The organism is Nonomuraea sp. NPDC050790, assembly GCF_044456745.1.
GTDB lineage: Bacteria > Actinomycetota > Actinomycetes > Streptosporangiales > Streptosporangiaceae > Nonomuraea.
The window spans coordinates 168,617-374,831 of the sequence record NZ_JBITGF010000001.1; the positions used below are offsets into that span (position 1 = coordinate 168,617).

The window sequence follows — 206,215 nt, forward strand, 5'->3', positions numbered from 1 at the left end:
TCCTCGTCGCGGCAGGCCTGCGCGAAGGCCTCGGCCTCGCGCGCGCTGGCGAAGTCGCCGCGCACCCAGCGGGTGAGGAACCGCTGCTGGTTGTCTGGGGCGAGGTTGGCGACGTACCAGGCGAGCCCGACCGGCAGGTGGCCCTTGCTCAGGGCTTCCTGCACGGGTAGCGACAGCTTCAGCAGGTCGATCCTCCACTTCACGTAGGCGGGCGACTTGCCGCACATGCTGGCGACCTCGTCCAGCTCGTAGCCGGTCTCGATCAGCCTCTGGAAGCCGTCGGCCTCCTCCAGGGGCGTCATGTCGACGCGGCCGACGTTCTCGGCGACGGCCTTGGCGAGCGTCTCCCGGTCGCCGTCGGCGATGCCGTGGTGGACCAGGGTGTGCATCTCGGTGAGCCCGGCGATCTGGGCGGCGCGCCAGCGTCGCTCACCCATGATCAGCATGTAGCGGCCGTCAGCGGACGGGCGGACGGTGACGGGCTGCAGCTGGCCGAGCTTCCGCATCGACTCGGCGAGCTCGTCGAGCTTGGCCTGGTCGAAGTGCTTGCGCGGCTGGCCCGGGTCCCGGTCGATCAACGCGACCGGGATTTTCTTCGAGGTGATCTTCGCGGTCGGCGCGGCGGCAGGCTTCGCCGCCCTCGGCCGGGCCGGCGTGGTTGCCTTGCCGCTCGCCCGGCCGCGCGGCTTGGTGCCGCTGGTGCCGGATGCGGCAGTGCGGCCGGCGCCGGGGGCGTCGGGGGCGTGGTGCGGCTCGGCCGCTGCGGTGGTGCCGGATTTGGACGTGACTGCCATGGGGGCCTCCTTGGAAGGTGAGGTGCCGCTCGCGAGGCGGGTGGCTGGACACTTGTGATATATCAAAATCATAGCACTCTGTTGATCTTGCTGCCAGCGATTACGACCGTTTGACCTGCGAAAATGCGCCGAGCGCGTCCCACCGCCGGCAGGGGTGGGACGCTCCCAGGGCGTCAGCTGCTGATCCGGATCGGCATGAGCAGGTGCCGGTAGTCCGCCATCGGCTCGCCGTTCTCGGCGAGCCCTGTGATGACTGCCGGCTTGGTGTCGCCGTTGACGCTGATCCGGGCGGTTTGCGCGAGGACGCTTCCCAGGGCCTCCAGCAGGAAGGCGTGGTTGAACGCGATCGTGAAGGCCTCGCCGTCCCAAGCCGCGGGGAGCCGCTCGACCCCCTTGGCCTCATCAGCCGACCCCGCCTCGATCGTGACCTGGCCACGGGCGAAGACGAGTCGAACCGGCGCATTGCGCTCGGCAACGAGGGCCACCCTCTTCACAGCTTCTGACAGCGCCACGGTCGACACATCGGCGTACGCGGTGAACTCGGCAGGCATCAGCTTCCGGAAGGCCGGAAACTGAGGATCGAGAAGCCGCATGGTCATCCGGCGTCCGCCGCCGGCGAGCCCAATCATCCCGCCGCCGTACTTCTCCTCCAGTCCTGTGAAGGAGACTTCGACCTCGCCGTCCGCGAAAGACTTCGCCGCCGCGGCGAAACCCCTTGCCGGGACCATCAGCTCGGCGGTGAACCCCTGCACCTCCGGGGTCCAGGTGAGCTCGCGCACGGCCAGGCGGAAGCGGTCGGTGCTCGCCAGGGTCACCGTGTCCCCGCGGATCTCTGTCCGCAGGCCCGTCAGCATGGGCAGGTTGTCGTCTCGCCCTGAAGCCGTTGCGGCCTGGGTGGCCGCAGTACAGAGCACTCGCGCGTCGATCCGGCCCGACGGTGCGGGCAGGACGGGCAGGCTCGGGTAGTCCTCGACCGGCAGGGTCAACAGCGTGAAGACGGCATCGCCGCACATGAGCACGACCTTGGCACCTTCGATCGAAACATCGACGTGCTCATCAGGCAACGCTCGGACGATCTCGGCCAGGAGCTGGCCGGGGACTAGGAAGGCAGAGGTGTCTCCCGACTCGACCGCGATCGACACCTCTGCTGACGAATCGTAGTCGAAGGCGGCCAGCTTGAGCTCGGTCGCGGTGAGGTCCAGGCGCATGCCGGCCAGCACCGGTACGGACGGGCGGCTGGGGAGCGCCTTAGCCGTCCAGGTGACAGCCTCGGCGAACGCGGCCCGGTCCACCCTGAACTTCGCGACGCCCGCCTTCGCCTCGGGCTGGACCTTCGCCTCGGGCTGGACCTTCGCCTCGGGCTGGACCTTCGCCTCGGGCTGGACCTTCGCCTCGGGCTGGACCTTCGCCTCGGGCTCGGTCTTCACCGTGGACTCCGCCTTGGCCTTGGGGTTCCGGGTGGCCCTGGTACGGGACTTGGACTTCGGCTGAGACTCAGTGCTGATGGACATGCTGGTGCTCCTTCTCGGTCGAGAAATGGGAGGATGCGGCCTGCCCTCATCTGGGCGGGCCGCCGGGCGGGAGTTACGGAAGGGTCGTCCAGGAGCCCGCAGGCAGGCTGCGGGTCACCTCGCCGTGGAGGCCAACGGGGTTGACCTCGGTGTCGTCGGCGGCCTTGAAACACCAGTTGCCGATGCGGCGCGGCTCACGACGGTGGCTGCCGCGGGAGATCGGGATGTTCATGCGGGCCTCTCCTGGCACTGCCGCAGCTGGGCAGTGAGCTCGGCGCGCAGGTCGGTGGTGCGCTGGTCGGCTTCGTCTTCGAGGTCGAGCAGCATCTCTTCCAGTGCGCGCACTTCGGGAACGAGGTCGAGCACGGGCTCGCAGCAGGGGGTGCTGCAGATGGTCAGGTCGCTGGGCCGGACGGCGTGGACGCCACCGACGGACTCGATCCGAGCGGCGGCGCTCTGAACGCTGATGGCGAGGAGGATGTGACGCTCGGTGGGCCGGCCGGTCCAGTGGACGTGGTAGGGCGGCATTCGCGTGTACATGTGGGCGCGGCTCCTCTCGATCGGGTGGGTGGAGGGACGGGCGCGGCCGGTTGCTCGGTCCGCGCCCGGTAGCCACGTGTCAGGCCAGGAGTTCCTCGAGCTCGTTGGCGTCGCGGGCCAGGAGACGGTTGGCCTCGCGACGGATCTCCGTCTTCCACACGGAAGTGCTGGTCGCCTCGTCGTAGCTCTCCAGCCCGAAGATGATGAAGTCGTGGACCAGGCCGTGGGGCGTGCGCTCGTGGAGGCTCTCGGCCAGGTGCCTGAGCGGCTTCAGCGCGGGGTTGACGAGGTCGGCAGCTATCCGGTCGGGAAGGGTTTCGATCAGGCTGGACATGCTCGGCGTCCCTTTCGGGTTGGGGATGTTTCGATTTTCATATCATCATCATAGTATGCATCGGCCATGATAGTACAGAGATCGCTCTGAGAATACCGATAAAGGACCAGGTCAGAGTACTTCTCTCGAAGATCACGGATGCGCTGGCCACGCTTCAGGAAGGCGGTCTGTTGTATGGCCTCCGATAGATCCGCGACCTCCGACCACGTAGCACCGCCACCCGCGCGACCTCGGGTCGCGCCTCCGTCTGGGCTGCATCCGTGACGTATGCCTGGGCGCATCGAAGCTCTCGGAGTGCCACGTGGCGCTCCAGCCCGATGGCCCGCACGCCGAGTGGACGGCCGGAGCCGGGGCGCCGCCCTCACGGGATGGCCGCCGGGTGACTTCCTGTCGTCCGTGGGCTCGGTGCGCGGTCAGGCAGAACGGCGGGCGAAGAGGTCGAGTTGTTCCGTCCGGCCCGGTTGGTATGGATGGTCCGCATCCCCGGGCAGGACGGCGGCTGGATCAAGGGTGGGGTCGGGGCGGCTTGCGTGATGCACGCAGCAGTTGCCCAGGTGCCACTGACAGCCGTCGACCAGGCGGCCTCCGGAGCGGCGCGCCAGATACCAGCCGTAGTTGTGCTGCGACAGAAAGGTTCGGGCTTCGGCGACGCTTTCGACCCTGAGGAACATCTGTCGGTAGCAAGAATTGACCCTGCAGGTGATGACCACCTTCGCGATCTTCTCGGCGACGATGCCAGGGAACTGGGCGGCGTGCAGGGCTCGCGCGGCGTCAGCGGTTTCGACGTCGTAGAGGCCGTTGCCCTCACACGAGCAGTCGGTGTACGGGGGGTGCTCGCAGGTGATCTTGATTCGTGGCATGGGACTACCTCCCGTGGTCGATCGGGGTCCCGCCGGCTCGGATCTGAGGCGGGAGAAGATTGCCGAACTTCAGAGATGTGGCCGTACCGGGCTAACAGATTCGCAGGGAAGCCCGACGGCTGGTGGGCTCGCGCTCCGTCTCGCCGGCGATGTTGACGGCGAGCGCCAGACAGATGACGGCGCCGACGATGACGAGCGCGATGAGCGTCACTACGGGGTTTGATCTTCTCCGCATGAAGCCGCTTTCCAGGGGTGCATGTCGGTCAGGGGAGGCATATGGCGAGGACGGCGTACCGGACAGGCTCCAGGTACGTGCCCTTGGGGGCGGCCATCTTGTAGCTGGCCTCGTAGGCCCACTCGTCAGGGCCGCAATCCCAGACGATCGTCCACTGCCTGCCGTCGAAGCCTTCGTCCATCAGCTCAGGCGCGTATCCGGGGTCCGCCTTGTAGGCGGAGATGAGCTCGGCGACGAACGCCTCTGCCGTTGCGCGGGTGCAGACGTAGGTGTAATCGATGTCGAGCACGGCGGTCCTTTCTCTGTAGGGGGACGGCTCACGCCGTGACGGCGTGAGCTATCTCGGTGACGGCGGGGCTATCAGGCGCGCGCGGCGCGCAGCATGTACAGCCGGTCCGCGTCGGTCATCGTGTGGCGGTAGTAGGAGGAGTCGTCGGTGTAGTAGGTGTGGACGACGTACCGGCCGCCCTCCTCGGCGACGACTCCCGCGACTCGGGCGGCGAAGCTGTCGTACTCCCCGCCCGGGACAGTGGGCTCGCCGGGGATGGCGACGATGTCGCCGGGCTGAATCCGCTCGGCGCGCACCGTCATGTTGACGGGGACGGTGGAGATGGCGTTGCAGGCGGGGAAGCCGAGGATGGTGGCGGTCATGCTCTCTCCTTGAATGGTTGTTCTTGAAGTTCTTATATCATTATCATATTCCACAACGTCATTGATATCCATATGATCGTCGGTTGAATCGAGGAAGTTTTCGCAGGTCAAACGCCAAAAGCCCTCACACGAATATGCGAGGGCTGGCGCGAATGAGTGACGGCTACCCCGCGGGGGGCTTCACCTGGACTTGGACGGTGACGGACAGCTGTGGCCGGTACTTCGCGACAGCGTTCGGCTGCTTCATCCCCAAGGCGTCAGCGATGTCATCCCACGTGACGTCGGCGTTACGGGCCGCGGCTACCGCCTCTAGCTCGGCTCTCTCGGCATCCTGGAAGGCGCGAACGGCATGGCGTACGGCCACCAGGGCGGGCGCCTTGGGGTCAGGCTCGCCCTGCCAGGTGGTTCTGGCGGGACGAGATGCGAGGTGCGGCTTGTACTTGCGGACCGCGTTCGGCTGGGCAACCCCCAGTTCCTCGGCGATCATCCGCCAGGGCGCTTTGACGTGGCGCGCATCGACGACGGCCTGCGTCACATCATCCTCGGCATCGATCAACGCCCGCTGTGCCCCCCGTAGAGCATTCAGCGCCTTGACCCTCTCGTCCTCACTCATAGCAGGAGCATTGCATGCTATGCCACTGATAGCAACTTGGCTGGTTCCGCCGCGCGGCGCAGGCGAGCGCCCCTCAGAGCCGCACGTCTCCGAGGGGCGCACTCTGCCACGTCCAGCTGCTCGTTCGCAATGACCGGCTGTCCCTCGGCCGTGGCCCGAGGTCGAGAGCGGAGGCCCGCGACCCCGGCCGGCCATGCCTCTCACCAGTCGTGCCGCTTGCAGCGGGGATCGCGGATGACCATGCCGTACCGCATGGCCCAATGACAGCCGCACCGCAACTCGTTACCCAGGACGATGTACAGCCGGATGTAGAACCAGACCTTCACCCATAGAACTCGGGTGAGGTCGCCCCGCCTCATCCCTGCCCAGCCGCACGACCGCACATCTGGCCGCAGCCGCCCGGCTGCTCCGCCCCCGTCATCAGCTGCAGATCCGCGACCGTCAGCGCGTCGGGGTCCGGCGCTATCGCGAGTCCCGCGTTCGCCATCATGGCGACCTGCCGCAGCAAGAGCACCGCGGCGTCCAGCTCGTCACCGGACGGCACGATCCCTGCGAGCAGGTGAGCCAGATCCTTGCACGCCGACCTGACCCGCACGTGGGCTTCGCGGCGCCGCTCGGACGCAGGTGGATGGAAGGTGAACCACGCCTCGATCTGCCGGTGCAGTCCGTCCTGCCGCAGGCCGACCTGCTCCGCGCTGTCTGAACTTCCCTCGGCTACGTTGACGCCGGTCATGCCCGAGCCGCCTTCGTCACGATCTTCACGGGTGCGGTCGCGCCGCTGCGGTTCTTCTCCTGCCCTGCTTCGTACGCCGTGGCGTACGGCGAGCTTTCGGTCCCATCGTTGTAGACGACAACGAACTCGCTGACCGTCCTCTTCTTGTTGCAGCCGCACATGACGTTCTCCCTCCTGAACTTCGGCGTCCTGACGGCCGCCGCGTCGCTCCTTGCCCTGGGCCTGATCACACGTTGCCGAACACCCCCGCTTCGGCTGCATCCGCGACGGTGGTGGCCCACGACCGCCAGGCGACCACCTCCTCTGCCGAGGATCGTCCCGAGCAGTGGCAGCACCAGCCGAACAGCTGATGAGCCGACTGGCTGTGCCCCAACGGCAACTCCCTCCCGTGCTCGGCCCCCGGTCGGGCCTCACGGGTCCGGAGGGTCGGCCTTGGCAGGGGAGGGTCAACGTCACTCATTCGCGAGGTCCTCAAGCACCGCACGCGCGTCGTCCACGCAGGAGAAACGGCCTGGCAGAGCGCCGCCCCGGTTGGCGATGCGGTAGAAGACGAGCCCGTCCTGGCGCATGAAGTAGATGCGCCGGTCGCGGTGCTCCTCCAGGAGTCCTTCCGAGTAGCCGAGGGCAAGCCGCCCGCCAGCCACGTAGTCCCGGGCGTGCTGGATCAGCCCCTCGGGGACCTCCACGTTCACGCCGAGCTCGGCATGGATCCTCTGGTACAGGCCGGTGAGCAGCAGACGCATGTCGATCTGACCAGGAGCGACCGCTCCGGCCACAGAGGTGATCGTCTTGATGCGGCGTATCAGCTGCCGGCACTCTCGCGACAGCTCGGGCGGCTTGCTGCGGGAGTGCAGGTGGGCCTCGGCCAGGTCGTGCCAGAGCTCGACGAGTTCCTGCCGTAGTTCGGCGAGTAGCCGGCGTTGCGCGCCCCGCGTTCCGGTCATCGGTCGCCGTCCGGGCAGTTTCCGGCTGAGCTGGTCATCGCCTGGTCGATGGCGGCGTTGACGGCGGCAAGCGCTGACGGGTACGGCGTCAGGGCGTTGCTGATGACGGGGGCCAGCTGCCGCCAAAGGTGGGTCTGGTCAGCTGGGATCATCGCCCAGCCAGGGTGTCCACAGCGGCGGGCGCAGAAGGCGGCCTTGGGCTGCAGAAAGAAGCCAGACAGGACGTACTCGATGTCGTGGCCGTTGCGGGCACAGTCGAGACGGTCCAGCTCGGCCTTCGCTCCTTCGAGGGTGTACAGCGGTCCGGGCAGCGACTCAGACAGCTCCATCGGGACCGGCTCCTTTCTCAAGTGCGCGCATCAGCCACCGCGTCTCGTGCAGCTGGCCGGTGCGCAACAGGTCCCGGACGTACTCGTCGACCAGGTGGATGAGATCGACGCGGTTCGGCAGCACCTGCCGCAGGCAGGTCCAGGCGTCGGCGAGAAGCCGGTCGAGGTCTTCTTCCCGGGCGGGGATCTCGGTGTACAGACGCCAGGCAGGCAGGTGCTGATACTGGGAACGTCGAGCCCGGGTCAGGAGGCGTTTCCCGGCTACTTCGAGCGCTCTCATGACCGCGACGTCGGCGGCGAGCGCGACGCACGCCGGCTCGTCGTCGGATGGTTCCGGTGGCGTGGTCATCGTCCCGCTCAGTAGTCGTCCAGCTGAGTGGCGGCGATGCCGTACAGCCACGAGGCCCCGGCGACGGTCGCCGCCGCCTGGAACCAGGTGCGGTCGCCCCATCGGCAGGCCGCCGGCACGACCAGGACGGCCACCCAGATGGACGCACACCAGCCGCACTGGACCAGGTAGGACACACGCGAATCGGAGCCGTATCGTCGCTCGATCCAATCGCGGAGTGGGGCGGCCAGATAGTCAGCGTTGAGAAACCTCGTGACCCGGAAGACGATCGCGAGGACAGCGAGGATCAGTGATACGGACACAGATCAGAACTGTAGCCATATGGCATCAAAGGCCAGGTCAGAGGCGCTTTGCCGTGTCGTGGGGTTGGGCTGGCTCGCCGGTGGCGGCGGCTCGCCCTGGCCGCCAGGCGCTGAGCCGGGGATCCGAGTCCGCCGTACGGCCTTACACGGCGGACTCTGCGGGAATGCCGCACACGACGGCTATCGCGAGCGCGAGCAGGGCGGCATAGAGGGAGACGAACGCGGTGATGGCTGTGTAGGCGGCGTACAGGAGCAGGGCCAGGGACAGCGTCGCTGCGCAAAAGAGCAGCAGGCCATGGCGCTTGGTGTAACGGGCGTTTCGGCGCGGCTGCTGCGTGCGTGAGGACATGACGGACTCCCCGATTCCCTGAATGGCGGTAGCCGAAACCCTATCCAGCTATGAGGGGTCAGTTGGCAGTGTCCTACCCATGACGCGCCGTTCTTTACTGAGCGTCGAGAACGTGATGCCGGCAGGTCAACGTCTCCGGCTGCCGCGTCCAGAACCTGCCGTCCCGGGGCTGAGCGTCGCTCGCGCAGCTGCCGCTGGCTCAACCGGCGAACAGGATGATCGGGATCGAGGCAAGGGGCAGCGCGCCCAGAACGATGAGGCTCACCCAGTGCGGTCGGGTAGCCCTTACCCCGGCCTGGATGAGATCGACGCAGGAGGCGACGATTCCCGCCGCGAGGAGCATTCCGGCTCCGAGTGACATGCCCAGGGCCGTCAGGAGCGTGATGGCGGTGGCCGCGAGCAGCAGCGCGATGACGGCGAACGCAGCGATGGAGACGATGGTCCGCCTCAGCATGGGCGGCAAGGTCCGGCCTGAACGCCCGGCCTGTTCGTTCATGCGTGGGCGGAACGGTCGCCCGACAGGGCGCCCGCCTGGTCAGCGGCTGTCTCCAAGCAGCCCGATGCGATGGCAAGGTGGCCGTGTGCCTCGCTCAGCCTGTTGGCGATCACACCCCATGCGCCGCGCTTGGTGGATGCGCCGTGGCTGGACGTTACGAGACCGGCGTAGTCGAGGATCGCGGTGAGCGCTTCGGCGCCGCGTGCCAGGTGGACGAGCACGGAGGCGGAGTCGACGGTGACCTTGTCGTCCGAGGCGAGCCTGAGGGCAGAGCGCAGGTCGGCCAGAGCCAGGGCGGCGCGGGCAGCGTGCGTGGTCGGGCAGTCTTCAGGCCCCTTGGCGTCCAAGGAGATGACCAGCGCCAGCACCGTCTCCTCCACCTGGGAGGCGGGCACGGGATGGGCGGCTGTCGCGACGCGGTCGGCGCCACCGTGCAGCATGACGTAGAAGAGATTCGCCGGTGCCGCGCTGAGTTGGAGCTGGTAGCGGTGGGCGGCGTGTGACGGGACTCGAATGCGGGTCAGGTCGATCATGCGCTGGTCCTCTCTACGGGTCAGCGATCTTCAGGCGAGCAGGCGGCTCACCCGGCCTGGGGCATGGCGGCTGGCTCGGCGTTCTTGGCCCAGCCGGTGGGAATTCTCGTGACCACGTGCGCGTCCGGGTTCAGGCCGAGGTCGAACTGCTGAACGCGTGCGGCGTCAACGATCTGCTCGTCGTCGGCGTGCGCGGCGGGATTGCGCGGAATGACCAGATCGGCGCGCCTGGTGGAAGTCCCGGCGGTGAGTCGGTAGCCGATTTCGAGGGGGTGGTCATCGCCGGGCGGGGTGTCGACGTATCCGCCGACGATCAGCGTGACCTCGCCAAGGCTGGCCGTCGTCGATTGGTGGCTTGGGCCGGCGCCATCCCAGATGCGCTGAACCCGGATGCGTCCGACCAGGGCGGGCTGGGCGGTTGCGAGCGCGTCACCGGCGAGGAGGGTGAGGTAGACGCCCGGCTTGCCGTCGATGATGACGGCATCTCCGCGGGCCGGGCTGCACATTTCGTCGGTGCGCATGGTGTCCCTTCAGGTGAGGCGTAGTGAACGATGCAATTCTTACACTACAGATATATGGAGACTGTTACAAGAGTCTCCTTGTAGGAGAATGCTAGAGGGATGCACCGGGTCACGCTGAGCGCGCAGCCGGGCGGCGGCGGGCCGCCTGGCCGGCGCCCGCCCCTCCTCGGGTCCGACCAGGCGGCGCCGAACGTCCGCCCGTGACGGGCTGGACGCGCCCTGGGGGTGCGCCGCCGCCCCGCACCGGGGGAATCCTGGGAGATCCGCGGCGACGCACCATGAAAAGTATGGCAGGGCACTACCATAGATCGCTATAGGTCAATATAGATTCTCCGCGCTTTCTGTGGCGTTCGATAGCACTTTGTCGCCGACTCGCAATCCGGCCGCATATATCTAGGGCGAGCTGTGGTCTGTCATGCTGATGCTGTGGCCGATGACGAACACCCCGACTACGCCGCACTGGCTAGGGAGACCAAGGAGCGGCGCCTGACGCTCGGGCTGTCCATCAACGCGGCCGCGAAAGCCGCTGGCAAGATGAGCCCCATCACGTGGAGCAACGTCGAAAAGGCCAGATCGGCGCGGGACCTGACGTACACCAGGATCGAGCGAGTACTTGGCTGGGCTCCCGGCAGCGCCGTCGCGGTGCTCGCGGGCGGCTCGCCCGCGCTCGTCGCCCAGGACGAGCCCGTCGATGACGCCGGCGCCGTGCGCTTCCCAGACGACCCGATCTTGCAGCACCTGTGGGACACGCCAGATCCAACCCTGACCGAACAGCAGCGAATGGCGCTCGTTCAGCTGTACCTGGCGGTGAAGCGGACCGCCGACCGGGCTGACGTCGACAATCAGGCCAGAAGCAAAGTAGCTACACTACGTGACGCAATGTAACCGTTTGATCTCATATCGTGGCAATCGCTTGCCTGTCATGGGGTTGGAGCGGTGGGGTAAGCACACCCTTCTCGCGTCTTGACGCATCCTTCAGTGCTGCGCACACGATCAGGCGGTTGTTCGGTGACAGAAAGTGACGACAAGAGAACGTTACGAGACCTAATCCAGCACGTCGCTGCCCGTCTCCAGGGGATCCGGCACGGCACACCCCCCGTGACCGACCTGACCAAGCAGCTGGATTTACGCAAAGAGATCGACGACCTGCACGACAAGGTCCACGGTCTCCAAGCCGCCCTTGATGCGGCGGTCAACCTTCACGAGATCCCGATCGAGCTCTGCCATACGCTTCGTGCACCCGAAGACGAGATCCACCCCGTCGAGTTCACCATCGACAAACATCGCGTCATCGCGGTGCTCCAGCCGCTCGGCAGCACCGCGCCCAACCGGGAAGTCGCCGTCTGGCGGGAACTACTGGCCATCGCCAAGGAGCCACCCGCCGCAGGCGAACATCTGCGAAGTATGGACCCGGCCCTCCTGGTCATCCGGATGGACAGAGCAGTGCTCGTGATCAACACCGTGCATCCGCGTCCACTGGCTCGGGCCGCAATCCGGATGACGCGTACGGGCGCCGCCCTGCCGCTGCCGATCGCCTGGTTGCACTACCAGGGTCGCAAGCATCCGACCACGGTGACCATCGCCGTGCTCATGGCTGGGACCGCAGCAGCAACGATCGCGCTGGCGCTGGTCAACTCGCAGGGACAGCTTCATGCCGGTCCGTCGCCCACCGCGACGCCGCCATCGGGGATCGTCGCCGAATCGCGGCTGCCGACGTTGAGCCCACCGGCCACCGGCTCGCCGGCCGCGACCCCGCCGGCCACGATCGACCCTTACACCAGCAGGCAGACGCCCGCAGCGACCACGCCGTCCTCCGACACCAGGCCAGCGGATGAGGACATCCGACCGACCACGTCGACCTCTGCCGAGCGTACGGCGGAGCCCACTCCGGACACTGGCGAGCCTGACGCGGGTCCGCCGGATGACGGTCCGCCTCTCGTGCCGGAACCGTCGAATGGGCAATCGGACCGGCCTCAGCCGAAGTCCACCCGGTCCGCAACGGCTCCCAAGACCGAGACACCTGACTCCGGCCCGTCGACGCCCAAGCCGTCGACGTCATCACCCGGCGACCCGCCAGGGCGCGAGTGCGGGTTGGTCGACACGGTGATCAATCTGCCGGTCGTGGGCGTCGACGTGTGCCTTTGACCGTTCGATCGACGTTGGAGGCCCCCACCCGCGCTCGGATGGGGGCCTGGACTTCGTGAGCGTGCCCATGTTGGCGGCCGACGGGTGCTCTGCGAAGCCCGACAAGGTCGGGCGCCCCGCGCTGGCAGCCCTGGCCTTGCCCGCCTGATGTTGCGACATGACTGAAGTTGTCTTGTGGATTTCCATGTTTCGGTGGCATCCGGCGCCTATGCCTGGGACGAATAGGTATCAGAGGGGGTGACGTCCTGCCCGCACCACGGTTCGGATCTGTGAGATCCCAGGGCGCCGCCCCCTCCCTCATCGCGTGACCGCTGCGACGCCTCTAGCTGGAGCGATCTCCGCCCGTATCCTCTTTCCCTTGGGTTCCTCAGCAGGGGTGGCGACGGAGATCAACTGCGGCTCCGGTCGGGCCTGAGTGGAGCAGGCCACGCCCGATCCGGCCAGATGAGGTAGGTGATGGTCACCGGAACGACGATGGCGGGGACGGCGAGCCACAGCGGCAAGTCAGCTTCCGCCAGGGCCGCGCAGGCCCCCAGTGAAGAGCACTCCCGCCATGGTCAGCAAGATCGCACCGTTGAGTGCGCGGCGAGGCTTCGAGAGGTTCATGCGATGGGTGTCCTTCGTCGTGAGGGGCCTCCGGGCACTTTCTACGGGGGCACGCCCGGAGGCCCCTGTGCGGTCCCCGGCCGGGCCTATGCCAGGGGTTGAGCGCGGTCTCCGAGAGGCCAACCGCGCTGTGGGCCGGCCCCGCTTCAGGAACGAGGGAGGGTGTTACCTGAAGCGGGAGTGCTTAAGGCGCGCGCCCCGGTGGTACCTGTGGGGGGCGCGCGCCGGCCCCAGTCAGTCGTCCGCGTTCACCAACCCCTCCGATGGCGAGCGGAGGACTGACGGGAGTCTCAAGGGGCCGCCGATGGCGTAGCCTCCGAAGGCTGTCCGGATGCGAGGAGCCCGACGACGCCTCCCGGCCGAAGTCACGCGGCGCGTTGCCGTGCTCGTCCGTACGGCGGTCAGGGGCAGATACGCGGCCCGCGGATGCTCGCCTCGCTGGGTCGGCCCATACGGGATGATGATCACTGCGGCATCGCCTCTCGGTCCAGGGCAATCAGCGTGGTCACGGGCGGTTGCGCTGGATCAGGGAGCCGTTGGCTCCAGAGCCAGAACCTTGGAGATCTGCTCGGCCGCGAACTCGATATCGTCAGCGGCGGCAAGGTGCTCTATCTCACCTGACGCTCCGGCGGTAGCGACTCTGTCGCCTCGCCACCACCAGTACCAGGCCATCCCCATGGGCAGGCTGTCGGGCTGCTGGTTCTTGTCCGGAAGCAGGACGACGATCTGGGACAGGCCCGGGAACATCCGCATGGCCTGCGCTCGTTCCTGGGGGGTCAGTGCGCTGTAGTCGGGTTGCTGGATGAATCTGACGATTGTCTCGGCCACGGGGGCGGCCTTCAGGCCGCGCCGCTCGGCGGCGTTGATGAGCTGCTGGACCTGCGCCGCAGGGCTAGGGGGAACCTGCGGAGTCTCGGCCCTCAGCTGTGAAGGGATCATGTGGCATCTTCCGTGCGTTTGCAGGGAAGGTCCCCTTCGATCGCTGTCTGGCCGAGGGCGCTCGCGCTACATCTGTGACCCGGCCGCAGCGATGTGGACCATGAACTGACCGTAGAACGAGTCTGTACCTTGCGTCACTGGTAATTCCAAACCGGTTCCCCCGGAAGTACCAGTGAGTGTTATTTCTCCTGGTCAACGCTTAGTAGGTGAGTGCCATTTCGTCGGCCAGAGATCGGATCTCCTCATTGAGGCTTCTCCGCCGGGCGATGATCTGCCGCAGGATGTCGCGGGCGTAGCGCTGGGTGCGCAACCATTCGGGGCTGGCGTGACGCAGCTGCGAGAGCACATTCCATGCTTCGGAGTGCCGCCGGGTGGCGACGAGCGCAGCCGCGGTGTCGAGCTTGTGTCGGTTGCGGCTGGCGGAATTCGCGTAGGGGACGCGTGCGGAGATGCGGTCGGCGATGGCCAGGGCGCGCTCTGGCTGGTCGAGGATAACTGCGGACTCGGCCGCGATCATGCTGACGGTTACCGGGCCGAACGTCCGGGCGGTCGAGGTGTCCGACAAGGTCTCCCGGCCGACCCGGACTGCTGCCGCGCGGGCCAACTGCAGGGCGTCCTCGGCCTCGCCTGGCCGGTTATCGCGCACGCCGGCGTTGGCAATGCCGAGGAGTAGGCGCCCCCACAAGCACAGCTCGGCGTTCGAGGCGCGCGAGAACCGTGGCTCCATGTCGTCTGCCCACCGGATGGCCAGGGCACGGCCTTGGTCGAGTTCGCCCTTCCGCAGGTGAAGCCATACCTGCGTGTTTACGGCGGCGGCGGCGTCCAAACGGTCGTTTGCCAGGTCAATGGCGCGGCTCAAGGCGACCTCGGCCAGGTCGAACTGGCGCATTTGCACCATGAGCCAGCCGGTGGCGTTCAGGACGCGAGCCTGGGCGGTACGGCCTTCGCCGTTGAGGGCGTCCGCGTCACACAGCAGCTCCGGCAGGCGGTCGGCGATGTCGCGGTAGAGGTTGTCGGCCAGCAGCGGCACGATCTCTCCGAGTGCCTCCAGGACGCCATCGACCGTTGGTTCGTCGTCCGGCGGCGGCAGCTGTCCGAGCAGCGCGAGCCGGGTCTGCTCCCAAGGCGCGAGATCCACGATGGGCATCGGGTCCTTCCTGGAATCGTCACCCTCGGCGAGCAGTTGGGTTGTGGAGACGCGCAGCGCGACAGCGAGTTTGCGGACGGTTTCCAGGCGCACATCGACGTCGGCGCCCTGCTCGATGGCGGCAATCCAGCTCTTCGAGACCCCGGATAGTTCCGCGAGCTGGCGCTGGGACAAGAGCCGGCGCTTTCGGATCTCCCGCAGCCTTATCGAAAGGGTGTTCGTCGTGCTACGTTCAGTCATAGCCCCGCCCTTCCTGGCGACCTCAGCAATCCCAGGCTAAGCGTGCGGGGCTTACTCGTCTGCGATATCTCGCCGGACTGGCCTCCCGCCGAGCCCCTTGAATCGCTGCGGCCCGAGCGCCACCGTCGCCGCATGCTCTTCCGGATTCATCCGGCCTCGTCCGGGATCGCTCCGAACATGAAACAGGAGTCGCGTCTGCCCGCTGGGCGGCTACTCTGTGGGCGTCCGGCGAGTCCGGGCAGCAGGCGCGGGTGGCGCGTCGGGTTCGGCCCGTCGGAGACCGGCTAGGGGGCCGGTGTGCGGCGGGCTGTGCTCTCTGCCGGCTCTGAACATGGCGATGGCCCAGACCCGGGACGCAGCGTGCTGATGACAGCCTGCCGGTGTTCCCGGGCCCAGGCCATGGCAAGGGCCATGCGGATGGGAAGGCGCTGCCGACTCTATGCACAGCGCCCGGAGCTACAAGTCACGACGCGCCGGTGCGCAGGCGGGCGACTTCGGCGTCCTCTCGTATCCGTCGCTCCGCGGTTTCCCGTCGCATCAGTTCGGGGTCACTGCGCTGGATGTAGCGCAGCGACGACCGGCCGATGCCGAGGCGGCGCTCCACCTCGCCACGAGCGCCTTCACGGTAGCTGCCGTCTGGGTTGAGCAACAGACGGCGGACCTTCTCGTAGTGGTCGGCCAGGGCATACTCGGCCGCGTCGCGGGTGTCCTGACGGCGCTGCAGGGACGCGTAGGCCTCGTCCCACTCGGCCGACGAGAGCGGCTCGTTCTGAGGCTGGGACATGATCGAAGTGTAGGGGTTTGGTTGTGCTACGACCACGCGCTGTCACCATGCCTCAGGTCTGTGGATTGCCTCACCGCGCAACCCCTCCTGATTGGCCCGGCTGGTCTTCATTTTCGTCTTCGAGTTCGTCGTCCCTGACAACTGACCCGGCGAGCGCGAACAGTGGTGTCCCCTGCTCCTTTACCCGGGTCTGACCCCAGCGCGGAGACATGTCGTAGGCGCGGGCGAGTTCGGCGCCGCGGCCCTGCAACTGGATGTCCTGCTCCCTCGCCAAGTAGACGGTGATGCGAGCTCTCGCGAGCTTTTGCCGGTCGTCGAGTCGGGCCAGTTCTTCGGCCGAAGGGAGCGCCGGCAGTTCGGGCAGTTGATCGTCCTCGTCGGGTTCTTCTCGGTCTCGATCATCGTTGTCCTGCGGCGGGTCCTCATCACCGTCCAGCCCTTCGATGGATCTTGGGTGTCGAGGGCTGCCGAGGACCGCGTCAGCGATCGTGTCTGCTGTGGCCACGTGCCCGTATGCGCTCAGCAGGTCGGCACGGACGCTTTCCAGGAGCGCACGCGTGCGCTCCTGCTCGGCGTCCGTGCGCATCGCCATGGCGGTCATGCGCACGGTCTCCTCCTCCGCCTTGGCGAGCGTGCGCACCTTCTCCGCGTCGGCCACGGCGGTGGCGCGTGCCTGTTCCTGTTCGTGCGCCCATCCCTCGACGCACGTGCGCCAGTCGCTGACGCCCTCGCGCACACCCCACCGGTAGGCGTCCAGCGTGGGCCGGAACCACAGCACCCAGCGCAACGGCGGGAAGTCGGGTGCGCGCGGCGGTACGACGCCCGCAGCGTCCAGTTTGTCCGCGTGGATGTGGCGGGAGTACATCCCCCACAACCAGGGCGACATCAGACTGCACAGCGCCACCCCAGCGGCCATCGGCGTGGGCCACCAGTCGTCGGCGACGGCGGCGTAGTTCACGATCGCCATGTAGAGCGCCAGCGCGTAGCTCGCGCACCGCTTTCCGCGCGCTGGACGGCCGCTGATGAGCGCCTGGTGGCCGATCCAGCCCACTGCCAGAGCGATGCATTCGAGAACCCCGGCCTTCGTCCAGCCCTCCCACCCGTAGCCGTAGGCCCTACCCTGGCCTGCGATCGCCACGAGGTTGACTCCGACGAACGCCGCGGTGACGAACGTCCTCCCGGTGAGCGCCGCCCGTGCCTTGCGCATCAGGTCGTGCTCGTGCGCACGCCGGGATTGCTCGTGCGCACGTTCCTCTGCGGCGCGGCCGGCCTCCAGCTTGCGGTGCGCATCGCGTAGCGGGGCAAGTTCCAGCTCGGACCTCAGCTTGCGCTTCTCCGCGGCTGCTTGCGCCTTGTCTGCGTCGGCGTGCGCCTGAGCTTCGGCGGCCTGCGCACGGGCTCGCTCGGCGAGGCTGTCGGCGTGCGCACGGTCGATCCGTGCCTGCGCTTCGGCTGCGTCGGCGAGCGCAGCAAGGCGGCTCGCTTCAGTCGCTTCAGGGCTTGTGCGCCACAGCTTTCGGAACATGTCGAATCCTCGGTGATCGGTTTAGAGGGTGACGGATGCCAGGACGACGCAGGCCCACCGCAGGATGCGCAAGATGCGCGGGGTCGCGGAGCGGGTGGCGGCGTACAGCGTGGAGACCACGGCCAGGAGGAAGGCGGTCACCGTGAGCGCGCTGGCGAGGCTGAGGATGGCGATGGAGTCGCAGCGCAGAGCGAACTGCCCGGCGGCGAACGTGGCCGCGGCGGTGAGCCCGGTCTCCAGCCAGGCGACAACCAGGCGCCTTCCGCTGATGTGGTCGGCCTGCGTGGGGAGTGACTGCACGAGGTTTGCGTCCCTTTCCGTTGGGGTGTTGGGGTCTGCCGACTGTTGGGGGGTAGGCCGGGAAATCGCTGCCCAGGGTGGGGGTGTGCGTTGGGCCCCACACCCCCACAGCTGGGGCGTTTGCCCATGTCAGGGAGTGTTGGGCCCAACGTTGGGGTCCCACGTCGGCCCGTGGGGGTGTGGGACCCTGCCCGCGGGTGCGCGGGCGCGGGGTGTGGGGGTCATGCCGACCATCTGGCGACCTCCTCTGGGACGTGCTGGACGCCTTCGCGGATGCGCCGGGCGGCTTCCTCGAACGCGGTCCGCTCGTAGCCGCGCAGGGACTTGCCGCGCCTCTCGAACGGCTGCGAATGGGATCGGACGCCGATGGCGCGCAACAGGTCGCCGAGCTCGCGTTTGGTCAAACCGAGCGCGGCCGCGAGCTCGACGGTGTGCATGCGGTTGGTGTGCTGCTGGTCCATGTGCTGCAGGCAGGCGCGGAGTACGGGCGGCAGATCACCCAGCCGACCAAGAGGCATGGCGTCGGTGGCCTCCAGCTGGTGGACCTGTTCGGCGTGCAGCGGAGGCTGCGCACGGTCGGGGGCGAGGTTGTAGCGGGCCAAGATGCCTTCGACCCCGCCGGGAATGACCGACAGCGATGGAATGCCGCCCGCGGCGGGCGCGGCCGGGGTGCTGGGTTGCTGCTCGTCGCGGAGGCCATGGCGCTCGAGGAACGCGTCCGGCATGGGGACGAGTTCGGCGCCAGGGGTGAAGCGGGCGCGCATGCGCTCCAACCTGGTCGCGTACACCTCGCCGGCGACCGCGATCCCGGCCGCGTCCAGCTCAGGCCGGTGGTTGGCCACGTGGATCGCGCCCTGGCGGATCAGCGAGGGGCGCAGGTTGCCAGCCTTCCAGGGCCGGATCGGTGCCTCCATCGTCTGGATGAAGCCGGTGCCCTTGCCGTGGAGGTCGTCCAGGGTGAAGGGAAAGTGCCAGCCGTAGAGGTAGTTGTACTCGGCGTGGTCCTGGACGAGCATGCCGATACGCAGCGACGCCTGTTTGACGATCTGCGCCGCGAGCATGTCCTGGGTGGCGCGCAGACTGGAGACCAGGACGTTGCCGGCGCCGTCGCGGCCGATGCGCTGGGCTTCCTCCAGGTTCTCGCGCAGCCGCCGCTTGAGCGGGTCTCTGCTGTTGGGGGCGAGTGCTTCGGCGCCTTCGTCGACTAGGAGCTGAATCGCGGGCGGCGCGGTGAGCCCGTCACCGACGGGCATCAGACCGACGTCCTGGTCGATCTTCAGGTGGGCGTAGGTGGTTTTGCGGTCGTGCAGGATATCCAGGAACACCTCGCTCATGGCCAGGCCCTCTTCGAGGTCGGCGGCGGCCCAGTCGATCGCTGGCCGGTCGGTCACGCCTTCGATCCACGGGCGGAGCCATGGTTGGCTGAGGCCGCCGCCGTTGAGGTCCATGTGCCAGACGATCGCGTCGAAGCACATGCCGCACTGCCAGGTCAGGCCGTGCAGGCAGGTCGTCTTTCCGCTGCCGCGCATGCCGATGACGACGGCGGCGGCTTCGCGGAGGCTGACGAGGACGGGGGTGCTGTCGCGGTGCTCGCCGAGCGGCTTGGGCTGGTTGATCGAGGTCATCTGCAGCGTCCCAGGCCAGTCGACGTCCTGGGTGAGCCGGTTGACGGTGGCGACGTCGATGGCGAACATGCCGCGCTGGCCTCCGCGCCGGATTTCGACGCCGCAGCCGTTGGGAAGGCGGGCGGCGTCGGCGAGACGGTCGCAGTTGGAGGCTGAGCCGAGTTGCTTGAGGCTCATCGTCAGGGGCAGCACGCCGTGCAGTGTGAACCCGGCTCCGGTGTCCCAGTAGGTGACCTCGGTGATCCGGACTGCGCCGCCGGTCACCTGCAGGATGAGGTTCTCCCAGTGTTCGGCGAGCTTGGTGGTCTTGCGGAGTACGACGGAGCGGCCCTTGGATGTGGATGTCTTGGGACCGGCCTCGAAGAGCGGGGCGAGGGCGCCGGCGACGACTCCGGCGGCGGCGATCGTGTAGAAGACTCCGGGGGTGGGCTCGGTCAGCTGGACGTATGACACCCAGCCACCGGCGAACAGGGAGCGCAGGAGGCGGAAGACCAGCGCCGGGGAGGTCGCGTTCTTGAGCATGCTGCGGACGACCGAGCCGACGCCTGCGCCGACCGTGAGGAAGGCGCAGTAGTACGGATCGACGTCGGCGGCGTGGCCGGCCACAGCAGCGGCCGCCAGCGCGAGCACGCCCACGGAGGTGCCGGATGTGGTGCCGCGCGAGGTCAGCGACCAGTCGGCCGATGGCTTCGCTCCCTCCGCCATAGGACTCCTCTCGCTTTACGGCGGGCCGGGTTGGGCAGGCAGGTCAGATGTTCCACATCCACTCGCCCGCGCGCGGCAGGAGCCGCCGCCGGATGTCGTCCTCGTGGATCTGCGAGAAGGCGGTCTCGATGGCCGTGGCGTAGTCCGACGCGCCGGCCAGATGCGTGGTGAACTCGCCTGCCATATCGATGATTCGCGGGTCGATCGGGTAGCCGTTGCTCAGGTTGTTGAAGTAGAGCTGTACGGCGGCGGCGACGTTGCCGGGGAACTGGTGCAGCTGTTTGAGATCGGCTTCTACGTACCACATGTCCGGTGGCAGGAAGCGCTGCACGGAAGTGATCATCTCGGCGGAGATGACGACCAGCGGCGACGCCAGGTTGTTGGGGGCTGCGTGCTGGGTCATGGACGGTGGCCTCCTGGGGAGTGGCGCCGCTGGCGCCGTCGTTGTGGATGTGCTGACGGGGACGCTGGTCCCGGGGCTTGCGGGAGCAGGGGCGGCGTCAGCCGCTGTGGCCGGGTTCGCGCCGGGCCGCCTCAGCGGGCTGCTGATCCAGACGAGTGCGGCCATCGCGAGTGCGAGCAGTTCGGATTCCCAGCCGTGGTAACGGGCGCGTAGCTGCGCCGCTCCCGCCCGGTATCCGTGGGCGCGGACGGTTCGCCATCCGGTGGAAAGGCGGCGTCCGGTCCTGGCGTCGATCCACCGCATGAACCGGCGGCTGTTCCGGCGACCGAGATGCAGGGCTCGACGGGTCAGGAGCTGGGCGTCGCTGGTCATCCGCCTGTCGAGGTTTCGACCACGACGTAGCGAGCGCGAGAAGGCCTTATGGATGGACGGGGCAAGGTCTTCGGCGACGGCCTCGGTCAGTTTCCGGTCGCTGTCGCGGACCTGGCGTGCGAGTCTGCGCAGTGCCGTACCCCGTCTGCGCCAGGTGCCGGCGTCTGTGAACGATGTCCTGGTGGCGCGTGACCTGTCACCCGGCGGTTTTGGTGCGCCTGGCCGGTACGAGTCTGCGGGGAATCGCATCTTGCGCTTGCCCGCTCCAGGGTTCGGCCAGCTGCCACCTGTGGTGCTGGTGGCAGCGCCGCCCTTTCCGGGGCGACCAGGGGGCCGGATCCCGCGACCGCGGAGCAGCCCGTCGGCGGTGAAGGGGGCGTGGCCGCTTCGGGAGTTGCCAGCGGAGCGTCCGCGCCGATTCGGTGCGCCCTTCGCATGGTGATTCGTCTTGACTCCGCGGCGGCTGGAGGCGGGGCCGAAGCTTGCGCGAAGAGGAGCGGGGCCAGTCGTCCGGCCGCCGCGGTTCGTCCCGCCCGTCGGGAGCCGACCTCGGGGTCGGCTCCACGCTGTTGGAGTCGTGGAGCCGCGTCCCGAGGTCGCCGCAGGGCGGCGCCTCTCGGGGGAGGTGCGGTTGCTCTGCGGTGTTGGCGGGTTGGTCAGGCGGTGGCGGTAGTAGCCATAGCATCCAGCTGCGCCGGCCGCACCGGCCGCGATCCAGTAGACCGCGGTGACGCCTGCCGACTGGATCAGCCACCAGCCGCCCAGGACGAGCAGCGAGCCGGCCCCCAGAGCGATCTGTCCGGCTGGCAGGCCACGCTCCTGAACGGCTTCGAGGTCAACATGCTCGCCGTCGCGGTCCTGCTCGGTGTTCAGGACCTCTTCGTCGTCGAGCGAGTCGCTGCGGGCGGTTTCATCACTGTCCGGTTCCGCTGGGGTAGCGATGGCTTCGGTAGGCCGTTGGGGGGCGGTAAGGCGCACGCTGGCACTCTCGGGAATGTCTCCCATCGCATATGCGTCATGTGATTCAGTCGCCACTGTCTCCTCCTAGGTGGCAGTGTGCAGCATCCTACACAGCCAGCTCATGAAGATCGGCGAAACACGTCGGTCCGGAGTGCGACGAGGGCCCCGTCGTTCCATGTGCGGGAACGGCGGGGCCCTCGGGTGCAATGGGGAGGCTGGGGTTGCGGCCTGGCGCTATCCGGCGGCGACGAGGCGTCCCTCGGGGGCCTGATGGGCGGCTGCGGCGCGCGCTTGCTGCTCGATTACCGAACGGCCCGAATCAAGAACGGACGTTTGCGGCGAGGGGGTTGAGGCGACTTGGGGCAGCGGGCCACCTGGGGGCTCGGCGGGGTGCCAGCCGCGCACCGCGCCGAGAGGACAGGCGAACGTCTCGGCTCCATGGTCGTCGAAGAAGGAAAGGATCAGGCCCTCGTGCAGCAGTTTGTAGCCGACGGCGCGGACCTCCTCCGATCTGATGGCCGGATCGATGAACTTCAGGACCCACTTGATCATGAGCATTTCTCCCTCGACTTTCCGGTCTGCGTGTGGCGCTCGCGGCCATGGCCGGCCAGGAGAGGTTAGCGACCGGGTCATGCGCCCGCAGGGGTGACGTCGCGAACTGTCCCTGCACTGCTGTAGCTGACTACATACCGTACATACGCAATGACATTAGGTGACTGCTTTCGGGAAAGCAGGTCCTTTGCCAGGGGCAGCGAGCACCGCTGGTCAGGACGAAGGAATGAGTGGGAGCGCGGCCGTCCCCACCCGCGAGGGCGAAGAGGTCGACGGCGTCGGCTGGTGTTCGATCGGCTGGATCATGGCGTCCCACAGGGTGACCGTCAGCATCAATCGTCCCGCCGCGGAGACCGTGTCGGCGAAGGAGCTCACCGGCAGCCCCATCTCCCGAGCCAGATCGGCCGGCCTCCAGGGTGGGCCGTACCCGCTGGTGTCGATACGACGAACCAGCGCCGGCGCGGGCTCCTGTTCGAGCAGCTGCGGCTGGGCGAGTTCCGCGGTGATGTCCGCGTGCCGGTTCCATCCGGCGGCGTAGCCGTAGGCGTGCCCAGCGGCCATCGCCGTGACCGGCACGGCTGGTTTCCAGGTCGCGGGCTGGCCGTGACGGCGCAAGAACGTCGCCAGAAACGGCTGGTCGTGCTCGGGATAGAGCGTGACCGGGTGTGCGTCGAGCAGGAACGACGCCAGCTGCCGGGTCACCTCGGTCAGCGATACTGGCCGATGGCTCAGCAGTTCGGTGTCCATCGCGACGGGTTCGGCGAGACCGCGATGGCGGTCGTAGAAGCCAAGCCGGTGGAGGGCGGAACCGTCAGCGCGCTGCAGCTGGGCGACCGGCAATTGCCAGTGGCACGTCACGTCCCGGCTGTGCTGTTCGGCACGGCGTAGCCGTACGGACAACTCCCATATCTCGTGGGAGTCCGGGGAGGTCCCCGTAGTGCTCATCGCGACAAACGCGAGGTTGGGCATCGAGTCGTCACTTTCGTCTCGGTCGTCGAAGTCGATGAGGCGGGTGACGTCGAGCACTCGGCCGGGCGGGTGTGTGACCCGGATGGTTGTCCGCTTCGGCGTCAGGCCGCACAGCTGAAGGCCACGCCAGCCGATAACGCGCATGGGCGCTGCCGTGTCGTGGATGACGTCGTCTCGCCGAAGCGTCCAGACAGGTCGCCGACGCCGGACCGCCCGGCTGGTCATCGACTCACGGCAGGTTCGCGGACGCACACGTCGACCTCTCTGGACGGGCTGGGATGAGGTTCGCGGCGGAGGGTCAGGCCCCGGCTACGAATGGGGGCCATTGTGGGGTCGCCGTGGGAGGAAGGGGCGCGGATTCCGGAACTGCCCTGCAATTTTTACCGAACGGCTCGATGGCGAACGGTGCCGAACGCATCCATGATGCTCAGACCGTCGCACGGCCGGGTGCGGGGCATGCGAAAGGCCGCGGAGCTCGTGCAGGCTCCGCGGCCTTCGGCGTGTCGGGCCCGGCCGGAGAGCCGGGCTGTGGCGATACCTCGCAGCTCACGCCACGGCGGGGTAGACGAGCTCAGGGGCGTCGTCGGCTCCGAAGACGCGAGCTGCTGCCTCCACCAGGTCGTCGCTCATCTCTCCGGCCGGATCGCTGTCCGCGAGGTCCGCGATGCGTGCGGCGAGGCGCTCGACGTCTTCCACAGGAACCCTCCGTGTTGCATGGTGCGGTGAGGGCAACCCATTGGGCGATCTCCCAGGGATCGACGTCGCCCAGCGTATGTGTCACATCACGCTCCGCGCAGTGGAACGCGCGGAAACGGAGGTCTACACCTTCCACACCCAGTTGAGCCGATCGAGGTCCAACCCGGTGAATCCAACACGAGTTACAGGGCCGACCGCGACGTGATCGAGTACGACGCTGACCAGGTCTCGCTTCCGCTCCAAGCTTGCGTCCTGCCACCACCGGGCCAGTTCCACCGGGCCGAGCCCTTGCGGGAGGTCGGCCAATCGGTGGTTGGTGGCGATCTGGCCGCGAAGTTTCCGGATCTCCTCTTCGGCGGTCTTCTCGATCGTCTGCATCGCCCTCTTGGACATCTGGCCTCGCGTGTAGTCGCGTGCGGCGGAGTCGAGACGGTCCTCGTAGGCCTTGATCTGGTCCAGGATGTCGCCCTCTGTCTGCGAGTTCATCGCCGCCTGAAGCCGGCGGGCGACGGCGGGCGAGGCGAAGCGTGACAGCACGCGGGCCGCCACCTCCTCCTCGATCGGCTCGGCGGCGACGCGAATCCGGCCGCAGCCTCCGATCGGTGGAGCCTTCCGGCAGACGTAGCCGCGCGCTCCGCTGTTGCTGGGCTGGGACTGCAGCGGTTTGCCGCAGCCGGGAATGCCGCACACCAGGAAGCCGCCGAGCAGATACTTCCGGGCGCCACTGCCGCCGCCGGTACCGGCCTTGCGTGAGGGGTCGGTCAAGATGGCGGCCAGTTTGGCCTGTGTCTCATCGTCGATGATCGCGTCCCACTTGCCGTGGGCGACCTTGACGCCGTCGACGGTGCGCCAGCCGGCGATCCGCGGGTTCAGCAGCGCGCGGCGCAGCGTGACGGCCTGCCAGGCTTTGCCGGTGCTGGACAGGATGCCGCGCCGGTCCAGGTCGACCACGATGGAGCGGAGGCTATCGCCGTTGATCACCCGCTTGGCGGCGTCGCGAAGCACCTCGGCCTCAGCCTCGATGATGGTCGTTCGATCAGTGTCGTAGCCGTAGGGACGCATGCCGCCGTACCAACTCTCGCCTTGTTCTGCTCGTTGCCGATTCGCTGACCGCTGGCGGGTCGCCTTGAGCTCGACTTCGCGCCTGGCCGCGGCCGCGTCCATGCGAGCAGCCATACGCCCGTTGGATGTTCTGAGGTCGATGCTTCCGTGGACGGCAGCGAAGAGGGTGCCCAGGTTCTCTGCGTATTCGCAGAGGTATTCCAGTTCCATGGGGTGTCGTGTGGCGCGGTCGAGGTGCCAGCAGCCGACCGCGTTGATCTGGCCTGTTTCGATGTCCTTGGCCATGCGCGCGTACTGCTTGCGCTTTTTCCGGCGGTCGGAGGCGCTCACGTCGTTGTCGCAGTAGATGTCGTAGATCACGCCGTGGGGGTCCAGACGGGTGATCAGCTCGCGGACCTCCGTTTCCTGTCGGATAACGCCCAGACCTGCACCGACACGATCTAGGGAGATGCGGACATAGACGCCCCAGACGCGGTCGGTGAGCGGGAGGTCCAGCCAGGAGCCGCCCCGAACGATCACAGGGCATCGCTCGACAGCGCGTGGGGCCGGCGAGGCTTCGGCCCGCCTGCAGGACGGTGGCGGGATGCAGCTTCGACGACCCCCAGGGTCAGGGCCAGGCGTTCCTGGGTGACCTCCTGGCCGGACTCGGCCAGGAGGATGACGATGCCGCGGGTGCGGAGCGGCGCCAGCCGGGATGTGACCTCGGCGTGCTGCCAGCCGAAGCGCCGTAGATTCCACGCCATTACGCCGCCGAACACGCCCTCTTCCGCTTGCCGAACGAGTTCGGCGAGTGCCGGGCCGGGCTGCCCCACGTCGGCGAAGGCCGCCGCGGCGTGGCCGTCCAGCTGGCCGACGTAGTTCTGCAGCATGGCGTGCTGCCGTTCGATGGACCGGCTATCGTCCCCGCCAGCACGCGCATACAGAGCCCAGGAGAGCCCTGCGTGAGGGTGAGGGTGCGGAGGGCTGGGTTCGGGGCTCTGTGTGGCGCTCAGGGCCGTCTGGAGCCCTTCAGGGAATCTGGTCGTCTGTCTCCCTGACGCATCGCTGTCTGCTCCTAGGCCGTGTGACGCTGGAAGCTGTGTGTGCCGAGCGGTTCCCATCCGCGACACCCCTTCCCGCTCTGCGGTCTCGTGCCAACACGAACGCCCGGCAGGCCGGGCAGCTCCATTGATACGACGGAGCTTGTCACAGCCGCGATTGTTGACGCCGCCATATAGGGGAAGCATTCATGCTGACCTCGCGCCGAGAATACGACCGAATGCCATAAGAAGCCAGTCGCGGACTGTCCCCGCATCGGGGGTGGCGGCTCCGATCGGCCTCGACGGGCCTCATCGCCGCTGGTGGAGCCTATATGGTTCGGTGAGGATCGTTCCGCCGGTCGACCACCGCTATCCCCACATGGGCTGACCTGCCAGGCCCATCGATGTACGCCCCCGGTTCCTGTGCTGCTCCGGGGGCGTACGCCGGTTCGGGAAGGGCTCAGCCGACCGAGGCGACCAGCGGCTGCACCCGGCCCTCGTAGGGGTCCACGCGGTTCAGGGCCGCGCGGGTGATGGCCTTGACCTCCGCGTCGGTGAACTCGTCGGTGAGGGGGATCCCGAGCGCCACGAACAGCGCCCTCGCCTCCTCCACCGTCGGCGCCGCGCTCAGCCGGGTCGCCAGGTGCAGCGGCAGCAGCTTCGTCTGGTCCAGGCTGTTCTCCAGCTCGACGTACCACGGGTTGTAGTGCGGGCTGTCGCGCGGGATGGCGAGCGCGGGGAACTCCGGGCCGCGCTGCGTGATCACCAGGTGGTGGGAGCTCAGGTCGCAGCGGAACAGCGAGATCGCGCTGGACAGGCCGATCTTGATGTCGAGCAGCTGCCGGTTGCGCTGCAGGTACCAGCACGCCGACAGGATCGTGGCGTAGACGTCCTTGCGGGTGCCGAGCGAGCTCCAGCCCTTCTCCTCCGCCCCGTCGCCCGACAGGTTGCGGTGCAGCTCGGTGTAGGCCGAGCAGAGCGGCTCGTTCGTCGGGTCGAGCAGCTCCAGCAGGAACCGCAGTTTGCTGCGGGTGCGCTTGGCCCGCTCGACGCACTCGGGCAGGGTCACCGCCCTGATATAGGTGCCGGTGCCGCCCTTGAACAGCCACAGGTCGCTGGCCGCGCGCGCCTCGGCCAGCACCCGGGTGATCGCCGGGCCGCTCAGCGACTTGACCGAGTCGCCGCTGGCCAGCAGCCGCCACATGCCGTCGGTGGTGCGGGCCAGGCCGCTGATCTGGTCGGCCACCTTGCCCTGCCTGGACCTGTCCCTGATCCACACGAACGCCAGCACGGCCAGCACCGGCAGGATCAGCTTGTCCGCCTGGCCGTCCTCCAGGATCTCCATCAGGTCGAGGACGCTCACGGCGGCGGCCACGAGCAGCACCACGCCGAGGTCCACATTGGTCACCGCGGCGCGTAACCGCGCCATCAGGGTCGCCATGATCGCTTCCTCACTTGCCGGCGTCCATGCAGGCCGAGGTCCGGCATCTCGGGGTGATTCTTCCAAGATTGCTGGAGCGGCGGGGCGAAGTCCAGCGATGTGCCGCGGCGGTGGCACGTGGTGGAACGGGGCGGAACGCCTTTTCCGGTGAGGGCGCACAGGGCGCCCACACCGGAGGTGCAGCATGTCGATCAAACGGGGGGCCGCCGTCCTGGCCGCCGCCATCGCCTCGGCGGGACTCCTCGCCGCGGCGCAACCGGCGCAGGCCCAGACCTATTTCAAGATTGTCAGCTTCGCGGGCGGCATGTGCCTGCAGCCCGACCCGTCGGTGCCGGCCAGCTCCGACGCCCGGATCTTCCAGGCGCCGTGCAACGGGAGCCCGGGCCAGAACTGGCTGCCGCTCCAGGAGAGTGGCAGCAGCACGACCTACCGCTTCGTCAACCAGCGCACGGGCTGGTGCCTGGAGGCCAGGGAGGGCGCCGTGAACCTCGGGCGGGTCGACCAGTGGCCGTGCAACAGCATCAGCAACGAGCGCTGGGTCTGGCAGGGCTCCTTCAACAACGCCACGCCCAGGCAACTGCGGTCGGCCGTCAGCGGCACCCGTACGCACTGCCTCGACGTGCCGGGCGGGTCGCCGGTGGTGCCCGTGACCGTCTTCCGCTGCAACGGCAGCGCGGCCCAGCAGTTCTTCATCCGGTCATGAGGACCTGGCCCGCCGGTACCACTCGTGCAGCGGAGCCGGGTCCTCCGGCGGGGGCCAGTCGTTGACGGTGGCGAGCAGGGTCAGGTAGCGGGTCCAGCGGGGGTCGGCGGCCGCCTCGGGCAGCGGGGGGTGTGCCGCCGCCAGGGCCCTCGCCTCCGGGGAGCCGGGGTCCATGCCTTCCGCCATGGCCCGCCGTACCAGGGAGCGGATGGTCGCGACGGTGCCGGGGCGGGGGACGGTCGCGGACGGTTCGTAGTGGTCGGAGAGCAGGCGTACGGCGGCGCGGAAGCCCGGGTCGCCGATGAGCTCGGCCAGCTCGACCCAGGCCTCGACCTGCTCGGGGCCGGGGTCGTCGGGCAGGTCGGGGGTCAGGGAGCGGCGTACGCCCGCGGGCACGCCGGCGAGCGTCGCGTCGAGGAAGTCGTCGATCAGCCGCCGCCGCTCGTCCTCGGAAAGCCTGGCAAGTTTGTGCATGATGTCCATCTCCTCAGGGGTGGATCCGCGCCTGGCGACCGCTCTCAGCACCGCGCGCCGCAGCCGCAGCGTGCGCATCTGGACCTCCAGCGCCTCGGCGTGCGCGGCGGCGACCTCGGGCAGCGACAGCTCCCTGTTCACGACCCTGCGGATCGTGGCCAGGTCGAGGCCGAGCTCGCGCAGCGTGCGCACGAGGTCCAGGCGGGCGACTGCTGCGAGGTCGTAGAGCCGGTAGCCGGCGTGGCTGCGTCCCGACGGCGGCACGATCCCCTTGTCGGAGTAGAACCGCACGGTCTTGACCGTCAGCCCGGTACGGCGAGCGAGGTCGCCGATCGTGTAGCCGTCCATGCCGTTCACCCTCGTGCCTCCCCTTGGTGGAGACTCAAGCTATGTCAAAGGTCCTGATCACCGGGATGTCCGGCACCGGCAAGTCCTCCGTCCTGCGGCTGCTGGGCGAGCGCGGTCACCGTACGGTCGACACCGACTACGGCCCCTGGAACCACTGGGTGACCGGCGCGGACGGCGAGCCGGACTGGGTCTGGCGCGAGGAGGCCATGGCGGAGTTGCTGGCCGGGCACCGGGAGGGCGCGCTGTTCGTCTCCGGCTGCACCTCCAACCAGGTCACCTTCTATCCGGACTTCGACCACATCGTCCTGCTGAGTGCGCCCGCCGACGTCATCCTGGCCCGCGTCGCCGCGCGCACGGACAACCCCTACGGCCGGCGTCCCGAGGAAAGGCAGGCGATCCTCGACAACCTCGCCCAGATCGAACCGCTCCTGCGCAAGGGCGCCACCTTGGAGATCGACACCCGGGCGCCGCTGGAGGAGGTCGTCCGCCGCCTGGAGCGACTGACGTAAAGAAAAGTAGACATGATGTCGAGTTTGTTTTACCTTGACATCATGAGGATGAAGGCGATCACGCACGAGCGGTACGGCGGCGAGCTGGCGATGACGGAGCGACCCCGTCCCGAGCCGGGTGACGGGGAGGTGCTGATCCGGGTCAGGGCGGCCGGGGTCGACGCCGGGGTGGTCCATCTCGTGAAGGGCGAGCCGTACCTGATCAGGCCCGTGCTCGGCTGGCGCGCGCCCAGGAACAAGGTGCGCGGCAGCGACCTGGCGGGCGTGGTCGAGGCGGTGGGGGCGGGCGTGCGGGAGTTCCGGGCCGGCGACGCGGTGTTCGGGGTGTGCGACGCCGCCTTCGCCGAGTACGCCGTCGCCAAGCAGGACAAGCTCGCCGCCAAGCCGGAGGAGATCGGGTTCGAGGAGGCGGCCGCCATCCCGTCCTCCGGGGTGACGGCGCTGCAGGCGGTGCGCGGGCGGATCGCGGCCGGGCAGCACGTGCTGGTCACCGGCGCCGGCGGCGGGGTCGGGAGCTTCGCGGTCCAGCTCGCCAAGGACCTCGGGGCCGAGGTCACCGGGGTGTGCGGGCCGGGCAAGGCCGACCTCGTGCGCTCGCTGGGGGCCGCGCACGTCATCGACTACACCCGCGAGGACGTCACCGCCGGGTCCCGGCGCTACGACCTCATCGTCGACGTGGCGGGCAACCGGCCGCTGTCGCGGCTGCGCCGGATCCTGACGCCGCGTGGCCACCTGGTCATCGTCGGCGGCGAGGGCGGCGGCAAGTGGCTGAGCGGGCTGCAGCGGCAGTTGCGAGCGGCGCTGCTCAACCCGTTCAGCGGGCAGGGCCTGCACGCGCTGTTCGCCGTCACGCGGGCGGAGGACCTGCGGGAACTGGCCGCGCTGGCCGCGTCAGGACGGGTCAGGCCGGTGATCGGCAGGACCTACCCGCTTGAGGACGCCGCCAAGGCGGTCGGCGAGGTGGCGGGCGGGCACGGCCGGGGCAAGACCGTCCTGACCGTCGGCGCGTCCTGAACCTCCCGGCCCCGGTAACCTTCCTGGCGGAACCCCCTTTCCCGCCGAGGAGAAACCCCCGCCCATGGGCGCCAACCACACGCACGGCCCCGCCGTACCCCCGTCGAAGAGAGCCGTCGTGGCGGCGCTCGCCGTGCTGGTTCCGCTGGCGGTCGCGACCGTCGCCGCGCTCGTGTGGCTGTGGCCTTCACCGCCCGAGGCGCCCGCCTCGCCGGAGAGCGGCCTGGCCCGCTACACCGCCACCATCCAGGCCGTCACGCTGACCCCGTGCCCCGAGGAGCCGCCGGTCGAAGGCGGTCCCCAGCTCCCGCCGCCCGACCCCGCCACCTGCGGCGACGCCATGGTCAAGCTGACCAGCGGCCCCAACCTGGGCAAGGAGACCAAGCTCCAGCTCCCCAGCGGGCCGGGCGCGCAGGTCTTCCACGCCGGCGACGACGTCATCGTGGTCTACGCCCCCGAGCCCACGCTCGACGTGTCGCCCTACCGGCTGTCCGACCACGACCGCTCGACGCCGCTGTGGTTGTTCGGCGCCGCGTTCGCGCTGGCCGTCGTGGCGTTCGGGCGGTGGCGGGGGCTGAGCGCGCTGTTCGGGCTGGGCGTGACGTTCGCGGTGCTGCTGCTGTTCGTGCTGCCGGGCATCCTGGACGGCAAGCCGCCGCTGCTCGTGGCCATCGTGGGGTCGGCGGCGATCATGCTGACGGTGCTGTTCCTGACGCACGGCTTCACGCTGCCGACCGCCATGGCCGTCCTGGGCACGCTGGCCGCCCTGGTCGTCACCGGCGCCCTGTCCTACCTCTCCCTGGACCTCGCCCACCTGGCCGGCATCACCGACGAGGCCGCCTTCAACCTCGGCATGAGCTACGACATCGACACCCAGGGCCTGCTGCTGGCCAGCATCATCATCGGCTCGCTCGGCGTGCTCGACGACGTCACCGTCACCCAGGCCGTGACCGTGGCCGAACTCTCCCACGCCAATCCCGGATACGGCTTCCGCCGCCTCTACCGCGCCGGCGGCCGGGTGGGCAGGGCCCACATCGCCTCGGTCATCAACACCATCATCCTGGCCTACGCCGGCGCCTCCCTGCCCCTGCTCCTGCTGATCAGCGTGGGACGGGAGCCGCTGGGGCAGGTCCTGACGAACCCGGTGATCGCCCAGGAGATCGTCCGCAGCGTGGTGGGCACGCTGGGGCTGATCTCCGCCGTCCCGATCACCACCGCCCTGGCCGCTTTGGTGGCCCGCCGTACCGCCGGCTCCGACGACTCCGCCCCACCCCAGCCCCCACGCCGCGCCCGCCACGCCGCCAGCCACTAGGCCGCACCGCCCGGTCAGGGCGCGGACGGCCGCGTCCAGCCCCGCCCACCCGGCCGCGCTCCACGCCCGTCCGTCCCGCGACAGCCGCGCCAGGACCTCCGGCTGGGACGGGTACGCGCTGCCCATGGGCTCCACCAGCGAGCCGCCCTCGGCGAAGACGAAGCAGGTCCCGGTGGTGATCGAGGTCAGGCACGGGCGGGAGGAATCCGGAGGCCGTCGAGGGTGAGGGTGAGGAGGCGGTGGGCGCGGGCCGGGTCGGGGGCGGACTGGGCGATGCCGGCCGTCAGTTCGACGAGGTCGGTGAAGTCGACGTCGGGACGCAGGTGGCCCGACTCCTGGGCGGGTTTCAGGAGGCCGTCGGCGGCGGCGCGGAGCATGGCCCAGCAGTCCACGCTCGCGGCCGACGTCGGGAGCATCATGCGGGCGCCCAGGCCCTTGTCGGTCATCGCGTGGACGGTCAGCAGGCGCAGCCACGCGACGAGCGCCTCGCCGGGCGGGGCGGACGCGGACAGTTCCTCCGCCTGCTCGCACAACCGCGACAGGCGGCCCTCGAACACGGCGGCCAGCAGCGCGTCGCGGGTGGGGAAGTGACGGTAGAGGGTGCCGGGGCCGACGCCGGCGCGCCGGGCGATCTCGTTCAGGGACGCCTCGGGGCCCTCCTCGGCGACCACTCCGGTGGCCGCCGCCACGAGCAGGTCGCGGTTACGGCGGGCGTCGGCGCGCAACGTCACGGGCACCTCCGAGGGTTGAAAGCGGAGAACGTCTCCGATTATAGTCCCGCAGTATCCGGAGAGGTTCTCCGGATAGTTGGGGGAGCATCGTGACGGAATTGGGCAGGATCGGCATCTGGACCTTCGCCTTCGACGGGTGCCCCGCCGCAGAGGTACGCGAGGCGGCGGCCGAGATCGAGGAACTGGGGTACGGGACGCTGTGGTTCGGCGAGGGGTTCGGACGCGACTCGGTCAGCCAGTCGTGGCTCCTGCTGTCGGCCACGCGGCGGATGACGGTGGCGGCGGGGATCGCCAACATCGCCTTCCGCGACCCCATCACCATGGCCGCCGCCGAGCGGGCGATCAACGAGGCTTACCCCGGCCGGTACGTGCTCGGGCTCGGCGGGCACCGGGTCAGCGACGAGCCGATCAGGATGGACGGCTACTCCATCCCCAGCACCGGCAGGGCGGTGGCCTCCATGGGCGCCTACCTGGACGCCATGGACGCGATCCCGCTGAACTCGGCGGCCTCGCCGTACCCGCCGAGGCGGATGCTGGCGGCGCTCGGGCCCAGGATGCTGGAGCTGGCGGCGCGGCGCACGCTGGGGGCGCACCCGTACTTCGTGCCGGTGGAGCACACCGCGCGCGCCCGGGCGGCCATGGGGCCCGACGCCCTGCTCGCGGTCGAGCAGGCCGTGGTGCTGGACCCGGACGTGAGCAGGGCGCGCGAGGTGGCCAGGGAGCACGTCGGCTTCTACGCCGCCGGCGCGCCGCACCAGGTCGCGAGCCTGCGGCGGCTCGGGTTCGGGGAGGAGGAGATCAGTCAGGTGAGCGACCGGATGGTGGACGCGATCGTGGCCTACGGCGACATGGGCGCGATCGACAAGCGGGTGCGCGCGCACTTCGACGCGGGCGCGGACCACGTGTGCCTGCAGGTGCTCACCGCCCGGCCGCAGGAGATGCCGCGCGCGGAGTGGCGGGAGCTGGCGGCGCTGTGAGTCCCGGTTCTGTCACCGCGGGGACAGGGCTGCGGGCGGCGTACCCTATGTAGATTTTCGGCATGCCCGCCGAAGTCCGTCTGACCACCACGGTGGCCACCGTGCTCCGGATCTTCCTGGAAGACGTCGCCGAGCCCCGCTACGGCTTCGAGCTGATGAAGCAGGCCAAGGTGCAGAGCGGGACGCTCTACCCGATCCTGGCCCGGCTGGAGGCGGCCGGGTGGATCGAGGGGCGGCGCGAGGTGGTCGACGCGCGGCACGAAGGGCGGCCGCCGCGCCGGCTGTATCTGCTCACCGGGGGCGGTGCGACCGCCGCCAGGCAGGCGCTGGCCGAGCTCAGCGCCCGCCTCACCCCGCCGCCGTCGCGCGGGACCGTCCGGCCCGAGGGCGGGTACGCGTGAACACCTTCATCGCCGTCGCCGCCGCGATCGGGGCGATCCTCGGGACCGCACTGGCCGAACTGGTCAGCGAGGAGATACGCGGCCGGCTCGACCGCGTCCCGGAAGGGCTCCTGCGCCTGGCCAGGCGGCGCCTGCCCGAGGACATGCGGGTGCCGCTGCACGACGAGGAGTGGTACCCGGAACTGCAGGAGGTGCTCAAGGGCGAGGACGCCAGGCCGATCACCCGGCTGGTGACGGGCGTCAGGTTCAGCCTCGGCCTGATCAGGACCGCGCACGTGGTGGCCTCGATCCGCGACCGCAGGGTCACGCTGCAGGCCGAGCACGACCGCTGGGTGGCGCGGGCCGACCTGCTCCGCTTCCCCGCCAACGCCTGCGTGCTGATCACCGGCCTGGCCCTGTCGGCGGCGGCCGGGGTGCTGGTCGGCCTGCTCGTCCCCCAGATCCTCAGCATCACCCCGGCGCTCGGCGCGGTGCTGACCTGGGCGCTCACGGTGGCCTTCGGCACGATCGTCGGCCTCGCGCTCACGCTGGTCCTGGCCAACGGCCTCAGGAACACCACGCGCAGGATGCTGCTCCTGCGCGCGCCGGTGGTGCGGGCGCCGGAGCAGCGGCGCGAGCCGTTACGGTCCCGGCTCATGAACCTGCTGCTCGGGCGCGACCGGGACAACGCCCACGGCATGCGGACCGCGGCCTTCCTCGGCTCGTACACGGGGGTTGGGCTCGGCGCGGTGCTGGGGGAGCGGCTGAGCACGTTCTGGCAGCCGCTGCTGCTCACGGCGATCACGAGCGCGGCGCGCCGCCCGACGAGGGCCGCGAGCAGGTCTAGCGGGTACGGCCCGGCCGTCACCCCCGCGGCGCGTACATGATCACGGCGACGCCCGCGAGGCAGATCAGCGCGCCGATCACGTCCCAGCGATCCGGCCGGAACCCGTCCACCACCATCCCCCACGCCAGCGACCCGGCCACGAACACCCCGCCGTACGCGGCCAGGATCCGCCCGAAGTGCGGGTCGGGCTGGAACGTCGCGACGAACCCGTAGGCCCCCAGCGCGACGATCCCCGCCCCGATCCACAGCACGCCCCGCTGCTCGCGCAGCCCCTGCCACACCAGCCAGGCGCCCCCGATCTCGGCGACCGCGGCCACCACGAACAGGACGACGGAGCGCAGCAGGGTCATGCGGCGATCTTAGGAGAACGGCGTCCTGGGGCGCTCCTGGAGCACCTCGTCCACGTAGATGTCGAGTTTCTCGTTGTAGAAGGAGATCAGCCCGGCCACCCGCTCGCTCTCCGGCAGCGGCGTCCGGTAGGACCAGGCGAGGTCCTTGGCGCCGTTGACCGTCCAGTACTCGGCCGTCCCCTTGTACGGGCAGTGCGTGGCCGAGTCGGTGTGCTCCAGCAGGTCGAGGCGTACGTCGGTCTTGGGCAGGTAGTAGCGGGCGGGCAGCCCGGTCTCGAACAGGATCATGGCGTTGACCGAGTCGGCCACCGTCACGCCGTCCACCTCGACCCGGATCCGCCGGGAGCTGGGCAGGATGTCCACGCGGGTGTACGGGTCACGCGCGTGCACGTACACCTCCTCGTCCTCCTCGAACCAGGCGTCCATGGAGTCCCAGTCGAGGCGCACGTGCCCGCGCAGTTCCTCGATGGGGGAGTCCGGGTAGGTGAGGGCGGCGTCCTCGGCGACCTTGCCCCCGGCGGTGACCGCGTGCACGACCGCCTCGCCCCGGCTGGGCGAGCGGCTGGTGGCACCGCTCGCCTTGAGCGCGTCCGGCGCGAGGTCGCCGAGCGGCAGGTAGTAGGTCGGGTAGTGCGGGCTCTCCCAGACCAGCAGGGCGTTGGTGGTGTCGGCCACCACCTGCCCGCCGAGATAGGCACGCACCCGCTTGGCCGTCGGCTCGACTCTCAACCGGCTCTTCATGATGGCGGCAACCTCCTCCGTCGTCCCGCTATTCCGGCCCTCACAGGCCGAACGCGGTCAGGGTGACCAGGGTCGTGGTGAGGCCGATGGCGGCCCCCGCGGCGACCTGGGCCGGCGTGTGGTGGGACAGGCGCACCCTCGCCCAGCACACGAGCACCACCACCGCCCCTCCGGCCAGCGCGGTCGGTACGGCCGGCAGCACGAAGGCCATGACGACCACGGTCCCCGCGCACACCGCGGCGTGGAAGGAGATCTTCCAGCGCAGCGTGATCGGCACCGTCACCGCCAGCGCCGCCAGCATCGCGGTGACCGTGGCGACGAGCAGCGTGGGCGCGCCCAGCGCGACCAGGAGGACCAGGGCGGCGGCCACCGCGGCGACCGCGCTGAGCAGCGGCCCGGTACGCCGGGCCCGGTCGACGATGTGGTGGGAGTCCAGGCGGCCGGAGCGCACGCCCGCGGCGATCACCGCGGCGGGCACCCCGCCGCACAGCGCCGCGGCCAGCGCGCCCCACGCGGCGCCCCTCCAGCCCGAGGAGACCAGGCCGACCAGCGGCGGCAGCGCGATCACGAGGACCTGCGGCGCGAGCAGGTCGGTCACCTTCCGCGCGACGAGATCGGCCGTCATGCCAGTGATCATGACATGACGGCCGAATCGGGCTAAGGATGGGGCCCGGGGGGTTTCTGGAGACTTGGGGAAACCCATGCCGAGCCCGCAGAACAAAGCCTGAAAAATCAGGGCAATGGTATAAAGGGCCGTGGCCGAGATCCCCCTGTTACAGGCGTTCGCCGAGGTCGGCTACCAGGTGGCGGGCGGCGGCGGCGCCCACGGCGCCATGACCGCGCTGCGCAAGGTCATCCCCGTCGACGCCTACGAGTTCGTGGCCTACGACCCCGACACCGGCCGCCACCGCAGCGTCGTCGCCGGCGGCCACGAGCGCATCGACCACGACGCCGCCGAGGAGTACGCCGCCCTCGACGCCTACAAACGCGCCATGGCCGCCCGCGCCCCGCTGGCCATGCCGGAGCCGGGCACCCGCCGCTACTTCCGCCGCCACCTGGAGCCCTACGGCTGGCGCGCGGGCCTGACCGCTCCGCTGTTCCTGCCCGAGGGCCGCTACACTGGCCTGCTCCACCTGGCCTACCGCCGGCACCCGCCCGCGGGCGCGGACGCGCTGGTCGAGGCGGCCGCGCCGACGCTCGCCCACGTCACCGACCTGTCGCGCTGCGTCGTGGCCCCCACCGCGCCGCCCGCGGGCTACCGCGCCGTCGCCTTCGACCGGGCAGGGGTACGGCGGGCCGTACCGGGAACCGAGCCCTCGCCCGCCCTGTACGGCGAGCCTGGCCTGGCCGCCTTCGCCCGCGCCTTCATCGACTCGCGCGAGCTGAGCAGGCGCGGCCTGTGGCTGGACGCCCGCGGCCAGTGGCGGGACGTGCGCGTGGTCAGGGCGGGGGTCGGCTTCCAGGGCTCCCTGCAGGGAGCGGTGATCGCCGAGCGGCCGTGCGGCCTGCCGTACGAGCTGACCGGGCGCGAGGTGGACGTGCTGACCCGCGTGGCCGCGGGGGACTCCAACCCGCAGATCGCCGCGGCGCTGGTGCTGAGCGTGCGGACGGTCACCACGCACCTGGAGCACATCTTCAGCAAGCTCGGCTGCGACAGCCGCACCCGGCTGACCACCAAGGCGCTGGCCGAGGGGCTGTGCAGGCTAGACCTGTAACGCCCAGCCCGCCGGGACGGTGACCTGCAGCAGCTCGAACCAGACGGTGTTGGCGCCGTTGGAACGTTCGAATCCCAGCGGTGGCTGAGCGCCTCCAGCAGCGGCAGGCCACGCCCGCTGGTGGTCAGCCCGCCCGCGCGGCAGGCGCACGGCGGAGTGTCGGAGCCGGCGTCCTCCACGCAGACGCGCACCAGGTCGCCGGTGGCCCGCACGGTGACGGTGAACGTGCCGCCCGCGCCCGACTGGGTGTGCAGGACGGCGTTGGTCGCCAGCTCGCTGGTGAGCAGGACCGCCTCGTCGTGCAAAGGATGGTCGCGTCCGATCGCGCTGGTGACGGCGTTCCTGGCGCGGGCGACCTGGGCCGGCGCCCCGGGTAGCCGCACGACGAGCTGGCTGTGAAAGTCCGGCGCTGCCACGGCGACCTCCCCGAATTCGCTGACGTCATGAGACGCGCGAGGAGGGGGTCGCAGATTATCGCGAAAAGGTAGGAATGCCCTTTCCCATGGTCGCCCGCGCGGTCGTTTGCCATGACCAAGTACGCTGCGATCGACGAGTCCGATGACGGAGGAGAGCACGGGTGAGCAGCCTCGAGGCCGTGTGGGTGCGACCCTACGACCAGCCGGGCGCGGCGTACGTGACCGGTGTGTTCGACATCCTGCACGTCGGCCACGTGCGCTATCTCGAATCCGTGGCCGCCCGCGGGCTGCCGCTGGTGGTCGGCGTCGAGGACGATCCGCGGGTGCGCGCGTGGAAGGGGCCCACCCGCCCGGTCAACCCCGCCACCGAGCGGGCCGAGGTGCTGGCCGCGCTGCGCTGCGTCAGCGGCGTCTTCGTCGTGACCGGGCCGCCGGAGTCCCACGGCCCCGAGGACTACATCGACCTCATGGCGCCCATGCGGCCGGGCGCGCTGGCCCACACCGCGGGCGACCCGCACGCGGGCGGCAGGTGCGCGGCGGCGGCGCTGCTCGGCGCCGAGTGCTGGGAGCTGGAGGCCATCCCGGGCCGCTCCACGACGAGGATCGTGAATGCGGCCCAGGGCCGCTGATGCTACGGTGAGCCGCATGCAGCGCGTTCACGTCACGACGACGCCGGACCCCGTCCCGGCGCGCTGACTCCTGCTCCGGGCGAACGCCCGGAGACGCGCTCGAAGGTCGTTCGCCCCTTTCCGTCAAGGGGAACCACCACCATGAACGATCACCGCAAGCTCGGCCGCGAACTCGGCGTCTTCGGCACCGACCCGCTCATCGGCTCGGGACTGCCCTACCTGCTGCCCGCCGGCGCCGCGATCCGCAAGGCCGTCGAGGACTACGTCCACGAGCTCGAACGCCGCGACGGCTACCAGCACGTCAACTCGCCCATCCTCGGCAAACAGGAGCTCTACGAGCTGTCGGGCCACTGGGCCCACTACAGCGAGGACATGTTCCCGCCGATGGAGGTGGGCGGCGAGCGCTTCGTGCTGCGGCCGAGCCTGTGCCCGCACCACGCGCTCATCTACCGCTCGCGCCGGCGCAGCCACCGCGAGCTGCCGCTGCGGCTGGCCGAGCTCGGCGGGCAGTACCGCTCGGAGCCGTCCGGCGTGCTCGGCGGCCTGAACAGGGTGCGCTCGATCCAGCTCAACGACGGCCACGTGTTCTGCCCGCCCGAACAGGCCGCCGCCGAGGTCAGCGCCGCCCTCGACCTCATCGAGGCCGCCCACGCCCAGCTCGGCATCAAGGCCGCCCGCTACCGGCTCTCGCTCGGCGGCTCGTCGGCGAAGTTCGTCGACGACCCGGAGCTGTGGGCGCGCTCGGAGCGCGTGCTGCGCGAGGTGCTGCACGCGCGCGGCCGCGCCTACGACGAGGAGTACGGCGAGGGCGCTTTCTACGGACCGAAAATCGACATCCAACTGGCCGACCCGGCGGGCCGCGAGTCGACCCTGTCCACCGTCCAGGTCGATCTGTACATGCCCGAGCGCTTCGATCTGTCCTACGTGGGCGGCGCCCGCCCGGCCATGGTGCACCGCAGCGTCGTCGGCGGCGTCGAACGGCTGCTCGCCCACCTGATCGAGGCGCACGGCGGAGCGCTGCCCGCCTGGCTGGCGCCGGTGCAGGCCGTGGTGGTCCCGCTGTCGGAGGCGGAGCTGCCCGCCGCCCACGACCTGGTACGGCGCTGCGTCGAGGCGGGCCTGCGGGCCGATCTGGCCCACCCCGACCGGGGCAGCCTCGGGGCCAGGATCAGGGCGCATCGGCTGGTGCCGTACCAACTGGTGGTGGGGCCGCGCGAGGCGGCCCAGGGCGGCTGGGCGGTGCGGCTGCGCGACGGCCGGCAGGAGGGAAACGTGCCGGTCGAGGAGCTCGCCGCGCGTTCGCGCCCGATTTTCTGACCGGTGAATTATCGTCGAGAAATCAATGAGATAACGGACCCTTCCCAGGGACCTAAACAGGCTCGTAAAGTCCCCCTGCAACGCCATGCCGGGGAGGCGAGAACGTGACCGAAGTAAGTGACAAGCGCGCGGCCGAGTTGGTCTCGGCCGCGGAGGGGGAACGCCCCGCCAGGGAATTGTCAGGGCCGTTACGGCTCGGCGTCTGGATCATCGGCGGCCTCCTGTCGGCCTACTCCCTCGTCGTGGTCTTCCAGCCGACGGAGCCGGTGCAGCACCGGATGACGTTCCTGGCCGTGGCGCTGCCGCTGGTCTTCCTGCGTTACCGATCCGGCCTGGTCTCCCTGGTCCGCCGCCTGCGCGGGCAGGAGCCCCCTGAGCAGCGGCGCGACGAGGCGCCGACGGTCGCCGACTGGGTGCTGGCGATCCTGTCGCTCGGAGTCCTGCTCTACCCGCTGCTCGACATCGACGCCTTCCGCGACCGCGGCTCCAGTTCCAACCTCAACACCTGGGACATCATCGGCGGGCTCGGCCTGACCGTGCTGCTCCTGGAGGCGGTGCGCCGCACGGTCGGCTCCGCCCTCAGCATCATTTGCGGACTTTTCCTGGTATACGCCTACCTCGGAAACTATTTGCCGGTGAGCTGGCCGATCGGGCACCGCGGATTCGATCTCGACCAGATCGTCTCCCAGCTCTACACCGGCACGGAAGGATTCTTCGGCGTCCCGATGCAGGTGGCGGCCAGCTACATCATCCTTTTCACCATCTACGGCGCGGTTCTCGACTTCTCCGGCGCCAGCAAGTTCTTCATCGACCTGAGCTTCGCCGCCTTCCGCAAGTCGCGCGCGGCCCCCGGGCGCACCGTCACCACCGCCGGATTCCTGCTCGGCACCGTCTCGGGCTCCGGCACCGCGACCACCGTCAGCCTCGGCAGCGTGGCCTGGCCGGTGCTCAAGCGGGCCGGCTACCCGAGGGAGCCCGCCGGCGGCATCCTGGCCGCCAGCGGCATCGGCGCGATCCTGTCGCCGCCCACGCTGGGCGCGGCCGCCTTCATCATCGCCGAGCAGCTCGGCGTCAGCTATCTGCAGGTGCTGCTCTACGCGACGATTCCCACGATCCTGTACTACCTCGGCATCTTCCTGGCCATCGAGATCGACTCGCGGCGGTTCGGCACGCACGCCGTCCAGGTGGACGCGCCCAGCGCGGGCAAGCTCATGCTGCGCTTCGGCTACCACTTCAGCTCGCTGATCCTCATCATCGTGCTGATGGCGCTGGACCGCTCGGCCTTCCAGGCCGTCGTCATCGCCACCGCCGTCGCCTTCGCGCTGTCCTTCCTCGACCCCGCCCACCGGATGGGGCCCAAGCGCGTCGGGCAGGCGCTGGCCAAGGGCACGCTGGAGGTGCTGCCGGTCACCGCCGTCTGCGCGGCGGCGGGCATCATCGTGGGCGTCATCACCCAGACCGGGCTCGGCCTCAACCTCAGCTCGATCATCGTGGACGTGGCCGCGGGCAACCTGATCTTCACCACGATCATGGCGGGCCTGGCGGTCATGCTGCTGGGCCTCGCGGTCCCGGTCACCGCCAGCTACATCATCGCCGCGGTGATCATCGCCCCCGCGCTCATGACGCTCGGCGTCGCCAAGGCCGAGGCGTACATGTTCATCTTCTACTACGCCGTCCTTTCGGAGGTGAGCCCGCCCACGGCGCTGTCGGCCGTCGCGGCGGCGGCCATCACCGGCGGCAACAGCTACCGCACGATGATGATGACCTGGCGCTACACGCTGCCCGCCTTCCTGGTGCCGTTCGCCTTCGTGCTCACGCCGAACGGGCAGGCGCTGCTGGCCCAGGGGCCCATCGGGACCATCCTGGCGCTGACGGCGGTGTCCGGGGTGGCCGTGCTGGCGCTGGCGATGGCCACCGGCGGCTTCACCGGCGTGCCCGAGCGGGTGATCGCGGCGGTGGCCGGCATCCTGCTGCTCTTCCTCGAACCCGTCCCGATCGTCGCCGGTTTCGCGGTTCTGGCCGTGGCGACAGCCGTACATCTCATCAGAAAAAGGAGAACACCAGCGTGAAACGTGTGCTCATCACCCTGGCGGCGGCTGTCGTGGCGCTCGCCGCGGCCGCGGGCTGCGGGGGCGGCAACCGGCTGTCCATCGCGACCGGCGGCACGACGGGCGTCTACTACGTCTACGGCGGCGGCCTGGCCAAGCAGATCCAGGCCAACGTCGCCAACACCCAGGCCACGGCCTCGGTCACCTCGGCATCGGTGGAGAACATCAAACTGCTGGCCACCGGCAAGGCCGACATCGGCTTCTCCCAGACCGACACCGCGGCCGACGCGGTCAACGGCGTCGGATCCTTCACCGAGAAGCAGCCGATCCAGGCGATCGCCCGCATCTACGACAACTACGCGCAGGTCGTCGTCGCGCCGGGCGTGGCCGCCACCAAGATCGCCGATCTGAAGGGCAAGCGCGTCTCGCTCGGCCCGCCCAACTCCGGCACCCAGGTCATGGCCCGCCGCATGATGGAGGCGGCCGGGCTCAACCCCGACAGCGACGTCACCAAGTCCCAGTTGTCGATCAACGAGTCGGTGCAGGCGGTCAAGGACGGCACCATCGACGCGTTCTTCTGGGTCGGCGGCGTGCCCACCGCGGGCATCGTCGACCTGGCCACGAGCAAGCCGGACATGAAGATGCTCGACACCAGCGACGTGCTGGGCGGCATGCAGACCAAGTTCGGCAAGCAGTACGTGACGCTCGACGTGGACCTGGCCGGCTCCTACAAGCTCACCGGGGCGGGCTCGATCAAGACGATGGCCGTCGGCAACGTGCTGCTCGTACCGGACAAGATGGACGAGCAACTCGCCTACGACATCACCAAGACCCTGTTCGAGAAGAAGGCCGAGCTGGTCAAGGTGCACACCGAGGCCAACAAGCTCGACCCCAAGCTCGGCCAGCAGGTCGAGCCGGTCGTGCTGCACCCGGGCGCCGCCCGCTACTTCAAGGAGAACCAGGGCTGAGCAGGCTCGTCCTCGCGCTGCTCGCGGCACTGGCGCTCGGCTCGGGCGCCGCCGCGGGCGGCCCCGCCGTCCACGGCCTGCCTCTGGGCCGCGGCGGCTTCGCCCTGACGTACGTGCACTCCATGTACCACGCCCCCTCCGCGGAGATCTTCTCCGTGGAGGGCCGCCGCTTCACCATGCGCGCGGTGATCTCCGAGAGCGCGGGCGTGCTCGACTACTACGCCCTCGACGGCGCCCGCTCGCGCACCTCCGGCGGGCTGTGGGTGCTGCGCCTGTCGGCGCCGGTCACCTACGACGGCCTGGAGCTGATCGCCAGCCCCGTCGGCCGCCGCACGCTCGTGGCGGGCGGGCGCTGCCTGCCGCTCTACCCCGCCTCCGGCGCGCAGCGGGTACGGCTGGCCGTCGGCACCGCCGAACCGGGCGCACCCGCCGCCGCCCCGTGCTACAACCAGTCCTTCTTCTTGAAGACGGTGTACAGCGCCACCGAGGCCCCGGCGACGACGAGCGTCGACATCCAGAAGCCCCAGGTCTCGCCCTCGCCCGGATAGGGCACGTTCTGCCCGTAGAAGCCGGTGATCGCGGTCGGCACCGCGATGATCGCCGCCCACCCGGTCAGCCGCTTCATGATCTCGTTGAGCCGGAAGCCCTGCTGGGCCAGGTGGGTCTCGCGCAGGTTGCTGATCAGCTCGCGCAGCGAGTCGACCCAGTCGGTCACGCGCAGGACGTGGTCGTAGACGTCCTGGTAGTAGGGGCCCATCTCGGCGTTGACCACCTGGGTGGTGTCGCGCCGCACCAGCGTCGAGAGCACCTCGCGCATCGGCAGCGTGATCTTGCGGAAGCGCACCATGTTCTTGCGCAGCCGGAACGTGCGCCGCTGCAGCTCCCGGTTGTTGCCGCCCTCGCCGAACAGCGAGTCCTCCAGCTCCTCGACCTGGCCGTCGAGCGTCTGCACCAGCTCGAAGTGCCCGTCCACCACGTAGTCGAGCAGCCCGTGCAGCAGGAAGGCGACGCCGTGGCGGGCGGCGCTCGGCCCGCCGGCGTCCCAGCGGGCGACCACGTCGTCGATGTCGAACCGCTCGTTCTCCCGTACGGTCACCAGCGCGTTCTTCGTCACGAAGATGTTGATCTCCACCGGGTCGAGGTTGCCCTCCTCGTCCAGGTAGACCCCGTACACGGTGATGAACAGGTGGCTGTCGTACTTGTCGAGCTTGGCGCGCTGGTGCTCGTTGAGAACGTCCTCGACGGCCAGTTCGTGCAGACCCAGTTCCTCGCTGATCACGCCGAGCTCGTCGCGGGTGGGCGAGCACAGGTCGAACCAGACCACGCAGTCGTCGTCGCAGACGTACTCGGAGACGTCGGCGATGGGGAAACCCTTCTTCACGACGACGCCGTCTTTATACAACCGGGTGTGCATTTACCGCATTATGGCCTATCGCCTAGCGGGCACTGTTGCGATACGGCGCCGCCGGCCTGCCCAGATTCGGCGCTCCCAGCAGTTTCCTGGACGAGAGCGCGTAGACGCCGTCGTTGGTGAACACCCACACGATCTTCCTGTCCCATTCGGTGTAGACGGCGTGGGTCTGGTTGCCGAGGGCGTAGTCGGGGACGGCCGCGCTGTAGCCCGCGGGCACGAACTGGGCGGCGATCTTCGGCCGGCGCACGTCGCGCGTGTCGAAGAACTGCACGCCCGCGTTGTAGAAGGCGTAGGCGAGCACGCCCTGGGCCGGGTCGCCGGGCGAGGTGTAGGAGCCGGAGCGCTTGGGGCCGAAGCTGCCGCCGCGCTGGCAGTAGTCGCCGAACGGGGCGCCGGGCGCGGGCTCGGGGCGCGGCAGCACGCCGACGATCCTGGGCTTGGCGGGGTCGCGGGCGTCGACCTGGAAGACGTCCTTGTAGGGCTCGTGGCAGTCCTCGGCCAGCGGGTAGCCGGACACGTAGACCATGCCGGTCCGCTCGTACTGGGAGACGTCCACGTTGTCGGCCTCGGTGCCGCCGGAGGAGACGGGCAGGTCCAGGTGCGCGATCTCCCGCATCTTGGACGGATCCGAAATATCAAGAATCGACAGGCCGTAGCCGCCCATGGCGGCGAAGCCGTACTTTCCTGCGACAAAGAACGGCATGCGGGCGCCCATCCACGATGTGCGGTTGCCGCAGCGCGGGTTCTTGGCGTAGGCGGCCTCCTCGCCCGCCACCTGGCCCGCGCGGTGCCACTCGCCGACCAGCCGCGGCCTGCTCAGATCCGACATGTCGTACGCCTGGTAGCCAGGGGAGTAGAGGTAGGTCGGGACCTCGGTGTTGCTCCAGCTGTCCAGCGGCGCGACCGCGACGAACATGTACCTGCCGCCCGTCCAGTAGGGCACGTCCAGCGAGCCCGAGCCCTGCTGCACGCCCGGCTCCGGGCTGCTCAGCGTCGGGTCGGTGGTCACCGTGGACAGCAGCTTCCAGTCCTTCCTGCGCGGGCCGTCCAGGCGGTAGACCTTGAAGCCCTTGAACGTGGTCTGCGCGCGCAGCTTCGCCACGCCCTCCGGGTTGCCGAACTTCGAGCGCTCCGGGCTGTCGCCGAGCTCCTCGACCTGGCGCTTCTGCTCGAACGACTGGATCATCACGTAGTGGCCGTCGCGCCACTGGATGGTGGCCGCGCCCCAGTAGTCGGCCTCCTTCCAGTCCTTGCCGGTGAGCCGCTCGACGATCTTCACCTTGCGGACGTCGGTGACGTCGTAGACCCGGGCCTCGGTGCGGTCGTACTGGAACAGGTAGCGGCGCCCGTCGAAGTCGACCACGTTCTGCCAGGTGTGGAAGTAGTCCGGGGTGAAGTCGGGGCCGCGGTAGGCGGCCTCCACCTTGACGGGGCCCTCGGTGTAGGAGCGGGGGTCGTAGCCCTTGGTCTTGGGGAACAGGTCCTGGGCGCCGCCGGGGAAGGAGAAACGCTCCTCGCCGGGCGGGGTGAGGTCGGGGTGGCGGAAGGAGCCGTTGAGCTGCATGCCGTACGTGCCGGGGCCGGGGTCCTGGGGGCGGCGGTCACCGCACACCGTGGGGACGCCGTCATCGACGGTCCGGCCGGCGGCCTGGGCGGCCGCCTGGGCGGTGGCCGGTGGGACGGTCAGCAGGCTTGCCACGCTCGCCGTGGCCAGGGCGCGGTGGAGGAGTCGGCGCATCGGGGGGGCCTTTCTCGGGGGGATGCGCCCAAGCGTGCCGATCACGGCTCACGTTCCCAAGCCCCGGTTCCGCCGCACGGAACCACGCGCTCCGGGCCACCCCTCCCGACCGGCCTCGGGGCATGGGCGGCCCGGCACGGGTCGTCCGGCGCCGGGGGTCAGGTCACGGCGAGGCGGACGCTGTAGCGGTCCTCGCGCCACAGCTCCTTCTCCAGCACCTCGGCCACGGTCTGGGCGGCGTCCCACACGTCCACGTAGCGCGTGTAGAGGGGCGCGAAGCCGAAGCGCAGGATGTCGGGGGCGCGGAAGTCGCCGTGCACCCCGTGGTCGATGAGGGCGCGCATCACCGGGTACCCGTCGTCGTGGTAGAAGCTGACCTGGCTGCCGCGGCGCTCCGGGTCGCGGGGCGAGGCCAGCTTCAGCCTGTCGCCCACCAGGTCGACGAACAGCGAGGTCAACGCCATGCTCTTGGCGCGTACCCGGTCGAGGTCGACGCGTTCCCAGATGTCCAGCGCCGCCTCCAGCGCGGCGAACGACAGCACGTGCGGGGTGCTGACCGTGAAGCGCCGGATGCCGTCGGCGGCGCGGAAGCCGGGCTCGAAGGCGAACGGCTCCGCGTGGGCGTACCAGCCGGACAGGACGTTCTCGGCGGCGGCGTGGTGGCGGGGGTGGACCCAGAGGAAGGCGGGCGCGCCCGGCCCGCCGTTCAGGTACTTGTAGGTGCAGCCCACGGCGAGGTCGGCGGCCGAGACGTCCACGCGCAGCGCGCCGACGCTGTGGCAGACGTCCCAGATCATCAGCGCGCCCGCCTCCTGCGCGCGGGCCGTGACCTCGGGCACGTCGTAGCGGGCGCCGGTGCGGTAGTCCACCTCGGACAGCAGGACGGCGGCGGCGCCGTCGAAGCGGCCCTCCCCGATGTCGCGCAGTTCGCCGAGGCCCTCGACCATGTAGTTGTCGGTGGGGAAGTTGCCGCGGTCCACGACGATCACGTCACGGCCGGGGCGCAGCCGCAGGGCGGCGTTGACGGCCTGGTAGACGGCGATGGAGGTGGTGTTGCCGACCACGACCTGCCCGGGTCCGGCGCCGATCAGCGGGGCCAGGCGGTCGCCCGTGGTCAGGGGCTGGGCGTACCAGCCCGCCTCGTTCCAGCCGCCGACGAGGTGACGGCCCCACTCGTCCTCGACGGCCCGGCGCACCCGCTCGGCCGCGGTACGCGGCGGCGCGCCCAGGGAGTTGCCGACCAGGTAGATCTCGTCCTCCGGCAGCGCGAACTCCGCGCGGAACGCGCCCAGCGGGTCCTCTTGGTCCATGGCCACGCAGGCCAGGCGATCAACCACGTGGTCAACCTCTCCTAGAAAATGCACCTTTTGCCCCCATATTGGTATAGGAGCCGCGCTGGAGGATAGACAAGAATGCGTTCCGTGACACGGAACCCGGACCGCCTCTCGATGCTGGAGAAGTCCTGGCTCGTCCTGGACGCCTTCCGCCCCACCGGCGGCCCGCTGCGCCTCATCGAGGTCGCCGAGCGCTGCCAGCTCCCCAAGACCACCGCCTACCGGCTCCTCACCGACCTGACCGCCATCGGCGCCGTCGAGCGCCGCGAGCGCGGTTACGTCCTGGGGCGGAGGCTGTTCGAGCTGGGCAGCACGGTTCCGCTGGAACGCGATCTGCGGCACGCGGCGCTGCCGTTCATGCACGACCTGTACGAGGCCACGCGCGAGACCATCCACCTCGGCGTCCGCGACGGGCTCGACGTCGTCTACGTCGAGAAGCTGCGCGCGCACGAGTCGCTCGCGCTGCCCTCGCGGGTCGGCGGACGGCTGCCGCTGAACTGCACCGGCGTCGGCAAGGCGCTGCTGGCCTACTCCACGCCCGAGTTCATCGACGAGGTGCTCGCCCGGCCGCTGCGCCGGCTCACCCCGCACTCCATCGTGGACCCCAAGCGCCTGGAGGAGGCGATCGGCCAGATCCAGGCGGCGGGCCTGGCCTACGAGCGGGAGGAGGCGCAGATCGGCGGCGCCTGCATCGCCGCGCCCATCTTCCGCGAGGGGGTCGCGGTGGCGGCGCTCTCGGTGTCGGTCCCGCTGTCGCGCTTCCACCCGACCCGCCTGGCCCCGGCCGTCAAGACTGCCGCCCTCGGCGTCTCCCGCGCCCTGACCCGCTCAACCCTCCCCTAACGTCCGAGGCCCGCCCCAACGTCCGAGGCCCGCCCCCAGCGCCCGCCCGCAGTGCCCCGATCGGCCCTCCCAGGGCGCCCATCGGGTCATCTGGCGACGGGAGCGCCGGTGACCAAATCCTTGGAGCGGACCAGGACCAGCGCGATGACCGCCGTGACGACCGACAGTCCCGCGGCCGTGTACATGACCAGGGACGCCCCGCCCGCCGCATAGGGGATCCCGAGCAGGCCCACGCCCGCCGCCGCCCCGATGGCCAGCATGCTGTTGACCATCCCCGAGGCCATCCCGGCCCGCTCCTTGGTCACGACGTTGACGGCCAGCGTGGTCTTGGGCGTCGCGGCCAGGCCGCCGCCCACGCCCCACAGGATGAGGCCGGGCAGGAAGTCCCAGGCGCTCGCCCCCGGCGCGATGGTCAGGGCCAGGTGCACCCCGCCCACCCCCAGTACGGCAGAGCCCGCCGCGATGAGGAACGACGGCGAGAACCTGGCCTGCAGTTTGCCCGCCAGCAGCCCGGTCAGCAGTTGCGGCACGAGGATGGCGCACATCAGCAGCCCGGTGGCCAGCGGCGTCAGCCCCAGTTCCCGCTCGAAGTACAGGACGTAGTAGACCGAGCTGCCGATCGTGGCCACGCGGGAGACGAACGCCAGCAGCGAGGCGGCCACGAAGGTCGGGATGCGAAACAGCGACAGGTCGAGGACTGGGGCCGCGGCCCTGCGTTCGACCAGGAGGAAGGCGGCCAGCAGGAGGACGGCGGCGGCGCCGTACCACCACTGGGTGAGGGTGAGGGCGAGGTTGGCGGCGGTGAGGAGCAGCAGCAGGAGCGTCGCGCCCGCCCAGTCGATCGGCGCGGTGCCGCGCGCGCCGTCGGCGGGCAGCACGCGCCGGCACAGGAACAGGGCGACCACGCCGACGGGCACGTTGACCAGGAACAACGCCCGCCAGTCGGCCACGGCCAGCAGGAATCCGCCGAGCACGGGCGCGGCGGCCCCCGCGGCGCCGAGCGTGGTGCCCCAGACCGCGATGGCCATGTTGCGGCGCTGGCCCTCGTAGGTCTGGGCGAGCATCGGCAGCGCGTTGGCCATGATCAGCGCGGCCCCGGCGCCCTGGGCCAGCCTGGCCAGGTCGAGGGCGAGCGTGGACTGCGCCAGCCCGCAGGCCAGGGAGGACGCGGTGAACACGGTGATGCCCGCGGTGAACATGGCGCGCCGGCCCAGGCGGTCGGACAGCGAGGCGGCGGGCTGCTGCAGGGCGCCGAAGGTGACGGTGTAGCCGATGATGATCCACTGCGCGGCCGCCAGACCGCCGCCGAGGTCGGCCTGGATGGTGGGCAGCGCGATGGAGACGATCGTGATGTCGATGACGAGCAGCGCGGTCGCCGCGATCGTCATGATCAGGACAGCCAAGACAGGACTCCTTAGGGAAGGCTTCCCTCACCTTAAAGTCCACATGTGTGAACTTCAAGGCTGATAAGCTGCCGCACGATGGAGCGCACCAGGAAGCGGCCCGAGTTCCGCAAGGGACGGCCGACGCTCACCCGCGAGGCGATCGGGCGCGCGGTCCTCGAGCTCGGCGACGCCGAGCCGACCATGCGCGCGCTCGCCGCGCACCTGGAGGTCACGCCGCGGGCGCTGTACAAGTACGTGGCCGACCGCGACGACGCCGTACGCCTGGCCGCCGACCTGCTCCAAAGCCGGTGGAACCCGCCGGAGCTCGACCCGGCCCGCTGGCGCGAGAGCCTGCGCGAGCTGTGCCTCGGCCTGCTCGACCTCTACCGCCGCCACCCGGCGGCGCTGCGCCTGGCCGAGACCACCGCGCTCGACGTGCACGACGACACCAGGCGCGGCAACGAGGCCATGCTCGCCTTCTTCGCCGCGCTCGGCCTGTCCCCGCGCGACGCCGGCCGCGCCTGGCGCCAGACGATCGCCGTGGTCGCCGGGCACAGCGAGATCGAGCGCTGGCGGGCCCGCGCGGCGGCCCACCTGGACCCGCCCCCGCCGGACGAGGACACCTTCGACGACGTGGTGGAGATGCTCGCCGCCTGGATCGCCACCCTCGTCGCGATCAGTACGTAAACCTTCCGATGCGCGACATGCGGGCCGAAACCACAATGGTGCCGGTGCCCGTCTCCTACACCCGGCTCGACCCAGGCCGCACCGCCTTCACCGAGCTGGGCTTCGCCGCGACCGAACTGGTGCCCTCGTGGACGGCGAGCGCCCCGGAGGGCTCGTGGATCGAGGTCCGCCTGCAGGCCAGGCTGGCCTCCGGGGAAGCCACCAAGTGGTACGTGATGGGCCGCTGGTCGGAGGAGCCCGGCCGTACGTCGGTGCCGGGCCAGGGGGACGAGCACGGCGACGTGGCCGTGGACTCGTTCGTGGCGAAGGAGCCGGTGACGGCCTGCCGGGTGCGCGTCGACACGCACGGCCCCGGCGCGCGGGTCAGGTCGCTGGGCGTGCTGGCCTCGGCGATCCCGCACCGCCCGAGCGTGGCGCCCAGCCCACCGGGTACGGCTGCCGCCGTGATACTCGACGTCCCCCGGTACTCCCAGCGCGAGCACACCGGCCACCACCCGGAATGGGACGGCGGCGGCGCCAACTGGTGCGGCCCCGCCGCGGTCGCCATGGTGCTGGCCTACTGGGGCCGCGGCCCCAAGCCCGCCGACCTGACCTGGGTCGCCCCGGGCGACCCGTGCCCCGCCGTCGACCACGCCGCCCGGGGCACCTACGACCAGAGCTACCAGGGCACCGGCAACTGGCCCTTCTGCGTCGCCTACGCCGGCCGCTACGGCCTGGACGGCTTCGTGACCAGGCTGCGCTCGGCCCGGGACCTGGAGACGCTGGTCGGCTCCGGCATCCCGGTGATCACCTCGCTGTCGTTCAAGGAGCACGAGCTGCCCGGCTCCGGCTACTCGACCGGCGGCCACATCCTGGTCGTCGCCGGGTTCACCGCCGAGGGCGACGTCGTCGCCAACGATCCCGCCGTGCCGGACGTGCGGCGGACCTATCCGAGGGCGGCCTTCGAGAACGTGTGGCTGAGAAGCTCGGGCAGCGGCGGCATCGTCTTCGTCCTGCACCCGCCCGGTCAGGCGCTTCCCCCTTCCGACGGCAATTGGTGACGAGCATGAGCATCAGCGCGATCGACGTGGCCAGAACCGACGGCGCCGCCCAGTGGGTGGAGACCGTCCAGACGCCGGACGGCGTCGAGGTGTGGTGGGACGAGCCCCGCCCGCACGAGGGCGGGCGCCGCTGCGTGGTGCGCCGCCTGCCGGACGGCTCGCGCCACGACGTCCTGCCCGAGGGGTGGAACGCCCGCAACCGGCTCATCGAGTACGGCGGGCGGTCCTGGCGCCCCCTGCCCGGCGCCGCGCTCGTCTTCACCCACTGGGCCGACCAGCGCCTCTACCTGCTCCACCCGGGCAAGGAGCCGGTCCCGCTGACCCCCGAGGGCCCCTACCACTACGGCGACCTCTACCTGCCACCCGGCCGCGAGGAGGTGTGGGCGGTCAGGGAGACCAACGGCCTGGCCCGCGACCTGGTCGCGATCCCGCTGGCGGGCGGCGAGCCGAGGGTGGTCGTCAAGGCCCACCACTTCCTGATGAACGCCCGCCTGTCACCCGGCGGACGCCATCTGTCCTGGATCGGCTGGGAACACCCTGACATGCCCTGGGACGGCACCGAGCTGTGCGTGGCCGAGCTGGACGGGGACGGCAGCGCCGGGCCGTACCGGGTGGTGGCGGGCGGGGAGCGCGAGTCGGTCGTGCAGGCCGAATGGCGCGACGAGGACACCCTCTACGCCGTCACCGACCCGACCGGCTGGTGGAACCTGCACGAGGTCGCCCGCGACGGCTCGGGCGCGCGCAACCTGACGCCGGTGGAGCTGGAGTTCGGCAACGCGGTGTGGAAGCCGGGCGCCGCGTGGTTCGCGGTGACGGGGGAGGGGCTGGTCGTCGTTTACGGCTCGCCCGACGATCGCCGGCTCGGGCTGCTCGACCCGGCCGGCGGGGACATCCGCGACCTCGGCGGCGCCGCCACCCACTGGGCCGCGACGGTGTCGGCCGCGGGCGGGATCGCCGCCGGGGTGGCGGCCTCGCCGTACACGCCGATGGAGGTGACGGCGGTGCGCCTGGCCGACGGCGAGCACACCGTCGTGTCGGCGCCCAAGCCGCTGCCGCCCCGCGAGCTGCTGCCCACGCCCGAGACCGTCGTGATCGAGGGCGTGCACGCCCACCTCTACCCGCCCGCGGCGAGCCCCGCCCCCTACGTCGTCTTCGTGCACGGCGGCCCGACCGGCGCGCACCCGCTGATGCTCGACCTGGAGATCGCCTACTTCACCTCGCGCGGGCTGGGCGTGGCCGTGGTCAACTACGGCGGTTCGACCGGGTACGGCAGGGCCTACCGGGAGCGGCTGCGTCACCAGTGGGGCGTCGTGGACGTGCACGACTGCGCCAAGGTCGCGCGCGGCCTGGTCGAGCTGGGACGCGCGGACGCGGCCAGGCTCGCCATCCGCGGCGGCAGCGCCGGCGGCTGGACCACGGTGGCGGCGCTGGTGCACAGCGACGTGTTCGCCGGCGGCGTGGCCCACTACGCGATCACCGACCCGGCCGCCTGGGCGGGCGAGACGCACGACTTCGAGTCGCGCTACCTGGACGGCCTGATCGGCCCGCTGCCCGAGACCGAGGAGCGCTACCGCGAGCGCTCGCCGCTGCTGCACGCCGCCCGCGCCTCGGGCCCGTGCCTGATGATGCACGGCCTGGAGGACAAGATCGTGGATGTGGGACAGGCCACCCGGTTCATCGCCGAACTGGACAGGCACGGCAAAGAGTGTGCCTTGCTCACCTTCCCCGGTGAGCAGCACGGCTGGCGCCGGGAGGAGACTATCGTCGCGGCGCTCGAAGCCGAACTGGCCTTCTACGGCCGGATCTTCAACGTCGAGACGCCGGAAGTGACCGCACGCGACCTTCGGGGGGCCAAGTGAAGAGCGTCGCCGAGATCTGCTCGGAGCTGATCAGGTTCGACACCACCAACCCGGGCTCGGGCGAGCGCCCGGCCGCCGAGTACGTGGCCACGCTGCTGGAGGACGCGGGCATCGCCACGCAGGTGTTCGAGTCCGCGCCCAGGCGCACCACGGTGGTGGCCCGCATCGACGGCGACTCGCCCGACGCGCTGCTCATCCACGGCCACCTCGACGTCGTGCCCGCCGACCCGGCCGAATGGCGCATGCACCCCTTCTCCGGCGAGATCACCGACGGCTGCGTCTACGGCCGCGGCGCCGTCGACATGAAGGGCTCCTGCTCGATGACGCTCGCCACCGTCCTCGGCATGGCCGCGCGCGGCGAGCGTCCCCGGCGCGACCTGGTCCTGGCCTTCCTCGCCGACGAGGAGGCCACCGGCGAGTACGGCTCCCGCCACGCCGTCACCGAGCACCGCGACCTGTTCGACGGCGTCACCGAGGCGATCAGCGAGTCGGGCGGCTTCAGCGTCCCGGCCGGCGACGTACGCGTCTACCCGGTCGCGGTGGGCGAGCGCGGCACCGCCTGGATGAAGCTCACCGCCCACGGCGTGGCCGGCCACGGCTCCCGCCCCGCGGTCGACAACCCGGTCGCCACGCTGGTCCACGCACTGTCGCGCGTGGCCACCCACGAGTGGCCGGTACGCCTCACGCCGGCCGTGACCGCCCTGATCAGCTCGTTGTCCGAGATCACCGGCAGCCCGATCGACCTCGGCCGCCTGGACGCGGAGGCCGAGCGCCTCGGCGTGCTGGGCACCCTGTTCGAGGGCCAGATCCGCAACTCCGCCAACCCGACCATGCTGGACGCCGGCTACAAGGTCAACGTGGTCCCCTCGACCGCCTCCGCGCACGTGGACGGCCGCTACCTGCCCGGCCTGCAGGAGGAGTTCCTGGCCACGATTGACGAGCTGCTCGGCCCCAAGATCACCCGGGAGTTCGTCAACCTGGAGGACGCCCCCGCCGCCCCCTACCCCTCGCCGTTCTTCGACCAGCTCGCCGGCGCCCTGATCGCCGAGGACCCGCTGGCCAGGCCGGTCCCGTACCTGATGAGCGGCGGTACCGACGCCAAGTCGTTCGCCAGGATCGGCATCGAGGGCTACGGCTTCGCGCCGCTCATGCTCCGTCCCGACCTGGACTACTTCGGCATGTTCCACGGCAAGGACGAGCGGGTGCCGGTGGAGGGCCTGGAGTTCGGGACCCGGGTGCTCACCCGGCTCCTACGGGGAAATTGACCTTTCCCGACCGGAGACTTCACTAATAGGAAACTTTCCTTTTCTATAAAGGAGGAAGCAACCCCCTAGCCACCGTAGAGGAAGCATGACATGCGAAGGTTGATCACCTTCATTGCCATGGCGGTCGTCGCCACAACCACCGTTGTGTACAACGCCTCGCCCGCCTCCGCGCACGGCTTCATCACCAACCCGCCCAGCCGCCAGGCCAACTGCCACGCGGGCAAGGTCCCCAACTGCGGGCAGATCGTCTGGGAGCCGCAGAGCGTCGAAGGGCCCAAGGGCCAGCGCAACTGCCACGCCGGCGACGCCCGCTGGGCCCCGCTCAGCGACGACTCCAAGCCCTGGCCGGTCACGACCGTCACCAGCACGGTGAACTTCAAGTGGTACATCCCGGTCCCGCACTCCACCAGCACCTGGGAGTACTACGTGGGCGCCGAGCGGGTCGCGGTGTTCAACGACCGGGGCAGGCAGCCCCCGTCCACGCTCACCCACACCGTCGATCTCGGCAACCGCACCGGCCGCATCAAGCTGCTGGCCATCTGGAACATCGCCGACACCCAGATGGCCTTCTACAACTGCGTCGATCTCCAGATCGGCAGCGGCCCCGGTGAGCCGACCCCCACCCCGACTCCCACCGTGACCCCGACGGTCACCCCCACCCCGACGCCCACGGCCACCGGTCCCGCCGGGACCTGGGCGGCGGGCACCTCCTACGCCCCCGGCACGCAGGTGACCTACAACGGCGCCACCTACCAGTGTCTGCAGGCGCACACCGCGATTCCCGGCTGGGAGCCGCCGAACGTCCCCGCCCTCTGGCGCCGGACCTGACCTGACACCCGCCGGCGCCCGGCGGGCCCGGGCACCGGCGGATGCCATGGCTCTGCGGTAGATCATGCTGTGGTTGCCAGGAAAAAGTGGCCTTCAGGGTCGAATGTGCGGAAGGTAAACTGGTGGTCGTGACGCTGTCCGGCTGCAACGCCATCTGTCTCGGTGGGCCGTGCCACGGCGTGCTGGCCCACGTCGACCAGGACATCGGGATCCTGGACGTTCCCGTCCCGCGCGGGCGGGCGGACGAGCCCGAGCGGTGCGCCGGGTACCGGATCACCCGCGAGCGGGTGCGCTACTGGGGACAGGCGGAGCCGTACATCGCCCTGCACTGGGCGGGCCCGGCCTGACGGCTTGTGCGGGTGTCCTTACGTCCTGGCGCGTCCTGGTGGCCTTGATCATGGTCTTGCGGCGGACAGGTCGGCGGTGATGCGGTCGGCGCTGATCGGCTCGCCGGGCAGCGGGGTCGCCTCGATCGGGCGCAGGCCGTCCAGGAGCGCGGTCAGCATGCGCTCGCGCACCACGTCGTTGAGCCGCGCGGAGACCGTCGGCAGCGGCCTGGTCAGCACGGCGAGGAACATCACCAGGTCGGCCGCCCCCACCTCCGCCCGCAGCGCCCCCTCCGCCCGCGCCGCCGCGACCAGCGCCTCCATCGCCTCCAGCAGTTCCGCGCGGGCCGGGCGGAACTGCGGGTCGGTCTCGACGCGGCCGCCGAGGATGGGCAGCATCGCCACCACGCCCCGCTCGACGACCTGCGTGGCGAAGGCGGTGAGCGCCTGCCGGGCGGTGGGCGCCGAGCGCAGGCTGCCGGACGCCAGCGCGGCCACTTGTGCCATGTGGTCGAGCGCCACGCACCGGATCAGGTCCATCCGGGTGGGGAAGTGCCGGTAGAGCGTGGCGTTGCCCACGCCGGCCCGCTCGGCGATCTGGTCGAGCGGGGCCTCGGGCCCCTGCTCAAGGAAGGCCAGGTGCGCGGCGCGCAGGATCTGCTCCCTGTTGCGCCTGGCGTCGGCGCGTAGCTCTTTCACGCTCTCCCCTAACCGTGGACACTCTCCCCGGTTATGTTACAGTCCGAGCGAACCGGGGAATTTATCCCCACTTAGTGAAGGAGTGAGATGGGATCCATCGCGAGAACCTCGCTCTCCTGCGTCGTGGCCGGCGGCGGACCGGCGGGCATGGTGCTCGGACTGCTGCTGGCCCGCTCGGGCGTGGAGGTGGCGGTGCTGGAGAAGTACCCCGACTTCCTGCGCGACTTCCGCGGCGACACCGTGCACGCTTCGACGCTCGGCCTCCTGGACCAGCTCGGCCTGGGGGAGCGCTTCGCCCGGCTGCCGCAGCAACGCGAGCGGCGGCTGCTCATGCGCTTCGACGACGGCGCCGTCGCCGAGGACTTCACCCGGCTGCCCGGCCGCCACCAGCACATCGCGCTCGTGCCCCAGTGGGACTTCCTCAACCTGCTCGCCGAGGCCGCGAGCGCGTCACCCGGCTTCCACCTCGCCCAGAACGCCGAGGTGACCGGCCTGGTCAGCTCGGGCGGCCGGGTGACGGGCGTGCGCTACCTCGACAAGGACACCGGGGCCACCCACCGCCTCGACGCGCCTCTGGTCGTCGCGGCGGACGGCCGCCACTCCACCGTGCGCGACCTGCTCGGGCTGCGCCCGCGCGCCTCCGCCGCCCCGCACGACTGCCTGTACGTGCGCGTCCCGCGCGAGGAGGGCGACCCGGAGGGCACGGTGCTGCGCTTCTCCTCCTCCGGCGGCCTCATCATGATCAACCGCGGCGACTACTGGCAGGCGGCGCTGCTGATCGGCAAGGGTACGGCCGACGCCGCCCGTGCCGGGGACGCCGCCTGGGTGCGCGAGACCATCGCGCGGCTGGCGCCGTACACGAGGGAGCGGATGGCCGGGCTCGACCCGCACGACATCGCGGCCCTGCGCATCCGCATCGACCGGCTGCCCCGCTGGTGGGCGCCGGGCGCGCTGCTGATCGGCGACGCCGCGCACGCCATGTCGCCGATCGCCGGGGTCGGCATCAACCTGGCCATCCAGGACGCGGTGGCGGCCGCCCGCATCCTGCTGCCCGCCCTGCGCCGGGGCCACGTCACGGGGCGGGACCTGGCCCGCGTGCAACGGCGCCGCCAGTGGCCGACCGTGCTCACGCAGTTCGCCCAGCGGCGAGCGCAGGAGAGTTTCGTCGCCACGGGCCCCGGCACCGGCCCGGTGGGCACCTGGTCCGGCGGCGGATCGACGGGCGCCGGGGCGGACGGTGGTTCGACGGGTGCCTGGTCCGGCGTCGATCCGACCGGCTCGGCGGAACCGTTGCGGGTCCCGCAGCCGTTGCGCACGTTGCGGCACTGGCGAGGCTTTCCACACCTGTTCGGGCGGATCGTCGCGTTCGGCGTGCGCCCCGAGGGGCTGACCGGGCCGCTGAAGCCGCTGCGCCATGCGTAGCCTCCTGCGCGCCATGTCCAGACCGGCCCCCGCCCCGCGAGGCCGAGGGTCCGCCCCGCGTAGCCGAGGGACCGGCCTGCGTGGCCGAGGGTCCGGTCGCGCTCGGGCTCGCCGGGTGTTCGTCGTGGTCAACGTGGTCGCCACGGTCGTCACGCTCGCGGTGTCGGTCCTGGTGATCGCCGACCCCGGCCTCGCGCTGCCCGCAGGTGCCGAGGTCACCCCCGGTGTGGACGTCTACGCGCGGGCCTGCGCGGCCCGGTCGCTGGCGGTGGGCGGGGCGCTGCTGGTGGCCCTGGCCCGCGGCTCGCGTGGAGCGCTGAGCGCGCTGCTGTGGGTGAGCGGGCTGATCCAGGTGGCCGACGCCGGCATCCACGCGCAGAACGGCAGCCCCGCCGCCGCCTCCGCGGGGGTCCTGGCGCTGGTGGCGTTCTGGTCCCTGTGGTGGCTACGCGGCGACCAGCCCCCCGGCGCGTCGTGACCGGGATCCCGGCCTAGGGAACGGCGGCGCGGGCGCGGGCGGCCTGGCGGATCAGGTGGTCGCGTTCGGCGACGTTCGTGGCCAGGTTGGCGGCAGCCGCGTACGAGGTGCCCGCGGCAGGAAGGTCGCCGGCCAGTTCCTGCAGGTGGCCGCGGACGGCGTGCCAGCGGTGCCGCTCGCCCAGCACGTCGCGCAGCCGTTCGGTCTCGCGCAGCCCCGCGGCGGGACCGAGCACGTGACCCACCGCCACCGCGCGCCCGAGCACCGCGGCGGGGTCCTGGCGCACGGGATCGCCGGAAAGGGCCACGAGGTCGTCGTACCAGGCGAGGATCTGGCTCCAATCGGTCTCCTCGGCGCAAGCCGCGTCGTCGTGCAGGGCGGCGATGGCGGCCTCGATCTGGTAGCGGCCGTGACGCTGGAGCGCCAGCGCCGACTGCAGGACGCGCACGCCCTCGGCGATCTCCCTGGTGTCCCACAGGCTGCGGTCCTGGCGGTCGAGCGTGACGATGCGGCCCTGCGCGTCGAGGCGGGCGGGCAGGCGGGCGTGGTTGAGCAGCATCAGGGCCAGGAGCCCACGCGCCTCGGGCTCGCCGGTGGCGAGGGTGAGCTGGCGGGCCAGCCGGATGGCCTCGCGGGCCAGGTCCACCCGGCCCGCGTGGCCGGCGGTGTAGACGAGGTAGAGCACGCGCAGCACGACGGCCAGGTCGCCGGGCCGGTCCATGCTCGCCCCCCGCAGGGTGCGCTTGGCCCGGCTGATCCGCTGCGCCATCGTCGCCTCGGGCACGTAGAAGGCGTCGGCGATCTCCCGGGTGGTCAGGCCGCCGACGGCCCGCAGCGTCAGCGCCACCTGGGAGGCGGGCGCGAGGTCGGGGTGGCAGCAGCAGAACAGCAGGAAGAGGGTGTCGTCGCCCTCCTCGGTGGCGGCCGGCCGCGGCTCGGCGTACGTGGTCTCCTCGCGGCGGCAGCGGGCGGCCTCGCTGCGGCGGGCGTCGACCAGCCGCCGGGTCGCGACCGTGGCCAGCCAGGCGCGCGGGTCGCGCGGCGGGTGCTCGGGCCACACCCGCAGCGCCTCCAGCAACGCCTCCTGGAGGGCGTCCTCCGCGGCGTCGAAGTCCTCGCCCCTGCGTACGAGCGCCGCGAGCACCCGGGGGACGAGGGCGCGCAGGGCGCCCTCGTCCAGCCGTCGCTCCGGGTCGTCGGTCATGCCTGGTCGGTCGGCGGTGCGGACATGATCTCGCGCACGTCGATCCACTCGTACAGGGGCTCGCCGCCGGGGCCGGGGCCCGCGGAGATGTAGGCGGCGAGCTCGATGGCGCGCTCGCGGGACTCGACGTCGACCATGTACCAGCCGGCCACGAGGTCGCTGGTCTCGGGGTGGGGGCCGTCGCTGGTGACGGGGGCGGCGTCGGGGCCGCCGTAGCGTACCCAGTCGCGGGCGGGGGTGAGGGCCTGGGCGCCCACGTACTCACCGGACTTCTCCAGCATCTCGCTCACGTGCTGGAGGAAGGCGAGGTGCGCCTCGACGTCCTCGGGAGCCCACTGGTCCATCGGCGGGTACTGGTGGTGGGCCTCGGGGCCGCCACGGTAGTGCTTGAGCAGCAGGAACTTCGGCATTTCTGTCTCCTGGTGTCGACCGGGCACCGCGCCTGTCGCGGCGCCCTCACCTGGTGAGCGGAGCCGGTCAGAGCTTTTCGACATGGAAGCAAAAAATCTTCGTGATGGCCAGGTCGGCAGTGGAAAGATCGCGGCGGCCGTTGTTCGCTGGGCATCCTGCGACCTGAAGGAGTGCTGACATGGCGGACAGGCTGAACACCGGCGACTCCGCGTGGATGCTGGTGAGTTTCGCCATGGTGCTCCTCATGACCCCGGGCCTCGCGCTCTTCTACGGCGGCATGGTCCGCGCCAAGAACCTGATCAGCGTCCTGTACATGAGCTTCGTCTCCATCGCCGTGGTGACGGTCGTCTGGTTCCTGTACGGCTACGGCCTCGCGTTCGGCCCCGACCTGGGCGGAGCGGGACTGATCGGCTGGGGCGACTGGGGCTTCCTCGGGACCACCACCCCGTCCGTCGCCTACGGCAGGATCCCGCTCCTGGTCTTCTCCCTCTTCCAGCTCGTCTTCGCGATCATCACGCTCGCGCTGGTCAGCGGCGCGGTGGCCAACCGGGTACGGCTCGGCCCCTGGATGGTCTTCGGCGTCGTCTGGATGACGCTGGTCTACGTGCCGATCGCGCACTGGGTCTTCTCCAGCGGCGGCTGGATCCACCGCTGGGGCGTGCTCGACTTCGCCGGCGGCCTGCTCGTCGAGCTGAACTCGGGCGTGGCCGGGCTGGCGATGGCGCTGGTGCTCGGCCCGTCGGTGCGCTTGCGCCGCGAGGGGCCGCCGGAGCCGAAGAACGTCCCGATGGTGATGACCGGCATGGGACTGCTGTGGTTCGGCTGGTTCGGGTTCAACGGCGGCTCGGCGCTGACCGACGGCGCCCTCGCGGCCAACGCCGTGACGAACACGATGATGTGCGCCTGCGTGGCGATGATCACCTGGATGCTTCTCGAACGCCGCCGCTTCGGCCGCTTCTCCCGGCTGGGCGGCACCACCGGGGCGCTGGCCGGCCTGGTCGCGATCACGCCGGCCTGCGGGTACGTCAACCTGGTCGGTGCCAGCGTCATCGGGATCGTGGCCGCCGTGGTCTGCGCGTACGCCGTGGAGATCAAGACCTCGGCGGGCTACGACGACACCCTGGACGTCGTGGGCATCCACGGCGCGGGCGGCATCGTCGGCCTCGTGCTGCTCGGCCTGTTCGCCACCGGCGCGTACGGGAGCCCGATCTCCGGGCTGTTCTTCGGCGGGTCGGCCGCGCTGCTGGGCAAGCAGGTCGTCGCGATCCTGGCCGTCGGCGCCTACACGTTCGTCCTGACGTACCTCATCGGCAAGGTCGTGGACCGCCTGTTCAGGCTGCGCGCCAGCGCGAGCGAGCAGGCGCAGGGCCTCGACAGCGAGTTGCGCCTCGACTGAGCTCACCGCGGGCGCGGCGCGGGCACGCCCAGCAGCTCCCGGCGCACGGCGTCCCAGACCTCGTGGAAGGCGGACAGGACCTCGGGGGAGCGCGCGCCGAGCAGGCGCGCCCAGGCGCCCCGGTCCCCGGGCAGCACGCCCGCCCCGGCGCGCAGGCCGGAGCCGGCCAGCGCCTCGTGCATCGTGTCCGCGAGCTCCCGCGCGGGACGCTCGCCGGTGACGACGTACAGCGTGGACATGACGCCGAACCCGGCCATGCCCGCCGGACCGTCCACCAGGCCGTCGGCGGGGACGAGCCGTAGCGGGTCGGCGAACAGCAGTCCGCCGCCGGGCTCGCGCACCTCGACGTCGGTGCAGTACGCGGCGTACTCGTGCCGCTCGCCCCTCGCCAGCCGCCCCGCCAGCATCGTCTCGCCCAGCACCACCGTGGCGCCGGGCGCCGCGGTGACCCCCACCCGCTGGTAGTAGCGGCTCCCGGCGAAGGCGATGGTGGGATCGGGCAGGTACTCCAGGTAGCCGCCAGGGCCGACGTCCAGCTCGACCAGGTGGGTGGCGTAGTCCTGTTCCATCCGGTACAGCCGGGTCGCGCCCTGCGTGGTGAGATGCACCGACGCGCCCGCCCCGCACGAGACGTCCGTGCGGTAGCGGTCCCCCTGGAGCACCCCGCCGCCGGACATCATGAGCATCACGTACGGCAGGCCCGGCATCGCCGGATCGTGATAGTGCGGCCGGGTGATGTGCAGCGGCGCCTTCTGGAAGTGACCCGTCAGCTCGGTACGCCCGCCGACACGCTGGAACTCCAGATCCAGCACGCCGACCTTGCCCGGACTGCCGACGGGCAGCGTGTCGAGCGGGCCGGAGTGGCGCCGCACCTCCCGCGGGACCCACTCCGGCTCGTAACGCGCGGGCGCCAGCCGATCCGGCACGGCCCCGCCACCCCCGAACACGGTCAGGCCGGAGCGGTACACGCGGCCCTCGCCCGGCTCTCCACGAGGTCGGCGACCTGGCCGACCCCGGTGCCGGTCAGGCAGTCGGTCAGGATGACCGGCCCGTCCCCGCGCACCATGCGCGCGTCCCGCTCCATGACCCCGAGGTCGGTCCGCACGTACCGGGCGATGTCGATCTTGTTGATGACCAGCAGGTCGGAGTCCGTGGTGCCGGGTCCGCGCTTGCGCGGCATCTTCTCGCCCTCGGCGGTGTCCAGCACGAACACGAACATGTCGGCCAGCACCGGGCTGAAGGTGAGCGTCAGGTTGTCGCCGCCGCTCTCGAACAGCAGCAGGTCGATGTCGGGAAAGCGGTCGAGCAGGTCGGCTCCGGCCGCCAGGTTCATGGTCGGGTCGTCGCGGACCGCGGTGTGCGGGCAGGCGCCCGTCTCGACGCCCACGATCCGCCCGGGGTCGAGGACCCCGGCCAGCGTACGCCGTACGTGCTCGGCGTCCTCCTGCGTGTAGATGTCGTTGGTGATCACCCCGATGCTGCGCCCCCGCTCGCGCAGGATCGGCACGAGCGCCTCGATCAGCGCCGTCTTGCCGGAACCGACGGGACCGCCGATCCCCACCTTGAAGACCTTCTCCAACCGCATGCTCTCCGCCTTCCTCCGTGGTCGGTCAGGTGATGAACAGCCGCGCCGCCGCCCGCTGGTGCCCGGCGGCGACGGTGTCGGCGACGGGGACCGAGCTGTGCAGGTCCCGAGGGTCCTCGACACCGAGCGCCGTGCGCGCCGCGGCCTCCAGATCCGGGCGTACGGCCCGCAGCAGCGCCTGCGCCCGCCGGAAGTCGGTCCGGCCCAGGCGGACCGCCGCCGTCGCGTAACTGGCGGCGAACGCGTACAGGTCACCGGCCACCGCCCGCTCCTCGCCGACCCCGAGACCCGCGTACAGCGTGCCCACGACCACCGCGTGGTTGCCCGGCGTGACCTTGGCCTCCACCAGCTCCGCCAGGCGCGCGGCCGCGGGGATCGGGAAGGCGAACGCCGCCGTGTCCAGGACCTGGCGGCCGGTGCGCACCGACGCCGTGCGCTGCTCCTGGACGAGCTTGGTCGCGTGCAGCCTCTGGTCGACCTCGGCCAGCCGTTCCCAGTCGCCCGCGCGGACCGCGCGGTGGGCCAGCACGAGCGCGCTCGCGTCGCCGGGTCCCGCCATGTTGCGCAGCAGGTCGGCCAGCAGCGCGCGCAGCCCGTCCGCGTCCATCGGCCCGAGCTGCGCGTAGCCCTCCAGCCCGTGCGACAGCGTGTACATGCCGCTCGGGAAGCCGGAGTCGGTGAGCTGGAGCTGGGCCAGCAGCGCGCCGAGGTCCTCGCTCACAGGAAGAACAGCCGGTTCAGCGGCAGCCGCTTGGCCGGCTCGATGTGCACGGGCTCGCCGTCGAAGGTCACCTTATAGGTCTCCGGGTCGACCTGGATGTCGCCCAGTGTCGCGTTGCGGACCATGTGCCGCTTGTCGACGGTACGGCACTGCCGTACCGGACGGATCATGCGGCGCAGGCCGAGACGGTCGGGCACGCCCGCGTCGATGGACACGCCCGACATGAACGTGACGCACGTGGCCGGCAGGGCGGCGCCGTACGCGGCGTACATGGGGCGGTAGTAGACGGGCTGCGGCGTCGGCAGCGAGGCGTTGGCGTCGCCCATCTGGGCCCAGCTGATCAGGCCGCCCTTGATGACCATCGCCGGCTTGGCCGCGAACGTGGACACCGGCCACAGGACGATGTCGGCGAGCTTGCCGTCCTCCAGCGAGCCGATGACGTCGGCCATGCCCGACGCCCGCGCCGGGTTGATCGTGAGCTTGGCGACGTAGCGCAGGACCCGGAAGTTGTCGCTGCGCGCGGAGTCCTCGGGCAGCGGGCCGCGCCGGTCCTTGCAGTGGTGGGCGATCTGGAAGGCCCGCGTGAACGACTCGCCGATGCGGCCCATGGCCTGGGAGTCGGAGCCGATGATGCTGATGATGCCCAGATCGTGCAGGACGGTCTCCGCGGAGATGGTCTCGGCGCGCACCCGGCTCTCGGCGAACGCCACGTCCTCGGGCACGTCGTAGCTGAGGTGGTGGCAGACCATCGTCATGTCGAGCAGCTCGTCGATCGAGTTGACCGTGTACGGCAGCGTCGGGTTCGTCGAGGCGGGGCAGACGTTCGGCTCGCCGGTCACCCGGAGGATGTCGGGGGCGTGGCCGCCGCCCGCGCCCTCGGAGTGGTAGGTGTGGATCGCCCGCCCGTTGATGGCGCTGATCGTGTCCTCGACGTACCCGGCCTCGTTCAGCGTGTCGGTGTGCACGGTGATCTGGATGTCGAGCTGGTCGGCCACCGACAGCGCGCAGTCGATCACCGCGGGGGTGGCGCCCCAGTCCTCGTGCACCTTCAGCCCGCAGGCGCCCGCCCGGATCTGCTCCTCCAGCGCTCCCGGCAGGCTGCTGTTGCCCTTGCCGAGCACGCCGATGTTGATCGGGAGGTCCTCGAACGCCTGCAGCATGCGGCCGATGTTCCATCCGCCGGGCGTGGTGGTGCAGCCGCGGCTGCCGTCCGCGGGGCCCGTGCCGCCCGCGACCAGGGTGGTGATGCCGTTGCTCAGCGCGTTCTCCACCTGCTGGGGCGCGATGAGGTGGACGTGGGTGTCGATCCCGCCCGCCGTGGCGATGAGGTTCTCACCCGAGATCACCTCGGTGTTGGCGCTGATCACCAGGCGGCGGTCCACGCCGTTCTGGGTGTGCGGGTTGCCGGACTTGCCCACCCCGACGATCTTCCCGTCCTTGACGCCGATGTCGCCCTTGACGACGCCCAGCATGGGGTCGATGATCACCGCGTTGGTGATGACCAGGTCCAGGGCGACGGCGTCACCGGTGGCGGGGTCGGCGGCCATGCCGTCCCGCGCGGTCTTGCCGCCGCCGTACTGGGTCTCGTCGCCATAGTGGCCTTCGGTGTGATCCTTCTCCACCTCGACGACGAGGTTGGTGTCGCCCAGCCGGATCCTGTCCCCGACTGTTGGGCCGTACATGGAGGCGTACTGTCGGCGGCTCATGCTGGTCATGCGCCTCAGCCCTTCTTCCCGCTACCAGAAGACCGCTTACCGGCCTGCTTCTCAGGCTGCTTGGCCCGCTGCTTAGGAGCCTGCTTGGCTACCTGCCCATCCGCCTGTTTGGCCGCCTGACCAGCTGGTTGCTTGGCTGACGGCTTGTCGGGTTGCTTGGCAGGCTTCTCGGCTGGTTGCTTGGCTGCCTGCTTGGCGGGTTTTCTGGTTGAGGGGGCGGGTTCCGGCTCGTCGAGGTAGCCGCGGCGGTGCATGCGTTCCAGTGCCTCGCGGTGGGCGTCGCGGCTGCGGATGCCGCCGTTGAGCAGGCCGCCGAACCCCACGATGCGCCGGCCCCCGCCGTACTCGACGAGGGTGACCCGCTTGGTGTCCCCGGCCTCGAAGCGGACCGCGGTGCCGGCCGGGATGTCCAGGCGGAAGCCGAACGCCTGCCCGCGGTCGAAGCTCAGGGCCCGGTTCACCTCGAAGAAATGGAAGTGCGAGCCGATCTGGACGGCGCGGTCGCCGGTGTTGCGGACGGTGAGCGTCACCCGTGGCTGGCCGGCGTTCAGCTCGATGTCGCCCTCGCCGTAGAGGTATGAGTCATCCGACATGCGTGTGGGTCTCCTTCTGGCGCCGGTCGTGGGTGTGGCGGTGCGGCGCCGGCATGGACAGTCCGTCGTCGCGGTGCGCGCTCCAGCGGTGCTCGGCCTCCGTGGCGCGCCGGTGGATGAGCGTGGTGAGCGAGGCCCGGCCCAGGAGAGGCCCTGCCGTACGCGTGCCCGGCCGGGCGGGCACGGGCACGAACGAGGCGGGCACCAGCAGGACCTCCTCGGCGCCCAGCAGGCGGCAACGCTCGACACCCTCGTCCACACCGGGATCGCCACCGCTGAGCGCGACCTCGACCCAGCGGACCGGGGTGTACTGCCGGACGAGCCGGGCGATCCTGAACAACTCGGCGTCGGCCTCGGGCCCCATCGCGGGCGCCACCAGCAGGACGGCGGACGCCGCCGGAGCGGCCAGCCGCGCACTGGTGATCGCGGCCCTGATCCAGCCCACCAGGTGGCCGGTGTTCGCCAGCGGCGCCGCCAGGAGCAGCTCACCCGCCGCCCGGCCACGCCCCGCCCACCTCAGGGTCTGCGCGGCGGCGACCGGAAGTCCGGGATCGCGTCCCAGGGTCATCGGCACGACCACGGTCGGACGCCGCGAGATCGCGCCCTGCAGTTCGCGCCCCGCAGCCCGAAAATCCGGCGCCTCCGCCCCCAGCAAGGCCCCCAGACACCGACCACCCTCACTCTCCGCGCCCACCACAAGCAAGATCTCGTGACTCGGCCTGCCGAGGCCCTCGTGCCCGCCCGCGGGTGGGATCTCGTGGTGCGGCCTTCCGCGGCTTCCGGACCCGGCTGCGGGCGGGACGTCGTGGCTCGACCAGTCGTTCTGGCCCTCCGCCCCCGCCGCGGGAGGGATGTAGGGGCTTGGCCGGCCGTGGCTTTGAGGGGCGGCTGCGGGCAAAAGATCGTCGCCCGGCCCGCTGGGTTGGCTCTCGGTGTCGGCTGGAGGCGGGGGCTCGTGGTGTGGGACCGTCATTTGGCGCCTACCGGGTCGTGGCAGGACACCAGCTTGGTGCCGTCGTCGAACACCGCCTCGACCTGCAGCAGCGAGAGCATCCCGCGCACCCCGGGCAGCACGTCGTCAGGCCCGACGACCTTCTTGCCGAGTTCCATGCACTCCGCCACCGACCGGCCGTCCCGGGCCGCCTCGACCACCGCGGAGCTGATCAGCGCGACCGTCTCCGGATAGTTCAGCTTCAGCCCGCGATCCTTGCGCTGCCGCGCGAGCTGGGCCGCCGTGAACAGCAGCAGCTTCTCCATCTCCCTGGGGGTGAGGTTCATGAGCGTTCCTTTCTGCGCACGTCACGTGCGCGCGATCCTGGAGAACATGGGCACCGCCGCCAGGAACGTCCACGTCACCAGCACGAACGGCCAGGTCAGGGTGTGGCCGCCGACCACGGCGAACAGCTCGCCGATCCCGGCGGTGAAGCCGGCCGCGGTCACGGCGCCGGTCAGCGCGTAGACGGCGCTCGCGGGCGTGGCCACCACGAACGTGCCGAACAACGCGACCCCGGTCAGCACGGAGTTGTAGCCGTAGAGCCCGGCGCCCAGATCGGCGGCCTGGGCGCCCAGCAGCCAGCCGGTGAGCAGGCCGACCACGCTGGACGCGAGCGCCACCAGGCCCACCCGCCATCCGGCGAGCACCAGGCCGGCGAGGAAGATGAGGCCGGCGTACCACTGGTTCTGGAGGAAGATCTGGCCGATCCCGTTGAACGTCCCCTGCCAGAGGTGGGTCCAGCTCATGCCGAGGCCGGGTGCGGCGGTGGATGGCGGCGCCGTACCGGCGTGTTCGGCCCAGACGCGGCCGAACGCGGTCCCGCCGACCACCACGACCGTCGTGACCACGCAGAAGGGCGCGGTCAGACCGGACAGCCGGTACGGCTTCAGCAGCACGTCGAGCGCCGAGGTGAGCACGCTTCCCACGACCGCGCCGAAGATCACCAGCAGCGCGGTCATCCACCGCGTGTCCAGGTAGAGGACCAGGCCGACCCCGATCAGCGTGCCGCTGAACCCCTCCAGGCCGGGCACGACCCGTTCGCTCCGCGCGGCGCCGAGCAGATAGGCGGTGAGCGTGGCGGTGACCGCGCCCAGCAGGCCGAACACTCCGAACTGCCAGCCGCCCGCGAACAGCGCGGCCAGGAACACCAGCCCGACCCAGGGATTCGGCTGGAAGACGACCTGGGCGATGCCCCGCAGGATCACCCGGGGTGCCTGAGTGGTCGCCGATGACATGGATCCAGCCGTTCCGCCGCTACCGGATGTTGGCGCCGTCCCCTCGTGCCGACGGGGCGCGACATCTGGCATCTATCCGTGACGGAAGGCAGGAAAGACCAAGGGCGGTCATCGAGTGGACAAAGTCCTCATGATCGCCCTCACCCCGGCTCCCGCCCCCGCAGGGGAGGCGGCGCAGGAGGCCCGCGCGGGTGACGGCGAGGACGCCCGCTCGGGTGACGGCGAGGGCGCCCGAGAGGGGAGACGGCGAGGGGCGCCCGCGCCGCGGGCCCCGCGGCGGAGATGGTGAGGGCGACCGCGAAAGGCGGCCGCGAGGGGAGACAGGGACGGGAGACCGCGAGGGGCGGCCACGAAGACGGGGAGGGGACGGCCGTGAGGGTCAGAGGTAGAGGCCGGTGGGTTCGGCGGCGGTCGCCGGGGCCAGGGCGGTGCCGTTGCGCTTGGCGTACAGTTCGGCCAGCGTGGCGCCCTCCGGGCCGATGCCGTCCTGGACGCCCAGCCACGACGTGGCCTCCGCGTGTGACAGCGCGCCCACCTCGATCTGGGCAAGGCAGCGGCCGGGCCGTACCACGGCGGGGTGCAGGCGGGCCAGGTCCTCGTTCGTGGTGATCGCGACCAGCACGTCACGCCCCTGCCCCAGCAGGCCGTCGGTCAGGTTGAGCAGGCGCGACAGGCCCTGCCCCGTCATTTCCTTCGCCCCCGAGCGGATCAGCTCGTCGCAGTCCTCCAGCACCAGCAGGCGCCAGCGGGAACCGCCCTCGTCGTCCTCCTGGTCGTAGCCGACGGCCACCTCCATGAGGTATCCGGGCTCGGCGAACAGGTGCTCGGGGTCGAGGACGCAGTCGACCTGGCACCATTCGCGCCACTGGCCGGCGAGCGTGCGCAGGAGCGTGGTCTTGCCGGTTCCGGGCGGGCCGTGCAGCAGGATCAGGCGGCCCGTCACCTCGGCGGGGGTGACGCTCATGAGCGCGTCGATGGAGGTACGGGCGGCGCCGGAGTAGTTGGCCGAGATGTCCGTCCAGGACTGCGTGGTGATGGGCTTCTCCGAGCGGTGCCCGCCGTGCGGCCCGCGCCACCAGAAGCCCATGCGGGTGTGGTCGTCGGTGGGCTCCGGCTCCTCCGCGCCCTCGGTGCACTCCCGCAGCACCGAGCGGGCCAGGTCCTCGCTGACGGCGGTCACGGCGACGGTGGCGGTGCGGTTGCGATGGCGTACGACGCGCAGCGTCCAGCCTTCACCGGTGACCAGACGTGACTCGGTGCCCTCCTCGACCTTCGCGGTGCGCACGACCTTGCCGGTGGCGGGCTGCAGCGCGGCGTCGGGGCGTACGCGCTCCAGGTCGGCCTGCCGCGACCACGGCTGGGTGCCGGTGGCGAACGGGGACAGGGCGAGCGCGTCGATGACGTCGATGGCCGAATCGGCGTCGTCGAGCCAGAGGTTCATGGGCAGGCCGGATGACATGAGCACAATGATCCAGGTCAGCGCCAACCGGTGTCGAAGGATTTTGCGGGAAATAGCGGTATACCACTATCTTCGTGGGATGACCGACCTGCTGTTGCGCGATGCCCGGATCTGGGGTTCCGACGCGCTCACCGACCTGCTCATCCGCGACGGCGCCGTCGCCGCCGTCGGCACGGACCTGGCCGCGGACGGCGTGCCCGTGGAGGGACTCGGCGGCAAGCTGCTGCTGCCCGGCTTCGTGGACGCGCACGCGCACGTCGACAAGACCATGTGGGGCGGCCCCTGGGTACCGCACGACGCCGGGCCAGGTCTCCAGGGCAAGATCCGCAACGGCGTCGCGGCCCGGCCCGCGCTCGGCCTGCCCAGCGCCGACTACATCACCGCGCTGCTGCGCCAGATGGTCGTCTCCGGCACCACCCACGCCCGCTCGCACGTGGACGTCGACACCGCCATGGGTCTGGCCGCGGTCGAGGCGGTGAAGGAGGCCGTGGAACGCCTGGAGGGCCGCATCACCGTGGACCTGGTCGCGTTCCCGCAGGCCGGCCTGCTCACCGCGCCCGGTACCGCCGACCTCATGGACCAGGCGCTCGCCGCGGGCGTCGGCCTCGTCGGCGGCATCGACCCCGCCGGGCTCGAGAACGCCCCCGTGGAGCACCTCGACGTGGTCTTCGGCCTGGCCGGCAAGTACGGCGCCGGAGTCGACATCCACCTGCACGACGGCGGTCCGCTGGGCGTGTGGCAGTACGACCTGATCATCGAGCGCGCCCTCGCGCTCGGCATGCATGGCAGGGTCACCATCTCCCACGGCTACGCGCTGGGCGAGGTCCCCGCCGACGTCCAGGCCCGCGTGATCGCCCGGCTGGCCGAGGCGGGCGTCTCGCTCGCCACCGTCGCCCCCGCCAGCGCCCCGCCGCTGCCCCTCGCCGCCCTGCGCGCGGCCGGCGTCCCGGTCGGCGCGGGCAATGACGGGGTACGCGACCTGTGGAGCCCCTACGGCAACGGGGACATGCTGGAGCGGGCCCTGTTCCTGGCCCAGCGCAGCCGGTTCGTCCGCGACGAGGAGATCGAGATCGCTCTGGAGGCCGCCACCCTGGGCGGCGCCCGCGTCACCGGCAGACGCGCGGGGTTCGCGGTGGGCGACCCGGGCGACTTCGTGGCGGTGGAGGCGCGCACCCCGGCCGAGGCGGTCTGCGTGCGTCCCGTCAGGTCGCTGGTGGTCAAGGCGGGCCGGGTCGTCGCCCGCGAGGGGCGCCTGGTCTGATCAGCCTCGGCGCAGGTCGCCCGTCTGGGTGACGATGTCGTTGCCCGGCACGTCGCGCCACTTGTAGGACAGGACGTCGCCGTCGAGGGTCAGCCAGATCGTGCCGGGGATGCAGCCGCCCGCGGAGGCGCCCAGCGCGAAGACCAGCGTCTTGCCCTCGACCTTGGTGAGCTGGATCGTCGCCGAGCAGTCGGACTGCGCGTCCTTCTCGGTCCAGGCGGCCGAGACGGCGCCCGCCTTGAGCGTGACCGAGTTGGTGGCGCCGTCGGTGTCCAGGAAGTTGGTCGACGTGGTGTGACCGGTCCAGGAGCCCGCGAAAGAGCCGGGAATCTTGACATTTCCGGACTTGGCCGGGGTGGGCGGGTCGCTCGCGGGCTTCTCGGACGGGTCGTCGGACGGCTCCGTGGACGGCTCAGGCGTAGGCGTGGCCGACGGCGGGACGCTCGCGGCCGAGGTCTGGGACGGCGGCGCGGTGCGCCCCAGGACGCCGTCGGGTCCCTGGTTCAGCAGAACGGCGGCGCCGCCCGCGACCAGGGCCACGACGGCGGCGATCCCGCCCAGGAGCAGGCCGCGCCTGCGGTTGCGGGGCGAGCTGTGGGTGGTGAGCGCCGGTGACTGCGGTCCCGTCGCGTACGGCCCGGAGGTCGGGCCCGTGTACGACATTCCGGAAATATCCGCCCCAACACCCCCCGGCCCGAAGCCTCTGTGACCCGACACCGGCTGCCCGGCGCCGCCTGCCTGGTGTGGCGTTGGGGTGGGGAAGGCGGCGTTGGGGTCCACCAGGGCGACCATCAGGTCCCTGGCCCGTGGCCGCACCGCCGGGTCCTTGGACAGGGCGGCGGCGATCAGGCCGCGCAGCCGTTCGGGAAGAAGGGACAGGTCGGGCTCGGCGAACAGCACGCGCTGCATCGCCGCCGGCACCGTCTCGGCGCCGAAGGGGCTGGACCCGGTCGCCGCGAACACCATCGTGGCGCCCCACGCGAACACGTCGGACCCCGGCGTCGCAGGGGTGCCGTTGATCTGCTCGGGCGACAGGTAGGCGGGCGTGCCGATCAGCCCGGAGGTCATCGTGGCGGCGTTCTCCGCGCGGGCGATGCCGAAGTCGACCACGCGCGGCCCATCCGGCCCCAGCAGCACGTTGGCGGGCTTGAAGTCCCGGTGCACGATTCCCGCCGCGTGGATGGCGGTCAGGGCGGTGGCCGTACCGACGATGAGGCGTTCCAGGTCGCCGTCGCGCAGCGGGCCGAGCGAGCGCACGCGGTCGGCGAGCGAGGGCCCGTCCACGAACTCGCTCACCACGTACGGCCGCGAGCCCGACACCGACACGTCGAGCACCCGGGCGGTGCAGAAGGAGGCGATGCCCTCCATCGCCTGGAGTTCGCGGGCCAGGCGGGCGCGGGTGACGGGGTCGCCGGTGCTGAGGAGCTTCACGGCGACCTGCTCGCCGGTGCGGGTGCGGGCGAGGTAGACGATCCCCTGGCCGCCCTCGCCGAGTCGGGCGTCGAGGACGTAATCCCCCAAAGTCTCCGGATCGTCGGGGGTCAGGGGGTGCGCCATGGCCGATACGTTACCGGTCGGCATGCGTTTCGGCAGATCCCCCGGTACCTTGTGTCGTTGGTCAAATTTCCCCCTATGTGGAGGTTCGGGGTGTCCAGGGTGACGTTCCGCGAGCGTGCTCGGTACTGGTTCGACAACACCATGTCCAAAGGCACCCCGTCGCTGATCGGCTGGCTCGCGGTGGTCTCGGTCGGGCTCATCCTGGTGGTCACCGGGCTCACGCTCTGGCTGGCCCCCGAGGAGCCCGAAGGCGTCGGCGGACCGGGACACGTGCTGTGGATCGCGCTCATGCACGCCCTGACCCCCAGCAAGGTCGCCAGCGACAAGGGCAGCATCTGGTACATGACGGTGATGTTCGCCGGCTCGCTCGGCGGCATCTTCATCGTCAGCATGCTCGTCGGCCTGCTGTCCAACGGCCTCAAGCAGCGCGTCGACCGGCTGCGCAGGGGCCGCTCGCGCATCGCCGAGTCCGGGCACACCGTGATCCTGGGCTGGTCGGACCAGGTGTTCACGATCGTGGGCGAACTGGCCAAGGCGCACGCCAGCCAGCGCGGCTCGGTCATCGCGGTCCTCGCCGAGCGCGACAAGCTCGCCATGGAGGAGGAGATCCGCGAACGCGCCGGCGACCTCGGCAGGACCCGCATCGTCTGCCGCACCGGCCGCCCCACCGAGCCCCGCGACCTCAGCCTCATGAACCTGGCCGCCGCCCGCTCGGTCGTCGTGCTCTCCCCGGAGGGCGAGGACCCCGACGCGCACGTCATCAAGATCCTCCTCGCGCTCGCCAAGCGCGCCGGCATCCACCCGCCGGTCGTGGCCGCGCTCACCTCCGGCCGCAACATGGCCGCCGCCCGCCTGGCCGGCGGCCCGCTGGTCCACCTGGTCGACTCCGACGACACCGCCTCCCGGCTCATCGTGCAGTCCTCGCGCCAGTCGGGCATGTCGGTCGTCTGCATGGACCTGCTCAACTTCGACGGCGGCGAGATCTACCTGCGCCCCTGCGGCCTGCTGGAGGGCAAGACGTACGGCGAGGCCCTGCACGGCTACCACTCCGCCACCGTCATCGGCCTGCGCACGAGCGCCGGCGTCGTACTGAACCCGCCCATGGACACCGAGATCGGCCCCAAGGACGAGGTCATCGTCGTCGCCCACGACGACTCCTCCATCTGGCCCGCGACCGGCGCGCCGAAGATCGACGAGGCCGCCGTCTCGGTCGCGGAACGTGCCAAGCACGCCCCCGAGCGCACCCTCCTGCTCAACTGGAACGGCCGCGCCGAGCAGATCGTGCGCTACCTCGACGGCTACGTCGCCCCCGGCTCGGTGCTGGAGGTCGCCGCCGACCACCCGAAGGCCGGCGCCAGCCTCGACGGCCTGCGCAACCTCACCGTGAACGTCAAGGACTGCGACACCACCGACCGCTTCGCCCTCGAAGCGCTCGGCCTCGGACTGTTCCAGCACGTCATCGTGCTGTCCGACGACCGCTTCAACCCCAACCACGCCGACACCCGCACGCTCATGACGCTGCTCCAACTGCGCGACATGCAGACCAAGCTGGGCGAGCACTACTCGATCGTCAGCGAGATGCACGACGAGAGCAACCGCTCGCTGGCCGAGGTCACCGAGGCCGACGACATCGTCATCAGCGACACCGTCATCGGCCTGCTGCTGGCCCAGCTCGCCGAGAACCAGCACCTGTCCGACGTCTTCGGCTACCTCTTCGACTCGCGCGGCTCGGAGATCTACCCGCGCCCCGCCTCCGCCTACGTCAGGACCGGGGTCGAGGTCGGCTTCTCCACCGTGGTCGAGGCGGCCCGCCGCCGCGGCGAGACCGCGATCGGCTACCGGACGGCGTACGCGCGCAACAAGCCCCCGCACTACGGCATCGTCCTCAACCCGGACCGCTCCAAGCGGGTCTCCTTCGGCCCGCACGACTCGGTCATCGTGCTGGCCGAACGCTGAGGCACCACAATGGCCCTGTGAGGACCATTGACTGGGTGGACGGCGCCATCGAGCTCGTCGACCAGACGAAGCTCCCCGACGAGCTCGTCATGCTGCGCATCACCGACGTCGACACCCTGGTCGAGGCCATCAGGAGGCTGTCGGTGCGCGGCGCGCCCGCGCTCGGCGTGGCCGGCGCCCTCGGCGTGGTCCTGGCCGGCGGCGACGCCGAGCTGATCGCCAGGCTGCGCGCCGCCCGCCCCACCGCCGTCAACCTGGCCTGGGCCGTCGACCAGATCGCCGCGCTCCCGCCGGAGAAGGCGCTGGAGGCGGCGCTGCGCATCAGGGACGACGACATCGCCGCCTGCCGCGCCATGGGCGAGCGCGGCGCCGGCCTGCTCGACGGCGAACGGCTGCGCGTCATGACCGTCTGCAACACCGGCGGCCTGGCCGCGGTCGAGCGGGGCACCGCGCTGGGCGTCGTCCAGACGCTGCACGAGCAGGGCAGGCTCGGCGAGGTCCTGGCACTGGAGACACGGCCCCTGCTGCAGGGCGCCCGCCTCACCACCTGGGAGCTGGCCCGGATGGGCGCGCCGCACCGGCTGGTGACCGACTCGGCCGGGCCGTACCTGCTGGCCAGGGGCGGCATCGACGCGGTCCTCATCGGCGCCGACCGCATCGCCGCCAACGGCGACGTCGCCAACAAGATCGGCTCGTACGCGCTCGCGCTCGGCGCCGAGCGGGCCGGAGTCCCCTTCATCGTCGTGGCCCCCGAGTCCACCATCGACGAGGGCACCCCGTCGGGCGAGCAGATCGCCATCGAGGACCGCGGCGCCGAGGAGGTCACGGCCATCCGAGGTGTACGGCTGGCGCCCGAGGGCACGGAGGCCGTGAACCCGGCGTTCGACGTGACACCGCACGACCTCGTCACGGCGATCGTGACGGAGAGGCGCGTGATCCGGCCCTGATCGACCCCAGACGAATAAGAGCAACTCCCGGACCGGCCCGCGTCTCCCGCGTTACGCTCAGTTGTCACCTCAACGTGATCCCCCGGGAGCAGACCGTGGCCATCGACCTCATTCTTCGACGCGCATGGAATGCTCGGCCGCCGCGTGGCGACTACACCCAGCTCGACTCCACCCGCGGCGTGAAGGTCCACTACACCGGAGGCCGGGTCGACCCCGGTCTCACGCGTGACCACGCCAAATGCGTCGCCCTCGTCCAGTCCATCCAGAACCACCACATGGACGGAAACGGCTGGATCGACATCGGATACACATATGCCGTTTGTCCGCATCGGAAGGTTTTCGAGGGCCGCGGGCCGCATCATCTGCCCGCGGCCAACGGGGCCGGGCTTAACGCCGGCCACTACGCGGTGCTAGGACTCGTCGGCAACGCCGGGCTCGTGCAGCCGCCCGACGCCATGCTCCACGGCATCATCGACGCCGTCGAGCACCTGCGGGCCAAGGGCGCGGCGGGGCGGGAGATCAAGGGGCACCGCGACGGCTTCGCCACCGACTGCCCTGGCGACGCGCTCTACGCCTGGGTGCGCAAGGGCGCGCCGCGTCCCGGCGGGCCGACGGACCCCGAGCCGCCGACGGCGCCGCCCTTTCCCGGGCGGCTGCTGAAGTACCCGCCGGTGATGACCGGGCAGGACGTGCGTACCTGGCAGGCGCAGATGAAGAAGCGGGGCTGGGAGATCGACGCCGACGGCGCCTACGGGCCCGCCTCGCGCGACGTGTGCCGCAGGTTCCAGCGCAACCAGGGCATCGCCGACGACGGGATCGTGGGGCAGCTCACGTGGCGGCTGGCGTGGGAGGCGCCGCTTCCGTAGGCGACCCCGGAGCATTGTTCTGGACCGGCTCCGCTTACTATCCGAGACATGGAACTGGCAGCCGGCTATCCCCCCACCACCCGTGACGACTGGCACGCGATGGCGAGCGCCGTGCTGGGCAAGTCCGGCCTCGGCTTCGAGGCGCTGACCAGCCGTACCTACGACGGGCTCACGCTGCAGCCGCTGTACGACGCCGGTGACCTGCCCGGCACGCCCCGGCCGCCGCTCGGCGCGCGTGGCTGGGACGTGCGCCAGCGCCACGACGCCGCCGATCCCGAGGCGGTCCTCGCCGATCTGGAGAACGGCGTCACCTCGTTGTGGCTGGCCGTCGGCCCGGACGCCATCGCGCCGGCCGAGCTGCCGAGGATGCTCAAGGACGTCTACCTGGATCTCGCGCCCGTCGTGCTCGACGCCGGGGTGCTGACCGAGGAGGCCGCGGAGGTCCTGCTGGGGCTGGCGGCCGAACGTCAGGGGTCCGTGCTGGGGAATCTGGGGGCCTCGCTCGTCACGGCCCGGCCGGACGTCGTGGCCGCGCTGGCCAGACGGTGCGCGCAGGGGTACCCGGGGCTGCGGGCGGTGGTCGTGGACGCCACGCCGTACCACGACCTCGGGGGGAGCGACGCGCAGGAGCTCGGCTGCTCGCTGGCGCTCGGCGTCGCCCACCTCAGGGCGCTCACGGGTGCGGGGCTGCGCGTGGCGGAGGCGTTCGGGCAACTGGAGTTCCGGTACGCGGCCGCCGCCGACCAGTTCGCCACGATCGCGAAGCTGCGGGCGGCGCGGGTGACGTGGGCCCGGGTGGCCGAGGTGTGCGGCGGGCCCGCGCGGCAACTACAGCACGCCGTGACCAGCGCGGCCATGATGACCGCGCGCGACCCGTGGGTGAACATGCTGCGCACCACCGTGGCCTGCTTCGCCGCCGGGGTGGGCGGGGCGGACGCGGTGACCGTGCGGCCGTTCGACGCCGCGGTCAGGCGGCCTGACGCGTTCGGCCGGCGCATCGCCCGCAACACCCACGCGCTGCTGATGGAGGAGTCGGGCGTGGGCCGCGTGGCCGACCCCGCGGGCGGCTCCTGGTACGTGGAGCGGCGTACGGCGGAGCTCGCCGAGGCGGCCTGGACCTGGTTCCAGGAGATCGAGGCGGCCGGCGGGCTGCCGGGCGGCGCCGAGGACCTGGTCGCCGGGCGGATCGCCGAGGTACGGCACAGGCGCGAGGCCGACGTCGCCCACCGCCGCCTGCCGATCACCGGCGTGAGCGAGTTCCCGAACCTGGAGGAGAAACCCCTGGCCGACGCCTCGCCCCAGCGGACCGGACGCTACTCCGAGCCCTTCGAGGCCCTGCGCGACCTGGCCGACGCGCAGCCGGAGCGGCCCAAGGTGTTCCTGGCCACGATCGGCCCGGTCGCCGCGCACACCGCGCGGGCCGCGTTCGCCGCCAACCTGTTCCAGGCGGGCGGGCTGGCCACCGAGAGCGCGGGGCCCGGCGTGGACGCCGAGCAGATCGCCACCGCCTTCGCCGTCAGCGGCGCCCGCGTGGCGTGCCTGTGCTCCAGCGACAAGCTCTATCCCGAGCACGCCGAGGACGTCGCCGCGGCGCTGAAACGGGCCGGCGCGAGACGGGTCTGGCTGGCGGGGAAGGGGGAGTACGAGCACGTGGACGGCCGCGTCTTCGCCGGGTGCGACGCACTGGCGGTGCTGCGGACGACCTTCGACGACCTGGAGGTGGCACGATGAGCATCCCCGACTTCACCTCCGTCCCGCTCGCGGGCGGCACGCAGGACGGCCCGGCCGAGGTGGCCGGACAGGCGTGGGAGACGCCCGAGGGCATCGAGGTCAAGCCGCTCTACACGGCTGCCGACCTCGACGGGCTGGACTTCCTGCGGACCTATCCGGGGGCGCCGCCGTACCTGCGGGGGCCCTATCCCACCATGTACGTCAACCAGCCCTGGACGATCCGCCAGTACGCGGGCTTCTCCACGGCCGAGGACTCCAACGCCTTCTACCGGCGCAACCTGGCGGCCGGGCAGAAGGGCCTGTCGGTGGCCTTCGACCTGGCCACGCACCGGGGGTACGACTCCGACCATCCGAGGGTGGCCGGCGACGTCGGGATGGCCGGGGTGGCGATCGACTCGATCTACGACATGCGGCAGTTGTTCGACGGCATCCCGCTGGACCGCATGTCGGTGTCGATGACGATGAACGGCGCGGTGCTGCCGGTCCTGGCGCTGTACATCGTGGCGGCCGAGGAGCAGGGCGTGGCGCCCGAGCAGTTGGCCGGGACCATCCAGAACGACATCCTCAAAGAGTTCATGGTCCGCAATACCTACATTTATCCCCCGACACCCTCCATGCGGATTATTTCGGATATTTTCGCTTATACGAGTGAGAAGATGCCGAAGTTTAATTCCATTAGCATTTCCGGCTATCACATCCAGGAAGCCGGGGCCACCTGCGACCTGGAGCTGGCCTACACGCTGGCCGACGGCGTGGAGTACCTGCGCGCGGGGGTGGGCGCGGGGCTGGACATCGACGTGTTCGCGCCGAGGCTGTCGTTCTTCTGGTGCATCGGCATGAACTTCTTCATGGAGGTCGCCAAGCTGCGGGCGGCGCGGCTGCTGTGGTCGCGCCTCGTCTCCGGATTCGGGGCGAAGAACCCGAAATCGCTGTCGTTGCGCACCCACTCGCAGACGTCCGGCTGGTCGCTGACCGCCCAGGACGTCTACAACAACGTCGTGCGCACCTGCGTGGAGGCCATGGCGGCCACCCAGGGCCACACGCAGTCGCTGCACACCAACGCCCTCGACGAGGCGCTCGCGCTGCCCGGCGACTTCTCCGCGCGCATCGCCCGCAACACCCAGCTCCTGCTCCAGCAGGAGTCCGGCACCACCCGCGTGATCGACCCCTGGGGCGGCTCCTACTACGTCGAACGCCTCACCCACGACCTTGCCGAACGCGCCTGGACCCACATCAGCGAGGTCGAGGACGCCGGGGGCATGGCCAAGGCCATCGACGCCGGGTTGCCCAAGCTGCGCATCGAGGAGGCCGCCGCCCGCGCCCAGGCCCGCATCGACTCGGGCCGCCAGCCGGTGATCGGGGTCAACAAGTACCGGCCAGACGCCGACGAGCCCGTCGACGTCCTCAAGGTCGACAACAGCGCCGTGCGCGCCCAGCAGCTCGACAAGCTGCGCCGCCTGCGCGCCGAGCGCTCCGAGGATCAGGTACGGCAGGCCCTCGACGCCCTCACCCACGCCGCCGAAGCGGCCGGCAAGGGCACCCGCCCCCCCGGCCTCGGCCAGAACCTCCTCGAACTCTGCGTCGACGCCGCCCGCGCCAAGGCCACCGTCGGCGAGATCTCCGACGCGCTGGAGAAGGTGTACGGCAGGCACGCCGAGCAGGTGCGTACCATCTCCGGCGTGTACCGAGACGAGGCCGGACCCGCCGCCAACATCGAGCGCGTGCGCGAGGCGTGCGCCGACTTCGAGCGCGCCGAGGGCCGCCGCCCGCGCATCCTGGTCGCCAAGATGGGCCAGGACGGCCACGACCGGGGCCAGAAGGTGATCGCGACCGCCTTCGCCGACCTGGGCTTCGACGTGGACGTCGGCCCGCTGTTCCAGACGCCCGAGGAGGTGGCCCGCCAGGCCGTCGAGGCCGACGTGCACATCGTCGGGGTCTCGTCGCTGGCCGCCGGGCACCTCACGCTGGTGCCCGCGCTGCGCCAGGCCCTGGCCGACCTGGACGCAGAGGACACCATGATCGTGGTGGGCGGCGTGATCCCGCCCGGCGACTTCGCCGAGCTGAGGGCGGCGGGGGCCAGCGCGATCTTCCCGCCGGGCACGGTCATCGCCGACGCCGCCCTCGGGCTGCTGAAGGAGCTGACCGCGCGGCTGGGCCACTGACCCGCGTTCAGGCGGGCGGGTCGGGGCGCTTCTGTCCGGGCGGACAAGCGAGTCTGTCCGGGCGGCTCCGTCCGGGCGGACAAGCGAGGCGCAAGTGAGGCGCATGCGAGCCGCAGTTGAATCCAGTCGACAGCTCTGACTGGAAGGACGTGTGGTGTCCATGCCGTTGCACGATCAGTCCGAGGCTCCGGCGGCGTACGGCGTCGGATGGGGCAGAGGCTCCCGATAGCGCCCGCACCTCCCCGGAGATCATCCGGGGAGGTCGATCTGGTACTTGACGAAGCCCGGGTTCACGGCCACCTGGTCGTACAGGCGGCGGGCCGTGGTGTTGCCCTCCTGGGTGTGCCAGTACAGGCGGCCGCAGCCGTTGGCCGTCGCCCATGCGGCGACCGCGTCGATCAGGGCCCGGCCCGCGCCCTTGCCGCGTACGTCCTGCGCGGTGAAGAGGTCCTGCAGGTAGCAGATGCCGGTGCCGGGGGCCGAGGTGCTGCCGTGGACGAGGAAGTGAGCGATGCCGACCAGCCGCCCGCCGAGCCTGGCGCCGAGCGCGTGCACCCGGATGCCCGCCTGGAACTCCTCCCAGGCCCTGTCGTACATGCTCTGCGGCTCGGTGCGCCGGTAGAAGGCGATGTAGCCGCGGAACAGCTCCTCCCAGGCGTAGCGATCCGAGGGCTGCAGTGTCTCCACGATGACCATGCACCGAAATTTACGGACATATCCGCAGATGGGGCATGGCCACTCGCGGCGCTGATCGCCCGACCACTACTCCTCGGGCCAGGGGGCGCCGTCGCAGGTGCTGAAGCTGAAGGTCCGTGTCATGGCATTGGGGGACAGCACCCGGAACTGCACCGTGTGCGGCCCGTCGGACTGGATGTGCGCGTACCCGAGCACCAGCTTCGTCGGCGCCGTCGCCGCGGCCTTGCCCATGTCGCGGCCGTCGAGGATCCACCGGTAGGTGAAGGGCGTCTTCCTGGACGCGCCCACGGTGGCCGCGATGTTCGACTGCCGGTAGCAGTCGCCGGTCCGCAGCCCCTCCGACCTCAGGCTCACCGAGCCCACCCGCCCGCTGGGCGCGCTCGTGGTGGGCTTGGTGGTGGGCCTGGTGGTGGTGGGCTGGTTCGTGGTGGGCTTGTTCGCGGGTGTCGGCTTGGCGTCCTCGCTCTCCCCGGTACGGCTCGGCGTCGCCGTCGGCCTCGGCGTGGGTGAGCGTGAAGGGCGGCCGGTCTTCCCGGCCGTGAACCTGGTCGGCTTGGCCTTCGTCGGCGTGCCTCCCGGCGTCTCCGTGGACGGCAGGCTGAGCGGCGTCTCGGCGACGGGCCACGAGATGCCGGTGACCAGCGCCGTGACCAGCCCCGCCGTCACCACCACCGAACCCGCCGCCGCCCCCGCCACCAGCAGCGCCCGCCTGGACGAGGGCGGCTTTCGCTCCGGGGCGCCGTGCCGTACCCGCGCTTCTGGAGGCGCGACCGCGCCGATGAGCTGGAACAGGACCTCCTGCATCGTCGGGCGCGCGGCCGGGTCCTTGGCCAGGCAGCGGGTGACGATCGGGAGCAGGGGGCCGGTGAGGCCGCCCAGGTCCGGGGCGGCGTGCTGGATCCTCGTGATCACCGCGGGCAGGGAGTCGTTGCCGAACGGCGGGCGGCCCGTGGCGGCGAACACCATCACACCCGCCCACGCGAACACGTCCGTCGCGGGGCCGACCTGGTGCCCGGCGAGCTGCTCGGGGGCCATGTAGGCGGGGGTGCCGACGATGCTGCTGGTCAACGTCAGGGAGGCGCCGGAACGGGCGATGCCGAAGTCGATGACGCGCGGGCCGTCCCGGCCGAGCAGGACGTTGCCGGGCTTGAAGTCGCGGTGCACCACGCCCGCCCGGTGGATCGCGGCGAGCGCGGTCGCGGTGGCGACGGCCAGCCGCTGCAGCCCAGCCCCGCCGTGCCGCCCGGCCTCCGCCAGCGACGGCCCCTCCACGTACTCGGTCACGATGTACGGCCGGCCGCCCGTCGAGGCGTCCAGCACCTGCGCCACGCAGAACGGTTCAACCCGGCGCAGCGCCGCCACCTCCCTGGCCAGGCCGTCCCCGCCCTCGCGCAGCACCTTGACCGCGACCTTGGTTCCGTCGGGCGCCTGCCCCAGGTACACGACACCCTGGCCGCCCTCACCCAGGCGACCGGTCAGCCGGTAGGCGCCGATGGCCTGCGGATCGTCGGGACGTAAGGACTGCATCTACGACGTCGCGCACATCTTGAACGACACGGACCCCGAACCGCCGCCCACGAACCTGTAGGCGGCGGTGTGGGGACCGTCGGACAGGGAGATCTGGCGCTTGGAGAAGACGTAGTCGCTGCGGCTGCCGTTGGGGAGCTTGCCGGAGCCGGTCTCGATGACCTCGCCGTCGACGATCCACTGGAAGGAGTAGCGGGCTCCGGGGACGGTGGAGTCGATCCCGGCGCCGAAGTTCATGGAGCCTACGTAGCAGGTGCCCTCGTCCTTGATCTTGGAGGCGCCTTGGGATCTTACGTAGGCCACGGTGAAGCGGGGTGCCTTGGTGGGGCGTTTGGTGGGGGTCTTGGTAGGGGTGGCCCTGGTCGGGGTGGCTTCTCTGGTGGGGGTGGCTCTGGTTGGAGTTGGCCGGGTGGGGGTGGGGCGGGCCGAGGTGCGCGTGGTCGTCGGCCTGCCGGTCTTCGTGCCCGCGCGGGTCGGTTTCCCGGTCTGGCCGCCTCGGTCCTTCCCCTGCCGCCCGGTCTCCGGATCATCGGCCTGCTCATCAGCCTGGTCGTCGCCCGGTCTGCCGCCGGCCTGGTCGTCGCTGCCGTCGCCCGGCCTGTCGGCGGTCTTCTTGTCGCGGGCGTTCTTCGAGGCGTCCGCCGAGCCAGGCAGCAGGGTCAGTGCGGTTGGCTGACCGGCCAGGGTCGCCTGCCACACGACGGCGGTACCCGCGGTCAGCACCAGCGCGGTGGCCACCGCCGCCACGGCCAGCACCGGCACCCGGATCCGCCGCGGCCTTCCCCGGTCTCGCCCGGTGTCCTGGCCTTGCCCGGCGCTCTGGACGGAATCCCGGTCTGGTGGGGTTTGTGCGTGGCCGCCCGCCCTTTGCGTGGGATCTCCCGCCGTGGGTGTGGGACGGCCTGCCGTACCTCGGCTTGAAGGGCCGCCGAGCAGGCGGAGCAGGACCTCCTCCATCGACGGGCGGGCGGCGGGGTCCTTGGCGAGGCAGGGGTAGACCACCGCGCGCAGGTGCTCGGACAGGTCGCCGAGCTGGGGTTCGTTGTGCAGGATGCGGTTGATGATCGCGGGCAGGGTGTCGCTGCCGAACGGCGGCGTCCCCGTCCCCGCGAACACGATCACCGACGCCCACGCGAACACGTCGGCCGCCGGACCCACCTGGTGCCCGGCGAGCTGCTCGGGGGCCATGTAGGCGGGGGTGCCGACGACGGTGCTGGTGACGGTCAGGGAGGTGCCCGCGCGGGCGATGCCGAAGTCGATGACGCGCGGGCCGTCCCGGCCGAGCAGGACGTTGCCGGGCTTGAAGTCGCGGTGTACCACGCCCGCCCGGTGGATCGCGGCGAGCGCGGTCGCGGTGGCGACGGCGAGGCGATCGAGGTCGGCGCCGCGGTGGCGTCCGGCCTCCGCCAGCGAGGGCCCGTCCACGAACTCGGTCACGATGTACGGCGTGCCGCCCGCCGAGGCGTCCAGCACCTGCGCGATGCAGAACGGCTCCACCCGGCGCGCCGCCGCGATCTCCCGCTGGAATCCGCCCTCGCGCAGCACCTTGACCGCCACCGGAGTGCCGTCGGGGGCCACGCCCAGGTACACGACGCCCTGGCCGCCCTCGCCGAGCTTCCTGACGATCCGGTACGGTCCCACGCTCGGCGGTGTCAATAGTCCTCCATCGAGCAGACGCTGAACGGCATCGACTTGGCCGCGCTGCCCGGCGCGGTGACCTTGAGGGTGACGTTGTGCCCGCCGGTCGCGAGCATGTACTGGTGCGCCAGGGCCGGGGCGGTGAACTCGCCCTTCGGGACCCAGGTGCGGTTGCTGTGCTTGACCTTGCCGTCGACCACCCACGCGTAGCTGATCCACACCTCCGACCTGCTCGACTCCAGCGACCCCGAGAACCCGACCGGCGGCATGTAGCAGCTCGCCGAACGATCCTGGCCGGGCCCGGCGTGCAGGTCGATGCTGAGCACGCGTACGTTGGCGGCGACCGGCTTCCTGGTGGTGCGCGTGGGGGTGGGATTCCGGGTGGTCCGCTCGGCCGACGGCGTCGGCTCGGACGCCTTGGTCGACGTCGGTGCTGTGGACTGGGTCGGCGCCGGGGTCCGCTTGGGAGTCTGCTTCGGGGTCTTCCTGGGGGTCGGCTTGCGGGTGGTCTTCGGGCGCGGTGTCTTGCCGCCGGTCGCGGCCGGTGCCGAGGTCGACGGTACGGCCGCCGCCCACAACCCCGACCCACCACCAAGCCAGGTCACCCCGGACACCAGCCCACCGGAGACCACCACGGCCCCGGCCACGGCCAGCGGCACCACGAGCGCGGTTCTGACCGGCTTGCGGCGCCGTACCCGATCGGTGTCCTGATCGCGCCCCACACCCGGATCGGTCACCGGCCCGTGGGCACGCTCCCACGTCGCCCCCGCGCGCCCCACCCCCGCACCTCCAGGCACAAGCCCCGACCCCGCCCGCCCGGACGCCGAGTTCGTGGGCCAGGCCGGTCCTCCGAGGGGTGAGCCCGCGTGTCCATGTGTGTCCTGGGTGGGGCGTTGGTCGCCGCCGAGGAGGCGGAGCAGGACCTCCCGCATCGGCGGGCGCAGGGCGGGGTCTTTGGCGAGACAGTCGTACACCACGCCGCGCAACTGCCGGGGCAGCTCGCCGAGCTGGGGTTCGTTGTGCAGGATGCGGTTGATGATCGCGGGCAGGGTGTCACTGCCGAACGGCGGTGTCCCCGTCGCGGCGAACACGATCACCGACGCCCAAGCGAACACGTCGGCGGCCGGACCCACCTCATGCCCCGCCAGTTGTTCGGGCGCCATGTAGGCAGGAGTGCCCACGATCCCGCTGGTCGCGGTGGCCGCCGCGTCGGTGGCACGGGCGATGCCGAAGTCGATGACCCGCGGCCCGCCCGGCCCGAGCAGCACGTTGGCGGGCTTGAAGTCCCGATGCACCACCCCGGCCTCGTGGATCGCCGCCAGCGCGGTGGCCGTCGCGACCGCGAGCCGCTGCAGGTCCGCACCGCTGTGCCGCCCCGCCTCATGCAGCGAAGGCCCTTCCACATACTCGGTCACGATGTACGGCCTGCCGTACCCCCGACCACCCGACCCGCGCCCCAACCCGCCCGGGCCATCCTCCTGACCGCCGAAGCGCCCATGATCGCCCGACCCGTGCCCCCAACCACCCGGGCCAGCCCTGTGAACGGCGAGGTCGTGCCGGTGACCGGCTGGGTTGTTGTCCGGGGCATCCGGTCGGCGCCTGCGCCCGCCCGGGCCATCCTCCTGACCGGCGAAGCCGCGCCCCTGGCCGCCCGATCCTTGTCCTAACCCACCCGGGCCGAACTCCTGATCGTCCGGACGGTGTCTCCGGTCACCCGGGCCGAACTCCTGATCGGCTGGACGGTGTCTCCGGCCGGTCGGGCCCACCTCGTGATCGCCGGGACCGTGGGCTGGGCCGTAGCCCTGTTGTGGGGTGTCTGGAGGGCCGTGGCCGAGGGAGGCGTCCAGGACCTGGGCTATGCAGAACGGCTCCACGCGGCGCGCGGCCGCGATCTCCTTCGCGAAGCGGTCGTCGCCGCCCAGCCCGTCGCGCAGCACCTTGACCGCGACCAGGGTGCCGTCGGGGGCGCGGCCCAGGTACACCACGCCCTGGCCGCCTTCGCCGAGCCTGCCGACCAGTTGGTAGGGACCTAGGGTCGTGGGGTCGTCGGGGCCCAGGGGCTGGCGCGTGCCCATCTACTCGGTCCCCACCGGGCACACCTCGACCGCGATCGACTCGCGCGCCGCCACCGGGGAGGTGACGCGCAGGGTCACGGTGTGCCGTCCCGGGAGGGTGAGGGCGGGTGGGGGTACGACGGTGCGGGTGCGGGCCTCGGTGATGTACGCGGTGCCGCGCCTGGCGACCTGGCCGTCCACGATCCAGGCGTAGCGGAAGCGCACCGGCCAGCGGGTGCCCTCGACCTGGCCGCTGATCACGGTGTCGCCCACCTGGCAGTCACGGGTCTGGGCGGTTCGCACGCCTTGGGCGCGTACGTACAGGACTCGGATCGTGCCGACGTCACGTGTGGAGGAGGCGGTGGGGGAGGGCGTGGCCGTACCTCGTGGGTCGCGGACGCGGGTCCTGGTCGGCTTCGGGCTGGAGGAGGACGCCGAGGCAGGCGTCACGGTCGTGACCACGGGGCCGGCGTCGCGGCGGGGGTCGGAGGTGAGCCAGACGATCGCCCCGGACAGGGCCAGCACCATCACCCCGGACACGCCGGCGATGAGCGCCCGCCGTACCCCTCGACCTCGGGACGGACGGCCCGCCCGCGCGGCCGGGAGGGGCTGCTCACCGCCCAGCAACTGCAGGACGACCTGCCGCATGGCGGGCCGTAGCTCCGGGTCCTTGGCCAGGCAGCCCTGCACGATCGCGCGCAACGGCTGCGGTAGATCGCCCAGTTCGGGCTCCTCGTGCAGGATCCGGTGGATCACCTCCGGCAGCGCCCCGTCGCCGAACGGCGGCTTGCCGGTCGCGGCGAACACCACCGTGCCCGCCCAGGAGAACACGTCCGCCGGAGCCCCGGCCTCCCGGCCCGACAGTTGCTCGGGCGCCATGTAGGCGGGCGTACCGGAGACGCCGCCCGCGCTCGGCGTGTGGTCGGCGCCCGCGAGCCCGAAGTCGACCACCCTGGGCCCGCCCGGCCCGAGCAGCACGTTGGCCGGCTTGAAGTCCCGATGAACCACGCCCGCCTGATGGATCGCCGCCAGCGCGGTGGCGGTCGCGTTGGCCAGCCGCTGGAGCTCGGCGCCGTTGTGCCTGCCCGCCCGCTGCAGGGGCGGCCCGTCCACATACTCACTCACCACGTACGGCCGGCCCGCGAACGAGGCGTCCAGCACCTGTGCCACGCCGAGTGGTTCCACGCGGCGGGCGGCGGCGATCTGCTCGGCTAGGCGGTCGTCCCCTGCCCGGCCTTCGCGCAGCACCTTGACCGCGACTGGCACGCCGTTCCTGGCCTGGCCCAGGTAGACCACGCCCTGACTGCCGGCGCCGAGCCTCCCGACCAGTCGGTAGGGTCCCACCACCGCCGGATCGCCCTCGCGCAGCGGTTCGACGTGCGGCATGAGGGGAGTGACTCCTGTGACGGCTGAGATGGATCTCCAGAGACCCTAGCGCCTGGAGACACGATTTGTCGGAACTTAGTCCGATAAACACGTAAACACGCACTACCACCAGCCCAAACACCCCCACCCGCGGCCTGGCCACCGGCTGTGTCGCGGGTGGAGCCGGTGGTGGTGGGGTGGTCTGGCGTCTCACAGTGGTGGGGCCGCCGTGGCCTCAGTCTGTCGGGGCGGGGTGGCTTGGGCGACACGGAAGGGTGGTGGGGTGGGGGCTTGGGTGACGCGGAAGGGCGGGGTGGTGGGGCGGCTTGGGGTGACGCGGAAGGGCGGGGTGGTGGGGCGGCTTGGGGTGACGCGAAAAGGATGGTGGAGCGGGGTGGGGTGTGGTGACGCGGAAGGGCGGGGTGGTGGGGCGGCTTGGGGTGACGCGGAAAGGATGGTGGAGCGGGGTGGGGTGTGGTGGGGGCGGGATGTGGTGGGGGTGGGAAACGTACGATCGGGGGCATGCGGTCGGTCGAGGACTATGTCGAGGGTGTGAAGGCCGGGTCCAGGACCTGGATCGGGCGGGCGATCACGCTGGTGGAGTCCACGAAGAGTGAGCATGTGCGCATGGCTCAGGACCTGTTGGTGGCGCTCATGCCTCTTGCCGGGCGGACGTGGCGGGTGGGCGTGTCCGGGGTGCCGGGGGTGGGGAAATCTACGTTCATTGATGGGTTCGGGACGTTGCTCACCGGGCTGGGGCATCGGGTGGCGGTGCTGGCTGTCGATCCCTCCTCCACGCGTACCGGCGGGAGCATTCTGGGGGACAAGACGCGGATGGCGCGGCTGGCGGCGGATTCGCGGGCCTATATTCGGCCTTCTCCTACCTCGGGGACGCTGGGTGGGGTGACCAAGGCGACCCGGGAGGCCATGGTCGTGGTCGAGGCCGCCGGGTACGACGTGGTGCTGGTCGAGACCGTCGGAGTCGGGCAGTCGGAGACCGCTGTCGCGGACATGGTGGACAGCTTTCTGCTGCTCAGCCTGGCGCGTACCGGGGACCAGCTTCAGGGGATCAAGAAGGGTGTGCTGGAGCTGGCCGACGTGATCGCGGTGAACAAGGCTGACGGGGAGCACGAGGTGGCCGCGCGCAAGGCGGCCAGGGAACTGGCCGGGGCGTTGCGCATGTTGCGCTCCGAGGGGCCGCCGCCTCCCGTGCTCACCTGCAGTGGGCTTACCGGAGCTGGGCTCGAGGAACTGTGGCAGCAGATCGGGGCCCATCGGGAACGTGTGGACGTGGCGGCCAAGCGGCGTGCCCAGCAGGTCCGGTGGACGTGGACGCTGGTCCAGGATCGGTTGCTGGCCGAGTTGCACGGGGATCCCGAGGTGGCGGCGCTGACCGAGGAGATCGAGCGTGAGGTGCTGTCCGGCGAACTCACCCCCGCCCTGGCCGCCGACCGCCTCCTGGCCGCCTTCAAACGCCACTGACCAACGCCACCGACCAGCGCCACCGACCAACGCCACCGACCAACGCCACCGACCAACGCCACCGACCAACGAGGCTGGCTGACGCCACTGACTGACGCCAGAGACGAACGCCTCTGGCGAGCGCCACTGCCCCTCTGAGAGAGGGCAGTCCACGAAGTGCGCATGTCACCAAAACCTCATCCATAAAACAAAACGACCGGTCGTTCGTATATAGTCGGACGCATGACCGATGGACGCAGGCTGCGCGGGCAGCGCAGCAGAGAGGCGATCCTCGAACGCACCGTCGCCCTAGCCTCCGTGGACGGCCTCAGTGGACTCACCCTGGGCCGCCTGGCCGAGGAGTCCGGCATGAGCAAGTCCGGCTTCTTCGCCCACTGGCGCGACAAGGAACAACTCCAGTTGGACGCCGTCGACTGGGCCGCCCGCCAGTGGGTGGATCACATCGTCCGCCCCGCCATGCGCGCCCCCGCCGGTGTACGCCGCCTGTTCGCCATGCACGAGGCCCGCCTGCGCTTCTACGAGGACGGCGTCCTCCCGGGCGGCTGCTTCTTCTTCGTCGCCCAGGCCGAGTTCGACGACCGCCCGGGAAAGGTACGCGACCGGGTGGCCAAGGCGATGTCCGACTGGATGAAGGCCGTGCGGACCATGGCCGAGGAGGCGATCACCCTGGGCGAGCTCAGGGACGACACCAACCCCGGCCGCCTGGCGTTCGAGATCAACGCCCTGGGTGAGGCGACCGTCGCCCACGCCCGGCTGATCGACCCGGCCGAGGCCTACTCCTACTCCCGCGCCGCCGTCCTGCAGCGGCTGCGCGCCCTCGCCACCGACCCCTCACTTCTACCGGAGGACTGATCGTGACCCAGCTCAAGCCCGTCCAGGTGCACTTCGACGACCTCGACGCCATGGGCCTGCTGCACAACTCCCGCTACGCCCTGCTCGTCGAGCGAGCCGTGTCGGCCTTCTGGGCCGAGGCGGGGTGGCGGTTGGACCCGGCGCTGTCGAAGTTCAAGGACGTCTACATGGTCGTGCGCGAGTTCAAGATCGTGTATCACGCGCCGGTGATGGGCGCGGGCGACGTGCTCGTGGAGTTCTGGCTGGAGCGCATGGGCCGCACTTCCGGCGTGTACGGCTTCCGCGTCCTGTCGGCCGACCGCTCCGTGGTCCACGCCGAGGGCCACCGGGTCAACGTCAACCTCGACGCCACCACCCTGCGCCCCATGCCGTTCTCCCCGGAGATCCGCGAGGCGGCGGCCGTCCTGATCCGCGAACCCGCCGCATGCTGACCCCCGACCACAAAAACCCCGACCACAAAAACCCCGGCCGCGAAAGCCGCGACCACAAAAACCCCCACGCCCAAAGCCCCGGCAGCCCCACCAGCACGACCCACAAGCTGACCACCCGCTGGCTCCCCGGCCCGCACCACCCAGCCGACACCCCGCTCCTGGTCAGCGAGACCGACTTCCGGCTCCACCACATCAAGGACCTGCCCCGAGCCTGCTGGGCGGGTTGGCGGCTGAGCCGCCTGTGGCCGGGCCTGGAAGGCGCCGTAGCCCTGCTGCTCTGGGCGGACCCGCTGCGCCGCCGCATCGGATCGGTGTCGGTGTGGCGGTCGGCCGACGATCTGGACAGGTTCGTACGGCTGCGCGCCCACGCCGACATTGTCCGCGCCTACCGGGGCAAAGGCACCCTGACGACCAGGACGTGGGAGAGCATCGGCGTCCCCGGTGGGTGAACTATCCATCGCCGGGTGAAATATCGCTACTCGTTTCCACGCCTGCGGCTGCCGGGACGGGTGCCGTGTGTCACGATGGCGCGCAGTCGACGACGGGGAGACCGCGCATGTGTGATGACCCGATGCTGCCCGAACCGGTCGCGGGAGCCCTGCGAGAGTACGGCGGGCTGCTCGGCGAGCACGGCATCACCTGGGGCGAACCGGAGATCTTCTACGTCAGGCTCTTCGCCCGCAGACGCGTGCTCCCACCCGAGCTCCAGGACCGCTTCTGGCGGGTGGCCTTCAGCCGCCTGGCCGCCCGCCACCCCGGCGAACCGCTGGAGGGCCTCGGCGCCCGCCTGGCCGAGCCCGACTACGACGAGATCCTGCGCGACACCCTGGACGGCGAGTTGCCCGCCCACGCCGCCGCCCTCCGCCTCACCCCGGAGGGCCCGGCGCTGGACGGCACGCCGCACGTGATCCTGGCCGAGGACGACCACCCCCACATCCCGCTCCTGGTGGACTCCCAACGCCCCGGCACGGCCACCGTCCGCATCGGGAGCTTATGTCGCGAAATATCGTCGCAAGGTGCTTGGCTGGCGGAGATCTCCCCCCACACCGAGGTCACCCTCGACGACGTCCCGGTGGACACGACGCCCCTGTTCAGGATCGCCGAGGTGGCCCGGCTGAGGCTGCGCTCGCCGTACCCCTGCCGGTGGAGCGTCACCGGCGACGGCGGCCAGGGCTGGTTCCCCGAGGGCGTCCCGCATCGGCACGACTTCCACGGCCGCCCCTACTTCCACGGCGACGACCTCATTCTCGACGTCCCCGCCGAACCGCTGACGATCACCGCCACCCGCGGCATGGAGTACGACCAGGACCGCGCGGAGCTCACCCCGCGACCGGGCCAGGACCATCAGGTACGGCTCGCGCCGCACCGCATCTACCACGCCGCCGCCCGCGGATGGTACGGCGGCGACCTGCACACCCACCTCAACTGGGCAGGCGATTTCGTCGCCGCCCCCGCCGACGCCGCGGCCGCCCAGCACGGCGAGGACCTGCACGTCCTGAACCTGCTGGCGGGCAACGTCTCCGGCGCCCGCGTGTACGACCGCGAGGCGCTGGAGCACTGGATCGGCCGCGACCTGCCCTGGTCGGACGCCACGCACCTGGCCAGGATGGGCGCCGAGTACCGCAACGACCTGCTCGGCCACGCCTACGCCTTCGGCCTGACCGCCGAGCCCGGAAGGCTGCACACCGGCTTCGACGGCGCCCCCGACTGGCCGCCGAACGCCGCCGCCCTGACCGAGCTGCGGCGGCTCGGGGCGCTGCTCGGCTACAGCCACCCGTTCGGCCAGCCGGTGCGCGACGACGATCCGGCCCAGGCGTTGTTCGGGCCGGTGGCGCGCGACTGCTCGGCCAGCGCGCTGGTCGCCGACGCGGCGCTCGGCCTGGTCGACAGCCTGGACGTGCTCACGCACGCCTCGATCCCGGCCACCGCCACCGTCTACCGCCGCCTGCTGGGCGCGGGCAACAGGCTGGCCGTCACCGCGGGCACCGACACGATGATCTCCTTCACCCGCTCCGACAACCAGTCGAACCCGCCCGGCTGGGGCCGCGTCTACGCCCGTGTGGACGGGGCGCTCACCGCCGCCTCGTTCGCCGAGGCCGTGCGGGCCCGCCGTACGTTCGCGACCACGGGGCCGTGGCTGGAGCTGTCGGTGGACGGCCACGGGCCGGGCGCGGTCGTCGACGCGGAGCCCGGCGGGCGGCTGTCGGTCACCGCGACCGCGATCGGCCCCGAGGTCGCGGCGGTGCGGGTGCGCACCGCCGACGGGGTGCGCGCGGGCGCCGGACGGCTCGGTGGCGGCGACGACGCGCTGACCGTCACCGTCGAACTCGACGTGGGCGAGCCCACGTACGTGCTGGCGGAGGCGCTGTGCGAGCCGCACCCGCGCACGCTGACCACCACCGGGTACGCCCTGACCAGCCCGGTCCACGTGGACGTCGGCGGCAGACAGGTGGCGCGCGGCTCCGACGTGCGCTGGTGCCTGGACTGGCTGGACCTGCTGGAGAACCTGGTCAGGACCCACGCGAAGCTGGAGGCGCCGGGTCAGTTGGAGGACCATCTGGAGCTGATCGGCCGGGCGAGGGAGGTGTACCGAACCCGGCTAGGCTGATCGCCGATGGACATCAAGAACCTTCTGCGCGAGCACCCCGTCTGGCTCGCCCACCTCGAGTCGCTGGGCGGCTTCGAGGCCCGCCTGCCCGCGCCCGGCGACCTGCTCGGCGAGCTGATGCGGCTGACGGTGCCGCACGAGGACGTCGCCGGGGTGATGGCGAGCGCCCCCGAGCCCGGCACGCCGCAGTGGTGGCTGCTCGAACGCTGCGTCCACTCCCTGGTCTCGGCCATCGACGTGCGCGACGATCCGCCGTACTTCCCCGATCTGCCCGAGCTGGGGCCGTACTTCTACGTGCACGTGTTCCTGGCGGCGCTGCCGTACACGCGGGAGTTCCACCGCGCGCGCGGCATCTCCGAGGAGGTGTCGCACGCGACGCTCGCCGACATCGGGCGCAACATGGCCGTGCACCGCAAGCGGCACGGCGGGCCGGGGCTGCACGCGCCGTTCTGGTACATGGCGCACGTGCGCGGGATCATCTACCAGCTCGGGCGGCTGCAGTTCGCCCGCGACCTGATGACGGGCAGGACCCTGGAGGCGGTGCGCGCGGCCGGGGTGCCGGTGGGCGAGCACGGGCGGACGCTGGGGCTGCACATCCCCGACTTCTGCGGGCCGTTCCCGCCCTGGGCCTGCGACGACTCCTTCGAGCGGGCGCGCGCCTTCTTCCCCAAGCACTTCCCCGGCGAGGACTACCCGGTGGTGACCTGCAGCTCGTGGCTGCTTGACGACCAGTTCGCGCAGTACCTCCCGGCGGGCTCGAACATCATGTCCTTCCAGCGTCGCTTCCGGCTGCTGCACCGCTTCGAGAGCAGCGGGATGATGGAGTTCATCTTCGGCGCCGACGCCAAGGTTGACCCGCTGCCGCGCCGCACCAGCCTGGAGCGCGCCGTCGCCGACCACCTCGCCGCCGGTGGCAGTTGGTACGGCCGGACCGGTTGGACGCCCCTCTAGCGCGTGTCCACGAAGGCGGCCAGGCCGTCCAGCATGACCTGGAGGTTGACCGTGAAGATCTCCTCCAGGTCGGCCAGGACGTCCGGGCTGTCGCGCAGCGCGCTCTGGCGCGGGTAGCGCTCGGCGCCCAGCTCCTCGTAGACGGCGGGCACGGTCACCGCGCGCCAGTGGCCGAGCGAGGTGGCCTCGCCGCGCCGTCCCGAGGCGATCTCGCTCACCCGCAGCAGCGCCAGCCCCTGCACGAGCCCGCTGACGCCCAGGTAGAGGCGGTGGGTGAGCACCGGGTCCAGGCCCAGCCCGTCGAAGGCGCCGAGGCCGCGCTCGAAGCGGGCGAGCAGGCTGGGGACAAGCGGCGGCCGGACGGTCGCGATGACCTCCAGCAGCCACGGGTGGAGCGCGTACAGCTCCCACTCCCACCTGGCCGCGGCCTCCAGCTCGGCCCGCCAGCCTCCGGTCGCCTCGGCCCCGGCGTCCAGGCCCTCGGCGAAGACGGTCTCGACCATGAGGTCGATCAGCTCGTCCTTGCCGGCGAGGTAGGTGTAGAGCGACATCACCTTGACGCCGAGCAGGTTCGCCACGTGCCGCATGGACAGCCTCTCCAGGCCCCCGGCGTCGGCGATCCGCACCGCGGTGCGCACGATCGCCTCCCTGGACAGGGCCGTCTCGCCGCGCGGCCCCCGCACCGGCGCCACGACCGTGCGCGCCGAGCGGCGGGCCCGGTAGGCACGGGCCTGGCAGGAGCGCGAGCAGTACAGGGGCCTGCGGCCCCGCCCGGGGAGCTCCAGTTCCTTCCCACACCGCGCGCACGCCACCATTTCGTCACACCTCATTTCCGTGACGAAACGATAACACCACCCGGTAAACGCCCGGTAGAGAGGAGGGCACGTACACCGTAAGGAGGAATGATGGTGAAAGCGGGTCTGCGGGAGTGGGCCGGGCTGGCGATCCTCATGCTGCCCGTCCTGCTCATCTCGGTCACCGTGACCGTGCTCCTGTTCGCCCTGCCCGCGCTGACCGCGGAGCTGCGGCCGAGCGGGGCGCAGCAGCTCTGGATCGTGGACGTCTACGCCTTCCTGCTGGCCGGGCTGCTCATCCCGATGGGGAACCTGGGCGACAGGATCGGCCGCAGGCGGCTGCTCCTGCTGGGCGCGGTGGCCTTCGGCGCAGCCTCCGCGGCGGCGGCGTTCGCGCCCACCGCCGAGCTGCTCATCCTCGCCCGCGGCCTCCAGGGCGCCGCGGCGGCCACGCTGATGCCGCCCACGCTCGCGCTCATCCGGGTGCTGTTCACCGACCCGCGCGGGCTTCGGATGGCCATCGCGATCTGGGCCGCGGTCTTCACGCTCGGCAGCGTGGCCGGGCCGGTGGCCGGAGGATGGCTGCTGGAGCACTTCTGGTGGGGCTCGGTCTTCCTGGTCAACGTGCCGATCATGCTCCTGCTGCTGGTGCTCGGCCCGCTGCTGCCGGAGTACCGCGACCCCGAGCCCGGCCGGTTCGACCTGGCCTCGGCGGGACTCGTCCTGCCGGCCGCGCTGCCCCTGGTCTACGCGGTGAAGAGGGCCGCCGAACAGGACTTCTCCCCGCTCACGTGGGCCGCGGCAGGGATCGGGCTGGTGTTCGCCGCGCTGTTCCTGCGCAGGCAGCGCACGCGGCCGGAACCGATGCTCGACCTCGCGCTCTTCCGGCGGCCCGGCTTCGGCCTGTCGCTGGCCGCCGCCACGCTCGCGGTCTTCGCCCTGGTCGGAACGTTCTACTTCATCACCCAGTACCTGATGTCCGTGCTAAGCCTGCGGCCGGTCGTGGCCGGGCTCATGATCGTGCCCGCCGCCGTCAGTTCGGCGGCCGGATCCGTGCTGGGCGCGGGCCTCACCCGCCGGCTGCGGCCCGGCCAGGTCATGGGAGCCGGGATGCTCTGCGGCGCGGCCGGGTTCCTGCTGATCGCGCGGCTGGGCACACAGGCCGACCTGCCGCTGCTGTTCGGCGGGCAGATCCTGCTGGGCTGGGGCATCGGCTCGGTGCAGGCGCTCGCCTCCGGCCTGGTCGTCTCCACGGCGCCGCCGGAGAAGGCCGGGTCGGCCTCCGGCCTGTTCGAGTCGGCCACGGAGTTCGGGCAGGCGCTCGGCGCCGCCGTACTGGGGAGCATCGGGATGGCCGTCTACCGCGCGGGCCTGGCCGCGAGCATGCCAGAGCAGGTGCCGCCCGAGCGCGCGGCGCTCGCGGGGGAGACGCTCGGCGGCGCCCTCGCCACCGCCGCCGACCTGGCCTCCGCCGCCGGTACGGCACTCGCCGCCGCGGCCCGCGCCGCCTACGTGGACGGCATGCGGACGGCGGCGCTGGCCGGAGCCGTCGTCATGCTGGCCATGGGCATCCTGGTCCTGCGCGCGCACAGATCTGGCCAACTGTGCTAAATTCTGGCCATGCGGTCAGAAAACAAGCCGTCCGGCCAACGATCGTTCATCGAGGAGGCCAGGCGGGCGCAGATCATCGCCTCGGCCATCGAGGTCCTGGCCGAGTCGGGCTGGGCCGGTGCGTCGCTGGCGAACATCGCCAGGCACGCCGGTATCAGCAAGGGCGTCATCTCCTACCACTTCGCCGGCAAGGACGAGCTGATGGAGGAGGTGGTCGACCAGGTCTACGCGAGGATCGCCGAGTACGTGCTGGCGAAGATGGAGGGCGAGAAGTCCGCGACCGAGCTCCTGCGCACGCACGTCCTGGCGGTCGCCGAGCACATGCGCGGAAACCGCGCCCAGCTCAAGGCCATCGGCGAGATCTTCCACAACCTGCGCGGCGCCGACGGCGGTCCCCGTTACGGCCCGCACACCAGCGAGGAGATCTTCCAGGCGCTGGAACTGGTCTACAAGCTCGGCCAGGACACCGGCGAGTTCCGCGCCTTCGACCGCCGCGTCATGGCGGTCACCCACTCCGCCGCCGTCGACGCCATGTTCGCCTACTGGGTGGTCATCCCCGGCCACGACCTCGACGCCCACGCGCGTGAGCTGGCCGACCTCCTCGAAAGGGCCGTCAAGTGAAGACCGAGACCCGCACCAGGCTGGCCGCCGTCGACAACCTGCGCGTCGTGCTGACCGTCCTCGTCGTCCTGCACCACGTCGCCGTCACCTACGGCAACATCCCCGCCTGGTACGTCTTCGAGAAGGCGCAGGACGGCACCGGCGTGCTCCTCGACCTCCTGATCATGTTCAACCAGGCGTTCTTCATGGGGTTCTTCTTCCTCATCTCCGGCTTCTTCACCCCGCGCTCCTACGACCGCAAGGGGCCGGGGCCGTTCCTGCGCGACCGGCTGAAGCGGCTCGGCATCCCGCTGCTGGCCTACCTGCTGTTCCTGCGGCCCTTCGCGCTGCTCGGCAGCTACGACGGCACGCTGCCGTACTGGAAGTTCTACCTCGGCTCGTGGGACCCGGGACCGATGTGGTTCGTGGAGGTCCTGCTGGTTCTGACCGGCCTCTACGTGCTGTGGCGCCGCTCCGGCCGGCGCATCGAGGAACGGCGGGGCGAGCTGACCCTTCGCGCGGTCGCGCTGTTCACGGCCGGGCTGACGCTGGCCGTCTTCGCCTGGCGCTTCCTCGTGCCGGTGGGGCAGTACTGGCCGGTCGTCGGCCTGCCCACGCCCTCCTACCTGCCGCAGTACGCCGCCATGTTCGTCGTGGGCCTGTTCGCCTACCGGCGCGGCTGGTTCGAGACGCTGCCCAGGTCGGCGGCCAGGTACGGGTTCATCGCGGCCGGTGTCGCCTCGGCTGTGCTGCTGCCCGCCGGGGTGTGGACCACGGGCTGGGTCGCCCAGCTCGGACTGGCGGCATGGGAGTCGGCGTTCGCGGTCTCGATGGTGATCGCGCTCAGCGTGTGGTTCCGTGAGCGCTTCAACCGGCAGGGGCCGCTGGGCAGGTTCCTGGCCGAGCAGGCGTTCACCGTCTACATCATCCACCCGCTCGTGCTCGTCGGCGTCAGCACCCTGCTGGCCGGGCTGGCGGCGCCGGCCATCGCCAAGTTCGCGGTCGTGGCGGCGCTGACGCTGCCGATCTGCTGGGGGCTGGCCTACCTGGTGCGCTCGATCCCCGGAGCCCGGCGGATTCTCTGAGCACCACCGGCAGCGCGTCTGCGCGGGCGCCAACCAGCCGGACTTCGACGCCGGGCTCGACGACCGCGTCGTCGTCTCCGGCCCGTCCGCCCTGCTGTTCGACCGCGCCAGGTACCGCCGCGACAACGCCTACACCCTGTCCGACGACACGCCCTCCTACCGCTTCACCGGCTGCGCGGACAAGCGCGCGCTGTGGGTGGGCAACGTCCTGACCACCGGCCCGACCACGGTCGCCCTCTCCATCCTGTACGGCGGCGCCGACCACCCCGTCACGATCACCGCCTACGCCAGAGCGTGAAGCCCCGCGGCGATTGGGCAGTATGGGGTGTATGCGACTCCGCTCCCGCCTCCACCGATGGGACAAACGCCTGTTCAAGGCCGTTGCCAACGCGCACCTGCCCGGCTTCGAGAGCGTCCTGCCGCCGCTGTCCAACGCGGCCAACAACGCCGTCCTGTGGGGCGTCGTGGCAGGCGGGCTCGCCTTCACCGGCCGGCGCAGGCTGCGCAGGGCGGCCACCCGCGGCCTGCTGGCCATCAGCGTGGCCAGCCCGCTGGCCAACATCGCGGCCAAGCGGGCCTTCAACCGCAAGCGCCCGCTGCCGGACATCCTGCCGCTGGCACGGGTGCTGAGGACCCCGACGTCGACCTCGTTCCCCTCGGGCCACTCGGCCACGGCCGCCGCCTTCGCCACCGCGGTCGCGATGGAGGCGCCGCGGCGGGTCAGCGTGCCCGTCGGCGTGGTGGCGGGCGCGGTCTGCTTCTCCCGCGTGTACACCGGCGTGCACTACCCGGGCGACGTGGTGGCCGGGGCGGCCATCGGGGTGGCCGCCGGGCTGTTCACCCGGCGACTGTGGCCCCAGGTGGGCGAGGCCGTACCGGTGCTGCGCAGGACGCCGCAGCGGGCGCGGCGGGAGGAGCCCGAGGGCGGTCAGTCGGAGTAGAAGCCGTCCAGCACCTTGCCGTGGTGCTCCTCCACGACCTTGCGCTTGATCTTGAGGCTGGGCGTCAGCTCCCCGGTCTCCACGGTGAAGTCCTCGGCCAGGACGGCGAACTTCTTCACCGTCTCGTAGCTGGCCAGGGTGGAGTTGACCTCGTCGATGGCCTTCTGGACCTCCGAGCGCATCCGCGGGTGCTCGCGCAGCGCCTCGGCGTCGGCGGGCAGGTTCTCGGCCTCGGCCCACGGCCGCACCACGTCCATGTCGAGCGTGACCAGCGCGGTGCAGTAGTGGCGACGGTCGCCGTGGACGAACACGTGCGACAGGTACGGGCAGGCGGCCTTGATGCGGCCCTCCAGGTAGGTGGGCGCGACGTACTTGCCGCCCGAGGTCTTGATGAGCTCCTTCTTGCGGTCGGTGATGCGCAGCCTGCCCTCGTCGTCGAGCTCGCCGATGTCACCGGTGTGCAGCCAGCCGTCCTCCAGCGCCTCGGCGGTGTCCTGGGGCAGGCCGTGGTAGCCGCGCATGATGCCGCGCCCGCCGATGAGCACCTCGCCGTCCTCGGCGATCTTCACGGTGGTGCCGGGCAGGGGCGGGCCGACGGTGCCGAACCTGACCGTGTCGGGCCGGTTCAGGAAGCTGCCGGCCGACGACTCGGTCAGGCCGTACCCCTCCAGAATGGTCAGCCCGGCGGCGTCGAAGAACTCCGCGATGTCCTGCGACAGCGGGGCGGCGCCGGAGATGAAGAAGCGGATGCGCCCGCCGAAGCGCTCGCGCAGCTTGGCGAAGACGAGCCGGTCGGCCAGGCGGTACTCGATGCCCGTGGTGACCGGGATGGACGCGCCGCGCTGGCGGGCCCGCACGACGCGCACGCCGGTGGCCTTCGCCCAGGTGAAGATGCGCAGCTTGAGGCCGCCCTCGTTGCGCATGTTCGCGGCCACCGTGTTGTGGATCTTCTCGAAGATACGCGGCGCGGCGGCCATGAACGTGGGCCTGAGCACGCCCATGTTCTCCGCGATCTTGTCGAGCCTGCCGTCGATGGCGGTGGGCACGCCGCAGTCGATCATGACGACCTCCAGCAGCTTGCCGAAGGAGTGCGACAGCGGCAGCCACAGGAAGTGCAGGTCGTCGGGGCCCAGCAGGCCCAGCTCGCGTACCGAGGAGGCGGCGAACAGCCAGTTGTCGTGGGTCAGCTCCACGCCCTTGGGCCGCCCGGTCGTGCCGGAGGTGTAGATGAGCGTGGCCAGGTCGTCGTCGGAGATGGCGTCGACCATGGCGTCGTAGTCGCCCTCGCCGGCCACCTCCGACAGGGGCACGACCCAGCCGTCGTCGGCGGCCGTCCCGTCGATGACCACGACGTGCCGCACGTCGGGCAGCTTCTCGCGCACCGAGCGCAGCTTGGCGACCTGGTCGTCGTCCTCGGCGATGACGAGCGTGCTGCCGGAGTCGGTGATGACGAACGCGGACTCGTCGGCGGTGTTGGACGGGTAGATCGTCGTGGTGGCGGCGCCGGTGGACAGCACGGCCAGGTCGGCCAGGATCCACTCCAGGCGGGTGGAGCACAGCAGCGCCACCCGCGTGCCCGGTCCCGATCCCAGCCCGGCCAGCCCGAGCGCCAGCTCGCGCACCCGGTCGCCGGTTTCTCGCCACGACAGGGACGTCCAGCCGCTCTCGGACGGGGTGCGGTAGGCCTCGGCGTCCGGGGTGGCGTTGACCCGGTCGCGCAGCAAGGCGGGAATGCTGGACATGCCTGACCTCCTGAGGGGGTGATGGTCCTGACAATAGGACGAACACCCTCGGAGAGTCGATGGTGCCGGTCAGTCACCTCCCGCGCGGGTCGCCGCGATCGCCACGTCCGCCCCGCCGCTCGCGCGCACCTCCCAGGCGCCGCAGTCGCAGCGGAAGTACGCCACCAGGCCCTCGGACGTGCGATGGGAGGAGACGGCGGTCAGTTCGTGCAGGTGTGTGGAGCGCATGGCTCCAGCCTGATGTAATGAGCTTGTGCATTTCAACGCTTACGGAGGCAACGGGGCGGCCCTGTCGGCCGACCTGGTCAACACCGCCGACTACTCGCCGCGGGCGCTGACGCGGATCCTGTCCGCCAACGCGATGCTGCGCGCCGAGCTCACCCCGGGCCAGGCCGGCGAGCTGGAGCTGTGGGCGGGCCGGCTCGACCCCGTCTTCGGCGAGCGCGACCAGGACGTCCAGATCGAGCTGATCAACGACCTGCTCAAGCTGACCGCGGCCACGCCGTACGTCAGCGCGCACGACGGCAGGCGGCCGCACCTGCACTTCTACTCCGTCGACGCGGACATCGTCAGCAGGGCCAAGGACACCACCGCCGGCGGGCTGGCCATGGCCATCTCCTTCTCCGACGGCCGCCGCCTCGGCCGCTGCGACCGCGAGGGCTGCGCGACGGTCTACGTCGACACCTCGCGCAACGGCCGCCGCCGCTTCTGCGCGCTGGCCTGCGCCAACCGGGTCAACGTGGCCAACCACCGGGCCCGCCGCCGCACTCCCTGACCAGGCGGTCCAGGCGTGGCGCGTAGGTGACGTGGAAGACCAGCGACGCCGCGCCGATCGCCGCCGCGTCGGCGGCGATGGGGGAGACCTCCACGCGTACGGCCTGCAGCCCGCGCGCCAGCACCCGGGTCGAGACCGCCCGCCCGATCACGTCCCGGTAGAGCCCGCCCAGCTCCCGAACCGCAGGCCCGCCCAGCACGAGCAGGTCCACGTCGAGCATGTTGACCACGGAGACGGCGGCGTCGGCCAGCCGGTCGGCCGCCTGCTCGGCCACCGAGCGCGCCAGCGGATCCCCGGCCGCCGCGGCGGCGCACAGCGCCGCGTGGCTGAGCCGCCCGCGCCGCAGCACCGACTCCGCGCCCAGCGCCAGGCGCTCCCTGACCGTGGCCACCATCGCGCTCGGGCAGCACAGCGCCTCCACGCAGCCGCGGTTGCCGCAGTAGCACTCCGGCCCGTCCGGCATCACGGTGACGTGGCCGAACTCGGCGGCGTTGAGCGTGCGGCCCCGGTAGACCTGACCGTCCAGGAACAGGCCGCCGCCGATGCCGGTGCCCAGGTACAGGTAGGCGAAGCTGGGCACGGCGCGGGCCAGCCCCGCCCAGCGCTCGCCGATCGCCGCCGCCGTGGCGTCGTTGTCGACGGTGACCGGGTAGCCGACGTGGCGTTCCAGCAGGCTCCTGATCGGGACGCCGTCCCAGCCGGGCAGGCGCGGCGGGGTCACGATCACGCCGTCCGGGTCGAGCGGGCCGGGGGAGGCCAGGCCCACGCCGAGCACCTTGTGATCCGGCACGCCCGCCTCCTTCAGCAGGCGGCGCGCGGTACGGGCCAGCGTCCTGACGACCGGCTCCGGCTCCGCCCCGCGTACCGGGCGGTGGAGCTTGACCAGCGGGCGGCCGGCCAGGTCGGCCAGCACGTAGGAGACCTCGCCGGGGTCGAAGTGGATACCGAGCGCGTACCCGGCGGCCGGGTCGACGCGCAGGATCGTGCGGGGCTTGCCGCCGGCGCCGGGCGCGGAGCCGTCCTCGACGACCAGCCCGTCCTCCAGCAGCCTGCGGACGATGACGGAGACGGCCTGCGGCGTCAGCCCGGTGACGGCGGCGATCTGGACCCGGCTGATGCCGTCGCTGGCCTGGACGGCCTCCAGCACGACCGCCCGGTTGTAGGTGCCGACCTTGGGCAGGTTGGTGCCCATCTGCATGTGGTCAATCTCACACGAAGGCGTTGACTCTGTAAATCAATTTGATTTACCTTCGCGGTTAACTCGGCGACATACGGGAGTCCCCCGATGAAACGTGTCCTGATCGCCTCGATCCTCATCATCGGCGTGGCGGCCTGCGGCTCCGGAACGAAGGAGCCCGCCGCCGGCGGCGCCAAGGAACTCGAAGTCCTCTACAAGGTCGAACCCACCTGGCCGCACCTGGAGAAGATGCTCCAGAACGCCAAGAAGCAGTACGAGGCCGCGCACAAGGGTGTGACCGTCAAGCTGACCCCGGTCCAGGGCAACAACGAGGCTTACTACACCAAACTCGCGCTGCTCAACCGCTCCGCCGACTCCGCGCCCGACCTCTACTACCACGACACCTTCCAGGTCAACGCCGACGTCGCCGCGGGCAAGCTGGCCGCGCTGGACGACTACCTCGGCTCCTGGCCCGACTGGGGCACCCAGTTCCCCGACTCGGTCAAGCAGGCGGCCAAGGGCGGCGACGGCAAGATCTACGGGGTCCCGATCAGCACCGACACCCGCGGGCTCTGGTACCACAAGGACGTGCTGGCCAAGGCCGGCCTCGCCGTACCGTGGGAGCCCAAGACGTGGGCGGACGTGCTCGCGGCGGCCCGCGCGATCAAGCAGAAGGTCCCCGGGGCCGTCCCCTTCAGCATGTACTCCACCAAGATCCACGGCGAGGCGTCGACCATGCAGGGCTTCGAGATGCTCCTGTACGGCACGCCCGCCGGCACCCTCTACGACGAGACCCAGAAGAAGTGGGCGAGCGCGGGCAAGGGCTTCACCGACTCCCTCGCCTTCATCAACACGATCTACCGCGAGAACCTCGGCCCCAAGCTGGCCGACGCCCACAACGCCAAGCTGTCGGACAAGCACACGCTGGAGTGGTTCCCGCAGGCCAAGCTCGGCATCCTGCTCGACGGCGCCTGGACCCCCTCGGCGTGGAAGCCGACCGGCACCAAGCCGTGGCCGGAATGGCAGCAGAAGATGGGCTGGACGCGGATGCCGACGCAGAACGGCCAGGCCCCCGGCGCGGTGAGCATGTCGGGCGGCTGGGTGATGGCGATGAGCTCCTACACCCCGCACAAGAAGGAGGCCTTCGACTTCATCACCACGGCCACCAACAAGGACAACTCGATGCTCTACTCCATCGGCACCGGCGACCTGACCACGCGCAAGGACGTCGCGGCCGACCCCGCCTACAGCGCCGACAACCCGTCGCTGAAGTTCTGGACCGACCTGGCCGAGGTCACCCACTACCGCCCGGCCTTCGAGGAGTACCCGAAGGTCTCGGCGGAGGTCCAGGAGGCCATGGAGGCGGTCACCACCGGCGCGCGCAGCCCGGAGGAGGCGGCCAAGGCATACACCGGCACGCTGCCCGGCGTCGTCGGCGGTCCCGGCAAGGTCGTCGCGGGCGGATGACGGCCACCGCGCTGGCGCGCCCGGTCGCGCGGGGCCCGTCGGGCAGGCGCCGGGCCCTGCGCAGGCTGGCCCCGCTCGGACCCGCGCTGGTCCTGCTCGTGCTCTTCCTGGCCGGGCCGATCCTGTGGAGCCTGTACGTCGCGTTCACCAACGAGACGCTCACCGGCACGAACTCGGTCAGCCCGAGCTTCGTCGGCCCGGCCAACTTCGTGCGCATGTTCGGCGACGCCGACTTCGTCAACTCCTTCACCCTCACCTTCGTCTTCGTGATCGGCTCGGCCGTCGTCGGCCAGAACACGCTCGGCCTGATGATCGCGCTGCTGCAGCGGGGCCGTTCGCGGGCCACGCGCAGCGTCGTCAACGGCGTGGTGATCGCGGCCTGGGTCATGCCCGAGGTCGTCGCGGCACTGTGCTGGTTCTCCTTCCTGGCCGAGGAGGGCACGCTCAACACGCTGACCGGCATCGGCCAGGAGTGGCTCTACACCGCGCCGATGGTCGCGGTCATCCTGGCCAACGTCTGGCGCGGGACCGCCTTCTCGATGCTGGTGTACTCGGCGGCGCTGTCGGAGGTGCCCGCGGAACTGGTCGAGGCGGCGGCCGTCGACGGCGCCGGAACCTGGCAGCGGCTGTGGCACATCACGCTGCCGCTGATCCGGCGCTCGATCATGGCCAACCTCATGCTCATCACCCTGCAGACGCTGGCCAGCTTCGGCCTGATCTACACCCTGACCGGCGGCGGGCCCGGCAACGCCAGCCAGACCACGCCGCTCTACATGTACGACAAGGCCCTGCGCTACGGCGAGATCGCCTACGGCTCGGCCATGGCCCTGGTGATGCTGGTGATCGGGGCGCTGTTCTCGCTGGTGTACCTGCGGCTGATCAAGGTGGAGGACTGAGGGATGGGCCGACTCGCCGCCCGGATCGCGCTGCTGGTCGTGGCCGTGTCGTTCGCGGCGCCGTTCCTGTGGGTGGTCGTCGCCTCGGTCCAGCCGGGCGCCGGGCTGTCGGCGCGGCCGACGGGGGAGTTCTCGCTGGGAAACTTCCAGGCGGTGCTCACCTGGGAGACCACGATCCTGCCGGTGATCAACTCCATCGTGATCTCGGCGGGGACCGCGCTGATCACCGTGCTCGTCGCGGCGCTGGCCGCCTACCCGCTCTCACGCTACGAACTGCGCTACAAGCGCTCGTTCATGCTGACGCTGCTGTTCACGACCGGGCTGCCGCTGACGGCGATCATCGTGCCGGTGTACTCGATGTTCTACCGCTTCAACCTCTACGGCTCGGTGCCGGCGATGGTGCTGTTCCTGGCGGCCAGCGCGCTGCCGTTCGCGATCTGGCTGATGAAGAACTTCATGGACGGCGTGCCGGTCGGGCTGGAGGAGGCGGCCTGGGTGGACGGCGCCGGCTGGGTGCAGTCGCTCGTGCGCGTGGTGGGCCCGCTGATGGCGCCCGGCATCGCCGTGGTCGGCATCTTCGTCTTCGTCGGCCAGTGGGGCAACTTCTTCGCCCCCTTCGTCCTGCTCGACGAGCCGGAGGAGGCGCCGGCGGCGGTCACCATCTACACCTTCTTCTCCCAGTACGGTCAGGTCGCCTACGGGGAGCTGGCCGCCTTCTCGATCATCTACACGGCCCCGGCGGTCGTGCTCTACGTGGCGGTCAACAAGTACCTGGCCGGCACGTTCAACCTCGGCGGCGCGGTGAAGGGCTGACCGGAGGCTTGCGGAGAAAACTTGGGTCGGGTACAGTTCCCGACGTCTTATCGCCGAGCCCCAGGGGGCAGCCGAAGTGAGGTTCTGAGGTCGCGGGCACCGCGCCGTTCCGCCCTGTCGTGGGCACGTGCGCAACCTGGACCTCTGGCGTTCCGCCACCTCACGTGGGCGTTTCGCGGTGTTTCCCGCCAAGTCACGAATTGTTGATCTTTTGTGACGGGAGCCACCTTATGTCATTTTCCGTAGTCATCGACCGCGTCTCCTACGGCTGGGCCGACGGGACGCAGGTGCTCGACCGGCTCGAGACCGCCTTCCCGGCGGGACGCACCGGACTGATCGGCGCCAACGGGTCGGGCAAGTCCACCCTGCTCAAGATCCTCGCCGGTGAGCTGCTGCCCACCGGCGGCAGCGTGAGCCTGTCCGGCCGGGTCGGCTACCTGGCGCAGAACCTCACCCTGCGCCACGAGTCCACCGTCGCCGACCTGCTCGGCATCAGCGAGGTCCGGGCCGCGCTGCGTGCCATCGAGTCGGGCGACGTGGCGCTCGCGCACTTCGAGACCGTCGGCGACGACTGGGACGTCGACGGCCGCGCCCGCGCCGAGCTCGACCGGCTGGGCCTGGACCACGTCGGCCTCGACCGGACCGTCGGCACGCTGTCCGGCGGCGAGGTCGTCATGGTCGGGCTGGCCGCGCAGTTCCTCAAGAACCCCGAGGTGCTGCTGCTCGACGAGCCCACCAACAACCTCGACCTGGACGCCCGCGAGCGGCTCTACGCCGCCGTCGGCGCCTGGCCGCGGGTGCTGGTGATGGTCAGCCACGACCGCGCCTTGCTGGCGCTGGCCGACCAGATCGCCGAGCTGCGCGAAGGCCGGGTGCGGATGTTCGGCGGCAACCTGGACGACTACGAGCGCATGCTCGCGGCCGAGCAGGAGGCGGCCGAGCGGACGCTGCGCACCGCCGAGGCGGACGTGCGCAGGCAGAAGCGTGACCTCGCCGAGGCGCACGTCAAGCTCGACCGCCGGGTCCGCTACGGCAACAAGATGAACGCCCAGAAGCGGGAGCCGAAGATCATCATGAACGCCCGCAAGCGGGAGGCCCAGGTCTCCGCGGGCAAGCACCGCATCATGCACACCGAGAAACTGGAGGGAGCCCGTGAACGGCTGACCGAGGCCGAGCAGGCCGTCCGCGAGGACCGCGAGATCCGCATCTCTTTGCCCGAGACCGCCGTGCCCGCCGGGCGCGTGGTTTTGGAGCTGCCACTGGGCGGGGGCGGCGCGGCCGTACTGGAGAGGCTGCTTGTCCAGGGGCCGGAGCGGATCGCGCTGACCGGGGCCAACGGCTCCGGCAAGACCACGCTGCTGCGGCGCATCGGGGACGGCGCCCAGGTGCCCGTCCGGTTCCTTCCGCAGCGCCTGGACCTGCTGGAGGAGGGCGCGAGCGTGCTCGACAACGTGCGCGCCTTCGCCCCCGACGCCGCCGTCACCGAGGTACGCGCGCGGCTGGCCCGCTTCCTGTTCCGCGGCGAGCGAGTCCACCAGACGGTGTCCACGCTGTCGGGCGGCGAGCGCTTCCGGGCCACGCTGGCGGCGCTGCTGTCGGCCGACCCGGCGCCGCAACTGCTCCTGCTGGACGAGCCCACCAACAACCTGGACCTGGCCAGCGTGCGCCAGCTCACCCAGGCGCTGTCGGCCTACCGGGGCGCGCTGATCGTGGCCAGCCACGATCTGCCGTTCCTGCGGGAGCTGGGCATCACCCGGTGGTTGCGGCAGGACAGGGAGCATGGCCTGTCGGAATCGTGAATTGACGCAAGGGGATCAACCGGGCAATAGTGTGGCAGGTGGCTGTCCCCCGGTTGATGACCTGCGTGCTCGCCCTCGCGACCCTCACCGCCTGTACCTCGGGCGTCAGCGGGCCCACCGGCGGCGAACCCGTCGCCAGGGGCGTCGCCGGCGGCCCCGGCACCGCCCGGCCCAGCACCGGCACGGGAACCACCGCGCCGCCCGCCACGGCGCTCACCCCGGAGAGCTACAAGAGCGAGCTGTCCGGCCGCAAGCAGGCCATGACCGACGCGATCGACTCCATGATGGGCGCCCGCACGGTCAAGACCCTGAACCAGCGGGTGGAACGTGCCGAGGAGGCCCTGCGCGGCGCCGCCGACGAGCTGTCGGCGGTGACGCCGCCCCCCGAGGTGCGCGCCCAGCACGACGCCTACGTCGGCAGCCTGCGCGAGTTCGCCGCCCAGCTCGGCTCGACCCTCGGCAAGGTCGGCAGCCGCGACGTGTGCACCCCCGGCGCGGTGCTCACCGACCTCGGCACGGCGCTCAAGCAGCTCGACGAGAGCGGCGCCGCGCTCCAGGCGGCCGGCGACTACCCGGCCGACGTCGTCGAGGTGAAGGCCGCCTCCAAGCAGACCCGGCGGCTGAGCAACGGCAAGTTCATCAAGCGGGAGGGCCTCAACGGCCGCAGCTCCCTGCAGATCGACAACGGCTCCACCCGCGACGCCGTGGTCACGGTGATGCGCGGCGGCACCAAGGCGTTCAGCATCTACATCCGCAAGAAGGCCAAGTACAAGGTACGCGGCGTCCGCGACGGCAACTACAAGATCTACTTCACCCACGGCGTCGACTGGGACGGCAAGAGCAGGGCTTTCACCCGCGACTGCAGCTTCGAGCGCTTCCAGAAGTCGGTGAAGTTCAAGACCACCTACACCTCGACGCAGATCCTCTGGCACGACTGGCGGATCACCCTGCACGCGGTCTCCGGCGGCAACGCGCCGACCGACCCCGTGGACCCGGAGAGCTTCCCCAAGTAGGCCGAAGGGCCGCACGGACGACCGCGCGGCCCCTTCTGCGTCACGTCAGGACGAGAACAGCATGCCGAGGAAGCTGTCCTTGCGACGGTGACCGTGGTGGTAGCCGCCGTGGTGACCCCCGTGGGAGGGAGCGCCCCAGGCCGGGCCGCCGGGCGCGGGCGGCGGCGCGGCACGGTACTGCGACTCCATCCTGGTGATCGTCTCGAGCTCGCCGTAGTCCAGGAAGATCCCCCGGCAGTTGTCACACTGCTCGATGTGGACCCCGTTGCGCTCATATGTCCGCATGTTGCCGCGGCACTTGGGGCACTGCATCCGCTTGGTCTCCTTGCCGTCAGGGGAAAACTCTGTGCGTGCGCCACTATGGCAGGCCCTGAGGGAGCCCGACAATTCTGTCGCACGCCTCGATCAACGAATGCTCCACCTCGTCGAGTTCCCGGCCGTCGCGGGCGGCGTTCACGACCGCCACCGCCGCGAGCTGCGCGGTCAGCGCGCGGGCCGGGACGTCCAGCCGCGCCCAGGGGTCGGCCGGGTCCAGCGCGGGGCCGCCGGAGGCCAGATATGCGCCCAGGAACCGCTCCCAGACGGGCGTCCCCAGCAGTCCCGCCGCGTACCAGGCCGCGGGCCTGGCCAGGTCCCAGACCGGGTCGCCGACGCCCAGGTCGTCGATGTCGATGAGCAGCCAGCGCTCGCGGCGCACGAGCTGGCCCAGGTGCCAGTCGCCGTGGGTGAGCAGTCCGGGGGTGGGCTCCGGCTCGGGCAGGCTGGCGAAGGCCCGCCGTACGAGCCGCTCGACGGGGCCGTCGCCCGGCATGCGCCGCACCGCGCGGGCGGCGCGCGCGGGTCCGCCCGCCTCGGGCAGCGGCATCACCAGCGGCAGGGGTACGGCATGCAGCCGCGCCAGCAGCCTGGCCCCCTCCTCCCACGGCGCCGTGTCCGGATCGACGGTCTGCCCGGCGGGCCAGACGGTGACGGCCCGCCCCGCCACCTTCAGCACCTCGGTTTCCAGGGGCGCGAGCATGATCCCGCTGAGCGCGGCGGCGGCGGTCGCGCGTAACCTCGGCGCCAGCAGCACCGGGTCGTCGCGCTCCGAGTGCGCCTTGACCACCACCTCGCCCCTGCGCACCACGACCACGTCGGTGCGGCTGGGATGGACGTCGGGCGCGCCCGTCCCCCCGTACTCGGCCGCCACCCTCGCCAGTTCTTCCGTGAGACCCACTTGATAAGACTAGGTGTCGCAGCACGATGACCGACCGGGGAGAACTCATGAAGATCAGCTTCGGGGCGCCGACCTCGGGTCCGTGGGCACGGCCGGACAACCTGCGTCAGGTGGCCGGACGTGCGGAGGAGCTCGGCTACGCGGGCCTGTGGACCTTCCAGCGCCTGCTCTATCCGGAGGGCCACCCGATGGGGCCCGTCTACCGTAGCGTGCACGATCCGCTCATCACGCTGGCCCACCTGTCGGCCGTCACGAGCCGGATCGAGCTGGGCGTGGGCGTGGTCAACGCGTTCATGCAGCCGGTGATGCTGGCCAAGCAGTTCGCCACGCTCCAGACGCTCGCGGGCGGCCGGCTGGTGGCCGGGGTCGGGCTGGGCTGGGTGGAGGAGGAGTTCACCGCCTCGGGCGTGGACTTCGCCGGGCGCGGGCGCAGGGCCGAGGAGTTCGTGCAGGTGCTGCGCGCCTGCTGGAACGACGAGGTCGTGGCCTACGAGGGCGAGTTCTACCGGGTGCCGCCCGCCCACATGGACCCCAAGCCGGAGCCGGGCCCGCCGCCCGTCCTCCTGGGCGGGGCGGCCGAGCCCGCGCTGCGCAGGGCCGGGCGGATCGGCGACGGCTGGATGAGCTCCAGCCGCGAGGACCTCACCACGATCGACGCGAAGATCGCCGTGGTGCGGGCGGCGGCCGAGGAGGCCGGGCGCGACCCGGGCGCGCTGCGCTTCGTCGTCAGGGGCGTCACCAAGGTCCGTTCCGGGCAGCGGGCGCCGCTGACCGGAACCTACGAGCAGATCCGCGCCGACGTGGACGAACTGGCCGGCAAGGGCGTGACCGAGCTCTTCCACGACCTCAACTTCGACCCCGAGATCGTCACCGCCGAGCCGGGGGAGGCCATGCGCCGCGCCGAGGAGGCCCTGGAGGCACTCGCCCCACGTCCCTAGCCAGCAGCTCGCCCCCGTCCCTGGCTACCAGCGCCCCCAGTCCCTAGCCACCAGCTCGTCCCGTCCCTGGCTACTGGCTCGCTCCCACTGCCTGGCTACCAGGCCGGGCGAGGGGTTCCTGGCTAGCGGGCCAGGCGGAGGGCCTCCGCGGCGACGGCGTGGCGCAGGGCGCGGATGCCGTCCCTGCCGCGTACCGGGTGGACGAAGTTGGTGAGCAGGACGACCGTCAGGCGGTGCGTGGGATCGACGACCAGCGAGGTGCCGGTGAAGCCGGAGTGGCCGAAGGCGCCCTCCAGCGGGCCGACGATGGACGGGTCGCCGAGCCGTACGCCCAGACCGTGGCGGAAGGCGGCGCCTTCCGCGCCCTGGTCGCGCAGCATCTCGGCGACGGTCTCCGGCCGCAGCACGGGCCCGCCGCCGAGCCGCAGGTTCTCGCCGAAGCGCAGCACGTCGTCGGCCGTGGAGAAGATCCCCGCGTGCCCGGCGACGCCGCCGAGGCCGTACGCGGTCTCGTCGTGCACCCGCCCGCGCACGCAGCCGGGGCCGGGACGCTCCGGCTTCCACTCGGTGGCGGCGATCCTGGGCAGCTCGGCGGCGCCGGGGTTGTAGCCGGTGTCGGAAAGGCCCAGCGGGCCGGTGACCCGGTCACGGGCGAGCTCGTCGAGCGGCGCCCCACCGGCCAGCTCGGCGATCCGGCCGACGGTGACCATGCCGACGTCGGTGTAGAGGTACGGCCCGCCGACCGGCCCGGTCACCGGCGTGGCGAGCATGGCGGCCATGCGCTCAGCCGGATCGGCGTCGGGCAGTTCGAGGTCGATGCGGCGGGTGGCCTGCAGCCCGGCGGTGTGGGTGAGCAGCCGGCGCAGCGTGATGCGCGGATCCTTGCCCGGCAGCCACCTGGCCACCGGCTCGTCCAGCCCCACGAGCCCGTCCTCGGCCAGCGACAGCACCACGGACGTGGTGAACAGCTTGCTGATCGAGGCCAGGTCGAAGATCGAGTCGCGGCGGGCCGCCGGCCGTTCCCCGGCGAGCGTGAACTCCAGGTCGGTGTAGCGGACCAGTTCGCCCGCGACGGAGGAGGCGGCCACGGCGCCGTCGACGGAGATGACCGCCACGGCGGCCGGGACGGTGCCGGGAACCGCTTCCGCCAGGATCGCGTCGAGCCGGTCGGACATCAGCTCTGCGCGCCTTCCAGCGCGTCGGCCAGCCGTTCCCCGTGCTCCTCCAGCAGCGTGCGCGCGGCCTCGACGCCGATGCCGTGCCTGATCATCAGCACCGCGACCTTGGCCTGGCCGTCGGCGCTCTCCAGCGCCTTGCGCGCGGCCCCGGCGTCGGCGCCGGTGATGTCGGCGACCATGCGCACCGCCCGCCCGGCCAGCTTGGAGTTCATGGCCGACATCTCGATCATCTGGTTGCCGTAGGTACGGCCCAGCCTGACCATCGAGATCGTGGAGATCATGTTCAGCACGAGCTTCTGGGCGGTGCCCGCCTTGAGCCTGGTCGAACCGGTCACCACCTCGGGCCCCACGACGACCTCGATCCCGTGCTCGGCCGCCGCCGACAAGGGCGCGCCGGCGTTGCACGACAGGCCCACGGTCAGCGCCCCGCGCCCGGCGGCCTCACCGAGCGCGCCGATCACGAAAGGGGCGCGCCCGCTGGCCGAGACGCCGACGACGGAGTCGTCCGCGCCGACCTCCAGCTCCGCGATCGCGGCGGCGCCCGCCTCGGCGTCGTCCTCGGCGCCCTCGATGGAACGGGTCAGCGCGTCGGGGCCGCCGGCGATGACGCCCTGGACCAGCGACGGGTCCGTGCCGAACGTGGGCGGGCACTCCGAGGCGTCCAGCACGGCCAGCCGGCCCGAGGTGCCCGCGCCGACGTAGATCAGCCGGCCGCCGGCGGCCATCCGCGCGGCGATCGCGTCGATGGCGGCGGAGATGTCCGGCACGGCCACGGCGACCGCGGCGGGGACGGACGCGTCGGCCTGGTTCATCAACTGGGCGATCTGCTCGGTCGGCAGCCGGTCGATCTGGCTGTAGCGCGGATCGCTCTGTTCCGTGGACAGCTCCGGATCACTCATGACGCTAATTTCCACCATCTACTTCTCTCTTGTAAATAACTTTCAGACAATGGGTTCATGCAACACGTACGAACCGGAGCGGAACGCCTGGCCAACGACCCCTCGCTCGTCCCCGGCGAGCGGATCGGCCTCATCACCAACCCGACGGGCGTCCTGCCCGACCTGACGCCCACCCTGGAGGCGCTGCTGGCGGCCGGAGTGCCGGTCACGGCGCTGTTCGGGCCCGAGCACGGCATGCGCGGCACCGCCCAGGCGGGCTTCAGCGAGCAGGACGCGCTCGACCCCAGGTCCGGGCTGCCCGTCTACGACACCCACCAGATCTCCGGCGCCGAGCTGGACGCCGTCGTGGCCGCCTCGGGGGTGGACACGCTGGTCTTCGACATCGCCGACGTCGGCACCCGCTTCTACACCTACATCTGGACGATGTACGACCTGCTGGCCTCCGCCGTCCGGCTGGGCGTGCGCTTCGCCGTCCTCGACCGGCCCAACCCCCTCGGCGGGACCGTCGTCGAGGGCCCCCTGCTCGACCCCGCCTTCGCCAGCTTCGTCGGCCGCTTCCCGCTGCCGATCCGCCACGGCAGGACCGCGGGGGAGCTGGCCCTGATGTTCGACCCCGGCGTGCGGGTCGTCGAGATGGACGGCTGGACGCGCGAGATGTCCTACGCCGAGACCGGGCTGCCCTGGGTGATGCCGTCGGTCAACATGCCGACCGTCGACACCGCCCTGGTCTACCCCGGCACCGGGTTGTTCGAGGGCACCAACTTCTCCGAGGGCCGGGGGACCACCCGGCCGTTCGAGCTGGTCGGCGCGCCGTACGCGGACGAGCGCTACGCCCGCGAGCTCAACGCCCTCGGCCTGCCCGGCGTCCGCTTCCGCGAGGTGTACTTCACCCCCACCTTCCAGAAGCACGCCGGGACCACCGTGTGCGGCGTCCAGCTCCACGTGCACGACCGGCGGGCCTTCCGCCCCGTGCTCACCGGCCTGTCGATGCTCCACCTGGCGCGCGTCCTCTACCCGGGCGACTTCGCCTGGTGGGGCCCCGACCTGTTCATGGAGCACCTGTGGGGCTCCGACACGCTCACGCGCTGCCTGGACGACGGCGGCGATCCCCGCCAACTGTGTCCCGACCCCAGCCTCCCCGATGGCCACCTGCTCTACCCCAGCTCGCGGCGGTAGAGCCAGAAGACGCGTTCGGCTCGCGCGCCCACGGCGCGCGAGTAGAACCGCAGCGGTCCCACCCACCCGATCTGCGCGTCGGCCTGCCCCTCGTCACGCTGGCAGGCCAGCGCGCGGCGCAGCAGCACCCGCCCCACGCCGAGACCCTGCGCCGCCGGGGCGGTGCCCATCGGGCCGAACCAGCCCGGCCGCCCGCCCCACGCCGCGAACGCCAGGATCTCCCCGTCGCGCTCGGCGTAGACGATGCCGTCGGCCGTCTCGGCCTCCCAGGCCCAGCTCTCGTTCCAGTTGCGGCGGACGAACTCCACGATCGGCGTCCTGTCGTCGCCGCCGGTGCGCACGCCGACGCGCACGCCCTGCCCCTCCAGCCGCGCCAGGTCCCGCTCCACCGACAGGTCCGCGGTGAGGTCGGCCGTCATGTTCCACGCCACGTGGTAGCGCTCGTAGCCCAGCCGCTCGGCCAGCGCCGCCGCGGGCGTGTAGCGCACGTCGATGCCCGGCCACGCGTAGCAGGGCGGGTTGCCCGCGAAGCGCGCCTGCGCCGCGCCGTGCGCGCGCAGCCACTCCTCGGCCGCGCGCACCAGCTCCCGGCCGCGCCCCTTGCCCTGCGCGTCCGGATGTACGGCCAGCAGGTCGATGTGCCCGATCGAGGCGTCCCGCGTCGACATGGAGGCGAAGACCACCCCGCCGCCCTCGGCGATCGCGGTCCAGCGCCGGTCGGCGGGCGGCCGCGACAGCCGCCTGACCAGCGCCGCCCCCTCCGCACGGTCAAAGGTCAGCGCCGCCCCCGCGATCCGCTCAGCCTCAGCCAGCTCGGCTTCGGCCCCGTGCGTTCCCCCCACGGGCCTCACACGCCGCTCATCGGCCGGGCGATCACGTCGCGGCGCTCGGGGAAGAAGCAGGCGTGCTCCTGCGGCGCCCCCTCGGTCACCTGGAGCACCGGCCGCTCGGTTTCACAGCGGTCCTGGCGGAACGGGCACCGGCTGGCGAACAGGCAGCCCTGCGACTCCTGGCTGCCGTCCATGGCCTCGACCGGCACCACCGGCTGGCGGCCGGGCTCCTCCAGGCCGTGCAGCACCGGGATCGCCGACAGCAGCGACTGCGTGTACGGATGCACCGGGTCGGCGATCACCGTGTCCACCGGGCCGCGCTCGACGACCTGGCCCCGGTAGATGACGTACATCTCGCCGTCGTCGCCGATGTAGCGCGAGGTCGCCACGTCGTGGGTGATGAACAGCACGCTGACGCCGAGCCGTTCGCGCAGGTCCTTCAGCAGTGCGAGGATGCCCAGCCGCAGCGACACGTCGATCATGGAGACGGCCTCGTCGGCGACCAGCACCTCCGGGTCCACGGTCAGCGCGCGGGCGATGACCACCCGCTGGCGCATGCCGCCCGACAACTGGTGCGGATAACGCGACAGCACGCTGCCCGGGTCCAGGCCGACCAGCGACAGCACCTCCGCCGCCCGCTCGTCGATCCACTTCTCGCCGCGGCCCGTCTGCTTGGCGCGCAGCTTCAGCGGCGCGTACAGCGTCTGGTGGATGGTCCGCGTCGGGTTCAGCGCCGAGTACGGGTCCTGGTGGATCATCTGGATGCGGCGGAAGTACGGCTGACGCTGCTTCGGCTTCAACGACGACATCTGGGTGCCGTTGATCCCGATCTCACCGCCGTCGTAGGTCTCCAGGCCGGCGATGATCCGGCCCAGCGTCGTCTTGCCGCAGCCCGACTCGCCGATGAACGAGACCGCGCCGCCCTTCGGGATCTCGAAGTCCACCCCGCGCAGCGCCTGGACCTCCCGGCTCCCGAGCACGTTGCCCCGCTGCCTGAAGGTCTTGGTGATGCCCTTCCCCGTGATCACGCGTGCTCGCCCTCCCTGGATGGCACCTTGACGGCTTTCTCGACGGCGTGACAGGCCACGATGCGCTCGCCGTACGCCTGGGCCGCCGGGTCGACGGTGTCGCAGACGTCCATGCGCAGCGCGCAGCGCTCGCGGAACACGCAGCCCTCCTTGGGCACGGTGGCCAGGGTGGGCGGGCGTCCCGGCAGCGCCTGGGCCTCGTTGATGTCGCCGACCAGGCGGGGGATGGCCCTGATCAGGCCCTTGGTGTACGGGTGCCGCGGCTCGGCCAGCACCTCGCGGGTGGGGCCCTGCTCGACCAGGCGGCCGCCGTACATGACCGCGAGATGGTCGGCCACCTCGGCCACGACGCCGATGTCGTGGGTGATGATCAGCGTGGTGAGGCCGCGCTCGGCGTGCACCTCGCGCACGATCCTCAGGATGTTCGACTGGGTGATCATGTCGAGCGCGGTGGTCGGCTCGTCGAGCACCACGAGGTGCGCGTTGAGGACCAGCGCCAGCATGATGCCGACGCGCTGGCGCATGCCGCCCGACAGCTCGTGCTGGTGGGAGTCGAGCACCCGCGCGCCGTCCAGGCCCATCCGGCCCAGCAGCTCCTTGGCCTCCCTGACCAGGGCGCGCAGGTCCTCCACGCCGTGCGAGCGGCCGAGGTCGAGCAGTTGCTTGCCGACGGTCTTGAGGGGGTTCAGCGAGTTCTGCGCGGCCTGGAAGACGTAGCCGACGTGCCGGCCGCGGGCCTTGCGCAGTTGCTCGCCCTTGAACTCGGCGACGTTGCCGAGCCCGTCGATCTCCACGCTGCCGTGCTGGATGCGGCCGGGCGGCTGGACCGCGTTGAGCAGCGACAGCGCCATCGTGGACTTGCCTGAGCCGGACTCGCCCACGATGCCGGTGATGGTGCCCGGCTTCAGCTCCAGACTGACATCGCGCACGGCGGGCAGCTCGCCCGCCGGGGTCTTGTAGACGACCGTCAGGCCGTCGATGCGCACTCCCGGCGCCTGTTGTGCCACCTCTACTCCTCGCGCAGCCGGGGGTTGAAGATCTCGTCCATGGCGTCGACCACGAGCACGATGCCGAGCGTGAGCAGCAGGATCGCCAGCAGCGGCGCCAGCAGGTACCCGAGCGCGTACGGCTGGATCATCGCGCCGGCCTGGAAGACCGCCAGGTTGAGCATGACGCCCCAGTTGTCCGACTCGTACGGCAGGACGCCGAGGAAGAACAGGCCGACCTGCGCGTAGACGGCGCCGGTGACCGCGATGAGCATGTTCATCGCGATGTAGGGCGCCATGCTCGGCAGCAGCTCCTTGCCGACGATGTGCGTCGTGGACAGCCCCAGCCCGCGCGCCGCCTCGATGAAGCCGCGCTCGCGCAATGACAGCGTCTGCGCCCGTACGGCTCGCGCCACCCCGCCCCAGCCCAGCAGCCCGAGCACCAGTCCCATCTGGAACGGGTTGCCGAACTTCCACACCGTGGCCAGCACCAGCAGCAGCGGCAGGCCGGGGATGGTGAGCTTCATGTCGGTGACCCGCATGAGCACGGTGTCCCAGCGGCCCCGCTTGAAGCCGGAGAACAGTCCGAGCCCGGTGCCGACGACGACCGTGATGAACGCGGTCACCGCCGCGCTGAGCAGGACGTACCGCGAGCCCTTGACGACCAGCGCGATCACGTCGCGGCCCTGGGGGTCGGTGCCGAACCAGTGCTCCCAGCTGGGCGGCTGGGTGATCGCGTTGGCGTTGTCGGGCAGGATGTCCGGATAGAACATCGGCCCGAAGACGCCCATGAACGCGAAGCCCAGGATGATGACGACGCCCGCCATGCGGCTGGGCTTGCGCCTCATGACGCGCCACACGCCTTGCCAGAAGTTGCGGCGCATGGTGGCGGTCGTGCTCTCCAGCATGATGCTCATGAGACCTCCTCCCCGCTGCGCACCCGCGGGTCGATCACGGTGTAGAACAGGTCGGCCACGATGTTGGCGACGATGACCGAGGCGGTGATCAGCAGGAACGCGCCGCCCATGAGCGGGTAGTCGCGCAGGGTGATGCTGTCGATGAGCAGCAGTCCCAGACCCGGGTAGTTGAAGATCTTCTCGATGAACACCGCGCCGCCCAGCAGCAGGCCGAGCGAGAGCGCCAGGATCGTGAACAGCGGCAGGATCGCGTTGCGGGCGATGTAGCGGAAGACGATCGAGCGCTTCATCCCGCGCAGCTCCGCGGCCAGGATGAAGTCGTCGCCGAGCACGGTCACCACGCTCGACTTCATCGCCAGGATCCAGCCGCCGTAGGCCGACAGGGCGTACGTGGCGACGGGCAGGACGGCGTGCTCGGCCAGCGAGCCGAGGTAGCCGGCGTTCCAGCCGGGCTCGAACAGGATGTCCACCGGGCTGTCGTGCGGCAGGATCGGCATCAGCGTCGCGAAGATGACCACGAGCAGCATCGCCAGGATGTACTGCGGGATGCCGTGCAGCAGCGAGCCGGAGATCGCCAGGGCGTCGCCGAGCTTGCCGGTGCGCTTGATCGCCGCGTAGACGCCGAAGATCACGCCGACGAGGAAGCTGAGCAGGGTGCCGATGAGCACCGGAAGAACGGTCCATTTCGCCGCCTCGGTGAGCACCGCCGTGACCGGCTGTCCCGGCCGGGTGATCGAGATGCCGAGGTCGAGGCGGAACAGCCCGCCCATGTAGGCGACGTACTGGTCCCACATCGAGCCCGAGGGCAGGAAGCCGTACATCACCTTCGTGGCCTGCATGGCCGCCTCGGGCGACATGCCGCCTTCGAGCAGCTTCTCGTACCGGGCCGCCACCGGGTCGCCCGGGATGTTGTTGACGATGAAGAAGCTGATCGTGGCGACCACGAGGATCATGACGATCCCGCGGGCCAGGTGGCCCGCGAGACGCCGCGCGATAACCGTCATGGGTGCCTTACTGCTTCTTCTTGACCAGACCCTGCTGGATCCAGACACCCGAGGGAAGGACGCCGGTTCCGAGGCGCAGGACCTCGTCGTCGTGGGGCCAGCCGGTGAAGCGGCTGTTGTTGACGAACTGGTTGTTGACGTAGTCCCAGAGCTGGATGACCGGCAGGTCCTGGTTGGCGGCCTGGGCGAGCTGGCTCATGATCGGCTTGGCCTCCTCGGCGCCGACCGAGTTCAGCTTGGCGGTGAGCTCACCGGGGTTGATCTTGCCGCCCTCGACCTCGATCTGCTCGGGGCTGCCCATCCAGTTGCCGCTCTTGCCGGCGGCCGAGTGCTTGACCTTGCCGCCGACGTTGGCCCAGCCGTTGCTTGCGCCGTAGAGGCGCTGGAAGATGTCGTACGGCGCGGGGCCGAGCGCGATCAGCCAGAAGCCGACGTCGTACTTGCCCGCCGCGAGCTCCTCCAGGTAGACCGGGTAGTCAGCCGTGGTCACGACCTCGGCGTCGATCCCGGCCTTGGTGAGCTGGCTCTTGATGTTCTCCTGCGCCGACAGCCAGTCGGAGAAACCGGCCGGCGCGTGCATGGAGACCTTCCACGGCGAGCCGTCGGCCAGCGTCCACTTGCCGTCCTTCTTGGTCAGGCCGGCGGTCTTGAACTCCTCCTCGGCCTTGGCCAGGTCCGCCTTGTACGGCTCCAGCTTGGGCAGCGTCTCGGGGATCCAGGCGTCGGCCGCCTTCTGGTGGATGCCGCTGGTGGTGGTCGCCGCGGTGCCGCCCTCGGGCGAGGCCACCTTGGTGACCTGCTCGCGGTCGATCAGGTAGGCCAGGCCCCTGCGCACGTGCACGTTGTCGTAGGGCTTCTTGCTCTGGTTGAAGGCCATGCTCACCGCGACGGGGGAGTAGCCCTTGATGACCTCGCTGCCCGGAGCGGCCTTGATGCGGTTCATCACGTCGGTCGGAGCGGCGACGAAGCCGGAGTGGTCGAGCTTGCCCTGGGTGAGGTAGTTCCAGATCTGCTCGTTGCCGGTGTAGTTGAGGAACTTCACCTGGTCGGGGGCCACGTTGGCGACGTTGAAGAAGTGCTTGTTCTTGACCAGCAGCGCCTCGCCGGGGTTGGCCCGCTCAAGCACGAACGGGCCGCCGGCCACGTCCTTCTGCGGTGCGAACGCGATCACCTGCTGGCCCAGCTTGGTGATGTCCTCGCGGGCCTTCTCGGCCTCGGGGCCGTCACCGCGCGCGGTCTTGATCGTGTCCCAGATGGTGGCGGGGACCGCGGCGCTCCAGATGTGGGCGGGCAGGACCGTGGTGTCCAGCACGCCGCGGGCGAACTTGGGGCTGGGGTTGGCCAGATCCTGCGTGATCTTGATGGTCTTCTCGTCCACAACGGTCACGTCGGCCGCGGCGCCGGCGGCGCCCGGGGTGACGGCGAAGGCCGTGCTGCCCTGCGTGTAGGCGAGGGCGATGGAGAGCTTGACGTCCTCCGCGGTCACCGGCTTGCCGTCGGACCACTTGGCGTTCGGCTGCAGCTTCAGCGTGATGGAGGAGTTGTCCGGCGCGATCTCCCAACTGGCCGCCATTCCCGGCAGGGCCTTGTTGGGGTCGGTCAGGTGGTTGACGACCCAGCCGATCTTCATCGTGGTGTACCCCGGGAAGGCGTTGCCCTTCGGGTTGTACGGGTTCGGCGGCGCGCTCGCGTCGATGCCCGGCCTGTTCACGTCGATCGTGGTGAAGAGCCCGCCACCACCGCCCGAGCCGGACTTGTTGGTGGTGCCGCTGCCGCCGCTACACGCTGTCACGCCGGCTGCAAGGCCCAGCAACGCCACTACCGCTGCTAGTCGCTTCATTTACCGCTCCGGAGATAGTTCTGGGGTTGTCCGGACCTTATGTGCAGGTGGAGAAGGCGTCAATAATCTCCAGAGGTTGTGAGGTTAATGTAACTTTCCTTCATGGACCCCTTGGATGGCGCTTGGCTCCATCACCCGATGATAAGGACCGCTGCGCCGTTGACCTGCCCGTTTGCCAGATCCATGAGCGCCTGGGCGGCTTCTTCGAAGGTGTAGGCGGTGGTTTTCACGTGTGGCGGGTGCTGACCGGCCAGGCGCAGGTAGGAGCGTCCGTCCTGCCGCGTGTTGGCGGTTACGCTGCGTAGCACCCGCTCCTGGAACAGGTGGCGTTCGTAGTTCAGGGCGGGGATGTCGCTCAGGTGGATGCCCGCCACGGCCAGCGTGCCGCCGCGCTCGAGCGCCTCCAGCGCGGGCGGCACGAGGTCGCCCACCGGGGCGAACAGGATCGCCGCGTCCAGCGGCTCCGGCGGCGCGTGCCCGTCCGCGGAGGCCGCCCCCAGCTCCAGCGCGAGCCGCCTGGCCGCCGGGGACCTGGTCACGACGTGGACCGTGTGGCCGAGCGCGATCGCGGCCTGGGCGGTCAGATGCGCGGAGGCGCCGAAGCCGTAGACGCCCAGCCTGCCGCCGGACTCCGGCAGGCCCGCCTGGGTCAGCGCCCGGTAGCCGACGATGCCCGCGCACAGCAGCGGCGCCAGCCGCTCCGCCGGGACGTCGCCGGGCAGGGGGTAGACGTAGTCGGCCCTGGCCACCAGGTACTCGGCGTACCCGCCGTCGGCGTCCCACCCGGTGTAGGCGGAGTCCGGGCACAGGTTCTCCGCGCCGCGCAGGCAGAATCGGCACCGTCCGCACGTGCTGCGCAGCCAGGCCACCCCGACCCGCCCGCCGCCGCGCACGCGCCCCACCACCTGATGGCCGGGCGTGGTGCGCGGCCGCCGCGGCGCCAGGTCCCCTTCCGCCAGGTGCAGGTCGGTACGGCAGACCGCGCACGCCTCCACCCTGACCAGCACCTCACCCGGCCCCGGCACCGGAATCGGACGCTCCTCCAGCACCAGCGGCCGCCCCGGGGTGTCGACCACCCAGGCGCGCATCGTCCCTACAGGCGGGGTATCGGATCCCATGGCGTGTCCTCATAGACGGCGAGGATGGGGGAGAGTGCCTCCGGCTCGGCGGGCAGCACCAGCTCGTCCACCCGGCCGACGGGGCTGAGGCCCCAGGAGTTCGCGAGGAAGACCGCGGCGAAGCCGGTCAGGTCGGCGGGCTTCAGCGCGCGCACGGCCTGCGGGATCCCGGCCAGGGGCAGCCGCCGGCGCAGCAGCCGCATCGTGATGCCCTCCAGCATCGGCGCCTGCGGCCAGACCACGCGCGTGCCGTCGAAACAGCCGAGGTTGGTGATCGTGCCCTCGGAGATCGTCCCGTCGTCGGCGACGAGCAGCGCGTCGTCGAACCCCTCGGCCACGGCCCTGCGGCCCAAATGCATCGAGGGGAAGCCGCCGCCGTGCTTGATGTGCGGCAGGAACCGCTGGTACGCCACCGTCATCAGCCGCTGCGGCACGGACGGCGCGTCGACCGGCGCCCCGGTGGTGACGATGACGTGCAGGCCGCCGGTCAGCACCACGTTCACCCGGACGGAGGCGTCGTGCAGGTCGTCCCCGAGCGCCGCCGCGATCGACTCCACGACCAGGTCCCGGTCGACGGGCAGCCCGTAGAGCTCGTCGGTGGCCTGGTCGAGGCGGTCCAGGTGGAGGTCGAGGCCGCGTACCGCGTGGTTTCTGACCTGCATGGCGGTGAAGTGCCCGCCACGCGCCGCGACCCCGAGCCCCACGTCGGCACCGGTGGCCGCCCTGCCGTCCACCACCGCACGCTCCACAGCGATCACCCTCCCACGATAGGCCCCGTCCAAGGGGTGGAGCAGCGCGGCCCGGCCAAGGGGCGGGGCCTTGGCCGGTTGACGTGCCCGTGACGGCGGGGACCACGTCCGGCGTGAGAAGCGATCCCCACGATCGGCGCCGGCCCGCGTCGGCGGGTGGCGTGGGGGTGGCGGAGCCGTAACGGATGGTTACAGGGCGGCGAGCCGGTCGTGGGCGAGGGCGGCGTACAGGGCGGCGCCGTCGGGGAGGACGGCGTCGTCGAAGGCCGCCTCGGGAGAGTGGTTGTAGGGCGCGCTGGCCGGATCCCGGTCCGCCGGGCAGGCGCCCAGGAACACGAACGCGCCGGGAACCTGCTCCAGCACGTACGAGAAGTCCTCCGAGCCCATCACCGGCTGCGGCGAGACGAAGAACCGTCCCGGCCCGAACAGCTCCTCCACCGTGCGCCCCGCGAACTCCGCCTCCGAGGCGTCGTTGACCGTGACGGGGTAGCCCATCCCGAACCCCGCCTCGACCGACAGCCCGTTCGCCGCGGCGATGCCCTCGACCACCTCGATCACCCGCCGCTTGACCAGCGCCCGGTTCTCCTTGCTGAAGGTCCGGATGGTGGCCTGGAAGTGCGCGTCGTCCGGGATGACGTTGTCGACCGTGCCGGCGTGGAAGCTGCCGACGGTGATGACGACCGGGTCGAAGACGTCGAACTGCCGCGTCACCAGCGTCTGCAGCGCGGTCACCATCTCGCACGCGGCCGGGATCGGGTCGAGCGCCCGGTGCGGCGAGGAGCCGTGCCCGCCGCGGCCCTTCACGGTGACGAGGAAGGTGTCGGCCGCCGCCATGAGCGGCCCCGGCCGGCTGGCGAACAGCGACGGCGGCAGCATCGCCGACACGACGTGCATGCCGTACGCGGCCGCGACCCGCTGTCCCGCCGCGTCGAGCACGCCCTCGTCGATCATGTACTTGGCGCCCTCGTAGCCCTCCTCGCCGGGCTGGAACATGAAGACCACGTCCCCGGCCAGTTCCGTGCGCCGGGCGGCCAGCAGGTGGGCGGCGCCGGCCAGCATCGCGGTGTGCAGGTCGTGGCCGCAGGCGTGCATCTGGCCGTCGTTCTGCGAGATGTAGGGCAGGTCGTTGCGCTCGGCGACCGGCAGCGCGTCCATGTCGCCGCGCAGCAGTACGGCCGGGCCCGGCCGGCCCCCGCGCAGCACGGCGGTGACGGAGCTCAGCGACGACCCGGTCGTGATCTCCAGCGGCAGGCCGTCGAGCGCGGCCAGGACCTTCTCCTGCGTGCGGGGCAGGGTGAGGCCGATCTCGGGCGTGGTGTGCAGCGAGTGACGGAGCCGGACGAGCTCGTCCCGCATGTCCTGGGCGGATTCCGTGAACGACGACATGTCGTCATTCTTCACATCCCAGTTGCCGTGTCGATAAGCGGGGCTCGCTACGATTGTCCACGTGACTGAGCGTAAGCGCATCGACTCCTGGTTGTCCGACATGGACGGCGTTCTCGTGCACGAGGGGCTGCCGGTGCCGGGCGCCGACGAGTTCATCAAACGGCTGGCCGAGTCGGGCAAGCCGTTCAGGGTGCTCACGAACAACTCGATCTACACCCCGCGCGACCTCTCGGTACGGCTGCGCGCCGCCGGCCTGGACGTGCCGCCCGAGTCGATCTGGACCTCGGCTCTGGCCACCGCCCAGTTCCTGCACGACCAGCGGCCGGGCGGCTCCGCGTACGTCATCGGCGAGGCCGGGCTGACCACCGCGCTGCACGAGGTCGGCTACATCCTGACCGACCTCGACCCCGACTACGTGGTGCTCGGCGAGACCCGCACGTACAGCTTCACCCAGATAACGCGCGCCATCCGCCTCATCGAGGCCGGCGCCCGCTTCATCGCCACCAACCCCGACCCGGTCGGCCCGTCCAACGAGGGCTCGCTGCCCGCCTGCGGCGCGGTCGCCGCGCTGATCACCAAGGCCACCGGCCTCGAACCGTACTTCGTCGGCAAGCCCAACCCGCGCATGATGCGCAGCGCGCTCAACGAGATCGAGGGCCACAGCGAGACGACCGCGATGATAGGCGATCGGATGGACACCGACGTCGTCTGCGGCATGGAGGCCGGGCTCTACACGATCCTCGTGCTGACCGGCGTGACCCAGCGCGAGCAGGTGGACCGTTATCCGTACCGGCCGTCGCTGGTGGTGGAGTCGGTCGCCGACCTCATCGACCTGATCTGACATGGGCTGACAGGTATGGCTGCGAGGCTGGACGTCATGACCCGCATCTACCTGGAAAGCGGCCTGAAGAAGGTCTTCGCCTGCTCGTTCGACTGGCCCGGCTGGTGCCGTAGCGGCCGGTCGGAGGAGCAGGCGATCGAGAACCTCCTGCGGTACGCGCCCCGCTACGCCGTCGTGGCCGCCCGAGCGGACCTGGCCTTCGAGCCCGGCGGGCCGGACGGGCCCGGCGACGTGGAGGTGGCCGAGCGGCTGAAGGGCGGCGCCACCACCGACTTCGGGGCGCCGGAGAAGGAGCCGGAGGCCGACCACGCCCCGGTCGGCGCCGACACGGCCGCCCGCGACGTCGCGCTCATGCGCGCGGCCTGGCGACTGTTCGACGAGACGGTGGAGATCTCGCCCGAGGAACTGCGCAAGGGCCCGCGCGGCGGGGGCCGGGACCGCACGAAGATGGCCGGCCACGTCACCGAGGCCGAGCGCAGCTACGCCCGCCAGGTCGGCGTGCGCCACCCGCCCTACAAGTCGGCCGCCGACCGTGACGCGCTGCGCGACGAACTCGCCGCCGTGCTCGGCCGGCCGTGGCAGGGACCCTGGGACCACAAGTGGACACCCCGCTACGCCGTACGCAGGATCACGTGGCACGTGCTCGACCATCTGTGGGAAATGGAGGACCGCTCGACCTGATCCTTGTGGGTTTCGCACACAAAAGGCGGTTTTGCCCATCGGGTAGCCTAACCTACGGTGCCGTAACTTCAAGGAGACGATCTTTATGGCGATGACTCAGACGGAACTGCTGCACGCGCTGGAGCCCGTGGTCGCGGGCGAGCTCGACCGCCATCTGAAGGTGGCCAAAGAGTGGTTCCCGCACGAGTACGTTCCCTGGAGTCAGGGCCGCGACTTCGACGGCATCTACGAGGGCGAGGCGTGGCAGGAGGGCGATTCCAAGATCCCCGAGTCGGCGCGCGTGTCGCTGATCGTGAACCTCCTCACCGAGGACAACCTCCCCAGCTACCACCACGAGATCGCCACCACGTTCGGCCGCGACGGCGCGTGGGGCACGTGGGTGCACCGCTGGACCGCCGAGGAGGACAAGCACGGCACCGCGATCCGCGACTACCTGACCGTCACCCGCGCCGTCGACCCGGTGGCGCTGGAGCGGGCCAGGATGATCCACATGGAGCAGGGCTTCCAGACCGAGTACGGCACCATGCTCCAGCAGTTGGCCTACGTCTCCTTCCAGGAGCTGGCCACCCGCATCTCCCACCGCAACACCGGCAGGGCCACCGGTGACGAGGGCTGCGAACGGCTGCTGGCCAGGATCGCCGCCGACGAGAACCTGCACATGCTCTTCTACCGCAACCTGCTCAAGGCCGCCTTCGAGCTGGACCCCAACCAGACCATGCGGGCCGTCACCGACGTGGTCACCACGTTCCAGATGCCCGGCTCGGGCATCCAGGGCTTCGCCCGCAAGGCGATGATCATCGCCAACGAGGGCATCTACGACCTGCGCCTGCACCTGGACGACGTGCTCATGCCGGTGCTGCGCCAGTGGTCGGTCTTCGACCAGACCGGCCTGGACGCCGACGGCGAGAAGGCCCGTGAGGAACTGGTGCAGTTCCTGGAGAAGACCGAGGTGACGGCGGCGCGCTTCGTCGCCCGCCGGGAGGAGCGCAGGGCCAGGGCCGCCGGCATGGGATGATCTCCGGCATGGACGTCCAGACCGTGTCTTTCTTCTCGTTCACTGTCCTGATCATGGTGTTGATCGTGGCCAGGCTGGCGCAACGACTGCTGGGCGTCCACTTCGGCGGGGTACGCGTGTTCCTGGCCGCGGTGATCGGCTTCGCGCTGTCGGGGCCGATCTTCGCGCCGATCCTCGCCGGCTTCCAGGGCGTCGGGCAGGACCCGGGCTTCGGCGCCGTCTGGGTCATGGTCATGCTCGGCATGCTGGCCGTGCTCATCCCGATGGTCATCCTGGTGATGGCCGAGGCGCTGGTGCCGCCCGGCTCCATCCCCGGCCCCATCGAGGTGATCAAGGGCCTGCGCGGCCGGATCTCCCGCGGCCGCCGCTACTCCCAGATCACCCGCATCGCGATCAGGCACGGCCTCGGCCCCTACCTGCGCGGCCGGGGCGAGCGCCTGGACGACCGTTCAGGCAAGGTACGGCTGGCCCGCTCGCTGCGCGAGGCGCTCGACGACGGCGGCGTCACCTTTGTCAAGCTCGGCCAGGTGCTCTCGACCAGGCGCGACCTGCTGCCGCCCGAGTTCGTCGAGGAGCTCGGGCGGCTCCAGGACCAGGTGGCGCCGCTGCCGTGGGAGCGCGTCGAGCCCGTGCTCGCCGCCGAGCTCGGCGGGCCCGTCGACGAGGTGTTCGCCGCCTTCGACCGGGTCCCGCTGGCCGCCGCCTCCATCGCCCAGGCGTACACCGCCCGCCTGCACACCGGCGAGGAGGTCGTGGTCAAGGTCCAGCGCCCGGGGATCGGCGCCGTCGTGGCCAAGGACCTCGACATCGTCCGCAGGCTGGCCGCCACCCTGGAGACGCGCACGAAGTGGGGCCGCTCGCTCGGCGTGCGCGACCTGGCCGAGGGCTTCGCGGTCGCGATCCGCGAGGAGCTCGACTTCCGCATCGAGGCGGCCAACATGGCCGCCGTCGCCGCCACCCCGAGCGAGCAGGTCACCTACCCGGCGCCGTTCACCCGGATGTGCACCGACCGGGTGCTGGTCATGCAGCGGCTGAACGGCCGGCCGCTGGCGGGCGTACCGGGGGAGAGCGCGCGGCTGGCCCGCGACCTGCTCGACACGCTGCTGCGCCAGATCCTGCTGGAGGGCGTCTTCCACGCCGACCCGCACCCCGGCAACATCATGGTCCTGGAGGACGGCAGCCTCGGCCTGCTCGACTTCGGCTCGGTCGGCCGCCTGGACGCCTCGGTCCGCGCCGCCCTGCAACGCTTCCTGCTGGCGCTCAACCGCCAGGACCCGCTCGGCGTGACCGACGCGCTGCTGGAGGTGGTGCCGCGCCCCGAGGACGTCGACGAGGCGGGCTTGGAGCGCGCGCTCGGCCAGTTCATGGCCCGCCACCTCGGGCCCGGCATGGACAGCGCCGCCATGTTCACCGACCTGTTCAGGATCGTCTCGGAGTACGGGCTGTCGATCCCGCCCGAGGTCGCCGCCGTCTTCCGCGCGCTGGCCACGCTTGAGGGCACGCTGGTACGGCTGGCGCCCGGCTTCAACCTCATCACCGAGGCCCGCGCGTTCGCCGGTCGTTACCTGGCCGAGCAGTTGTCCGGCACGACCCTGAAGGAGGCCGTGACCCAGGAGGTCACGGCCCTGCTGCCCATGGTGCGGCGGCTGCCGCGCCGGATCGAGCGCATCGCCAGCGCGGCCGAGCACGGGCGCTTCTCGGTCAACGTCCGGCTCTTCGCCGACGAGCGGGACCGGCGCTACCTCACCGGCCTGCTGCACCAGATCCTGCTGACCGTGCTGGGGGCGACGGCGGGGATCATGGCCGTCTTCCTGCTCGGCACCGAGGGCGGGCCGGTCTCGGTCGCGGCCCTGAACCTGACCCTGTTCGACCTGCTCGGGTACAACCTGCTGGTCATCGCCGCGATCCTGGTGCTGAGGGTGCTGGTGCTGATCTTCCGGCGGCGCGAGGACACGCCTTCCTGAAATAGTTCCGGAAAGTTTTGCCGGTCATGTCGAGAACGTCGCCCCGGCTTCTACGTCCCTGATGAGAAGACACCTCACATCAAGGAGTAAGCCATGGAGACTCTCATCGGCGGCGGCGCGTTCTTCGAGTGCCCGCGCTGGCACGACGGGCGGCTGTGGGTGTCGGACTTCTGGCGGCGCCACGTGCTGGCGGTCGGCATGGACGGCGCCGCCGAGGTGGTGGCCGAGGTCCCCGGCTCGCCGTCCGGGCTGGGCCGGCTGCCCGACGGAAGCCTGCTGGTCGTCTCGATGATGGACCGCAAGCTGCTGCGGGTCGCCGACGGGCGGACGAGCGTGCACGCCGACCTGTCCGCGCTGACCGAACTGCCGGTGAACGACCTGGTCACCGACGCGGCGGGCCGTGCCTACCTGGGGACGTGCGACTTCAGCGGGGCGCCGGCGAAGCTTTACCGGGCCGACCCGGACGGCGGCGTCCACGAGGCGGCCGACGGCATGGCCTTCCCCAACGGCCCCGCCCTCACCCCCGACGGGCGCACGCTCATCGTCGCCGAGTCCTACGCCAACCGGCTGACCGCCTTCGACCTCGCCCCCGACGGCGCCCTGGTGAACCGCCGCGTGTGGGCGGAACTGGGCACGGCCAACCCCGACGGCATCGCGCTGGACGCCGAGGGCGCGGTGTGGGTGGCGGACGCGGGCGGCAACCGGGCGATCCGGGTGCGGGAGGGCGGCGAGATCACCCAGGAGATCAGCACCGGCGACGACGGCGTCTTCGCCTGCGCGCTCGGCGGGCCCGACGGGCACACCCTGTTCCTGTGCACCGCCCCCACCTACGACCCCGGGGAGGCCGCCCGCATCCTGAAGGCGGAGATCCGCACCATCCGGGTGGACGTCCCCGCCTGACCCTCGACCACGCCGGGCCCGCACCTCGCGGCGCAGGCAGGGTCTACACGTCGCGGCGCAGGCGCTTCACGTCGGAGCGGGCCTTCTTGGTGGCCAGGCGGCGCTCGACCGAGCCCCGGGTGGGCTTGGTCGGGCGGCGGCGCTTGGGCGGCGGCGCGATCGCCTCGCGCAGCCGCTGCGCCAGACGCTGGCAGGCAGCCTCGCGGTTGCGCAGTTGCGAGCGGTGCTCGGAGGCCGCGATGGTGATCATGGCAGCGCCCAGCCGGGCCAGCGCGCGCTCCTTCAGCGCGGGCGGCAGCGCGGTCGTGGCGGCAAGGTCGAAGACGAGCTCCACGCGGCTGTCGGTGGTGTTCACGCCCTGGCCGCCCGGTCCCGACGAACGGGAGAAACGCCAGACGAGCTCGGCGTCGGGGATGACGACCGAGTCGTTGACGACCAGCGGGGCGGGCATCGGGATCTCCTTCGGTGGGTGCCGTCATACGGTATCTGCCCGCTATCTCCCACCGGCAACGGATTTTCCGGATGTGCCGATCAGCGCGCGCGTGTGACTATGAGGGGAACGCTCTGCGGGAGAGGCGGATTCCATGGACGACCCGGCCGTGCGCATTGGCCTGACGGTGGTGCTGGCCGTGGTCTCCGCGACGGCGTTCCTGCTGCTGCGCTGCCAGGGAAAGGGCCGCCCCTTCGGACCCGAGGGCCGCTGGCTGGCGGTCTCGATCGTGCTGCTGACCGGGCTCGTCTCGGCGGGCGTCGCGCTCCTGTTCGGCGCGATGCTCGACGACAACCTCGCCACGCTGCTCGGCGCGGTCGCCCCCAGCGGGTTATGGCTCAGCCAGGTACGCGCCCACGAGGAGGGACGCCGATCCCTGGCCAAGGAGGCGGCCACGTTCTGGCTGGTGTCGTTGCTGGCCAGGCTCGACCAGGCGATGGCCGAGGACCAGCGCGTCTGGTGCGAGCGCAGGATCGACGACGAGTGGAGCACCTATGAGCTGAGCATGGCCGCCAACCGCTACCACGAGCGCATCGGCGAACGCCTCACCCCCGACGAACGGCGCCGCGAACGCATCCACGCCCGCCTGGACGCCATCGACAGAAAACTCGACGTGGCCGCGCTGATCGAGGACGGCGCCCCGCGATCCAAGGTCGTCACCGCCCTGGGCGGCTCCCGCCACACCCGCCTGGCCCGCTACGACCGCTACCTCAACGACCTGTCCCGCCTGCGCGGCATCCTGCGCCACGACGCCGAGAGCGAGCTGCTGCGCCTGCTGTCGTCGGCCTATCGCGCCGGTTACCGTTCACTACCCCGCTACACCCCGCCCTCGCGTCTTGCCGCCGCCGAGCCCGTGCGCCCTCATCCGTAGCGGGAACGACTGCCGCGCGTGAGCGTGAGGTGACACGATGGCCGCATCTACCAGAGGAGGCGGGATGGATCCGGTCACCTTGGTCGTGACAGCGCTGGCCGCCGGCGCGGCGCTGGGACTGAAGGACACCGCGTCCGTGGCGGTCAAGGACGCGTACGAGGCGCTGAAGGGGCTGGCCAGGCGGCGGCTCGGCGAGCGGCCCGACGGCGAGCTCGCACTCGACCGCCACGAACGGGCCCCGGACACCTGGCGCGCACCCCTGCTGGCCGAGCTGGCCGCCGCCGGAGCCGAGGGCGACGGCGAACTGGTCGCGGCGGCGCGGGCGCTGCTGGAGCTGGCGGGCGAGGACGGCGCGCGGGCGTACGCGGTCGACGCGCGCGGCTCCCAGGGCGTGCAGGTGGGTGACCACAACCAGCAGGCCAACGTGTTCCACGCCCCGCAGAAGCCATGAGCACGCGCCGGGACCGGGTGGACGCGCACGCCGCCCAAGGCGTCCAGATCGGCGACGGCAACCAGCAGGTCAACACGTTCCTGGTCGTGCCGAGGCCGCCGGACCCGCCGCCGCCCTTCACCGCGCCCGGCCTGCCGCGCCACTTCGTGCCACGGCCCGCGGAGCTCGACGGCGTCGTGCGCCGCCTGCTCGGCGGGGCCGTCGTGGTCGTGCACGGCGGCGGCGGTTTCGGCAAGTCCACGCTGGCGGCGGCCGCCTGCCACGACCCCCGCGTGCGCGAGGCGTTCCGCGACGGCGTCCTTTGGCTGCGCTTCGGCCAGAACACCACGCGCGAGGGCGCGGTCGCGCTGTTACACGACCAGATCCGGCTGCTCGCCCCGCACACCCACGCGGCCAACGACCTCGGCGCCGCCTCGGCGCAACTGCGGTCCCTGCTCGCCGGCCGCGCCGTGCTGCTCGTGCTCGACGACGTCTGGTCGGCCGGGCTGCTGCCGTACTTCCTGTTCACCAGTACGGCCTGCCTGGTCACCACGCGGCTGGACGCGGTCCTGGGCAGGGCGGCGGGCCGCCCGGTGCCGGTCGGGGAACTGACCTCGCGGCAGGCCGCAGAACTCCTCATGAGGTGGCAGCCCGAGCCGCCCGACGCCGCCGCCGCGGCCCTGCTGGCGGGCCTGGCCAGGCGGCTGGGGGAGTGGCCGCTCATGCTGGAGCTCGTCGGCGCGGAACTGCGCTCGCTGGTGACCGCGGGCCGCAAGCTCGCCGACGCCGTGGCGCACGTGGAGCGCCGCCTCGCGCTCGACGTCGGTTACCTCGACCGGCCGGGCGAGGAGGACCGCAACGCGGCCATCTCCTCGTCGCTGGACGCGAGCGTGGCGCTGCTGCGGTCCGAGCACCGGGACCGCTTCGCCGAGCTGGCCGTCTTCCCGGCGGGCGCGGAGATCCCGTTCGGCACGATCTGGCGGCTGTGGCGGGCGACGGCGGGTTACGACGCGCTGGCCGCCGAGGACGCCGTGGAGGAGATGTACCGGCTGGCGCTGTTCACCCGCTACGACGTCGAGCGCCGCCTGCTGCGGCTGCACGACGTGGTCCAGCGGCTGCTCGTGCGCAGGGCCGGGGACGAGCTGGCGCTCCTGCACCGGCGGCTCCTGGAGTCGTGGGGCGACCCGCGCCGCCCGCCCGACGCCTACGCCTGGACCTACCTCATCCACCACCTGGGCCAGCTCGGCAGGGCCGAGGACATCAGGCGGCTGCTGTCCGACTTCGACTGGTTGTACCGCAGGCTCCAGGCGACACCGGCCGCCGGCCTCATCGCCGACTACGCCGAGCACTGCCCGGAGCGCGACGGCGAGTTCATCACCGCCGCGCTGCGCATGGCCGGGCCCGCGCTGTCGGACCCCGCGCAGCTCGCCGCCCAGCTCGTGGGCCGGCTGGCCGGCGTGCCACCCGGCCTGCCGATGGTCGAGCGGCTGCTGGAGCAGGCCCGCGACTACGAGAGCGCGCCGTCGCTGCTGCCCCAGCGGGTTCATCTCCTGCCGGCCGACCGCGGCGTGCACACCAGGGTGCACGTGGGCTCGCCGATCCTGTCCGCGGCGCTCACCGAGGACGGCGCCCACCTGCTGACCGGGCAGAACGACGGCACGATCGGGGTCTGGGACTGGCGCCGCCACGAGCGCGTCGCCCTCCTTTCCTGCGGGGTGGGACAGCCGTGGTCGATGTCCGTCCAGGGCGAGCTGGTGGCCGTCGGCGGCGCGCACGGCTCGCTGCCCGACCAGCGGCCGGCCGCGCCCCTGCAGATCTGGAACTGGCGCACCGGCGAGCACGTCCGCGACCTGGGCGGGGACGTGCCGGGCGTGGAGGAGGGGTACGTCACGCACGTGTGCGGCACGCTCGCCGCCCTCACGACCGGCAGATCGGACAACCGGATCGAGCTCTTCGACTGGATCAGGCACACGCGCCGGACGCTCGACGCCGACACCGACTCCTGCGGGAGCCGGCCGGACGAGGTCTTTCTGGCTCCGCCGTACCTGCTGCACCATGCCGCGTCCGCGCGGTACACCTACGTCTACGACCTGCGGGCAGGGGAGTGGCTCGGCGGCACGAACGGGCAGGTCGGCGTCCGGGCGATCCCGTTCGTGGTGGGGGAGGCGCTGTGCCTGGCGGCGCGGTGGGTGGAGGTCCCCGACGTACCCGGTCTGCTGTTCCGGCGGGGGGCGGAGGCGGCGCGGCAGGGTGGGCGGGCGCGGTCGGCGGACGCGGCCTGTGACGTCTGGGGCTATGCGGGGGTCGTGGCGGCGGTCGCCCGCGACGGGGCCCGCACGCTCGTCGGCGGCGACGTCGTGGAGGTCTACGACCGGCTCGACCAGCCGCCCGTCGGCTGTCTCGAAGGCCACTCCGACCTGGTGACCAGCATCCACCCGGCGGGCGAGGCGCTGCTCACCACCTCCCACGACGGCACGATCAGGATCTGGGACCGGCGCCGCCCGCAGGCGCCGCCCGCCGACGATCGTTTCCACCGGCCCGCGATCACGGCGCTCGTCGCGCAGGGCGAGTCGGTGTTCGCCGGGACGCTGTCGGGCGCGGTCGAGGAGTGGGACTGGCGCTCGGCCACCCTGCGCGACAGCGTCGAGGCCGGCCGGGCGGTGCGCGCCCTGGCCGCCAACGACCGGTGGCTCGTCTACAGCACCTTCGACCACCCGAAGCACAGCGAGTTCGTCGTCAGGGACCGGCGGCGGTGGACGGACCCGGCGGCGGTCGCACCCGTGCGCGGCGGCGCGTCGGCCCGCGCGGCGATCCTGGAGGCCCACCAGGCCGTGGTACGCGCGCGGCTGTGCGGCGACTCCTGCGCCGTGGTCGTGCGGCCCTACTACACCCCGGCCAACTCCCTCGGCGCCGCGCCGTCCACCGGCAACTGGGTCTGCGTGGCCGACCTGTCGTCCGACACGGCCGAGCTCGTGGTGGGCGAGTGGGTCACCGCCGTCGACCTGACCCGCGACATGGTCGTGGCGGGCACCGCCGAGGGGCAGATCCACCTCTGGACCAGGGGCGGCGCGCCGGTGTGGGGGTTCCCCGCGCACGAGGGGGCCGTGCTCGACCTGCGCGTCAGCGGGGAGTGGCTGTTCACCAGCGGGGCCGACCGCATGGTCAGGAGCTGGCAGTTGCGTACGGGCCTGCCGCGCCGCGCGTTCGGCCCCTTCTCGGGGCCGGTCACCGGGCTGCACGTGCGTGGCCGCCTGCTCGTCACGGCGGCGGAGGACCAGTGCGTCACGGTCTTCGACCGCTACGACGCGCGCGAGCTGGCCCGCTTCGACGACGACGTGGCGGTGAGCAGGGCGGTGCTCCTGGGCGACGACCCGGCCACGGTCGTGGCGGGAGGGATGTCCGGGTTCCTGCACGTCCTGCGCGCCAACGGGCCGCTGCGCACACTGCTCGGAGCGATCCCCGCGGCGGGCGCTTAAGGCCGGGACGACCCCCGCGGCGGGCGCTTAAGGCCGGGATGACCCCCCGCGGCGGGCGCCTGCGGTCGGGGTGATCGCAGCGGCGGGCGGCTGGGGCGGGCTCCGCGGCGGGTGGCTACGTGTGGCGGTCTTCGGCGTCGGACAGGGTGAAGTCGAGGCTGGCGCCGAGGGCCGTGACGACGGAGCCGAGCGTGCGCAGGGTGAGGTTCTCGTCGCCGGACAGGATCTGGCTGACGCGGCCCGCGGACACGCCCATGGAGGCGGCCAGGTCGGCGCGAGTGATCTTGTGTTCGCGCATGTACCAGGTGATCTCGTCCACGACCTCCTGGGCGAGCGGCGACGTGTCCTCGCGTCTGCTGGCCATCTCGGGCTCACTCTCTGCCGACTGACTCCACTTTAGCTCTACCTAAACCTTTAGGCAACCCTAAAGGTGGTTAATCCAACTGCAAGCCGGATATGCCACGATCTTGCCGACATCAACGGGGCCGAGTGGGGAGGCGCTGTGACGGCGATCGTCGGCGTGCACGGGATCGGCAAGTACAAGTACTACCTGGAGGCCGGCAACGACGTCGCCCGCGCGGCCGCCGCGATGCGCGTCAAGTGGGACAACTACCTCCACGCCTCGCTCGGGGGCGAGGCGCGCGCGTACTTCACGGAGGTCGCCTACTTCGCGCACCTGCTCAACGACCCGCGCCCGCAGGGGGCCCGCGAGGCCGAGCAGATGCGAGCCCGCGAGCAGATGGTCCTGGCCGCCTGGGCCAAGGAACTGGGCGTCGGCGAGCATCTCACCGGGGCGCTCAAGACGTTCGCCGGCTGGCTCCTGGAGCGGCTCGACGGGCGGGCGGCGGCCTTCGCCAAGCTGTTCTGCCCCGAGGTGGCCACCTACCTCGCCGACCCGGGGCGGCGCGAGAAGGTCCGCGGGGTCGTGGCCGCGACCCTGCGCCGCCACCGGCCCAGGGTGGTGGTCGCCCACTCGCTCGGCAGCGTCGTCACCTACGAGACGCTGTGGGCAAACCCGGACATCGAGGTGGACCTGCTCATCACGCTCGGCAGCCCGCTCGGGATGCGCAACGTGATCTTCGAGAAGCTGCTGCCCGCCCCGATCGACGGCCGGGGCGAGCGCCCGCGCGGTGTCGGCCGCTGGGTGAACATCGCCGACAAGGACGACATCGCCGCCATCCCTCCCGAGCTGCGCGAGAGTTTCGCCGGCGTCGACGAGGAACAACTGGTCAACCTCGACTGGATCGACTTCCACACCGCGGGCAAGTACCTCGGCTGCGGCGCCCTCAATCCGCACCTGCGACCCTATCTGGCATGACCTGGATAGTTTTCGACTACGGCGAAGTCCTGTCCCTGCCGCAGCCCGCGGCCGACGTCGAGGCCATGGTGCGCGCCGCGGGCGCGGAACCCGCGGCGTTCGAGCGCGGCTACTGGGCGCACCGGCTGGAGTTCGACCGGGGCGCGCTGAGCGACCATCAGTACTGGTCGAAGGTGCTGGATCGCGAGGTGGACGGCGAGGAGGCCGCGCGGCTGGTCGCGCTCGACGTGGTGAGCTGGACACACCCCCAGGACGGTACGGTGGCCCTCCTGCGCGAACTCCTCGACCGGGGCCGCGACGTCGCGCTGCTGTCCAACGCCCCCATCTCCATGGCCGACGGCCTGGACCGGCTGCCGTGGATCGCCGGGATCGGCCGCCGCTTCTACAGCGGCCGGCTCGGGCTGGTGAAACCGGACCGGGAGATCTTCGAGCTGATGGCCCGCGAGCTGGACGTGCCGCCCCAGGAGATCGTCTTCATCGACGACCGGCAGCTCAACGTGGCCGGCGCCGCGCGGGCGGGCCTGACCGGCCTGCACTTCCGCGACCCGATGACGCTGCGCGAGGAGCTCGGCGCGTTTCTGAGCTGACACCTCGCGGCCTCCTGGACTCCCAAATAATGTGGGCGGCCCGCCGGGGCCGGTGACCTATGGTGTGCCGCATGGACGTGGAGAGCCTGCTCGGTGAGGCGAACGGCATGCCGTACGGCGAGGCCAGGACCGTCGTGACCGAGCGCGCGCTGCGTGCGGCGGAGGCGGGCCGCGACCCCGTGGTGATCGTGACGACCCGCTTCGAGCTGACCGCCGCCTACCAGCTCGGCGGCGAGCCGGCCAAGTCGTTCGCGGTCTTCTCGCGCAACCTGGCCGACCACGACCGCGACCCCTCGCTGTTCGGCGGGCGGCGCCTCTGGCGGCTTTTGTGGCAGTACAAGTGGATCGTCGGCAGCCTGCGCCGCTTCCCCGAGATCCCGCTGCGGCGCGCCCTCGACGGCCTGGACGACATGGAGCGGCGCTACCGCGAGGCGGGACAGGGCCTGCAGGCCGTGTACGCCAGGCGCTGCCACGTCGCCCAGCACCTCGGCGACCGGGCCGGGGCGGAGGAGTGGTTCCACCGGTGGCGCACCGCGCCGCGCGACGAGCTGTCCGACTGCGCGGCCTGCGACGTGCGCGGGGTGATCTCCTACCTGTCCTGGACGGGCCGGGACGAGGAGGCCATCACGGCGGCCGGGCCGGTCCTGTCCGGCGCCATGACGTGCGGCTCCCAGCCGCAGAGCATCCTGGAGGCCCTGTTGCTGCCGTACGTGCGCACCGGGCGGCTGGAGGAGGCCGCCTCGGCGCACCGGCGGGCGTACCGGATCGTGCGGGGGAGGTTGTCCGACCTCGACGACATGGGCACGCACCTGCGGTTCCTGGCGCTGACCGGCAACGAGGCCCGCGGGCTCGAGATTCTGCAGAGCGAGCTGCACCTGCTGGAACGCCCGCCCTCGCCCAGCGCCGCCCGCGCATTCATGACCGGGGCGGCCGTGCTGCTGCGCCGCCTGGAGGAGCTGGGACACGGCGGCACGACGCTGCGGCGCGGCGACGCCGACGTGCCCGCCGCCGGGTTACGTGCCGAGATGGAGGCGGGCGCGCGGGGGATCGCGGCGGCCTTCGACGCCCGCAACGGCACCGGCGAGCACGTCCGCGACCTGGAGGAGGCGCTGGCGGCCGGGCCGTACGTGGACCGGCTGACCCTCGCGCCCGCGGCCGGGGAGCGCGACCCCGCAAGGCTGCTCGCGCGGGCGGGCAAGCTGCGCGGCGACGGCGAGGACGCCGAGGCGGCGGCGCTGTTCGAGCGGGCCGCGGGCCTGTACGGGCAGGCGGGCGACCTGGCCGGGCAGGCGCGGGCCATGCTCGGCTACGCCAAGTCCGTCTACTACGCCGCCGACGACGAGCAGGAGATCCGCGCCGCCTACGCGCGGGCCCGCCCCGTCGTCGAGGCGGCGGCCGGGGAGTCGCCCCAGGACCTCGCCGAGCTGGCCTACGACGAGGCGGTCGCGCTCGACTGGCTGGAGCTCCACGACGACGCCCTGCGCGCCTGCCGCGAGGCCGTCGCGCGCTACACGGCGCTCGGCATCACCCACGACGGGGCGATTTCCCTGCTTGAGGTGCTTGAGGAGGACTGACGCTGTTCATCTGCCCTTGACTCCAGTGTCACGGCCGGGTCAGCGGAGCCGGACATATCTGGAATCGTGGACCGCAGATCCTTCCTCGCAGCGGCAGCCGCCACCTTCGTGCTCCCCGCCCCCGCCACCTCCTCCTCCCGGACCCTCGCCCGCGACCCCTTCACCCTCGGCGTCGCCTCGGGCGACCCCTCCGCCGGCGGCTTCGTGCTCTGGACCCGCCTCGCGCTCGACCCGCTCGGCGCCAACGGGCGCGGCGCCATGCCCTCCCGCGACATCGAGGTCCAGTGGCAACTGGCGGCCGACGAGCGCTTCGGCAAGATCGTCCGATCCGGTACGGCAGAGGCCCGCTGGAAGGACGCCCACAGCGTCCACGTGGAACTCGACGGCCTGGAGCCGGGCCGGGAGTACTTCTACCGCTTCCGCGCCGAAGGCCGCCTCTCTCCGGTCGGCCGCACCAGGACCGCGCCGACCGGCTCCACCCAGCCGCTCGCCTTCGCCGTGGCCGCCTGCGCGCACTACGAGCACGGCTTCTACACCGCCTACCGCCGCCTGGCCGAGCAGGAGCCCGACCTGGTGCTCTTCCTGGGCGACTACCTCTACGAGTACGGCCCCTCCGGCTACAGCGCCCTGGCCGGCCGGGTGCGCACGCACACGCCGGGCAAGTGCGCCACGCTCGCCGACTACCGGCTACGCCACGCGCAGTACAAGAGCGACGCCGACCTGCAGCGCGCCCACGCCACCGCGCCCTGGCTGGTCTCCTTCGACGACCACGAGCTGGAGAACAACTGGGCGGGGCCCGTCTCCAGCACCGGCGCCCCCGCCTTCGCGCACCGGCGCGCCAGCGCGTTCCGCGCCTACTACGAGAACATGCCGCTGCGCCGCGCCAGCCTTCAGGGCGCCGTCCTGCGGGTCAACCGCCGCGTGTCCTGGGGCACGCTGGCCCGCTTCCACCTGCTCGACACCCGCCAGTTCCGCGACGACCAGGCCTGCCTGGACGGCGTGCGGGCCGGCTGCGACGAGCGCCTGTCCGAGCGGCGCACGCTGCTGGGCGGCGACCAGTGGCGCTGGCTGTCGGACGGCCTGCGCGCCTCCACCACCCAGTGGAACCTGCTCGGCCAGCAGATCCTGATGATGCAGCGCGACTACAAGCGCGGCCCCGGCCGCGAGGTCAACCTCGACGCCTGGGACGGCTACGCCGCCGAGCGCGCTCGCCTGCTGGAGCTCATGTCCACCACCTCCAACCCGGTCGTGCTGACCGGCGACGCCCACATGCACCACTCCGCCTCGCTCAAGCTGGACTTCGACGACCCCGACAGCCCGGTCATCGCCCCGGAGCTGGTCACCTCCTCGATCGCCAGCGACGGCGACGGCTACCGCGACAAGGTGTGGATCGAGGAGGGCCTGGCGGAGAACCCGCACATCTCCTACATCGACCAGCGGCGCGGCTACATCATGGCCCGCCTGAACGCCGCCGAGTTGTCGGCCGAGTTCCGCACGCTGGAGTACATCTCCCGCAAGGGCGCCCCCGCCAAGACCACCCACCGCGTCACGGTTCCCACGAAGGCGACCTGAGGAGGCCGGTCTCCCGGCACCCTCGCGGTTGCCGTCCGACCGGTCGGTCGATACTGTCGTTCCATCGACCGACCGGTCGGTAGAGAACGGAGGATCCGGCCATGACCCATGTCCACGGCACCGTGGAACCCGGCTTCGAGGCGGTCCGCGAGGCGTTCGAGCGCAACTTCACCGACCACGGGGAGGTGGGCGCGGGGCTGGCCGTCTACCGGCACGGCCGCCCCGTCGCCGACCTGTGGGGCGGTGCGGCCGACCCCGCCACCCACCGCCCCTGGGACCGGGACACGATCGCCGCCATCGCCTCCACCTGCAAGACGTTCGCCTCGGGCGCGCTGCTGCGGCTGGTCGAACGCGGAGAGGTGGACCTGGACGCACCGGGTCGCGCGCTACTGGCCCGAGTTCGCCCAGAACGGCAAGGGTGAGATCACCGTCCGCACCCTGCTCGCCCACCGCGCCGGGCTGCCCAGCATGCACACGCGCCCCCGTCACCTGGGAGGACCTGCGCGACTGGACCCCGATCACCGAGACCCTCGCCGCCGCCGTCCCGGAATGGCCACCCGGCACCCGCCACGGCTACCACGGCGTCACCATCGGCCACCTGGCCGGCGAGATCGTCCGCCGCGTGAGCGGGACGACGCTCAGCGCGTTCCTCGAAGCGGAGATCACCGGCCCGCTCGGCCTCGACTGCTACGTCCGCGTGCCGGACGAGGCACTGCCGAGGATGGCCACGATGGTCCTGCCCGACGAGCAGGCCGTGCGGCTCGGCATGGAGGTGCCGGAGCTGGCGGACTTCGTCCAGGCGCTGGGCGATCCGGACACCCTGACCCGCCGCGCCTTCTACGGCAGCGTCACCCAGCAGTGGCCCCGCACTCCGACGGCCTCGACGAACTGCTCAAGGTCCGCACCGCCTGGGGACTCGGCTTCCTGACGCCCGGCGTGCCCTTCTGGCCGGCGCCGGACAACCTCACGGGCCTGTTCGGCGGCAGCGGCGCCACCGGCTCCTTCGCCTTCGCCGACCCCGGGCGCGCGCTGGGCTTCGGCTACGTGCCCAACCGGGGCTCGGAACTGCTCGAAGGCGGCGACTTCCGGGTCAGGGCCCTGGTCGAGGCCGTCTACAAGGCCATGCCGTGACTCCGATCACCATCGCGCGACGTGGAGACGGTCGGGGGCTGACGGTCAGCTGAAGGCGTAGCCGAACAGGCCGGAGCCGGTGGCGAGCTTGGTGGCCTTGCTCGCGCGCAGCCCCGGGAAGGCGCCGGGCCGGCGGGCGCCGGGCAGCAGGGTGAGGACGCCGTCGCCGGGGGCCGCCACCACCAGGCCGTACACCGGCCGCGAACGGCCCAGCAGCCGGTAGCGCGGGGTCGAGGCCAGTGCCGTCATCGAGGCGCCGAAGTCGCGGCCCTTGCCCTTGATGAGCAGGTCGCCGTGCCGGGTCAGGCCGCCCGAGCGGGTCCCGGCCAGCACCTGGACCGCGCGCTCGCCCGGCACGCCGATGGCCAGTTCCGCGTCGCCGTCGCCGTTGAAGTCGCCCGCCGCCAGCGACGCTCCGAAGCGGTCGTAGTAGCGGGGCTCGCCGTTCAGCACCCGCTGCGTCCACGCCTCGCTGCGCGTGGTCCGCAGCCCCGAGCGCGAGCCGTAGACGACGTGGACCATGCCGTCGCCGTAGTCCATGGCGCGCTGGTTGGCGCTCAGGCCCTCGCCGGGCGCGCCGATCGCCAGGTCGGCGCGGCCGTCGGCGTTGAAGTCGCCGGTGGTCAGCGACGCGCCGAAGGCGTCCCACTTCTCCGAGGAGCCCTTGATGCCGGGGCTGTCCTGGGTGATCTGGGTCGCGTGCCGGCGTACCGTGTCGATGACCGTGGCCGAGCCCTGCCCGTCGGTGGTCACGCTGTCGGCGGGCGCGCCCACGACGAGCTCCGCGCGGCCGTCGCCGTCGAAGTCGCCGGTCGTGAGCGCCGCGCCCCACTGGTCGGTGACGCGCCCCTGCTGGCCCACCCACCGCGACTGCTGGGTGATTTGATAGGGCCCTCGCTTCTTCAGGAAGTGCACGACCACGCCGCCGCCCGCACCCAGGCCGGGAGCGCCCACGGCCAGCTCGTCGTCCCCGTCGCCGTCGAGGTCCCCGGCGGCCAGCGCCGCGCCGTACCTGTCGCCACGCGGCTTGCCCAGGGCCAGCCGCCGCCACGCGACCAGCCCGTCGGGGCCGCCGCGGAAGACCTGCACCACCCCGTCGCCGTCGGCGCCCGGCCTGGCCTTGCCGGCGAACTCCTCCGAAACACCCACCGCGAGGTCGGCGCAGCGGTCGCCGTCGAAGTCGCCCACGGCCAGCGCGGAGCCGAACGAGTCGCCGGTCTCCGGGTCGTCCTGGCGCAGCGTCGCCTTGCGGCCGGAGCCGTACAGGACGCTCACGGACCCGGCCCGTGCGCCGGTGTACGGCGCCGCCACCGCCAGGTCGGCGCGGCCGTCGTCGTCGAAGTCGGCGAGCCGCCCGCCACACCCGGCGGCGGCGCCCGCCGAGGCGGGGGAGAGCAGGGGCACGACCAGGCAGGCGGCCAGCAAAGCGTTCATGTCTCAGTCATGTCCGCACCGGCCGAACCCGGCATGAACACGGCGGGAACGTGCCACGATAGACGGGTGAGCATCGACCTCGCGGATCTGGATTTCTGGCGCAGACCCCTGAAAGAACGGCACGAAGCCTTCGCCCGGCTCCGCCAGCTCGACCGGCCGGTGTTCTTCCCGGAGAAGAAGGTCCCCTTCCTGCGCTCCGGCGCCGGCTTCTACGCCCTGGTGCGCCACGCCGACGTCGTGGAGGCCAGCCGCAACGCCAAGGTGTTCTCCAGCGAGCCCGCGGTCACGAACCCGGAGCCGCCCGGCTGGGTCAAGCACGTGTTCGGCGAGTCCATGGTCAACATGGACGACCCCCGGCACGCCAGGCTGCGCCGTATCGTCACGCGCTCCTTCAGCCCCCGCATGCTGCAGAACCTGCAGAGCGACATCGAGGCGGCCTGCGCGCGCATCGTCGACGACGTCGAGGCCCAGGGCCCCGGCGACTTCGTCGCGCAGGTGGCGGCCCGCCTGCCCATCCACGTCATCTGCGACATGATGGGCATCCCCCCGGAGTACCGGGCGAAGGTCCATGAGCACGTGGACGTCTCCACGGCCTACACCGGCGTGCGCCCGAGCCTGCTGCGCAGCGTCGCGCTCGCCGGGCAGAACATGCTGGCCCTGCTCGCCCTGCAGCGCCTGGTCATCAAGCTCGGCCACGAGCGCCAGCGCGAGCCCGCGGGCGACCTCGTCTCGCTGCTGGTCAACGCCAACCCCGACGGCGAGCGGCTGACCGACAAGGAGCTCGGCTCGTTCTTCGCGCTGCTGCTGGTCGCCGGCAACGAGACCGCGCGCAACACGATGGCCCACGGCATCAAGCTCCTCACCGACCACCCCGCCCAGCGCCAACTGCTGCTCGGCGACTTCGACGCCCACATCGGCGGCGCGATCGAGGAGATGGTCAGGCACGTCTCGCCGATCATCCAGTTCCGCCGCACGGTGACCGAGGACTACGAGCTGCGCGGCCTGCACCTGAAGAAGGGCGACAAGGTCGTGCTCTTCTACGGCTCCGCCAACCGCGACGAGAGCGTCTTCCCCGACCCCGACGCCTTCGACATCACCCGCGACACCAAGCCGCACGTGGGCTTCGGCGGGCCGGGCCCGCACTTCTGCCTCGGCGCCAACCTGGCCAGGCAGGAGATGCGCTCGATGTTCCGCGAGCTGTTCACGCGGCTGCCGGACATCAAGACGGTGGGCGAGCCGGAGCTCCTGCTGTCCAACTTCGATAACAGTGTCCGTACTCAGCGCTTCACAAGCTAATAATTCGGCTTATGTCAGCTTGGGGAACTAGGGTGACTCGGCGTGGAGAACGCCTTTCAAGTCGACCTGCGCGGTGTCGTCGACCTCCTGAGCCGGCACCTGTACTCCAGCCCGCGTGTCTACGTGCGCGAGCTGCTGCAGAACGCCGCCGACGCCATCACGGCCCGCCGTACCGGCGACCAGGACGCCCCCGCGGCGGTCACGATCGAGGTCGCCGACGGCCGGATCGAGGTCAGTGACAGCGGAATCGGGCTCACCGAGGATGAGGTGCACCTCCTGCTGGCCACCATCGGCCGCTCCTCCAAGCGGGACGAGCTCGGCTTCGCCCGCCACGAGTTCCTCGGCCAGTTCGGCATCGGCCTGCTGTCCGGCTTCCTCGTCGCCGACGAGATCCGGGTCGAGACCAGGTCGGTCACCGGCGCGCCCACGGTCGTGTGGACCGGGCGCTCCGACGGCCGCTACAGCGTCGAACCGGCCGGGAGTGAGCGCGCCGAGCCCGGCACCACCGTCACCCTGGCCGTGCGCGCCGACGCCGCCGACTGGGTCACCGAGCGCACCGTCACCGAGCTGGCCACCCTCTACGGCTCGCTGCTGCCGATCGAGGTCACCGTCAACGGCCGCCGCACCACCGTCGACGGCCCGCCCTGGCAGGCGAGCCACGACACCCCGGCGGACCGCCGCGCCGCCCTGCTCGCCTACGGGCGCGAGCTGTTCGGCTTCACCCCCTTCGACGTGCTCGACCTCAACGTCCCCGAAGCCGGGCTGACCGGCGCCGCGTTCATCCTGCCGAACCAGGCCAACCCCGCCGTCAAGGGCGCCCACCGCGTCTACCTCAAGCGCATGCTCCTCACCGAGCACGCCGAGGGGCTGTTGCCCGGCTGGGCCTTCTTCGCCCGCTGCGTCGTCGACGCCGGTGAGCTGCGCCCCACCGCCTCCCGCGAGGCGCTCTACGAGGACGACCTGCTGGAGCACGTGCGCGAGGAGCTCGGCGCGCAACTTCGCGCCTGGCTCGTACGGCTGGCCGAGACCGACCCCGACGGCCTGCGCGCCTTCCTGCGCCTGCACCACCTCGGCGTCAAGGCCCTGGCCCTGCACGACGACGACATGCTCCGCCTGGTCGACCGGTGGCTCGAGTACGAGACCAGCTCCGGCCCCATGACCCTCGCCCAGTTCCGCGCCCTGCACCCGCACGGCCGCTACACCGCGAGCGTCGACGAGTTCCGCCAGCTCGCCGGAGTCTCCGGCGCCCAGGGTGTCGGCCTGCTCAACGGCGGCTACGTCTACGACGGCGACATCCTGCGCGGCCTGTCCCGCATCGACCCCGAGGCCAGGCTCGAACCGCTCGACCCGGCCGAGCTGGCCACCCACCTCGCCCCCGTGGACCCCGCCGCCGAACTGGCCGCCCGGCCCTTCCTCAACGCCGCCGCCCGCGCCCTCGACCCGCTCGGCTGCGAGGTCGTGCTGCGCGACTTCGACCCCGCCTCGCTGTCGGCCCTCTACCTGACCAGCCGCGCCGCCGAGCACCACGCCCAGCTCCGCGAGGCCAAGGACGGCGCCGACGAGCTGTGGGCCGACGTGCTCGGCGCCATGGAGCGCTCGCTGGCCGCCGACCGGCCCCGCCTCGTGCTCAACCACCGCAACCCGCTCGTGCGCAAGGTGCTCTCGCTCAGCGACATGAACCTGGCCGGCACCGCCGTCGAGGCCCTCTACGGCATGGCGCTCCTGCACGGCCACCACCCGCTGCGCCCCGCCGACAGCGCCGCGCTCAACCGCTCCTTCCTCGGACTCCTTGATTGGGCCACCTCGTGATCGACATCGACGACCTCATCGACGAAGCCTCCGACCTGCCCTACGGCGAGGCCAGGACCCTGCTGCTGGAGCAGGCGCTGCGCCACGCCGAGGCGGGCGGCGACCGCGAGCAGATCCTCGCGGTGCGGATGGAGCTCACCGAGGCGTACCAGTTCGGGTCGGAACCGGCCAAGTCGTTCGCCACCTTCTCCCGCTGCGTGGCCGACTTCGACGCCGACCCCGAGCTGTTCGACGGCTGGCAGACCCACACGCTGCTGTGGCAGTACAAGTGGATCGTCGACTCCATGCGCGACTTCCCGCAGGTGCCGCTCGCGCGCGCGCACGACGCGCTGGCCGAGATGGAGCGCCGCTACCGCGAGGCGGGCGTCGGCCTGCACGCCGTCCACGCGCAGCGCTGCATGGTCGCCGGGCACGTCGGCGACCGGGCCGCCGCCGAGGAGCACTTCCACCACTGGACCACCACGCCGCGCGACGAGATGTCCGACTGCGAGGGCTGCGACCCCGACGGCAAGATCATGCATCTGGCCCGGCTCGGGCGCGACGAGGAGGCGGTCGCGCTCGCCGCGCCCGTCGTGGCCGGGCACCTGACCTGCGAGAACCAGCCGCAGAGCATCCTGAGCTGCCTCCTGCTGCCCTACGTCAGGACCGGCCGGCTTTCCGAGGCCGCCCAGGCCCACCTCAGGGCGTACCGGCTGATCCAGGCCCTTCCCCACTACACCGGCAACCTGGACCTGCACCTGGAGTTCCTGGCCCGCACCGGCAACGAGAACCGCGGGCTGGAGATCCTCCAGCGCGAGCTGCCACGCCTGGAGGAGCGGGCCTCGCCACACACGCTGATGAGCTTCCTGGCCGCGGCCGGGCTGCTGCTGCGCCGCCTGGAGGAACTCGGTCACGGCGACCTGGTTGTGGTCGCGGGCGCCACCGAGACGTCCGTCGCCGCGCTGCGGGCCGAGGTGACGGGGCGGGCGCGCGAACTGGCCGCCGCCTTCGACGCCCGCAACGGGACGGGGGAGCAGAGCGCACGGGTCGAGGCCACGCTGGCGGCGCCGCCGCTGGTCGACCACCTGCCGCTGGTGCCCCACGCACGCCGCGTCACCCTCCCCGGTACGGCCACGCCCACCCTTTCCCCGACCGCCGCCGACTCCGAGGCCACGAGGCCGATCGCCGCCGGTTCCGTCGCCACGACGCCGGCTGCCACCGGTCCCGGTGCGGCGGGGTCGTCCGCCGGCGCTTCCCGTCCGGCGGGGTCGTCCGTCGGCGCCTCCGGTGCGGCGGCCGGGGCGGAGCGCGGCACCTCGGCGGGGGCGGAGCTGTTCATGCGCGCCCGGGAGGAAGAGCCCGCCGTGGCCGCCCACACCATGCGCGCCGCCCGCGCGGCCCTGCGGGCGGAGGGCGACCACGCCCTGCTGGCCACCGCCGCCCTGATCCACGGCGAGATCCTGCGCCACCTGGCCACCACCCACCAGGACCCCGACCCCGGCCCCGCCCAGGACGGCCTGCCAGAGGAGTCCGGCTCGTCGGAGGGACTGTCCGGTTCGGTGGACGGCCAGGCGGAGGAGCCTGGCTCGCTGGAGGAGCTGCTGGGTGCCTATGCCGAGGCTGCCGCCCTCAGCCGGGAGCCGGAGCAGCGGGCCGTGGCCCATGCGGTGCGGGGTGAGGTGCTGGTCGCCGTCGACCGGCCCGAGGACGCGGCGGAGGATCTGATCGAGGCCGTGGCGCTGTTCACCGCGCTGGGCGACACCGCCAACGCCGCCCTGGCCAGGGTGGATCTGGCCGCCGCCTACCTGTCCACGGACCGGGTGGTCGAGGCCGCCATCGCCGCGGAGGAGGCGCTCGGACTCCTGGAGCCCGGCGACTACGACAACCGCGTCAACGCCCAGTGGACCAGGGCCCACGCCCGCCGCCTGCTCGGCGAGCAGGACGCGGCCCTGGCCGACTTCACCGAGCTGGCCGGGCGCTACCGGGAGCCGATCCGCGCCGCCCGCGCCTGGGAGGCCGCCGGCATGCTGCTGGGCGAGCTCGACCGGGACGAGGAGTCGGCGGGCGCTCTGGCCCAGGCCGTCCAGAACTACGTGGACGCCGGCGCCCGCCACGAGGCCGGGACCGCGATGCGCAAGCAGTTGTCCGCGCTGTACTGGGCCGACCGGGCCAAGGACGCGCTGGACGGGGTGGCGCCGGTCAGGGAGTTCCTGCGGGCGCTCGACGGTGAGCAGGCGGCGTTCGAGCTGGCGGCGCTCGACTACGACGAGGCCAGGATGCTGCTCGCGCTCGACCGCCACGAGGAGGCGGCGATCCGCGCCCGCGCGGCGGTCGCCGCCTTCACCGCCCTGGACCTGGCCGACCTGGCCGAGGCCGCCGCCGGCCTCCTCGCCCACCTGGAGCAACCGGATCAGGACTGAACGGGGTCCTCCTCCCCGGTGGGGGCGAGCACGTTCTCCCTGATCGTGAACACGGTGATCAGCGCGGCCACCGCCATCATCACCGTGCTGATCGTCATCGCCATCTCGAAGCCCGCGTCGAACACCGCGGGCTTCTTGAAGGCGTCGCCCACCAGCCCGACCAGGGGCGGGATGGCGGCCACCGCGAACAGGCTGCCGGTCCTGGCGACCGCGTTGTTGACGCCGCTGGCCGTACCGGCATAACGCTCGTCGGCGCTGGCCAGCACGGTCGAGGTGAGCGGCGCGACCGCCGCGGACAGGCCCAGGCCGAAGAGCGTCACCGACGGGATGACGTGCAGCCAGTACGAGGTGCCCTCGCCGATCGTGCCCATCCAGACGAACGACACCCCGGCCAGCAGGACGCCGATCGTGATCGGCCAGCGCGGCCCGATCCGTTTGGCCAGCTCGCCCGCCCGTGCCGACAGCAGCAGCATGAGGATCGTCGAGGGCAGCATGGCCGAGCCCGCCGCGATCGGGCCGAACCCGGACACCACCTGGAGCTGCACGACCAGGAGGAAGAAGACGACGCCCATGGCCGCGTACATGATGAACGTGACCACGTTGATCGCGGTGAACACGTGGTTGCGGAAGATGCCGACCGGGACGAGAGCGTCGGGCGAACGCCGTACCTGCACCCAGACGAACGCGGCGCCCAGCATGAGTCCGGTGACGAGCACGAGCGGCATGCCCGTCTCGATGAGGCCGTAGGTGATGGCGGCCAGCGCGAGCGCGGCGAGCACCGCGCCGAGCACGTCGAAGCGGCCCGCGGCCTGCTCGTCGCGGGTCTCGGGCACGTGCCTGAGCGTCACCCAGACCACGAGCGCCGCGAACGGCAGGTTGATGAGGAACGCCCACCGCCAGCCGGCCGACTGCACCAGCCAGCCGCCGAGCAGCGGGCCGAGCGCGCTGGCGACGCCGCCGAGCCCCGACCAGGCGCCGACCGCGCGCGGGCGCTCGCCGCGCACGAACGACGCCTGGATGATCGCCAGGGAGCCCGGGGTGAGCAGCGCGCCGCCGACGCCCTGGAGGGCTCGGGCGGCGACGAGCATCTCGATGTTCTGCGCCGCCCCGCACAGCGCGGAGGCGACGGCGAACCAGACGGTGCCGATGATGAAGACCTTGCGCCTGCCGTAGCGGTCGCCGAGCGAGCCGCCGAGCAGGATCAGACCGGCCAGCGTGAGGGTGTAGGCGTTGATCGTCCATTGGAGCCCGGCCATGCCGGCCTTCAACTCCTCGCCAAGGCGCGGCAGCGCGACGTTGACCACGGTGCTGTCAAGCATGGCAAGCCCGGAGCCCAGCACGGTCGCCGCGAGGATCCACCGCCCCTGTGCGGATTTAAGAGTGATGTGGCCGTTGTCCATGCGGCAATCTTGTCACCGGCCTCTGACAACGCTTATCCGGGTGCCCTTTCCGTCAGCCGTGCCCCAGCGCGCGCAGGACGAAGCCGGACACCAGCTTCTCCGCCTCCTCCACCGTCAGCGCGCCGCTGATCAGGGGGACCCGCTCCGCGCCGATCACCGCGAGGATCATGCGCGCGGTCGCCTCCACGTCCGTGACCTGGAACGCGCCGCTCTCCAGGATGCCGACCAGCACCCGCTGCATCGGCGCCACGTGCTCGGCCAGTTGCTGGTAGGCGTCGGGGCCGAGGGTGGCGCTCAGGTCGGCGGCGCCGGGGTGCGGGTGCGCGAGCAGCCCGGCGAGCTGCAGGCGTATGAACGCGCGCAGCCGGTCGGCGGGCGAGGCGTCCTCGGGCAGGTCACGCTCGTAGCTGTCCAGGAAGTACTGGGTGACCCGCTCGGTGAAGGCCAGCAGCAGCGCCGCCTTGTCCGGGTAGTAGTTGTAGAGCACCGTGCGGGTGATGCCCGCCTCGCCGGCCACGTCCGTCATCGAGATGGCGTCGATCCCCTGCACCCGCGACAGGCGCGAGACGGCCTGCAGGATGCGATCCTGCGTCTGGGCGCGGTGCTCGCCGATGGTCGCGGCGCTGATCCGGGGCATAACCACATGTTAGGCGTACGGCGCCGCCTAAGCCGCTGCCTTGACCGTGTGAAGGAGTTCGGCCAGGACTTCGGTGTTGAGCTGGTAGGCCAGTTTGACCTCGCGGATCACCCGGCGCTGCTCGCGCTCGTCGAGGTCGAGGGCGTCCAGGCGGGACCGGTACTCGTTCTTGAACCGGGGCAGGCTGCCGACCTGGTCGAAGACGTAGAAGTCGACGCCGCCGCCCTTGGAGTAGCCGTAGATCTTCTGCAGCTCCATGCGGATGAACTGGCCGCCGGACAGGTCGCCCATGTACCTGGTGTAGTGGTGGGCGACGTAGCCGCAGGGCCAGTCGGCGACCTGGTGGATCCTGGCCACGAGGGTGCGGGTGGCCTTGGAGGGTTCGACGCGGTCGCGCCAGGCGGGGCCGTAGACGGTGTGGAGGTCGCGTTCCAGGGCTTCCTGGCGGTAGAGCTCGGGGAAGACGAAGCGGCCGGCGACCGGGTGCCCGGCCAGGGCCTTGGAGACGCCGTCGAGGGCCAGGTAGGCGAAGTAGTGCTGGGCGACCATCTCGCCGTACTCCTCCGCGTTCAGGCGGCCGCCCATGAGCTCCTTGAGGTAGCTCTCGTCCTCGGCCGACTCGTGGTCGGCCCAGGTGGCGGTCTTCAGGATCTCGGAGAACGACGTCACGGCTCACCTCGTACTGGACTGGTGTTTCACGACACAGTGTCACAAAGCGCCGGGCAGGCGTCAAGCTGACACCATGTCACCAACCTTCCCCACCCATCCACCTTCCACCCACCCCTCCTGCCCTCCACACGCTCTCGCCTGCCCCTGCCTCGTCTTGTCCCCTCCCCCTTTTGCCCACGCGGGGCTCTTCCCCCTTCGGCCCACGCGGGGCTCTTCCCTTCGTTGGCCCACCCTGGGGCTCTTCCCTTTGGCTCACCCGGGGCTCTTCCCCAAAGCGCCGCGTATCCACCTGGGTTGCTTGGCCGCCACGGGCCGAGGGGCCGGCCTCTGTGCGCGTTGCGCCGGGCTCCGGGCGTGGTGGTGCTCGTGGTTCCGGCGCTAACGAGCGTGGTCTCCGCGTGAGCGTGTTTCGTGCGGGGGAGGCCGTGTCCTCCCGGGTGCGCGGGGGGTTCTTGCCGGGGGCGGGTTAGGTGGATGGGCGGGTGTAGCGGTGTTTGGTGCCGGGTGGGAAGTAGTCGGGGTCGGCGCTTTCGCGCAGGCGGATGAAGGGGGCCTGGTGGGCGGTGGGGACGTAGGCGGTGAACTCGCTGTTCAGGCGGCGTAGCTGGCTCAGGATCGACGCGCCGGCCGCCTCCGCCAGCGACGGGGTGGGGGCGGTGCCGGGGGACAGTTCGATGGTGATGGTCAGGTGGCGGTCGCGGGAGCCGTCCTCGACGACCTCCATCACGAACTTGCCGGTGACCGACCCGGCGATCTCCGGCTGTTCCAGGCCGACGGCGATGTTCTCCACGTAGATGTTGGCGCCGTAGTACGACACGGTGAAGTGGGCGCGGCCGAACACGTACGCGAACGGGTGCTCGGGGCCGGGCGCGGAGGGCTTGAGGCCGTGCTCGGCGGCGAAGGCGAGCATGCCGGAGTACGGGATCAGGCCACCCTCGTCGGCGATGTGGTAGCGGATCAGCGGGATCCCGTTGTCGCCGGTGAACACCAGCGTCCCGTCGTGCTCCTCGAAGTGGCGAACCCCCGGGTCGTACTGGACCAGCGTGGGCAGCCTGGACTCCCCGAACAGGCGCCTGGCCAGGTCGGGACGGGCCGACAGGAACCGGCGCAGTTCGATGGACAGCGGGGTCTCGTTGCCGAGGACGCCCGCGTCGGCGGTGCCGTACAGGGCGGCGGTGGATCTGACGGGGTCGGCGATGCCGGCGCGCTCGCACACCAGCGCGCGCCACTCCTCGCTGAAGACCTCCCCGGCCGTGACGAGCTTGAGGTCGTACGCCGCCCAGCCGGACCCGGCGTCGATCACGTCCTTCAGGAACGGCGGGTACCCGAGCAGGACGATCTGGTCGAAGTAGGGCGCCAGCGGCGGGATGACCCGCAGGATCTCGCGTTTGTCGCTGCCGGGCGCGATCGCGGTGAGCCGGTGGCCGCGTTCGGCCAGGTGGCGCACGCAGTTGAGCGTGAACAGGCCGCCCACCCAGGTGCCGAGCGCGAAGCAGACGACGGCGAGCGTACGGCGGGAGCGGGTCTGGAAGACGTCGAAGACCTCCTCGAAGCGCTCGGCGATCACCCGCTCGTCGGCGGCCGAGCGCGGCCAGAAGGACGGCTCGCCGGTCGAGCCGGAGGAGACGGCGATCATGTCGCCGATCTCGCCGCCCCTGCACAGGTCGGGCAGGGGGTAGCGGCGCGTGTAGGTGTCCTTGGTGGTCAGCGGGAGGTCGTGGAACGGCGTGCCGGGGCCGGCGCCGTGGGCGGCGAGGAAGGAGCGATAGGCGGGGACGCTGTCCGCCACCTCGTGGAAGAGCTGGACCGGATCCACGGTGCGACTGTACGCCACGCCGGGCTTGCTGCGTAGTCGTCACAGAATCACGAAAGTTTTCATTGAAGGATTGCAAGCGCGGAAACACCCCGGTAACGTCCCGGACAATCCTCGCGAACCCCCCACAGGAGAGACCGCCCATGGACCGTCGCCGTTTCCTCCAGCTCAGCGCCCTGGCCGCCGGGGGCACCCTTCTCAGCGCCTGCGGGGGAGGGGGGAGCGCCCAACCGGCCAAGGTGGGTCCCACCGGCACCGCCGCCACCGGCGAGATCACCGTGTGGAGCTGGCAGGGGCCGGCGGCGATGATGAAGGAGCTGGTCCCGGCGTTCACCAGGCAGTTCCCCGGCATCAAGGTCGACGTCCAGGACATCGGCAACCCGGCCATCTGGGACAAGATCACGACCGGGCTGGCCGCGGGCGGTCAGGGGCTGGGCGACGTGCTCCACATCGGCGTCGACTACCTGCCCGCCTATATCGAGAAATTTCCGGACGGCCTCGCCGACCTCGTCCCCCTCGGCGCCGACAAGCACAAAGGCAGCTTCGCCCAGGGCATGTGGGAGACCGTCAGCCGCGGCGGCAAGGTCTACGCCCTGCCCTGGGAGGCCAACTCCGCGGGCTTCTACTACCGCGCCGACCTGTTCGAGAAGGCGGGCGTCGACGTCGAGGCCATCGCCACCTGGGACGAGCTGATCGAGGCCGGCAGCACCCTCAAGCAGAAGACCGGCGCCCAGCTCCTCGGCATCGACAAGGCCGCCACCCAGGCCGACTCCGCGAACCTCTTCCAGGCGCTCATGCAACTCCAGGACGCCTTCTACTTCGACATGCAGGGCAACGTCACCCTCGACTCGCCCGCCGGGGTCACCGCGCTGACCATCATCAAGAAGCTCAACGACGCCGGCCTGGTCGCCGACTACGGCGGCGGCTGGGAGGCGATGATCGGCTCGATCAAGAAGGGCAGCGTCGCCGTCCAGCCGATGCCCACCTGGTTCGGCGGCATCATCGAGGAGACCGTCCCGGCCGAGAAGGGCAAGTGGAAGGTACGGCTCCCGCCCGCCGTCACCCAGGGCGGCAAGACCTCGGCCATCGTCAACTCCACCCACCTGGCCGTCACCGGCACCAGCAAGCACCGCGAGGCCGCGTACGCCTTCGCCGAGTTCGTCCTGACCCGCCCGGAGAGCCAGGTCGCGATCTACAAGGGCAAGGGCATCGCGCCCGCGCTCATGTCCGCCTACGACGACCCGATCTTCCACGAGGCGTCGCCGTTCTTCAGCGGCCAGAAGAAGGGCGAGATCTTCTTCGAGTCGCTCAAGCAGCCCTCCTACGTCACCAACTACTCCGCCGACTATCCGCGCGCGCTCAAGGCCGTCACCGACGCGCAGACGCGGGTGCTGCTCAAGGGCGCCGACCCGGCCGCGGTGCTCAAGGAGGCGGCCGACCTGATCGCCGGGCAGACCGGCCGCAAGGTGCTGCGGTGACGGCGAGCGCCTTCCGGTCGCCGATGCGGCTGGCGCCGTACCTGTTCGTGCTGCCCGCCGTGGCGCTGTTCGCGATCTTCAAGCTCTACCCGATCGCCTGGTCGTTCTGGCTGAGCCTGTTCAGGACCGACGGGGCGCTGCAGACGTTCGCCGGCACCGCCAACTACGAGCGCCTGCTCGGCGACCCGGTCTTCTGGACCGCGCTGCGCAACACGGCGCTCATCATGGTCGTGCAGGTGCCGCTGATGCTGGCGATCGCGATCGCGCTGGCGGTGGCGTTCAACTCGCCGCTGCTGAAGCTGAAGGCGTTTCTCCGGCTGGGCTTCTTCCTGCCGATGGTGACCGGGCTGGTGGCGTACGGGATCCTGTTCGGGGTCCTGCTCAACCCGCAGGGCGGGCTGGTCAACTGGTTCCTCGGGCTGTTCGGCGTGCCGGCGATCCCCTGGCTCACCGACACGCTGTGGGCGCGCATCGCCGTGGGGCTCGCGCTGACCTGGCACTACACCGGCTACAACGCGGTCATCTACCTGGCCAGGCTGCAGGCGCTGCCCCAGGATCACTACGACGCGGCCTCGGTCGACGGCGCGGGCGCCTGGCGCCGGTTCTGGCACGTGACGCTGCCGGGACTGCGGCCGGTGCTGCTCCTCACCGTGGTCATGTCGACGATCGGCACGCTGCAGCTCTTCGACGAGCCGTACGTGCTGACCGGCGGCGGCCCCGACAACGCCACCCTGACGCTCGGCATGTACCTCTACATGAACGGCTTCCGCTACTTCGACTTCGGCTACGCCTCGGCCATCGCGTACGCGCTGGCGGTCATCATCGCGATCCTCGGCATCGTGCAGTTCAAGTTCCTGGGTGACAAATCATGAAAAAGGTGATGCTGACCTCGACGCTGCTCATCACCGTCACCGTCGTCCTGGTGCCGTTCTACTGGCTGATCGTCGGCAGCACGCACACCAGCGGCGACATCTTCGGCAGCCCGCCCCCGCTGCTGCCCGGCGGCCACCTCCTGGACAACCTCGCCAACCTCGAACAGGGCATCGGCTTCAGCAGGACCGTGCTCAACTCCCTGCTGATCTCGCTGATCTACACGCTCCTGTCCGGCGCGGTCTGCACGCTGGCCGGGTACGGCTTCGCCAAGTACTCCTTCAAGGGCAGGGAGCTGCTGTTCGGCCTGCTCATGCTCGGCCTGGTGATCCCCGGCCAGGTGACGCTGGTGCCGTTGTTCAAGATGATGCTGGCGCTCGACTGGCTCAACACCTACCAGGCCATCGTCCTGCCGAACCTGGCGCTGCCGTTCGGGATCTTCCTGATGCGCCAGAGCATGTCCGCCCTCCCGGACGAGCTGCTCGCGGCCGGTCGCGCCGACGGCTGCGGCGAGCTGCGGCTGTTCACCCGCGTCGTCCTGCCCCCGATGCGCCCGGCCCTGGCCGCCCTGGGCATCTACCTGTTCCTCTACCAGTGGAACGACTTCGTCTGGCCGCTCATCGCGCTGCGGACCAAGGACGCCTACACCATCCCGCTGGCCATCGCCTCCCTGCAGGGCGCCACGGAGACCGACTACGGCCAGATCCTCGCCGGCACGGCCGTGGCCGCCCTCCCGATGGCCGTGCTGTTCCTGTTGCTGCAACGACACTTCGTGTCCGGACTTCTCGCTGGAGCTGTGAAAGAGTGAGCGTCACGACGGCCGGGCTGGCGCCCGTGCCCACCGCGCACCTGCTCGACGACGTACGGCTGGCGGTGCTGCCCGCCGCCGCGCGCTGGGAGCTGGTGCGGCTGCCCGGCGGCGCCGCGGTGCTGGAGATCCACTCCGAGCGGGAGCTGGAGATCCGGTTGTCGGTGGCGCTGGGTGACGCGGTGGGTTTCTGGCATCCCGACTGCCGCTGGAGCCGGACGATCGTCGCCGACTGGGCGGGGCGGGCCGAGGTCTCGCTGGTCAAGGGGGCCGCCGCCGGGTGCCTCTACGACAGTTCCGGCCGGACGATGCTGGCCTTCGCCGCCGCCGACCCGGTGCCCGAATGTTCGATGCGGTTCGGGGTCTCGGAGGAGAACAAGGCGTTCGTGGTACACCTGACGGCTCCGGCCGGGACCTACCGGCTGCACCTGGCGCCGCGCTCGGCGAGCGTCGCGGTGGCCATGCGGCTGCTCCGCGGCGAGCTGGGGCGCGGGCTCGCGCCGGTGCCCGCCGCGGCCCGCGAGCCCGTCTACTCCACCTGGTACGGCTTCAGCCAGGCGGTCGAGGCGGCGGCCGTCGAGCAGGAGGCCCGGCTGGCGGCGGACCTGGGCTGCGGCGTGATCATCGTGGACGACGGCTGGCAGGAGAAGGGCAACGGCCGCGGCTATCCCGGCGTAGGAGACTGGCAACCGGATACCACGAAATTTCCGGATCTCGCGGGTCATGTCGCTCGTGTCCAGGCGCTCGGCCTCAAATACCTGCTCTGGGTCGCGCCGCTGCTGCTCGGCGCCGAGGCCGACTGCTTCGACGCGCTGGCCCAGCACGCCCCTGCCTCCGGCGGCCCGCCCGGCGCCCGGGTGCTCGACCCCCGCCGCCCCGAGGTCCGCCGGCACGTCGTGGACACCTGCGCCCGGCTGGTGCGCGACTACGGACTCGACGGGCTGAAGATCGACTTCCTGGACGACGCCATGGTCTACGCCGGCAGGCCCACCCACGGCGACGTCGCCGACGTGGGCGAGGCCATGCGGCTCCTGCTGACCGAGATCCGGGCGGAGCTGGGGCCGCAGGCGCTGATCGAGCTGCGCCAGCCGTACGTGGGGCCGGGCATGGCGGCCTTCGGGAACATGCTGCGGGCCGACGACTGCCCGGCCGACGCCGTGGCCAACCGGGTGCGCACGATCGACGTCGGGCTGCTGGCGGTGCGCGGGGCCGTCCACTCCGACATGCTCATGTGGGACCCGGCCGCGCCGCCCGCGAGCGCCGCCAGGCAACTGATCGGGGCGCTGCACGCCGTACCGCAGATCTCCGCGCGGCTGGCCGGACTCGGCGGAGAGCAGCGCGAGATGCTGCGCTTCTGGCTCGCGCAGTGGCGGCGGCTGCGGCCGCTGCTGCTCGACGGCGAGGTCGAGCCCGGCCGCCCGGACGAGCTCTACCCCGTCGTGCGGGCCGAGCGCGGCGACGCCTGCGTCGTCACCGTCACGGCCGAGCGGGTGGCGGTCCTGGACACCGCCAGGCACCGTAAGATCACCTTGGTCAACGGTACGGCGGCGCCGCGCCTGGTCGTCGAGGTCGCCGGGCCGGGAGGGGTGTTCGCCACCGTGGTCCACGACGCCGCCGGCCGTATCATCGAGCGGACGCGGCGGCGGCTGGAACCGGGCCTGAGCGTTCTGTCCTTGCCGCCCTCCGGGCTGGCGACTCTGGAGGGGGCCCCGTGAAGATCGGCATCACCGAGCTGGCCGCCCGCGCGGGCGTGAGCGAGGCCACGGTCAGCCGGGTCATCAACCGGCGCTCCGGGGTCGCCGCCAAGACGCGCGAGGCCGTCGAGCGCGCCATGAACGAGCTCGGCTACGAGCGCTCCACCCGCGGCCAGATCGTCGCGGTGATCACGCCGTGGCTGTCGAACCCGTTCTTCTCCGAGGCCAGCGAGCTGATCGAGGCGGCGCTGGCCCCGCACGGGCTCAAGGGGGTGCTCTGCCCCGCGCTGCCCGGCGGCATACAGGAGCGCGAGTTCGTCACGTCGCTGGCCGACCACGGCGTGGCGGCGGTGGTGTTCCTGTCGGCCAGCAACACCGTCGAGGGCGCCGACCCCGAGACCTTCAACGTGCTCGCGGCGCGGCGCATCCCGTTCGTCGGCGTCAACGGCGGCTTCGAGGGCCACGACGCGCCCGTCTACTCCACCGACGACTTCCGCTCGGCGGAGCTGGCCGTGGACCACCTGTGGGCGCTCGGGCACCGCGCCATCGGCATCGCCTCGGGACCGGTCGGCAACCAGCCGGCCGACCGGCGGGTCGAGGGCTTCCGCGCGGCCATGGCCAGGCGCGGCGCGAGCGAGACCGGGAGCCGGATCGTCCGCCAGCACTACACCATCGAAGGCGGGCAGTCGGCCGCGCTGAGCCTGCTCAAGCAGGGCGTGACCGCGATCGTCGCGGCCAGCGACTACATGGCGCTCGGCGTGATCCGCGGCGCCCGCCGCGAGGGCCTGTCGGTGCCCGCCGACCTGTCGGTGGTCGGGCACGACGGCTCCATGATCATGGAGTTCGCCGACCCGCCGCTGACCACCGTCCGCCAGCCCGTGGACCGCCTGGCCAAGGAGGTCGCCCGGGGAGTGGTCGCGCTGGTCAGCGGGCGCGAGGTGCCCACGGGCGAGCTGCTGTTCAACCCCGAGCTGGTCGTACGCGGCTCGACGGCCGCCCCCCGCGCCTGACCCCGCCTGCCCCGAGTCCTTCCTTCCGTAGTACCGCACGATTCATCCGATCATCGGGAGACCCCATGAAACGCGTCGTGTTAACCTCCGCCCTCCTCGCCGCCGCCCTCGTCACCCCCGCCGAAGCCGCCTCCGCCCAGGCCGCGCCGCTGGTCGTCGTCAACCCCGGCTTCGAGAAGGGCGCCGAGGGCTGGACGTTCACCGCCGGCTCCGGCGTCGCCACCAACAACCCCCACGGCGGCTCCAGGCTCATCTACCTCGACGCCGGTCCCGGCAAGAGCGTCAGCCAGTCGATCACCGTCCCGGCCGCCGGCCGCTACTCGGTCTCCGCCTGGATCGCCACCGGCGGCGCGGGCGGCACGTTCTCCGCGAAGATCAACGGCGCGGCGGCGGCGACCGTCACGCTGCCGGCCCGCAACATCTACAGCCGCTACACCCTGTCCCGCCTCAGCCTGAACGCCGGCGACACCCTGGAGATCGCGTTCGGCTCCGGCTCCGGCTGGGTCAACGCCGACGACCTCATGATCTCTCCGGCCGCCCCCGCCGACCCCCAGGTCAGCTCCGGCAACCCCAAGGTCGTCGCGATGTTCGACTGGGCGAAGGCCAAGGCGGCCAGTTGGGTCCACCAGGACGGCGCCGTCGGGCCCATCAACATCGGGGCCACCAACCCGGTCGACCCGGGCGAAGCCCCGTACACCCCGACCTATTGGGGCGGTTACGCGCACCGCACCGCCTACTACTCGCGCGACTTCGCCCACCAGCTCGCCGGCGCGCACATCCTCGGCTTCGACGCCGAGAACAAGAACATGCTGCGCTCCTTCGCCGAGAGCGCCACGCCGGAGCACAAGTTCTATCCGGTGTGGGCGATCAACTTCGACGCCAAGACCTGGCACACCATCGACTACAAGTCGCCGACGAACTTCGTGCGCGAGGTCCCGGCCACGTTCGAACTGGTCGAGAAGGCCAACCAGGCCTTCCGCTGGACCGGCGACCGCGCCTACCTCGACGACCCGGTCTTCTGGAACTACTACCGCAACGCCACCACCGGCTTCATCCAGCAGCACGACGGCGCCAAGCCGAACGGCGTCGCCGAGGGCACCGGCAGAGGCATCTTCCAGGGCGTGGCCAGCTACAACGAGGTCAGCCGCGAGCCGCTGGCCGAGGCCGGCGACGGCATCGGCGCCCAGTACCAGGCCTATCTCGCGCTGGCCGACATGGCCCTGGACAAGCGCGAACTGCCCCTGTCGATGCAGACCGGGCAGCGGGCCCACGACCTCAAGCGCTACTTCAACCAGACGTGGAGCGTGAAGCCGGGCACCGACGAGTTCGTGCGCGCGTACACCATCGACGGCGCGCCGCTGACCGGCTTCGGCAAGGAGAACAGCTGGTTCATGCCGATGAAGGGCATCATCGACGCCGGCCCGCGCAACGACGCCTACCTCGACTTCGTCGACGCCCAGGCGGCCGGGCCCGACCGGCCGACGAACATCGAGGCGGTCACCTACCTGCCCGACACCTTCTTCCGCCACAACCGCAACGACACCGCGTGGAAGTGGATGCAGCACGTCTACGACCAGCGCGAGACCCGTCACGTCAGCAACCGCCAGGGCCTCAACGGCGACTACCCGGAGGTCCCCTTCACCCTGGTCAGCCAGACCGTCGAGGGCCTGATGGGCGTGACGCCCGACGCTCCCCGGCGCACGGTCGCCACCCAGTCGCGCCTGCCCGGGGACATCCCGTGGCTGCGGGTGGACGCGATCCCGGTCGGCGACGGCACGATCGACGTGCGCCACGACGGCCAGACCTCGACCACCTTCACCAACCGGACCGGCAAGCTCACGTTCTGGGAGGCCCGCTTCCCGGCGGGGCACCGCAAGCTGACGGTGGCCGGTCACCGGGTGCCGGGCATCCAGAAGACGATCGACGGGGTCCGCTACACGGTCGCCCTCCTGCCCGTCCGCAACGGCCAAACGATCACGGCCTCCGCAGGCTGACCCACACCGCCTGCGCGGTCCGACCCGTTCTGCCTCCGCGGTCCGACCCGTTCTGCCTGCGCGGTCTGACCCGGACTGCCGGTCCCCGTCTGTGGGGACCGGCAGGACGCGCCCCGCCCCAGCGCCCCCGGCCCTCAGCCGCGTGACCCGGGGTCAGTCGCCTGGGCGGACGAGGCCGGTTTCGTAGGCGTAGACGATGGCCTGGGCGCGGTCGCGGAGGCCGAGCTTGGTCAGGACGCGGCCCACGTGGGTCTTGACCGTCTGCTCCGACAGCACCAGCTTGGCGGCGATCTCCTGGTTGGACAGGCCGCGGGAGACCAGGACGAGCACCTCGGTCTCGCGCTCCGTGAGCTGGCCCAGACGGCGGGCCGACGGGGCGCGGGGGCCGCCCAGGCGGGCGAACTCGCGGATCAGGCGCCGGGTCACGGCGGGAGCCAGCAGGGCGTCGCCGCCGGCCACCACGCGGACGGCCTCGGCCAACTGGACGGCCGAGGCGTCCTTCAGCAGGAAGCCGCTGGCGCCGGAGCGCAGGGCCTCGTAGACGTAGTCGTCCAGGTCGAAGGTGGTGAGGATCAGGATTTTTGCCGGAATGTCGTCACGCTGGGCTATGAGGCGGGTGGCTTCCAGACCGTCCATGACCGGCATGCGCACGTCCATCAGGATCACGTCCGGCAGCAGCTCCGCCGCCCGCTCCACCGCCTGCGCGCCGTCCGCCGCCTCGCCCACCACCTCGATGTCGCTCTGGGCGCTGAGGAAGACGGTGAAGCCGGTGCGTACCATGCCCTGGTCGTCGGCGATCATGACCCTGATCACGCCGGCTCCAGGGGGAGCGTGGCCACGACCTCGAAGCCGTCGGCGACCGGTTCGGCCGTCAGCGTGCCGCCGAGCAGCGCCGCCCGTTCCCGCATGCCCACCAGCCCGTGCCCGGCTCCCGCGGACGAGGACTCTGCCGGGGTGGGGCCCGGGCCGTTGGCGACCCGTACGACGAGGTCGTCCCGCTCGCGCCTGACCTCCAGCGACACGGTCGCCCCCGGCGCGTGCCGCATGACGTTGCTGAGTGACTCCTGCACGATCCTGTACGCCGACAGCCCCACGGCCTGCGGCACCTCCTCCACCGATGACGTCTGCCTGAACAGCACGGCCAGCCCGGCCGCCCGCGCGTTGGCCACGAGTTCGCCGAGCCGCTCCAGCCCGGGTTGCGGCGTGGTCTCCTTGTGCCCGTCGGCGTCGCGCAGCACCCCGAGCACCTGCCGGAGCTGGGCGATGGCGTCCAGCGACAGCGAGCGGATCGTCGCCAGCCCCTCCTCCAGTTGCCTGGCGTCCCCGGCGGCCTTGAGCGGCACCGCCTCGGCCTGGATGGCGATCACCGACATGTGGTGGGCGACCACGTCGTGCAGCTCGCGGGCGATGCGCGCCCGTTCCTCCAGCGCCGCCTGCACCCCTTCGGCCGCCACCTTGAGCTGCGACTCCCGCGCCAGCCTGGCCGAGGTCTTCCGCCGGGCCCGCACGTTGTAGCCGAGCACGAGCGGCACCGCGAGCACGGCCCCGGCGATCGGCACGGCGTTGAGGTTGACCACCGCGAGGAAGGCCACCGAGACCACCCACACGGCGATGGACACGGATTCGGAGTTGCGCGAGCCCACGGTGTAGAGGACCAGGAGGTAGCTGACCATCAGCGGCCACGTGTACGTGAGGCCCTGCTCGGGGAACCCGTCGATCATCCGGTCGACGAACACGTGCGCGGGCAGCGTCAGCAGCGCCGTCCGCCACGCGCCCATCGGCCAGCGGTCGCGCATGGCCAGCGGCAGCGACACCGAGAGCATGGCGAGCTGGAAGGTCGGCGTCGCGGGCGGGTGCAGGTTCTTCTGGTAGAGGCGGGCCCAGAGCTCTGCGCTGGCCACGCCGTAGAGGAAGATCGCGAGGACCAGGTCGGCCAGCCGTACGCCGTCGAGGGTGGTGAGGAGCACCAGCCAGCGCGGCGCGGGGCGGCGCACGCGGCGGGTGGCCAGCGGCGGAGGGTCGGCCCTGCCCGTGAACAGCGCGAACGTCAGAGGCCGCACCAGGGCGGATATCACCCGAAAGACCTTATGTCTGGCCTCGGGTAGTCCGCGTCACTCCCAAGGACTACTTACATGATTACGATCGCCGTGAGCGAACATCGGCAAGCTTGGGAACATTCGGCGGCTCTGATGAATTGAGTCGGTATAACTCAACCCTTTGGAGTTCGTATGAGTGAGAAGCTGATCCTCCCGGTGCTGCCGCTGGACGACGAGGTCGTCCTGCCCGGAATGGTGGTGCCGCTCGACCTGTCCGACTCCGAGGTGCGCGCCGCGATAGACGCGGCCCAGGCATCCGGTGGCAACAAGCCAAGGGTGCTTCTCGTTCCCCGGATCGACGGCAGATATGGCGCGATCGGCGTCCAGGCGGTGGTGGAGCAGGTCGGCAGGCTGCCGGGCGGTGAGCCCGCGGCCGTCGTGCGCGGCGTCAACCGCGTGCGCGTGGGCACCGGCACCACCGGGCCGGGCGCGGCCCTGTGGGTCGAGGCCGACAGCGTCGACCGCGTGGAGGCCGGCGAGCAGGCGCACGAGCTGGCCCGCGAGTACAAGGCGCTGGCCACGACCATCCTGCAGAAGCGCGGCGCGTGGCAGGTGGTCGACCAGGTCAACCAGATCGACGACCCCTCCGTGCTGGCCGACAGCTCCGGCTACACCCCTTGGCTGACCACCGCGCAGAAGGTGGAGCTGCTGGAGTCGCCCGACCCGGCCGACCGGCTGGCCAAGCTGGTCGAGTGGTCGCGCGAGCACCTCGCCGAGCTCGACGTCGCCGAGACGATCCGCAAGGACGTCCAGGAGGGCATGGAGAAGCAGCAGCGCGAGTTCCTGCTCCGCCAGCAGCTCTCCGCCGTGCAGAAGGAGCTCAGGGAGCTCAAGGGCGACTCGGCCGAGAGCGAGGAGGAGGACTACCGCGCCCGCGTCGAGGCCGCCGACCTGCCCGACAAGGTGCGCGAGGCCGCGCTCAAGGAGGTCGACAAGCTGGAGCGGACCTCCGACCAGTCGCCGGAGACCGGCTGGATCCGCACCTGGCTCGACACCGTCCTCGACATCCCCTGGAACACCAGGACCGACGACACCTACGACATCGACGGCGCCCGCGAGGTGCTGGACGCCGACCACACTGGCCTCGACGACGTCAAGGACCGCATCATCGAGCACCTGGCCGTGCGCAAGCGCCGCCAGGACAAGGGACTCGGCGTGGTGGGCGGCCGCCGCAGCGGAGCCGTTCTCGCGCTCGCCGGACCTCCCGGAGTCGGCAAGACCTCGCTCGGCGAGTCCGTCGCGCGCTCGATGGGACGCAAGTTCGTCCGCGTCGCCCTCGGCGGCGTGCGCGACGAGGCCGAGATCCGCGGCCACCGGCGCACCTACGTGGGCGCGCTGCCCGGCCGCATCGTCCGCGCGATCAGGGAGGCCGGCTCCATGAACCCGGTCGTCCTGCTCGACGAGGTCGACAAGGTCGGCGCCGACTACCGCGGCGACCCGACCGCGGCGCTGCTCGAGGTGCTCGACCCGGCCCAGAACCACACGTTCCGCGACCACTACCTGGAGGTCGAGCTCGACCTGTCGGACGTGCTCTTCCTGGCCACGGCCAACGTCCTGGAGGCGATCCCCGGGCCGCTGCTCGACCGCATGGAGGTCGTCACCCTCGACGGCTACACCGAGGACGAGAAGCTCGCCATCGCCCGCGACCACCTGCTGCCCAAGCAGCTCAAGCAGGCCGGTTTCGAGGCGGAGGAGATCTCCTTCGAGGAGGGCGCGCTGCGCCGCCTGGCCACCGAGTACACCCGCGAGGCGGGCGTGCGCTCCCTGGAGCGCGCGGTCGGCAGGGTGATCCGCAAGATCGCGGCGAAGGACGAGGTCCCCGTCACGGTCAGCGCGGAGGCGCTCGTCGACTACCTCGGCCGTCCGCGCTTCGTGCCCGAGTCGTCGCTGCCGGAGTCCAAGCAGCGCACCTCGGTGCCCGGCGTGGCCACGGGCCTGGCGGTCACCGGAGCCGGCGGCGACGTCCTGTACGTCGAGGCGTCGCTGGCCGACCCCGAGACCGGCGACACCGGCCTCACGCTCACCGGCCAGCTCGGCGACGTGATGAAGGAGTCGGCCAGGATCGCCCTGTCCTACCTGCGCAGTCACGGCGCGGAGCTGGAGCTGCCGGTTACCGCGCTGAAGGACCGGTCGGTGCACGTGCACTTCCCGGCCGGCGCCGTCCCCAAGGACGGCCCGTCGGCGGGCGTCACGCTCACCACCGCCCTGGCCTCGCTGCTGTCCGGCCGCCTCGTCCGCAACGACGTCGCGATGACCGGCGAGATCTCGCTCACCGGGCGGGTCCTGCCGATCGGCGGCGTCAAGCAGAAGCTGCTCGCGGCGCACCGGGCGGGCATCACCACGGTGCTCATCCCGGCCCGCAACGAGCCCGACCTGGACGACCTGCCCAAGGAGATCCGCGACGAGCTGACCATCCACGCGGTCGGCGACGTGCGCGAGGTCCTGGACATCGCCCTCGCCCCGGCCAAGGTCGCCGCCTCCGCCGCGGCCTGACGCCTCCCGCGCCTGCCCCGCCGTACCAGTTGGAGCTGGTACGGCGGGGCAGCTTTCGCATATATGGGCAAATCATCTAGTCGCTTGACTGAATGAATTGGTTATGCTGTCATGGCCTCCATGCTCTACGGAACGCCCTCGCTGGAACCCGTCGACCAGGCCGTGCTCCAGGAGGTCGAGGAGATGCGGCGGGAGCTGAAGTACCGCCTGGCCGAGACCCACCGGTGGGACGGCCAGCTCCGCAGGCAACTCCAGGCCAGGGCGATCCAGGGGTCCAACTCCATCGAGGGCTACCGGGCCAGCGTCGAGGACATCGAGTCGATCATGTCGGGGGAGGAGCCGCTGGAGACCGGGGCGGGGGTGGCGCGGGAAATCGCGGGATACCAGCAGGCGCTGACCTACATCCGGTCGTTGTCACGGGCTCCGGCGTTCCGCTTCGACGTGGGCGTGATCAACGCGCTCAACTTCATGATGATCGGCCACCACCACGGCAAGACTCCCGGCGTGATCCGGCCCGGCGGCATCTACATCCGCAACACCGACACCGGAGAGGTTGTCTACGAGGGGCCGGATGCTGAGGACGTTCCGGCGTTGCTGGACGAGCTGGTGGCGTGGCTCAACTCCGGCGACCTCGACGCGCCGGCCTATGTTCGTGCCGCCATGGCCCACCTCAACCTGGTCAAGATCCACCCCTGGCGCGACGGCAACGGCCGGATGTCACGGGCGCTCCAGACGCTCGTGCTGGGCAGGGAGCAGATCACGACACCCGAGTTCTCCTCGATCGAGGAGTGGCTGGGGCAGCCGCGCACGACCATCGAGTACTACGACGCGCTGGGCGAGGTGGGGCGGAAGCAGTGGGCGCCGCACGGGCAGACGCTGTCGTGGGTGCGGTTCTGTCTGCGAGCCCACCATCTCCAGGCCCAGCGCGTGGCCCAGCGGCTGCGCGAGGCGGGCGAGATCTGGATGCTCCTCGAAGGGCAGATCGACGCCGACGGGCTCAACACCCGCACCGTCTCAGCGCTCTACGAGGTCTTCGTCAACAGGCGGCTGCGCCGTACGCGCTATCAGGCCGACGAGAACCTCAGCCAGGGACAGGCCGCCCGCGACCTGCGTGACCTGGCGGCGAAGGGCTGGCTGCGGCCCTACGGCGAGACCAAGGGCCGCTTCTACGCGCCGGGGCCGCGCATGGAGGCCATCAAGGCGGACTTCGCCGAGCGCGCCACCCCGCTGCGCGACCCCTACCTCGCTCGCGCGTGAGGCAGCTCACATCGGGCCGGGGGAATAGCGCGCGGTAAAGAGGCCGTTGGCACCAGCGTGAACGAGGCACCCGCGAACGTCATGAGCGCCATGGGCGAGGTCATGTGCCGCGGCATGCGCCGAATGCGGACGATGGCCTGTCCGGCCCGCTGAGCGAACCGCCCGCCCGTTCTCCCGAAGGTACTTCCTCATGATCGCACCACCCAGCTACGTGCTGCGCAGGCTCAGCCACCTGCCCTTCCACCCCGGCACGCGCTAGCGCTTCCCCCGCTCACCGACTGTTCCAGCTCTCAGCGGCCCGCTCCCGCGTGGTCGCCATCCGTGATGGGGATATTTCGTGATCCAGGCTTCTGGCCTGCGCAAGCAGTACGGGGACACCGCCGCGCTCGACGGCGTCGACCTGCACGTGCGCAAGGGCGAGATCTACGGCGTGCTCGGCCAGAGCGGCGCCGGCAAGAGCACGCTCCTGCGCTGCGTCAACCTCCTCGAACGCCCCGACGCAGGCACCGTCACCGTCGACGGCCAGGACCTGACCCGGCTCGGCGACCGCGACCTCAACCAGGCCCGCCAGCGCATCGGCATGATCCACCAGCACTTCGCCCTGCTGTCGTCGCGCACCGTCGCGGGCAACGTGGCGTTCCCGCTGGAGGTCATGGGCGTGCCCAGGGCCGAGCGCGAACGCCGCGTGGCCGAGCTCCTCGACCTCGTCGGCCTGGGCGGGCGCGGGGGCGACCGCCCCCGGCAACTGTCCGGCGGGCAGAAGCAGCGGGTCGGCATCGCGCGGGCGCTGGCCGGCAACCCGTCGGTACTGCTGTCCGACGAGGCCACCTCCGCCCTCGACCCGGCCACCACCGACTCGATCCTGGGCCTGCTGAAGCGCCTGAACACCGAGCTCGGCCTCACGATCCTGCTCATCACCCACGAGATGAACGTCGTCAAGGCGGTCTGCGACTCGGTGGCCATCATGGCCGGGGGGCGCATCGAGGAGTCCGGCACCATCGCGGGCCTCATCCGGACGCCGGGCTCGCGCCTGACCCGCGAGATCTTCCCCCTCCCGCCGCCGTCGCCCGGCGACATCACGCTGACGTTCACCGGGCAGGCGGACGAGCCGGTGATCTCGGAGGTCGTGCGCAAGTTCGACACCGACATCAACGTGCTGGGCGGCGCGATCGAGGACCTCGCGGGCTCCCGCGTCGGCCGCCTGCGCGTCACCCTCTCCGGCGACCCGGCCGCCCTCACCTACCTGCGCGACCGCGGGCTGCTGGTGGAGGTGGCGCCGTGACGCCTCCCTCCGTTCCCGTGCCGTCTGCCCCGCGCCGCTCTCGCGTCCTGTCGCGCCATGCCTCTGCCGGCGCTCCGGGGTGGCGTGCCGGCGTTCCGGGGTGGCGTGCTCGCGTCCTGCGGTGGCGTGAGCTTCGCGCCTTTCCGCTACGGCGAAGCCAAGCGAGCGCCGCCCACCGCCGTGGGCTCGCGCCGATCATCCGAGCGCCGCGCACGTCGGACGTGGTGCTCGCCGCCACGACGTCCTCTTGGCCCGCCACCGTGCCGGGGCCGCCCGCCGTACCCGCTGCGCCGGACACCACCGGCCACCACCTCGCCGTCTCGGCGCAGGAGCGCGGGCCGGCGGCGGCGCGCGTTGCGCCGGGCCGCGCCGCACCACATCCCGCCGGCCCGGCGCACGAGCGCGGGCTGGCGGAGGTGCGGGCCGTGACGGTCTCCGCCGCGCGGCGTCGCGCTGTTCCGCCGCACGTGGGCGGGCCGGCGGGGGTGCGGGTTGCGCCGGTTTCCGACGTACCGCGTCCCGCCTACCCGGCTCTGGAGCGGGGACCGATGTGGGAGCCGGGTGGCGGTCGAGGGGTGTGTGTCGAGCGTGTGGGGGAGGGGGTTCTGTGAGTTGGGATGAGATGGTTCCGCTGCTCTGGGAGGGCACCGGGCAGACGGCGGCCATGGTGGGGCTGGCGACCCTGTTCACCGTGCTGCTCGGGTTGCCGCTCGGTGTCGCGCTCGTCGTGTTCGACCGCGGTGGCCTGAAGCCGGTTCCGGCGCTCAAGGGGGTGCTCGGGGCGGTCGTCAACGTCGGGCGGTCGCTGCCGTTCATCGTGCTGATGATCGCGATCATCCCGTTCACCCGCCTGGTCGTGGGGACCACGATCGGGACCCTGGCCGTGGTCGTGCCGCTGACCGTGGGGGCGGTGCCGTTCTTCGCGCGGCTCGTGGAGACGGCGCTGCGGGAGGTCGGCGGGGACGTGGTCCAGGCGGCCCAGGCCATGGGCGCGGGCCGGATGGCGATCGTGCGGAAGGTTCTGCTGCCCGAGGCCCTGCCCGGGATCGTCGCGGGGATCACCGTCACCGTCGTGGCGCTGGTCGGGTACTCGGCCATGGCCGGGACCGTCGGCGGCGGCGGGCTGGGGGACCTGGCGGTCCGGTATGGGTATCTGAGGTTCGAGGGGCAGGTCATGCTCGCCACGGTCGTGGTGCTGATCGTGCTCGTGCAGCTCGTCCAGAGCCTCGGCGACCTCGTCGTGCGGCGGATGTCGCACAAGTAAGTTCACCTCTAGAAGGAAGATCGATATGAAGATTCGCGCTCTTGCGGGCGTTGCCGCCCTTTCGTTGTTGCTCGCCGCATGCGGAACGTCGCAGTCCGCGACCGGCTCCGCCGCGCAGCCCGCCGCCGAGTCGGCCGACACGGTGCTCAAGGTGGGCGCGAGCCCGGTGCCGCACGGGGAGATCCTGACCTTCGTCAAGGACAACCTGGCCAAGCAGGCCGGGCTGAACCTGGAAGTGGTCGAGTTCACCGACTACGTGCAGCCGAACGTGCAGCTCAGTGAGGGCCAGATCGGCGCCAACTTCTTCCAGCACAAGCCGTACCTGGACGACTTCAACAAGTCGAAGGGCACCAAGCTCAGCTTCGTGACGCCGGTCCACCTGGAGCCGCTGGGGCTGTACTCGAAGAAGATCACGAACGTCTCCGCGCTGGCGAGCGGGGCGACGGTCGCGGTGCCGAACGACGCTACGAACCTCGGCCGGGCGCTCAAGCTGCTGGCCGACAACGGCCTCATCACGCTGAAGGAGGGCGTCGGCACCGCCGCCACCGAGCGCGACGTGACCGGCAACCCGAAGAACCTCACCTTCAAGCCGCTGGAGGCGCCGCTGCTGCCGCGCTCGCTGGAGGACGTCGACGCGGCGGTCATCAACGGCAACTACGCCATCGAGGCGGGGCTCAAGCCGGCCTCGCAGGCGCTCGTGCTGGAGAAGACCGAGGGCAACCCGTACGTCAACGGCCTGGTCGTGCAGGCGGGCCACGAAAAGGACGCCGGCGTCGTGACCCTGGGCAAGCTGCTGCAGGACCAGAAGGTCAAGGACTTCATCAAGAGCAAGTACGCGGGCGCGGTCATCCCGGCCGAGTGACCCGGCAAATAGAGATCCCCCGCCGCGGTAGATATCCGGCGGGGGATCTTTATTATTTGTCAAAGATCGGGAAAAGGGACTTATCAAGTAATTTGAAAGTGTTCGGCAATCCCGGCGGCGTACCAATGACGAGTCAGCACAACCTCTCCCGAGGAGGACCTCGAAGTGCGATTCGTCTCACGAATCCTGATCGGCGCCGCGGCGGCCACCATGGTCGCCGTCGCCGCCCCGGCCGTCGCGAGCGCGACGACCGCGACCGCTCCGGCCGCCGCCGGCACGACCGCGTCGCCCTACTACGACGCCGACTGGGGCCCCTACTTCTCCGCCGACCACAAGTCCAGGGCCGAGGGTCACGTCACCGTAGACAAGAAGTCCTACAAGTTCTGGTACTGGAAGACCTTCCACGTCAAGAAGCGCGTCTGCTGGAAGGACGACCAGGGCGACAAGCACTGCAAGTGGGTCGTGGAGAAGGTCAAGAAGAAGGTGTGGAAGTGGAAGCACGACTACTTCTACACGGTTCACAGCAAGCTCACCAACAACAAGTGGTGGGGCGGCAAGAAGTGCGCGTGGGAGACGTTCAAGGTCGTCGGATTCGACGGCTCGACCTCCTTCAAGAACTTCCGTAACTGCACCAAGCACCCGAAGCACTACTCGTTCTCCGGTAAGAACGCCGCGCACATCTACGTGGACGTGAGCCGGGGCGGTTTCTTCGGGCCGAAGAGCCACCACTCGGGCTGGAAGCCCGTGTACCACTTCTCCTGACCTCCCGCGGTCGGGCGGCGAAGCCGCGATCTCTCCCCGTCGAGATCGCGGCTTCGCCGTTTCCGGAAGAAATCCTGGGGTGGCGCATGCGCGAATGCGGCCATTCAACAATGGTGCGCATTCTCATCGCGATATCGATGGTGCTGCCGGGTCAGGCGGTGGACGGGCGGGTCGCCTACCAGAGGGAGCCCGCCTTCACGGCGTCCGCCTTCGCGGGCTCGGCCTTCACCGCTTCGGCCCTTACCCGGTCGGGCGCGTGGGAGGTGGCCCGCTGGACCGGGCCGATGCGGCGGATCGGCTTCGCCGCCACGGAGATCGTGCCGTCGTGGACCGCCGAGACGCCGCCGGGCACCTGGATCCGGGTGGAGCTGCGGGTGCCCGGTTCGGGGTGGTACGTGATGGGCCGCTGGTCCTACGACGGCGTCAGGACCACCGTGAAGGGACAGGCCGACGCCCACGGGCAGGTGGCGGCGGACGTGTTCAAGGCCAAGGGGGCGGTGAGCGCCTACCGGCTGCGCGTGTCGGCGTATCGGCGGCCGGGCGCCGCCGTATTGCCGAGGATCCGCACGCTCGGCGCGGTCGCCTCGCGCCCGGGCGGGACGCGGGCCCGCGGCGGGCGCGCGTGGGGGCGGGAGCTCGCGGTGCCGCGCAAGTCGCAGCTCGCGCACGCCGGCCACGGCGGCGCGGCGTGGTGCGGCCCGACCGCCACCGCCATGGTGCTGGCCTATTGGAAGGCGGGCCCGAAACCGGAGGAGATGTCCTGGGTGCCGCGCGGAGACCCGGACCCGGCGGTCGACCACGCGGCCAGGCACACCTATGACAAGGCTTACGGCGGCACCGGCAACTGGGCTTTCAACACCGCCTATGCCGGAACCTTCGGCCTCGATGCCTCGGTGGTCAGGATGCGGTCGCTGGCCGAGGTCGAGGATCTCGTCGCGGCGAAGGTGCCGGTCGTGACCTCGCTGGCCTTCACCCGCAAGGAGCTGGGGTACGCCTCCGACGGCCACCTCATGGTCGTCACCGGCTTCACCCGCGACGGCGACGTCATCGCCAACGACCCGGCGGCGCGCGGCGTGCGGGCGGTGTATCCGAGGGCGGCCTTCGAACGGGCCTGGCAACGTTCCACCACGGGCACCACCTACGTCATCAGGCCCTTCCGGGCGGACGCTTAACCGAATATCGTTCGGTTCATGTACCCGGGAGCCATCGCAGCAGTCACCCCCGACAAGCCCGCTGTGGTCATGGCGGGCTCCAGGGAGGTCGTCACCTACCGCCGGCTGGACGAGGAGTCGAACCGGCTGGCCCACCTGTTCCGCTCCGCCGGGCTGCGGCCGGGCGACCACATCGCGTTCATGCTGCCCAACCATCCGCTCTTCCTGGCCGTGGCCTGGGCGGCGCACCGCTCCGGCCTGTACTACACCGCGGTCAGCTCCCGCCTGCAGGCCGACGAGCTCGCCTACATCGTGGACAACTGCGCGGCCCAGGTCTTCATCACCAGCGCCGACCTGGCCGAGGTCGCGCGGGCCGTGACCGGCGTCCGGTTGCGCCTCATGATGGACGGCGTCGCCGACGGCTTCGAGTCCTACGAGCGGGCGGTGGCGGGCCAGCCGGTCACCCCGATCGCGGACGAGTCGCAGGGCGCCGACATGCTCTACTCCTCGGGCACCACCGGCCGCCCGAAGGGCGTCAAGCCCAAGCTGTCACACGCGGCGCTGGACGAGCCCGGGGCGCTGTTCAACCTGGTGTCGTTCCTGTTCGCACCGGAGCGCGACAGCGTCTACCTCTCGCCCGCCCCGCTCTACCACGCCGCGCCGCTGCGCTACTGCATGACCTTCCAGCGGCTGGGCGCGACGGTGGTGGTGATGGAGAAGTTCGACCCGATCCGCTACCTGGAACTTGTCGAGAAATATCACGTCACGCACTCGCAGCTCGTGCCCACCATGTTCATCAAAATGCTCAAACTTCCAGAAGAAGAGCGGACAAAGCGGGATATTTCCAGTCTCAAGTATGCGATCCACGCGGCGGCCCCCTGCCCCGTCCCCGTCAAGGAGCAGATGATCGACTGGTGGGGCCCGATCGTCCACGAGTACTACGCGGGCACCGAGGGCAACGGCTTCCTCTACGCCGGCCCCCAGGACTGGATGGCCCACAAGGGCACCGTCGGCCGCTCCCTGCTGGGCAAGGTGCACGTGCTGGACGAGGAGGGCAACGACCTGCCGCCCGGCGAGCACGGCACGGTCTTCTTCTCCGACGGCCTCACCTTCGAGTACCACGGCGACCCGGACAAGACCCGCGCCGCCCAGGACCCGCAGGGCCGCGGCTGGACCACGCTCGGCGACATCGGCTACCTGGACGAGGAGGGCTTCCTCTACCTCACCGACCGCCGCTCCTACATGATCATCTCCGGCGGCGTGAACATCTACCCGCAGGAGGCGGAGAACGTCCTGTCCATCCACCCCAAGGTGGCCGACGTGGCGGTCTTCGGCGTCCCGGACGAGGAGATGGGCGAGCAGGTCAAGGCGGTCGTGCAGCCGGCCGACATGGAGCAGGCGGGACCGGCCCTGGAGGCCGAGCTGATCGCCTACTGCCGGGAGCACCTCGCCCACTACAAATGCCCCAGATCGGTAGACTTCCGGCAGGAGTTGCCCCGCCACCCCACCGGCAAGCTCTACAAGCGGTTGCTCCGCGACGAGTACTGGCCGAAGCCGGCCTGAGAATCGCATGAGAATCCGGCCGGCCCCCGCTCATCCGACCAGGGCGGATAAGGCCGGCGTCAGCCCGTTCAGAAGGCTCTGATCACCGCCTTAACCTGCCTTAACAGCGACATTGGCACTCTTGAGTCATCGGGACTTGAGGAGATGACGATGGACGCGAACGAGCCTCGCGAGCAGGGCTGGACCCAGTTCGGCGCCAAGCCGCCGGCCGCCGGGGGCTTCCCCAGCCATGACACGGCGATCCTGCCACCGCCCCCGCCGCCGCCCGCGGCCAGGAAGCCGGGCTTCACGGGAGGGCAGAAGGCGATCGCCGGACTGGCGCTGGCGGCCATGGCGATCGGCGGCGGCGTCGCGGGGGCGGCCATCACGAGCGCCTTCCAGACGCCGCAGGTGGTCCAGTCGGCGCCGAGCCCGGCCTTCAAGCCGGCCGCGAACCAGATGACGATCAGCGAGGTGGCCACCAAGGTCCAGCCGTCGGTCGTGATGATCCAGGGCCAGCAGGCCGGCGGATCCGGGGTCGTGCTCTCCGAGGACGGTCTCATCCTCACCAACAACCACGTGGTCGCCGCCAACGGGCAGCAGAGCCAGTTGTCGGTCAAGTTCAGCGACGGCAAGACCGCCAAGGCCACCGTCGTCGGCACCGACCCGTCCACGGACCTGGCCGTCATCAAGGCCGAGGGCGTCTCCGGGCTCACCAAGGCCGAACTCGGCGACAGCGACCAGCTCAAGGTCGGCGACGCCGTCCTGGCCATCGGCAGCCCGCTCGGGCTGGAGGGCACGGTCACCTCCGGCATCGTCAGCGCGCTCGACCGCACGCTCAACGTCGGCGGCGAGCAGGAGCAGCAGCTTCCGCCCGGCTGGGGCCGCGGCGGCCAGGATTCCGCCCCGCCGACCAGCATCGGCGGCGCCATCCAGACCGACGCCTCGATCAACTCCGGCAACTCGGGCGGCGCGCTCGTCAACGCCGCCGGCCAGGTGGTGGGCATCAACACCGCGATCGCCACCAACGGCAGCAACGGCAGCATCGGCCTGGGCTTCGCCATCCCGATGAACACCGCCAAGCAGGTGGCCGACCAGCTCAGCACCACGGGAACGGTGAAGCACGCCTTCCTCGGCGTGAGCGTGACCGACGCCAGCGGTGACGTGCCCGGGGCGCTGGTCCGCCAGGTCACCCAGAACAGCCCCGCCGCCAAGGCGGGCTTGACTCAGGGCGACCTCATCACGAGGATCGGCGACAAGCCGGTCGATGGCGGGGATACCGTGGTCGGACAGGTCAGAGGTTTCAAACCGGGCCAACAGGTCAAGATCACATATATGAGGGACGGGAAGCAGAACGAAGTGACCGTTACCCTCGAAGAGAAGAAATAGGACCCCCTCACGGACGGGTGCGCCGTCGAGATCGCTGCGGACTCGGCGGCGCACCCCCGTTCGTGGGAGAGAGAGGGGTCTAGGAGAACCGGCGCCCCTCGTCGCGCCGGTAGGCCCAGGCGGCCAGCGCGGCGGTCACCGCGATCCAGACCCCCAGCGTCACCAGCGCGGTCCCGTGCGGAGCCGCGCCCGTGGTGGCCCACCACATGAGCTCGCCCGCGCCCCTGCTCGGCAGGAACAGCGACAGCGTCTGCACGAACGACGGCATCAGTTGCAGCGGCAGCATCAGCCCGCCCAGGATGGCCAGCGGGAAGAACGCCACCTGCGACACCGCGATCGCCCCCTTCGAGGGCAGCAGGTAGCCGATGAACAGGGCCAGCAGTATGAACGGGATCGTCGCGACGACCAGCGCGCCCAGGCCGGCCAGCAACCGGGTGGGCGTGATCTCCGCCGCGGTGAACGCGGCGCCGATGATGAGCACCGGGATCACCGACAGGAACATGGAGATCACCGTCGTCACGATCCGCCCGGCGAAGGCGGGCAGCGGCCCGGCGGGCAGCGTGCGCAGGTAGGGGTTCCACGGCTGCTCACGATCCTGTGACACCGAGATCGACAACGAGATCAGCGCCGCCGAGATCGCGCCGAACAGCATCATGGAGGCGGTGGCGCGCGTGGCGGCCAGGGGGTCGTCCCCGGCGAACGGCACCACGAACGCCAGCATCGCCGCCGCGGGGAAGAACGAGCTAGCCACCAGACCGATCGGCACCCGGAATTGCTCGATCATCAGGAAACGGGTGTGGGCCAGGATCAAGCTGGACATGCGCACTCCTCAGGCGGTGACGGGCTCGGGGGCGGTCAGGTGGAGGAACGCCTCCTCCAGGGACGTCGGCCGGATCTCCAGGCCGGTGAACGGCGTGCCGCTGCGCACCAGCTCCACCACCAGGTGGTCGGCGTCGGCGGTCATCAGGTGCGTGCGCCCGCCCTCGCGCTCGCTGGAGAGCACGCCGGGCAGCTCCGGCAGGGTGGAAGCGGTCAGCGAGACGCGCTGCACGCCCACCATGTCCCGCACCGCCCGCACGGTGTCGTCGGCCAGCACGCGGCCCTGCGCGACGACGATGACCCGCTGGGCCAGCGCCTCGATCTCCTCCAGGTAGTGGCTGGTCAGCAGCACGGTGCCGCCGTCCTCGTGGAAGGCGCGGATGCCGTCCCACAGGGTGCGCCTGGCCTCGACGTCCAGGCCGGTGGTGGGCTCGTCGAGGAAGACCAGGCGCGGGTCGCCGGCGAAGGCGAGCGCGACCGCCAGGCGGCGCTTCTGCCCGCCGGACAGCCCGCCGATCTGGCGCCGGTCCAGGTCGGACAGGCCGAAGCGCTCCAGCAGTTCGCCCTTGGGACGGGCCTTGGGGTAGTGGCTGGTGACGAAGGCGACGACCTCGCCCACGCGCAGCGCCTCCGGCAGGCCGGTCTCCTGCGGGGTGACACCGATGCCGCGCCGTACCAGAGGGTCGGAGGGGGAGCCGCCGAGCAGCTCGACCGTGCCCGAGGTGGGACGGCGCAGCCCGACGAACAGGTTGATGAGCGTGGACTTGCCGGCGCCGTTGGGTCCGAGCAGGCCGACCAGCTCGCCGGCGCGGATCTCCAGGGAGACGCGGTCCAGGGCGAGCACGCCGCCGTAGCGCCGGGTGACGTCGGTGGTGCGGGCGAGAACGCTCATGGGGTGCCTCCAGCGGTGTCGAGCAGGGCGCGGATCGCCTTGGTGTATTCCTCGAAGGCCGCCCTGCCGCGCTTGGTCAGCGCGACGTAGGTGACGGGGGTGCGGCCCTTGTGCGTCTTGGTGATCTCCACGTAGCCGGCCTCTTCGAGCTTGGACAGGTGGACCGACAGGTTGCCCGCGGTCATGCCGAGCACGTCCTTCAGCCCGGGGAAGGCCAGCCGGTCGCCGGTGGGCAGCGTGTTGAGCGTCGCCACCACCCTGAGCCTGGCCTGGGCGTGGATGACGGGGTCGAGGTCGTGGTTCACCCCTGCCGCCAGCGCAGCCACAGCCCGGTGGCGACGGCCCCGCCGCCGCCGAGCACCGCGAGCAGCAGGTAGATCCAGCCGCCGCCGAGGACGGTTCCGGCCACGTCGAGCGCCACGACCCAGACGCCCAGCAGGAACTGCGGCCACAGCCGGTAGACCGCGCCGCCGGCCATGTAGAGCAGGCCGGCGACGAACATGAAGAGGGCGGTGTAGAAGGGGCCGATCATCTCGGACGGCAGCAGCGCGGAGAAGCGCGCGCCGATGACGCCCATGGCGTTGAAGCCGACGAACCAGGCCAGGCCGTACATGGCGCCGCGGGTCTCCGACTGGCCCTTGATGTGGCCGCCGGAGCGCAGCAGGGCGATGACCATGAGGACGAAGGCGATGATCTGGGTGCCCCAGAGCACGGCGAGCCCGGCCTGCCAGGTGATGGGCAGCGGTCCCGAGCCGTCGCCGGCCAGGCCCTGGCCGAGGAAGAGCGTGCCGAAGCCGATGAACCAGGCCACGCCCCACGGCACGTACATGAGGCGCGGGTCGGGGACGAACCGCCGCATCGCGGCCGCCTGCTGCTCTTCGATGAGCCGGAGCATCTCCTCCGGGCTCGGGGCGGCGTCCTGGTCTGCCATCGCCAAACTCCTCGTCAGTCCAAACTGGTTTGAACTGTAAACCAAAGAAGTTTGCGCTGCAAACCTAGCGTCGCGTGAGGGCCTCCGACTGCCACAGGTCGCGGTAGTAGCCGGGGACGGCGAGGAGATCCTCGTGACGGCCACGCTGGACGGCCCTGCCGTGCTCCATGACGATGATCTCGTCCACCTCCTCCAGGCCCTTCAGCCGGTGGGTGACCAGGAGCGTGGTGCGGTCGTGGGTGACGTCCAGCAGGTCGGCCATCAGGGCGTCGGCGGTCTCCTCGTCCAGCGCCTCGGCGGGCTCGTCGAGGAGGAGCACCTGCGGGTCGTACAGCAGCGCGCGGGCCAGGGCCAGGCGCTGCAACTGGCCGCCGGAGACGGTCCTGCCGTCCTCGCCGAGCTCGGCGTCCCAGCCGGTCCTGCTCACCCACTGGTCGAGACGGGCCTCCCGTACGGCTCGCGCCAGATCGTCGTCCGTCGACCCGGGCCCGGCCAGGCGCAGGTTGTCGCGCAGCGTGGTCTGGAAGATGTACGGATCCTGGGTGAGGCCGGTCATCAGGGTCCGCACCTGGTCGGAGTCCAGCTCCGCGGTGTCCACCCCGTTGACGCGCACCGAACCCGACTCCGGCTCCAGCAGGCGCATGAGCGCCGCCAGCACCGTGCTCTTGCCCGCGCCGCTCGGCCCCACCAGGGCCACCCTCCTGCCGGGCTCCAGCCGGAACGACAGGCCGTCCACGGCCGGGGGAGCGCCGGGCTCGTGCCGTACGACGAGGTCGTCGACCTCGACCGTCACCGGCGAGGCGGGCAGGGGGGCCGGAGCGGCGGGCTCGGTGACGGCCGGGGGAGCCGAGCGCACCTCGCGCAGGCGGCGCAGCGCGGCCGTGATGCCAGCCAGCCGCTCGCCCGCCGCGGCCAGCGGCAGCACCGGCTCGAACGACACCAGCGCCGTGAGCGCCAGCACCGCCGTCGCCACGGTGTCCGCGCCGGCCCCCTGGGCGACCAGCACGATCGCGGCCACCGTAAGGCCCTGCACCAGCGTGCCCACGCCGAGCGAGGCCGCGTGGACGCGCGACTGTCGGCGTTCGAGCGCGGCCAGTTCCGCGTCCGCCTCCATGGCCCTCGCGAGGGCCCGCTCGCCGGCCCCGTACGCGGCCAGGTCGGCCGAGCCGTGCACCAGGTCGGCCACCCGCTCGGCCAGCGCGGCCCTGGCCGGAGCCAGGCGGGCCGACCAGCGGCGGGCGGCGGCGGCCGTGCCCGCGGGCAGCAGCACGCCCGCCACCACCAGGCCCGCCAGCAGGACCAGCGCGGCGAACGGCGCGAGCGTCAGCGCGACGACGACCGCCGCCGCGCCGGTGATCAGGGCGGCCGTGGCCGGCAGCAGGCAGCGCACCAGCAGGTCCTGGACCGCCTCGGTGTCGTCGACCATGCGGCTGAGCAGGTCCGCGCCGCCGTGCCGGGGCTTCTGCGGCGCGATGAGCGCGCCGTAGAGGCGCTCGCGGGTCTCCGCCTGGGCGCGCAGGGCGACGTCGTGGCCGGTCAGGCGCTCGGCGTAGCGGAAGACGCCGCGGCTGGTGGCGAAGGCGCGGGTCGCCACGATCGCCACGCTCAGCGCGGCCAGCGGCGGCTGCTCGGCGGCCCGCGTGATCAGCCACGCGGCGGCGGCGATGAGGCCGAGCCCGGCCAGGTCGGCGGCGGCCCCGGCCAGCACGGCCCAGACGATCCTCGGGCCCATGCGGCGCTTCACCAGTTCTCCCTCACGTCGTCGCCGGTACGCGCCGGGGCGGCGTCCCTGCGGGTGTCGGACAGGACGCGGCCGGCGTGGATGCGGATCACCCGGTCGGCCAGGTCGATCATGGCGGGCCGGTGGGCGACGATGAGGGCGGTGCGGCCATCGGCCAGCGCGGCGGTGGCCTCGACGACGGCGGCCTCGCTGCGGCCGTCGAGGCGGGCCGTGGGCTCGTCCAGGAGCAGGACCGTCGCGCCGGGGCGGCAGAAGGCCCTGGCCAGGGCGATGCGCTGGCGCTGGCCCGCGGAGAAGTTGGCGCCGCGTTCGCCGACCAGGGTGTCGTAGCCCTCGGGCAGGGCCTCGACGAAGGCGTCGGCGTGGGCGGCCTTGGCGGCCTGCCGTACCTCGGGAAGGGTGGCGTCGGGGGCGCCAAGACGGATGTTGTCGGCGACCGAGGCGGCGAACAGGTGCGGGCGCTGCGGCACGAACGCCAGCTCGTCGGGGGTGTCAGGGGGCCGCCCGCCGACCAGCACCCGCCCCGAGGCGGGGGTGACGAAGCCGAGCAGCAGGTGCAGCAGCGTGCTCTTGCCGCCGCCGCTCTCGCCGACCAGCGCGACCCGCTCGCCGGGCGCGATCACCAGCGAGACGTCCTCCAGCGCGGCGTCCTCGCGGCCGGGGTAGCGGACGGTGACGTTCTCCAGCCGGATCTCCGGCGGACCCTCGCCGCGCTCCTCGCGGGCGGGTGCGGGCGCCCGCTCGGCGGCCTTCTCATCCAGTACGGCGAAGGCCGCGTCGGCCGCCGCCACGCCCTCCATCGAGGCGTGGAAGCGGGTCCCCATCATCCGCAGCGGCAGGTACGCCTCGGGGGCCAGCAGCAGGACGAGCAGCGCCGTGGTGAGGTCGAGGCTGCCGCCGAGCAGCCGCAGCCCGATCGGCACCGCCACGAGCGCCAGCGACAGCGACGCGCACAGCTCCAGCACCAGCGACGACAGGAACGCCACCCGCAGCGTGCGCATCGTGGCGCCCCGGTGGGCGTCGGCGACCTGCTGGATGACGGTGGCCTGGTGGCGGGCCCGGCCGAAGGCGCGCAGCGTGGGCAGCCCGCGCACGACGTCGAGGAAGTGCCCGCCGAGCCGCGACAGCGCGTGGAACTGCCGCTCGGTCGTCGCCTTGGTGTGCATCCCGACCAGGGCGCCGAAGATCGGGATGAGCGGCAGCGTGACCAGCACGATGACCGCGCTGGCCAGGTCGGCGGCGAACAGCCGGATGAGGACCGCCAGCGGCACCACCGCGGCGACCGCCATGGCGGGCAGGTACCCGGTCAGGTAGGGGTCGAGCCGGTCGAGCCCGCGCCCGGCCAGGGTGACGAGCTCACCGGAGCGGTGGCCTGCCAGGCGCGCGGGGCCCATCTCCCGCAGGCGGCCGAGCAGCCGCTCGCGCAGCGCCGACTTCACCCCGGTCGCGGTACGGCCGGCGAAGACCCCCTGGCTCCACCCGAGCAGCGCCCGCAGCCCGACCACCAGGGCCAGCGCGCCCAGCGCCGCCGCCGTGAACCTGCCGGACAGCACCCCGGCCAGAAGCTCGGCCTGGACGAGCACGAGCAGTCCCGCCAGCGTGGCGGCGGCCAGGGTGACGGCCAGATGCCTGCGCACCGACTGCTCGGCCCGCATGAGCCGCAGGAGATCTTTGTGCACGAGTCCTCAGAAGAACGACGGAGTACGGATGGCGCCCCGGAAGGTCCGCCAGACCCATACTTGCGCGCCGACCATGACCGGCGCGAACGGCAACACCATGAAACTGAGCACATTAAGGCTGGAATCGGCCGCCGAGGAGGCCAGGAGGAAGCCCGCCGACCCCGCCAGCAGGGCGATGACGGGCGCGGCGGCGGCCAGCCCGGTGAGCAGGAGCCGCCCGGCCTTCCCGCCCTCGCGCCAGTTCAGGAACGCCCGCCCGTGCACCGCGAAGACGACCGCGAGCAGCGCGCCGAGCCCGAGCCCGAACGGGTGCAGCAGGGAGGCGGTGAAGCCGGTCGCGGCGGCGTACAGGGCCACGCCCCAGCCGAGCGACAGGCCCAGCGAGCCCAGCGTGATCATGAGGTCCCAGAACGAGCGCCAGCCGGCCCCGTCGATGCGGCGGCGGAACCACAGCCCCGCGTCGCGCAGCACCCACGACAGCAGCATCGTGACCACGACGGGATAGAGCCCGAACAGCACGGGCCCCTCCAGCATCGGGTAGACGCCGAACAGCGCTCCGGCCACCGCGACCAGCCACACCTCGTTGGCCAGCACGTACGGGGCCATGGCGGCCACCATCCGGTCCCTGCGCTCCTGGGTACGGCCCAGCATGAGCAGGCCGACGCCCAGGTCGAAGCCCTCCAGGGCGAAGTAGCCGGCCAGCAGGACGGCGAAGACGACGAACCAGATCAGTTCCATGCGGGGGCTCCTAGAGGCTCATCGCCGGGCGGCGATCCTCGGCGGGGGCGCCGAGCGCGAGGTCGGCGGGGCCGCGCCGTACCACGCGGACGATGAGGACGTAGTCGACGACGGCCAGCAGCCCGAGCACGGCGACGAACCCGATCAGCGAGGCCGTGACCATCCCGGGCGTCAGCCCGGGGGACATGGCGTCGGCGACCGTGAGCTTCTCCCAGATCATCCAGGGCTGGCGCCCGATCTCCCTGGCCATCCAGCCGAGGATGGACGCCACGAACGGCAGCGGCGTCATGATGACGAGGATCACATGGGTCCAGCGCCACCTGGGCAGCCAGTGGATCAGCGGCAGCATCACCAGCACCACCATGAACCAGAGCAGATGCCCCAGTTCGATCATGAAGCCGAGCCCGACGGCGGCGGCGGTGTTGTTCTCGAACTTGCCGGTCTCGATGACCCCGAACTGCGCGTACCCGGCGCCGACCGCGAGCGTGCTGCCGATCGCCGCGGTCACCACGCCCGTGCGCAGCGACCTGGTGAAGAACTCCTGCTCGGCGGTCTTGCGCATGAGCTGGTACGCGCTGGCGCCGGCGAAGACCATGCCGCCGGTGAACAGCGCCGCCCCGATGATGTGCGGGAAGGCGGCGACCAGCGCGGGGTTGGTCATCAGCGCCCCGAAGTCGACCAGCTCCATGTGGTCGCCCTTGACGACGGAGCCGACCGGGTTCTGCAGGAAGGAGTTGGCGATCATGATGTAGAAGGCGCTGGCGTAGGCGGTGAGCGTGACGATCCAGATGCAGGCCAGGTGGAGCTTCTTGGGCAGCCTGTGCCAGCCGAAGATCCACAGCCCGAGGAACGTCGACTCCAGGAAGAACGCCACCAGCGTCTCCATGGCCAGCGGCGCCCCGAAGACGTCGCCGGCGTAGTGGGACAGGCCGCTCCAGGAGAGCCCGAACTGGAACTCCATCACCAGCCCGGTCACGATGCCAAGGGCGTAGTTGATCACGTAGATCTGGCCCCAGAAGCGGGTCATCCCCTCATACAGCCGCTTGCCCGACAGCACCCAGCGCGTGTTGAGGATGGCCACCAGCGGCGCCAGTCCCAGCGTGAGCACCACGAACAGGAAGTGCAGGCTGCCCGTCAGCGCGAACTGCAGGCGCGCCAGATCCAGTGCCTCCATGGCCTCATCCCCATTGCATGTTGTGTCTGCCTACATATAGAGAGCCTACATGTAGACTGTCTATATGACGAACGGGAACCTAGGATTGTCGCCATGAACCCGGACGCGCTCCGCGGCCACCTGGACGCACTGCTGCTCTCCGTGCTGGAGCACGAGCCGCTCCACGGCTACGCGATCATCGAAGCCCTGCAGGAACGCAGCGGCGGCGCGCTCAGCGTGCCCACCGGCACCGTCTATCCGGCGCTGCGCAAGCTGGAGCGCGTGGGCTTCCTGGTCAGCGAATGGGCGACCGTGGGCGGGCGCAAGCGGCGTACGTACCGGCTCACCGACTCCGGCAGGCGGCAGCTCGAAGGCGAGCGGTCCGCCTGGCGGGAGTTCACCGCCACGATCAGCGGTGTGCTACGGCCGTCCTCGTGATGCGCAGGCACCGCACCGCGCAGTAGAACTGCACGCCCGCCAGCGCGTAGCTGACCAGCGTCACCATCACACCCGGGGGATAGGCCGCGATGCCGACCGGCCCCTTCACCCCGATCGTCAGGATCATGCCCAGCACCGTCGTGGTCGCCAGCATGGCCAGCACCAGCCCGCCCAGCGAGCGGGTCACCAGCCGCGCCTTCGGCAGCAGCCGCGCGCCGCGCCCGAGCGCCAGCAGCGCCAGACCGCCGCTCACCCCCACCGCCACCTGCACGATGTCCAGCGCCAGCGAGACCGTGCCGTACCACCCGGGCTTCTGCGCCCAGATCGACGGGTCGATCGGGATGATCCGCCACAACATCGCCCAGGCCAGCGCGGTCAGCGGCACGCTCACGAACAGCAGCCCGCCCAGCCTGCGCCCCGCGCAGGCCGTCAGCTCGCTCTGGTAGCCGGGCGCGATCTCCTCGACCCGCCCGAACTCCTGTACGGCCAGCCGCTCGGCCTCCCCGCGCGCCAGCCCGTCCGCCTCGTAGGCGTCGGCCGTGTCGACCAGGCTGTCGTGGGCTTCGACGACCATGTCGCGCTTGGGCCCGGTCGGCCCGGACAGGGCGCGGTCCAGATCGGCCACGTAGTCGTCGATGAGCATGCCTCGATTCTACGGATCGGGGCGTCGGGGACTCATCAGGGTTTCCCCTGATTTGATATGTAGGATATTTCCTACGTATAGTGGCCGACATGGAAATCTCCACTGTGACCATCCCCGTCTCCGACCAGGAGAAGGCCCTGGCCTTCTACATTGGCCCCCTCGGCATGGGGATCAGGACCGACAACCCGTTCCCGATGGGCCGCTGGCTCACCGTCGCGCCGGAGGGCGGCACGACCACGCTGCTGCTCGCCTCGTGGTTCCCCGACATGGCCCCGATCGGCGGCCTCATCCTGACCGTGCCCGACCTCGACGACCTGGCCGATCGCCTCAGGGCCGCCGGCACCGACGCGGAGGGGCCCACCGACGAGCCCTGGGGACGCCAACTGCTCTTCCAGGACCCGTTCGGCAACGGCTACGTCGTCAGCCAGGGCTGATGTCCTCACCGGACGCCCTGTTCGCCGCGCTGGCCAGCCCGTCGCGGCGGCGGCTGCTCGAACTCCTGCTGCGTGAGGGCGACCAGCCCGCCGGGCGGCTGGCCGAACGGTTCGACATGAGCCGGCCCAGCGTGTCCGAGCACCTGAAGGTCCTCAGGGACGCCGGGCTGGTCGCCGAGCACCGCGCGGGCAGGGAACGCCGCTACCGGCTGGAGGCCGAGCCGCTCATGCGACTGCGCGACTGGCTCAGCCCGTACGAGCGCTTCTGGCGCGAGAGGCTGGCCGCGCTCGGCACGGTCCTCGACGAGATGCCCGACGAGGACGAGATACCCGGCGGAGACGAGACGCCCGGCGAGCACGAGACGCCCCGCGGAGACGAGATGCCCGGCGGAGACGAGATGCCCGGCGGAGACGAGATGCCCGGCGGAGACGAGATGCCCGGCGGAGACGAGATGCCCGGCGGAGACGAGATGCCCGAGATGTTCGGCGAAGGGGATGGCCTGGATGACTGACGGCGACCTGGGCGCGATCCGCGTCGACCACTTCTACCCGCACCCGCCCGCCAAGGTCTGGCGGGCGCTCACCGAACCCGAGCTGATGGCCAGATGGCTGATGCCCAACGACTTCCGGCTGGAGGTCGGCCACGAGTTCACCTTCACCACCGACCCGCGGCCGAACGTCGGCTTCGACGGTGTCGTCTACTGCCGCGTGCTCGAGATCGAGCCGCGGAAGCTGCTGCGGATCAGCTGGAGCGACCGCAAGAAGGCCGACTGGACCGTGAGCTGGCGGCTGGAGGGCGAGGGGCGGGGCACGCGCCTGTTCCTCGACCACGAGGGCTTCGACCCGGACGACGCGGCCCAGCAGTTCAGCCGCCGGATCATGGGCGGCGGCTGGCGCGGGACCATCCCCGCCAAGCTCGCCGAGGTCCTCGCCGAACTGCCCTAGCGGCCGTGCCCATGAGAAAGGACCTCGCCGTCATCGATCGGGGCGAGGTCCGGCGGGGACGTCAGTTCTGGTCGGCCTTCTTGAGCTCCTCGGCCAGCTCCGACCGGATGGAGTCCATGTCCAGCGCGCGCACCTGCCCGATCAGGTCCTCCAGGGCCGGGGCGGGAAGCGCGCCGGGCTGGGCGTAGACGACGATGCCGTCGCGGATGGCCATGATCGTCGGGATCGAGGTGATCTCGAAGCCCTGCGCCAGCGCCTGCTCGGCCTCGGTGTCGATCTTGCCGAAGGTGATGTCCTCGTGCTTCGCGGACGCCTTCTCGAAGATCGGCCCGAAGGTACGGCACGGCCCGCACCAAGCGGCCCAGAAGTCGAGCAGGACGATCCCCTTGTCGGCGATGTCGTTGAAGTTCTTCTCGGTTACTTCGATGGTCGCCACAAGTGGCTCCTCGTATCGTCGTTGAAGTTGCAACGGTGTCAACCACCCACCGCTTTCCAGCATTCCACGTCCCGCCGGGGGCACACACCAGGCCCCCGGCGGGACACGCGAGGTCAGCGCCCGGGAAGCTGGAGACCGAACAGCAACGGGTCGTGGTCGGAGGAGCGGAACGCGTCCGGCTTGTACAGGCCGGGCGGGTTGTACTCGGTGTTGTAGTCGAGGATGCGCGGCTCGTCGGCGTTGTTGTGCCAGATCGTCGCGCCGCTCACCCGCTTGAGCAACTGGCGGCCGACCAGCACGTGGTCGAGCTCGCCCGACAGGCCGTCGAAGATGTAGCTGTAACGCCACGGCGCCGGCACGAACCGCTTGGTCACGCTGGTCAGGCCGCCGGCCTCAAGGGTGTCGATCGGGTCCTCCTCGCCGTAGGCGTTGAGGTCGCCGAGGATGACGGGGTTCGGCAGCTCGGCGGCGATCTTGACGAGCGCCTCGGCCTGCTTCACGCGCAGCGGGTTCCAGCAGCCCTGGCCGTCGCCCTGGTCGGCGTCGGGGCCGCTCGGGGGGCAACTGCCCTTGGACTTGAGGTGGTTCACGATCATGGTGAACGGCTGGCCGCCGGAGACCCTCCGGAAGGTCTGGATGAGCGGCGGCCGACTGAACACCGGGTCCTGCGAGGAGGCGGTCTCACCGGCGGGCTTGAGCACGCGGGGCTTGTAGATCATCCCCACCTGGATCTCGTCGGTGCCGGGGAACGGGTGCGCGAGCGCCGCGTACGTGCCCGCGCCGACCTGGGCGTTGAGCGCGTCCACGAGCGCCTGCAGGGCGGTCTGCCCGTTGTTCTGGACCTCCATCAGCCCGACCACGTCCGCGTCGAGGCCCTTGAGCGTGGCCACGAGCTTGTCGAGCTGCCGCTTCTGCTCCTCGGCGTCGCTGGCCCCGCGCGAGCCGAGCGTAGTGAACCAGTTCAGCGTGTTCAGGCTGGCCACCTGCACGTTGCCGCCCACGGGCAGCGGCCGGGGGAAGCGCGGGTTGGTGTTGACGAACGAGAACGGCTTGACCGGCTGCAGCCGGTACTTGCCGAAGCCGTAGCCGAGCACGCCCGTCGCGCCGACGAGCGTGTCGCCCGCGCGCACGATCGGCGGCAGCGTGGCCGGGTTCTCGCGGGTGGAGCCGTCGTCGAGCAGCAGCGAGCGGCGCGCGTTGAGCGCCGGGTCCACGCCCGGCCGGTCGGTCGGCTGGTAGAGCCGCCCTCCCGCCGAGACGGTGATCTCGCCGTAGCGGCCGAGGTTGTAGTGGTCGCTGACGGTCAGCGGCTGGTAAAAGGTCAGCAGGACGTTCTCCACCGACTCCAGCCCGCCCGCCGAGGGCAGCCGGTACGGCGCCGCCGCCACCGACCCGGTCCCGCACACCGTGACCGCGGAGACCGGGGACAGCTCGGTCCAGCCGTTGAACTCGATCACCCGCCCGGTCACCAGCACCTTGTCGCCGGCGTTGACGTCCTGGAACGTGGAGCGGGCGAAGGCGAAGAGCCCGTCGGAGGTGGCCGGATCTGCGTCCGGGGTCGGGTCCTGGAGGAAGAACCCGCTGAGCTGGTCGGTCCGCTGGAAGTCGCCGGTGACGACGCCTTCGACGGTCACGGTCTGACCGGCCAGGGGGCTGGCGTCGCCGTTCCCCTGGACCTGCGCGATCTGGTGGGTGGCCGGTGTGTCGCAGGCCGCCGCCGTCGGCGTGGCGGCGAGGGCGGGTGTGGCCGCGAGGCCGACCGCGGCGAGGGCGCACATCGCTGCCCGGGTTAAAACACGCATGACCGGCACTTTAAGGGGAGTTGCCGTCGCGTTTTTCCACATCAAAGTGGATAGAACGTTAATTCATCTAACCTTGACAACCGCGGTCCCCGGGTATGACCACGGCATGGACTGGGTCACCTGCGCGCATTCCGGCGCCTGCACAGGATTCGCACACCAGCCTCACGGCTCCTGCCTGTTCCACGCCGCGCCCGAGCGGCGGGCCGAGGTGCTCCGCACCCTGGGCCCCGGCCGCCTCGTGGACCTGCGCGGTACCACCATCGACGCCGAACTCCTGGAGCGGGTCCTGGAGGCCACCGGAAGAAGGCCGGGCAGAACCCGCCTGGACCGCGCCCACTTCACCGGCGAGACGCGCTTCGCCGGAGTCGCCTTCCTCGGCGACGTCTCCCTCGACGGCGCCAGGTTCGACCGCCTGGCCTCCTTCTTCGGCGCCCGCTTCGAGGGCAACGTCTCCCTGGCGGGCGCCCGCTTCGCCAGGGAGGTGTCCTTCCACGGCGTGCGGGTGCGCGGCCACCTGTCGCTGGACCGGGCCTTGCTGGCCCGCGACGCGCTGTTCAGCCAGACCGCATGCGGCCGCGGCCTGTCGTGCGAGCGTGCCCGCTTCGACGGGTTCGCCACCTTCGACGGCGCCGTGGTCGGCGACGGTGCCGTCTTCCGCGGCGCCCGCTTCGGCCGCACGCTGTCCTTCCGCAAGGTCGTCGGCCCGGCGGGCTTCGACACCGCGCACTTCCTGGGCAACGTCTACGTCTCGCTCACCGGCCGCCTGTCGGCCGCCCACGTCCACGCCGAGAACGGGCTCGACCTGTGTGTCACCGGCTCCGGCGCCGACCTGCGGCACGCCGAGGTCACCGGCCCGCTGCTGCTGCGCCTCACCGACGCCCAGGCCGACCTGGAGTCGGCCGTCCTGCACGACCCGTCGGCCGTCTCCGGCCGCGGCCGCGCCGCGCTGACCTCCCTGCGCGAGGTGCGCGCCGCCACCCTCAGCCTGTCCGGCCTGGACCTGTCCACGTGCCGCTTCTCCGGCTATACCGACCCGGCGGGCCTGCGGCTGAAGAACTGCGCGTTCGCGCTGACGCCCAGCGGTGTCCGCTTCGGTCTGCGCTGGCCGCCGCTGCGCTGGTTCTCCCGCCGCCGCTCGCTGGCCGACGAGCACCTGTTACGGGGCTGGAGCGCTCCCGGCGAGGCCGCCGCCAGCGCGGAACGGCTGGCCGTCCTCTACACGGGCCTGCGGGCGGGCCTCGACGACGAGGCCGTGGCCGGCGACTTCGCCTTCGGCGCCATGGAGATGCGGCGCAAGGCCGGGGCTTCCAGGAGATGGTGGCTGGCGCTGTCCTGGCTGCTGTGCGGCTACGGCCTGCGCATGGGCCGGGCGGCGGTCTGGCTGGTCATCCTCATGGCGATCGTGGCCGGGGTCTTCTGGACCTCGACCTCCCATGCGACCCGCCGCGCCCTGCCGGCCGGCCCCGACCCGGCGATCCATCTCCGCTGATTGCGTGCGTTGTCACGGCGGGCCGGCCGTGAGCCCTCACGACCATCGCTCGACGGACGGCCGGGCACTACGGCGGGGCGGGCAGGCCGGCCCCGCCGTAACAGGAGCTAGACCGAGCGGTAGAGCTCGGCGACGCGGAAGGCGAGATCGAGCGACTGCGAGCGGTTGAGCCTCGGGTCGCAGGCGGTCTCGTAGCGCAGGGCGAGGTCGTCCTCGACGATCTCCTGGCCGCCGCCCACGCACTCGGTCACGTCGTCGCCGGTGAACTCGATGTGGATGCCGCCCGGGTGCGTCCCGAGCGCGCGGTGCACCTCGAAGAAGCCCGCCACCTCGTCCAGCACCGCGTCCAGGCGGCGCGTCTTGTGCCCGCTCGGCGCCTCGAACGTGTTGCCGTGCATCGGGTCGCAGATCCACGCCACCTGCGCCCCCGACGCCGTGACCTCCTTGACCAGCGGCGGCAGCAGCTCGCGGATCTTCGGCGCGCCCATCCGGGTGATGAACGTCAGGCGGCCGGGCTCGTTGGCCGGGTTGAGCTTCTCGACCAGCGTGAGCGCCTCCTCGGCCGACGTCGTGGGGCCGAGCTTGACGCCGATCGGGTTGCGGATGCGGGAGAAGAACTCCACGTGCGCGCCGTCGAGCTGGCGGGTGCGCTCGCCGATCCAGACCATGTGAGCGGAGACGTCGTACGGCAGGCCGGTACGCGAGTCGATGCGGGTGAGCGCCTGGTCGTAGTCGAGGATCAGGGCCTCGTGGGAGGAGTAGAACTCCACGGTGTGGAACTCCTCCGGGTCGGCCCCGCAGGCCCGCATGAACGCCAGCGCCTGGTCGATCTCCCTGGCCAGTTGCTCGTAGCGGCGCCCGGCGGGCGACTCGGCCACGAAGTCCTGGTTCCAGGCGTGCACCTGGCGCAGGTCGGCGTAGCCGCCCTTGGTGAAGGCGCGGGCGAGGTTGAGCGTGACCGCCGAGGAGTGGTACGCCTTCAGCAGCCGCCACGGGTCGGGCACCCGGGAGGCCTCGGTGAAGTCGAACCCGTTGACCATGTCGCCCCGGTAGGCGGGCAGGGTGACGCCGTCGCGGGTCTCGGTGCCCTTGGAGCGCGGCTTGGCGAACTGCCCGGCGACCCGGCCGATCTTCACGACCGGCACCTTGGCCGCGTAGGTGAGGACGATGGCCATCTGCAGCAGCGTCTTGAGCTTGTTGCGCACGTTGTCGGCGGTGGCGCCGGCGAACGTCTCGGCGCAGTCGCCACCCTGCAGCACGAACGCCTGGCCCTGGGCCACGTCGGCGAGCTGAGCCTTGAGCTGGTCGCACTCGCCGGCGAACACCAGAGGAGGAAGAGTCCGCAGTTCGTCCACGACCTTGCCGAGCTCGGCGGGGTCGGGCCAGTCGGGCTGCTGGGCGGCGGGAAGCGCCCGCCAGGAATCGAGGTTGCTCAGTGCGCTCACGACAAACGAGGGTATTCCACTCCGCCTTCCTCTCAGACCCCGGATTCCGCATTCTGAGAACGTGTTCTCACCAGCCGACCGCTGAAATCGGTCATACCACCTGGATCACGTGCTTTCCGCGCACGCCGCCCGCCTCCAGCGCCCGGTGCGCCCCGGCGATGCCGGACAGCGGGTGGACCGTGTCCACGACCGGCCGGAGCGCCCCCGACTCCGTGAGCCTGGTCAGCTCGGCGAACAGCTCGTGGGTGGGGTTGCCGCTGAAGAACCGTACGCGGCGCGAGCCGTACACGCTGGAGGCGAGGATGAAGCCGAGCGAGGCGGCCACGTGGTCGATGTCGAAGGCGATGGCCACCATCCGGCCCCGCGGCGTCAGCAGGCGCCGCCAGGCGGGCAGGCCGGTGCCCACGGCGTCGAGGATCACGTCGAAGCGGCCGAGGTCGGCGGGTCCGGTCGTGCGGTAGTCGTGGGCCTCGTGGGCGCCGAGGTCGTGGACGAGGTCCAGGTTGGCCTTTCCGGCCAGGGCGGTCACGTGCGCGCCATAGGCACGGCCGAGCTGGACGGCGAGGCTGCCCACGCCTCCCGCCGCGCCGCGCACCAGCAGACGCTCGCCCGGAGCGAGGCGGGCCTTGTCGCGCAGCGCGGTGATCGCGGTCGTGCCCACGGGCAGGGCCGCGGCCTGGACCAGGTCGAGCCCCGCCGGGGCGAAGGCGAGCTGCCGGGGCCGCACGACCACGTACTCGGCGGCGCTGCCGAAGCCCTGGGACCTGGCCATGCTGCCCCAGACCCGGTCGCCCGGCCGCAGGCCGGACATCGGCGAGCCCAGGGCGGCGACCTCGCCGGTGAAGTCGATCCCGGTGCGCTTGGGCCAGCCGCGATTGGCCAGACCGGTCACCAGCCGGACCTTTCCGGCCCGGCCCAGGTATTCGCCGCCGTTGACGCTGGCGGCGTGGACGCGTACCAGGACCTCGCCCGGGCCGGGGGCGGGCCTGGGCAGGACGCCCTCGTACAGGACTTCAGGGGGGCCGTAGCGGTCGTAAAGGGCCGCGCGCATCTCGTTCATGCCGTCACGCTAGCCCGCTAAACGGAAAGACCCCTCCACTTGCGCTAATGTGAGAGACATGCCCGCCGAACCCTCTCGGATGGACCTGCGCGCGGACGCGCGGCACAACCGCGACCGCATCCTCGAAGCGGCCACGGCCCTGTTCGCCGCGCGTGGCATCGAGGTGCCCATGGCCGCGATCGCGCGGCGCGCGGGCGTCGGCGTGGCCACCCTCTACCGGCGCTTCCCGACCCGCGAGGCGCTGGTGACGGAGGTGTTCCGTGAGCACCTGGCGACCTGCGTGGCCACGATCGACACGGCGCTGCAGGACCCCGACCCCTGGCTCGGGTTCCGCGCGTTCATCGAGAAGGTGTGCGCGATGAACGCCGTCGACCGCGGGTTCGCGGCGGCGTTCCTGACCGCCTTCCCCCACGCGCTCGACTTCGGCCGCGAGCGCGCCCGCGCCGAGCGGGGCTTCGCCGAACTGGTGCGGCGGGCCAAGGCCACGGGACGGCTGCGCGCCGACTTCGAGCGCAGCGACCTCTCGCTCATCCTCATGGCCAACGACGGCATCACCGCGACCTCGGCGCCGGCCGCGGTGGCCGCCTCCCGGCGCCTGGTCGCCCTCCTGCTCGGTTCCTTCGACACCGCGCCAGCCGCGCCCCTGCCGCCGCCCGCCCCGCTCCCGCTCTACTACCTGCCGGTGCCGGACTAGGCCCGGACCACGGCCTTCGTGCTCACGTGCTCGGGGCGTACGCCGAAGCCCACGAACCGCCGCAGTGCCGCGCCCAGGAAGGGGACGCCGGTCACGTTGGAGGGCAGGCGGGGCGGGTTCGGCCGGTTCTCCAGCGCGACGCTGATGACGCGCTCCTGGAACAGGCGCTGCGCGGCCTGCGTCACCTTCGCGGGGAACAACCGCCGCCGCTGCACCAGATGAAGCGCCGAGTCCGGGATCGGGGCCCCGGAGCGCAGCGACCCGGCCAGCAGGTTGGCGGTGGCCACCGCGTCCTGCACGGCCAGGTTGATGCCGACGCCGAACACCGGCGACATCGCGTGCGCGGCGTCTCCGACGCACAGGAACCCCGGCAGGTGCCAGCGCTCCAGGCGGTTGACCGCGACGGTCAGCATGCTGACGTCGTCGTAGCTCTGGACCAGGTCCACCCGGTCGCCGAGGAACGGCAGCAGCCGCCGCACCGGCTCCCTGAAGGCGTCGACGCCCTGGGCGCGCAGCCGGTCGAAGCCGCCCTTGGGGATCACGTAGGCCATCTGCCAGTAGGTCTCCCTGTTGATGGCGACCATGAGCTTGCCCGGCGACAGCCGCAGGAACGTGAGGTCGAGGTCGGAGGGGTCGCGCGGCATGCGGAACCACAGCACGTCCATGGGCGCCCCGAACTCCCTCGGCACCAGCCCCGCCGCCGCGCGCAGCGTGGAGCGCCGGCCGTCGGCGGCCACGGTCAGCGCGGCCCTGATCTCGTGCTCGCCCGAGGCGTCCCGGTAGCGCAGGCCGCGCACCACGCCGTCCTCGCGGATCAAACCGGTCGCCTCCGCGCTCATGAGCAGCCGGAACGAGGGGTACTCCTTGGCCGCCCCGGTGATCAGGTCGAGGAAGTCCCACTGCGGGACCATCGCGATGTAGTTGTACGGCGTGCGCAGCTCCCTGAGACTGGCCACCGGCTGGAGGCCGTCGTCGGTCAGCGCGTGCACCTGGTAGGTCTTGCGGTGCGGCATCCGGAGGAAGTCGTCGATGAGCCCGAGCTCGTCGAGCACCTGCATGGTCGAGGGGTGGATCGTGTCACCCCGGAAGTCTCTGAGGAAGTCGGCGTGCTTCTCCAGCAGCGTCACCTCGACGCCGGATCTGGCGAGCTGCAGGGCGAGCATGGCGCCCGCTGGACCGCCTCCTGCGATTACACAGCTCATAATTCATCACCCAGTGAAATTGTCGCACGGCACGGGAAAAGCGCAAGGCCCGGCATCCGGCGAGCCCCAGGTTCCGAAGTACAGGCGTGAGCATCGCGACCGTCCGCCCCCGCCACGGCCGTGACGCGCAACCCCGTTCGCGGCGTTCACCGCGCGACGGGCCGTACCGGCTGGGAGCGAACCCATGAACGAAGACCTCCACGCCCTGTCCGGCGCCTACGCCGTGCACGCTCTGCCCGAACTGGAAGGGGAGCTGTTCGAGCGGCACCTGGCCCGCTGCGTGGCCTGCCAGGGCGAGGTGCGCCGCCTGCGCGAGACGGCCGCCCGTCTCGCGCTCCCGGTGGCCAAGCCGCCGCCCGCCGCGCTCCGCCGCCGCGTGCTCGCCACCGCCTCCCGGGTACGGCAGGCCCACACCCCCGCCTACCCCTGGCCGCTCCCCGAATCCGATGCGACGGTCTGGCATCCCCGCCCCGGCGCGCCTGGACCCGACCGGCCCGGTCCGCTGCGGACCGGCGCCACGGGGGCCGGGTCCACGGCCGTCACGCCCGTGCCGCTCCCACCCGGCCGGGCGGCCGGACACCGCCTGCCGGCCATGGCGGGCGGTCGTGGCCGGGCCCGCGGGCGGGGTGGACGGCGGGGCGCCCAGGGGCGGGCGGCGACGGGGCTGGCGGCCGTGTCAGTGGCGGCGGCGCTGGTCCTGGGGGTGTTCGCGGTCCAGGGCCAGCGGCAACTGGAGGCGGTCACGGCGAGCAGGCAGGAGGCGCTCGACCGGCAGAAGGACCTGCTGGAGGTCATGGCCGCCCCCGACGCCCGGGTGCTGCACCGGCCGGTCACCGCCGGGGGCGAGGCCACGCTGGTGGTGTCGAGGGAGCGGGGCAGGATGGTGTTCGCGGCGACCGGGCTGCCGAGGCTGGAGGACGACCAGGACTACGCGCTGTGGCTGATGGGGCCCGGGGGAGCCCGCCCGGCAGGGCTGCTGGACGACGGTGAGGGGATGCTGCGGGCCGTACCGGAGAAGGGGGAGGGGCGGGTGGCGCTGACGGTCGAGCCCGCGGGCGGCTCGCGGCGTCCCACCACCATGCCGATCATGCTCGCCGACCTGCCCTCAGGCTGAGGTCGCGCCCTCAGGGCTCAGGCCGCGACCTTGCGTACCGCCGTCACGGCGGGCGAGCCGTCTGCCTTTCCGGCGGCCGAGGGGCTGCCCTCAGGGGGCGGCGATGGCCTTGCGGAAGGCGAGCAGGCACATGCCGAGCGCGTCGTGCTTGGAGGTCTCCTCGTCGCGGATCTGCTGCCACGAGGCGTACAGAAGCGCCCACATCAGTTGCTGCACCCAGCTCGCCGGCATGCGCGCGTCGATCAGGCCCTCCTCACGCCCGCGCTCGATCATCGTGATCAGCTCCCGGTCGCTGGGGGTCTCGGTCTCCCAGTCGGCCGAGTCGATGAGGTGGGGCTCGGTGAAGGCGAGCATGAGGTAGTCGCCGAGCTCGAAGTACTCCTGCATGAGGCGGTCGAGCACCTGGACCGCCGGTCCCTCGGTCAGCCTGGCGCGGGTGGTGGCCAGGGCGATCTTCTCCAGGAGGTCCTCGGACATCGCGGTGATCAGGTCGGAGCGCTCGGGGAAGTAGCGGTGGATCGTCGTGCGGCCGACCCCGGCGGCCGCCGCCACGTCGCTGAGTGAGGCGCCCGAGTTGCCGGTCATCGTGGCGAAGGCGGCGTCGAGGATGGCGCGACGGGTGCGTGCGCGCAGCCCTGTCTCAGCAACTGTCATGTGCTCACCGTACCACTAAGAAACTCATTTGCCTTTCTTGGAACACGTGTGTTCCACTGTCATCCATGAGTGCTCCGAAAAAGTTTCCGCGACTCCAAATCCTTTGGAGCTTCGCCCGGCCCCACAAGGGCAAGCTGATCCTCGGGCTGTTCCTCGCGCTGCTCGGCTCGGGGATGAGCCTGGCCACGCCGATGGTGACCAAGTGGGTCCTCGACTCGCTGGGCGCGTCGATGTCGCTGGCCGGGCCCATCGCCGCGCTGGCCGGCCTGCTGGTGCTCGGCATCGTGATCCTGACCTGGCAGTGGATCATGCTCGGCGCGCTCGGGGAGCGGGTCGTGCTGGAGGCCCGCGAGTCGATGGTGCGCCGCCTGCTGCGGGCCACGATCCCGGCCGTGACCAGGCGGCCCAGCGGTGAGTACGTCACCAGGGTCACCTCCGACACCGTCCTGCTGCGCGAGGCGGCGTCCTCCAGCGTCATCGGGTTGATCAACGGCGCCATCATGCTCGTGGGCACGCTCGTGCTCATGGGCGTGCTGGACCTCGTGCTGCTCGGCACCACGATGGCCGCGGTCGTCGTGGTGGGCCTGCTGTTCGCCACGCTGATGCCGGCCATCGCCAAGGCCCAGGAACGTGCCCAGGAGCACGTGGGCCGCGTCGGCGGCCGGCTCGAAGGCGCGCTGCGCGCGATCAGGACCGTCAAGGTCAGCCGCGCCGAGGACCGCACCGCCGACCGGATCATCGACGACGCCCGCGTGTCGACGAAGTACAGCGTGACCGCGGTGCGCAGGGAGGCGATCGCCTGGACGCTGGCCTGGTCGGGCATCCAGCTCGCCATCATCCTCATCCTCGGCGTCGGCGCCTGGCGGGTGAGCCTGGGCATGCTGGAGGTCTCCAGCCTGATCGCGTTCCTGCTCTACGCGTTCGCGCTGATGGAGCCGATCACCGAGCTGAGCCAGAACGTCACCGCCCTGCAGGCGGGCATCGCCGCCGCCGAGCGCATCCGCAGCGTCGACTCGCTGGAGCAGGAAAGCTCCGTTCCCGCCGGGGCGGCGGCGGCCACTGCCACGGGCGCGCCGGCGATCCTGGAGCTGCGCGACGTGCGGGCCGCCTACTCGGCCGACTCCGAACCCGCCGTCAGGGGGGTGGACCTCGTCGTCCCGCGCCGCGGGCACGTCGCGATCGTCGGGCCCTCGGGGGCGGGCAAGACGACGCTGTTCTCCCTGATCCTGCGCTTCCTGCAGCCTCAGGGGGGCGAGATCCTGCTGGACGGCGTGCCGTACCGGGACCTCACGCACGACCAGGTGCGCGCCCGGCTCGCCTACGTCGAGCAGGACACCCCCGTCGTGCCCGGCACGATCCGCGACAACCTGCTGCTGTCGCACCCGGAGGCGGGAGAGGAGGAACTGCTCCGGGTCCTGCACGACGTACGGCTGGCCGACATGGCAGCCGACCTCGACGAGGAGCTGTCGCCGACCTCGGTCTCCGGCGGCCAGCGCCAGCGGATCGCGCTGGCCAGGGCGCTGCTGCGCACCCCCGACGTGCTGCTGCTCGACGAGGCCACCGCGCAGCTCGACGGCCTCACCGAGGCGGCCGTGCACGACTGCATCGCCGACCGGGCGAGCAAGGGCGCCGTGGTGACGATCGCGCACCGGCTGTCCACCGTGATCGACGCCGACACGATCGTCGTCCTCGAGGACGGCAGGGTACGCGCCCAGGGCACCCACACGGCGCTCCTGGAGACCGACGAGCTCTACGCGAGCCTGGTCGAGGCGCTCAGCCTGGCCGAGGGCAGGAGCCCCGCCGCGGCCTGACCAGTGCCGGACGGGCGGTCCCTGGGCACGGGGTCTCCAGGGGCCGCACCCGGTCAGCGCAGCGCCTCCACCGCCTTGACCAGCGAGGTCGTGGCCAGGTCGCGCAGCGGCGCGTACTCCTCCTCGGGGTACTGCCGCGGCCCGTTCTCCACCAGCAGGATCAGATAGAGGTAGGTGCGGTAGAGGTCGAGGCGGGCCAGCGCGGACGGCGTCAGCTCCAGCGGCCGCACCTCCCGGTAGCCCGCCAGCAGCGGATCGTTCTCACCGACCTCGCCGAAGAGCGTCGGGGTGATGAGGTCGGCCAGCGGATCGCCCCAGAACGCGCGCTCGTGGTCGATGATCGCCTGGATCCCGCCGTCGGCGGTGAGGAAGACGTTGCCCGGCCACACGTCGAAGTGGACCAGGCTCGGCGTGCGCACCTCGTCCAGCACGGGCGCGGCGGCCCGCGCCACCCGCCTGATCTCCTCGGCGGGCAGCGGCAGCGGCGTCGGGTAGCGCAGCGTGTCGTCCAGCAGCGCCCCGAGCATCGCCAGGTACGCCGCGCGCCAGGTCGGGCCGGTGATGCCGTTGTGCGGATAGCCGAACTCCGCGCCGGTCACCGAGGCCAGCGTGGCCAGGTGCCGGCCGAGCTCGCGCCGCACGTCCTCGGGGGAGTCCGGCTGGGTGCGGTTCCACGGCGTGCCGTCGAGCGCGCGCAGCACCAGGTAGTCGCCGCCGAGCACCGGATCGTCGAAGCCGGCCCGCAGCAGCCCGGCCACCGGCACCCCTGCCGCTGCGGCCAGTTCGATCGCCCGCGCCTCCATGCGCAGCAGGTTGCGTTCGTAGGTGAGCTGGTCGAGGTCGGGCGACGGGGAGAGCTTGAGCACCACGTCGCGGCCGTCGTCCAGCCGCACCCGCCACACGGCGTTGGCGAAGCCGTCGGTCAGCTCGCCCGCCTCGGCGACGCCGGTGCCCATCGCCCGCCTGAGCAACGCGTCGAGCTGCTCGGGGGACAGACGGCGCTTGGTTCGGCTCTCCACGGAGCGAAATTCTGTCCGCTTCGACGGGTGATCGTCTAGTACGTCCTAGACGGCGCTGATCGTCCAGCTCGCCGCGTGCCGCTCGCCCGGACCCAGCACCACCAGGTCCGTACCCGAGTTGAACGCGTCCGGCGGGCACGTCATCGGCTCCACCGCCACACCCTCGTACCCGAGCTGCCCGCCGGTGCACACCTGCACCCACGGCAGCACGGCCGGGTCCCACGTCACGCGTGTGCCGCCGACCCGCACCTCGCCCGCCGTCAGCGCGGTGAAGGCGTGGTCGACGTCCTGGCCGGCGAGCGCGCGCGGCGTCCTGAAGTCGTACGGCGTGCCCGCCACCTCCTCCACCGTGCTGGGCAGGCTGCGCTCGTCGTTCAGCATCACCCTGGCGGCGGGGACGTGGAGCACGTCGGACTCGCCCAGCAGCCACGGATGCGGCGCGCACCCGTAGGGCGCCGGGCGCTCCCCGGCGTTGCGCGCCGTGACGGTCGTGGTCAGCCCGCCGGCGTCGAGCCGGTGGAGCACCTGCAGCTCCAGCGTGAACGGGTATCCGGGCGCCGGCGTCACCGTGTGGACCAGCCGGGCGAAGGCGTGCTCGTCCTCGGCGGCCAGCCACTCCGCCACCCGCCACTCGGCGGCGGAGACCAGCCCGTGCAGGGCGTTGCCGCGCTCGGGCTCGGTCAGCTCCAGCCGGTGCTCGGCGCCGTCGAAGGAGTAGCGGCCGTCCGCGACCCGGTTGGGCCACGGGGCCAGGATCGTGCCGGCGTAGAACGGGACCGGGCCGTCCTCCGGCCACGACGTCACGAGGTCGCGCCCGCCGTGCCTGAGCACGCGTACGGCGGCGCCGCGCGGGCTGATCTCGGCGGTGTAGCCGCCGCCGGACAGAGAGGGCACGGGGGAGTCCTTTCGCCAACGCTCGGGTCTGCTAAGGATATCCGCTGGTCAAGCGGAGGCCCGCCGTACCAGATGCGTGTCGAGGATGACGACCGGCTGGCTCAGGTCCTCGCCGTTGATGCGGGCCACGAGCAGGTGGGCCATCTGGCGGCCCATCTGCTCGGTCGGCTGGTGGACGGTCGTCAGCGGCGGGTCGGTGTGCAGGGCCGCCTTGGAGTCCTCGAAGCCGACCAGCGCGACGTCGCCCGGCACGCTCCGCCCGGCCGCCTTCAGCTCGCGCAGCGCGCCCACCGCCATCAGGTCGGAGGCGGCGAACACCGCGTCGAGGTCGGGATGGCCGGCCAGCAGCGTGCGCATCGCCGCGGCGCCGCTCTCCTCGGAGAAGTCGCCGTAGGCCACCAGGCCGGGGGCGCCGGAGGCCGCCAGCGCGTCGCGGTAGCCGGCCAGGCGGTCGACGCCGACGCCCATGTCCTGGGGTCCCGCGACGGTGGCGATGCGGGTGCGGCCGGTGCCCAGCAGGTGCTTGACCGCCTGGCGGGCGCCACCGCGGTTGTCCATGTCGACGTAGCTGTAGGGGTCGAGGCCGACCGGGCGGCCGCCCAGCACGGTCGGCACGCCCATCTCCTCCAGCCGTCCCGGCAGCGGGTCGGCGCCGTGCAACGACAGCAGCAGGACGCCGTCGACGTGCTGGCCGGTCAGGTAGTGCTCCAGCCGCTCGTGCTCCTCCGGCGACTGGGCCATCGCCAGGATGAGCTGCAGCCCGGTCTCGGCCAGCGCCGAGCCGATGCCCCTGATCGTCCCGGCGAAGTACGGCTCGTCGAAGACCCGCAGCTCCGACTCCGACACCACCAGCGCCACGGTGTCGGTGCGGCGGGTGACGAGCGTGCGGGCCGCCCGGTTGGGGACGTAACCCAGCTCGTCGATCGCCTGGCGCACGGCGGCGCGGGCCTTCGCGCTGACGTTGGGCGAGCCGTTGATGACCCTCGACACCGTGCCGCGCCCGACCCCGGCGCGGGCGGCGACGGCTTCAAGAGTCGGTCGGTTCATGGCCACCATTCTGCCGGATGATCTCCGCGTACCAGAGAGCGCTGTCTTTGAGCAGACGGCGCTGGCTGGCGAAGTCGACGTGGACGAGGCCGAAGCGTTTGCCGTAGCCCCACGCCCATTCGAAGTTGTCCAGGAGCGACCAGGCGAAGTAGCCCTGCAGCGGGATGCCGCGGCGGGTGGCCTCCAGGCAGGCGGACAGGTGTTCGCGCAGGTAGGCGATCCGGCCGGGGTCGTGGACGCGCTCTCCGTCCACGTGGTCGTCGAAGGCGGCGCCGTTCTCGGAGACCACCAGCGGGATCGCCGGGTACTCCTCGCGCACCCGCGTCAGCACCTCCAGCAGGCCGGCCGCGTCGATCTCCCAGCCCATCGCGGTGACCGGGCGCCCGCCGGAGACGAACGAGACGTGCTCGCTGCCCACCCACGGCGAGCCCGCCGCGGTGGGCGCCGCCGCGGCCGAGGCGGCGCCGGGGCGGGAGGAGACGGTGAAGCGGCTGTAGTAGTTGACGAGCAGGAGGTCGATCGGCTCACTGATCACCGCCAGATCCCGATTTTTCATGAAATCCAGGTCCATGCGGAGATCGTCGAGGACGTCGGAGGGATATTCGCCTTTGAGCAGGGCGTCCAGGAAGAAGCGGTTCTGCAGGCCGTCGATGCGGCGGGCGGCGTCGTGGTCGTCCGCGGTGGCGGGCGTGATCGCGTAGAGGTTCACGCAGCCGCCCACCCGCGCCGGCCGCAGCGCCTGTACGGCCAGCCCGTGCGCCAGGTTGAGATGGTGCGCCGCCCGGATCGCCGCCGCAGGCTCCCGCCGCCCCGGCGCGTGCTCACCCGAGGCATACCCCAGGAACGCCGCGCACCACGGCTCGTTGACCGTCGCCCACGTGTGCACCCGGTCGCCCAGCGCCTCGCGCACGGCGGCGGCGTAGTCGGCGAAGCGGAAGGCCGTGTCACGCTCCGGCCAGCCGCCCCTGTCCTCCAGCGCCTGCGGCAGGTCCCAGTGGTAGAGCGTCAGCCACGGCTGGATGCCGTGCTCCAGCAACTCGTCGGTCAGCCGCCGGTAGAAGTCGAGGCCCTTCGCGCTGAACGCGCCCGAGCCGTCCGGCTGCACGCGCGGCCAGGAGACCGAGAACCGGTAGGCGCTCAGGCCCAGCTCCGCCATGAGCCGCACGTCGTCGCGGTAGCGGTGGTAGTGGTCGATGGCGACGTCCCCGTGGTGGCCGCCGACCACCCGGCCGGGCACGCGGGTGAAGGTGTCCCAGATCGACCGGCCGCGCTCGTCGGCCGCCCCCTCGATCTGGTAGGCCGAGGTGGCCGCGCCCCAGGCGAACCCGGCGGGGAAACGCCCGGGCGCGTGCCGTACCTGATCCTGCTGGGTCGTCATGCCTTGACCGCGCCTTCCATGAGCCCGCCCACGATCTGGCGGCCGAACAGGACGAACACCACGAACAGCGGCAGCACCGAGGCGGCCGTGCCGGTGAACAACATCACGTAGTCGGTGCCGTGCGCCGAGTTGAGCGCCGCGATCGACGTCTGCACCACCGGGTTGTCCGGGTTCAGCACGATGAGCGGCCACAGGAACTCGTTCCACGTCTGCATGAACACCAGCAGCGCCAGCACCGCCATCCCCGGCCGCAGCGCCGGGAGCACGACCCGCCAGTAGATGCCGAGCGTGGCCGCGCCGTCCACCCGCGCCGCCTCCACCAGCTCATCGGGTACGGCCTGCGCCGCGTACTGCGTCATCATGAACACCCCGAACCCGTTGACCAGGAACGGCAGGATCACCGCCTTCAACTGCCCGGTCCACCCCAGCGTGACCATCAGCTCATACAGCGGCACCACGCCCATCTGCTGCAGCGGCACCATCATCGTGACCAGGATCAGCCCGAGCAGCAGCCGCGAGCCGGGGAAGCGCAGCTTGGCGAAGGCGAACCCGGCCAGCGTCGAGATCGCCACCACCGACAGCGTCACGGTGCCCGCCACGATCGCCGAGTTGAACAGGCCGGTCAGGAAGTGGGCGTCCTCGGTGGCCAGCAGCCGCTCCACGTTCTCGCCGAGCAGGCCGCCCGGCAGCAGGGGCGGAGGGGTGTCCAGCGCGTCCTCGTTGGAGCGCGTGGCCATGATGAACATGTAGTAGATCGGGAACGCCGACAGCACGAGCGCCACCGCCAGCGCGATCCTCGTCGTGATCGTGGCCCGGTTCATCGGATCCGCCTCGTGAACAGGTAGTTGACCAGGGTGCCGAGCAGGATCAGCACGAACAGCAGCCAGGCGGCGGCAGCGGCGTACCCCATGTCGAAGTCGCGGAAGCCCTCCTTGACCACGAACATCGCCACTGTCTGGTACTGGCCGGTGGTGCCGCCGGTCATCATCGGATTGCCCTCGAACATGACCGGTTCGGCGAACAGCGTCAGGCCGCCGATCGTGGAGACGAACACCACGAACACCAGCGTCGGCCGGAGCATCGGCACGGTGATCCGCCAGAACTGGCGCCTCGGGGAGGCGCCGTCCAGGGCCGCGGCCTCGAACAGCTCGCGGGGGATCGTCTGCATCGCCGCCAGCAGGATGATCGCGTTGTAGCCTGTCCAGCGCCAGTCGATCATCACGGCGATGGCGATCCAGGAGGACCACTTCTCGTTCTGCCAGGTGATCGGGGTGCCCAGCAGCCAGTTGACCAGGCCGTAGTCGCGGCTGAAGAGCTGACTGAACACCACCGCCACCGCGACCACCGAGGTGACCAGGGGGAGCAGGACGCCCAGGCGGAGGATGAGGCGGCCCCTGAGGCGTTTGTTGAGGGCGTTGGCGAGCATCAGGGCGAGCAGCAGTTGCGGGACCGTGGCCAGGACGAAGATGCCCAGCGTGTTGACCACGGCGTTCCAGAACTCGGCGTCGCCGATCAGCTCGGTGTAGTTGCCCAGGCCGAGCCAGGTCTTGTCGCCTGCCAGTTCCCAGTCGTGCAGGGAGATCCAGAGGGTGTAGGCGAGGGGGAAGGCGCCGAAGACGGCGAACAGGAGGTAGTAGGGGGAGACCAGGAGGTAGGGGGTGGCCCGCAGATCAAACCTGGACCACCGGCTGGTGCCCGGCTCCCGGCGTGCGGCGGGCCGTACCCTCCGGTCCTGCCGGTCCTGCCGTACCCGCTGGTCCTCCTGATCCTGCCGGTCCTGCCGTACCTGCCGGTCCTGGCGGTCCTGGCGGTCCTGGCGGTCCTGGCGGTCCTGGCGGTCCTGCCGGTCCTGCCGGTCCTGCCGTACCCGCTGGTCCTGCCGGGCCCAAGGCCGTCTCGCCTGCTGGTCCTGCGGCCGTCTCGCCTGCGGCTCCTCCGGCGGCACTCGCGATGGTGGCTCCGCCAGCGACGGCTCTCGCGATGCCGGCGTGGCGGGCCCCGACGCCTGTTCCGCTCGTGGCCCCTCCGCGTGTGCTCCCTGCCGCTCTTTCAGCTCTGAGGGCGTCTGCGCTTGTGCTCCCTGCCGCTCCCGCGGTTGCCATTGCTGGGCTTGGGCTTGGGCTTGGGCTTGGGCTTGGGGTTGGGGTTCGGGGGATGGTGGTGGTGCCAGGTTACTGGGCATGTTCAGCCCGCGGCCTTCACGCCGGCGGCCACGAACCTGGCCCATGCCTCCTCATACGGCACCGCCCCCTGGTCCATGCCCTCGATCACCTTCTCGACGGCCGTCTTGACCTGGGCGTGCTTCTCACCCAGGAACATCGGCAGCAGATCCTTGACCGAGGCGGAGAAGATCTGGCCGGTCGGGGCGTCGCCGAAGTAGGCGTTCTTCAGGCCGGTCACCTTCGGATCCTGCTGCGCGGGCAGCGAGCTCGGGAACGCGCCCGCCTCCTCGAACGCCATCACGTGGCCGTCCTTGCCGGTCAGGTAGTTGAGGACCTCGGCGGCCTCCTTGGGGTGCTTGCTCTGCTTGGGTACGGCCAGCCACGACCCACCCCAGTTCCCGGCCCCACCGGGCACCGCCGCGACATCCCAGTTGCCCTTGTTGCCCTCCCCGGCCTTGCCCTCGATGACGCCGAGCATCCACGACGGGCACCCCATCGTCGCGAACCCGCCGCCCTTGATCGCCTTGTCCCAGGCAGGGCTCCACGCCTGCAGCTTCGCCGTCATGCCGGCCTTGCTGAACGTCTGCACCCAGTCGAACGACGTCTTGATCGCCGGGTTCGACTCGATGACGAGCTGGTTGCCCTTGTCGAAGTAGGCGACGTTGCCGTTCTTGGGGGCCTCCTGGGAGAGGATCACGTTGTAGATGGTGTTGGGGCCGTCCATGAACTTCGCCCCGGTCTTGGCGGCCTCGAACTTCCTGCCGGTGTCGAGGAAGGCGTTCCAGTCGGGCCAGAGCTTGCCGACCTCCTCGCGCTCTGTGGGCAGCCCGGCCTTCTTGAACAGGTCCTTGCGGTAGCACATCGTCATGCCGCCGATGTCGGTGCCGAGGGCGAACAGCTTGCCGTCGCCGTTGACACCCGCCGCCCACTTGGCCGCGGGGAAGTCGGCTTCGCGGTTGCGCAGGCCGTACTGGCCGAGGTCGGTGAAGAACTGCGGACGGGCGGCCATGAGCCCCATGGCGCCCTCGTCGATCGCCACCACGTCGGCGGCGCCGCTGCCAGCCTGGAGGCGCTGGAGGAGTTGGGGGAGGTAGACGTCCTCGAAGCGGTCGGTCAGGTTCTGGTACTTGACCTGGATGCCGGGGTGAGCGGCGTTCCAGGTCTCGACCGCCTTGTCGTAGCCGAAGTTCTCCCCGCCGCCGAAGGTGTGGACGGTGATGGTGACCGGTTCCGCCTTGGCCTGGGCTGAGGACGGGGTCTGCGGGGTGGAGTTGGTCCCGCAGGCGGCGAGGGCGGCGGTCATGACCGCGGCGGTGGCCAGACGCGTGTGCTTCATTTCTGCCCCTTGGGGGTGGGGGATGTAAGAGCCTTCTGGGAGCGCTCCCATGAAGCGTGCATCAGCCCGCCCCGCCCGTCAACGACACGACACGCAACCGTTACATTCCGCACGCCTCCGGCCGCCAATACCGGATACCAGCCCCCAAACCACCCAAGAGTACCTGTTGGGAGCGCTCCCGCCGCACTTCACCCCTCCAACCCCCAGCCCAGACCAAACCACCCCCCTACACGCCAGGCGGCGCGAGGAGGGGTGACTGGGCTCGACAGTGGCGCCAGTGGGGCCGGCCAGGCAACCGGATGGCCGGGCAACCACGCTGTCAGGCAGCCGTGCCTGTCAAGCAACCGCGTGGTCAGGCAACCGTGTGGTCAAGCAGGCGTGTGGTCAGGCGGGTGTGTGGCCGGGCAGGCGTGTGGTCAGGCGGCAGCGCGGTCAGGCCGCTGTTTAGCCAGGCGGACGTGTGGTCAGGCAGGTGTATGTGGTGTCAGGCAGCCCTCTGGCCAGGCAGGCGTGTGGTCAGGCAGGCGTGTGGTCAGGCGGGTCAGGCGGCTGTGTGGTCAGGCAGGTGTGTGGTGTCGGGCCAGCCCTCTGGTCAGGCAGGTGTGTGGCCAGGCAGGTGTGTGGTCAGGCAGGTGTGTGGTCAGGCAACTGGCTGGACTGGCAGGTGGGCGGGCCGGGTGGTCGGGTGGCCTGACTGGTGGCTCGTCTCCGGTGTCCTGTGTGGGTTGAAAGGGGTGGGTGATAGCTGGAGTGGCTATTGGGGTTTGTGGGGTTGGGTGGGTGATGGGATTTTTTATTACGAATGGATAACGGGTGGGGAGATCTATTTAACGGAGAAAGGTAGATCTATTTGGCGGGAGTCGTACTGGAGGGAAAGTCGTAATGGACGCCGGTTAGGGATTCGGAGGCGGTCCATAGGCGGGCGGCGACTGTTCGGTCCTTGGAGGCGGGGGAGGAGTCGACGAGCGTCGGGTGGCCGCCTGAGCCGAAGGGGCCGTCGGGGCCGACGTAGCTGCCGCCGGCCAGGCCGCGTTCCGTGGCGGCGTACAGGAGGGGGAGGGCGCCGCGTTCGGCGGTCTGGGCGAACAGGATGTTGCCGATCCGGGCGCCGAACTCCAGGATCGGGTTGCCCTCCATGCGGGGGCCGGCGGCCTGGAGGTTGGTGGCGGCGTAGCCGGGGTGGGCCGCGACGCTGGTCAGAATGCCGGTGGCGCGGCGCTGGAGCTCGTAGGCGAACAGGAGGTTGGCCAGCTTGGACTGCGCGTAGGCGGGCCACTTGCTGTAGGAGCGTTCGCTCTGGAGGTCGTCGAAGTTGATGCGGCCCGACCTGTGCAGGCTGCTGCTCACCGTCACCACGCGCGGGTCGGGGCGCTCCAGGAGGCGGGGGAGCAGCAGGCCGGTCAGTGCGAAGTGGCCCAGGTGGTTGGTGCCGAACTGCATCTCGAAGCCGTCCACGGTCTGCCGGTACGGCAGCGCCATCACGCCCGCGTTGTTGACCAGGACGTCGAGCCCGGTGGTGTGGGCCGCGGCGAAGGCACGCACCGAGGCCAGGTCGGCCAGGTCAAGCTGCCTGACCTCGATCGAGGCGCCGGGGGCGGCCTTCCTCATCCTCTGGGCGGCGGCCTCGCCCTTGGCGACGTCCCGGCAGGCCAGCACGGTGGCGGCACCACGCCTGGCCAGTTCACCTGCGGCGATCATCCCGATGCCGCTGTTGGCTCCGGTCACCACGGCCGTCAGGCCTGACAGGTCGCCGATGTCCGCTGCGGTCCATCCCATGACCCCTCCAAACGTGATCACCGTCACCCTAACCCGCCCACACCCTCCCGGGTCGCCGGGCAACGCCGCGAGCACGAGGGCCTGAGCGCGAAGGACCGCGCTGAGAAACGACTGCGTCCCGAGCGGGCCCTGGGTGGGGTATGGGCGGTGTGGTGGCACGGGGTGGAGGCTACGCGGGGTAAGGGGCCGCGGGAGGGGGCTACGCGGGGTAAGGGGCCGCGGGAGGGGGCTTGCGGGCGTCGTGGCGGTGGGAACCCTGTCCGACCTGCGCGGCGCCCGATGATCGGCGCCAGCCCACGGCGGCGGGAGGTAGGGGCGGTGGCTTGCCGTAACGGAAAGGCGGCCGTGAGGGGCCGCGGTGAGGTGCCGAGGGGCGAGAGGCGTGGCGTGGAGAGGTGCGGAGGGGCGAGGGTGCGGGGAAGGGCGAGAGGCGTGGCGTGGAGAGGTGCGGAGGGGCGAGGGTGCGGG

198 protein-coding genes and 3 pseudogenes (1 of these 201 only partly in view) are annotated in these 206,215 nt (G+C 71.2%); 91 read left to right on the forward strand and 110 right to left on the reverse strand.

All coding sequences use genetic code 11. The features are described from left to right. The 20 genes from ACIBEJ_RS00805 to ACIBEJ_RS00900 form a co-directional block, all read right to left on the reverse strand. A protein-coding gene (locus ACIBEJ_RS00805; protein WP_397180465.1) for a ParB/RepB/Spo0J family partition protein crosses the window boundary here: on the reverse strand, positions 1-794 show its 5' portion. 400 nt of this gene lie to the left of the window's left edge; 794 of the gene's 1,194 nt are visible here — the first part of the coding sequence; its start codon is at positions 792-794; its stop codon lies beyond the left edge, outside the window. Positions 795-967: 173 nt separating this feature from the next. Then, positions 968-2,305 carry a DNA polymerase III subunit beta gene (gene dnaN / locus ACIBEJ_RS00810; protein ID WP_397180466.1) on the reverse strand — a complete coding sequence of 446 codons (1,338 nt, stop codon included), beginning with the start codon at positions 2,303-2,305 and terminating at the stop codon, positions 968-970. A gap of 73 nt (positions 2,306-2,378) precedes the next feature. Then, a complete protein-coding gene (locus tag ACIBEJ_RS00815; protein ID WP_397180467.1) occupies positions 2,379-2,537 on the reverse strand; it encodes a hypothetical protein in 159 nt (52 codons plus the stop codon). Next, a complete protein-coding gene (locus ACIBEJ_RS00820; protein WP_397180468.1) occupies positions 2,534-2,845 on the reverse strand; it encodes a hypothetical protein in 312 nt (103 codons plus the stop codon). Before ACIBEJ_RS00820 ends, ACIBEJ_RS00815 begins: the two co-directional genes overlap by 4 nt. 79 nt (positions 2,846-2,924) lie before the next feature. Next, positions 2,925-3,179: a hypothetical protein gene (locus tag ACIBEJ_RS00825; RefSeq protein WP_397180469.1), complete on the reverse strand. Its 255-nt coding sequence runs from the start codon at positions 3,177-3,179 to the stop codon at positions 2,925-2,927. A gap of 413 nt (positions 3,180-3,592) precedes the next feature. Further along, a complete protein-coding gene (locus tag ACIBEJ_RS00830; protein WP_397180470.1) occupies positions 3,593-4,039 on the reverse strand; it encodes a hypothetical protein in 447 nt (148 codons plus the stop codon). Between the two features lie 263 nt (positions 4,040-4,302). Then, positions 4,303-4,563, reverse strand: coding sequence for a hypothetical protein (locus ACIBEJ_RS00835; RefSeq protein WP_397180471.1), 261 nt, complete (start codon positions 4,561-4,563; stop codon positions 4,303-4,305). A 71-nt stretch (positions 4,564-4,634) separates the two neighbouring features. After that, positions 4,635-4,925, reverse strand: coding sequence for a hypothetical protein (locus tag ACIBEJ_RS00840; RefSeq protein WP_397180472.1), 291 nt, complete (start codon positions 4,923-4,925; stop codon positions 4,635-4,637). 163 nt (positions 4,926-5,088) lie between these two features. After that, a complete protein-coding gene (locus ACIBEJ_RS00845) occupies positions 5,089-5,538 on the reverse strand; it encodes a hypothetical protein (protein WP_397180473.1) in 450 nt (149 codons plus the stop codon). A gap of 200 nt (positions 5,539-5,738) precedes the next feature. Continuing rightward, positions 5,739-5,864 carry a hypothetical protein gene (locus ACIBEJ_RS00850; RefSeq protein ID WP_397180474.1) on the reverse strand — a complete coding sequence of 42 codons (126 nt, stop codon included), beginning with the start codon at positions 5,862-5,864 and terminating at the stop codon, positions 5,739-5,741. 29 nt (positions 5,865-5,893) lie between these two features. After that, positions 5,894-6,271 carry a hypothetical protein gene (locus ACIBEJ_RS00855; protein ID WP_397180475.1) on the reverse strand — a complete coding sequence of 126 codons (378 nt, stop codon included), beginning with the start codon at positions 6,269-6,271 and terminating at the stop codon, positions 5,894-5,896. Further along, complete coding sequence (locus ACIBEJ_RS00860; RefSeq protein ID WP_397180476.1) at positions 6,268-6,501, reverse strand: hypothetical protein; 234 nt, start codon at positions 6,499-6,501, stop codon at positions 6,268-6,270. Before ACIBEJ_RS00860 ends, ACIBEJ_RS00855 begins: the two co-directional genes overlap by 4 nt. Positions 6,502-6,723: 222 nt before the next feature. After that, positions 6,724-7,215: a hypothetical protein gene (locus ACIBEJ_RS00865; protein ID WP_397180477.1), complete on the reverse strand. Its 492-nt coding sequence runs from the start codon at positions 7,213-7,215 to the stop codon at positions 6,724-6,726. Further along, positions 7,212-7,544, reverse strand: coding sequence for a hypothetical protein (locus ACIBEJ_RS00870; RefSeq protein WP_397180479.1), 333 nt, complete (start codon positions 7,542-7,544; stop codon positions 7,212-7,214). The genes ACIBEJ_RS00865 and ACIBEJ_RS00870 overlap by 4 nt, the downstream gene beginning before the upstream one ends. Further along, positions 7,531-7,893, reverse strand: a complete 363-nt coding sequence (locus ACIBEJ_RS00875; RefSeq protein ID WP_397180480.1) for a hypothetical protein — start codon at positions 7,891-7,893, stop codon at positions 7,531-7,533. The genes ACIBEJ_RS00870 and ACIBEJ_RS00875 overlap by 14 nt, the downstream gene beginning before the upstream one ends. 8 nt (positions 7,894-7,901) lie before the next feature. Next, the gene (locus ACIBEJ_RS00880; protein ID WP_397180481.1) at positions 7,902-8,069 is read right to left on the reverse strand and encodes a hypothetical protein; all 168 of its coding nucleotides are present in this window, start codon (positions 8,067-8,069) and stop codon (positions 7,902-7,904) included. A 268-nt stretch (positions 8,070-8,337) separates the two neighbouring features. Continuing rightward, the gene (locus ACIBEJ_RS00885) at positions 8,338-8,544 is read right to left on the reverse strand and encodes a hypothetical protein (RefSeq protein WP_397180482.1); all 207 of its coding nucleotides are present in this window, start codon (positions 8,542-8,544) and stop codon (positions 8,338-8,340) included. A gap of 199 nt (positions 8,545-8,743) precedes the next feature. Then, positions 8,744-9,040 carry a hypothetical protein gene (locus ACIBEJ_RS00890; RefSeq protein WP_397180483.1) on the reverse strand — a complete coding sequence of 99 codons (297 nt, stop codon included), beginning with the start codon at positions 9,038-9,040 and terminating at the stop codon, positions 8,744-8,746. Next, the gene (locus ACIBEJ_RS00895; RefSeq protein ID WP_397180484.1) at positions 9,037-9,573 is read right to left on the reverse strand and encodes a hypothetical protein; all 537 of its coding nucleotides are present in this window, start codon (positions 9,571-9,573) and stop codon (positions 9,037-9,039) included. The genes ACIBEJ_RS00890 and ACIBEJ_RS00895 overlap by 4 nt, the downstream gene beginning before the upstream one ends. Positions 9,574-9,620: 47 nt before the next feature. Then, positions 9,621-10,094 carry a hypothetical protein gene (locus tag ACIBEJ_RS00900; RefSeq protein ID WP_397180485.1) on the reverse strand — a complete coding sequence of 158 codons (474 nt, stop codon included), beginning with the start codon at positions 10,092-10,094 and terminating at the stop codon, positions 9,621-9,623. 426 nt (positions 10,095-10,520) lie between these two features. Here ACIBEJ_RS00900 and ACIBEJ_RS00905 point away from each other — a divergent pair, with 426 nt between their 5' ends. Together ACIBEJ_RS00905 and ACIBEJ_RS00910 are read left to right on the forward strand one after the other, a co-directional pair. Continuing rightward, entirely contained in the window at positions 10,521-10,979 is a 459-nt protein-coding gene (locus ACIBEJ_RS00905; protein ID WP_397180486.1) for a helix-turn-helix domain-containing protein, read from the forward strand. Positions 10,980-11,192: 213 nt separating this feature from the next. Further along, positions 11,193-12,239, forward strand: coding sequence for a hypothetical protein (locus tag ACIBEJ_RS00910; protein ID WP_397180487.1), 1,047 nt, complete (start codon positions 11,193-11,195; stop codon positions 12,237-12,239). 1,131 nt (positions 12,240-13,370) lie between these two features. On the opposite strand, the gene ACIBEJ_RS00915 is transcribed toward ACIBEJ_RS00910, so the two are convergent. The 13 genes from ACIBEJ_RS00915 to ACIBEJ_RS00975 all read right to left on the reverse strand — a co-directional run bounded on the left by ACIBEJ_RS00915 (position 13,371) and on the right by ACIBEJ_RS00975 (position 27,584). After that, the gene (locus tag ACIBEJ_RS00915) at positions 13,371-13,784 is read right to left on the reverse strand and encodes a hypothetical protein (RefSeq protein WP_397180488.1); all 414 of its coding nucleotides are present in this window, start codon (positions 13,782-13,784) and stop codon (positions 13,371-13,373) included. A gap of 199 nt (positions 13,785-13,983) precedes the next feature. Further along, positions 13,984-15,171: a helix-turn-helix domain-containing protein gene (locus ACIBEJ_RS00920; protein ID WP_397180489.1), complete on the reverse strand. Its 1,188-nt coding sequence runs from the start codon at positions 15,169-15,171 to the stop codon at positions 13,984-13,986. Between the two features lie 463 nt (positions 15,172-15,634). After that, the gene (locus ACIBEJ_RS00925) at positions 15,635-15,955 is read right to left on the reverse strand and encodes a hypothetical protein (protein WP_397180490.1); all 321 of its coding nucleotides are present in this window, start codon (positions 15,953-15,955) and stop codon (positions 15,635-15,637) included. A 70-nt stretch (positions 15,956-16,025) separates the two neighbouring features. Next, on the reverse strand, positions 16,026-17,480 hold the full coding sequence (locus ACIBEJ_RS00930) for a hypothetical protein (RefSeq protein WP_397180491.1): 1,455 nt from the start codon (positions 17,478-17,480) through the stop codon (positions 16,026-16,028). 21 nt (positions 17,481-17,501) lie between these two features. Beyond that, positions 17,502-17,780 carry a hypothetical protein gene (locus ACIBEJ_RS00935; RefSeq protein ID WP_397180492.1) on the reverse strand — a complete coding sequence of 93 codons (279 nt, stop codon included), beginning with the start codon at positions 17,778-17,780 and terminating at the stop codon, positions 17,502-17,504. Positions 17,781-18,001: 221 nt separating this feature from the next. Then, positions 18,002-20,110, reverse strand: a complete 2,109-nt coding sequence (locus ACIBEJ_RS00940; protein ID WP_397180493.1) for a hypothetical protein — start codon at positions 20,108-20,110, stop codon at positions 18,002-18,004. 43 nt (positions 20,111-20,153) lie between these two features. Then, positions 20,154-20,513 (reverse strand): hypothetical protein, encoded by a 360-nt coding sequence (locus ACIBEJ_RS00945; protein ID WP_397180494.1) that lies wholly within the window; start codon positions 20,511-20,513, stop codon positions 20,154-20,156. Between the two features lie 1,566 nt (positions 20,514-22,079). Continuing rightward, positions 22,080-22,397 carry a hypothetical protein gene (locus ACIBEJ_RS00950; RefSeq protein WP_397180495.1) on the reverse strand — a complete coding sequence of 106 codons (318 nt, stop codon included), beginning with the start codon at positions 22,395-22,397 and terminating at the stop codon, positions 22,080-22,082. Between the two features lie 213 nt (positions 22,398-22,610). Next, positions 22,611-23,510 (reverse strand): hypothetical protein, encoded by a 900-nt coding sequence (locus ACIBEJ_RS00955; protein WP_397180496.1) that lies wholly within the window; start codon positions 23,508-23,510, stop codon positions 22,611-22,613. Positions 23,511-23,912: 402 nt separating this feature from the next. Continuing rightward, the gene (locus ACIBEJ_RS00960; RefSeq protein WP_397180497.1) at positions 23,913-24,062 is read right to left on the reverse strand and encodes a hypothetical protein; all 150 of its coding nucleotides are present in this window, start codon (positions 24,060-24,062) and stop codon (positions 23,913-23,915) included. 123 nt (positions 24,063-24,185) lie between these two features. Beyond that, entirely contained in the window at positions 24,186-25,643 is a 1,458-nt protein-coding gene (locus ACIBEJ_RS00965; protein ID WP_397180498.1) for a recombinase family protein, read from the reverse strand. Continuing rightward, a complete protein-coding gene (locus ACIBEJ_RS00970) occupies positions 25,640-26,350 on the reverse strand; it encodes a recombinase family protein (RefSeq protein WP_397180499.1) in 711 nt (236 codons plus the stop codon). The genes ACIBEJ_RS00965 and ACIBEJ_RS00970 overlap by 4 nt, the downstream gene beginning before the upstream one ends. 253 nt (positions 26,351-26,603) lie before the next feature. After that, a complete protein-coding gene (locus ACIBEJ_RS00975) occupies positions 26,604-27,584 on the reverse strand; it encodes a hypothetical protein (protein WP_397180500.1) in 981 nt (326 codons plus the stop codon). Between the two features lie 184 nt (positions 27,585-27,768). Between ACIBEJ_RS00975 and ACIBEJ_RS00980 the strand changes: the two genes are divergently transcribed. Continuing rightward, on the forward strand, positions 27,769-28,287 hold the full coding sequence (locus ACIBEJ_RS00980) for an RICIN domain-containing protein (protein WP_397180501.1): 519 nt from the start codon (positions 27,769-27,771) through the stop codon (positions 28,285-28,287). Here ACIBEJ_RS00980 and ACIBEJ_RS00985 read toward each other — a convergent pair. Beyond that, the gene (locus ACIBEJ_RS00985; protein ID WP_397180502.1) at positions 28,282-29,109 is read right to left on the reverse strand and encodes a MerR family transcriptional regulator; all 828 of its coding nucleotides are present in this window, start codon (positions 29,107-29,109) and stop codon (positions 28,282-28,284) included. The two genes, ACIBEJ_RS00980 and ACIBEJ_RS00985, sit on opposite strands and share 6 nt — an antisense overlap. Positions 29,110-29,150: 41 nt before the next feature. Here ACIBEJ_RS00985 and ACIBEJ_RS00990 point away from each other — a divergent pair, with 41 nt between their 5' ends. From ACIBEJ_RS00990 to ACIBEJ_RS01000, 3 genes are all read left to right on the forward strand, one after another. Next, entirely contained in the window at positions 29,151-29,618 is a 468-nt protein-coding gene (locus ACIBEJ_RS00990; RefSeq protein WP_397180503.1) for an AAA family ATPase, read from the forward strand. Between the two features lie 42 nt (positions 29,619-29,660). After that, positions 29,661-30,632 (forward strand): NAD(P)-dependent alcohol dehydrogenase, encoded by a 972-nt coding sequence (locus ACIBEJ_RS00995; protein ID WP_397180504.1) that lies wholly within the window; start codon positions 29,661-29,663, stop codon positions 30,630-30,632. Between the two features lie 64 nt (positions 30,633-30,696). Continuing rightward, positions 30,697-31,944 (forward strand): YibE/F family protein, encoded by a 1,248-nt coding sequence (locus ACIBEJ_RS01000; RefSeq protein ID WP_397180505.1) that lies wholly within the window; start codon positions 30,697-30,699, stop codon positions 31,942-31,944. A gap of 185 nt (positions 31,945-32,129) precedes the next feature. Here ACIBEJ_RS01000 and ACIBEJ_RS01005 read toward each other — a convergent pair whose 3' ends face one another. Continuing rightward, entirely contained in the window at positions 32,130-32,675 is a 546-nt protein-coding gene (locus tag ACIBEJ_RS01005; protein WP_397180506.1) for a TetR/AcrR family transcriptional regulator, read from the reverse strand. An 89-nt stretch (positions 32,676-32,764) separates the two neighbouring features. On the opposite strand from ACIBEJ_RS01005, the gene ACIBEJ_RS01010 reads away from it, so the two are divergent. The 3 genes from ACIBEJ_RS01010 (at position 32,765) to ACIBEJ_RS01020 (ending at position 34,919) form a co-directional block, all read left to right on the forward strand. Then, positions 32,765-33,652: a TIGR03620 family F420-dependent LLM class oxidoreductase gene (locus tag ACIBEJ_RS01010; protein ID WP_397180507.1), complete on the forward strand. Its 888-nt coding sequence runs from the start codon at positions 32,765-32,767 to the stop codon at positions 33,650-33,652. Positions 33,653-33,714: 62 nt separating this feature from the next. After that, the gene (locus ACIBEJ_RS01015) at positions 33,715-34,053 is read left to right on the forward strand and encodes a PadR family transcriptional regulator (protein WP_397180508.1); all 339 of its coding nucleotides are present in this window, start codon (positions 33,715-33,717) and stop codon (positions 34,051-34,053) included. Further along, complete coding sequence (locus ACIBEJ_RS01020; protein WP_397180509.1) at positions 34,050-34,919, forward strand: hypothetical protein; 870 nt, start codon at positions 34,050-34,052, stop codon at positions 34,917-34,919. Before ACIBEJ_RS01015 ends, ACIBEJ_RS01020 begins: the two co-directional genes overlap by 4 nt. Here the strand turns inward: ACIBEJ_RS01020 and ACIBEJ_RS01025 are convergent. The 3 genes from ACIBEJ_RS01025 to ACIBEJ_RS01035 are packed head-to-tail and all read right to left on the reverse strand — an operon-like array spanning position 34,897 to position 36,595. Beyond that, positions 34,897-35,229, reverse strand: a complete 333-nt coding sequence (locus tag ACIBEJ_RS01025; protein ID WP_397180510.1) for a YnfA family protein — start codon at positions 35,227-35,229, stop codon at positions 34,897-34,899. The two genes, ACIBEJ_RS01020 and ACIBEJ_RS01025, sit on opposite strands and share 23 nt — an antisense overlap. 9 nt (positions 35,230-35,238) lie before the next feature. Continuing rightward, positions 35,239-35,970, reverse strand: coding sequence for a DUF427 domain-containing protein (locus ACIBEJ_RS01030; protein ID WP_397180511.1), 732 nt, complete (start codon positions 35,968-35,970; stop codon positions 35,239-35,241). A gap of 40 nt (positions 35,971-36,010) precedes the next feature. After that, entirely contained in the window at positions 36,011-36,595 is a 585-nt protein-coding gene (locus tag ACIBEJ_RS01035; protein ID WP_397180512.1) for a hypothetical protein, read from the reverse strand. 130 nt (positions 36,596-36,725) lie between these two features. On the opposite strand from ACIBEJ_RS01035, the gene ACIBEJ_RS01040 reads away from it, so the two are divergent. Continuing rightward, positions 36,726-37,685, forward strand: a complete 960-nt coding sequence (locus ACIBEJ_RS01040; RefSeq protein WP_397180513.1) for a response regulator transcription factor — start codon at positions 36,726-36,728, stop codon at positions 37,683-37,685. Between the two features lie 137 nt (positions 37,686-37,822). On the opposite strand, the pseudogene ACIBEJ_RS01045 reads toward ACIBEJ_RS01040, so the two are convergent. Beyond that, positions 37,823-38,260 (reverse strand): annotated as a pseudogene (locus ACIBEJ_RS01045) (ATP-binding protein); the annotation flags it as partial. 2 nt (positions 38,261-38,262) lie between these two features. On the opposite strand from ACIBEJ_RS01045, the gene ACIBEJ_RS01050 reads away from it, so the two are divergent. The 5 genes from ACIBEJ_RS01050 (at position 38,263) to ACIBEJ_RS01070 (ending at position 43,611) form a co-directional block, all read left to right on the forward strand. Next, positions 38,263-38,730 (forward strand): adenylyltransferase/cytidyltransferase family protein, encoded by a 468-nt coding sequence (locus tag ACIBEJ_RS01050; RefSeq protein WP_397180514.1) that lies wholly within the window; start codon positions 38,263-38,265, stop codon positions 38,728-38,730. A gap of 141 nt (positions 38,731-38,871) precedes the next feature. Beyond that, positions 38,872-40,047, forward strand: coding sequence for a threonine--tRNA ligase (gene thrS, locus ACIBEJ_RS01055; RefSeq protein ID WP_397180515.1), 1,176 nt, complete (start codon positions 38,872-38,874; stop codon positions 40,045-40,047). A 104-nt stretch (positions 40,048-40,151) separates the two neighbouring features. Then, entirely contained in the window at positions 40,152-42,116 is a 1,965-nt protein-coding gene (locus ACIBEJ_RS01060; protein WP_397180516.1) for a TRAP transporter permease, read from the forward strand. Further along, on the forward strand, positions 42,113-43,063 hold the full coding sequence (locus ACIBEJ_RS01065) for a TAXI family TRAP transporter solute-binding subunit (RefSeq protein ID WP_397180517.1): 951 nt from the start codon (positions 42,113-42,115) through the stop codon (positions 43,061-43,063). Before ACIBEJ_RS01060 ends, ACIBEJ_RS01065 begins: the two co-directional genes overlap by 4 nt. A 122-nt stretch (positions 43,064-43,185) precedes the next feature. Further along, positions 43,186-43,611 (forward strand): hypothetical protein, encoded by a 426-nt coding sequence (locus tag ACIBEJ_RS01070; protein ID WP_397180518.1) that lies wholly within the window; start codon positions 43,186-43,188, stop codon positions 43,609-43,611. Here ACIBEJ_RS01070 and corA read toward each other — a convergent pair. From corA to ACIBEJ_RS01085, 3 genes are all read right to left on the reverse strand, one after another. Continuing rightward, positions 43,506-44,477, reverse strand: coding sequence for a magnesium/cobalt transporter CorA (corA, locus tag ACIBEJ_RS01075; RefSeq protein ID WP_397180519.1), 972 nt, complete (start codon positions 44,475-44,477; stop codon positions 43,506-43,508). The genes ACIBEJ_RS01070 and corA overlap by 106 nt on opposite strands. A gap of 22 nt (positions 44,478-44,499) precedes the next feature. Next, positions 44,500-46,215 carry a hypothetical protein gene (locus ACIBEJ_RS01080; protein ID WP_397180520.1) on the reverse strand — a complete coding sequence of 572 codons (1,716 nt, stop codon included), beginning with the start codon at positions 46,213-46,215 and terminating at the stop codon, positions 44,500-44,502. A 158-nt stretch (positions 46,216-46,373) separates the two neighbouring features. Beyond that, a complete protein-coding gene (locus ACIBEJ_RS01085; protein ID WP_397181980.1) occupies positions 46,374-47,525 on the reverse strand; it encodes a kynureninase in 1,152 nt (383 codons plus the stop codon). Between the two features lie 102 nt (positions 47,526-47,627). Here ACIBEJ_RS01085 and ACIBEJ_RS01090 point away from each other — a divergent pair, with 102 nt between their 5' ends. Then, positions 47,628-48,392, forward strand: coding sequence for an IclR family transcriptional regulator (locus ACIBEJ_RS01090; RefSeq protein ID WP_397180521.1), 765 nt, complete (start codon positions 47,628-47,630; stop codon positions 48,390-48,392). 86 nt (positions 48,393-48,478) lie between these two features. Here ACIBEJ_RS01090 and ACIBEJ_RS01095 read toward each other — a convergent pair whose 3' ends face one another. Then, positions 48,479-49,795 (reverse strand): MFS transporter, encoded by a 1,317-nt coding sequence (locus tag ACIBEJ_RS01095; RefSeq protein ID WP_397180522.1) that lies wholly within the window; start codon positions 49,793-49,795, stop codon positions 48,479-48,481. 78 nt (positions 49,796-49,873) lie between these two features. Here ACIBEJ_RS01095 and ACIBEJ_RS01100 point away from each other — a divergent pair, with 78 nt between their 5' ends. From ACIBEJ_RS01100 to ACIBEJ_RS01125, 6 genes are all read left to right on the forward strand, one after another. Next, the gene (locus ACIBEJ_RS01100) at positions 49,874-50,464 is read left to right on the forward strand and encodes a TetR/AcrR family transcriptional regulator (RefSeq protein ID WP_397180523.1); all 591 of its coding nucleotides are present in this window, start codon (positions 49,874-49,876) and stop codon (positions 50,462-50,464) included. A gap of 17 nt (positions 50,465-50,481) precedes the next feature. After that, positions 50,482-51,504: a C39 family peptidase gene (locus ACIBEJ_RS01105; protein WP_397180524.1), complete on the forward strand. Its 1,023-nt coding sequence runs from the start codon at positions 50,482-50,484 to the stop codon at positions 51,502-51,504. A gap of 5 nt (positions 51,505-51,509) precedes the next feature. After that, entirely contained in the window at positions 51,510-53,363 is a 1,854-nt protein-coding gene (locus tag ACIBEJ_RS01110; RefSeq protein ID WP_397180525.1) for a prolyl oligopeptidase family serine peptidase, read from the forward strand. Beyond that, a complete protein-coding gene (locus ACIBEJ_RS01115; protein WP_397180526.1) occupies positions 53,360-54,628 on the forward strand; it encodes a M20/M25/M40 family metallo-hydrolase in 1,269 nt (422 codons plus the stop codon). The genes ACIBEJ_RS01110 and ACIBEJ_RS01115 overlap by 4 nt, the downstream gene beginning before the upstream one ends. A gap of 90 nt (positions 54,629-54,718) precedes the next feature. Then, positions 54,719-55,456: a lytic polysaccharide monooxygenase gene (locus tag ACIBEJ_RS01120; protein WP_397180527.1), complete on the forward strand. Its 738-nt coding sequence runs from the start codon at positions 54,719-54,721 to the stop codon at positions 55,454-55,456. A 128-nt stretch (positions 55,457-55,584) separates the two neighbouring features. Next, positions 55,585-55,803, forward strand: coding sequence for a hypothetical protein (locus tag ACIBEJ_RS01125; RefSeq protein WP_397180528.1), 219 nt, complete (start codon positions 55,585-55,587; stop codon positions 55,801-55,803). Between the two features lie 48 nt (positions 55,804-55,851). On the opposite strand, the gene ACIBEJ_RS01130 is transcribed toward ACIBEJ_RS01125, so the two are convergent. Then, positions 55,852-56,481: a TetR/AcrR family transcriptional regulator gene (locus ACIBEJ_RS01130; protein WP_397180529.1), complete on the reverse strand. Its 630-nt coding sequence runs from the start codon at positions 56,479-56,481 to the stop codon at positions 55,852-55,854. A gap of 87 nt (positions 56,482-56,568) precedes the next feature. Between ACIBEJ_RS01130 and ACIBEJ_RS01135 the strand changes: the two genes are divergently transcribed. Then, positions 56,569-57,903, forward strand: a complete 1,335-nt coding sequence (locus ACIBEJ_RS01135) for an FAD-dependent oxidoreductase (RefSeq protein WP_397180530.1) — start codon at positions 56,569-56,571, stop codon at positions 57,901-57,903. A gap of 115 nt (positions 57,904-58,018) precedes the next feature. Continuing rightward, a complete protein-coding gene (locus tag ACIBEJ_RS01140; protein WP_397180531.1) occupies positions 58,019-58,381 on the forward strand; it encodes a DUF4267 domain-containing protein in 363 nt (120 codons plus the stop codon). A 13-nt stretch (positions 58,382-58,394) separates the two neighbouring features. Here the strand turns inward: ACIBEJ_RS01140 and ACIBEJ_RS01145 are convergent, their stop codons facing one another. Both ACIBEJ_RS01145 and ACIBEJ_RS01150 read right to left on the reverse strand, forming a co-directional pair. Beyond that, the gene (locus ACIBEJ_RS01145) at positions 58,395-59,561 is read right to left on the reverse strand and encodes an RNA polymerase sigma factor (protein WP_397181981.1); all 1,167 of its coding nucleotides are present in this window, start codon (positions 59,559-59,561) and stop codon (positions 58,395-58,397) included. A 20-nt stretch (positions 59,562-59,581) separates the two neighbouring features. Next, entirely contained in the window at positions 59,582-59,995 is a 414-nt protein-coding gene (locus ACIBEJ_RS01150; RefSeq protein ID WP_397180532.1) for a YciI family protein, read from the reverse strand. A gap of 179 nt (positions 59,996-60,174) precedes the next feature. On the opposite strand from ACIBEJ_RS01150, the gene ACIBEJ_RS01155 reads away from it, so the two are divergent. After that, the gene (locus ACIBEJ_RS01155) at positions 60,175-61,392 is read left to right on the forward strand and encodes an ammonium transporter (RefSeq protein WP_397180533.1); all 1,218 of its coding nucleotides are present in this window, start codon (positions 60,175-60,177) and stop codon (positions 61,390-61,392) included. A gap of 2 nt (positions 61,393-61,394) precedes the next feature. Here ACIBEJ_RS01155 and ACIBEJ_RS01160 read toward each other — a convergent pair whose 3' ends face one another. The 9 genes and pseudogenes from ACIBEJ_RS01160 to ACIBEJ_RS01200 all read right to left on the reverse strand — a co-directional run bounded on the left by ACIBEJ_RS01160 (position 61,395) and on the right by ACIBEJ_RS01200 (position 69,694). Continuing rightward, a complete protein-coding gene (locus ACIBEJ_RS01160; protein ID WP_397180534.1) occupies positions 61,395-62,318 on the reverse strand; it encodes an urease accessory protein UreD in 924 nt (307 codons plus the stop codon). Between the two features lie 23 nt (positions 62,319-62,341). Beyond that, entirely contained in the window at positions 62,342-62,977 is a 636-nt protein-coding gene (gene ureG / locus ACIBEJ_RS01165) for an urease accessory protein UreG (protein WP_397180535.1), read from the reverse strand. A gap of 25 nt (positions 62,978-63,002) precedes the next feature. Then, positions 63,003-63,698, reverse strand: a complete 696-nt coding sequence (locus tag ACIBEJ_RS01170) for an urease accessory protein UreF (protein WP_397180536.1) — start codon at positions 63,696-63,698, stop codon at positions 63,003-63,005. Further along, on the reverse strand, positions 63,695-65,413 hold the full coding sequence (gene ureC, locus ACIBEJ_RS01175) for an urease subunit alpha (RefSeq protein WP_397180537.1): 1,719 nt from the start codon (positions 65,411-65,413) through the stop codon (positions 63,695-63,697). The genes ACIBEJ_RS01170 and ureC overlap by 4 nt, the downstream gene beginning before the upstream one ends. Before the next feature lie 290 nt (positions 65,414-65,703). Next, a pseudogene (ureB, locus tag ACIBEJ_RS01180) lies at positions 65,704-66,006 on the reverse strand (urease subunit beta); the annotation flags it as partial. Further along, positions 65,996-66,574, reverse strand: coding sequence for a hypothetical protein (locus tag ACIBEJ_RS01185; RefSeq protein ID WP_397180538.1), 579 nt, complete (start codon positions 66,572-66,574; stop codon positions 65,996-65,998). The pseudogene ureB and the gene ACIBEJ_RS01185, both read right to left, overlap by 11 nt. Before the next feature lie 401 nt (positions 66,575-66,975). Next, complete coding sequence (locus ACIBEJ_RS01190; RefSeq protein ID WP_397180539.1) at positions 66,976-67,284, reverse strand: urease subunit gamma; 309 nt, start codon at positions 67,282-67,284, stop codon at positions 66,976-66,978. Between the two features lie 21 nt (positions 67,285-67,305). After that, on the reverse strand, positions 67,306-68,205 hold the full coding sequence (locus ACIBEJ_RS01195; RefSeq protein WP_397180540.1) for an urea transporter: 900 nt from the start codon (positions 68,203-68,205) through the stop codon (positions 67,306-67,308). A gap of 409 nt (positions 68,206-68,614) precedes the next feature. Further along, positions 68,615-69,694, reverse strand: coding sequence for a DUF5925 domain-containing protein (locus ACIBEJ_RS01200; RefSeq protein WP_397180541.1), 1,080 nt, complete (start codon positions 69,692-69,694; stop codon positions 68,615-68,617). A gap of 79 nt (positions 69,695-69,773) precedes the next feature. On the opposite strand from ACIBEJ_RS01200, the gene ACIBEJ_RS01205 reads away from it, so the two are divergent. Next, complete coding sequence (locus ACIBEJ_RS01205) at positions 69,774-70,955, forward strand: amidohydrolase (protein WP_397180542.1); 1,182 nt, start codon at positions 69,774-69,776, stop codon at positions 70,953-70,955. Here the strand turns inward: ACIBEJ_RS01205 and ACIBEJ_RS01210 are convergent, their stop codons facing one another. After that, positions 70,956-72,512 (reverse strand): protein kinase, encoded by a 1,557-nt coding sequence (locus tag ACIBEJ_RS01210; RefSeq protein WP_397180543.1) that lies wholly within the window; start codon positions 72,510-72,512, stop codon positions 70,956-70,958. Positions 72,513-72,602: 90 nt separating this feature from the next. Here ACIBEJ_RS01210 and ACIBEJ_RS01215 point away from each other — a divergent pair, with 90 nt between their 5' ends. From ACIBEJ_RS01215 to scpA, 5 genes are all read left to right on the forward strand, one after another. Next, positions 72,603-74,468 carry a potassium transporter TrkA gene (locus tag ACIBEJ_RS01215; protein ID WP_397180544.1) on the forward strand — a complete coding sequence of 622 codons (1,866 nt, stop codon included), beginning with the start codon at positions 72,603-72,605 and terminating at the stop codon, positions 74,466-74,468. A gap of 17 nt (positions 74,469-74,485) precedes the next feature. After that, a complete protein-coding gene (gene mtnA / locus ACIBEJ_RS01220) occupies positions 74,486-75,415 on the forward strand; it encodes an S-methyl-5-thioribose-1-phosphate isomerase (protein WP_397180545.1) in 930 nt (309 codons plus the stop codon). A gap of 95 nt (positions 75,416-75,510) precedes the next feature. Beyond that, entirely contained in the window at positions 75,511-76,281 is a 771-nt protein-coding gene (locus ACIBEJ_RS01225) for an N-acetylmuramoyl-L-alanine amidase (RefSeq protein ID WP_397180546.1), read from the forward strand. Between the two features lie 48 nt (positions 76,282-76,329). After that, complete coding sequence (locus ACIBEJ_RS01230) at positions 76,330-78,012, forward strand: methylmalonyl-CoA mutase family protein (protein ID WP_397180547.1); 1,683 nt, start codon at positions 76,330-76,332, stop codon at positions 78,010-78,012. Further along, complete coding sequence (scpA, locus tag ACIBEJ_RS01235) at positions 78,009-80,174, forward strand: methylmalonyl-CoA mutase (protein WP_397180548.1); 2,166 nt, start codon at positions 78,009-78,011, stop codon at positions 80,172-80,174. Before ACIBEJ_RS01230 ends, scpA begins: the two co-directional genes overlap by 4 nt. 249 nt (positions 80,175-80,423) lie before the next feature. Here the strand turns inward: scpA and ACIBEJ_RS01240 are convergent, their stop codons facing one another. The 4 genes from ACIBEJ_RS01240 to ACIBEJ_RS01255 form a co-directional block, all read right to left on the reverse strand. Then, complete coding sequence (locus tag ACIBEJ_RS01240; protein ID WP_397180549.1) at positions 80,424-80,870, reverse strand: GNAT family N-acetyltransferase; 447 nt, start codon at positions 80,868-80,870, stop codon at positions 80,424-80,426. 66 nt (positions 80,871-80,936) lie between these two features. Next, complete coding sequence (locus ACIBEJ_RS01245) at positions 80,937-82,397, reverse strand: serine/threonine-protein kinase (protein ID WP_397180550.1); 1,461 nt, start codon at positions 82,395-82,397, stop codon at positions 80,937-80,939. Further along, entirely contained in the window at positions 82,398-84,053 is a 1,656-nt protein-coding gene (locus ACIBEJ_RS01250) for a serine/threonine protein kinase (protein ID WP_397180551.1), read from the reverse strand. It lies immediately after the preceding gene. Then, complete coding sequence (locus ACIBEJ_RS01255) at positions 84,050-85,450, reverse strand: serine/threonine protein kinase (RefSeq protein ID WP_397180552.1); 1,401 nt, start codon at positions 85,448-85,450, stop codon at positions 84,050-84,052. The genes ACIBEJ_RS01250 and ACIBEJ_RS01255 overlap by 4 nt, the downstream gene beginning before the upstream one ends. A gap of 285 nt (positions 85,451-85,735) precedes the next feature. Between ACIBEJ_RS01255 and ACIBEJ_RS01260 the strand changes: the two genes are divergently transcribed. Then, positions 85,736-86,068, forward strand: coding sequence for a hypothetical protein (locus tag ACIBEJ_RS01260; protein ID WP_397180553.1), 333 nt, complete (start codon positions 85,736-85,738; stop codon positions 86,066-86,068). 42 nt (positions 86,069-86,110) lie between these two features. Here the strand turns inward: ACIBEJ_RS01260 and ACIBEJ_RS01265 are convergent, their stop codons facing one another. Beyond that, the gene (locus ACIBEJ_RS01265) at positions 86,111-87,475 is read right to left on the reverse strand and encodes a serine/threonine-protein kinase (protein WP_397180554.1); all 1,365 of its coding nucleotides are present in this window, start codon (positions 87,473-87,475) and stop codon (positions 86,111-86,113) included. Positions 87,476-87,976: 501 nt separating this feature from the next. On the opposite strand from ACIBEJ_RS01265, the gene meaB reads away from it, so the two are divergent. From meaB to ACIBEJ_RS01295, 6 genes are all read left to right on the forward strand, one after another. Next, positions 87,977-88,936, forward strand: a complete 960-nt coding sequence (gene meaB / locus ACIBEJ_RS01270; RefSeq protein WP_397180555.1) for a methylmalonyl Co-A mutase-associated GTPase MeaB — start codon at positions 87,977-87,979, stop codon at positions 88,934-88,936. A 222-nt stretch (positions 88,937-89,158) separates the two neighbouring features. Further along, on the forward strand, positions 89,159-89,788 hold the full coding sequence (locus ACIBEJ_RS01275) for a TetR/AcrR family transcriptional regulator (RefSeq protein ID WP_397180556.1): 630 nt from the start codon (positions 89,159-89,161) through the stop codon (positions 89,786-89,788). A gap of 2 nt (positions 89,789-89,790) precedes the next feature. Continuing rightward, complete coding sequence (locus tag ACIBEJ_RS01280; RefSeq protein WP_397180557.1) at positions 89,791-90,219, forward strand: acyl-CoA thioesterase; 429 nt, start codon at positions 89,791-89,793, stop codon at positions 90,217-90,219. Beyond that, on the forward strand, positions 90,213-90,668 hold the full coding sequence (locus tag ACIBEJ_RS01285) for a hypothetical protein (protein ID WP_397180558.1): 456 nt from the start codon (positions 90,213-90,215) through the stop codon (positions 90,666-90,668). The genes ACIBEJ_RS01280 and ACIBEJ_RS01285 overlap by 7 nt, the downstream gene beginning before the upstream one ends. A 107-nt stretch (positions 90,669-90,775) precedes the next feature. Next, a complete protein-coding gene (locus ACIBEJ_RS01290) occupies positions 90,776-92,827 on the forward strand; it encodes a CehA/McbA family metallohydrolase (RefSeq protein WP_397180559.1) in 2,052 nt (683 codons plus the stop codon). 6 nt (positions 92,828-92,833) lie between these two features. Continuing rightward, entirely contained in the window at positions 92,834-93,778 is a 945-nt protein-coding gene (locus ACIBEJ_RS01295) for an acyltransferase domain-containing protein (RefSeq protein ID WP_397180560.1), read from the forward strand. On the opposite strand, the gene ACIBEJ_RS01300 is transcribed toward ACIBEJ_RS01295, so the two are convergent. Then, on the reverse strand, positions 93,775-94,608 hold the full coding sequence (locus ACIBEJ_RS01300) for a TetR/AcrR family transcriptional regulator C-terminal domain-containing protein (protein WP_397180561.1): 834 nt from the start codon (positions 94,606-94,608) through the stop codon (positions 93,775-93,777). The genes ACIBEJ_RS01295 and ACIBEJ_RS01300 overlap by 4 nt on opposite strands. Before the next feature lie 72 nt (positions 94,609-94,680). On the opposite strand from ACIBEJ_RS01300, the gene ACIBEJ_RS01305 reads away from it, so the two are divergent. The 4 genes from ACIBEJ_RS01305 to ACIBEJ_RS01320 all read left to right on the forward strand — a co-directional run bounded on the left by ACIBEJ_RS01305 (position 94,681) and on the right by ACIBEJ_RS01320 (position 98,809). Next, positions 94,681-96,183 (forward strand): MFS transporter, encoded by a 1,503-nt coding sequence (locus ACIBEJ_RS01305; RefSeq protein ID WP_397180562.1) that lies wholly within the window; start codon positions 94,681-94,683, stop codon positions 96,181-96,183. 9 nt (positions 96,184-96,192) lie between these two features. Beyond that, positions 96,193-96,804, forward strand: coding sequence for a TetR/AcrR family transcriptional regulator (locus ACIBEJ_RS01310; RefSeq protein ID WP_397180563.1), 612 nt, complete (start codon positions 96,193-96,195; stop codon positions 96,802-96,804). Further along, entirely contained in the window at positions 96,801-97,868 is a 1,068-nt protein-coding gene (locus ACIBEJ_RS01315; RefSeq protein ID WP_397180564.1) for an acyltransferase family protein, read from the forward strand. The genes ACIBEJ_RS01310 and ACIBEJ_RS01315 overlap by 4 nt, the downstream gene beginning before the upstream one ends. Positions 97,869-98,197: 329 nt before the next feature. Further along, on the forward strand, positions 98,198-98,809 hold the full coding sequence (locus ACIBEJ_RS01320) for a phosphatase PAP2 family protein (protein WP_397180565.1): 612 nt from the start codon (positions 98,198-98,200) through the stop codon (positions 98,807-98,809). Here the strand turns inward: ACIBEJ_RS01320 and ACIBEJ_RS01325 are convergent. Both ACIBEJ_RS01325 and ACIBEJ_RS01330 read right to left on the reverse strand, forming a co-directional pair. After that, a complete protein-coding gene (locus ACIBEJ_RS01325; RefSeq protein WP_397180566.1) occupies positions 98,797-100,551 on the reverse strand; it encodes an AMP-dependent synthetase/ligase in 1,755 nt (584 codons plus the stop codon). The genes ACIBEJ_RS01320 and ACIBEJ_RS01325 overlap by 13 nt on opposite strands. Before the next feature lie 69 nt (positions 100,552-100,620). After that, positions 100,621-100,779 carry a hypothetical protein gene (locus ACIBEJ_RS01330; RefSeq protein ID WP_397180567.1) on the reverse strand — a complete coding sequence of 53 codons (159 nt, stop codon included), beginning with the start codon at positions 100,777-100,779 and terminating at the stop codon, positions 100,621-100,623. Between the two features lie 25 nt (positions 100,780-100,804). On the opposite strand from ACIBEJ_RS01330, the gene ACIBEJ_RS01335 reads away from it, so the two are divergent. Beyond that, complete coding sequence (locus ACIBEJ_RS01335; protein ID WP_397180568.1) at positions 100,805-101,326, forward strand: CGNR zinc finger domain-containing protein; 522 nt, start codon at positions 100,805-100,807, stop codon at positions 101,324-101,326. On the opposite strand, the gene ACIBEJ_RS01340 is transcribed toward ACIBEJ_RS01335, so the two are convergent. Beyond that, entirely contained in the window at positions 101,286-102,524 is a 1,239-nt protein-coding gene (locus ACIBEJ_RS01340; RefSeq protein ID WP_397180569.1) for an ROK family transcriptional regulator, read from the reverse strand. The two genes, ACIBEJ_RS01335 and ACIBEJ_RS01340, sit on opposite strands and share 41 nt — an antisense overlap. Before the next feature lie 87 nt (positions 102,525-102,611). Between ACIBEJ_RS01340 and ACIBEJ_RS01345 the strand changes: the two genes are divergently transcribed. From ACIBEJ_RS01345 to ACIBEJ_RS01365, 5 genes are all read left to right on the forward strand, one after another. Next, positions 102,612-103,970, forward strand: a complete 1,359-nt coding sequence (locus ACIBEJ_RS01345; protein WP_397180570.1) for an extracellular solute-binding protein — start codon at positions 102,612-102,614, stop codon at positions 103,968-103,970. Next, a complete protein-coding gene (locus ACIBEJ_RS01350; protein WP_397180571.1) occupies positions 103,967-104,866 on the forward strand; it encodes a carbohydrate ABC transporter permease in 900 nt (299 codons plus the stop codon). The genes ACIBEJ_RS01345 and ACIBEJ_RS01350 overlap by 4 nt, the downstream gene beginning before the upstream one ends. Positions 104,867-104,869: 3 nt before the next feature. Then, positions 104,870-105,679, forward strand: a complete 810-nt coding sequence (locus tag ACIBEJ_RS01355; protein WP_397180572.1) for a carbohydrate ABC transporter permease — start codon at positions 104,870-104,872, stop codon at positions 105,677-105,679. Positions 105,680-105,909: 230 nt separating this feature from the next. Continuing rightward, on the forward strand, positions 105,910-107,478 hold the full coding sequence (locus ACIBEJ_RS01360; protein ID WP_397180573.1) for an ABC-F family ATP-binding cassette domain-containing protein: 1,569 nt from the start codon (positions 105,910-105,912) through the stop codon (positions 107,476-107,478). 38 nt (positions 107,479-107,516) lie between these two features. Further along, entirely contained in the window at positions 107,517-108,491 is a 975-nt protein-coding gene (locus tag ACIBEJ_RS01365; RefSeq protein WP_397180574.1) for a hypothetical protein, read from the forward strand. 45 nt (positions 108,492-108,536) lie between these two features. Here ACIBEJ_RS01365 and ACIBEJ_RS01370 read toward each other — a convergent pair whose 3' ends face one another. Continuing rightward, positions 108,537-108,803 (reverse strand): zf-TFIIB domain-containing protein, encoded by a 267-nt coding sequence (locus ACIBEJ_RS01370; RefSeq protein ID WP_397180575.1) that lies wholly within the window; start codon positions 108,801-108,803, stop codon positions 108,537-108,539. A gap of 46 nt (positions 108,804-108,849) precedes the next feature. After that, positions 108,850-109,707 (reverse strand): phosphotransferase family protein, encoded by an 858-nt coding sequence (locus tag ACIBEJ_RS01375; protein ID WP_397180577.1) that lies wholly within the window; start codon positions 109,705-109,707, stop codon positions 108,850-108,852. Between the two features lie 47 nt (positions 109,708-109,754). On the opposite strand from ACIBEJ_RS01375, the gene ACIBEJ_RS01380 reads away from it, so the two are divergent. Further along, on the forward strand, positions 109,755-110,645 hold the full coding sequence (locus ACIBEJ_RS01380; RefSeq protein ID WP_397180578.1) for a TIGR03619 family F420-dependent LLM class oxidoreductase: 891 nt from the start codon (positions 109,755-109,757) through the stop codon (positions 110,643-110,645). A 122-nt stretch (positions 110,646-110,767) separates the two neighbouring features. Here the strand turns inward: ACIBEJ_RS01380 and ACIBEJ_RS01385 are convergent, their stop codons facing one another. Continuing rightward, positions 110,768-111,820 (reverse strand): serine hydrolase domain-containing protein, encoded by a 1,053-nt coding sequence (locus tag ACIBEJ_RS01385; protein WP_397180579.1) that lies wholly within the window; start codon positions 111,818-111,820, stop codon positions 110,768-110,770. Further along, positions 111,820-112,722: an N-acetylmuramic acid 6-phosphate etherase gene (murQ, locus tag ACIBEJ_RS01390; RefSeq protein WP_397180580.1), complete on the reverse strand. Its 903-nt coding sequence runs from the start codon at positions 112,720-112,722 to the stop codon at positions 111,820-111,822. Before murQ ends, ACIBEJ_RS01385 begins: the two co-directional genes overlap by 1 nt. Before the next feature lie 57 nt (positions 112,723-112,779). On the opposite strand from murQ, the gene ACIBEJ_RS01395 reads away from it, so the two are divergent. Next, positions 112,780-113,898 (forward strand): exo-beta-N-acetylmuramidase NamZ domain-containing protein, encoded by a 1,119-nt coding sequence (locus ACIBEJ_RS01395; RefSeq protein WP_397180581.1) that lies wholly within the window; start codon positions 112,780-112,782, stop codon positions 113,896-113,898. Here the strand turns inward: ACIBEJ_RS01395 and ACIBEJ_RS01400 are convergent. The 9 genes from ACIBEJ_RS01400 to ACIBEJ_RS01440 form a co-directional block, all read right to left on the reverse strand. Further along, on the reverse strand, positions 113,877-114,749 hold the full coding sequence (locus tag ACIBEJ_RS01400; RefSeq protein ID WP_397180582.1) for a GNAT family N-acetyltransferase: 873 nt from the start codon (positions 114,747-114,749) through the stop codon (positions 113,877-113,879). The genes ACIBEJ_RS01395 and ACIBEJ_RS01400 overlap by 22 nt on opposite strands. Further along, on the reverse strand, positions 114,746-115,756 hold the full coding sequence (locus ACIBEJ_RS01405; RefSeq protein ID WP_397180583.1) for an ABC transporter ATP-binding protein: 1,011 nt from the start codon (positions 115,754-115,756) through the stop codon (positions 114,746-114,748). Before ACIBEJ_RS01405 ends, ACIBEJ_RS01400 begins: the two co-directional genes overlap by 4 nt. Beyond that, positions 115,753-116,763, reverse strand: a complete 1,011-nt coding sequence (locus tag ACIBEJ_RS01410; protein WP_397180584.1) for an ABC transporter ATP-binding protein — start codon at positions 116,761-116,763, stop codon at positions 115,753-115,755. Before ACIBEJ_RS01410 ends, ACIBEJ_RS01405 begins: the two co-directional genes overlap by 4 nt. A gap of 2 nt (positions 116,764-116,765) precedes the next feature. Further along, positions 116,766-117,659 carry an ABC transporter permease gene (locus ACIBEJ_RS01415; RefSeq protein WP_397180585.1) on the reverse strand — a complete coding sequence of 298 codons (894 nt, stop codon included), beginning with the start codon at positions 117,657-117,659 and terminating at the stop codon, positions 116,766-116,768. Further along, on the reverse strand, positions 117,656-118,663 hold the full coding sequence (locus ACIBEJ_RS01420) for an ABC transporter permease (protein ID WP_397180586.1): 1,008 nt from the start codon (positions 118,661-118,663) through the stop codon (positions 117,656-117,658). Before ACIBEJ_RS01420 ends, ACIBEJ_RS01415 begins: the two co-directional genes overlap by 4 nt. A 7-nt stretch (positions 118,664-118,670) precedes the next feature. Then, positions 118,671-120,455 carry an ABC transporter substrate-binding protein gene (locus ACIBEJ_RS01425; RefSeq protein ID WP_397180587.1) on the reverse strand — a complete coding sequence of 595 codons (1,785 nt, stop codon included), beginning with the start codon at positions 120,453-120,455 and terminating at the stop codon, positions 118,671-118,673. Between the two features lie 179 nt (positions 120,456-120,634). After that, a complete protein-coding gene (locus ACIBEJ_RS01430) occupies positions 120,635-121,621 on the reverse strand; it encodes a zinc-binding alcohol dehydrogenase family protein (RefSeq protein ID WP_397180588.1) in 987 nt (328 codons plus the stop codon). Next, entirely contained in the window at positions 121,597-122,379 is a 783-nt protein-coding gene (locus ACIBEJ_RS01435; protein WP_397180589.1) for an aminotransferase class IV, read from the reverse strand. The genes ACIBEJ_RS01430 and ACIBEJ_RS01435 overlap by 25 nt, the downstream gene beginning before the upstream one ends. Before the next feature lie 180 nt (positions 122,380-122,559). After that, entirely contained in the window at positions 122,560-123,756 is a 1,197-nt protein-coding gene (locus ACIBEJ_RS01440; RefSeq protein WP_397180590.1) for a M20 family metallopeptidase, read from the reverse strand. A 61-nt stretch (positions 123,757-123,817) separates the two neighbouring features. On the opposite strand from ACIBEJ_RS01440, the gene ACIBEJ_RS01445 reads away from it, so the two are divergent. The 5 genes from ACIBEJ_RS01445 to ACIBEJ_RS01465 all read left to right on the forward strand — a co-directional run bounded on the left by ACIBEJ_RS01445 (position 123,818) and on the right by ACIBEJ_RS01465 (position 129,157). Further along, on the forward strand, positions 123,818-124,597 hold the full coding sequence (locus ACIBEJ_RS01445; RefSeq protein ID WP_397180591.1) for an HAD-IIA family hydrolase: 780 nt from the start codon (positions 123,818-123,820) through the stop codon (positions 124,595-124,597). 15 nt (positions 124,598-124,612) lie between these two features. After that, the gene (locus tag ACIBEJ_RS01450; RefSeq protein WP_397180592.1) at positions 124,613-125,278 is read left to right on the forward strand and encodes a hypothetical protein; all 666 of its coding nucleotides are present in this window, start codon (positions 124,613-124,615) and stop codon (positions 125,276-125,278) included. Positions 125,279-125,363: 85 nt separating this feature from the next. Continuing rightward, complete coding sequence (locus ACIBEJ_RS01455; RefSeq protein ID WP_397180593.1) at positions 125,364-126,293, forward strand: acyl-ACP desaturase; 930 nt, start codon at positions 125,364-125,366, stop codon at positions 126,291-126,293. Positions 126,294-126,301: 8 nt separating this feature from the next. Further along, on the forward strand, positions 126,302-128,257 hold the full coding sequence (locus tag ACIBEJ_RS01460) for an ABC1 kinase family protein (RefSeq protein WP_397180594.1): 1,956 nt from the start codon (positions 126,302-126,304) through the stop codon (positions 128,255-128,257). Between the two features lie 93 nt (positions 128,258-128,350). Next, positions 128,351-129,157: an SMP-30/gluconolactonase/LRE family protein gene (locus ACIBEJ_RS01465; protein ID WP_397180595.1), complete on the forward strand. Its 807-nt coding sequence runs from the start codon at positions 128,351-128,353 to the stop codon at positions 129,155-129,157. Positions 129,158-129,200: 43 nt separating this feature from the next. On the opposite strand, the gene arfB is transcribed toward ACIBEJ_RS01465, so the two are convergent. Then, a complete protein-coding gene (gene arfB / locus ACIBEJ_RS01470; RefSeq protein ID WP_397180596.1) occupies positions 129,201-129,608 on the reverse strand; it encodes an alternative ribosome rescue aminoacyl-tRNA hydrolase ArfB in 408 nt (135 codons plus the stop codon). Between the two features lie 133 nt (positions 129,609-129,741). On the opposite strand from arfB, the gene ACIBEJ_RS01475 reads away from it, so the two are divergent. From ACIBEJ_RS01475 to ACIBEJ_RS01485, 3 genes are all read left to right on the forward strand, one after another. Next, entirely contained in the window at positions 129,742-130,518 is a 777-nt protein-coding gene (locus ACIBEJ_RS01475; protein WP_397180597.1) for a hypothetical protein, read from the forward strand. A 64-nt stretch (positions 130,519-130,582) separates the two neighbouring features. Further along, positions 130,583-130,969, forward strand: a complete 387-nt coding sequence (locus ACIBEJ_RS01480) for a hypothetical protein (protein ID WP_397180598.1) — start codon at positions 130,583-130,585, stop codon at positions 130,967-130,969. Beyond that, entirely contained in the window at positions 130,966-134,424 is a 3,459-nt protein-coding gene (locus tag ACIBEJ_RS01485) for an NB-ARC domain-containing protein (protein WP_397180599.1), read from the forward strand. The genes ACIBEJ_RS01480 and ACIBEJ_RS01485 overlap by 4 nt, the downstream gene beginning before the upstream one ends. A 115-nt stretch (positions 134,425-134,539) precedes the next feature. Here the strand turns inward: ACIBEJ_RS01485 and ACIBEJ_RS01490 are convergent, their stop codons facing one another. Then, positions 134,540-134,788, reverse strand: a complete 249-nt coding sequence (locus ACIBEJ_RS01490) for a helix-turn-helix domain-containing protein (RefSeq protein ID WP_397180600.1) — start codon at positions 134,786-134,788, stop codon at positions 134,540-134,542. A gap of 138 nt (positions 134,789-134,926) precedes the next feature. Here ACIBEJ_RS01490 and ACIBEJ_RS01495 point away from each other — a divergent pair, with 138 nt between their 5' ends. The 7 genes and pseudogenes from ACIBEJ_RS01495 (at position 134,927) to ACIBEJ_RS01525 (ending at position 140,606) form a co-directional block, all read left to right on the forward strand. Next, positions 134,927-135,742 carry a hypothetical protein gene (locus ACIBEJ_RS01495; protein WP_397180601.1) on the forward strand — a complete coding sequence of 272 codons (816 nt, stop codon included), beginning with the start codon at positions 134,927-134,929 and terminating at the stop codon, positions 135,740-135,742. Further along, positions 135,739-136,329 (forward strand): HAD family hydrolase, encoded by a 591-nt coding sequence (locus tag ACIBEJ_RS01500; RefSeq protein WP_397180602.1) that lies wholly within the window; start codon positions 135,739-135,741, stop codon positions 136,327-136,329. Before ACIBEJ_RS01495 ends, ACIBEJ_RS01500 begins: the two co-directional genes overlap by 4 nt. A gap of 71 nt (positions 136,330-136,400) precedes the next feature. Further along, positions 136,401-137,903, forward strand: coding sequence for a hypothetical protein (locus tag ACIBEJ_RS01505; RefSeq protein WP_397180603.1), 1,503 nt, complete (start codon positions 136,401-136,403; stop codon positions 137,901-137,903). A 66-nt stretch (positions 137,904-137,969) separates the two neighbouring features. Then, the gene (locus ACIBEJ_RS01510; RefSeq protein ID WP_397180604.1) at positions 137,970-139,475 is read left to right on the forward strand and encodes an alkaline phosphatase D family protein; all 1,506 of its coding nucleotides are present in this window, start codon (positions 137,970-137,972) and stop codon (positions 139,473-139,475) included. Between the two features lie 101 nt (positions 139,476-139,576). Next, a pseudogene (locus ACIBEJ_RS01515) lies at positions 139,577-139,816 on the forward strand (serine hydrolase); the annotation flags it as partial. A 77-nt stretch (positions 139,817-139,893) separates the two neighbouring features. Next, on the forward strand, positions 139,894-140,403 hold the full coding sequence (locus ACIBEJ_RS01520; RefSeq protein WP_397180605.1) for a serine hydrolase domain-containing protein: 510 nt from the start codon (positions 139,894-139,896) through the stop codon (positions 140,401-140,403). Beyond that, positions 140,334-140,606 (forward strand): hypothetical protein, encoded by a 273-nt coding sequence (locus ACIBEJ_RS01525; protein WP_397182005.1) that lies wholly within the window; start codon positions 140,334-140,336, stop codon positions 140,604-140,606. Before ACIBEJ_RS01520 ends, ACIBEJ_RS01525 begins: the two co-directional genes overlap by 70 nt. 45 nt (positions 140,607-140,651) lie before the next feature. Here the strand turns inward: ACIBEJ_RS01525 and ACIBEJ_RS01530 are convergent, their stop codons facing one another. Next, positions 140,652-142,040, reverse strand: coding sequence for an FG-GAP and VCBS repeat-containing protein (locus ACIBEJ_RS01530; RefSeq protein ID WP_397180606.1), 1,389 nt, complete (start codon positions 142,038-142,040; stop codon positions 140,652-140,654). Positions 142,041-142,106: 66 nt separating this feature from the next. On the opposite strand from ACIBEJ_RS01530, the gene ACIBEJ_RS01535 reads away from it, so the two are divergent. The 3 genes from ACIBEJ_RS01535 to ACIBEJ_RS01545 are packed head-to-tail and all read left to right on the forward strand — an operon-like array spanning position 142,107 to position 147,544. Continuing rightward, positions 142,107-143,336 carry a cytochrome P450 gene (locus tag ACIBEJ_RS01535; protein WP_397180607.1) on the forward strand — a complete coding sequence of 410 codons (1,230 nt, stop codon included), beginning with the start codon at positions 142,107-142,109 and terminating at the stop codon, positions 143,334-143,336. Between the two features lie 42 nt (positions 143,337-143,378). Further along, complete coding sequence (locus tag ACIBEJ_RS01540) at positions 143,379-145,145, forward strand: HSP90 family protein (protein ID WP_397180608.1); 1,767 nt, start codon at positions 143,379-143,381, stop codon at positions 145,143-145,145. Further along, positions 145,142-147,544, forward strand: a complete 2,403-nt coding sequence (locus tag ACIBEJ_RS01545) for a hypothetical protein (RefSeq protein WP_397180609.1) — start codon at positions 145,142-145,144, stop codon at positions 147,542-147,544. Before ACIBEJ_RS01540 ends, ACIBEJ_RS01545 begins: the two co-directional genes overlap by 4 nt. On the opposite strand, the gene ACIBEJ_RS01550 is transcribed toward ACIBEJ_RS01545, so the two are convergent. The 4 genes from ACIBEJ_RS01550 to ACIBEJ_RS01565 all read right to left on the reverse strand — a co-directional run bounded on the left by ACIBEJ_RS01550 (position 147,535) and on the right by ACIBEJ_RS01565 (position 152,066). Continuing rightward, the gene (locus ACIBEJ_RS01550; RefSeq protein ID WP_397180610.1) at positions 147,535-148,944 is read right to left on the reverse strand and encodes an MFS transporter; all 1,410 of its coding nucleotides are present in this window, start codon (positions 148,942-148,944) and stop codon (positions 147,535-147,537) included. The genes ACIBEJ_RS01545 and ACIBEJ_RS01550 overlap by 10 nt on opposite strands. 52 nt (positions 148,945-148,996) lie before the next feature. Then, positions 148,997-149,581 carry a TetR/AcrR family transcriptional regulator gene (locus tag ACIBEJ_RS01555; protein WP_397180611.1) on the reverse strand — a complete coding sequence of 195 codons (585 nt, stop codon included), beginning with the start codon at positions 149,579-149,581 and terminating at the stop codon, positions 148,997-148,999. Positions 149,582-149,608: 27 nt separating this feature from the next. Next, positions 149,609-150,250 (reverse strand): heme oxygenase (biliverdin-producing), encoded by a 642-nt coding sequence (locus ACIBEJ_RS01560; RefSeq protein ID WP_397180612.1) that lies wholly within the window; start codon positions 150,248-150,250, stop codon positions 149,609-149,611. 466 nt (positions 150,251-150,716) lie between these two features. After that, on the reverse strand, positions 150,717-152,066 hold the full coding sequence (locus ACIBEJ_RS01565) for a phenylacetate--CoA ligase family protein (RefSeq protein WP_397180613.1): 1,350 nt from the start codon (positions 152,064-152,066) through the stop codon (positions 150,717-150,719). A 140-nt stretch (positions 152,067-152,206) separates the two neighbouring features. Here ACIBEJ_RS01565 and ACIBEJ_RS01570 point away from each other — a divergent pair, with 140 nt between their 5' ends. The 6 genes from ACIBEJ_RS01570 (at position 152,207) to ACIBEJ_RS01595 (ending at position 159,917) form a co-directional block, all read left to right on the forward strand. Next, a complete protein-coding gene (locus ACIBEJ_RS01570; RefSeq protein ID WP_397180614.1) occupies positions 152,207-153,541 on the forward strand; it encodes an ABC transporter substrate-binding protein in 1,335 nt (444 codons plus the stop codon). Then, positions 153,538-154,413 (forward strand): carbohydrate ABC transporter permease, encoded by an 876-nt coding sequence (locus tag ACIBEJ_RS01575; RefSeq protein ID WP_397180615.1) that lies wholly within the window; start codon positions 153,538-153,540, stop codon positions 154,411-154,413. The genes ACIBEJ_RS01570 and ACIBEJ_RS01575 overlap by 4 nt, the downstream gene beginning before the upstream one ends. After that, entirely contained in the window at positions 154,410-155,219 is an 810-nt protein-coding gene (locus ACIBEJ_RS01580; protein WP_397180616.1) for a carbohydrate ABC transporter permease, read from the forward strand. Before ACIBEJ_RS01575 ends, ACIBEJ_RS01580 begins: the two co-directional genes overlap by 4 nt. Continuing rightward, positions 155,216-156,934, forward strand: coding sequence for a glycoside hydrolase family 36 protein (locus tag ACIBEJ_RS01585; protein ID WP_397180617.1), 1,719 nt, complete (start codon positions 155,216-155,218; stop codon positions 156,932-156,934). Before ACIBEJ_RS01580 ends, ACIBEJ_RS01585 begins: the two co-directional genes overlap by 4 nt. After that, positions 156,931-157,923 (forward strand): LacI family DNA-binding transcriptional regulator, encoded by a 993-nt coding sequence (locus ACIBEJ_RS01590; RefSeq protein WP_397180618.1) that lies wholly within the window; start codon positions 156,931-156,933, stop codon positions 157,921-157,923. Before ACIBEJ_RS01585 ends, ACIBEJ_RS01590 begins: the two co-directional genes overlap by 4 nt. A 65-nt stretch (positions 157,924-157,988) precedes the next feature. Beyond that, positions 157,989-159,917 (forward strand): CBM35 domain-containing protein, encoded by a 1,929-nt coding sequence (locus ACIBEJ_RS01595; RefSeq protein ID WP_397180619.1) that lies wholly within the window; start codon positions 157,989-157,991, stop codon positions 159,915-159,917. 153 nt (positions 159,918-160,070) lie between these two features. Here ACIBEJ_RS01595 and ACIBEJ_RS01600 read toward each other — a convergent pair whose 3' ends face one another. Next, positions 160,071-160,730: a response regulator gene (locus tag ACIBEJ_RS01600; protein WP_397180620.1), complete on the reverse strand. Its 660-nt coding sequence runs from the start codon at positions 160,728-160,730 to the stop codon at positions 160,071-160,073. Then, complete coding sequence (locus ACIBEJ_RS01605) at positions 160,727-161,992, reverse strand: sensor histidine kinase (RefSeq protein WP_397180621.1); 1,266 nt, start codon at positions 161,990-161,992, stop codon at positions 160,727-160,729. Before ACIBEJ_RS01605 ends, ACIBEJ_RS01600 begins: the two co-directional genes overlap by 4 nt. A gap of 153 nt (positions 161,993-162,145) precedes the next feature. On the opposite strand from ACIBEJ_RS01605, the gene lon reads away from it, so the two are divergent. The 9 genes from lon to ACIBEJ_RS01650 all read left to right on the forward strand — a co-directional run bounded on the left by lon (position 162,146) and on the right by ACIBEJ_RS01650 (position 174,015). Further along, entirely contained in the window at positions 162,146-164,506 is a 2,361-nt protein-coding gene (lon, locus tag ACIBEJ_RS01610; protein ID WP_397180622.1) for an endopeptidase La, read from the forward strand. Between the two features lie 120 nt (positions 164,507-164,626). Next, complete coding sequence (locus tag ACIBEJ_RS01615) at positions 164,627-165,763, forward strand: Fic family protein (protein ID WP_397180623.1); 1,137 nt, start codon at positions 164,627-164,629, stop codon at positions 165,761-165,763. A 337-nt stretch (positions 165,764-166,100) separates the two neighbouring features. Further along, positions 166,101-167,045 (forward strand): methionine ABC transporter ATP-binding protein, encoded by a 945-nt coding sequence (locus ACIBEJ_RS01620; RefSeq protein WP_397180624.1) that lies wholly within the window; start codon positions 166,101-166,103, stop codon positions 167,043-167,045. A 607-nt stretch (positions 167,046-167,652) separates the two neighbouring features. Then, positions 167,653-168,309 (forward strand): methionine ABC transporter permease, encoded by a 657-nt coding sequence (locus ACIBEJ_RS01625; protein ID WP_397180625.1) that lies wholly within the window; start codon positions 167,653-167,655, stop codon positions 168,307-168,309. A 25-nt stretch (positions 168,310-168,334) separates the two neighbouring features. Further along, complete coding sequence (locus ACIBEJ_RS01630; protein WP_397180626.1) at positions 168,335-169,171, forward strand: MetQ/NlpA family ABC transporter substrate-binding protein; 837 nt, start codon at positions 168,335-168,337, stop codon at positions 169,169-169,171. Positions 169,172-169,336: 165 nt separating this feature from the next. After that, positions 169,337-169,933, forward strand: coding sequence for a hypothetical protein (locus ACIBEJ_RS01635; RefSeq protein WP_397180627.1), 597 nt, complete (start codon positions 169,337-169,339; stop codon positions 169,931-169,933). Positions 169,934-170,043: 110 nt separating this feature from the next. Continuing rightward, positions 170,044-171,105 carry a C39 family peptidase gene (locus tag ACIBEJ_RS01640; RefSeq protein ID WP_397180628.1) on the forward strand — a complete coding sequence of 354 codons (1,062 nt, stop codon included), beginning with the start codon at positions 170,044-170,046 and terminating at the stop codon, positions 171,103-171,105. Positions 171,106-171,123: 18 nt separating this feature from the next. Further along, entirely contained in the window at positions 171,124-172,647 is a 1,524-nt protein-coding gene (locus ACIBEJ_RS01645; RefSeq protein ID WP_397180629.1) for an AMP-binding protein, read from the forward strand. A 150-nt stretch (positions 172,648-172,797) separates the two neighbouring features. Continuing rightward, on the forward strand, positions 172,798-174,015 hold the full coding sequence (locus ACIBEJ_RS01650) for a S1C family serine protease (RefSeq protein ID WP_397180630.1): 1,218 nt from the start codon (positions 172,798-172,800) through the stop codon (positions 174,013-174,015). A gap of 79 nt (positions 174,016-174,094) precedes the next feature. Here the strand turns inward: ACIBEJ_RS01650 and ACIBEJ_RS01655 are convergent, their stop codons facing one another. The 8 genes from ACIBEJ_RS01655 to ACIBEJ_RS01690 form a co-directional block, all read right to left on the reverse strand. After that, on the reverse strand, positions 174,095-174,835 hold the full coding sequence (locus ACIBEJ_RS01655; protein ID WP_397180631.1) for an ABC transporter permease: 741 nt from the start codon (positions 174,833-174,835) through the stop codon (positions 174,095-174,097). A 9-nt stretch (positions 174,836-174,844) separates the two neighbouring features. Then, on the reverse strand, positions 174,845-175,726 hold the full coding sequence (locus ACIBEJ_RS01660) for an ABC transporter ATP-binding protein (protein WP_397180632.1): 882 nt from the start codon (positions 175,724-175,726) through the stop codon (positions 174,845-174,847). Further along, positions 175,723-176,031, reverse strand: coding sequence for a winged helix-turn-helix domain-containing protein (locus ACIBEJ_RS01665; RefSeq protein ID WP_397180633.1), 309 nt, complete (start codon positions 176,029-176,031; stop codon positions 175,723-175,725). The genes ACIBEJ_RS01660 and ACIBEJ_RS01665 overlap by 4 nt, the downstream gene beginning before the upstream one ends. Beyond that, positions 176,028-176,657 carry a hypothetical protein gene (locus tag ACIBEJ_RS01670; protein ID WP_397180634.1) on the reverse strand — a complete coding sequence of 210 codons (630 nt, stop codon included), beginning with the start codon at positions 176,655-176,657 and terminating at the stop codon, positions 176,028-176,030. The genes ACIBEJ_RS01665 and ACIBEJ_RS01670 overlap by 4 nt, the downstream gene beginning before the upstream one ends. 64 nt (positions 176,658-176,721) lie before the next feature. Continuing rightward, on the reverse strand, positions 176,722-178,401 hold the full coding sequence (gene cydC, locus ACIBEJ_RS01675) for a thiol reductant ABC exporter subunit CydC (protein WP_397180635.1): 1,680 nt from the start codon (positions 178,399-178,401) through the stop codon (positions 176,722-176,724). Then, positions 178,398-180,077, reverse strand: a complete 1,680-nt coding sequence (gene cydD, locus ACIBEJ_RS01680) for a thiol reductant ABC exporter subunit CydD (RefSeq protein WP_397180636.1) — start codon at positions 180,075-180,077, stop codon at positions 178,398-178,400. The genes cydC and cydD overlap by 4 nt, the downstream gene beginning before the upstream one ends. A gap of 6 nt (positions 180,078-180,083) precedes the next feature. Next, positions 180,084-180,815, reverse strand: coding sequence for a cytochrome d ubiquinol oxidase subunit II (locus tag ACIBEJ_RS01685; RefSeq protein WP_397180637.1), 732 nt, complete (start codon positions 180,813-180,815; stop codon positions 180,084-180,086). Positions 180,816-180,825: 10 nt separating this feature from the next. Further along, entirely contained in the window at positions 180,826-181,989 is a 1,164-nt protein-coding gene (locus ACIBEJ_RS01690; RefSeq protein WP_397180638.1) for a cytochrome ubiquinol oxidase subunit I, read from the reverse strand. A 93-nt stretch (positions 181,990-182,082) separates the two neighbouring features. Here ACIBEJ_RS01690 and ACIBEJ_RS01695 point away from each other — a divergent pair, with 93 nt between their 5' ends. After that, positions 182,083-182,406 carry a PadR family transcriptional regulator gene (locus ACIBEJ_RS01695; RefSeq protein WP_397180639.1) on the forward strand — a complete coding sequence of 108 codons (324 nt, stop codon included), beginning with the start codon at positions 182,083-182,085 and terminating at the stop codon, positions 182,404-182,406. On the opposite strand, the gene ACIBEJ_RS01700 is transcribed toward ACIBEJ_RS01695, so the two are convergent. Beyond that, complete coding sequence (locus ACIBEJ_RS01700) at positions 182,378-183,049, reverse strand: permease prefix domain 1-containing protein (RefSeq protein ID WP_397180640.1); 672 nt, start codon at positions 183,047-183,049, stop codon at positions 182,378-182,380. The genes ACIBEJ_RS01695 and ACIBEJ_RS01700 overlap by 29 nt on opposite strands. 89 nt (positions 183,050-183,138) lie before the next feature. Between ACIBEJ_RS01700 and ACIBEJ_RS01705 the strand changes: the two genes are divergently transcribed. The 3 genes from ACIBEJ_RS01705 to ACIBEJ_RS01715 are packed head-to-tail and all read left to right on the forward strand — an operon-like array spanning position 183,139 to position 184,428. Further along, on the forward strand, positions 183,139-183,483 hold the full coding sequence (locus ACIBEJ_RS01705) for a VOC family protein (RefSeq protein ID WP_397180641.1): 345 nt from the start codon (positions 183,139-183,141) through the stop codon (positions 183,481-183,483). Continuing rightward, a complete protein-coding gene (locus tag ACIBEJ_RS01710) occupies positions 183,483-183,995 on the forward strand; it encodes a metalloregulator ArsR/SmtB family transcription factor (RefSeq protein ID WP_397180642.1) in 513 nt (170 codons plus the stop codon). Before ACIBEJ_RS01705 ends, ACIBEJ_RS01710 begins: the two co-directional genes overlap by 1 nt. Continuing rightward, positions 183,988-184,428, forward strand: a complete 441-nt coding sequence (locus tag ACIBEJ_RS01715; protein ID WP_397180643.1) for an SRPBCC domain-containing protein — start codon at positions 183,988-183,990, stop codon at positions 184,426-184,428. The genes ACIBEJ_RS01710 and ACIBEJ_RS01715 overlap by 8 nt, the downstream gene beginning before the upstream one ends. A gap of 61 nt (positions 184,429-184,489) precedes the next feature. Here the strand turns inward: ACIBEJ_RS01715 and ACIBEJ_RS01720 are convergent, their stop codons facing one another. Together ACIBEJ_RS01720 and ACIBEJ_RS01725 are read right to left on the reverse strand one after the other, a co-directional pair. Then, entirely contained in the window at positions 184,490-184,864 is a 375-nt protein-coding gene (locus ACIBEJ_RS01720; protein ID WP_397180644.1) for a thioredoxin family protein, read from the reverse strand. A 113-nt stretch (positions 184,865-184,977) separates the two neighbouring features. Further along, positions 184,978-186,666, reverse strand: coding sequence for an ExeM/NucH family extracellular endonuclease (locus ACIBEJ_RS01725; protein WP_397180645.1), 1,689 nt, complete (start codon positions 186,664-186,666; stop codon positions 184,978-184,980). Between the two features lie 106 nt (positions 186,667-186,772). Here ACIBEJ_RS01725 and ACIBEJ_RS01730 point away from each other — a divergent pair, with 106 nt between their 5' ends. Next, positions 186,773-188,155: a pentapeptide repeat-containing protein gene (locus tag ACIBEJ_RS01730; RefSeq protein WP_397180646.1), complete on the forward strand. Its 1,383-nt coding sequence runs from the start codon at positions 186,773-186,775 to the stop codon at positions 188,153-188,155. A 107-nt stretch (positions 188,156-188,262) separates the two neighbouring features. On the opposite strand, the gene ACIBEJ_RS01735 is transcribed toward ACIBEJ_RS01730, so the two are convergent. Further along, positions 188,263-189,600, reverse strand: a complete 1,338-nt coding sequence (locus tag ACIBEJ_RS01735; RefSeq protein WP_397180647.1) for a class II 3-deoxy-7-phosphoheptulonate synthase — start codon at positions 189,598-189,600, stop codon at positions 188,263-188,265. Between the two features lie 91 nt (positions 189,601-189,691). After that, a complete protein-coding gene (locus tag ACIBEJ_RS01740; protein WP_397181982.1) occupies positions 189,692-190,651 on the reverse strand; it encodes an NAD(P)-dependent alcohol dehydrogenase in 960 nt (319 codons plus the stop codon). Between the two features lie 67 nt (positions 190,652-190,718). Between ACIBEJ_RS01740 and ACIBEJ_RS01745 the strand changes: the two genes are divergently transcribed. Further along, entirely contained in the window at positions 190,719-191,354 is a 636-nt protein-coding gene (locus ACIBEJ_RS01745; protein ID WP_397180648.1) for a TetR/AcrR family transcriptional regulator, read from the forward strand. Here the strand turns inward: ACIBEJ_RS01745 and ACIBEJ_RS01750 are convergent. Next, on the reverse strand, positions 191,351-192,556 hold the full coding sequence (locus ACIBEJ_RS01750; protein WP_397180649.1) for an FAD-dependent oxidoreductase: 1,206 nt from the start codon (positions 192,554-192,556) through the stop codon (positions 191,351-191,353). The two genes, ACIBEJ_RS01745 and ACIBEJ_RS01750, sit on opposite strands and share 4 nt — an antisense overlap. A gap of 184 nt (positions 192,557-192,740) precedes the next feature. Between ACIBEJ_RS01750 and ACIBEJ_RS01755 the strand changes: the two genes are divergently transcribed. After that, positions 192,741-193,670, forward strand: coding sequence for an anti-sigma factor domain-containing protein (locus tag ACIBEJ_RS01755; protein WP_397180650.1), 930 nt, complete (start codon positions 192,741-192,743; stop codon positions 193,668-193,670). A 90-nt stretch (positions 193,671-193,760) separates the two neighbouring features. On the opposite strand, the gene ACIBEJ_RS01760 is transcribed toward ACIBEJ_RS01755, so the two are convergent. Further along, positions 193,761-194,324, reverse strand: coding sequence for a TetR/AcrR family transcriptional regulator (locus ACIBEJ_RS01760; protein ID WP_397180651.1), 564 nt, complete (start codon positions 194,322-194,324; stop codon positions 193,761-193,763). A 65-nt stretch (positions 194,325-194,389) separates the two neighbouring features. Between ACIBEJ_RS01760 and ACIBEJ_RS01765 the strand changes: the two genes are divergently transcribed. After that, positions 194,390-196,135 (forward strand): ABC transporter ATP-binding protein, encoded by a 1,746-nt coding sequence (locus tag ACIBEJ_RS01765; RefSeq protein ID WP_397180652.1) that lies wholly within the window; start codon positions 194,390-194,392, stop codon positions 196,133-196,135. A 53-nt stretch (positions 196,136-196,188) separates the two neighbouring features. Here the strand turns inward: ACIBEJ_RS01765 and ACIBEJ_RS01770 are convergent, their stop codons facing one another. The 8 genes from ACIBEJ_RS01770 to ACIBEJ_RS01805 all read right to left on the reverse strand — a co-directional run bounded on the left by ACIBEJ_RS01770 (position 196,189) and on the right by ACIBEJ_RS01805 (position 205,747). After that, positions 196,189-197,154 carry a phosphotransferase gene (locus ACIBEJ_RS01770; RefSeq protein WP_397180653.1) on the reverse strand — a complete coding sequence of 322 codons (966 nt, stop codon included), beginning with the start codon at positions 197,152-197,154 and terminating at the stop codon, positions 196,189-196,191. Between the two features lie 45 nt (positions 197,155-197,199). Further along, entirely contained in the window at positions 197,200-198,048 is an 849-nt protein-coding gene (locus tag ACIBEJ_RS01775; protein WP_397180654.1) for an aldose 1-epimerase family protein, read from the reverse strand. Between the two features lie 48 nt (positions 198,049-198,096). Beyond that, a complete protein-coding gene (locus ACIBEJ_RS01780; protein ID WP_397180655.1) occupies positions 198,097-199,104 on the reverse strand; it encodes a LacI family DNA-binding transcriptional regulator in 1,008 nt (335 codons plus the stop codon). Continuing rightward, on the reverse strand, positions 199,076-200,473 hold the full coding sequence (locus ACIBEJ_RS01785) for a GH1 family beta-glucosidase (RefSeq protein ID WP_397180656.1): 1,398 nt from the start codon (positions 200,471-200,473) through the stop codon (positions 199,076-199,078). The genes ACIBEJ_RS01780 and ACIBEJ_RS01785 overlap by 29 nt, the downstream gene beginning before the upstream one ends. After that, a complete protein-coding gene (locus ACIBEJ_RS01790; protein ID WP_397180657.1) occupies positions 200,470-201,294 on the reverse strand; it encodes a carbohydrate ABC transporter permease in 825 nt (274 codons plus the stop codon). The genes ACIBEJ_RS01785 and ACIBEJ_RS01790 overlap by 4 nt, the downstream gene beginning before the upstream one ends. Beyond that, positions 201,291-202,418, reverse strand: coding sequence for a carbohydrate ABC transporter permease (locus tag ACIBEJ_RS01795; protein ID WP_397180658.1), 1,128 nt, complete (start codon positions 202,416-202,418; stop codon positions 201,291-201,293). Before ACIBEJ_RS01795 ends, ACIBEJ_RS01790 begins: the two co-directional genes overlap by 4 nt. 239 nt (positions 202,419-202,657) lie before the next feature. Beyond that, positions 202,658-203,971 (reverse strand): ABC transporter substrate-binding protein, encoded by a 1,314-nt coding sequence (locus ACIBEJ_RS01800; protein WP_397180659.1) that lies wholly within the window; start codon positions 203,969-203,971, stop codon positions 202,658-202,660. An 846-nt stretch (positions 203,972-204,817) separates the two neighbouring features. After that, positions 204,818-205,747 (reverse strand): oxidoreductase, encoded by a 930-nt coding sequence (locus ACIBEJ_RS01805; protein ID WP_397180660.1) that lies wholly within the window; start codon positions 205,745-205,747, stop codon positions 204,818-204,820. Positions 205,748-206,215: the final 468 nt, after the last annotated feature.

What these genes read in the sequence shown, in the direction of transcription:
- dnaN (WP_397180466.1), bottom strand. Translation starts at nt 2,305, where the DNA reads ATGTCCATCAGCACTGAGTCTCAGCCGAAGTCCAAGTCCCGTACCAGG.
- ACIBEJ_RS00815 (WP_397180467.1), bottom strand. Translation starts at nt 2,537, where the DNA reads ATGAACATCCCGATCTCCCGCGGCAGCCACCGTCGTGAGCCGCGCCGC.
- ACIBEJ_RS00820 (WP_397180468.1), bottom strand. Translation starts at nt 2,845, where the DNA reads ATGTACACGCGAATGCCGCCCTACCACGTCCACTGGACCGGCCGGCCC.
- ACIBEJ_RS00825 (WP_397180469.1), bottom strand. Translation starts at nt 3,179, where the DNA reads ATGTCCAGCCTGATCGAAACCCTTCCCGACCGGATAGCTGCCGACCTC.
- ACIBEJ_RS00830 (WP_397180470.1), bottom strand. Translation starts at nt 4,039, where the DNA reads ATGCCACGAATCAAGATCACCTGCGAGCACCCCCCGTACACCGACTGC.
- ACIBEJ_RS00840 (WP_397180472.1), bottom strand. Translation starts at nt 4,925, where the DNA reads ATGACCGCCACCATCCTCGGCTTCCCCGCCTGCAACGCCATCTCCACC.
- ACIBEJ_RS00845 (WP_397180473.1), bottom strand. Translation starts at nt 5,538, where the DNA reads ATGAGTGAGGACGAGAGGGTCAAGGCGCTGAATGCTCTACGGGGGGCA.
- ACIBEJ_RS00855 (WP_397180475.1), bottom strand. Translation starts at nt 6,271, where the DNA reads ATGACCGGCGTCAACGTAGCCGAGGGAAGTTCAGACAGCGCGGAGCAG.
- ACIBEJ_RS00865 (WP_397180477.1), bottom strand. Translation starts at nt 7,215, where the DNA reads ATGACCGGAACGCGGGGCGCGCAACGCCGGCTACTCGCCGAACTACGG.
- ACIBEJ_RS00870 (WP_397180479.1), bottom strand. Translation starts at nt 7,544, where the DNA reads ATGGAGCTGTCTGAGTCGCTGCCCGGACCGCTGTACACCCTCGAAGGA.
- ACIBEJ_RS00875 (WP_397180480.1), bottom strand. Translation starts at nt 7,893, where the DNA reads ATGACCACGCCACCGGAACCATCCGACGACGAGCCGGCGTGCGTCGCG.
- ACIBEJ_RS00885 (WP_397180482.1), bottom strand. Translation starts at nt 8,544, where the DNA reads ATGTCCTCACGCACGCAGCAGCCGCGCCGAAACGCCCGTTACACCAAG.
- ACIBEJ_RS00890 (WP_397180483.1), bottom strand. Translation starts at nt 9,040, where the DNA reads ATGAACGAACAGGCCGGGCGTTCAGGCCGGACCTTGCCGCCCATGCTG.
- ACIBEJ_RS00895 (WP_397180484.1), bottom strand. Translation starts at nt 9,573, where the DNA reads ATGATCGACCTGACCCGCATTCGAGTCCCGTCACACGCCGCCCACCGC.
- ACIBEJ_RS00900 (WP_397180485.1), bottom strand. Translation starts at nt 10,094, where the DNA reads ATGCGCACCGACGAAATGTGCAGCCCGGCCCGCGGAGATGCCGTCATC.
- ACIBEJ_RS00915 (WP_397180488.1), bottom strand. Translation starts at nt 13,784, where the DNA reads ATGATCCCTTCACAGCTGAGGGCCGAGACTCCGCAGGTTCCCCCTAGC.
- ACIBEJ_RS00920 (WP_397180489.1), bottom strand. Translation starts at nt 15,171, where the DNA reads ATGACTGAACGTAGCACGACGAACACCCTTTCGATAAGGCTGCGGGAG.
- ACIBEJ_RS00925 (WP_397180490.1), bottom strand. Translation starts at nt 15,955, where the DNA reads ATGTCCCAGCCTCAGAACGAGCCGCTCTCGTCGGCCGAGTGGGACGAG.
- ACIBEJ_RS00930 (WP_397180491.1), bottom strand. Translation starts at nt 17,480, where the DNA reads ATGTTCCGAAAGCTGTGGCGCACAAGCCCTGAAGCGACTGAAGCGAGC.
- ACIBEJ_RS00940 (WP_397180493.1), bottom strand. Translation starts at nt 20,110, where the DNA reads ATGGCGGAGGGAGCGAAGCCATCGGCCGACTGGTCGCTGACCTCGCGC.
- ACIBEJ_RS00945 (WP_397180494.1), bottom strand. Translation starts at nt 20,513, where the DNA reads ATGACCCAGCACGCAGCCCCCAACAACCTGGCGTCGCCGCTGGTCGTC.
- ACIBEJ_RS00950 (WP_397180495.1), bottom strand. Translation starts at nt 22,397, where the DNA reads ATGATCAAGTGGGTCCTGAAGTTCATCGATCCGGCCATCAGATCGGAG.
- ACIBEJ_RS00955 (WP_397180496.1), bottom strand. Translation starts at nt 23,510, where the DNA reads ATGCGCGTTATCGGCTGGCGTGGCCTTCAGCTGTGCGGCCTGACGCCG.
- ACIBEJ_RS00970 (WP_397180499.1), bottom strand. Translation starts at nt 26,350, where the DNA reads ATGCTTCCCCTATATGGCGGCGTCAACAATCGCGGCTGTGACAAGCTC.
- ACIBEJ_RS00975 (WP_397180500.1), bottom strand. Translation starts at nt 27,584, where the DNA reads ATGGCGACCCTGATGGCGCGGTTACGCGCCGCGGTGACCAATGTGGAC.
- ACIBEJ_RS00980 (WP_397180501.1), top strand. Translation starts at nt 27,769, where the DNA reads ATGTCGATCAAACGGGGGGCCGCCGTCCTGGCCGCCGCCATCGCCTCG.
- ACIBEJ_RS00985 (WP_397180502.1), bottom strand. Translation starts at nt 29,109, where the DNA reads ATGGACGGCTACACGATCGGCGACCTCGCTCGCCGTACCGGGCTGACG.
- ACIBEJ_RS00990 (WP_397180503.1), top strand. Translation starts at nt 29,151, where the DNA reads ATGTCAAAGGTCCTGATCACCGGGATGTCCGGCACCGGCAAGTCCTCC.
- ACIBEJ_RS00995 (WP_397180504.1), top strand. Translation starts at nt 29,661, where the DNA reads ATGAGGATGAAGGCGATCACGCACGAGCGGTACGGCGGCGAGCTGGCG.
- ACIBEJ_RS01000 (WP_397180505.1), top strand. Translation starts at nt 30,697, where the DNA reads ATGGGCGCCAACCACACGCACGGCCCCGCCGTACCCCCGTCGAAGAGA.
- ACIBEJ_RS01015 (WP_397180508.1), top strand. Translation starts at nt 33,715, where the DNA reads ATGCCCGCCGAAGTCCGTCTGACCACCACGGTGGCCACCGTGCTCCGG.
- ACIBEJ_RS01025 (WP_397180510.1), bottom strand. Translation starts at nt 35,229, where the DNA reads ATGACCCTGCTGCGCTCCGTCGTCCTGTTCGTGGTGGCCGCGGTCGCC.
- ACIBEJ_RS01030 (WP_397180511.1), bottom strand. Translation starts at nt 35,970, where the DNA reads ATGAAGAGCCGGTTGAGAGTCGAGCCGACGGCCAAGCGGGTGCGTGCC.
- ACIBEJ_RS01035 (WP_397180512.1), bottom strand. Translation starts at nt 36,595, where the DNA reads ATGACGGCCGATCTCGTCGCGCGGAAGGTGACCGACCTGCTCGCGCCG.
- thrS (WP_397180515.1), top strand. Translation starts at nt 38,872, where the DNA reads ATGAACGATCACCGCAAGCTCGGCCGCGAACTCGGCGTCTTCGGCACC.
- ACIBEJ_RS01070 (WP_397180518.1), top strand. Translation starts at nt 43,186, where the DNA reads ATGTACCACGCCCCCTCCGCGGAGATCTTCTCCGTGGAGGGCCGCCGC.
- corA (WP_397180519.1), bottom strand. Translation starts at nt 44,477, where the DNA reads ATGCACACCCGGTTGTATAAAGACGGCGTCGTCGTGAAGAAGGGTTTC.
- ACIBEJ_RS01080 (WP_397180520.1), bottom strand. Translation starts at nt 46,215, where the DNA reads ATGCGCCGACTCCTCCACCGCGCCCTGGCCACGGCGAGCGTGGCAAGC.
- ACIBEJ_RS01085 (WP_397181980.1), bottom strand. Translation starts at nt 47,525, where the DNA reads ATGGACCAAGAGGACCCGCTGGGCGCGTTCCGCGCGGAGTTCGCGCTG.
- ACIBEJ_RS01090 (WP_397180521.1), top strand. Translation starts at nt 47,628, where the DNA reads ATGCGTTCCGTGACACGGAACCCGGACCGCCTCTCGATGCTGGAGAAG.
- ACIBEJ_RS01100 (WP_397180523.1), top strand. Translation starts at nt 49,874, where the DNA reads ATGGAGCGCACCAGGAAGCGGCCCGAGTTCCGCAAGGGACGGCCGACG.
- ACIBEJ_RS01105 (WP_397180524.1), top strand. Translation starts at nt 50,482, where the DNA reads ATGCGGGCCGAAACCACAATGGTGCCGGTGCCCGTCTCCTACACCCGG.
- ACIBEJ_RS01110 (WP_397180525.1), top strand. Translation starts at nt 51,510, where the DNA reads ATGAGCATCAGCGCGATCGACGTGGCCAGAACCGACGGCGCCGCCCAG.
- ACIBEJ_RS01120 (WP_397180527.1), top strand. Translation starts at nt 54,719, where the DNA reads ATGCGAAGGTTGATCACCTTCATTGCCATGGCGGTCGTCGCCACAACC.
- ACIBEJ_RS01135 (WP_397180530.1), top strand. Translation starts at nt 56,569, where the DNA reads ATGGGATCCATCGCGAGAACCTCGCTCTCCTGCGTCGTGGCCGGCGGC.
- ACIBEJ_RS01150 (WP_397180532.1), bottom strand. Translation starts at nt 59,995, where the DNA reads ATGCCGAAGTTCCTGCTGCTCAAGCACTACCGTGGCGGCCCCGAGGCC.
- ACIBEJ_RS01155 (WP_397180533.1), top strand. Translation starts at nt 60,175, where the DNA reads ATGGCGGACAGGCTGAACACCGGCGACTCCGCGTGGATGCTGGTGAGT.
- ureG (WP_397180535.1), bottom strand. Translation starts at nt 62,977, where the DNA reads ATGCGGTTGGAGAAGGTCTTCAAGGTGGGGATCGGCGGTCCCGTCGGT.
- ureC (WP_397180537.1), bottom strand. Translation starts at nt 65,413, where the DNA reads ATGACCAGCATGAGCCGCCGACAGTACGCCTCCATGTACGGCCCAACA.
- ACIBEJ_RS01185 (WP_397180538.1), bottom strand. Translation starts at nt 66,574, where the DNA reads ATGACCCTGGGACGCGATCCCGGACTTCCGGTCGCCGCCGCGCAGACC.
- ACIBEJ_RS01190 (WP_397180539.1), bottom strand. Translation starts at nt 67,284, where the DNA reads ATGAACCTCACCCCCAGGGAGATGGAGAAGCTGCTGCTGTTCACGGCG.
- ACIBEJ_RS01200 (WP_397180541.1), bottom strand. Translation starts at nt 69,694, where the DNA reads ATGTCATCCGGCCTGCCCATGAACCTCTGGCTCGACGACGCCGATTCG.
- ACIBEJ_RS01205 (WP_397180542.1), top strand. Translation starts at nt 69,774, where the DNA reads ATGACCGACCTGCTGTTGCGCGATGCCCGGATCTGGGGTTCCGACGCG.
- ACIBEJ_RS01210 (WP_397180543.1), bottom strand. Translation starts at nt 72,512, where the DNA reads ATGGCGCACCCCCTGACCCCCGACGATCCGGAGACTTTGGGGGATTAC.
- ACIBEJ_RS01230 (WP_397180547.1), top strand. Translation starts at nt 76,330, where the DNA reads ATGGAACTGGCAGCCGGCTATCCCCCCACCACCCGTGACGACTGGCAC.
- scpA (WP_397180548.1), top strand. Translation starts at nt 78,009, where the DNA reads ATGAGCATCCCCGACTTCACCTCCGTCCCGCTCGCGGGCGGCACGCAG.
- ACIBEJ_RS01240 (WP_397180549.1), bottom strand. Translation starts at nt 80,870, where the DNA reads ATGGTCATCGTGGAGACACTGCAGCCCTCGGATCGCTACGCCTGGGAG.
- ACIBEJ_RS01245 (WP_397180550.1), bottom strand. Translation starts at nt 82,397, where the DNA reads ATGCAGTCCTTACGTCCCGACGATCCGCAGGCCATCGGCGCCTACCGG.
- ACIBEJ_RS01265 (WP_397180554.1), bottom strand. Translation starts at nt 87,475, where the DNA reads ATGCCGCACGTCGAACCGCTGCGCGAGGGCGATCCGGCGGTGGTGGGA.
- meaB (WP_397180555.1), top strand. Translation starts at nt 87,977, where the DNA reads ATGCGGTCGGTCGAGGACTATGTCGAGGGTGTGAAGGCCGGGTCCAGG.
- ACIBEJ_RS01275 (WP_397180556.1), top strand. Translation starts at nt 89,159, where the DNA reads ATGACCGATGGACGCAGGCTGCGCGGGCAGCGCAGCAGAGAGGCGATC.
- ACIBEJ_RS01285 (WP_397180558.1), top strand. Translation starts at nt 90,213, where the DNA reads ATGCTGACCCCCGACCACAAAAACCCCGACCACAAAAACCCCGGCCGC.
- ACIBEJ_RS01290 (WP_397180559.1), top strand. Translation starts at nt 90,776, where the DNA reads ATGTGTGATGACCCGATGCTGCCCGAACCGGTCGCGGGAGCCCTGCGA.
- ACIBEJ_RS01295 (WP_397180560.1), top strand. Translation starts at nt 92,834, where the DNA reads ATGGACATCAAGAACCTTCTGCGCGAGCACCCCGTCTGGCTCGCCCAC.
- ACIBEJ_RS01300 (WP_397180561.1), bottom strand. Translation starts at nt 94,608, where the DNA reads ATGAGGTGTGACGAAATGGTGGCGTGCGCGCGGTGTGGGAAGGAACTG.
- ACIBEJ_RS01305 (WP_397180562.1), top strand. Translation starts at nt 94,681, where the DNA reads ATGATGGTGAAAGCGGGTCTGCGGGAGTGGGCCGGGCTGGCGATCCTC.
- ACIBEJ_RS01310 (WP_397180563.1), top strand. Translation starts at nt 96,193, where the DNA reads ATGCGGTCAGAAAACAAGCCGTCCGGCCAACGATCGTTCATCGAGGAG.
- ACIBEJ_RS01320 (WP_397180565.1), top strand. Translation starts at nt 98,198, where the DNA reads ATGCGACTCCGCTCCCGCCTCCACCGATGGGACAAACGCCTGTTCAAG.
- ACIBEJ_RS01325 (WP_397180566.1), bottom strand. Translation starts at nt 100,551, where the DNA reads ATGTCCAGCATTCCCGCCTTGCTGCGCGACCGGGTCAACGCCACCCCG.
- ACIBEJ_RS01330 (WP_397180567.1), bottom strand. Translation starts at nt 100,779, where the DNA reads ATGCGCTCCACACACCTGCACGAACTGACCGCCGTCTCCTCCCATCGC.
- ACIBEJ_RS01340 (WP_397180569.1), bottom strand. Translation starts at nt 102,524, where the DNA reads ATGCAGATGGGCACCAACCTGCCCAAGGTCGGCACCTACAACCGGGCG.
- ACIBEJ_RS01345 (WP_397180570.1), top strand. Translation starts at nt 102,612, where the DNA reads ATGAAACGTGTCCTGATCGCCTCGATCCTCATCATCGGCGTGGCGGCC.
- ACIBEJ_RS01350 (WP_397180571.1), top strand. Translation starts at nt 103,967, where the DNA reads ATGACGGCCACCGCGCTGGCGCGCCCGGTCGCGCGGGGCCCGTCGGGC.
- ACIBEJ_RS01355 (WP_397180572.1), top strand. Translation starts at nt 104,870, where the DNA reads ATGGGCCGACTCGCCGCCCGGATCGCGCTGCTGGTCGTGGCCGTGTCG.
- ACIBEJ_RS01360 (WP_397180573.1), top strand. Translation starts at nt 105,910, where the DNA reads ATGTCATTTTCCGTAGTCATCGACCGCGTCTCCTACGGCTGGGCCGAC.
- ACIBEJ_RS01370 (WP_397180575.1), bottom strand. Translation starts at nt 108,803, where the DNA reads ATGCAGTGCCCCAAGTGCCGCGGCAACATGCGGACATATGAGCGCAAC.
- ACIBEJ_RS01380 (WP_397180578.1), top strand. Translation starts at nt 109,755, where the DNA reads ATGAAGATCAGCTTCGGGGCGCCGACCTCGGGTCCGTGGGCACGGCCG.
- ACIBEJ_RS01385 (WP_397180579.1), bottom strand. Translation starts at nt 111,820, where the DNA reads ATGTCCGACCGGCTCGACGCGATCCTGGCGGAAGCGGTTCCCGGCACC.
- murQ (WP_397180580.1), bottom strand. Translation starts at nt 112,722, where the DNA reads ATGAGTGATCCGGAGCTGTCCACGGAACAGAGCGATCCGCGCTACAGC.
- ACIBEJ_RS01395 (WP_397180581.1), top strand. Translation starts at nt 112,780, where the DNA reads ATGCAACACGTACGAACCGGAGCGGAACGCCTGGCCAACGACCCCTCG.
- ACIBEJ_RS01415 (WP_397180585.1), bottom strand. Translation starts at nt 117,659, where the DNA reads ATGAGCATCATGCTGGAGAGCACGACCGCCACCATGCGCCGCAACTTC.
- ACIBEJ_RS01420 (WP_397180586.1), bottom strand. Translation starts at nt 118,663, where the DNA reads ATGACGGTTATCGCGCGGCGTCTCGCGGGCCACCTGGCCCGCGGGATC.
- ACIBEJ_RS01430 (WP_397180588.1), bottom strand. Translation starts at nt 121,621, where the DNA reads ATGGGATCCGATACCCCGCCTGTAGGGACGATGCGCGCCTGGGTGGTC.
- ACIBEJ_RS01440 (WP_397180590.1), bottom strand. Translation starts at nt 123,756, where the DNA reads ATGTCGTCGTTCACGGAATCCGCCCAGGACATGCGGGACGAGCTCGTC.
- ACIBEJ_RS01450 (WP_397180592.1), top strand. Translation starts at nt 124,613, where the DNA reads ATGGCTGCGAGGCTGGACGTCATGACCCGCATCTACCTGGAAAGCGGC.
- ACIBEJ_RS01455 (WP_397180593.1), top strand. Translation starts at nt 125,364, where the DNA reads ATGGCGATGACTCAGACGGAACTGCTGCACGCGCTGGAGCCCGTGGTC.
- ACIBEJ_RS01460 (WP_397180594.1), top strand. Translation starts at nt 126,302, where the DNA reads ATGGACGTCCAGACCGTGTCTTTCTTCTCGTTCACTGTCCTGATCATG.
- ACIBEJ_RS01465 (WP_397180595.1), top strand. Translation starts at nt 128,351, where the DNA reads ATGGAGACTCTCATCGGCGGCGGCGCGTTCTTCGAGTGCCCGCGCTGG.
- arfB (WP_397180596.1), bottom strand. Translation starts at nt 129,608, where the DNA reads ATGCCCGCCCCGCTGGTCGTCAACGACTCGGTCGTCATCCCCGACGCC.
- ACIBEJ_RS01475 (WP_397180597.1), top strand. Translation starts at nt 129,742, where the DNA reads ATGGACGACCCGGCCGTGCGCATTGGCCTGACGGTGGTGCTGGCCGTG.
- ACIBEJ_RS01480 (WP_397180598.1), top strand. Translation starts at nt 130,583, where the DNA reads ATGGATCCGGTCACCTTGGTCGTGACAGCGCTGGCCGCCGGCGCGGCG.
- ACIBEJ_RS01485 (WP_397180599.1), top strand. Translation starts at nt 130,966, where the DNA reads ATGAGCACGCGCCGGGACCGGGTGGACGCGCACGCCGCCCAAGGCGTC.
- ACIBEJ_RS01490 (WP_397180600.1), bottom strand. Translation starts at nt 134,788, where the DNA reads ATGGCCAGCAGACGCGAGGACACGTCGCCGCTCGCCCAGGAGGTCGTG.
- ACIBEJ_RS01500 (WP_397180602.1), top strand. Translation starts at nt 135,739, where the DNA reads ATGACCTGGATAGTTTTCGACTACGGCGAAGTCCTGTCCCTGCCGCAG.
- ACIBEJ_RS01505 (WP_397180603.1), top strand. Translation starts at nt 136,401, where the DNA reads ATGGACGTGGAGAGCCTGCTCGGTGAGGCGAACGGCATGCCGTACGGC.
- ACIBEJ_RS01530 (WP_397180606.1), bottom strand. Translation starts at nt 142,040, where the DNA reads ATGAACGCTTTGCTGGCCGCCTGCCTGGTCGTGCCCCTGCTCTCCCCC.
- ACIBEJ_RS01550 (WP_397180610.1), bottom strand. Translation starts at nt 148,944, where the DNA reads ATGGACAACGGCCACATCACTCTTAAATCCGCACAGGGGCGGTGGATC.
- ACIBEJ_RS01555 (WP_397180611.1), bottom strand. Translation starts at nt 149,581, where the DNA reads ATGCCCCGGATCAGCGCCGCGACCATCGGCGAGCACCGCGCCCAGACG.
- ACIBEJ_RS01570 (WP_397180614.1), top strand. Translation starts at nt 152,207, where the DNA reads ATGGACCGTCGCCGTTTCCTCCAGCTCAGCGCCCTGGCCGCCGGGGGC.
- ACIBEJ_RS01580 (WP_397180616.1), top strand. Translation starts at nt 154,410, where the DNA reads ATGAAAAAGGTGATGCTGACCTCGACGCTGCTCATCACCGTCACCGTC.
- ACIBEJ_RS01595 (WP_397180619.1), top strand. Translation starts at nt 157,989, where the DNA reads ATGAAACGCGTCGTGTTAACCTCCGCCCTCCTCGCCGCCGCCCTCGTC.
- lon (WP_397180622.1), top strand. Translation starts at nt 162,146, where the DNA reads ATGAGTGAGAAGCTGATCCTCCCGGTGCTGCCGCTGGACGACGAGGTC.
- ACIBEJ_RS01615 (WP_397180623.1), top strand. Translation starts at nt 164,627, where the DNA reads ATGCTCTACGGAACGCCCTCGCTGGAACCCGTCGACCAGGCCGTGCTC.
- ACIBEJ_RS01630 (WP_397180626.1), top strand. Translation starts at nt 168,335, where the DNA reads ATGAAGATTCGCGCTCTTGCGGGCGTTGCCGCCCTTTCGTTGTTGCTC.
- ACIBEJ_RS01640 (WP_397180628.1), top strand. Translation starts at nt 170,044, where the DNA reads ATGGTGCGCATTCTCATCGCGATATCGATGGTGCTGCCGGGTCAGGCG.
- ACIBEJ_RS01645 (WP_397180629.1), top strand. Translation starts at nt 171,124, where the DNA reads ATGTACCCGGGAGCCATCGCAGCAGTCACCCCCGACAAGCCCGCTGTG.
- ACIBEJ_RS01650 (WP_397180630.1), top strand. Translation starts at nt 172,798, where the DNA reads ATGGACGCGAACGAGCCTCGCGAGCAGGGCTGGACCCAGTTCGGCGCC.
- ACIBEJ_RS01655 (WP_397180631.1), bottom strand. Translation starts at nt 174,835, where the DNA reads ATGTCCAGCTTGATCCTGGCCCACACCCGTTTCCTGATGATCGAGCAA.
- ACIBEJ_RS01660 (WP_397180632.1), bottom strand. Translation starts at nt 175,726, where the DNA reads ATGAGCGTTCTCGCCCGCACCACCGACGTCACCCGGCGCTACGGCGGC.
- ACIBEJ_RS01670 (WP_397180634.1), bottom strand. Translation starts at nt 176,657, where the DNA reads ATGGCAGACCAGGACGCCGCCCCGAGCCCGGAGGAGATGCTCCGGCTC.
- ACIBEJ_RS01685 (WP_397180637.1), bottom strand. Translation starts at nt 180,815, where the DNA reads ATGGAACTGATCTGGTTCGTCGTCTTCGCCGTCCTGCTGGCCGGCTAC.
- ACIBEJ_RS01690 (WP_397180638.1), bottom strand. Translation starts at nt 181,989, where the DNA reads ATGGAGGCACTGGATCTGGCGCGCCTGCAGTTCGCGCTGACGGGCAGC.
- ACIBEJ_RS01695 (WP_397180639.1), top strand. Translation starts at nt 182,083, where the DNA reads ATGAACCCGGACGCGCTCCGCGGCCACCTGGACGCACTGCTGCTCTCC.
- ACIBEJ_RS01700 (WP_397180640.1), bottom strand. Translation starts at nt 183,049, where the DNA reads ATGCTCATCGACGACTACGTGGCCGATCTGGACCGCGCCCTGTCCGGG.
- ACIBEJ_RS01705 (WP_397180641.1), top strand. Translation starts at nt 183,139, where the DNA reads ATGGAAATCTCCACTGTGACCATCCCCGTCTCCGACCAGGAGAAGGCC.
- ACIBEJ_RS01710 (WP_397180642.1), top strand. Translation starts at nt 183,483, where the DNA reads ATGTCCTCACCGGACGCCCTGTTCGCCGCGCTGGCCAGCCCGTCGCGG.
- ACIBEJ_RS01715 (WP_397180643.1), top strand. Translation starts at nt 183,988, where the DNA reads ATGACTGACGGCGACCTGGGCGCGATCCGCGTCGACCACTTCTACCCG.
- ACIBEJ_RS01725 (WP_397180645.1), bottom strand. Translation starts at nt 186,666, where the DNA reads ATGCGTGTTTTAACCCGGGCAGCGATGTGCGCCCTCGCCGCGGTCGGC.
- ACIBEJ_RS01730 (WP_397180646.1), top strand. Translation starts at nt 186,773, where the DNA reads ATGGACTGGGTCACCTGCGCGCATTCCGGCGCCTGCACAGGATTCGCA.
- ACIBEJ_RS01740 (WP_397181982.1), bottom strand. Translation starts at nt 190,651, where the DNA reads ATGCGCGCGGCCCTTTACGACCGCTACGGCCCCCCTGAAGTCCTGTAC.
- ACIBEJ_RS01745 (WP_397180648.1), top strand. Translation starts at nt 190,719, where the DNA reads ATGCCCGCCGAACCCTCTCGGATGGACCTGCGCGCGGACGCGCGGCAC.
- ACIBEJ_RS01750 (WP_397180649.1), bottom strand. Translation starts at nt 192,556, where the DNA reads ATGAGCTGTGTAATCGCAGGAGGCGGTCCAGCGGGCGCCATGCTCGCC.
- ACIBEJ_RS01755 (WP_397180650.1), top strand. Translation starts at nt 192,741, where the DNA reads ATGAACGAAGACCTCCACGCCCTGTCCGGCGCCTACGCCGTGCACGCT.
- ACIBEJ_RS01760 (WP_397180651.1), bottom strand. Translation starts at nt 194,324, where the DNA reads ATGACAGTTGCTGAGACAGGGCTGCGCGCACGCACCCGTCGCGCCATC.
- ACIBEJ_RS01765 (WP_397180652.1), top strand. Translation starts at nt 194,390, where the DNA reads ATGAGTGCTCCGAAAAAGTTTCCGCGACTCCAAATCCTTTGGAGCTTC.
- ACIBEJ_RS01780 (WP_397180655.1), bottom strand. Translation starts at nt 199,104, where the DNA reads ATGGTGGCCATGAACCGACCGACTCTTGAAGCCGTCGCCGCCCGCGCC.
- ACIBEJ_RS01785 (WP_397180656.1), bottom strand. Translation starts at nt 200,473, where the DNA reads ATGACGACCCAGCAGGATCAGGTACGGCACGCGCCCGGGCGTTTCCCC.
- ACIBEJ_RS01790 (WP_397180657.1), bottom strand. Translation starts at nt 201,294, where the DNA reads ATGAACCGGGCCACGATCACGACGAGGATCGCGCTGGCGGTGGCGCTC.
- ACIBEJ_RS01800 (WP_397180659.1), bottom strand. Translation starts at nt 203,971, where the DNA reads ATGAAGCACACGCGTCTGGCCACCGCCGCGGTCATGACCGCCGCCCTC.
- ACIBEJ_RS01805 (WP_397180660.1), bottom strand. Translation starts at nt 205,747, where the DNA reads ATGGGATGGACCGCAGCGGACATCGGCGACCTGTCAGGCCTGACGGCC.